The following is a 230,686-nucleotide window of genomic DNA, read 5'->3' as shown; positions in this document are numbered from 1 at the left end:
CAAGCGCTACAGCAGAATTTTCATGCTTATTAGCGGTGGCTATGTAGCTCATTTCTTGCGTCTTTAAATCAAAAACACTGGCATCTAGATCATGCAGATCGGTACTTATTAACAGCGACTCTTTGTTGAGTGGGTAAGCGTAGTTAGCGTCTTTAACGGGGGCTTTAATAGCGTGGGCTCGGGTCATTGAGTCGAACGAAAATGATTCAATAGTCGAATTGGCACGGTTATACCAAATGAGCGAATTACTGGGTTCATCATACGTGGCAGCCCATGATCTATAGTTATTTGTCGTGAGCAGCTTCATGGAGCTACCGTCTAGGTTTGCCATATAAATTTCTGCTTGGCCAGTGTTGTGGCGTTCAAAAATAATCCGTTCAGGATTTGATAATGTCGTTAATAAATAATCACCTGTGCCAGTAATATTGGGTGATGTAATGCGGATTTCTTCTGCTGTTTTTTTATCATAAGCGTAAAGCGCAAATAATTGGCTTAAGCCACGATAATGATTACGTCGAAAAATAGCGGTATCCCCGACTTCTGTGTATTGCGTTAACTTATCACCTGAAGAATAAGGATACGACAGGGGGGATTTTTTGATTGTTTCAGAAAAAAAGTCACTGGCCTGCCATTGTTGGCACTGACTATAGTCACCGGGTTTACATTTGACATAAAATAAGCGCAGACCATCATCAGACCAGCCCTGAATATAAGCGTCACCTGAGTCAACTAAAAACTCTTTTTTGGTTTTTAGGTCCATTACATAGATATTCATTATGTCATTTTGCTTGAGAGGTGTGAGCAAATAAGCAAGCTTACTTTTATCGGGGGGCAGTAGTAAGTGAGAGTAACTGCCTTTATGCCAAGAAATAGTGTCAGCATCTAATGCTAGAAAAGGCATGGTTTGTCTGGTTTCACTACTTGCCGCAGGTTTATCTGAAAAAAACCAGAAAAAACAAATTAGCGTTGCTATTAATATGGCGGGAATTGACCACGACCAATTTACATTTCTTTTGGGATGACTGTGTGAAGATGATTCAGCGGCAGCGACTTCACTCGAAGATTCGTGTTGATTTTGCTGTTCTGTAGTGACTGTCTCGGTTTTATTTGAGCTGACAGGAATAAATAAACTATACCCTTTACGGTAATGTGTTTTGATACTTTGGCCAGGCTGCTTTTCTGATTTGAGTGCTTTTCTTAGCTCCGATATCGCTCGATTGATGGCATTATCATCAACGTAGCTTTGCTGCCAAATGTTGTCCGCCAGCTCTTGGCGAGAAATAATACGTTCATTATGTTCAATAAAATAGCACAGTAACTTAAATAACAGCGGTTCTAGTTCGCGAGCATGCACGCCGTCATTAATTGCTTGCAATGATATGTTTAGCTGCCATTCGCCAACATAAATAATATTATCGCGTAAGGGTGAAATTACCGACCCCATGTGTAGTCCTTTAGCTAATAATTAAGTACTGAGCATTAATGAGGTGATGATACCAGAAGTTGTTTTTGAATTGGTTTTTTTGTTTTATATTTGTAAATTAAAGGCCATTTTTTGCAACATATAACCAAGCAGAGGTATTACATTGGAATTTTTCTGCAATGCGTTGATAGTCATCTACCTCATAGTCATCGGCTTGGGCCAACTCTTGTTCGGTGATTAAATAAATTGTGCCATTCACAATGTCGCAGTCTTCACCTGTTTTAATTAACGCAGGATGAAAACGCTGGCCACTGCTTTTTAACACCGCAGGATCAGTAATTTCAATTTCACCGACAATGTACCCTGTTAAAGTCGCAGGCTGACCTTCGAGCAAACGCCCGAAGGTATCGAGTTGCACCTGTTTATATTGCAAAGTGCCGTATGAGAAAAGTTTTTCCATATTAATCAAGCAATGGAAAGTCATTCGCGATAGCTGAATCTGTGCTTTTAGCCACCCAGCCTTCGGTATTATTAAATAAGCGAATAGCAGTAAATTCAGGGTTGCTGCCCATGTCAAACCAATGAGGGGTTAATTCTGGCACCGAAATTAAGTCACCTTGCTGGCACAGCACTTGGTATACTTTATTATCGACATGCAGACAAAAAAGCCCTTGGCCTTTTACAAAAAAGCGTACTTCATCTTCGCTATGGGTATGTTCAAATAAAAACTTACCACGTAACTCAGCGGCATTCGGGTTGCCTTTTGCGAGTGAGATAACATCAACAGTTTGATAACCTCTTTCACGCTTTAAGCGCTCAATGTCGTGAGCGTACGCACTTAAAATAGCATCATGGCTGGTTGTTTCATCAATATGTGCATTCGCCTGCCACTGTTCAAAGCGTACACCCACTGCATTTAGTTTCGTTGCTATGGCGTTTGAGTCGTCGCTGTGAAAAATGATGTCATCGGCATTGTTATCATTAAAAACTGTTAACTGGCTCATGCTAAATACTCCGCACTAAATTCACTAAAATCATTAATATAAGGATGCTCGCTGGTACTTTCTTGGCCATCGCGAATAAGGTGCAAAGTGCGTAAACCTGCCGCTTTAGCTGCCTCTAATTCAGCAGCAACGTCGCTTAAAAATAGCACCTCAGAGGCGTCAAATGGCAGTACAGCGATAATTGTGTTGTAAGCGCTTTGCTCTTGTTTTGCGCCCACTTTGGTATCGAAGTAATCACTAAAAAGAGGTCTCACATCACCATAGTCAGAATATTGAAAAATAAGGTGCTGTGCTTTTACTGAGCCTGATGAGTAAACATACAGGCTTCTTCCTGCTTGTTTTTGCGCGTTTAAAAAAGCGTACGCATCAGGATAAAGGTGACCGGTAAAATCACCATTTTCATAACCTGTTTGCCAAATTAAACCTTGTAACTGTTTTAATGGTGTTACTTTTTGATCCGTTTCAATCCAATGAAGTAAAGTACTAATCACCGTTTCTAGGTCAGCTTCTGGCTGTTCAATGTGTGCTTTTACACTCGCAATATGTTCCGCGACATCGTGATCGTCTTGGTGTGCTTTAATAAACGCAGGAAGCTTTTCAGCGGCATAAGGGAATAGCACATCTTTTACAAATGAAATGCGTGTGATAGTGCCTTCAATGTCAGTTAAAATGGCTTTGATCATGCGTGGATACCTTCCAGTTTTAGACGCTCAAGCTCGCAACTAAATAAAAACTCCAGCCCTTCTAAATGGCGCAATACTTCTTTGATGTCTCTGCCGACAACATAGAGACCGTGGCCGCGAATAAGCACCGCGTGCTCTATTGGCGTATGCAGGTGATGATCGCTTACTAATAGACTTAGGCGATCAATGTCTTGATCGTTGTCGAATATAGGAATGCTTAGCGTATCTAAATGTGAGGTAACACCACTGAGTGACTTTTGCATCTCGTAGCCATGTAAATTAATGGCATGTCCTTTTATGACGCGAGATAAAACGGTGGCAGCAACCGAGTGGGTATGTAAAACAAATTTTGCAGAAGGGATCAGCTTATACATGTTCAAGTGTAGTTCTGTTTCTGCCGAGGGTTTTCCCGACCCTTTAGTGCGGTTGCCTGCGTGGTCCAACTCAATAAATGCATGTGTACCGAGCTGGCCTTTATCGAAACCACTGGCGGTGACGACATAACCCGTTTCTGTGCGGGCTGAAAAATTACCACCGGTTGCTGGGACCCAACCTCGTTGGCTTACCCATTTACCTGCTTCTATTAGTTCTGAAATAGCGGTATTGTTATGCATACATTCCTCGACTTTCTAAAAGTTATTTAGACGGCTATACATCTGTTTTAAGCAATGATAGCATCGCTTCGAGCGCAAAACCATCTTTAAGGAACCTCTGTGTTTGAAAGTAAATTGCCGAATTTAGGCACCAGTATTTTTAGTCAAATGACTGCTTTAGCGAATCAGCATCAAGCACTTAATTTATCTCAGGGCTTTCCTGAATTTGACGCCCCTGATTTACTAAAAAAACAGTTAAATCATTATGTACTTGAAGGGGTTAATCAATATGCTCCGTCAAGTGGTATTGTGCGTTTACAGCAGCAAATAGCAGCACTGATTGCGAGAAAATACCATAACAATATAGATTATGAGCAGCAAGTCACGGTGACATCGGGTGCAACCGAAGCATTATTTGTGGCAATTCAAGCGCTGGTAAGAGACGGTGATGAAGTGGTGGTGTTCGACCCTGCCTATGATTCGTACCAGCCCGCGATTGAATTAGCAGGGGGACGCAGTGTACATGTTGCCTTACATGCGCCTGATTATCGGATTGATTGGCACGCGGTTGCAGAGGTCATGAGCGAAAAAACGCGCGCTATTATTATCAATACACCACACAACCCGAGTGGCAAAATACTTAAAGCTGACGACATTGCAGCACTGAAGGCCTTAGTTAAAGCACACAACTTATACGTGATAAGCGATGAAGTGTATGAACACATCACCTTTGATGGTGCTGCACATGTTAGTGCGCTCACGGATACAGAATTATTTGAACGCAGCTTTGTTATTTCAAGCTTTGGGAAAACATTCCACAGCACAGGCTGGAAAATGGGCTACTGTGTTGCCCCCGCTGAGCTGATGATTGAGTTTCGTAAGATTCATCAATACGTGACATTTTCAAGTTTTACCCCAGCACAACATGCTTTAGCAGATATGTTAGAACTGGAGCCTGAACATGTTGATGGGCTAGCGGATTTTTATCAACATAAGCGTGATTTGCTCAGTAACGCGTTACAAGATAGCCGTTTTACCCTTTTGCCCAGTGAAGGCACATATTTTTTATTGCTTGATTACAGTGATGTGTCAGACCTAAATGATGTGGAGTTTTGTCATTGGTTGGTAGAGCAAGCAGGCGTTGCAGCAGTACCGCTTAGTGTATTTTACAACAGCCCAAGTAATGATAAGGTCATACGAGTATGTTTTGCAAAAAATGATGACACGCTGTTGCGTGCCGCGGAGATTTTATGTCAGCTTTAACGCTTGCCCTTGTACAATCCTCACTTTATTGGCTAGATAAACAGGCAAATCTTGCGCATTTTTCTGAGCTGCTTGACGATTTAACTGAGCCGGCTGATTTAATCGTGTTACCCGAAACATTTGCGACAGGGTTTGCCATCAATCTTGACTGTAGTGAGCCTGAGCAAGGTGACGTTGTTAACTGGTTACAAGCCACTGCAAAACAAAAAAATGCAGTCATCGCTGGGTCGGTATTAGTGTCTCACGGTGATAAGAAAGCAAATCGTTTCTACTGGGTGTGGCCAAATGGTGAGGTAAAGTTTTACGACAAGCGTCACTTATTTTGTTTAGGGAACGAAGGCCGCTATGTTGAGGCGGGTAAGCAGCGTGAAATTTTCAATATCAAAGGCTTTCGCATTTTACCGCAGGTGTGTTACGACCTACGCTTCCCTGTTTTTCAACGTAACTGCAATGACTATGACCTCATGGTGAATGTTGCAAACTGGCCTGCGGCACGTCGCCATGTTTGGGATACCTTATTAAAAGCGCGCGCAATGGAAAATGTCTGTTATGTGGTCGGTGTCAACCGTATTGGGCCAGATGGCAATGAGGTTGATCATAATGGCGGCACTGCAGTATACGATTTTAAAGGGGATACATTAGCAGCGCTCGATGATAACCAATCGGGTATCATAATTCAGCGCCTTGATATATCCGCATTAGAGGATTTTCGGCGTGCTTTTCCTGCGCATTTAGACGCGGATCAATTTCAGTTGATCTAAGCCGCATCGCTAAAAATTTGTTAAACTCATGGTTGGTTTATTAACTACAAGCAATCATGAGTCGCAAAATTACCCCTGTTATTCTTGCTGGTGGCATAGGTTCACGCCTATGGCCGTTATCACGCAAGGCCATGCCTAAGCAATTTTTACCTTTGCTAAGTGATGAATCGCTACTGCAAAGCACCTTAAAGCGGGTAACTGGTTCGCAATTTAATGCACCGATATTAGTGTGTAATGAAGCGCATCGATTTATTGCCAAATCACAGGCATTAGACGTATCTAAAAATGTGACTCTTTTACTTGAACCTGAGGGCAAAAATACCGCGCCAGCTATTGCGTTAGCGGCTGAATATGCGCAGAAAAATGGTTTACTAGGCCCGTTATTGGTAATGCCTGCAGATCATTATATCTGTGACTTTGAAAAGCTACTTGCGCGATTAGATGATGCCGTAGCCTTGGCAGAGGCTCAGCAACTCGTTACGTTTGCAATTACCCCAACGGAGCCGCATACAGGGTATGGTTATATTCGCCAAGGCCCACCACTGCACCGTGATGGCTGTTACAAAGTCGCTGAATTTAAGGAAAAGCCAGTGCTTAAACTTGCTGAGCAATACATTGCCAGTGGTGAGTTTAGCTGGAATAGCGGTATGTTTTTATTTTTCGCTGATGTGTACTTATCTGAGTTAAAACGGTTTGCGCCAAAAATAGCCAGTAGTATCGCACAAGCAGCCTATTTTACTGAAGATCTCGGTTTTTTGAGACCCAACGCAGACATACTGAAAACATGCCCAAGTGACTCAATTGATTACGCTATTCTTGAGCGAAGTGAAAATGTCGCTATGCTTCCGGTTGATTTAACGTGGAGTGATGTGGGCAGCTTCTCAGCCCTTTCAAAAATTGCTAACAAAGATCAATTTGGTAATTATTTGGGCTCGCAGGGAGTGAGTATTGATAGTGAAAATAATTTGCTGATTAGTGAAGCTGATCACACGATTGCAGCTTTGGGAATTCGCAATAAGGCGATTATACATACCCACGATGCCACCCTCGTCGCAGATAAAAAAGCCCTTGATAAGTTGCCTGAATTACTTAAACAACTCGCGCAACGAGACAACGATAAATTGACGCACCATCAAGCCGTATTCAGACCTTGGGGCAATTACCGCACTTTGGTTGAGAGTGTTGGGTTTAAGGTTAAGAAAATTATCGTTAATTGTGGTGCGAAACTCTCAACTCAGCGTCATCATCACCGTGCCGAGCATTGGGTTGTGGTTTCGGGCATTGCCAGTGTACATGTGGGAGATGATAAGTTTGAACTCGGTGCCGATCAGTCTTGTTATATTGCCGCCCAGCAAATTCATAGCCTTGCCAATTGTCATGATGAGCCCCTCATTGTCATTGAAGTACAAACTGGGGCGATACTTGATGAAAGTGATATCGAACGGTTTGAAGATGAATATGGGAGGGAGTAATTGTTAAGCCTCAGAGGTCAGTCGTTAGTCGAATGAGCGGATGATTTAATTCTCGGCGTAATGAAACAAAAAGAGTATTACCATCCGTAAGGGCAGATTTACTTTGTTAATCTAAACTCACTAACCTAGCTCACTTCTCACATGGTTTAAGTACGCTTGTAGGCTGTCTTGCCAAAGTACTAGGGCATCGGTGAGTGATTCTTTTAAGGGCTTATTATCGAGTAACTTACGCTCGATCTTTTTCAGCTCTAAGCCGTAACGATTGAAGCCGAGCTGTAAGGCGGTACTTGCTTGGCGATGCAGTAGTTTAATACATTGATCTTTATCATCTTCAACAAGTTGTTGGCTTCGTATCAGTTTATTCCGCGCCGAGAGAACAAACTCATTATAAATAGAAGACACTTCATCTTCATTAAATGAGCTAATGAGTGCAGCTGCTGCTGTTTCGTCATATAAGGTGTCACGCAGCTCGACGGCAATGCTGGCAGCTTGATTTGTTTGCGAGTCGCTCAATGCTTGGCGCAGCTTTTGTTGTTTAATTGGCTTACCGACAATATCTTTAATCCCCAACGCTAAGTATTCTTTTATTTCATCGGGGCTCAGACTCGCAGTGAAAGCGAGGACTGGCGTGCGTTGATTTAAATGGTCGATATTTTTTAGTTTTTTTAATACTTCTTGACCTGTCAGGTCGGGCAAATTCATATCCAGTAGTACCACATCAAAATGATGTTTTTGCATCAGCTCAATTGCGCTGTTACCGTCTTTTGCGAGTTTTATTTTATGCTCGTCATCGGCCATAAATTCAATGGCAATTTTTTGATTTAAGTCGAGATCTTCCACTAACAAAACATCTAAACCGGTCACATAATCTTTCGATTGATGACGTTGCTCAACAAGACTAAGTTCACCAATTGTGAGTGTGATATCAAAACTAAAAACACTGCCTTTGTTAAGCTCACTACTTATGTTGAGCTTACTACCGAGCTTTTCGAGAAGGCGACTTGTAATAGCAAGGCCAAGGCCTGTGCCACCTTTTTCTTTTCCTGCACTGCTTTGAACATAAGGTTCGGTTAGGTAGATGATTTCTTCATCTTCGATACCAGGGCCTGAATCAATCACACTGATCCGAACGACATGGTCTAGCTGCCCTTCATTGAGCAGTTTGACGTGGATTTTTACAGAGCCTTTATCAGTGAATTTAATTGCATTGCCAACAAGGTTAATAATTACTTGTCTAAGCTTTTGCTGGTCACAATAGTAACAAGCCTGTTCGGGTAAATCGTAAATCAGCTCAAATTTCAGGTGCTTTTGTTCTGCAAGCGGACTGAGTAATAAGCATAAGTTGTTTAACCATGTTTTAAATTCGACATCTTCTTCGTAGAGGGCTTCATCGCGCTGATCTAAGCTTGCATAGTCGAGCACTTTGTCGACCAGTAAGTTCAGTGACTCTGCTGAATTAATAATGGCTTCACAGTATGGTTTATCTCGCGGGTCGCTCGACTGATTCATGATCAGTTGAGCGCTTCCCAGTATGCCATTGAGGGGAGTGCGAATTTCATGACTAATGGTTGATAAGAATAAGCCGCGAATTTCAAGATCTTTATGTGCTTTTTCAGTAAGCTGGTTAAGGTGTTGCTCGCGGCGTTCATTACACAAAATTGCCATGCCTGTGGCATAAAACATCGGTGCAATCACCCCATTAATGAATAGGGTGATACTAAACCAATTTTCGGAAAGTAAATTAGCGGTGCTGACATCGCCCATCATCAGTGTTCTGCCTGTAAATATGGCAAGAATAATCGTTAATATTAAGATATAAACAATGCTGCCATTCGGATAACTTTTGCGGCCATTGCGAATGAATAAGGCAAGTAGAAATAAGGCCTCAATAATGTGTTGTAAATCAGATACTAAAATCCGGTTTCTAAGCTCAGCATTGTCTGTCGCTAAATAGATCATGCTCAGTGCTAATACCCCGGTTATCCCTATAAATGCTCTAAACCCTATACACTTGGCATTTAAGAACTGACAAATAGCGAGTACATGAATAATAGAAGCACTGAATAATAAGGCGTTTGCAATGGTGATACTTGCAATATCATTGATATGACCGAGAAGTGCAAAACTCAGCACCGAAGTGAACATCACTAAAGGATAGAAAATATAGAGCAAGGTGCCCGGAATGCTTTTATTTGCTCGCCATGTCAAATAGTTAAGGAGTGTCATTACCGCCATCATGGCTGCACTTGTGTAGTATAAGGTGACTGAATCGAGCATGGCTTTTCCGAGGATTACGAACATCTTCGAGCATAAAGTCTATTTGGGTGTTTAGCAACTAGAAACAAAAACAGACGCATTGTGCGTCTGTTTTTTTAAAGAAGAGAGTTTAGCGTATTTCGTCTGGGATATTTTGTTGTGCCCACGATAAAAGCTCGATGCGATTTCGGCATTTCGTTTTTCTGAATGCACTATAAAGGTGCGTTTTAACAGTGTGTGGGCTGATACTTAAATCTTCAGCAATCTCTTTATTTTTCGAACCTTTGCTCATCAATGAGATGATGGCTTTTTCGCGTTTAGTTAGCTTAACAGGCTCGATATTACCGTCAGTTAGTTTGTGCAGGGCATCTTTATTAAATTGCAGCATGCGGTTTAAAGCATTGCACATTATTTCGCGGCGGTACCACAATTGATCTTCAAGCAATAAACGAATGCCTTTCATCAATACATCAGCGTTATCAGTCGTGTAAAAAACACCACGAATACCACTTAATAGTGCACGGTTAGCAATCTCTGGGTTTTCGTCAAGATTGAATAGTACAATATCGCACTTAATGCGTAGGTTAACTAGTTGTTCTTTTAATTTACCCCAGGCATCTGTGCTCGATGTTTCGATGAATAATAAGCGTGTACCTTCTGGCACTTCAGATATATCAGTCCCAGATGTAACAGTTAGACCTTGTGTTTTTAACAACGGCTCCAATACGTTAACACCAATCGTGTTAATTGGTTCTGGATCTAATAATAAAAAAGCTGAACTACTCATATTTATACACTCTTGAATAAAGTTGACTGATTCATCCTACCATGCAATCCACCCCTTTCGTATTAGAAATTTCTGAGTCTTATGCAGGAAAAGTACAGTTTGTGTCTATTTTGTTTCAAAAAATACAGTTAGTTAACGTAACTAAATATGTTAACTAACTGATATATATTCATAATAATCAATAATAGTATATTAGTTCGACTTTTTACAATTTTTTACATAGCAAAGTGCTAGATATTTTGTTTTTTCTTGTCCTGATAAGGAGGCCAACCCATTTCTTTACCAGCTAACATATGTAGATGTATATGGTACACGGTTTGACCGCCATGATCATTACAGTTCATAACCACACGAAAGCCGTCGTCACTAAAACCAAACTGCTTTGCAAGTTTTGCGGCTACGACATAAAGATGACCTACCAAAGGAGCATGTTCTTCACTGATATCATTTATGGTCGCAATGGGTGTTTTAGGAATGATCAAAACATGAAAGGGGGCTTGTGGGTTAATGTCTTTAAAGGCAAGTGACTGCTCATCTTCATAGATGATATCCGCAGGGATCTCACGATTAATAATTTTTGTAAAAATAGTCTCTTGGCTCATATTTACCTCTTTTAAAATTGGCTTAATTACCCGCTCACTAATGACAAACTTTATTTGCAGTGTCAAACTGAAACTGTCGCAAATGAACAACCAAGGAGTGATCATGCGTAAGTTAGTATTACTAAGCAGTGCGTTAATGCTATTCAATAGTATCAGTAGTTTAGCTGAGACAATCCACTTTCCTGAGGAATTTGTCCCTTTGCAAGTAGGTGACCGTCTTATTGAACAATCATTTTTTAGTCGTGTTGACGATGTTGAGCTTGCTCCTGGAACATATCAGTTAAAACTGAAGTACACAGATCTTTACGAACAAGGCTACGATGATCATCAAGTCGTTGAATCCGAACCATTTTGGGTTGAAGTGACGGTTGAACAAGGCAAAAACTATGATTTAGTGTTTAATCGTGCGAGTAATGCCGTTGCTGCTGAAGTGTTTGCTGAGTCACCGCAAGTGAGCCTAAAAGCCAAAGGCAGTGAACTGGCTATGCCTTTATCAATTGTGAATTACCGAGCGGTTTCGGCTCCTGTGCAGGCGGTTGCGACGGCTCCCGTTGTTGCTGCAAAGAACAAACCGGCGACCGCGGCACCAGTCACCCTGCCTGCAAACGTGTCTGGTGGTCAGGCTGGATTGAAAAAAATGCCAAATGCAGCTGCCATGTTGGAATTTTGGTGGCAACAAGCTAGCCCAGAAGAGCGTCGAGCGTTTTTACAAAAAGTAAGTCAATAGTATTGAGAATTAAAAAAGGCGCTGATATTCAGCGCCTTTTTACATTTAGAAGCGTCTTATTTTGAAAATAAGTCGTCAACGGTACCTTGTGCTAGCGGGTGATAACCCGGACGTGCTTTTAAGTACACATCGTGCGCCCAGTCTTTTTTGCCGTTTTTAATCAGTGCTTTATAAAGTGGCACTATTAATTTACGGCGGCCAATACCAGACAAGTGCTTGTCCAAAGCAGGGTAAATAGGCTGATAGCCATTGCCTACAGCCAGCATAAACCATGCAAATGCACGCTCAGCATTGGTTGATTGAGTTAAGTTGAATTGTTTATCAAGCTCAGCCATTTTCTCAATGCTTAAATCGCGAGGGAGGTTATTGAGGAAATGTAACCACTCATGCACTGTCCATTCAGCAGTCGGCAATTCTGCCGCATCGATCTCATTGTTTAACCATGTTTTTGTCACTGTATCGACTTTATCAAATGCATCAGATGTTGGGTTAGGAGCATCAGTTGGTAACCCTGGCTCAAAAATCCACTCGTTTACTTTATCCATGCTCACTACGCCTGGATACTTGTCGATAAGGTTTGCTTTTATGTAAGTAACAAATTGGGCTGTCGTGAGTGACTTAAATGCAAACTCGTCGAAATAACCTTTTACAAATGGGTCAAATTTATCGCGACCAAATTTATTCTCTAGGTAAATAAGAAACAGCTGCCCTTTAGTATAAGGCACTGAGCTGAATGCATCGTCAGGATCACGACCATTAAGCTTTAAGTTTAGGCGCGTGTCTGGAGCAGGAAGTGTTTTAAGTAAAGCACGCAGACCTGCTGCATCTAAAGCTTGCTCCATGATTGCACGGTCACGACCAAAAACTTCTTCCATGATGCGGTTTTCAACATAAGAGGTAAAGCCTTCGTTTAACCATAAATCTTCCCATGTTGCGTTCGTCACTAAGTTACCCGACCATGAGTGTGCGAGTTCGTGAGCGATTAGGTTAACTAAGCTCTTATCGCCTGCAACAACGGTGGGGGTGATAAACGATAAACGTGGGTTCTCCATACCGCCAAATGGGAAGCTAGGTGGAAGCATTAATAAGTCATAACGCCCCCAAGCATATTCACCGTACATGGCGTTAGTTTTGTCGATCATTGCTTGTGTGTCGTTGAACTCAGCAACCGACGCATCTAAAATTGTTGGCTCAGCAAAAATACCTGTCTGCTTAGACATGGCTTTAAATTCTAAGTTACCAGCCCCTATCGCGATTAAGTATGGCGAAATAGGTTGTGGCATATCGAATAAGTAATCACCATCTTTGTACAACGCATCTTTATTGTCTGCACTCATGACTGCGCGAATATCTTTAGGTGTATGAATACGCGCAGAATACGTAACACGCATTGCTGGTGTGTCTTGCACAGGTATCCAACTACGCGCATGAATAGCTTGTGATTGGCTGTACATGAATGGGTGTGATTTACTGGCTGTTTGCTCAGGCGTTAACCATTGTAATCCTGAGGCTTCTGGGCGGCTATTGTAGTAAATACGAGCTTTAACCGCTTGGCTTTTAAATTTAATTGTTAATTTTGAGCCCTTTACGTCATCGCGTGCCGCAAGAGTGAAGTCGGCTTTGTGCCAGCCGCCTTTTTTATCTTGATACATAACTTTGTCGATATCTAAATCGCGAGTATCAAGTACCAGAGTTTTGCTGCTAGCATTGTGCCAATCTAGCGTATGCTCAACAAACCCTTCTAGTTGCTTGTCATCAAAATCAACATCTAAATCTAGTAATAGGTGAGTGGTTGTTACGTCATCTAAGTTTGCATAGGTGTGCTGGCTAATTGCGTCAGCAGTTGCTTGAGAGCATGCGCCTGCCATAGCAAGACTTAAAAATAATGGTTTAAACTTCATAATAACCTTGGAACACAAATGAAAAAAGAACCCGTTTTATAACATGATTAATACAGTGGGTTGAGTGATTTTTACAATCTGATGCGTATTTTGCGATGATAGGTTACACTAATGCGATTAGTTACCGGTAACCTTTGAGGCGTTTTGTGGCTCAGTCCCTGCAACCTTTTCATACCTTTTCATTGCCAAGCCATTGTCAGCATTTCCATCAAATAGATGACGTAGAGCAGCTCGTTAATACCGATTTCTCTGCACCGTTTTGTATTTTAGGCGAGGGTAGTAATACGGTATTTTTAACCGACTACCAAGGGACGGTAATCTATATGGCCACTAAAGGGATTGAAATTGAAGAGCTAAACGATCATTTCCTTTTACATGTTGCTGCAGGTGAAAATTGGCATCAATTAGTGAGCATGACGATTGCCAACGATATGCCTGGGCTTGAAAACTTAGCGCTGATCCCCGGTACGGTAGGTGCAGCCCCGGTGCAAAATATTGGTGCTTATGGTGTCGAGCTTGAAAAGTTTATTAGCTATGTAGAGTACTTCGATATTGCATCTGCGAGTATTAACCGTTTAAGCAAAGAACAGTGCCTGTTTGGCTACCGTGATTCGATATTCAAACATGCACTTAAAAATAAAGCAGTGATCACGAAAGTCGGGCTAACCTTACCCAAACAATGGCAGCCAATATTACATTATGGGCCACTGCAACAGCTACATAACCCGACTGCGCAACAGGTGTTTGAGCAGATTATTGCGACTCGAAATAGTAAGTTACCTAACCCAAGTGAACTTGCTAATGCAGGTAGCTTTTTTAAAAACCCTGTGATTAGCAATGAGCAACTCGCTGACTTATTAAAAAAATACCCAGATATGCCCCATTATTTTGTCGACGCACAACACCACAAAGTAGCTGCAGGTTGGTTAATTGAACAGGCTGGCTTAAAAGGTCACCGTATTGCGGGCGTTGAAGTACATCAGCAGCAAGCTTTGGTGTTAGTTAATCATGGCAACAGCACCGGCGATGACCTGATTGCCATGGTGAATTATGTGCAACAACACGTGTGGCAAAAATACCACATTGCTTTGCAACATGAAGTGCGCTTAATGAATGCCGATCACGAATGTCATATTCACTTGGAGTCACAAATATGAAGGCGCCAGATGGAAATAAACTCGCAATTTTAAATGCGCTCAATTCAGGTGGTTTTATTTCGGGTCAGCAATTAGGTGAGCAGCTAGGAATTAGCAGGGCCGCAGTTGGAAAACATATTCACTCGTTACAAGAAATGGGATTGGATATTTTTAAAGTGACAGGGAAAGGCTACCGCCTGAATAATAGCGCGGGGCTTTTGCATAGAAGTAAAATTAATGACTATTATGCTGAGCTTGGTGGAAATACCGCATGCGTTGAAGTGCAGTCAATTATTGATTCGACCAATAGCGAGTTAATGCGCCGTATTCAGAGTGACACCCCATTAGACTCTGGCACTGTACTCGTTGCAGAAATGCAGCAAGCAGGACGAGGCAGACGAGGTCGGGTTTGGCAATCGCCATTTGGTGCAAACTTATATTTTAGCTACTTTTGGCGTCTAGACGATGGCTTACAAGCTGCAATGGGTGTGTCGATTGCTGTTGGACTTGCGGTATACGATACCTTAAAGGCACTTTATCAACTGGATGTGGAGTTAAAGTGGCCAAACGACATTTATTTAGACGGAAAAAAACTAGCGGGTGTGTTGGTTGAGCTTGATGGTCAACCTCAAGGACCATGTCAGTTGGTTATCGGCATAGGTATAAACGTGCATATGCCAGACAGTGTCAGCCAGCATATTGATCAAGCATGGACAGACTTGAGCCAACATGTAAAAGGCCTTGAGAAAAATAAACTCGTGGCGTATCTGTGCTTTTACCTTGAGCAACGTTTGGCGCAATACCGTCAAACAGGTTTAAATGACATGTATAAACAATGGAATCAGTTAAACGCATTTGCAGGTCAATGTGTGGAGCTCAATACAGGCCATCGAAGTTGGCGCGGTATATGTGAGGGGATTGATCACCAAGGCGGCGTTCGCATTCGCCAAGATGGTGAGGTTAAAAGTTATTACGGTGGTGAAATATCACTGCGTAAGGCTGAACTATGAGATTATTGGTCGATGTGGGTAATACGGCAATTAAGGCCGTACTTTTTGATAATGAGCGTTATCAAGCATGTGAGCTCAATGCCATTCCATGGTCGCATGTTACAGACATGGTTTATGCGTGTGTGGGGAGCACAGAGCGACTTATGCCACTATTTGCGCAGGCACAACAACATGCAATTCCTTATTTCGAAGCTAAAGTAACCGCTGAGCTTGCAACATTAACCTGTGCTTATAAGCAGTATCAAAATTTGGGGATCGATCGCTGGCTTACTGTCATCGCTGCATACACTGAATACCCAGAGAAAGATTGTGTTATTGTTGATGCGGGGACAGCGACCACAATTGATGTATTGAATAAAGAGGGTCAGCACTTAGGTGGTTGGATTGTGCCTGGGCTCGATTTAATGACCCGCTCATTAACGCAAAATACTCAGCGCGTTTTTGACGATGAGCACACCCCTTTTGCCACCGATTTAGGGTGTAATACACCTAATGGTTTAAAAAATGGCGCGCTCGTTGCGACAATGGGGGCAATTGAGCAAGCTGTTCAGCATGTTGATCAGCAAAATTGTTGTTTATTATTTGCCGGTGGCTATGGAAAATTACTTGCTGATCTATTTTCTGGCAGTCAATTTGATAGTGTTTTGGTTTTTAAAGGACTGAATTATTGGCGTGAATTAACAATAAAACAGTAAAAAACCGTGGATTTGCCTGAATTGTGAGCGTTTAACACATAAATTCACACTTTTTTTAATTTTATTGTTGCATCCCAATAAACCTTACCTTAGAATCTCGCCCCGTACTAAAGCAGTGCCGACTTAGCTCAGTTGGTAGAGCAACTGACTTGTAATCAGTAGGTCATCCGTTCAACTCGGATAGTCGGCACCACTTTCCTTTTACCGGAAGTGACTTAGTAAAGAATTTTCGTGGAGGGGTTCCCGAGCGGCCAAAGGGATCAGACTGTAAATCTGACGGCTCAGCCTTCGCTGGTTCGAATCCAGCTCCCTCCACCACTTTATTCTTGACGGTTAGAGGTAGTTTAAGAACAGTTTCCTATGCGGGCATCGTATAATGGCTATTACCTCAGCCTTCCAAGCTGATGATGCGGGTTCGATTCCCGCTGCCCGCTCCAGACTCTGGTGTTGCTGATATAGCTCAGTTGGTAGAGCGCACCCTTGGTAAGGGTGAGGTCGGCAGTTCAAATCTGCCTATCAGCACCAGTATCGAGAACTTATCTTATTATCTCCCTTTATCTGTCAGAAAAAACTATTTGAAATTTGAAAAAATTAAATTAATCTACCCTCGGTGGATTATTTTCATATGTAATCTAGATACACAAAACTGATAGGTTCCGTCATGGCAAAAGAAAAGTTTGAACGCGTAAAACCGCACGTAAACGTTGGTACAATCGGCCACGTTGACCACGGTAAAACTACCCTAACTGCAGCAATCACTAACGTACTTGCAAAAGTATACGGTGGTACAGCTAAAGACTTCGCATCAATCGATAACGCTCCAGAAGAGCGTGAGCGTGGTATCACAATCTCAACTTCACACGTTGAGTACGATACACCAACTCGTCACTACGCACACGTAGACTGTCCAGGACACGCCGATTATGTTAAAAACATGATCACTGGTGCTGCTCAAATGGACGGCGCAATCCTAGTAGTTGCTGCAACTGACGGTCCTATGCCACAAACACGTGAGCACATCCTACTTTCTCGTCAGGTTGGCGTACCTTACATCATCGTATTCATGAACAAATGTGACATGGTTGATGACGAAGAGCTACTTGAGCTAGTAGAGATGGAAGTTCGTGAACTTCTTTCTGAGTACGATTTCCCAGGTGACGACTTACCTCTAATCCAAGGTTCAGCACTTAAAGCCCTAGAAGGCGAAGAGCAATGGGAAGCGAAAATCATTGAACTAGCTGAAGCGCTAGATTCATACATCCCAGAGCCAGAGCGTGACATCGATAAGCCATTCATCATGCCTATCGAAGACGTATTCTCAATCCAAGGTCGTGGTACAGTTGTAACTGGCCGTGTTGAAGCTGGTATCATCAACGTGAATGACGAAGTTGAAATCGTAGGTATCAAAGAAACTACGAAGACAACATGTACAGGTGTTGAGATGTTCCGTAAGCTTCTAGACGAAGGTCGTGCGGGTGAGAACATCGGTGCACTTCTACGTGGTACTAAGCGTGAAGACGTTGAGCGTGGTCAAGTACTTTGTAAGCCTGGTTCAATCAAGCCACACACTAAATTCACTTCAGAAGTATACGTACTTTCTAAAGATGAAGGTGGCCGTCATACTCCATTCTTCAAAGGTTACCGTCCACAGTTCTACTTCCGTACAACTGACGTAACAGGTGACGTACAGTTACCAGACGGCGTTGAAATGGTAATGCCTGGTGATAACATCAAGATGACTGTAGAGCTAATCGCTCCAATCGCGATGGACGAAGGTTTACGCTTCGCTATCCGTGAAGGTGGCCGTACAGTTGGTGCTGGTGTTGTTGCAACTATCGTTGAGTAATCAACTATAGTGATGCATTAAGCATTCAAGAAAAACCCGAGCTTAGTCTCGGGTTTTTTTATGGATGAGAAAATAGATATTAGAAGTTAGATATTAGAAGGTAGATATTAGAAGGTAGATATTAGAAGGTAGATATTAGAAGTCAGTTACCGAGCGGGGGTTACTTACTGGTGTGATTAAACATCAAAAAGTTTGCTTGAGGTTAACGTGGCTTTATTTTGTTCTCGCTTCTCGCTTCTCGCTTCTCGCTTCTCGCTTCTCGCTACTAACCACTATTTCCAAGTACTTTGTTTAATTCTTCTCTTAGTCGTGGGTGTTTTAGGCTGTCGGTCATAATATCAGCTACTTTACTATCGCCACTTGATTCTAAGCTTTGAATACGCTGTGCAAGCTCAAGAGCAAACTCTTTTTTATCGAGTTGATTAGCACGATAAAATTGGCTCACAAGGGCACTGGCTGACACGCTACGAACATAGTCGTTATCGTCGCTTTGCAAGAGCTTTTGAAAGTAGTCGGCTAGTTTTGGTGAAACAGAATCGAGTCGCGATAGATTCTCTATGGCATGAATTCGTGTGGTTGGTTCACTTGTATACTCACTGATATTGAGCATCGCGTCGACAACGGCTGTGTGTTGATTTTCATCTAGATCACGTCTGAGCATGCCTAACGTCATTTTAAGTTGCCCATAGGCTGCCAAACGGTCGTCATCGCTATTATTGATATTTAGTAGTGCAGAAAATGCGTCGTTAATTGATTTGTTTGCATAGTGTTGATCGGCCTTAATGCGCTGACGATAATCATCAGGCAAGTTTCTAAACCAATTAACCGATGGATTTCTTTTGGTTGCTTCTGCAATACGTTCTTTTTCGCGTTGTTCGATGACTTTATCGATTTGTTCTGCAATTAAAGTTGGCTCAATTTTAGGGCTACTTTGTTCTAGTGCGTTAATTCGAGTTTCAAGGTCTAGAATATAGCCATGCAATGCGACGAGGTTTTCCCTGTCTTCAAGGGGAACGCTACCACTTACAGATGAAAAATCGTACTTTGCGGGTTGCGGTTTGTTGAGTGGCTTAGATGCCCCAAACTGGTTGTATAACGTTATGCCTAATGCAGCGGTTGCAAATACAAGCGCAACATTTCCTTGCCATGAAGCCATGTCACATCATCCTAATTACTTCTGTGTAATCATCAGATTAAATCATGCTATTTTTTTAATCAATAAACGATGTTGCAATCAATAAAAAAGCGCATTAACTGCGCTTTTAAGATGGTGATAATGAGGTTAGTTTAATGCGCTTTTGCGTACTCTTCAGCTTGTTGCCAAACTCGAAGCATGTTGCCACTTAAGATCTTTTTAATATCTTTATCGCTATAGCCTCGATTTATAAGGCCTTGTACAAGATTAGGGTAGCTAGACACGTCCTTTAAGCCTACAGGCAGTGAGTCACCAACACCATCGTAGTCAGAGCCAATACCGACGTAATCAATGCCTATTAGCGCGACTACGTGGTCGATATGGTCAAGTACTTGCTCAAGGCTTGCAAACGGGAATGGGTTCTTAGCACGATAAGCTGCGTCAAAATCTTTGCTGAGCTTCGTGCCTTCCTTCTTCTTGTCTGCTTTTGCTGTTTTTAGCTGATCATACCAAGAACCAGCTTGAGCGGTTACGAAGCTTGAACCAAAGTTGATTTGAATAACACCGCCATTCTTTTTGAGTGCTAATAACATATCGTCATTCATATTACGCTCAAAGCCTGGCGTATATTTACGCAGCGATGAGTGAGAGGCAATCACTGGTACTTTCGAAATTTCCATGACTTGGTAAAACGCATCATCTGAAATATGCGATACGTCTACAAGCATACCGATGTTGTTCATCTCTTTGACCAGCTCTTTACCAAATGGGCTTAAGCCTTTCCACTTACGGCGAATATCGTAAGAAGAGTCTGAAATGTGATTGCTTTGCGAGTGAGCAAGGGTGATGTAGCGCACACCACGGTCATAAAAATGCTTCAGGTTTTTCATGTCACCTTCAATCGGTGAACCATTTTCCATCCCCATTGCCAACGACATTTTACCTTGTTTAAAGTGTGCTTTGATATCTGCTGTTGAATCAGCCATTGCAAATTTATCTGGGGCACGCTGTACAATGGCTTCCATGCTATCGATTAACTGATTAGCAAGTTGGTAGCTTTTACCTTTGCCTTCAAACTCGAGGTTAGCTGGAATGTAAATTGACATAAAAGGGGCGTTTAGGCCGCCTTGCACTGCACGCGGATAGTCAAAATCGCCGTCATCAGTCGCTTTAGTTACATCGGCCCATTTATCGTGAATACGGTAAGGCACATCAATGTGTGTATCAATTAAAATCGTGTCTTTTGCTAGTTTGATGGCTTTATCTGATGCCGTCGTCTCACTTGCATGAGCTTGGCTGATTAAGGCCAACGAAACAGCGGCAACCAATGAGCTTAGTTTTTTCATTCTTAATGGCTCTTTAAAGTTAAAAAGCCATTGTGAAGGGTTGTAGAAAAAGTTACAAGTTTAGTCGTTAAACGACGCTTGATACTCTGGGTCGGCTTGTAATGCGATAAACTCGGCTTTTGAAATAATGGTGACAGATTCATGTAGTTCAGAAAAGAACACCATTGCGTCACCTTTTTTTAGTTGCTGAGTAACCTGCGCCACCTTACTTTCAATACTTACCTCTTGCTCGCCATAGTCAGTGCCTTCACGTAATACATAGCTTTCAATTAAATTGTAAAGTGTCTCTTTATCAAGTTTTTCGTGTGGAATGATCATCACTGCTCTTTTTAACTAACTGTTGAAAATACTCAGGCACTATACGCTCAAGCCAGTACTCGGGTTTAAACGGATTATTACCGCTAATAAAACCAACATGGCCGCCTTTTTCGGAGATACGCAGAGTAACATGTTCACTGACATCTGTGCTATCGGGCACGGCTTTAATTGATAGCATCGGGTCATCTTTTGCGTGCACAATAAGTGTCGGTGTTGCGATCGTTTTTAAAAACGGTTTGGCGCTTGCTTGTTGATAGTAATCTTCAGCGCCAGCAAAACCATGCAAGGGAGCCGTTAGTAAGTTATCGAACTGCCATAAGTCATCAATAGCCATTAACTTTTCTGGGGTAAGACTAATTTGCTGTTCTATTTGTGGCAGCTTTCTTTGCATTGATTTTTTCATGCGATCAAGCAAATACTTTTGATAAATTTTACCTAAACTTTTACGTATTACTTCGCATGATGCCGATAAATCAAAAGGAGCCGATACCACGGCTGCACCATGTAAGTTCGATTGGCTACCTTGCTCACCTAAATATTTAGCAAGCACATTACCGCCTAGCGAAAAGCCAACAGCGAAAAGAGGACGTGAGGGAAATGTGTTTTTTAGGTGGTTGATAAAAAAGCGTAAATCTTCGGTCTCGCCACTATGATAAGCACGCGCAAGGCGATTAACTTCGCGTGAGCAATTACGAAAGTGCATGAGCACTACCGCAAAGCCTTGCTGCTTGAGCTTTTTCATCATGCCTTTGGCATAAAAGCTATTAATGTTGCCCTCTAGGCCGTGTAACACAATGGCTAATGGAGCATGTTCATTGTGTGGCTGTGCCCAAGCAAGTTCTAAAAAGTCACCATCTGGGGTGTCGATTGTTGATAAGTCGTAGCGTGTATTATGAAAAGGACGAAAGAAGCGCGGCATTATGGTTTGCAAATGGCGATTGCGCATCCACCACGCAGGCTTAAACTCAGGTAACATAGTTGACACTTTCAAGACAAAACAAGCGCCCATTGTAGCAAGTTTTTGCTTTTTTAGAACAGGTGGCAATTTTGTGTTGTTGCAAATAAAAAGCCCCTAAACAATAAAATTGGATGGGGGCTTTGTGCGTCGTGCTTAATTCTTACTTAGGAACTTCTGCGTCGTGAACTTTCTTGATGAAATATCCGACGTAAAAAAGGCATAAAACGATAACAACTGCCAAAATGCCAAATGACATAAATAAGACGGGGTCGCTAAAAAAATCTCTAAAGAATACGTTCATGGTTGTGCCTCCTAATGTCTATGGGTTAATCATAGGCTGGCTTTGGGGTGGGTGATATGATCCAGATCAAGCTATTTTCCTGAAGCTACACAAGGCGATTTAGAAGTTGATTTGGATCAAAAAATTAAAAGGAGTTAGTGAGGACCAAGCTAGTAATGGCAAGTTGGTTTATATTTAATTTCTTGTGAAAAAGAGTATTACTATTGTATATCTTCAATTAACTTACGCTAAAATGCGCCCTGTTTTTGGGAGTTCAATTTTATTAAAATAGAGATAATAAAGTGAAAAAAATTATTTTGTTGGGAGTTTTAGTCTTATTACCTACCTATACTCAGGCTACTGTAGTTTCTGAAATATTAATTGGCAAAGCTAAAAATAAAATTCATACATATCAAGATCATGATTTAGGTGATAGCTACTCTTCTACATTAAATTCAGATTCTTTTGGCTTTCGATTAGGTTATGAATTCAATGAATATCTTGCGTTTGAAATTGCAAAGCATAGGCATGGCGAATCAGTAAATGAGTATACGATATCAATACCGGCTCATTTCCCCAGTGATTATAAACAATCTATGCAAGTAAGAGTACCTTTAGAAGTAGAATCAATTCGTTTTGGAATTAAAGGAAAGTCAGAAATATTTAAAGACTTTTCTATCAATGCGAGGTTTGGTGTAGCTCATTGGGAATATAAAGATGCTAATCCTACCAAACTAGTGCCGACTGACAATATCCAGTATCAAGAAAGTGGCAATGATTTATACGCAGCAATTGGCTTAGAATATTTATTTACAGAGCACTTTTACTTGGGTGTAGAATATTCGTTGCTAGGTATCAAAGAGTCTAAAGAATACGACTATAGCGGAACAATTAAATATCAGCATGATATACAAGATTTTTCAGTTGTGCTTGGCTGGAGGTTTTAAATTTAACTTTATGAATTCTGTTGGGTAGAGTGAAATCCAATGAAGCTCACTGATGGAATGGCTTAAGGTTTGAGTCTGTAAGTCGTCGCTTATGGTGACAATGACTACTCTATTGAGATTAACGCGCTAAAGCACGACCTACAGAAGCGCTGTATAGCTTTTACTTACTACCCCCTAAAGCGTAGCGCCTCTAACCTCATAGTGAATAAATTACTTTAAAATTTTACAAAGAAAAGACGGTGAGACAGATAAAGATATATTCGCAGTTAAAGCTGGCTCCTACAGGTATGAATCCCCGTGGGCAATGGTTTTAGTCATGATTGACCTAACTACACCCTAAACACAAGCTTGCCCCAAATTACTTACAATTTACAGTTCAAGTAAATACAACCTAATATTATTCGGCTCCGGATACGTAACTAATCTAAATTTATTTACCGCATCTATCAACATTCCTTGTTGCTGCTTTTCGAGTTTTAACTCGGCGTTGAGTAGGTCTATACGAATCGTGGCGTAATCAGCAATTTCGGTTTGATTGGCTTTTAGGTAGGCGCGAGTCTTACGTAGAGGCTTTAATACCTGCTCGTCAAATTCAATAATGCATAATTCAAGCTGATTAAGTTGAGTGTTGTTTAAAGCAAGCTCAAGAGAATCTAAATAATACAATAGCAGACACAGGTTAACGTTTTTACCTTGCTGGTTTTGGTAATCTAACAGGCGTGCTTGCATGTCATCTTTACTATAAAGCTGACATGCAAATTGCCAAAAATCGTCACTGTTAAGCAAGTTCATCGGCAAACGCTTGTTCTTTTTCTTCCATTTCTTCAAGGGCCATCAGTAGCTCCTCTTCGATGTCATTTACTTTTGGCGTTAATGTCGCTTGTTTTGCGAGTAACTCTTTGAGTTTTGCTTTGTTGTCATCGTTATAAAGCGCGTTATCGCCAAGTGCCTCTTCGATTTCAGCTAATTCCGCTGAGTGTTTATCGAGCTGCTTTTCGAGCTTTTCAATTTGCTTTTTAAGTGGTTGCACTGATTTTCTAAACTCGGCTTCTAAGCGCTTTTGTTCTTTACGATTGATGCTTGAATGCGCTTTCGGTGCGCTGTCTTCAGTTGTTTTTGCAGCTTCTTTGTTCGCATTGAGTAACCATTGGTAGTACGCGTCAAGATCATAGCCAAACTGGGTTACTTCTCCGTTATCAACAAGGTAATATTCATCGGCTGTGTTTTTCAACATGTGGCGATCGTGCGATACGGTGACCATTGCCCCTTCAAAACCTTGTAGAGCCATTACAAGAGCATGTCGCATTTCTAAATCAAGGTGGTTGGTGGGCTCATCGAGTAACAGTAAGTTGGGCTTTTGATACACCAACATAGCCAGTACTAAACGTGCTTTTTCGCCACCCGAAAATGGAGCAACTGGCTCAAGTGCTTTATCGCCAAAAAATGCAAAGCCCCCTAAAAAGTCGCGCAGTGATTGCTCTGTTGCCTGCGGATTTAAACGTTGTAAATGCGTAACGGCACTGGCTCTTAAATCCAGCGATTCGAGTTGGTGCTGCGCAAAGTAGCCAATATTTAATCCTTGATGCTGAAACACTTCGCCCGCTTGCGGTTTGAGATCTCCAGCTAATAATTTTATTAGCGTTGATTTACCCGCGCCATTTCGCCCAAGCAAGGCAATACGGCTGCCCGGTACGAGGTTAAGCTTAATGCTGTGTAAAATGGTGGTATCGCCATAGCCCGCTTTGGCTTGGTCAAGTGTCATGAGCGGGTTCGGTAGTGCGGTTGGTTCAGCGAATTCAAAATCGAAGGGTGAATCAGCATGTGCTGGCGCCAGCTTTTCCATACGCTCCAGTGCTTTTACCCGACTTTGTGCTTGTTTCGCTTTACTTGCTTTGGCTTTAAAGCGAGTAATAAACTGTTCAAGATGCGCAATTTGTTCTTGTTGCTTTTCGAACATGGCCTGTTGCTGTAACAAGCGCTCTGCTTTTTGGCGTTCAAATTGCGAGTAATTGCCTTTATAAATATTAATTTTTTGCTGGTCGATATGCCAAATTTGATCAACCACCGCATCGAGAAACTCACGGTCGTGTGAGATAAGCACAAGTGTGCCAGTATAGGCGCGTAAAAAGCGCTCTAACCAGTAAACAGCATCAAGGTCTAAGTGGTTGGTTGGCTCATCTAAAAGCAATAAATCGGCATCGCGAATAAGGGCTTGTGCCAAGTTTAAGCGCATACGCCACCCCCCCGAAAAGGCACTCACAGGGTTGTCAATTTGCTCATTGGAGAAACCTAAACCATGTAGCAGTTCACCGGCTTTTGCTTCAATGCTGTAACCTTGGATATTTTCAAGACCAATATGTGCCTTTGCTTGTGCCGCGCCATCATTATTTTGCTCGGCTTCGCGTAGTGCGATTCTGAGTGTGTAATAGTCAGGATGGCCTTGGAGTACGTAATCAAGCGCACTAATATCGAGAGCCGGTGTTTCTTGCTTTACAGAAGAAATGGACCAGTCTTTAGGAATGCTGCATTCACCAGCATCGAGTTGTAATTCAGACTTTAATAGCGCGAACAATGTGGATTTACCACAGCCATTAGCCCCGACTAGGCCTACTTTATGCTCAGGGAATAAGGTTGCAGAGGCACCTTTTAATAAGGCATTACCACCACGAAGAAGCTCGATGTCTGAAATTTGGATCATGAAAGTTTACTTGCACACCACAGTTTTAATTGCGCATATCATAACACGGATCGTATTAGGCTTCGCAATCGTATCAAACACAGAATTATTAGGCTAAAATAGCCGCCTAAATGGCACCGGAGATCATGTATGAGACAAAAAAAACGCTTTATCGCAGGGGCATCATGCCCAGAGTGTAATGCGATGGATACGATGATGCTTTATAAAGAGCATGATGTTGAGAAAGTAGAATGTGTGCAGTGTGGCCATAAAATGACTCAGCCAGAAAAAGCAGTACAAGCCTCAACACGCCAGTTTGAACAAGTGATTGGGGTGTTTAAGCCGGGCGATTAACCCGGCTAAATTTTTCAATATTAATAATGTGGCGGAGGCGGCTCATGCATCTGCGACATTAAAGAAGGTTGTTGTGCTTCTTTAATTTTTTCTGCAAGCAATTCAGTCTGGCGCTTCATTTTTGCAAGCTGTTGCTGATGCGCTTTAAGCTCATCATTTAATATTTCAATTGTTTCATCTTGAAAAGCGACTTTTGCTTCAAGTTCCATTAGACGATGTTCAATTGTGTTCATTTGATTCTCTTACATTAAAACTTTCAGCGAATCCGCTGGAGCTTTCGGTTAATAACGCTTGGTTGTTATCAGTAAACGCAACATCTAACACCACGGCCGATTTCGGGCGACTTCCTTCACGAGGAACCACTTGCCACGTTTGCAATTTTTTACCTGAGTCTAGCTGCCATAATTCAACAAGTCGATTGGGTGACCCGGTTGCGATTAAGGTGCCTTCATCGTTAAAACGCACTGCGGTAAAAATTTTCTGACGCGCAATATACGCCAGTTTGCTAACAAGATCACCTGTAGTCAGTTGCCATACATTTGCTTGCTTCATACTGTCAGCTGTAAATGCATAGCGGCCTTGTGGATCGAGGGCGACTTGAGTAACGCGAGTCGGGTGGTTAAAGCGATGTATAACTTGCCCTGTACGGGTATCCCAAAAGTAGGCAACATAGTCATTAGAACCACTGATTGCGTAATGACCATTCGGTGAAAGGTCAACAACATTCACTTTTTCTTGGTGGCCAAGGAACTCTATGCGTCTTCCGGTCTCTAAGTCGAGGTAAACGACTACACCGTCGGCGCGGCCATATAACACGCTGCGTCCTTGGTTGCTAATCGCGATATCTCTAATTGTTGAGGCGTGTATTTTATAGTAGCCCGTGTTTTTACCTGAGTTAATGTCCCACACAGCAAATGTGGACTTTTCTGCGGTGACAGCATGGCTATTGTCGTAAGAGATTGCCACAGTGTGAACGAGGCTATCTTGAGCTTGTTGTTGAAACCATTGGTATTTTAATACCTGCTGTTGATTATCCCACAGCGCGACCCCATGGTGTATAGATGAGATCACGCTGTATTTGCCATCATGCGAAATAGCAGATGCAAACGCACCTTTAGCCGCATGTTCATAACGTGCAGTGGATTGCTCATGTTGCTCAGAGCAGGCAACAACTAAGCTTAGGCTTAGCAGATACAAAAAAGTACGAAATATCGACATATTACGGGTATTTCCCCTTAACTCTTCGTGATTGAGAGGTTAGACTAGGGCTCATTAAAGGCCTAGGTTGTTATTCTAATCACTGATCATGCGTTTGCATGAAGTTTAGTTATTAGACAAGCAGCCTACCATGTAGGTCGTTAATCTTTAACTAGTAATAATACAATAATTGACAACTGCAAAGTGTGTCGGAGATATAAAATGAGAAAGACGATTAAATTGTCATTGATTGCAGCGTCAGTTTTAGCGCTTACAGCTTGTAATCAAGAAGCAAAAAAAGAACAGCAAGTTGAAGTTAAACTAGAGACTGAAGCACAACAACAAGCATACGGTATCGGTGCCTCTGTTGGTAATTTCTTGAATCAAGACTTAGCTGACAAAAAAGAGTTAGGTGTTGAATTAGATGAAGCGCTATTAAAGCGTGGTTTTGAAGACGCACTTGCAGGTAACGCAAAATTAGACGACGAAAAAATTCGTGAAGTGTTAACAGCGCTTGATCAAAGCATTCGTACTAAGCAACAAGAAAAAGCAAAAGTAGAAGCTGAACAGAGCAAAGCTGAAGGCGAAAAATACCTAGCAGAAAACGCGAAGAAAGAAGGCGTGACAGTAACTGAGTCTGGTTTACAGTACGAAGTGATTTCACAAGGTGATGGCGAAAAGCCAGTCGCTACTGACGTGGTAAAAGTACACTACAAAGGTACTTTACTAGATGGAACTGAGTTCGATAGCTCTTATTCACGTAATGAGCCAACGACTTTCCCACTTAACCGTGTGATCCCAGGTTGGACTGAAGGTTTACAGTTAATGCCTGTTGGCTCTAAATACAAGTTCACTATTCCAGCTGATCTTGCTTACGGTGAGCGCGACCTAGGTAAGATCCCTGCTAACTCAACGCTTGTGTTTGAAGTAGAACTACTTGAAATTCAAAGCGAAGAAAAAGCAGCTGCTGCAGAGTAATTTTTTACTCAATGAGAAAAGGGCCTAAAGTAGGCCCTTTTTTTAGCTGCTAAATGCTGTTTCTTTCATTTGCAGCGTGCCTTTATCGGCATCAAGTGCCACCACCGTACCGACCGGTAAAATAAACTGGCGTTTAATATGACCAATCATTGCACCGCGATAAGCCGGAATGCCTAATGGCTTAATATAATCAGCAAAGATATCATCTAAGGTTAATGAGCCATAGCCTCGACCAGGCTTACAGTCATTACAATCACCAAATACAAACCCCGCTATTTTATCTAGTGCGCCCATAAGTTTAAGGGTGCTCATCATACGGTCAATACGATAAGGGGCTTCATCAATATCTTCTAAAAATAAAATAGCCCCATTAAAGTCAGGTAAGTAGTCAGAGCCTGCGAGTGCTGTGAGTACAGTGAGATTCCCCCCGATTAAACGGCCACTGACCTGACCCGCATTGATGGTTTGGGTTAAGTATTGGCTGTTGACTAGTTCATCGTCTGCTTTGGGTAAATTTTGGTAGCGCATTAACTGACGTTGTTCAAACATGTTTTTAAATTGCGCAACATGAAATGGATTCCAATCGCTGGTGGCATTAGGGCCATGAAAACTAATAAGCCCGGCTTTAGCGAGTAATGCATTATGTAATGCCGTGATATCAGAATAGCCCATAAGAGGTTTCGGATTATTGCGAATTGTTGCATAGTCTAAAAGTGGCAGGATACGAGCCGCACCCGACCCACCCCGTAAGCACACAATCGCATCGACATGTGGGTCGGCAAATAAGCTGTTTAAGTCACTCGCTCTTTGTGCATCTGTGCCAGCTAAATGACCGCGTCGGGCTAAAATATTAGGGGCAAGCTTTGCTTTATAGCCGAGTGCTTCTATTACACCTTTTGCGAGTATGATGTCAGCGTGCTCAGCGGTTGCCGCTGATGGGCTGCACAGACCAATGGTTCCCCCTTTTTTTAATGGCTTTGGTTTTACTAAAGTGGGAGTTGCAGTGTGTGATGCGCCAATCAGTGGTTGGCTGGTTGCTAAACTTGCACCTGCTGCAAGAACAGAAAGAGATTTTAAGAAAGTACGTTTGTTCATCGTGCGCCTCATTTTTTTACTATGAGTAACGCATTAAAATAATTATTTCAAATTTTTGTTATGAAATGGAATATAACATTCTATTAAGGTAGGCAGATAACAAGACTTTCCAGCAGAGAAAGTGTTCTCTGCTGCCGTCTTACTGTGTTAGCTGGTGTGGTTTGAATAGAGATTATCGATTAGTTCATCTTCTAATTCAAAGCGCAGCTCAAGTGCTTCACCTAGCACTGATAAATCTTTATCAAATTCGTCGAGCAAGTCATCTGAGTCAACTTCAGCGTATTTGTCGTTAAAGTCTAATGCAACATCGGTAGTTTCAGAAATTCGTGGGTAGAGCGCATTGGCTAGCTTTTGGCTTTCTGGGCCTTTTTCTTCACAGGCCTTGGCAATGTCGTCATACACTTCGAAATGTCCCGCTGACAGGTAATCCATCAGTATTTGACAAAAGTTTTGGATTTGCAGTTGATCAGGTAGGGCGTGATCTTTCTTTTCATACGGTGAAAATCCCGCAATACGGCAAAACAACACAAGTAGCTTTTGACGTTCTGTAAGCCATTTATCGATGACAGAATGGCTACCTCCCCACTTTTGTTGAGCTTTTTCCAAACGCGTCAGCATATTTCATCTCCTCGCTGAGTTGGTTTTCCTTCCCTATATAAGAAGGAAATATGACACAAAGATCAACTAAATTCTTAGTGCCTAATTGCAACAGATTGTTAAAAGCCAACTTAGAGGCGCATATTTAAGCAGCGTTTTTCTGCTTCTTTACGCTGTTGTCTAAGGCTGGACTTTTATGCTCTAACAGCAGTGTATGGGAAATAATTAAAAACTACTAGTGTTTATTTTGGATTATCAATCTAATGAGGTAGAGGGGGTATCTTGTTGATTAAGAAAAGAAAAAACCACCAAAATTGGTGGTTTAATTCTTTTTCCGAACTTGTTAAAACAAGCTTTCTTATAGTTATGGGAAGATTTTTGTTCTTATTGTTATACAATTTTTATTATTGTTTTTGTTAACGCGGGATAAGTTATACCAAGCTTTTTTCGATGTTGCAAATTTATTAATAAAAAGTTTTAAAATTATTTTAATTTCGTTCAATAATTGTGCGGTTTTATGTGGCGTAGCTAAAAACTATGATCTATGTCTAGGGTCGGTTATCTATCCATAGTGAGCGGCGCAATATGGTGATACAATCAGCGCAATTTCATTCAGTTCTAGGATCTAAAACGCATGAGCGAATTAAAAAACGACCGTTATTTACGTGCACTACAAAAGCAACCTGTCGATGTTACACCGGTATGGATGATGCGCCAAGCAGGCCGTTATTTACCTGAATACCGTGCTTCACGTGCTCAAGCAGGCGACTTTATGAGCTTATGTAAAAACGCCGAACTTGCTTGTGAAGTGACTTTACAGCCATTACGTCGTTACCCGCTTGATGCTGCGATTCTATTCAGCGATATTTTAACTATCCCAGATGCGATGGGATTAGGCCTTTATTTCGAAACCGGCGAAGGTCCTAAGTTCGAGCGCCCAATTTCATCATTAGCGGATGTTAAAAAGATTCCTAATATCGATCCAACTGATGAATTAGGCTATGTGATGAATGCGGTAAGCACCATTCGTCGTGAACTCAAAGGTGAAGTGCCACTGATTGGCTTCTCAGGTTCACCTTGGACACTTGCCACATACATGGTTGAAGGTGGAAGCAGCAAAACATTCGGGAAAATCAAAAAAATGGCGTTTGCAGAACCGCAAACACTACACCTATTACTCGATAAATTAGCTGATTCAGTGATTGATTACCTCAACGCACAAGTGAAAGCAGGTGCGCAATCATTGATGGTTTTTGATTCATGGGGGGGAGTGTTAAGCCCGCGTGATTACAATGAATTCTCACTACAGTATATGCATAAAATCGTTGATGGCTTAATTCGCGAGTACGACGGTCGTAAAGTGCCGGTAACACTATTTACTAAAAATGGTGGTCAGTGGATTGAAGCAATTGCAGCAACAGGCTGTGATGCAGTAGGCCTTGATTGGACAATCAATATTGGTGATGCAAAGCGTCGTGTTGGTGATAAAGTGGCACTACAAGGTAATATGGACCCATCAATGCTGCACGGTACGCCAGAGCGTATTCGTCAAGAAGTCGCCACAATTTTAGAAGACTTTGGTACAGGTTCTGGTCATGTATTTAATTTAGGGCATGGTATTACCCCAGATGTTGACCCTGAACATGCCGGTATATTTATTAACTCAGTGCATGAGTTAAGTGCTAAATATCACAAGTAAGTCGCTCTAGTTATAAAAAAGCCCGCAATATGCGGGCTTTTCTATATACGTTCAATCGCTTATTTAAATAAGCGATTTAAACCATTTAACGCAGCAACTCGGTAGGCCTCAGCCATGGTTGGGTAGTTAAAGGTTGTATTTACGAAGTAATCGATGGTGTTACCACCGTTCTTTTGTTCCATAATTGCTTGCCCGATATGGACAATTTCAGACGCACGTTCACCAAAGCAATGCACACCAAGCACTTCTTTAGTATCAACATGGAATAAAATCTTTAAGCTACCTACCTCAGTCCCGGCAATTTGTGCGCGTGCCAAATGCTTAAACTGTGCACGGCCAACTTCGTATGGAATTTTAGCTGCGGTAAGCTCTTGTTCGGTTTTACCCACTGAGCTCATTTCAGGAATCGTATAAATACCGGCAGGAATATCAATAATCAATTTTTCTTCGCAGTTACCACATGCAATGGCATCAGCAGCAATACGCCCTTGGTCAAAGGCAGCACTCGCAAGGCTTGGGTAACCAATAACATCACCTACAGCATAAATGTTATCAACCTCTGTTTGGTATGTTTCATTTACTTTAAGCTGGCCACGGCTATCGGCTTTTAAGCCCACAGCATCGAGGTTTAGAGTGTCGGTATTACCTGTACGTCCGTTAGCAAACAAAATACAGTCTGCTTTGACACGTTTGCCCGACTTCAAATGCATCACGACACAGTCATCACGGGTTTCGATGCGATCAAACTCTTCGTTATGGCGAATAACAATGCCGCTATTCCAAAAGTGGTAACTCAGTGCATCTGAAATCTCAGCATCCATAAAGGCTAGTAAGCGATCACGGGTGTTAACTAAGTCAACTTTCGCGCCTAAGCCTTTAAAAATAGAGGCGTATTCACAGCCAATCACACCTGCACCATAAATAAGCACGCGATGAGGGTCGTGTTCAAGGCCTAAAATGGTATCGCTGTCGTAAATTCGTGGATGCGAAAAATCAACGCCTGGTGGCCTGTAAGGGCGAGAACCCGTTGCGATAACAATGGTTTGTGCAGTTAACGTTTCAAATGAACCGTCGATGTGAGTAATTTTCACTGTGTGTTTATCAATAAACTCAGCATCGCCTTGGTACATATGAATACGATTACGGTCGTAAAAGCTACTGCGTAGGTTAGATTGTTTCGAAATGACATTACTAGCATGGCGAAGAATATCAGGGAAAGTGAGGCGGTTAGGGCGCTCGCTGATATTAAAAAGTGGGTTCGCTTTGTATTCAATGTAACGACTAACAGAGTGGCGTAAGGCTTTTGAAGGAATAGTGCCCCAATGGACGCAACCGCCACCTACTGATTCTTGGCGCTCAATAACAGCTACTTTTTTGTTACTTTTAGACAGGTTCATGGCGGTGCCTTCACCGCCAGGACCTGTGCCTATGATAATCGCGTCGTACTGATACGAAGGCGTATCTTTTTGCTTTACGTTTTGTTTGGCCACAGCCGCTCCTATGTTAACTAAAAGAGGCTTTTAATAACCTCGCATTTAGTGCAAGCCAAGCCTGCTTTTGGTTTTCCCAAGCGGCTTCAAGCTCATGATATTGTGTCATTACTGCTGATTTTTCGCATTGTTTTATCATTTTATTTTTTTTGATTTCTAACACGCGTTTTTGCAGGGCACAAAAGTGTTGCAGCTTTTTCAGCAATAATTCGTACTCAGATTGTAATAATGTAAGCTTATCTTGGGCTAAAGGCAATTTTGCGAGCTTATCTTGGGTCTTATTCATCAAGGTTTCTGCTTTCGCTTTTTCAATACGTTCAACAGGCGTACGTTTGAGCTTTGAGGCTAAACCCATCGCGGCCAATGAGCGGATCATCCACTTAGTGGGATCATAGTGATACCATTTTATGCCGTTACGATAGTCGCTGGCAAAAATATGGTGGAAGTTATGATAACCTTCGCCATAAGTGAATAACGCTAAAAAACCGTTATCACGTGCAGTATTTTTTTCTGTGTATGGACGAGAGCCCCAAATGTGCGCCACTGAATTTATAAAAAAGGTAAAGTGTTGGCTTAATACCAAACGTAGCAGACCCGCAAGTAATAGCATGCCCCACACATCACCCAGCATTAAACCCAGCGCAAATGGAATACCAATATTAGTGGCTAATACTAACTTCATGTAATGGCGGTGTTGCCACATTACCACTTTATTTTTCTGTAAATCTCGGCAGTTGTTGTAGTTGCCATACTCATCACCTTGATAGTCACGTAGCATCCAGCCTATATGGCTATACCAAAAGCCGTTGGTAGCTGCGTAAGGGTCTTTGACAGGGTCGTCGACTTGACCATGGTGAATACGGTGATCACTACTCCAATGCAGTGCGCTGTTTTGCAGTGCAAATGCACCACCAAGGGCAAAAAAGGCTTCAATCACTGGATGAGTATCGTAAGTCTTGTGTGCCCACAGGCGATGATACCCCGCGGTAATCGACATACCCGCATAAAACATACACGCAACGAATGCAATCCAATGTGCGCTGGTAAATCCATAGGTAATTCCATACCATGGCACTAAAGTAACGGCAGCCAAAAAAGTAAGGCTAAAGAATAGGACGTTGGTCCAAATAATAGGTGGTTTTTTCATCTTTCAAAATCTGAGCGTACACTTGTACGCTAAAATAGTGTTTCAAACTCTCCGCGTCAAGTATTAGACTGTCTCATTAACCGAAAAATCATTAAAAATTCACGCTGGGAGTTTCCATGTCGGGTGTTAGAGCGCAACAGAAACAAAAAACACGACAAGCACTAATCGAAGCAGCATTTAATCAATTGAGTGCGGATCATAGTTTTTCTAATTTAAGCTTGCGTGAAGTTGCCCGTGAGGCTGGTATTGCGCCTACCTCGTTTTACCGTCACTTTAAAGACATGAACGAACTTGGCTTAACCATGGTAGATGAAGCGGGTTTAACGCTGCGTCAATTAATGCGTCAAGCACGTAGGCGAATAGCCAGTGGTGGCAGTGTCATTACGACATCTATTGTGACTTTTATGGAGTTTATCGATAACTCAAGTAACCAGTTTAGGTTGCTGCTGCGTGAACGTTCTGGCACTTCTAAGGCATTTCGTGCTGCTGTCGCGCGTGAAATTAAACACTTTATCTTAGAACTTGCTCACTACCTTGAAAGCGAAACCCCATGCGATGCCACCCATGCGTATATTCAAGCGGAGGCCATGGTGACTTTAGTATTTAACGCCGGTGCTGAGGCACTTGATATTGAAGGACAGCAGCGAGAAGAGTTAGTAGAGCGTCTAATTTGGCAACTACGTTATATTGCTCGCGGCGCCACAATGTATGTGCGAGACAACAATCATTCTTAAAAGTTAATCTAAACACGGGAGTCGGCTGTAAACGATAAATTAAACGCTGCCGACTTGGGTTTTGGATTGATTATTCAAAATGTACTGTTTAATGGATTTTAAATTTCTATTATTATCGCTTTTCAATCTACTTTTTAGAAAAATTATGCTTGCAAGCCTGTTTGTTGAATGTTAAAAATACAGCTCACTGAACACACATTTAGTAAATAAAGATGCAAATGACACGTTTAATTACATTAAAACTAAACCTCTTACTGCTTAAGCGAGTAGGCGGGGCTTAGTGTATTTGCATTTGTAAAACATTATAAAACCCCGCAAGCGCGGGGTTTTTTTTATCTCGCTAATGGGTCATTGGGAACGAGGACAGTTTATGAAAGATAAGGTTTGGATTTTTGACACAACGTTACGTGATGGTGAGCAAGCGCTTAAAGCGAGCCTAACAGAAGACGATAAAATTCAACTTGCGCATACCATTAGCCGCTTAAACGTGGATGTAATGGAAGTGGGTTTTCCGGTATCAAGCCCGGCAGATTTTCGCTCAGTACAGCGTATTGCGACCGAAGTAAAAGGACCAATTATTTGTGGTTTAGCGCGTGCGGTTGCAAAAGACATTGAGGCCTGTGGTGAAGCGCTACGCCCAGCAGAGCAAGGGCGTATTCATACCTTTATTGCAACCAGTCCATTACACCTTGAACATAAACTACGAATGAGCTTAGACGATGCCACCGCCATGGCTGTAAAGTCGATTAAGCTTGCTCGTCACTATACTGATGACGTGGAATTTTCGTGTGAAGATGCTGGCCGTACACCACATTGGGATTTATGCCGTATCGTTGAAAAGGCCATTGATGCAGGTGCATCGACCATCAACTTACCTGATACCGTGGGCTATGTAACGCCAGACGAGTATGCGGCGATGATCCATCACTTAATGAATAATGTGCCCAACATCGATAAGGCGCGCTTAAGTGTGCATTGTCATAACGATTTAGGTTTAGCAGTGGCGAATTCAATTGCCGCAGTGCACGCGGGCGCTCGCCAAATTGAGTGTACGATTAACGGCATAGGTGAGCGTGCAGGTAACTGCTCGCTTGAAGAAGTGGCGATGATCATGAAAATGCGTGAAGACCACTTAAAAGTGCATACCGATATTCACAGTGAAGAAATTTACCGCGCTTCTCGTCAAGTGGCGAAGATATGTAATATGCCGGTCCAGCCAAACAAAGCCATTGTTGGTGAGAATGCGTTTGCGCACAGCTCGGGTATTCACCAAGACGGCGTTTTAAAAGCGCAGAATACTTACGAGATCATGTCGCCAGAAAGTGTGGGTGTGCCCAGTAATCAATTAAACATGACATCGCGTTCAGGGCGTCATGTTATTGAGCACCGTTTAGAAGAGTTAGGTTATCAAAAGTCTGACTACGACATGGATAGCTTATACGAGAGCTTTTTAGCATTAGCAGACCAAAAAGGCACTGTGTATGACTATGACTTAGAAGCGATGATTTACTTCAATCAAATCAGAGATAAAGACGAGAAGTATCAACTTGAGTTTGTTAACTCAACGTCTAATTCGCAATCGGTTGCCAGTTCTACGATTGGCATGACCATTGACGGTGTATCTAAGCAAGAAGCTGCAACGGGCAATGGCCCGGTAGAAGCCTCGTTTTTGGCAATTGAGCGTTTAACGGGTATGTCGGTTGAGATGATTGAATACAACCTTGAAGCCACAGGGCAAGGCGCAAGTTCATTAGGCCAAGTAAATATTATTGCTAAATACGATGGTCGCCCTTATCACGGTGCGGGCATTGCGGCAGATGTCGTTGAAGCTTCAGTGCGTGCCATGATCCGTGTGTATAACTTAATTTATCGTGCACAAAAAGTGTCTGATTTAAAACAACAAAGGAAAGCAGGATGAGTCAATCTAATTACAGCATCGCCGTATTAGCAGGCGATGGCATTGGTCCAGAAGTAATGGCTGCAGCAGAAACCGTATTGGATGCTGTAAGTGAAAAGTTTGGTTTTACATTGACTCGTCATCACCATGCGATAGGTGGCGCTGCGATTGATGAATTTGGTCAAGCATTGCCGCAAAGTACACTTACTGCGTGTGAAAATGCTGATGCTATTTTATTTGGCTCTGTAGGCGGCCCAAAATGGGAGAACTTACCACCGAATGAGCAACCTGAGCGTGCTTCGTTGTTGCCACTGCGTAAGCATTTTGGTTTGTTTTGTAATTTACGCCCCGCACAGTTGCTACCAGCCTTAAGTGCAGCTTCACCACTTCGTGCAGATATTAGCGCACAAGGCTTTGATATTTTATGTGTACGTGAGTTAACGGGCGGTATTTATTTTGGTGAAAAAGGGCGCAGCGGTGAAGGCGAACAAGAGACCGCATTCGACACGCAAACCTATTCGCGTAAAGAAATTGAACGCATTGCTCGCTTTGCGTTTGAAGCGGCAAAACTACGTAGTAACCATGTTACATCGGTTGATAAAGCCAACGTGTTAGCGTCAAGTGTATTGTGGCGAGAAGTGGTCACCGAAGTCAGTAAAGACTACCCAGAAGTAAGCCTCGATTACATTTATGTTGATAATGCGGCGATGCAATTAGTGAAGCAACCAAGCCAATTTGATGTACTACTTTGCGATAACCTATTTGGCGATATTTTGTCGGATGAATGCGCGATGATCACAGGCTCTATGGGCTTATTACCATCGGCGAGTTTGAACCAGTCTGGCTTTGGTTTGTATGAACCTGCGGGTGGCTCTGCCCCCGATATTGCAGGAAAAGGGGTGGCAAACCCGATTGCGCAAATTTTAAGTGCTGCACTTATGTTGCGTTACTCGCTTGGACAAGATGAAGCGGCACGGACTATCGAAAAAGCGGTGGCAGAGGCGGTTGAAGCCGGTGTGGGTACGCCTGATATCTATCCAAATGCAGGGTATACCACCAGTGATGTTGCTGCAGCAATTGTTGCACGTATTTAATTAAAATTGATTGCGCTGAACTCGTCATTCAGTGCAGCTAAAACGAGGGAATAGCAAGTGGCCCAAACCTTATATGATAAAATTTGGCAAGCCCATGTGGTCGCCAGTATTAATGATCAAACCGATTTACTGTATATCGACCGTCATTTAGTTCACGAAGTAACATCACCACAAGCGTTTGCAGGTCTGCGTGAGAAAAACCGCAAAGTGCGTTGCCCAGAAAAAACCTTTGCAACCATGGATCATAACGTTTCAACAAAAAGCCGTTCGTTAGATGCTGCAAGCGAAGTGTCTAAAAACCAGTTAATGGCACTGGATGCAAACTGTAAAGAGTTTGGTATTCAACTTTATGATTTAAATTCGATTAATCAAGGTATTGTGCATGTAATGGGGCCTGAGCAGGGCATTACCTTACCGGGTACGACCATTGTTTGTGGTGACAGTCATACTTCAACCCATGGTGCGTTTGGTGCACTTGCGCACGGTATTGGTACCTCAGAGGTCGAGCACGTATTAGCAACCCAAACCTTACAGCAGAAAAAAGCCAAGTCGTTAAAAATTCAAATTAATGGTCGTTTACGCCCAACAGTCACAGCGAAAGACCTAATTATGGCGGTCATTGGTAAGCTAGGGACCGCGGGTGGCACTGGGTATGTAGCTGAATTTTGTGGTGAAGGCATTGAAGCACTGTCAATGGAAGCACGCATGACGCTGTGTAACATGAGCATTGAAATGGGCGCAAAAGCCGGTTTAATTGCACCTGATCAAACTACCTATGATTACTTAAAAGGTCGCCCATTTGCACCAAAAGGCGATGACTTTGACGCAGCAGTTGCCTATTGGCAAACACTAAAAACGGACGAAGGCGCGCAGTTTGACCATGTTGTTGAATTACAAGCAGCCGACATTCAACCGCAAATTACTTGGGGCACCAGCCCTGAACAAGTTATTGGCGTAGATGAGTGTATTCCAGACCCAGAACAAGAGCCTGATTTAATTAAAGCCGATGCGATTCGCAGTGCGCTGAAATACATGGGCTTAAAGGCGGGTGACAAGCTTTCTTCAGCAACGGTTGATACGGTATTTATTGGTTCATGTACAAATAGTCGTATTGAAGACTTACGTGCCGCTGCACAGATTGTTGAAGGTAAGCAAGTTGCAGCCGGTGTAGAGGCATTGATTGTTCCAGGCTCTGGCCTTGTTAAAAAGCAAGCAGAAGACGAAGGACTTGCTGATATCTTTAAGGCAGCAGGGTTTGAATGGCGTGAGCCGGGGTGTTCAATGTGCTTAGCCATGAATGATGACCGATTAGAAGCAGGTAAACGCTGTGCATCGACCTCAAATCGTAACTTTGAAGGACGCCAAGGTCGCGGTGGGCGCACTCACTTAGTTAGCCCAGCAATGGCTGCGGCAGCTGCAATTCATGGTCGTTTTGTTGATATCAGAGGAGAAGCCTAATGAGCGTATTTTTTAGTGGCTTAATGGCCCCGTTAGATAAAAACAATGTAGATACTGACCAAATTATTCCAAAGCAGTTTTTAACTTCGACAAGTCGTGATGGCTTTGATGCGGCGCTTTTTTATGATTGGCGTTACTTAGATAATGGCGAGCCAAACCCTGAGTTTATTTTGAATCGCCCTTGTTACCAAGGTGCGCAAATTCTTTTAACTCGCGATAATTTTGGTTGTGGTTCATCGCGTGAGCATGCGCCATGGGCATTAAAGCAATATGGTTTTGAAGTCATTTTAGCGGAAAGCTTTGCAGATATTTTCTTTAATAACTGCGGCAATAACCAAATGCTTGCTATCGCATTACCGGCAGAAACACTTGAGCAATTATTTGTACTGAGTGAACAGTATGATGATATTCATATTGAGGTAGATTTAGAAAATCAGCAACTTCGTAGCGATAAATTTGAGACCATTCATTTTGATATTCGTCATGACATTAAAGAACGTTTATTAAGTGGCCTAGATTTTATCGGAGTAACCGAGACGCTTAACGGCCAAATAGATGCTTTTGAAAAGCAACTTGCAGCCACGAGACCTTGGCAATAAACGTGTATTACATGTGGAACCTAAACGCGGCGTAAGCCGCGTTTTTATTTATTACTTATCGTGATTGCTTTCTTTGTCATGTATAAATCGCTAATCTAAAACACGTATTTTTTATTTAAGGAACACACCATGAAATATTTAGTGGCTTCAATGCTAGTGACAGCATCATCAGTGGCAATTGCACGCCCAGCGCCGTTAGTGTCAATACCGAGCCATGATGGCTTTTTTAATAATATTGCAGCGCATTGTGGCAAAGCGTATGAGGGAAAAGTTACGGTTGATAATGCCACTGGGCCAAGCTCGTTTGCAGGTAAAAAGCTTATTATGCATGTGCGCCACTGTAACGAGCGTGAGTTGCAAGTACCATTTCATGTTGGAGATGATGCGTCGCGTACATGGATCATAACTAAAACAGGCAGTGGTTTGAGTTTAAAGCACGACCATCGCCATAAAGATGGCAGCGATGATGCGTCTACAATGTATGGCGGTCATACTGTTGATGCTGGCTTTGTGAATGCTCAGTCATTTCCTGCAGATCAATATTCAAAAGAGTTGTTTGCAAGCCAAGGTATTCCGCAGTCGATGGGGAATACGTGGCAAATGTATATTTACCCAAAACAATTCACCTACCGTTTAGTGCGTGAGGGTCGTGAGTTTCGTGTTGACTTTGACTTAACAAAACCGATTACACCTCCAAACGCTCCGTGGGGCTACACTGATTAACTAGCTTCAAGTAAACTCAAGAAGTTGGCGTTAATAGTAGCCGCTGGATACCGATTTATTATCCAGCCTTTTGGTTAATTAGCGTCGTCTTCACATTGCAATACTACGGTTAAAGGTGGCTGGTAGGCACGTGGTTTCGTAGGAAAGCGCTCGTACTCTTGTACGCCATCAGTCACTCTTAACATAAAAGGTTTGTCCTTACATAACCGGCTAGCATGACGCAGTAAAAAGACGCTTTGATTTTTGAAATGTGGGTAATCATCAGATTGAATTTCAAGATGATAACGACCATCTGCCAATTTGGTTTGATAGTAATGGACTTTCTCATCAAAGTCGTAGAGTTTCTCGGTTTCGCCTTTTGCGGCCTGGGCAGCACTGCACCCCGCAATCAATATCATCGCGCTGAACAGTAGTGCTTGTGTACTTCTAACTCCACTCATAAACACTTAACTCCATGTGATTAATGCGTTAATTCATCGCATCGTTGAACCATGAATTAGCATCCATAGTCAAACTAAGGTAACGTTACATCTATACGTAGTTTAACACCCAAAAGGGACAATGTGATGCTCAGTAAAATAAAACAGCTCTTTTCAGTAATGGACAACAGCCAATCTAACATTAGCGAACATGACCTCAAAACGGCTGTTGCTGCACTATTAATTGAGGTGATGCGCGCTGACAATGAGTTACAAGATGATGAGCAACAGGCACTGAACAACACCTTAAAGAAATACTTTTCTTTATCAGACGAAGAAGTGCTGGAGCTTGTAGAAGGTGCGTCGAAAAACTTAGATGAAGCGATTGATTACTTCCAATTTTCCAAGCAAATTAACGCTCAGTGCAGTGCCGAGCAGCGCATCGATATCATCGAGCTGTTATGGCGTTTAGCGTACGCTGATGGCGAACTTGATAAACATGAAGAATTAGTTATTCGCCGTGTCGCGAGTCTTCTGTATGTGACTCATGAAGACTTCATCGCTGCAAAATTAGCAGCGACAAAGTTGAGCTAAACGCTTACTTATTTAATTTACTGGCGACACTGACAAGTTGCTGTGCAAGGCTGGCAACTTGTTCGGCAGTATCGGCATCGTTAATGCGGCCGTGTTCATCTAATTTCGTGTGGATAGCGGGCACTGCAAGTTGGTCAGCTAATACTAGGCTACCGATGCCGGATAAAATATCGCGTACATGATTTAAACCACGTAGGCCGCCTAAACCACCAGGTGATGACGCAAAAAGTGCCGTTACTTTGTTACGAAATGCAGGCACTGCACCTTGCTCAGTTCGCGAAGCCCAGTCGATGGCATTCTTTAAAGGTGCTGTAATAGAGCCATTATATTCTGGGCTTGCTAATAAAATACCGTCGGCAGCACGTAGTTTATCTTTTAAACGTTGTGCACCTGCAGGTGTACCCTGTGCTTCTAGATCTTCATCGAATAGTGGTAAGTCTAAATCGCTTAGTTTAAGCACTTCTACTTCAGCACCGCTTTCAAGGGCGAAGCGTGCTGCTTCATTAATTAGTTTTTGATTAAAGCTGTCTTTACGTAAGCTGCCTGCGAGGGCAATGATTTTTGGTGCTGTCATGATGGCTTCCTTTTAAGCTTCACGGTTGATACCTTAACTTTAGCAAAAAACCGCTTGCAGAAAAGCCAAATAAACGCAAAACTTATGTGCATATACGCACATAAGAGGGCGCTATGGCAATTCAATTTGATGATTGGCAAGATGTAAAAGTTGCTTATGAAGTCGCACGACTAGGCACATTAACTGCCGCGGCAGAATCTTTGGGTGTTCATCACAGCACGGTACTCAGAAGGGTTAATAACTTAGAAGAGAATCTTGATGCACGCTTATTTCATCGCCATGCGCGTGGTTACACCGTGACAGAAATAGGTGCAAAGCTCTTTGCGACAGCGAAAGCGATTAATGCAGAGCTCGAAAAGCTACACAACGATATTATTGCTGCCGACAGTCAACTGCGTGGCAGTTTATTACTGACAACGGTCAGTGGTTTCATTGATGTATTAAGTGAAGTATGCGAACAGTTTCAGAGCCTACACCCGCAAGTACGGCTTGAAGTGATCCTTGACCAAAACCGATTACGTCTTGACCATGGTCAAGCTCATATTGCTGTACGTGCAGGCCCTCGCCCTGATGAAGGAGATTATATTGCTCAGCATTTGGCTGAGTTATCGTCCGGGTTTTATGCTTCAAAAAGCTACATTGAAAAATATGGTTTGCCGAAAACCTTACAGCAGTTAGAGCAGCATAGTTTTGTGTCGGGTGTAGCTGGTTACAACGCTAAAGTGCCTTATTTTGCTTGGGTTGATGAGCACATAGCACCCGCACAAATCAAGCTTAGAGTATCAGAAACATCAGAAGCAACGCGTGCTATTGTTAGGGGGCTGGGCATTGGTGGTTTACAGCATGAGGTCGCAGATCAATACCCAGATTTAGTGCCTGTGCTTGCAAAAGAACTCGTTTGGCCGACCGACCTCTGGTTGGTAACACATCACTTGGTGCACCGCACCGCGAAAGTACAGGCATTTAGCCAGCTACTAAAAGCCTATTTTAAAAAATTAAAAAACTAGAGCGACTTTTTTACGTTAATACCCAAGCGTTTGGCCAGCCTCACAAGGTTGGCCCTGTCGACTTTAAGCGTGCGGGCAGTGGCTGCCCAGTTTAAGTTGTGCTGTTCTAGTTGCTGCATAATCATCTGATAACTAAACGCATCGGTAGCTTCTTTTAATGACAGCGAGGATGTATTGGTATTGATAAGCTGAGTCGTTGTGTGCGTGTTTGTAGCACGTTTTTCTATATCACAGTGCTGTGGTTCAATGGTGATGATTTTCTGTTGCCATTGTTGTTGTTTGGCTTTCAAAGCAGCTCTACTTATCACGTGTTCAAGCTCTCTCACATTACCAGGCCAATCATATTGGCGTAGCAATATTTGCGTGTCGATACCCAGTTTTAGCTGTTTTATAGCAAGTTTGCGCGCAGTTTGCTCAACAAAAAAGCCAGCCAAAAGAATCACATCATTTTCGCGCTCTTTTAGTGCGGGTACGTTAAGTGGGTAAACGCGCAGCCTATGATAAAGATCTGCGCGAAAACGTCCTTCAGCAACTTCTTGTTTTAAATCGCGATTTGTTGCTGCAATAACGCGTACATCAACGTAACGACTTTGATCTTCACCCACGGTTTGCACTTCGCCACTTTGCAGTACGCGCAACAACTTACTTTGCATTGCTAAGGGTAATTCACCAATTTCATCAAGAAAAAGTGTTCCGCCATCAGCGAGTTGAAATTTACCTTGGCGAGTTGAATGGGCGCCAGTAAATGCGCCTTTGCTGTGCCCAAAAAATTCACTTTCTGCCAGATTCTCAGGTAACGAAGCACAATTAAGGTGGATTAAGGGTTGTTCTCGTCGCTTCGAATTGAGATGAATATTACGTGCAACAAGCTCTTTCCCGACTCCAGTATCGCCTTGTATCAGTACGCTAAACTCCGATGCAGCCACTAATTGAATATCATTTTTTAGTATTTGCATACAGTGGCTATTACCAATTATTTCAACACCTTCTCGGGTTAAAGCCTCAAGATTAAGTTGCTGAGCTAGTTGGTGATTGTGCTGTGCATGTTGCTGGTAATGTTGCACTGTAAGGAGGGTTTCAACATGTGCTGCGACTAATTGCATAAGCTGTGTGAGCTGAGTCTGGGGGACATCATCAAAAGCATATTCGTTGAGGCTATCAAAGGTTAAAACAGCCAGTAATTGTGAATCTTGCTGTTGACTGTAAAGGGGCAGCCCCATGCATGCATGTACAGGAAAATCCCCCTCACGACTTTGTAATAAACCATCATAAGGGTCAGGAAGCTCACACTCTTTAGCAAACTTGAGCGGTTGGGTGCTTCTGCAAATTTCAAATAAACGAGGGTGCTCGTTTATCTCAAAGCGTCTGCCAAGAGTGTCTTGAGACAAGCCGCGCTGGGCGACGGGTTTTAACGTTTCGCCCTGCTTAATAAGTAGGGCAACGGCATCACAGTGTATCCATTCACTTATACAGCTTAGTAGATCGCTGAAGTCGTTTTTGTTTGGATTTACGTGGGCAAGTGCCAATGCAATATCGAGGATGCTTTTTTGGCTTGTCATGTCAAATTGACCTAAATGTGTTTTTTTGTCTTTTATAATGGTGAGTCATTATGACACATAAGGCAATGATTTGTTTTTAATTGATTGAAAATAAATGGTTTTTATTTTTGGCGTGAACTGTGCAATAGGCTGACTAATTCGGGCAAATAAGGGTTGCAATGAAAGTCATTAATTTAACAGAGCCAATGCAAAAAAAAATCCATGTTTATCAGCTAAGTAAATGGCCAGTATGGGGATTAGCATTTAGACCTTTCTTTTTAGGGGCTGGTATTTTGGCTGTTTTATCTATGAGCTACTGGCTGCTAATTCTGAGTGGCTATGCAAGTTGGCAGTTAACAATGCCTGCTACGCTGTGGCATGCCCATGAAATGCTATTTGGGTTTGCAGGGGTCGTTGCTATGGGATTCTTACTGACCGCAGCGCAAACGTGGACAGGTGTGCCAAGTGTTAGCGGTATTAAATTGTGTTTACTTAGTGTGACTTGGGTTATCGCACGCGGCAGTTTCTTTGTTGACGTAAATGGTATTAGTCAACTTAACCTTTACTTGGTAGGGGGATTTCAGCTTGTGTGGTGGTTGGCTGGTATTGCTATTTTGACTGATATGCTCTTACAGGCTAAAAGCCGTCATAATTATTTGTTCATTTTTATTACCGCCATGCTATGCGCGTGCAATATGATTTTCCTCAGTTTGGTCGTTTTGCAAAAGTTTTCCTTTGCGCTAAGTATTGTTGATACCGCCGTTTTACTCATGGTGTTATTGGTGGGGGTTGTTGCGGGGCGTGTTGTGCCTTTTTTTACCGCACGCGGTCTTAATATTACTGAACAAGTGCGCAGCCCTAAGCTTGATAAGCTACTGCTATTCAGTTCGTTATTTGCCATTGCTTGGTATTTCTTAAGCCAGTTATTTTTTAACACATTGAGTGTTGGCTGGGTATTCGCATGGCTAGCTACCTTGCATTTTTATCGCAGTATTTTGTGGTGGCATGCAGGTGTATTAAAAGTGCCTTTATTGTGGTCTCTGCATTTTGCTTATTGGGCACTGGCAATAGGTTTAGCGTTAATCGCTGTTAGCTTTTACAGCCCACTCATACTCTTTAAAGATGCGTTGCATCTTGTCACTGTTGGCACGATTGGCTTAATGATTCTTGCCATGATGGTGCGTGTATCGCATGGCCATACAAGTCGTCCTTTACAGGTGCCTGTACTCGTGAATGTCGCCTTTATGCTTATTGCAGGAGCTGCCATTGTCCGTGCTCTGCTCCCCGCTATTTTAAACCATCACCTTGCGTGGCAATTAAGTGCATTGCTATGGGTGCTGGGTTTTATTTTATTTTTATTTCATTGTGCGCCCATTTTACTTAAACGTCGTGTTGATGGCCGTCCAGGTTAACTACTCTTGAATAGGAAAAAATATGTTATCTGAAAAAACGATCCAGGTTGTAAAAAGTACACTGCCTTTGCTTGCAGAAGCAGGTCCGCAAGTTACTGAGTACTTTTATGATCGTATGTTTAGTTATAATCCTGAGCTAAAAAATATTTTTAATATGACCCATCAAAAATCAGGGCATCAGCAATTTGCATTATTCAATGCGTTAGCTGCTTATGCTGCAAATATTGATAATCTTGAGGTCTTAAAAAGTGCGTTAGCGCGTATTAACCATAAACACACGAGTTACCATATTTTGCCAGAACACTACTCGATTGTTGGTGGGCATTTAATTGCGACCTTAAAAGAGTTATTGCCAGAGCAATTTACCCCTGAGGTTGAATATGCGTGGCGTGAAGCATATGCATTGCTTGCCGATGTATGCATTACAGAAGAAATGGCGCTATATCAAAAAACTAAACAAGCTAAAGGGGGCTGGTTTGGTACTCGTTTGTTTACGATCACTAAAAAACACGTTGAGTCAGATTCTATTACCAGCTTTACCCTCACTCCTTGTGATGGAAAGCCCGTTGTGTCGCACTTACCTGGTCAATACTTAGGTATAAAAGTCCACTCTAAAAAGACTGAGAATACTCAAATTCGCCAGTACTCTATCTCACAAAAAAGTAACGGTGAAAACTATCGGATCAGTGTGAAGCGAGAAGGACTGGTTTCTAATTATTTACATAGTTTAGATGAGGGCGAGCACATAGAGGTCTACCCACCCGCGGGTGATTTTGTTTTACGTGAAAGTAACAGCCCTGTGGTATTCATTTCTGCAGGGGTTGGTCAAACACCCTTGTTGGCCATGCTGCAAAGCTTACTTGACAAGCAACCTAGTCAGCCTATCCATTATTTACATGCCTGTGATAACGCTGCGCAATATGCATTTAAAGATTATTTGCTGTCAGAAGTTAATACACACCAAGGGCTGAGTTGTTTTACATGGTTTAAAGAAGGAGCCGGAGCCGATTTTACTGGTTTGATGGATGTTGCTTTACTGGCTGAAAAGTTACCGCTTAGCGATGGCGCGTTTTATATCTGTGGACCCATTGCTTTTATGGCTTTGATTAAACAGCAACTTGTTAATTTAGGTGTGGCAGCCGAGCGTATTCATTACGAAGTGTTTGGTCCTCATCAAAGCCTATAATAGCGATATCTGACAAGGGTTAATTATTGACAATTGCATGGATAGCAACGCTATTCATCAGAAGCACTAGAAAATGAAAGGCGCAGTAACATACTGCGCCTTTTTTGCTATTTGACTTCGCATTCCACATTGGGCAGTGGAATACGCAACTCTTTTTTAGGGTAGTAAAGTACGCATTGATCAGCGGCTTTTTGCAATATGAACTTTTCAGATGGAATGCTATGTGCCCCCATAATTGGCATACCATCTGGACCTTTACTGGTGCCGTGATCAATCAATAGTTCTGCGCTTTTTGTAAACACATCATCAGCGAGCGTTACTAAGCTCCCACCTTTGGCTGACTGAATCGCTTGTTGCAACTGAGTGATGACACCTGGGTTGACTCGCGTTAGTGTGGCATTTTGTGGTTGTTCGGCTTGGGTACTTTTACACGCCACTAAGCTTGTTAACATAGCGACAGCCAGCACATGTTTTTTACTCATTGCTCTTTCCTTTCGCTGAAACTGGACGAGTTAAATCCATGTTTTCTCTGTAAATAGGACGATTTGGTGAAAGCGATAACCCAGTCTCTTGTTCTGCTTGTGATGCAAAGTTTAGCTGTTTAGTTGCTGATGCTTGCGCCACAACAGGACAGCTATCATTTTCAATATGATAAAGAGCGGCCGCGAGGAGTCCTTCTTGTTGGTCGCCTAAAGAGTGATCAAAGTCATCAGCAACGACACATCCTTTCACATCAGCTGCAAATTGTGGTGTTGGTGTTGGGTTTAAGCCATCGGCGTATTCACCAAAACCTTTAAAGTTGGCACCGGTAAACTGAATGGTGTAATACGTCGTGGCGCAGTTATGCGTTGGGGTAAAGCCATAGGGTTTACCACAGGTTTTACCACCAATTAAAATAACTTCAGCATCAATGCCTTTTAAGCCATTTATAAAAGCTTCTGAGGCAGAACAAGTACTTTCAGTGCTCAGTACATAGACTTTTGCTAAGTTAAGATCTGGCAGGGTATTATTAGTTACCTCAAAAGTTGAGTAGTCCACTTCAATATCAACGAACGGAAATGGGTTTTCAACAGGTTGTTTGTCGTTTTTAATGGTTTGATAGTAATAGTAACCTTGAGTATTAGCAGGGCCTGCGACCATATAAGCAAGCTGCGATGACAGCGCTAACAAGCCGCCACGGTTATATCTAAAGTCGATTACGAGTTCATCAATATTGTCGGCTTTAAACTGATTGACCGCATCAATAAGTCCTTGCTGAGCAATACTAATATGGCTATTAAATTGCATGTAGCCAACTTTGAAACCGTTTTCGGTAGTGATGGTGCCAACGTTTTGCACCGGCGTTTGGGTGATATTTCCGGCGACGATATTAATCGACTTTTCAGTGCCATCATTGCTGCGCAACTTAAAGTTGTGAGATTCGCCAGCTGTTGGACTAAAAAGTACTTCGTTTAATGTATCGACGCCTGCTGCGGTATTGCTATCAATGCTTACATTGTCAACCGATAGAATAGTATCGCCGCGCTGTAAACCTGCTTTAGCGGCTGGCGAATCATCTTCTAGATAAGCAACGCGCAACTCACGCGGAGGAGTACTCTTAATAAATGCCCAGTTAATTCCGTAGCCAGATACGACACCTGATTGCGCTTCTTTAAAGTAATCTTCGGTCGGTTCGCTAAAGTGGAAGTTATCTTTGTTAGCACCTGAGTCTGTTTTTTGGAACGTTTTTAACTGTGCAAAATAAGCGGCCACTGAATTAAAGTTATCTGGGTTATTATCTTCAATTTCATCGTACCAAAGGTAAGTTTCATTGCTCCAAGAGCGTAACCACATTTTCTCTGTAAATTCAGAGCCTGCTTTATCTGGGTATGGTTGGTTATTGTTGTAAGGATCAGTGCCCGTGCGTGGTATTGCACATTGGTCTTTAAATTCACTCGATGAGGCAAAAGTACCCGCAGTCCATGTTGGTCCAGAATTTGTTGGGGGTGGTGTAGGCGTGCTTGTATCTGGGTTGGTTGGCGTTGATGAACCTCCGCCACCACAGCCAGATAAAGAGAGGCCTGACACTGCAAAAAAGATTGCTACTGCGAGTTTGTTATTTTTAAACATTTGTCTACTTTCCTGTAAATAATTGTTTAAAAAGTATCAACAAGAAAGAGGCAAGGCAATAGAGTAAGGTTGTAGTTTTGTAAACAGGTGTACAAATTTTACAGTGCTTTTCTATTGCTTATTTCGGCTATCTCGAGTTTTTGCCATGACTCAAACAAGGTGCGTTGCTTATCTGATATTTTTAAGTCATAGGTTTTTTGCATATAAAAATAGGTGTCTGCTATACGTTTTCTTGCATAAAGTGGAGGTTCGAATACGCGCTGTTTAAAATCTATTTTCACAGGGCATGCGCCGTAGTTGGCGCTACTCGTTGCAACCATTCCATAGCGAAAATTTGAGCGGTCGGCATTTATTTCACCAATTGCAGGGGCTAGATTATGGATGTCAGCCTCCATTTTACGAAACTTTTCACTGACTTTTCGGCAGTTTTTACGCCCGCCATTTTGCCAACATTGTAATTGGTGCCCAAACTCCCACGCAGGGACTATATGTTCCCATTCAATTCGTTTCGCGCGTGCATTTTCTTTACCAGAGCGAGTGATTTCGTTACGTGGTATGTACCCGCAGACGCTCGGGTCGGGCACCAGTTTTTTTCCTTGGCGTTTAATATCACACCCGCAATATAAGCTTTTAGCGTTTTCGGGTAAGGTTTTAATAAGGTATTTTTTGGCGCTAGAAAAGTTTGAAAACTGTTCCGCAGACGCCGTAAAGCATAACAACAGGCATAAAGTTGCTGATAAAAGTAAACGCATATCCATCACATAAGTGAACTACTGGAAACACTATTGTAAAACGCAGAGCTGAAAAGAAAAAGAGCACGCGCCAAAAGTAAACTATAGTCATTAATAAATACAGTCTATGGGAGTTGAACAATGCGGTTAGGTGCGTTTTCTGTGAGTTTAAATGTACAAGATATCCATGCTTCAAAGCTATTTTACGAGAAGTTGGGGTTTACTCAGTTTGCGGGTGAGATAGAGCATAATTGGTTGATTATGAAAAACGGTGAACATTTAATAGGTTTGTTTCAGGGGATGTTTGATAAAACCATGCTGACTTTTAACCCTGGCTGGGACCAAAGTGCGAGACCTTTAAGTGAGTTTAGTGCTTATGATGAACTAGAGGCGCACTTTAAACAACAGGGGCTGGCGGTACAAAAGGTCGGTGATGCCAGTTTTATTGTCACCGACCCTGATGGTAACCCTATTTTGATTGATCAGCACGTGTAATCGGTTTACGGCGTCTGATACGGACATTTTGTAGTAATAAAATAATGCCCGTAATACAAAATAATACGCTACTTGCGGCAAAGCTAATTAGTAATGGGTTGTTGAAATTTTCTCGTTCATCATAATCCATGATATGCAGCATCCAGAAAAAGTCAAAAATGCGCCACAAGGTGCTACGAACAGTAATGACTTTACCGGAGTCGCCTTCTAAATAAACGGTTGTATTTAACCAATCGTTATAGCTCACTTGCCACACATTGGAGCGGTGACCGACTTCTCTCGCTCCTTTTTCTAGTAACTGCGCACCCGCGACATCCGCCTTGATGAGTAAGTGTGCATTGGCATTGGCAATAATTTCAGTTTTAGTTGGTGTGCTCATAGCACGACCTGATTGACCGTCAAAGTTAAACACGCCTTTATTAGTCGTCACTTCGATGATGGGAGTGGTTAAAAAATGACGGTATTGAATGCTATCAATTTGCTGAAATTGTTTGGTTATTTGGTCAAGAGAAGCGGGGTAATCATGCAAGGTAAATGGATTATCTAAGCTACGGTTGGCTAAATGTTTACCATGTACTTTTTGAAGGGGGATGGAGCTCATTACTAAGCCCCCTAATAACCAAAAAAAGAGTTGTATGGCGAGTAAGTAACCCAGCCACTTATGCCCTTTACGGGCATATTTAAATACGCGCTTATTCATTGATTACCTCTTATTATTTTTTTATTGGGCAGCGGTATAGACAGAGCGACTCAACGCTCTTGCAGCATTTACTGTATTCTAAATTTGGTTTATGTACAAAACTGAGTTAAAGTTTCAGAGATATCAATAGAGGGTAAAAACGAGAGTATGTCGGAAATTCAATTTTTAAATGTAGATCTGGAACTTGAATCAAAACACGATATGAGTGCGCTGGTAGCTGATTTAAAGAAAAACGCCATGGTTTTACATTACGACCAAGATGAATACCGTCAATTAGCACGTATTGAAGCCGCGGCTGATATCAGCACACCAGATAAAGCTATCAACCAATTATGTGAACTTATAGAGTCGTGCTCACGCAATGCATTAAAGCAATGGTTGTCTTGCTCAAAGCGTACTTTCGATATTGGGTTTGAGTCGGGTGACTCACCTAAATGTTTTAATCAAGCCCTGCACGCAGACACCTTATTACGTATTTCAGCGATTGGCGCAGGGCTCGAAATTACTATTTATCCTGTTGAGCGTTAATCACTAACGCTTGACTACCGCTGCGGTCATTCGTGATACGCAGCATAGTTCACCTGCCGCATTCGTTATTTTAATTTCCCATACAGATGTTCGCTTACCTAAGTGCAGTGGCTTTGCCGTGGCTGTTAAGAGGCCTTTTCGAGAGGCTTTAATGTGATTGGCATTTATTTCTTGGCCAACAGCATAATATGCGGTGAAGTCGACCACAAAATTGGCTGCATAACTTGCTACAGTCTCTGCTAAAACAACATTAGCACCACCATGGACCATCCCCATAGGGTTATGATGCTCTGGAATAGCGGGCATAGTGGCCACTAAATAATCGTCGCCGATTTCGGTTATTTCAATGCCCATTGTTTTCATTAATGTGCCTTGCCCAGTAATACCCTGTTCGAGTTCTTTACATAATTCGAGGGTGAATGGTTGATACCAAATGCTCATTGTGTTTCCTTTGCAAACTAACTTCTTAAGTGAAATATCGGTATACAATATGGTATCTATCCCCACCGTTCAATGCTTGTTTTTTATCATGAGAGGAAGGGGAATTTAAATTTGCGATTTTCAGATAACTGTATATACTCACAGTTAAATGTACTGTATGGAAAACCAGTTGTATGCGCCCATTAACAAAACGCCAATCGCAAATTTTAGAACTTATTAAAGTATTTATTAAAGACACTGGTATGCCACCTACGCGTGCTGAAATAGCGCAAACATTGGGATTTAAAAGTGCCAATGCCGCTGAAGAGCATCTAAAAGCACTGGCAAAAAAAGGCATGATTAAAATGAAGCCTGGAGCAAGCCGAGGCATTCAATTAGTCGAAGAAGACGAGCCAGAACAGCTTGGCTTACCACTGATTGGGCGTGTTGCCGCGGGTGAACCTATTTTGGCGCAAGAGCATGTAGAAAGCCATTGTCAGGTTGACCCTGCATTGTTTAAACCCGCTGCAGACTTCTTATTGCGAGTTAACGGCATGAGTATGAAAGACATTGGCATCATGGATGGTGACTTACTGGCAGTACACAAAACGCAAGTTGCAGAAAATGGCCAAGTTGTTGTGGCACGTGTCGATGACGATGTGACTGTAAAGCGCTTAGAAAAAGCAGGACGTAAAGTATTTTTGCATGCTGAAAATGAAGAATTTGCCCCGATTGAAGTGGACTTAGAGCATGAGTCATTTAATATTGAAGGCTTAGCGGTTGGGGTTATTCGCAACGCTGATTGGATGTAGCTTTTTATATTACGCGTTAATCGTTACAAGCAGAGTAATTACTTTATCTGCTTTGCTAAACTTTTTTGAAACAACGCACCAAATTGATTCAATTTGGTGCGTTGTTTGTTTTTGACCGTTTACCTAAGATTTGTTAACCCTTACTTTCTACATAAAGCCTTATACGGCGCAGTTTTCCTTTCTTTTTAAGTTTTTATACTTGCCTTAAGTATTAATTAACGCGCTGATTATAGTTGTTATTTTTGCACCAAAATAAACATTTATTACCACAAAAACTTGCTTATTGCTCATTTTTTAACTAATTGGTTAAGTACATTGTATTAACACCTATTTACGAAAAAGACACACAACAAATGTGTAAGGGGGTTAAACAATGAGTGTGTCGTTCACTGCGTCGTGATGATACACAGACCCAAGCTGTTTGTAGATGACACATCAACCATCGATTGGTTTGGGTATTTAAACAATAAAAAAAACGAATGGGCACCAGCTGTAACGCCTTTTCGCTTTGCGTCTTGCAATAGCATTAAAAGGAGCTGTCACATGGGTAAACTGCGTTACACCTTGTGGCTTATATTGGTAGCACTTCCGCAACTTGCTTTGGCAAATAGCCAATTCAATATGCGTAAAGGTGTCACTGATATAAGTAATAATGTTTATGAATTACATATGACGATATTTATTATCTGTTGTGTGATTGGCATCATCGTATTTGCGGTGATGTTTTGGGCTTTGATACATCATCGTAAGTCTAAAGGGGCAAAGCCTGCCCAATTCCATGAAAGCACGAAGGTCGAGATACTTTGGACTGCTATTCCATTTGTGATCTTAATCGCTATGGCAATCCCTGCCACCAAAACGCTTATTGCCATGGAAGATGCTTCAAAAGCAGATATTACAATCAAAGTAACAGGGTCGCAGTGGAAGTGGCACTATGAATACATGGGAGAAGATATTGCTTTCTATTCGATTTTAGCGACACCGAAAGATCAAATAGATAATCAAGCCGAAAAAACAGAGCACTACCTACTCGAAGTCGACAAACCTCTGGTGTTACCAATCAACAAAAAAGTACGTTTTTTAATGACCTCTGATGATGTAATACATTCTTGGTGGGTTCCTGATTTTGCCGTGAAAAAAGATGCCAATCCCGGCTTTATTAATGAAGCATGGACACGCATTAACGAGCCCGGTATGTACCGTGGTCAATGCGCAGAGTTATGTGGTAAAGACCATGGTTTTATGCCGGTGGTTGTTGAGGCATTGCCAGAAGATGAGTTTGCGACTTGGCTTGCAGACGCAAAACAAGCGAAAGAACAAGCCGCTGCTGCAGATGCCGCATTACTTGATCAAACTCTTTCGAAAGATGAATTAGTTGTTTTAGGCGAACAAGTCTATATGGCCAGCTGCGCAGCCTGCCATCAGCCCACTGGCATGGGATTGCCGGGTGTATTTCCAGCCTTAAAAGGCAGCCCAATCGTGTTGGGCGATGTGAACGATCATATTGATATTGTTTTACATGGTAAGCCAGGTACAGCGATGCAAGCGTTTGATAAACAGCTTTCAATAAAACAACTTGCAGCAGTCATCACTTATAAACGCAATGCGTGGGGTAACAATACCGGTGATGTCATTCAACCGAGTCAGATTCAAGCAGCAATTGATGCAGCAGCGGAGGCGAACTAATGAGTAACGTTATTAATGAGCAAGCCACTGAGCATGCGCATCACGACCACCATCATCCAGCGAAAGGTTTCAAGCGTTGGTTATATACAACCAACCATAAAGACATAGGTAGTTTGTACCTGATCTTCTCGTTGACGATGTTTTTAATTGGCGGCGCCATGGCTATGGTGATCCGTGCTGAATTATTCCAACCTGGTTTACAATTGGTTGATCCTCACTTTTTTAACCAAATGACCACAGTACATGGGTTGATCATGGTATTTGGGGCTGTGATGCCCGCCTTTACAGGGCTTGCAAACTGGATGGTACCTATGATGATAGGTGCGCCAGATATGGCCTTACCACGAATGAACAACTGGAGCTTTTGGATTTTACCTTTTGCCTTCCTTATTTTATTGGCATCGCTGCTTATGCCCGGTGGTGGTCCCGCTTTTGGTTGGACGTTCTATGCACCGCTTTCAACGACTTACAGTAACGATAATACCGCGCTGTTTGTGTTTGCAGTGCATATTATGGGTATTAGCTCAATTATGGGCGCTATCAATGTCATTGTGACAATTGTAAACCTTAGAGCGCCGGGTATGACATGGATGAAACTGCCTCTATTTGTATGGACGTGGCTGATCACGGCTTTCTTACTGATTGCTGTTATGCCCGTGCTGGCAGGTGCCGTGACAATGGTATTGACCGATAAGTACTTTGCGACCAGCTTTTTTGATGCTGCTGGTGGCGGAGATCCGGTGATGTTCCAGCATATTTTCTGGTTCTTTGGTCACCCTGAAGTCTACATTATGATCTTACCGGCGTTCGGTATTATCTCAACGATTGTGCCGACCTTTTCGCGCAAAAAATTATTCGGCTATGCGTCCATGGTGTATGCAACCTCATCAATAGCACTCTTAAGCTTTATTGTTTGGGCACACCACATGTTTACGACAGGTATGCCGGTTGCTGGCGAATTGTTCTTTATGTACGCGACGATGCTGATTTCGGTGCCAACTGGGGTAAAAGTGTTTAACTGGGTGGCAACAATGTGGCGAGGCTCTATTAGCTTTGAAATACCCATGATGTTTGCAATCGCCTTTATTGTGTTATTTACGTTAGGTGGTTTTTCGGGGCTTATGCTTGCTATTACACCGGCCGATTTTCAGTATCATGACACCTACTTTGTGGTTGCCCACTTCCATTATGTATTAGTTACAGGTGCTGTGTTCTCCATTATGGCTGGGGCCTATTATTGGCTGCCGAAGTGGACGGGCAATATGTATAACGAGACCTTGGCTAAATGGCACTTTTGGTTATCGCTTGTTAGCGTTAACGTGCTGTTTTTCCCAATGCACTTTGTGGGGCTTGCAGGTATGCCCCGCCGTATTCCAGATTACGCACTTCAATTTGCTGATTTCAATGCCATCATCAGTATCGGTGGGTTTGCGTTTGGTTTATCGCAACTGCTGTTTGTTTTAGTGGTCTTTAAGTGTGCCAGAGGCGGCGAAAAAGCCCCCGCTAAAGTATGGGATGGCGCTGAAGGATTAGAGTGGGAAGTTGACTCACCAGCACCGTATCACACCTTTGAGACGCCACCGGAGATTAAGTAATGAATCACGCACCTTTGCTTAAAAAGCTGTTGTTAGCATGTTTAGCTATGTTTGCATTTGCCTTCGCATTGGTGCCGCTTTATGACGTGTTTTGTGATGTTACGGGCCTCAATGGTAAACCCTCACTTGAACAAGCCAAAGTCAGTGAGCATGTAAATACTGAACGTCAGGTTGATGTGAGTTTTACAACTCATGCGCAAAGTGGCGCCCCATTCAAAGTGGAGTCTGAGCAGTACAGCGTCGCTGTGCAGCCAGGCGCCATGCGAGAAGTTAAGTTTAGTGCTAAAAATACCAGTAATACTGACAAGGTAATGCAAGCTATCCCAAGTGTTTCACCCGGTAAAGCAGCAAAGTATCTACATAAAATTGCTTGTTTTTGTTTTGATCAACAGCCGTTAAAAGCAGGAGAAGAAGTGGAATTCACTTTACTGTTTTATGTTGATACTGAACTACCCTATGACGTGGAAGAGCTAACATTGTCGTACACCGTGTTTGATATTAGCGGGCAAGTTGTGGCCAAGAACGATTAAGCCGCCAAGCTAATTGCTAATTAGGAGCAAACAAAATGAATCAAAATTACGAAAAATATTATGTGCCAGCCGAGAGTCCTTGGCCAATTGTTGGGGCTGTCGCAATGTTTTTAATTGCAGTAGGCGCAGGCCTCACTGTAATGCAAGTAAACGGCGAAGGAAACAGTGGTCAGTTCGTCTTATATCTTGGTATTGCGATCCTCATATATATGGTTTTTAGTTGGTTTAAAAACGTGATTGAAGAGTCGCACAAAGGGTTATATTCAGCACAAATGGATCGCTCATTCAGACAAGGTATGAGTTGGTTTATTTTTTCTGAAGTGATGTTTTTTATGGCGTTCTTTGGGGCATTATTTTACGCCCGCATGATCTCGGTACCTTGGTTAGGTGGTGCGGGGAATAATGCCATGACCAACGAGGTACTTTGGCCTTCATTTGAGGCCGTATGGCCATTGTTGACAACCCCTGCGGGAGAGACAACACAAGCAATGGGTTGGCAAGGCTTACCGCTGATTAATACCCTTATTCTATTAACTTCATCGGTCACTATCCACTTTGCGCATGTTGCCATAGAAAACAATAAGCGGGGGGCACTCAAAACGTTCTTATCACTCACTGTGTTGCTTGGTGTGGTGTTTTTGGCTCTGCAAGTTTATGAGTATATGCATGCATACCAAGACTTGGGTCTAACCCTTGATGCGGGAGTGTATGGCAATACCTTCTTTTTGCTGACCGGCTTTCACGGCATGCATGTGACCTTAGGGACGATTATTTTATTTGTGGTACTGCTGCGAATTTTTAAAGGTCACTTTACCAGTGAAAAGCATTTTGCCTTTCAAGCTGCGGCTTGGTACTGGCACTTTGTTGATGTGGTGTGGTTGTGTTTATTTGTATTTGTGTACGTGCTGTAGCGTTATGAATTGGCGATGGGTTAGTGTGAATAAAGCCCAGTTTTAATGCCGCAATAATGATGATCAGTACCATGGCAGAGAAAAACACTCGTCGACCTAAATAGTGAGACATAGGTCGCGAGTGTTGCTTAGTAGACATCATCACAAATAGCGCCCGAAACAGATTAAACACTATATATAACAATAACAGTGTAATGATGATTTTTATCATTTTAGGTTTCCTAGATGCAGTTGATTTTAAGGCGTAAACAAAAGCTTAGCTCAATTATTGCAATTTGCGTTGTGTCACTTGCGGTGCTGGTGTGTTTACGGCTGAGTGTGTGGCAGTATCAACGTGGTGAGCAAAAACAACAGCAATTAAGCCAGCTTGAGCAGTCAGAACAGCAAGGTGTAATGGACTGGCAGGCATTTCAATTATTACCTAATCAGGTTGATAAAACAGGTTTAAAGCTGACTTTGAATGGGCTCATCAATACGCAGCGTTATTGGCTGTTAGATAATCAGATTTACCAAGGACAAGTAGGATACGACCTACTTGCTGCTGTAAAAATTAATGATGATATAGCGCCTGTCATTGTTAATTTCGGCTGGTTGAAGGCACCGGTTGATCGTAGTCAACTCCCCACCGTAAATTGGCCTCAACCTTCACACATATCTACCACAGTGCAACTCAAACAAGGTCAGCTGCAAGGCTTTACGCTAGCAGATGAAATTGGCGCTGAAGCTGGCTGGCCTAAGCGTATTCAAGCAATTGATTTAGACATTTTTAGTCGTCAACTAGCGCAACCTCTGCAACCGTTTTTAGCCTACCGCCTTGCAGCTGATGACATAGCGACTCCTCATTACGAAAGTGTGGTGATGGGGCCAGACAAGCATTATGCCTACGCTGTGCAGTGGCTGCTCATTGGTGCGGCCTGTGTTGTTATAGCTTATTTTGCGATGAGAAGGAGACGTAATGAAAGTTAATCCACTTAGTTTATTTGCTCTATGTTGCTTTGTGCCACTGGCGTTAGCGTATACAGCATTGAAACTTGATTGGCTGCCCAGCGGTTCAAGTAATTACGGGGAGCTGTTAGAAACAGAAGTAAAGCTTGCAAATTGGCAGCAGGGCGATCCGAAACCATGGACGATTGCGCTTAACTACCCAAAAAGCTGTTACTCGGTTTGTGAAGCCCAGTTAGCTAGCTTAGACAACCTTCATATTGCCTTGGGTAAGAATCAGCAAAAGGTTGATGTTGCCGTTCTTACAAATCAGCAAGATATAGCCACTAGTTGGCGACAATTAGATGAAAACTCAGCGCTTAAAGCGGGAGATTTATATTTGGTCGATCATATGGGCTTGGTGGTACTGCACTATCCTTACACTGATGAGCCAGAACAAAACAGATTAATTCAAAAAGGGTTACTGAAAGATCTAAAAAAACTACTTAATTATGCGCGTTCAAGTTAAAGCTCAGTAAGGATGCAAAAGATGTATAAAAATTATAAATATTTAGTCTTAATTACGTGTTTTATGTCGGTGTTAGTCGTTGGACTGGGGGCTTATACACGGCTCAGTGATGCAGGTTTAGGCTGCCCGGACTGGCCCGGTTGCTATGGGTTTTTAACGGTGCCAAAGCACGAAACAGCATTACTACATGTTGAACAAAACTACCCAGATATGATGTTTGAAGCGGCAAAAGCGTGGAAAGAAATGATCCATCGTTATTTTGCCGGTGCGCTTGGGTTATTTATTTTGGCTTTGTTTGCTTTGGCTTGGTTAAAACGCCAATACCCAACTACCCCAGTTAAGTTAACGTTACTGCTCCTTTTATTAGTGGTATTTCAAGCCGCGCTAGGTATGTGGACCGTTACCATGAACTTACAACCTTTAGTGGTGATGGGGCATTTGCTTGGGGGGTTCAGTATTTTGTCTTTAGTGTTCTTGTTGTACTTGAGGCTAACCACAAAACCCATTGTGGGTGGGGATGCGGGAGCTCGGCCATATTACCGATTAGCCTTGATTGGCTTAGTCGTTTTGATACTTCAGATTGCCTTAGGAGGGTGGCTTGCGGCTAATTATGCGGCACCGCACTGCAATGGGTTGCCATTGTGCAGTTATGCTCAACCTTTCTCGTTAAAGAGCGTTTTTCAACTGCCACTTGAACACAGTACTTATGAGTATGGTGTTTTATCGCAGCAGGCACGTATGTCTATTCACTTATTACACCGTATTTGGGCCCTTGTTACCTGTGTTGTATTGGCACTCATTATGTGGCGTATCTATTCGCACTCTTATTCTCGAAAAATAAAGCATTGCACGGTCACCGTGTTAATAGCCTTACTGTGTCAAATCTGTTTAGGCCTTGCGGTTGTTCATTGGCATTTCCCTTTAAGCGTAGCGCTTGCTCATAACTTAATGGCAGCCATGTTGTTATTAACAATGGTTAGACTATGTTTCCACTTAAAAGCAAGAACTTAGGAGGCGATAATGGCCTTAACATTACGTACTGAAAAATCAATATTTTCTCATGGTCATGCGTTGTTAAAAGACTATCTTGCGATTAGCAAATTTAAAGTCGTTGCGATGCTTGTTCTCACCGCATGGGTCGGTTTAGCACTTGCTCCTGATATGGGGCGAGGTCTTTTTGTTCAATTGGCAAGCTTGTTGGGTATAGGTTTACTTTCAGCCGCTGCTGCGGTGATTAATCATGTTGTTGATAGTGAAATTGATAGCAAGATGGCGCGCACTCGCCACCGTCCTGTCGCTAAGGGGCGTTTGAGCAAGCAACATGCTTTAAGTTTTGCAGCTGCTATTGGTACTGCAGGCTTTATGATGTTGATCATTTGGGCAAACACCTTAACGGCGATACTGACACTTTTTGCGTTAGTGGGTTATGCATTTATTTACACTTCTTTTTTAAAGCGTGCCACACCCCAAAATATTGTTATAGGGGGGCTGGCCGGTGCTATGCCACCCTTATTAGGGTGGGTGTCTGAAACGGGTCATATGGCGGCAGCGCCTTGGCTACTTGTTATGATTATTTTTACCTGGACTCCGCCTCACTTCTGGGCGTTAGCGATTGCGCGTAAAAGTGACTATGAGCGCGCAAAAATTCCGATGTTACCCGTTACTCATGGTATCGAATTTTGCAAAACATGTGTGGTCGCTTACTCTGTTTTACTGGCATTGGTGTGTGTATTACCTTATTTAATTGGTATGTCAGGGGGCATATACTTAATGGCGGCAAGTGCGTTAAATGCCATTTTCGTTTATAAAGCATTAAAACTAAAACTGGGTGGGAAAGATGATACCGCGATGGACTTATTTCGTTTTTCAATTGTGCATTTAATGCTACTCTTTATCGCCTTATTTATTGATAAATGGTTGCTTTTATGACGCGTTTTTTAGTGGCACTTTGTTTGGGAGTGGTGTTTTTTTTAACGGGCTGTAGCCCCGAAAAATCACCTCCCGATGTGGATGCGCTGGTGTATCAGCAAGCCAAGCCTGTTAAGTCATTTACATTGATTGATCAGCATGGCGACACCGCCGATAATAGTCGCTTCAAAGGTCATTGGAATTTAGTCTTTTTAGGTTACACAAGTTGCCCTGATATTTGCCCAATGACGTTGGCTAAATTGACCAGTGTGCAACAGCAGCTGAGCCAAGATTACACGGTACAAGTGTGGTTTGTAGCGGTTGATCCAAAACGAGATACCACCGCAAAACGCAAAGCCTATATTGATTATTTTAACCCTGATTTTTTAGCCGTATCAGGCCCTCATAAACAGCTCTTTCCCTTTGTTAGAGATTTAGGGCTCATTTACGCGATTAATGACAGTGATGAGCAAGAATATGCTGTTGATCACAGTGCGTCAGTCGTGATGGTTGACCCCGATGGCGCGGTACGCGCAATTTTCAAGCCCGAGTTTAAACAGGGCAATGTTCCGCTTATTAACGCCAGTACGTTAACAGAAGAGTTTAAAAAAATTGCAGATTATTATCACTAAGTATCTGTATAGACAAGTGTGATTATTTTCGAGGGAGCGATTGCTCCCTTTTTTGATTTCAACATGTAAGCTACTAAAAAATTTTACAATTTTTTAATTCAATTAATGGCAATTTTAATAACTCGGTCTAAGCTTTTGTTATGAATTGTTTTAAGCAGGGAAAGTGCCAGTAATGTTGAAGCTTCCTACTGAATTAGCCATCACTCAAGTCGAATCACTACATCAAGATTTGTTGCAAGAGTTGTCAGCAAACGATGATATTTGCCTTGATATTAGTGAGGTGACTCGTGCCGATACGGCCTCAATTCAGCTGTTATGTTCATTACAAAAGCATTTGCTTTCAGTCCAACACAAAATTATTTGGGTAGGCGAAAGCAAGCCGTTGCAAGAGGCAATAAATAGTTTGGGCTTAAGTCATTATCTTGTACTTGAGAATACCAATTAAGAGGTTTTTATGAAAAGAATTTTAGCTGTTGATGACTCTGCATCTATGCGACAAATGGTAGGTTTTACGCTAAAAAAAGCAGGCTTTGAAGTCACGGAGGCAAAAGATGGCAGTGAGGCGTTGAACATAGCTAAACAGCAAGGTTTCGATGCCGTTATATCCGATGTGAATATGCCAGTGATGGATGGTATTACGCTCATACGTGAATTACGTAGTTTACCAAACTATAAATTTACCCCTTTATTGATGCTAACGACCGAGTCTGGCCTTGATAAAAAATCCGAAGGAAAAGCAGCGGGGGCAACGGGATGGATTGTTAAACCATTTAATCCTGAGCAATTGTTAGCGGTTTTAAAAAAAGTGATTCGCTAACAATAGGAGCGGGGCATGAGTATAGATCTAAGCCAATTTTATGAAGTGTTTTTCGAAGAAAGCTTTGAAGGACTGGATGCTATGGAGGCTGAGTTATTAAACTTAGTTCCGGGCGAAGAAGACTCAGAAACAATCAACACTATTTTTCGCGCCGCGCATTCTATTAAAGGGGGCAGTGGTACATTTGGCTTTAATTCTGTTGCTGATTTTACCCATGTTTTAGAAACGCTGTTAGACCAAATTCGGGAAGGTTCACGAGATTTAACGGCCGAACATGTAAACTTATTACTAAAATCAGTGGATTGTTTACGAGCTTTACTTAGAGCATTGCAAGCAGAGCAGCAACCCGACTTAACCGAAGCGGATGAACTGCGAATCAAATTCGAAGAAATACTCGGTATGCGTGCGGCAAGTAAAGTGGCAGAGCCTGTGCAGGAGCCACTAAGCGAAAACAGTATTAATACTTTCCAAATCGATTTTAAACCACATCATCACTTATTTAAAACCGGCAATGAACCGCTGTACATGATCAGTGAATTAGCTGAGTTAGGTGACTTAGAAACTCAAGCGTTTCAAGATGCTGTTCCTGATATTACCGATCTCGCCCCCGAAGATTGCTTTTTGTCGTGGCGTTTTTTCTTAACCACAGAAAAAGACCAGAGTTGTATCGAAGAAATTTTCGAATGGGTTGAGGATGATGCCGATATTACGATTACCTTATGCGGCGGTTTATTTGGTGATGAAGTCGCTGTGAACGCGGCGCCATCAACGCAGGTCGAGACTGACAACAAAAATGAAAAAGCAGCCACCAAGCCCGATGCCGAAGTAAAGAAAGTCTCTGCTGTAAAATCAACAACAACCAACACCGAATCCACCTCAATCCGTGTTGGAATTGATAAAGTTGACTCCTTAATCAACATGGTTGGTGAGTTAGTCATCACACAAGCTATGCTGACTCAATTAGGTGAGCAAGAAATTACTGAAGCCACGATTGCATCGTTGCAAGAGGGGCTGGCTCAACTGGCACATAACACCCGCGATTTACAAGAAAGTGTTATGCGAATCAGAATGTTGCCTATTAGTTTTGTGTTCAGTCGCTTTCCTCGTTTAGTCCGTGATATTTCGCAAAAACTAGACAAACAAGTCGAACTGAAACTACTTGGTGAGCAAACTGAGTTAGATAAAACGGTGATGGAGAAGATTTCTGACCCGATGGTGCATTTGGTTAGAAACTCGCTTGATCATGGCCTTGAAACGGTCGATAAACGTGTTGCTGCCGGTAAAAATCCGGTTGGTACCGTGACGCTTAATGCCTTTCATCAAGGTGGTAATATTGTCATTGAAATTATGGATGACGGACAAGGCCTCAATACCACCAAAATACGCGAAAAAGCCATTAAAAATGGCTTGATATCAGAAGCAGACGATCTATCTGATAATGAAGTTAACGAACTAATTTTCTTACCCGGCTTTTCAACGGCTGACCAAGTGAGCGACTTGTCGGGTCGCGGTGTTGGTATGGATGTGGTTAGACGAAATATTGAAGCCTTGAGTGGTTCCGTTGAAGTGTCGTCTGCCCCAGGTGTTGGTTCAACGTTCACCATTCGCTTACCACTCACGCTGGCTATATTAGATGGTCAACTTGTTCGTGTGGCTGAGCATACCTACATTATTCCACTTATTTCGATTATTGAATCGTTGCAAATCGATATCACGAAGGTCAGTCGAGTTGGAAAAGATTTGGATGTGTTGCGGCTACGCGATGAATACATCCCGATTTTACGTCTATACAGTATTTTTAATCATCAAGGTGCGATTGAAACACTGGATAAAACCTTACTGGTGGTGGTGGAAAGTGATAACCAAAAAATTGGTTTATTGGTTGATGACTTATTATCCCAGCAACAGGTTGTTATTAAGAGCTTAGAGGCGAATTATCAAAAGGTCGATGGCGTCTCAGGGGCAACAATCTTAGGGGATGGCCGCGTTTCACTCATTGTTGATATTAGTGGCTTAATTAAGTTATCAGGGCTTAGAAAGCCCGGCAGTCAAGAGCTAATAATAGAGTCAAAAGCTAACTTGGAGGCGTCATGATTGCAGCACACGATGACCTACATAATAAGCTGAATATTGAGCAAGACCAAGATGTTAAACAGTTTCTAACCTTCTTTATGGCTGAAGAAGAGTACGGTGTAGATATTTTAACTGTGCAAGAAATACGCAGTTGGGAAGAAATAACGGTTATTCCAAACTCACCCGATTTCGTCAAGGGGGTGATCAACTTACGTGGCACGATAGTGCCTATTGTTGATTTGCGGTTGCGATTTGGTATTCCGGCTATTGAGTATGGGCCACTCACCGTGGTGATTGTACTGAAAGTAGAGTTAGAGAATGCAAGTAAAATTATGGGCATCGTTGTTGATGCTGTTTCGGATGTCTATAGCATTGCTGAGCATGAGGCAAAAGCAGTGCCACATCTATCTGACTCAGATAACGCACAGTACGTTGCGGGGTTAGTAAATGTGGGTGAAAAAATGGTCGCGTTACTCGACCTACAAAAAACAATGGACATTTAATTGGGTAGATTAACAAGAAGGTGAAGGGTATGGGATGGTTTAGCAGTCCTAAAAATGTTGAGTCAAATAATGATTTGGTTGTTGCAGCATTAAATAAATCGCTTGCAGTGATTGAGTTTCAACCGTCTGGGTCGATCATTACTGCCAATGCAAATTTTTTAAATGCCATGGGCTATCGGCTAGAAGAAGTTCAGGGTCAACATCATTCAATGTTTATTGCAGAAGAAGATGCACAAAGTCCCGAATACCAACAGTTTTGGCAGCGCTTGCGCAGCGGTGAATTTATTTCGGATGAATTTAAACGGTTCGGTAAAAACGGCAAAGAAATTTGGATCCAAGCAACCTATAACCCAATTATTGATAGCAATGGTAGCGTAGTCAAAGTGATTAAATTCGCCAGCGATATCACTGCACAGAAGGAGCTTGAAAAACAATCTAAACGTGATGCTGACCTGTCAAATGCACTGCGTGTATGCCAAGCAAATGTGATGATGGCTAACAATGATTTAGAAATAGTGTTTGTAAATGAGCAAGTGAAGCAAATGCTCAAAGCACGTGAAGCCGCATTGAAAACAGTGCTGCCTAGCTTTTCTGTTGAAAATTTAATTGGCACCTGTGTTGATGATTTTCATAAGCATCCTTCACATCAACGTGAATTACTAAAGAATTTATCTGAACCCTATAAAACGACACTGCGCTTAGCGGGTCTTATTTTTAGCTTGATTGCAACCCCTTGGGTTAATTCGTCGGGTAAGCGTTTAGGGACAATTGTTGAATGGCAAGATATCACTGACAGTGTCAATAAAGCAGAAGCCGAAAAGCGTGAAGCTGAAGAGAATCTACGGGTACGTCGCGCGCTTGACCGCGTAGGCACTAACACCATGATTGCCGATGCGAATAACGACATCATCTATATGAACGAAGCGGTGCTCAATATGATGAAAGTGGCAGAGAGCGATCTTCGAAAAGACCTGCCTAACTTTAACAGCAGTAATTTACTCGGTCAGAATATTGATGTGTTCCATAAAAACCCTGCACATCAACGTAATTTATTATCAAAACTGAGTGATACCTACAGCACTGAGATTCAAGTAGGTGGACGTACTTTTGGTTTGGTAGCTAACCCTATTTTTACCCCTGAAAACGAACGAATTGGAACGGTTGTTGAGTGGGAAGATAGAACCGCAGAAGTTGCTATCGAGAAAGAAATCGCTGGTCTGGTAACCGCTGCAGGTAAAGGTGATTTAGAGGCACGAGTTGAAATTGCGGGTAAAACAGGCTTCTTCTTACGTTTAGCACAGGGCCTAAATAGCTTAGTGGGTATTGTAGATGATGCCGTAAAAGACACTGCTAATATGCTTGATGCTATGGCTAATGGTGATTTATCTAAGCGTATTGAACAAGAGTACCAAGGTTCATTTGATAAATTAAAACGCGATGCGAATGCCACGGCTGATAAGTTAACGGAGGTTATTAACCGCATAAATACATCAGCGACATTGGTGGCCAGTGGTGCAGAAGAAATCTCGCAAGGCAATGCAGACTTAAGTCAACGTACTGAAGAGCAGGCATCTTCGCTTGAAGAAACAGCATCAAGTATGGAAGAGATGACCAGTACAGTTCGTCAAAATGCCGATAATGCAAAAGAGGTTAACGAGCTTGCCGAAGAGACTCGTAGCAAGGCACAAAAAGGAGGCGAGGTTGTCAACCGTGCCGTAACGAGTATGTCGGCTATTAATGAATCGAGTAAGAAGATAGCAGATATCATCAGTGTAATTGATGAAATTGCCTTCCAAACTAATCTACTTGCATTAAATGCCGCGGTAGAGGCTGCACGTGCTGGTGAACAAGGGCGTGGCTTTGCGGTTGTTGCGGGTGAAGTGCGTAATCTTGCACAGCGCTCAGCTGCTGCGGCAAAAGAAATTAAAGAGCTTATTCGCGACAGTGTCGGCAAAGTTGAAGATGGCACATTATTGGTGAATGAATCAGGTTCAACGTTACAAGAAATTGTCACAGCGGTACAACGCGTAACGGCCATGATTTCGGATATTGCGCAGGCATCGGAAGAGCAAAGCTCAGGTATTGAGCAAGTAAATAAAGCCATTGCACAAATGGATGAAATGACACAGCAAAATGCGGCGCTTGTTGAGCAGGCATCTGCAGCAGGTGAATCAATGGCAGAACAAGCCAATGATATGCGCCGCTTGCTTAACTTCTTCTCGCTATCGAATCAAGAGGAAACAGACATCACAAGCAGAGTGACAGCGTCACCGATTAAACAATCGAGCCCGTCTGGGCGCTCAGCTCCCAAAGGAAATAACTTTGTTGACCCAGGCGATGAGTGGGAAGAGTTTTAATACGCTTGCCGTTTCACCATAGTGAATGTCAATGGTGTGAACTAACAAAGCTTATTGAGCAAAAAGACACGGCAAGGTGACCAAAGTAAGGGGATCATGAGTAACCGCTTACCTGCAGTGGGTTACCTTACGTATCGGTGCAATCATGCTTAACACGCTTATGATCGTCTCGCTGTTTTTACCCGCGGGACTGATTAACCACTTAAGTTAATGGTTTGACTATAATGCGCGCACTCTTTGAGGCTAGTGGGTCCAGACATGAAAGAGTTTTTACTGACAGACAGTGATTTCAAAAACATTTCGTCACAGGTATATGATGCTTGCGGTATTGTGCTTGCTGAACATAAACGAGAAATGGTGTATTCACGCCTAGCAAGGCGTATACGGCTTCATAAGCTTAAAAGCTTTAAAGAGTACTTAGATTACTTAGAAGAGCATAAAGAGCATGAGTTTAGCGAGTTTATAAATGCAATTACCACCAACTTAACCTCTTTCTTTCGTGAGCCTCATCACTTTAGTTACCTAAAAAATACCATTGTACCTAAGCTGCTCGTTTCTAATGCGAAGAGCAAGCGAGTACGTGTTTGGTCGGCTGGGTGCTCTACAGGTGAAGAGCCTTACACAATTGCAATGACCCTAAGTGATTTATTTCCAAAAGATTGGGATGTGAAAATACTGGCCACCGATCTTGACTCTAATGTGCTTGCGAAAGCACAAGCAGGCACTTACACGGCTGCGAATGTAAATGGCTTAGAAGACAGTCAGCTTAAACGTTGGTTTCTAAAAAGCCACGATGGACAGCTTTATAAAGTGAAACCAGCGCTACAAAAAAACATTTTTTTTAAACGCTTAAACTTACTGCAAAGTTGGCCAATGAAAGGTCCTTTTGATGTGATTTTTTGTCGCAATGTGGTGATTTACTTTGATAAGTCGACCAAAGATACACTCTTTCGACGCTATTATGAGTTACTTAGTAACTCAGGCCATTTATTTTTGGGGCACTCAGAGACACTCGGTAAAGATCACAGAGAATTTAAGAATTTAGGCCAAACGATCTACCAAAAGGTGGTCTATGAACACTCATTATAAAGCAGTTTTACCAGGGTTTGAGCATGTAAAACGCTTTTGGGATAACCGCAGGCAAAAGGTGATAGCGAAAGTATTGCCGGGTGAATTCTATGTTTCAAAATCGGATGAACTCATCACCACGGTGTTAGGGTCTTGTATTGCAGCGTGTATCTACGATGATGGGTTAGGCATTGGTGGCATGAATCACTTTATGTTACCGATTGAAAAAGGCGTTGATCCCGCCAATGCGCATAGCCTTAATTGCCGTTATGGCAACTGGGCTATGGAGTACTTGATCAATGAAATTCTGAAAAATGGAGCCTCAAAACGAAACTTAAAAGTAAAGTTATTCGGCGGGGGTAAAATTATTCGCTCAATGACAGATATCGGGGTGGGTAATATTCGTTTTGCAAATGCTTATGTACTTGAAGAGGGTTTAGATTTAGTATCTCACGATGTAGGTGGACCTTGGCCTCGTAAGATCATCTTTGATCCGCAAACGGGAAAAGCACAGGTGAAAAAGCTACGTGAACTACATACAGATAAACTTGAAGAACGTGAAGTTAAATACTTACACGAAATTGAGCAACAAGATGCAAAAACGGATATTGAGCTATTTTAGGAGAGCATATGATCAAAGTCCTTATTGTTGATGATTCTCCTTTGATACGCGGATTGCTTAAAGAGATTCTTGAGCAAGCAGATGATATTCACGTTGTGGGGTCTGCAGAAGACCCCTACGAAGCGAGAGAACAAATAAAACGCCTCAACCCTGACGTGTTAACGCTTGATATTGAAATGCCCAAAATGGATGGTTTAAGTTTTCTTAAAAACTTAATGCGTCTACGGCCTATGCCGGTGGTAATGATATCAACATTAACACAAAAGGGATCGCCCATTACCCTCGAAGCGCTTGAAACGGGAGCGGTTGATTTTATAGCAAAACCGACCGCTAACGTGTCTCAAAGTTTGCAACGGTATGCGCATTTATTACATCAAAAAATACGTACAGCGGCTGGTGCTCGGGTTCGCACATTCAAGGAGCAGAGCCTAGAAGCCGATAGCGCCTTATCAACCTTACAATTTAAAGCAAATAGTGTGCTGGCGATTGGTGCTTCGACAGGTGGCACCGAGGCAATTAAAGAGGTTTTGGTGCGTATGCCTGAGCAATGTCCACCTATTGTCATTACGCAGCACATTCCGCCAGTATTTAGCACTTCGTTTGCTATGCGTATGGATCGTACCTGTAAAATTAATGTCAAAGAGGCAGAGCACGGTGATAAATTACGCCCCGGTTGGGCTTACATTGCACCGGGCGATCAACATTTAAGTATTGTAAAACAAGGTTCTGCTTTGTATTGCCAACTCGATACATCTGAATTAGTTAATCGCCATCGACCTGCAGTGGATGTATTGTTTAATTCGTTATTGGTTGCGTGTCCAAAAGCCACGATTGCTGCGTTACTCACAGGCATGGGGAGTGATGGCGCGAAAGGGTTACTGGCATTAAAACAAGCGGGGGCTTATACAATTGCACAAGACGAGTTATCGTCAGTGGTGTGGGGCATGCCAAAAGCCGCTATCGAACTGGATGCGGCTCATGAAATTGTGCGTCTTGATAAAATTACCGCGCAAATGCTTAAGCAGGCCGTTAAGGTGTGATCACCCAAGGTTGTGAAAACCAATAATAGCTGCCTTTTTTCTCAATCGAAGGGGCCGTACAATTAAAACGTGAACGGCCACTTTTCAATTTAGCTGGCGAGATAATTTGCACCGTGTCTTTGCTTGTCCAATTTAAGTCTGCTTGACCAATCCCCGAGACATAGCACGCAAATTGGCTTTTATGAAAGTCTTGCATATCAAATTGAATGCTTAAGCTAGGTGGATTCTCGTTAGTAACACTGTCTGAGTAATTTAACGCTTTGATAGTGAAAGCCTGTGACGCTAATTTTGTCGATAATGTATCAAGTTTGGAGTAAAAGCCTGATGCAGGGAAGCGTGGTAAACGGGTAAAGTCAGAATGAATACCCACCGCACCTGAGTGTTGACCAATACCAACAAAGCCAATTGACTTAACCAGTGCTTGAAGTGAATTATTAAATTCGCCATAGGGATAGGCTACGTATTTATAGTCATGACCAATCTCTTCTTTGATACGCTTTTGTGCTGCGAGAATGTCGTTTTTAGTCCGTGCTTGCCATTGTGCGTCAGTTTCACCCTGTTGCTTTAAATGCATGTAATTATGCGCTTGGGTGTGATTACTAATAAGTGCCCCTTTTTTAGAAAGCGCTTTTAATTGCTGCCATGTCATGACATAGCTTTTACCTTCATCAATCAGTTTTGGATTAACAAAAATAGTGTAGGGGTAGCCGAACTTCTCAAGAATTGGCGCGGCTTGTTCATAATTGTTTTTATAACCATCGTCAAAGGTAATTGCGACGGTTTTATCGGTTAATTCTTTGCCAGATTGCAGTGAACTAATTAGCTCATTTAATGGCACTACAGTAAAGTGATGATCTTTTAAATACTGCATGTGTTTTATAAATGTTTCACTGCTGACACTGGTGACCGCAGGAAGGGTTTCACTCACATGATGATACTGTAAAATAACGGCGCCGTGGGCACGCATTGATAAACCTAACAGGACTGCAAAAATTACATGAAACATTTTCTTAAACGTCATAAGGCACACCATAAAAGTTTGCTGTTATTAGCCGGTCCAATGATCTTATCAAATATTACTGTCCCACTGTTAGGATTAGTTGATACTGCCGTGATTGGTCACTTAGGAAGTGCTCACTACTTGGCGGGGATAGCGTTAGGCTCTACGGTTATTTCGTTACTATTTTGGCTGGCAGGCTTTTTAAGAATGAGTACGACGGGGCTGGTGGCACAAGCTTACGGTAAAAATGACCTTACTTTGCTAGGTGAACTGTTAAAGCGTAGTTTGTTGCTTGCAACTGGGGTTGCGTTGTTATTAATCGCGCTCAGCACACCAATTCAATCCTTAATGGCTTACTTGTCAAATGCCAATCAAGCTGTTTTAGAACAGGCGTATAGCTATTTTTCTGTTCGTATTTTTAGTGCGCCAGCGGCCCTTTGTAATTTGGTGCTATTAGGGTGGATGCTCGGTGTACATTATGGACGAGGTCCATTTTATTTATTATTAATTACCAATATCACAAATATTGTGCTCGATATTTACTTTGTGGTTTTTCTTAATTGGGGAGTGGCGGGCGCGGCTTGGGCCTCGCTTATTGCCGATTATATCGCATTCGGTTTTGCTGTTTTTCTGGTGTTACAACTTGCTAAAAAGCAAGGTATTAATTTGGCCGTTAAAGCATGGTTAAGCGTAGCTAAAATAGGCGAGCTGCTTAATTTAAACCGCGATATTTTCATTCGTTCACTGGCACTGCAATTGTGCTTTAGCTTTATGACTTTTTATGGCGCTAGAATCGGTGAAACAACATTAGCAGCTAATGCCGTATTGCTGAACTTTCTGATGTTGGTGAGTTTTGCTTTAGATGGTATTGCTTATGCGAGCGAAGCAAAAGTAGGCAAAGCCAAAGGGGAGCAGAGTGTTGAACAGATCAAACTTTGGGTGAATTTAAGCTTGTTCTGGGGAGGACTCTTTGCGCTCTTTTATAGCCTGATTTTTTTAGTGTTTGGTGGCGCTATTATTCGCCTTTTAACCGATGTGCCTGAGGTTGTCAGTCTGGCTACACACTACTTACCTTGGGTCATTATATTGCCCATTGCGGCCATGGGGTGCTTTTTATTCGATGGTGTATTTGTTGGTTTAACACGCGCAAAAGACATGCGAAATACCATGCTAATAAGCGCGACATTTGGTTTCTTTGGGTTATTTTGGTTGGTAAGCGACTGGCAAAATCATGGATTATGGTTCGCTATGACAAGCTTTATGTTATTGCGTGGCGTTACGTTATGGCTACGTTATCGCGCAATGGTTAAGCAACAACAGTTGTTAATTTGAGTGGTTATTTCCACAGGTCAAGATCATCATCTTTAGGGGATGTACGCTTAAGCACTTGTGCGAAACGGTTCGCAAAAATACCTAAGTAGCCCCAAAATGCAAAAAACAATGCAACAGCTAAAATGACAAGCCCCACAAGCTGGAAAATTGCGGGTCCATAATAGCCGATAGCAATGAATATCACGGCTAGCACAAACAGTGCTAAGCCGCGAAGAAAGCGTTTTAGGCTTAATTTGGGGTCGCTACCTAAGCGAAAAACCCACTGCTTAAGCATCTTAAGCGCTAATTAGTAGTATGAGTGCTCACCCGGGTTGTGATCAGTAATATCTCTCACCCCTGTGATCTCATCAAATTTAGCGATCATTTCTTTTTCGATGCCTTCTTTTAACGTCACATCGATCATTGAACAACCATTACAGCCACCACCAAATTGCAGTACTGCAATACCATCGGCTGTAATTTCCACAAGGCTTACTTGGCCACCGTGGTTAGCAAGTTGCGGGTTAACTTCGGTTTCAAGCATATGTTGAACACGTTCTTGAAGCGTCGCATCGTCGGTCAGCTTACGTGCTTTTGCATTCGGTGCTTTAAGCGTTAGCTGAGTACCCATTTTGTCAGTCACAAAATCGATTTCAGCTTCTTGTAAGAAAGGAGCACTTTCTGCATCAACAATGGCATCAAAACCATTAAATGGTAAACGAATGTCGCTTGCTTCAACTGCGTCTTCAGGGCAGTAAGAAACACCACACTCAGCTTGCGAAGTACCTGGGTTTACAACAAACACACGAATGTTAGTTTGTTCAGCTTGGTCTGCTAAAAGTTTAGCAAAATGAGATTGTGCAGATTCAGAAATAGAAATCATAAAACGAACTATACTTGACTAAATTACTCGGATACTGCCTATCATACTCCGCTCATCGTGTTGTCGCCAGTGTTGAGCGTAAAAAGTTGCATCTATTTTATCGAATGGTAGCGTGAAAACATCAAACAATAACAGGTGCTATCTATGCGTTTAATAATAACAATATTAACCATGCTAGTGAGTTTTTCAGCATTAGCAAAACCACTTTCCTATTATTTTGAAGAAGATGTGAAATTTGATCCGCTTATTCCAACCCCGCAAGAGGTTTTAGGCTACGAAGTGGGCGAGTGGCATGTACGCCATGATCAACTTGTTCAGTATATGCAAATATTGGCAGACAAAAGTGAGCGTATTAACATTGAAGTAATTGGCCGGACGCACGAGCAGCGACCCTTGGTCATGTTAACGATTACTGCGCCAGATAAATTAGGCCAAGTAGAGCAAATTCGTAAAGCACATTTAGCTCGCTTAAGCGGTGGAAATACTGACTCAAGCAAGCAACCTGCGGTTGTGTGGATGGGTTACAGTGTGCATGGCAATGAGTCTTCAGGTAGCAACGCATCGCTATTAGTTGCTTATTATCTTGCTGCGGCACAAGGGCCTGAAATTGACACCTTATTAAACAACACCGTTATTTTATTAGACCCCTCTTTGAATCCTGATGGCTTAGCGCGTTTTGCGAATTGGGCAAATAGCAATCGAGGCATGAACTTATCATCGGACCCTGAAACACGTGAGCACCGTGAAAGCTGGCCGAGCAGTCGTACTAACCATTATCTTTTTGATTTAAATCGTGACTGGTTGTTACTACAACACCCTGAGTCACGTGCGCGTATTGCCCAGTTCCATCACTGGAAGCCTAATATTTTAACTGACTTTCATGAAATGGGCCCAAATAGCACATTCTTCTTTCAACCGGGAATACCAACGCGTAAACACCCAATTACACCAGAAGAAAATGTGACATTAACGAAAGCAATTGCAAATTATCATGCAAAGACGCTTGATGAGCATAATGCGCTGTATTTTACTGAAGAAAGCTTTGACGATTTTTACTATGGCAAGGGGTCAACCTACCCAGATGTAAATGGTGGCGTGGGTATTTTATTTGAACAAGCCAGTTCTCGTGGGCACTTACAAGAAACAATTAACGGCCCGTTGAGTTTTCCATTTACTATTAAAAATCAACTGTTAACGAGCTTATCTACATTCCAAGCAGCGATTGATAATCGCCAAGACTTACTAGACTATCAAGCTGAGTTTTACACTAAAGCTACGGATCTTGCTGGCGATGAAGATTTTAAAGGCTATGTGGTAAAAGGCGGCGCTGATAATAGCCGTATGGCGTATTTTTTAGACGTGTTAAAGCAACACCAAATCAATGCGTATTTGCTTGAAGAGCCCTTAAAAGTGAATGGTCAGAGCTTTTCTGAAAAAAGCTACTACGTGCCATTAGCACAGCCACAATTTCGTTTAGTAAAAGCGATTTTTAGCGAGCAACAACGCTTTGTTGACAATACTTTTTATGATGTTTCGGGCTGGACATTGGCCCATGCATTTAATTTAGAGTTTGCCAAAGTGAGCAGCAATTGGGGCTTAAACATTGCAAAAATGCCGTGGCAGAAAACGGTTAAATCAAGCTTCGCTGCGTTACCACAAAGCTATGCTTATGCATTTAAGTGGGATGACTACCTTGCTCCTAAAATGTTAAATAACTTACTTAAGCAAGGTGTTCAAGCGCGTGTTGCGCTTAGTTCACTTACAGCAAAAACACCCGCAGGTGAGGTTGCTTTTGAGCCAGGCAGTATTTTATTACCAGCCGGTATTCAAACAGACCCTAATTGGGTGCGTTATTTAAACCAAGCACAAACAGATTTCGGTATTGAAATTGTTCCCATCAGCTCTGGTTTAACAGTGAAAGGGGCTGATTTAGGGTCTCGTTCTATGGCTGTTGTTAAAGCACCTAAGGTACTGCTTATTGGTGGCGAAGGAACCAGCCAGTATGAGTTAGGCGAAGTGTGGTATTACCTTGATCGCTTTGTTGATATTGCCCCGAGTATTATTGAAATGGAGCGTTTAGATAATATTAACCTCGATAAGTACAGCCATATTGTGCTTGCGCATGGTAATTATAATCGCCTTGATGATGCGACTAAAATTGCAATAAAAGCGTGGGTTCGTAAAGGCGGGGTAATCTGGGGCCATAAAGGCGGTGCAAAATTCTTAGCGGATCAGCAACTATTAAAAGCGAATTATTTGTCACGCCGTGATGTTGCAAGTGCATTTGATACAAAAGGCCTTACTTATGCCGATAAAGATGACTTAGCAGGGCGCCAACGCATTGCTGGTGCCATCTTTAATACTCACGTTGACTTATCGCATCCACTGACTTTCTCGCTTGAGCGCAATACCTTACCTGTATTTAAAAATAGCACTTGGTTACTTGAAAAATCGGAGGCACCATTTGTTAATGTACTTACTTATACAGACACGCCATTACTTGCAGGCTTTACCGATGATGTCAATGTGGAGCAGGTAGCCGGTGCTGCAGGTTTAATTGCGCACTCTTACGGAAAAGGCAGTGTGATTGGTATGACTGATAATCCCGTTTTTCGTGGTTACTGGTATGGAACAAGCCGATTACTAAGTAATGCATTGTTCTTTGGTCATGCATTTAGTGCATCGGGTGACTAATTAAGGGGAGTCAAACATGTAAGGATTGCCCATACTTGTTTGGCCCCTGCCTGTTTTAATGCCTCTGTTGCTGCGTTTAATGTAGCACCAGAGGTCATCACATCATCAACAATAGCCACCGATTTCCCTGTCAGATCTTGCTGACATACAAACGCATTTTTTACATTCTTTACCCGTTTTGTTTTACTTAGTTTTGATTGTGGCTGGGTGGCTTTTTGTTTATGAAGAGGCGTAATAACGTCTTGCTGTAAGCCCTCTAGAACCGGTAACCACGTTTGGCTTACTTGGTTATAGCCACGCGATAAAAAACGCCTTTTATGTAACGGCATTATGATAAATACATCAGGCCAGTGTGTGTTTGCTGCAAGGGCATGTTGCAGCTGTTTGGTTATGATTTGCTGTAAAGCCACTTTATAATGCTGTTGATTGTTAAATTTTAACTGTATGAGCCATTGTTTATAGGGTGCTTGATACCACGCACAGGCAATGAGATGATCAAAATGACAGTCAGGAAAAGCGTCACAAATATCGGGGCGATGTAAAAGGTTTGGATGACGTGCTAAGTCAAAAAGTGCAAGGTCATCCATACAGTGTGGGCAGAGTGACTGATTACTTTCAATGTGGCCCCTGCAACCCAAACAAAAATTTGGGAACAGCGCATCTAAAGCGACTTTAAACGCCTGAATTAAGCCCGCCATTGCATTCATTCCTTTAAACGCTATTATGAGCGCTAAGTGTGGTTGAGAGTTTATAAATATGCAAAATGAAATGGTGTTGTTACATGGCTGGGGAATGAATCAAGGTGTGTGGCAAGTCATTATGCCTGAACTTACGTTTTTTCATGATGGCGCAGTTCGCTGCTTAGATTTACCTGGGTTTGGTAACGCACAGTCAATACCAACACCTTACACTTTGCATGCTGCGGCAGAGCAGCTCAGTAGCGAATTAAATGAAGGATCAATACTTGTCGGCTGGTCACTGGGAGGGCTGTTTGCTTTGTATATTGCTGCGCACTGGCCTGACAAAGTGGCCAAAGTTGTGCTGGTAGCATCAACCCCATTTTTTGCCCAGCACGATGATTGGCCGGGTATTAAGCCGGACGTCCTGAATGCGTTTAAAGATCAGTTAGTGAGCCATAGAGAAAAAACCATAGAACGCTTTCTCGCTATTCAAGCTATGGGCAGTGAGTCTGCTCGTGATGATATAAAGCAGCTAAAATTATTATTGAATCAATACCCCGCTCCCAAAGAGCAGGCGCTAAGTGCAGGACTCGATATACTACAGCACGATGATTTACGCGCTATGTTTGCACAGTTAACGGTGCCTATAGTCGGCATTTTTGGTCGCTTAGATGCGTTAGTGCCTTATTGTGCTCTTAAGAAAATGCAGGCGCTGCAGCCTAATTTTGACTACGAGGTAATTGATAAAGCATCCCATGCCCCGTTTATTTCTCACAAAGAGGCATTTATAACAGCTCTTAAATCAGTGTGTTAAACAAAACCTAGCTTGAGGCCATAAAAATAGCGGGATTATACTTTATTTTGTTCGTTTTGTGAGCGATAATTACGGTTAGATCTCACTGTTGGAGACCATCATGGCAATCGGTTCTGTTTTTAATAATGCGGTAGAAGGTTATAACCGTGCTAGCCAAGGTATTGAAAAGGCAAGCGCTGAGATTAGCCGTGCCTCAATAGATCAACAAGATGATGCTCAGCTTGCGCAGCAGCGCCAATTACAAGCCGCTCGCCCCGATGAAGCAGTCACGCCTCCTGTATCACAACCCGCGCGTATTGATGAGTCGCTGGTCAACTTAAAAGTAGAAGAGTTTAATGCCAAGGCGAATATCAATAGCATTCAAACCGCGGATGAGGTACTGGGCACTTTAATCGATATTAAAGTATAAATATCATGAACATCGTTACTCCTTATCCGGCCATTAACTTAAACACTGCGAATGTGCATACAGAAAGTGCGCGCCGTGATAACCAGTTGCGCGAGGTAATCCCCGCACCTACGGCAACCAAACCCAGTAACGCTGAAAATAAAACTTTAAACGATGGCGAAAAAGCCAGACAACCAGGCACTGACGCTGGCACCTATGATGCGAAAGGCCGTCTTGATGACAACACCGTAGTTCAAGAACGCCAACAAGGCGATTCTGAGCAATCGGAACAAGAGCAACAAGAAACAAAGCAAGAACAAAAAAAAGAGCAACAAGTTGCTGAACAAGAGCAGCAAGATGCGGAACAAATAAAGGAATTAAAAGCCCGTGATACTGAAGTGCGCATTCACGAGCAAGCACATGCATCTGTCGGTGGGCAATATGCGGGTGCGCCAAGTTATGAGTATCAGCGCGGTCCCGATGGTACTAATTACGCTGTTGGTGGAGAGGTTCAAATCGATGTTGCACAAATCGAGGGGGATCCAAAAGCCACCATTGAAAAAATGCAAACTGTACGAGCAGCAGCGCTTGCTCCACAAGAACCCTCAGGTGCTGACCGTGCTATAGCGGCAGATGCAACGCAAAAACTTGCGGCGGCTCAAGCTGAGTTAGCGACTCAGTCTGATGACGATAAGCAGCAAAATGGGCAAGCGTCATTTAAAATTAACCGTGAATTTGCCAATGAAGATAGCCCGCAAGTGAGTGCATCGGAGACTAAAACAGCAAAGCGTGACGTGGAAGTAGATCAACGCGCTCAACGAATTGCTAATTTCTATCAAGCGGCAACCTCTGCTGCGGCTCAAAACCAATTTTCTGCGGTTATTTAACCTCATATTTTCTTACACATTACTTACTATAAATAGGGTTGTTCCTATTGTGGTAAAAAATTAGCTCTGTTAGATTGTCCACGATTTTAAATAAGGATGATTTAACATGAAATATGCTGTACTTATCGGTGCACTTTCACTTGTATCAACAGCTGTTATGGCACAAAACACCACACCTCTTAGCTATGATTATGTTGATGCTGGCTATCAGAAAATGAAAATTGATGATGCTGATGATCTTTCTCTCACGGGCTATGGTATCAACGTCAGTAAACAATTTGCACAAAACTGGTATGTGCAAGGCCACTACTCAAAAGTATCTGATGACTTTACAGAGTTAGATATCTACGACAATGTGACTGTTTATGATATGAACAACAACCCAGTCGGTACGGGGCAGACTGAATATCTTTATCGTACAGAGTTAGATATCACGCGTTATGAGTTAGCTTTAGGCTATATTTACTCTCTGTCTGATGTGACTAAAATTGATTATTCAGCGAAGCTGGGCCAGCTAAAATTTGAAGGTGACGTACTGTACAAGCAAGATATCACTTATCAAGAACAAGTACTCGATACCAACTCTGAGAGATATTCTGATTCAGATACAGCTGATATTTTATCTGTAAATGCACAAATTAGGCACTTATTAACCGATTCAATAGAGCTAAATGCGGGTATCGGTTACGAGCGTCTGCATGATGAAGAAAGCGAAAATAATACCGTGCTTCATGTCGGTGCAAATTATGCGATTACAGCTGATTGGTTAGTGACCGCAGCGTATCGAGATGTAAACGACTATTCAGATCTTACCTTCTCAATTCGTTATAATTTTTAGTTAATTAGCAAGCTAGCGAACCTTTCGCTAGCTTCTTTTTATATATTATTTCTGTTCCTGCAATAGTGTTTTCTACAAAAAGCTACATTTTGTATAAATAATCCGCAACGCTTTATATATCACCACTTCAATGTTTACATGGTGTTAATTTTGTGTCTGAAATGTATACCTCACAGTTTGACCCTTCATAACGCCGCCTGTATATGTCTGTCTGCTAATAGAATTTAGTGTCTCAGCTTTTGCGTAAGCAAAGCTGTTTTAAATTAAATCAGTGGGAATCATATGCAACCTAGCAATAATAAAATAGCACACTTGAAAAAGAGCTCAGTTGCAGTACTTACAGCATTGTATGTAGGTACTTCAGGTTATGCTGCGGCAGAGCCGGGCTTTAATAAAGTGTCAGACAAAGGCTTTTATCAGCCAACATTTACAGCTGAAGATATCGCAAAGTATCAAGAACAAAAACAAATTGCTGATCATCCAAGCTTATTAAAGGGCAGTGTTGAGCGTTTAAATCAACATTATCAAAATCAACAACCAGAACATGTGTTCCAGCCTCAAGAGGGTGTGACAGGTGTTCAAACTTATATCGTTCAAATGACTGAAGAGCCAGTCGCGAGTTACCAAGGTGACATTCAGGGCTTTACTGCAACAGCGGTTACTGAATCTCGTTCGTTAATGGTTAATGAGCGCTTGGATACATCGGCACATAAGGTGCGTGCTTATCAGGGTTTCTTGAAGCAGCGCCAAACATCTGTATTAAGCAAAGCACGTGCCGTGGGTGCTAGCATTGATGTTAAAAAGCAATTTACGTTAGCAAACAATGCCGTTGTTGTCGAAATGACGCAGGCGGATGCTGAGCTACTGGCTAAGCAATCGGGTGTGAAACGCATCACACCAAACCGTATTTTCGAACTACGTACAGACCGTGGCCCAGAGTTTATTGGCGCAGATCAATTATGGCAAGGCGCTACACCTGCATCATCAGTGGGTGTTAAAGGCGAAGGCATGGTTGTAGGTATTATTGATACAGGTATCAATACTGACCACCCTGCGTTTGCAAGCGATGAAGAGTACAGCAAATCAAATCCATTTGGTGCAGGTAACTTCGTTGGTGATTGTGAAGCTGATCCTACGTTATGTAATGACAAGTTAATTGGTGTTCGCTCTTACCCTGAAATTACGGCTGCGAATTCAGACTATCGATTTGCACGTGCTGATCGTCGTCCAGAGAATGGTGAAGACTACAACGGTCATGGTTCACATACTGCAAGCACAACCGCGGGTAACTACATAGAGAATACGCCACTTCAAGCAGCCACAGGTGAGAAAGTGAGTGATGGTGAAAACTTGCCATTTACCTTTGATCACACCAGTGGTGTTGCACCGCGCGCGCACATTATTTCATACCAAGTATGTCACGCGGGCAACTCGGGCGACTTATACGCTGATTGTCCTGAGTCGGCGATTTTATCTGCTTTTGAAGATGCAATTGAAGATGGCGTTGATGCGATTAACTTCTCAATCGGTGGCGGTGAAAGCTTCCCGTGGGAAGACCCAATGGAAATGGCATTTTTAAGCGCACGTGAGGCCGGTATTTCTGTTGCCGCTGCTGCGGGTAACTCAGGTCCGTACTATATGTCTGCGGATCATACATCACCTTGGGTGACGACAGTGGGGGCATCAACGCATGATCGCGTGATGGAATTAGGTGTTAAAACCATTAACAACTTCCAAGGTACACGTGCACCTTCTGTTGGTGAGTATGCAGGTAAGAGTTTCGCTGGTGGAATTACTGGTGAGGTTGTTTTAGCTGAGAATTACGACGACCCTAATGCTGACGATGGCTATGATGCAGCTAGCTGTAATGCCCCATTCCCTGCGGGTACTTTCACCGCAGACCAAATAGTGGTGTGTTTACGGGGTGATATTGCGCGTGTTGATAAAGCGAAAAACGTAGCTGCGGGTGGCGCAGGTGGTTTTATCCTGCAAAATATTGCTTTTGGTGAGAACGTTGTTGCAGATAACTATGTGATCCCAGGTATTCACTTATCTTCAAGTGCGCGTTTTGCTATTCGCAACTGGGTGAATGCTAACCCTGATGGCGCTGCAATTGCGACTATTGGTGAGCCGCAAAATAACTATTCGTTTGACGAAGAAGCTGGCAACCAGCTCGCTATTTTTAGCTCTATGGGCCCAAGTTATTATATTAACAACCTTGTTCCTGATTTGACGGCACCAGGTGTTGATATTTATGCTGCGAATGCTGATGACCAACCATTCACCGCCAATCCTAGAGCATCAGACTGGACATTCATGAGTGGTACGTCAATGGCTACTCCGCATGTAACCGGCGCCATGACTTTATTGATGCAAATGCACCCAGATTGGACGCCTGCTGAAGTACAATCGGCTCTGATGATGACGGCGAATAAAGTGCGCATTTCTAACGGTGTTACGTTAGTTGACCCTTACTACAACTTCATGACGGGAAGTGGCTCAATTGATGTTGCGCAAGCGGCAAATGCAGGTCTTATCATGGATGAGACAATCGAAAACTATCACAATGCTAACCCGCGTAATGGCGGTTTAGTGGAGTGGTTAAACCTGCCGACATTAGTAAACCAAGACTGTGAACTGACCTGTTCTTGGATGCGCACAGTGAAAGCGACTAAAGATGGTTCGTGGGATGCAACAGCCTATGGTTGGGGTATTGAAGGCGAGCAAGAAAGTGCGGGTGTCGAAGTGAGTGTTACACCAAGTAACTTCACACTTAAAGCGGGTGAAACACAAGACGTGATGGTAACGATGAAGTTACCGAATATCATTCAGTCTAAACTAGACCCAGCAGAACCCGGCGCACCATGGGACAGCATTATAAACAAAAATGCGTGGTTTAACGGTAAAGTACTTTTTAAAAATACCGATGGTAATTCACCTGATGCTCACTTCACATTAGCGGCTAAAAATGTCATTGATGAGCTTCCAGCCATGGTTGATATCGATATGGCTCGTGCCAATGCATCAGAGTCAATCGTTGTGAATACTGACAGCTACAGTGAGTTTACACCAACTTATTATGGCCTTGTAAAACCGACTGAAGTAACAGCCAATATCTTAGGTGTATCACCTTATGTAACGAAAGACCGTGTAGAAAAAGCATGGGATATTCAGGCAATTGAGGTACCTGAAGGTACAAAACGCCTGATGATTAAAGTGGCATCAACAGAGCAAACGACTGATTTATCAGATATCGTTGAACCGCGTTGGCAAATTAAAAAAGCACACTTAGTGGTGGGTTATGATGCGAATGGTAGTGGCTCGTTCATGGTGTCGGATGAAGACATTGCTGAAGATCCAAATGCATTAATTAAAGCACTGAACGAAGAGATGATTTGTTATTCTTCAAGCAGTGTTGAGGATAACTACTGTAATATTATCGATCCTAAGCCTGGTAAATACTGGTTCGCTACCGCAGCGTTAGCTGGTTTACGCGATGTGGGTTATCAAACAGTGACTCACTATGCATTTGTGAAAGAGCAAAATACGGGTGAGTTCAGTGTGTCGGCTCCACAACAACATTCAGGTAATGGCAACTATGAAATTGCGATTAATTGGAATCTACCAGAAGCGCAGCTAAACGATGTGTATTACGGTGGTTTTGAACTGGGTGATTCAGAAGGTGCTGAAGGGACTTTAGGGTTTACATCAGTTAACTTTAAACGTGACGCTGAAGCGTTAACCCTTAATATTGATCAAGACTCAGCACGCGCTATGGATCTTGTAAATGTTAACGTGAAACTCAAAGCTAACTATGAATCTGACGCGCGCGATTACACTTTAGCGTTAACCATTCCTGAGGGCATGGAAGTTTGGCCTGACACATTGACTTCTAACAACGAGTCAGTTGCTGCTTCATTGGAAGTAGAGGGCAACACTTTAACAATTAAAGGGACTCAAGAGGCTACTCGCAATGTGAAGCGTGATTATGTTGTCACGAATAACATCACTAATGAAATGTGTAAAACGCCAATGATCGATGAGTACTCAACAGGTGGCTACATCGATTTATGGGGTGACTTCCGCATTCAACCTGATGCTTCTTGGTATGAAGGTGGCTCAAATGTTTACTTTGATGTACCAATTGATTGGTTATTCTACAAACAAGGCGCTAAGTTTGAAGTTTATAATCAAGCAAACAACAACGAAGTACGTTTACACCCAACAGGTGCTATGCAATTTACACCAATTTGGTGGATGATGAGTGCGCACCGTGGTCCAGGTTTCTTAGTTGAAGCATTAGCCCCGTTCTGGCGTGGTTCATTTGAAATCACTAATCTACGTGATCCAAGCGATCCAACAGGGTTAACAATTGCAAGTCAATATGCAGAAGAACGTCCTGATCTTGGTGACCTTCTGTTCATGGAATTTGATAATGTTACCGACAAGAATACGGGTGATACTTATGATTATGAAGTGATCTTACGCAGTGGTATTGATGACCATGAAGGTAAGTTTGAAGCGATTTTTGCATACGACAATCTAGGTGCTGATATTGATACAGGCACTATCTTTATTGAAGGTGGTGACAGTGTTTATGCTACAACCGCGGGCTACAAAGACGGTGCTCTAAGCAATGTAATCGGTTTCGATGACCTTGGTAAAATCTTACAAGATGACTTAGTCATTTGTTTTGATTACGTGGGCCCTGAGCAAAGTGAAGTTGAATTTAACTTTACAGCGACAATAAAGCCAGAAGCGAAAGGCACCATGCAAGACATCGCGCTTGATTATCTATTAGGTAGCCAAGAGTCAGGTACATTAATGCACTCGATTGGTGTACAAAGCAATCTTAAAATGGCAGATATTGCTGATATGACGGTTGCTGAAAATGGTCGTATTGATGGCATTGAAGTGATGGTTATTGATGCTGATCAATCGCCAAATGAGCTAGTAATCACGGGTGAACATGTGTCAGCTGAGGTGAACGGTATGTCGTTTAATCTGATCCCTGAACCTTATTTCTTCGGTGAAACTTTTGTAACTGTTACAGTGCAAGACAAAGCAAACCCAACAGATAAAGTAAGCAAAGAGTTTTTACTGACTGTTGAGTCTGATGGTGAAGAAGCCCCCGTGATGGTTAACGACATTGCAGATATGACTGTGATGCAAGGCGATATGTTAGAAAGTATTGCTGTTTCTTTATCACGTGAAACAGAAGAAGCGTTCACTCTTACTGTAGACGCTGATAATGCGACATCAATGGTTGATGGCATGACATTTAGCCTTAAACCTGACGCTGACTTCTACGGTGAGATCCCTGTAACAGTGACATTAACGGGCACAGATACCACTATCTCAACTGACTTTATGGTTACAGTAACCGCCGTTGATCTTGCGATTGTTGCGCTAGAAGATATGTCGGTGATGGAAAACGAGTCAGTTGACAATATTATGGTTAGTTTAACGCGTGAGACAGCTGAAGAGTTCACACTGTCTGTTGATGCTGACAATGCGACGACATCAGTCGATGGCATGTCATTCAGCGTAACGCCTGATGCTAACTACTATGGTACAACGACAGTTAAAGTCACTTTAACCAGTGGTGAAAAATCATTGATGGAAGAATTTGCACTTACAGTTGTTTCAGACGGTATTGAATTAGGTTGTACAGATACCGCTGCAACAAACTACGATGCGAATGCTAATACTGATGATGGTAGCTGTGTATACCCAGAAGTAGAAGAAGATGATGACAGTGGTTCATTCGGCCACTTCATCCTGTTACTCCTTCCATTACTTGCACTACGTCGTCGTAAGTAATCGCTTTAAAGGCTCATTTTAGTGAGCCTTTAAAAACAAAAAAACCGCGTAAGCTTAACTTACGCGGTTTTTTATTAGCCTAATATAATGGCTACTTTTTAACTTTAGCGTTGGCAAAGGCATCGGCAAAGGCATTGCCCATGGCTGCATTACCAAAGTCGCGTTTTGGTTTAGAGGTGTTTTTTACCTTTTGAGCCGCGGCAGGTTTGCTTGTAGTTGCCGCTTTATTGCTGGTATCAACATCATCGTCTAAGCGCATGGTAAAGCTAATACGTTTACGAGCAGCATCCACTTCAAGCACTTTTACTTTTACGATGTCACCCGCTTTGACTACTTCACGCGGATCTGAGATAAACTTATTCGTAATAGCAGAAATATGCACCAAACCGTCTTGGTGAACACCTACATCAACGAAGGCACCAAAGTTTGCTACGTTTGACACCACACCTTCTAGAATCATGCCCGGTTTTAAATCGTTAATGGTTTCAACACCGGCTTTAAACTCGGCCGTTTTAAATTCAGGGCGCGGGTCGCGGCCTGGCTTATCAAGTTCTTTAATGATGTCTGTGACGGTTGGTAAACCAAATTTGTCGTCAATATAGTCGTTCGCAACAAGCTTGTTTAGTATATCTGAGTTACCAATTAAGCTATTGACATCCAGGTTGTTCTTTTCGCAAATACGCTTAACAATCGGGTAGGCTTCAGGGTGAACTGATGACTTATCAAGAGGGTCTGTACCATTAGTGATACGTAAGAAGCCCGCGGCTTGTTCAAATGCTTTTGGCCCTAAACGCTCTACTTTTTTAAGCTCAGAACGCTTGCTGAATGAGCCATTCGCATCACGGTAGTTAACAATGTTCTGTGCCAGAGTTTTGTTTAAACCCGATACACGAGTAAGTAACGGCACTGAAGCCATATTTAAATCAACACCGACAGAGTTTACACAGTCTTCAACCACCGAAGTCAAAGTTTGCCCTAACTGACTTTGTGACACATCGTGTTGGTATTGGCCCACACCAATTGACTTAGGTTCAATTTTAACAAGCTCTGCAAGGGGGTCTTGTAAACGACGCGCAATTGAAACAGCACCACGTAACGATACATCGAGATTAGGAAATTCATTCGCAGCAAACTCAGAGGCAGAGTAAACAGATGCTCCAGCTTCACTGACCATAATTTTGTTAAGGTTAAGCTCGCTGTTTGCTTTTATAAGCTCTGCGACGAGTTTGTCTGATTCACGTGATGCGGTGCCATTACCAATGGCGATTAACTCAACTTTATGCTGGCGACATAATTGTTCAAGCGTGCGCAGTGATTTTTCCCAATGATTTTGAGGGGCATGTGGAAAAATAGTTTGTGTCGTTAATAGTTTACCAGTGCTGTCTACAACAGCTATTTTACAGCCTGTGCGTAAACCTGGATCTAGGCCCAATGTTGTACGAGGACCAGCCGGAGCTGCCATTAATAAGTCTTTTAAGTTCTTTGCAAATACGTCAATGGCACCGGTTTCGGCTTTTTCGCGCATCGCCCCTAAAAACTCATTTTCAAGATGTAAGCTTAATTTAATTTTCCACGCCCACTGCACTACGCTCATTAACCATGCACTCGCTGCTGAGTTGCTAACATCTAAGCGATAATGATCGGCAATCATTTGTGCGCAGATTTGTGCAGGATTTTCAGCACTGGGTTCAGGGTTAATATTGAGCTGCAATACGCCTTCATTTCGTGCTCTTAACATGGCTAAAGCACGGTGAGAAGGCACTTTTTTTAGTGGCTCTTGGTGTTCAAAGTAATCACGGTATTTTGCGCCATCATTTTCTTGGCCAGCAATAACGCGGCTCTCAATTTGACCATGTTGACTTATATGACTGCGGAATTTTGCAAGCAACTTAGCATCTTCAGCAAAGCGCTCCATTAAAATGAACTTAGCCCCATCGAGTACGGTTTTCGTATCAGCAAAACCAGCATCGGCATTGATGTAGTCAGTGGCGTGTTGTTCAGGGTCTAAGTTTGGATCATTAAACAGGGCATCAGCAAGTGGTTCAATACCTGCTTCAATTGCAATTTGCCCTTTGGTACGGCGCTTAGGTTTGAAAGGCAGATATAAATCTTCAAGCTCCGTTTTACTGTCCGCGTTATTAATATCCGCACTGAGCTCGGTTGTTAGTTTTCCTTGCTCTTTAATCGTGGCAAGTATAAAGCTACGGCGCTCTTCTAGTTCACGTAAATACGATAGGCGTTGCTCAAGTAAACGCAGTTGCGTGTCGTCTAAGCCACCCGTTACTTCTTTACGATAACGCGCGATAAAAGGTACTGTGGCACCTTCATCAAGTAATTTGATTGCAGCAACAACTTGTGGTTGCTGGGCATTTAGCTCAGTCGCTAAGCGTGCAGAGATATTGCTCATGCATAAACCTTTTTAAAAAATAGAAAATCAGTAAAACTGAAGATTAATTGCCTGAATAATATCACAATAAGAAGGCCTTAAAAGCACTGCTTTTAAGGCCCGCTGAAATAGTTCTTCACAACGCAAATTTTAATACTTAGTGAGGGTGATCGATGTGTTGCATCACTTCACTGAAGCTATTAGCAATGGGGTTGATATTAACAGGAATATGTAACTTTTTAGCAATTTGACGCGCAGAAATTAGCCCACAAATTTCATGCTCTTTACTGGTGACTAGCAAGAACATCATACCTTGATGCTCCATTGTTTGTAGTACATCGCCAATGCATGCGTAACTAATGCTTTGTAAGCTTGCACCCGCTAAATTACTAAGCGGTGTCATTACATCGTGTAATGTAATCTCGTCACGGTGCAGGTTTAAGCGCTGTGCAAGCATCATAATCTTAGAGCTTTGCAGGTCAGCACTTGATGTAATACCCAGTAACTTATCTTCACTATCAATTACTAAGATAAAGTCAGAACAGTGATTGCTAGTTTGTTTCAGCGCATTAACAATCGTTGTGTCGTAATGAGCGCGTAACGGGTCTTTACTGGTGAAGCTATTTAATACTTTAAGCGCCGGAGAGGTTAGGTCTAGGGTTGGCTCAACTTCATTTACAGCATTAGATAATGCGCCATTTGAAATGTCTTGTAGACGTAATTCTTTGAAATTATTCATTTTGATCACCATACATTTTAATAAAACTTTAATTGAAACAATTTTGAGTTAATTAAAAAGCAGGGGGACCTCGCTGATGCGCGCTGAACACAGAAATAACAGAACAAGGATTAACATACACCGCAACACGGCCATCTGGCAGTGGTTGATCTGCACTGGCAATCAGCGAAGGGGTATGTTTGTCAAAGTCAGTATCTGTATTGGCTGGGTCTGTACTGTCGCACGCAATGAAATGTGCGGTTGGCGTAACACTGTCTGAGTGACTTTCAATGTCATTGGCGTAAGATATCAAACTCGCACTCATTAAAAGTGCGAATACAATGGCATTACTCATGATGCGATGTATTAGGTTTGACATACTTACTACCTTCTAAAACCTCAAGCACTAAATGCGTCTTGAGTCTCTTTAGTTATAGAACACATTTTTAGAGTAGACAATCACTAATTAATGTTTTCTGAATATTTGTACCATTCCGCAAAAATACTTAATCATTTTGAGTGATTAAACCAGTCGCTACCTGCGTTAAAAATTTCTGATTTACGACTGCATGGATGCAGGAGGTAGAGCAATGCAGGAGCAATTGCCGAGAACAACTAAATAACTAAATTTTTGCCTTGTTATCAACGCGGTTTTATTGCCTCAAAATAGACCACTTAATTAAGCGTTAATGGTATTAAAGATAAATTAGGGTGCGTTAGGGTAAGTTATTTCATTGACGAACCATTCTTTTGTGCCTTCGGGTGTGATGACCGAAAATTCGTCATCCACTTCTTTACCCAATAGCGCACGCGCCATAGGTGCGTCGATAGAAATATAATCTTTACGCTCATAAATTTCGTCTGGGCCCACAATACGAAATCGTTTGATGTCGCCTTGTTCATTTTCAATTTCGACCCAAGCGCCAAAAAATACTTTGCCTGCTTGTTGCGGATTGTAGTCAACAATTTTTAGATCTGGCATACGTTTTCTTAGGTAACGTACGCGGCGATCTATTTGTCGTAAAACACGTTTATTGAATTGATAATCGGCGTTTTCAGAACGGTCACCTAAGCTTGCTGCCCACGTGACAATTTTGGTAATTTCAGGACGCTTCTCATGCCACAAATAGTCATGTTCTTGTTGTAATTGTTGATAACCTTCACGCGTAATTAAATTTGTTTTTGCCATTTTACTTAGCCTCACAAGAAAACCTGCCGCACGGTATAAAAGTCTTTTGTCTTTGTCGAGTAGGATTTTGAAATGTTCCGTAACAATCTAAGCGTGCAATTCGATTTTTATTCTTAAGTTTTTCATTTATATTAACAAGTAACACATTACAACAAGAATGAAAGTTATGGGACACGAAACGACAAAAGTATTGGTTGTTGATGACGATATGCGTTTACGCAGTTTGCTTGAACGTTATTTGGTAGAGCAAGGGTTTATTGTTCGTACAGCAGCGAATTCAGAGCAGATGGATCGCTTACTCGAGCGTGAAAATTTCCACTTAATCGTACTCGATTTAATGTTACCCGGCGAAGACGGTTTATCCATTTGTCGCCGTTTACGTCAAAAAGAAAACGATATACCCATTGTGATGTTAACAGCTAAAGGTGACGAAGTAGACCGTATAATAGGTCTTGAGCTCGGTGCTGATGACTATATTCCTAAACCGTTTAACCCACGCGAACTATTGGCACGCATTAAAGCGATTTTACGTCGTCGCGCTAAAGAAGTACCAGGCGCGCCTGCTGCAGAGGAAAACGAAATTAGTTTTGGTGAATTCACACTAAATTTAGCCACGCGTGAGATGACGCAAGGTGATAACACCATGTCATTAACCAGTGGTGAGTTTGCGGTATTAAAAGCGCTTGTCACACACCCGCGTGAACCGTTAAGTCGTGATAAGCTAATGAACCTTGCGCGAGGCCGAGACTACAGTGCACTTGAGCGTAGTATCGACGTACAGGTTTCGCGTTTGCGTCGCATGATTGAGGTTGACGCTGCTAATCCTCGTTATATTCAAACAGTATGGGGCTTAGGCTACGTATTTGTACCAGACGGTGAAAAGTAGCAATAATGGGCATGTTTCCGCGAAGCGCATTTGGACAAACCGTATTTTTAGTCGCAGCGTTGCTTTTAATCAACCAGATCGTGTCATATATCACGGTCAGCTTTTATGTTGTAAAGCCAACCATAGAGCAAGTAAATCTGATCCTCGCTAAGCAAATTAAAACAGTGTTTATCGAGTGGGAAGAAGGCGTTGAAGTGAGCAAAGAAGCCTCTGAAAAGTTCTTTGAAATAACAGGGATAGAAGTCATGACCCAGCGCCAGGCAATGCGCGAAGGGCTGGCTGAAACACGTGAATATTCAATGCTTTCGCGCAGCATGTCTAAAGAGTTGAATGGTTCAGCACGTGTGCGCATTAGCCAAACGGATCCGCTTGTATATTGGGTTGAAGCACCGCAAGCCCCTGGTTATTGGGTACGCGTACCCTTAACGGGTTTGCAAGAAAACAACCTGAAATTTTTAACTTTTTACTTGTCCAGTATTGGTTTTTTAAGTGTGCTAGGTGGCTGGTTGTTTGCGCGTCACTTGAACCGTCCTTTAAAAGCACTGCAACAAGCTGCTGTAAAAGTGGGGGTGGGCGACTTCTCCACCAAACTCGAAGAGCAGGGCTCAACCGAAGTCATTGAAGTAACGCGTGCTTTTAATCAGATGTCTCGGGGTATTGCGGCATTAGAAAACGACCGTCGTTTACTAATGGCGGGGGTATCTCATGACCTTAGAACGCCGCTTACGCGCATTCGTTTAGCCACAGAAATGATGTCAGATGATGAAGACTACCTTCGCGAAGGGATAATCCATGATATCGAAGATATGAATGCGATTATTGACCAATTTATAGAGTACTTGCGTCATCACAAGCGCGAAGAGCTTGCGCTTGAAGATTTAAATGCGCTTGTTGCAGAAGTCGTCGAAGCAGAGCAAAAGCATCATCGCAGCATCACCTTTAAAGAAAACCCCAGTATTCATGATGTACCAGTGAGCATGGTGGCAATAAAACGTGTTGTCACTAATATGATTGAAAACGCGATACGTTATTCACAGGGTGATATTGAGGTTGAAACTCGCCTGAGTAGCAATAAAAAATTCGCGATGGTGGTTGTAAATGATCAAGGCCCAGGTATTCCTGAGAGTGAACTTGAAACCGTGTTTGAACCGTTTAAACAAGGCGATGCGGCGCGTGGTAGTGAAGGTAGCGGTTTAGGGCTGGCAATAATCAAACGTATTGTTGATATGCATGGCGGAAAAGTGCAGTTGCTTAATCGCCCCGAAGGTGGCTTAAGTGCACAAATCTATTTACCGTTGTAGATGAAATAACGTGACAGATTAAGACAGATTGCTTAAAAAGTGCGACAGGGGTGTCGCACTTATCTTATTGAACGTTATGACTGTGGTTGGCCGTAAATTTGCTCGGCACGATTAAACAATATCCACGAGGTCAAAATATACTTATCGTTTGAGATAGGCTTATTGCCACGGTGAGTATGGGTAAAGTAGCCAGGAGCCACCACCATGGTTCCTTTCTTGGGCGATATTTTACGTTGTTGATAGTAAAATTCGGTTTCACCACCTTCCTCTACATCGTTTAAGTAAAACATAAACAACAATACGCGATGAAGCGCTTCGTTATGACCTACTTGCGGGTATACCTCACTGTGCCAGTATGGATAGCCCCCTTTATTGATGTCGTATTTTTGCGCCTGAATGTTACCCATTCTAAAAATTTGCTGGACTAGTAAAGGCAGTTGCGGCTTGCCGACTTCTTCAAAGTTGTCTTGGTTTAAGTCAACGGGTTGACCGGTTTTTGGGTGATAGACTTTTAATCCAAACGCGCCAATCATCATAAAAATATGCTCTTCGAGATACTTAAAGATGTACCCTGCGGTGGTTTGTTGAATATGTTTTAATTGTTCGGCGTATTCTGGGTGATTATTTAGGTATAAATCGCGGCTGTCTTTTTTAGATAAATCAACGCCACCAGAGGTAATGCCTTGTTTTAAATGCGGGCTTTGTTCAAATACCGTGATAAAATTATCGCAAAATTCTTTGCTAAGGGCGTTTTCGTATACGCGAATAAAGTCCGTCATGAGCTACCTTTAGTTTATATTTTTTATAGGGTTACTATGTTTATTGAATCAATCACGCCCCGATTTAGCGAAACGGATGTCTTAGGGCATATCAACAATACCGTACTCCCCGTGTGGTTTGAAGCCGCCCGTGCGCCTATTTTTAGATTTTTTACACCGGATTTAAATCCGCATCAGTGGAAATTGATTATAGCCAAGGTTGAAGTAAGCTTTGTCGGAGAGTTGTTTTATGGCCACGATGTTGAGATAAAAACAAGTGTTGAGCATATTGGTTCAAGCTCCTTTGTATTACGTCAAGAAGCGTGGCAGCAAGGCACATGTTGTGCGGTGGGTAAAACGGTCTTGGTACGGTATGATTTTGCTAATAAATGTTCGCAAAAGTTAGATGAGCAAGAAAAAGCAGCACTTTCTGCACACTTATTCGTTTCTGAGTAGCCGTTTTTTGCCGACATTTCTGGGCGCTTGGGGTAAAATGTCGCTTCATTATTTTGACTGAGTAATTTTGGGTTACACGCAATGCTGTTAATGATCGACAACTATGATTCGTTTACCTACAACCTAGTGCAATACTTTCAGCGCTTGGATCAAGAGGTATTGGTTAAACGAAACGATGAGATAAGTGTTGCCGACATCAAGCAATTAAAGCCCGAACATATTGTCATCTCTCCTGGGCCTTGCTCACCAAATGAAGCCGGTATTTCGCTGCAAGTGGTTGAAGAGTTTAAAGGGCAGCTGCCTATTTTAGGTATCTGCTTGGGACATCAAACAATTGCGCAAGCATTGGGAGGTGAGGTCGTACGAGCACGACAGGTTATGCACGGTAAAACCTCCTTAGTGCACCATACAAACCAAGGTGTTTTTAAAGGCTTAGCCAACCCATTGACGGTATGTCGTTACCATTCGCTGGTGGTTGATAAACAGAGTCTTCCCAGTGAGCTCAGTATTACAGCGTGGACCGAACACAATACGCATTTTGATGAAATAATGGGAATAATGCACAAGGATCTCGCACTTGAAGGTGTGCAATTCCATCCTGAAGCAATTTTGACGCAACAAGGGCTTGAATTACTTGCCAACTTTTTAACTCGCTTCTAATCTTAAGCTAATTATTTACAAATATGAACGACAATACTGCTGTGCAAATGACCGATGAAATCCGACAACAAAGGACTGCGATGGTGCTTAATGAGCGTGCGCATGATCTTTTGCTTGGCCACAGTTTTGCACAGCGTCAGATTGGCTATATTCATACTTTAGAAATTGATTATGGCGAGCAAATGGAGCAGCGAACTTTATTAGAAGTTGAAGTTGCAGCGCAAAAGAAACGCCAAAAAAGCAGTACAGCGCACCATAAGTATCGTGCTCAAGCGAGTCAGCAATTACATCAAGTGATTGAAAATGCGATGAACAAGCAGCTGGAAGATATTGATTCAGTGGTACATGAAACCATTGGCATTCAAGACAGTGTGCCCGCTATTTTAGATATTCTTGCGACACGTTCAGCATCGGTAGGTCGCTTAGAGCCGTTAATTAAAGATTTAACCTGGCTTGGGCGTGAGCTCGTCGCGTTTGTTAATTTGCCATACTATCGCCAGCAACGCAGTAAACACACTTCCGTTAAAGTTGATAACCCGTTACTCGCATTGCGTTATATTGGTCTTGATAACCTGAAATTTGTGGTCCCGACATTCGCAGTACGTCACTGGATGCCTCACAGCACAGAACCCTTTCCTTTATTAAAGCGCCGCTTACGAGATAATTCAATGGCATGCGCTATTGCAGCACAAGAAATAGCAAAGCTAAACGGCGTTAATGAAGAACACGCGTTTACTTTAGGCATGTTATTGGATGTAGGGAAAATTGCCTTAGTAAGGCTCTATTTGCGCACTTTTGAGCGAGTGTGGCAACGCAAGGTGGCAATGGCGCGCGAAGAACAAAAGAAAGATTTGCATACTGCATTATTAGAGTTAAAACCCGATCCTTTATTTTTAAGTTCGTTATTAAGCAAATTGTCACTTAAAGTGACAGCCACCGTGATTGAGCAAATGGCATTTCGATATTTACCGTTTAACGCCGTTTTGCAGCAATTAACGACACCCCTTGCTAAAAATGATGAATACCTTCCTCTGACCCAAGTGATTTTAAAAGCACGGTGCTATGCGCAGTTTTTAAGCTTGAACGAACATCAGTTAGTTGAGAAAGATGAAGTTCAACGCTGGTTTACGCATTATGGTTTTACACAAAATGAGCTTGATGAACTGGCAAAATGCAACTTTGAGAACTTCCATATCCAAATTAATTAAAATAATTGTTAATTTTTTTGCGACTATTCATTCATTGTAAATGCTGAGCGATAGCAATATTTAGATAACGTGCCCATGCGTGGTTTGCTAGCAGCGCGCCTTTTAAGTGTATTTTGTATAAAAAATACCCCTCAAATAGTTATTCACTATCCATGAAAAAATATCTCAAACCCTTTATTTTCAAGGGCTGCATGAAAGTTTTCTAAGAGACAGATGGATTTTTTTCTGAAATAATGGATGAATGAAAATTGAACCAAAGAGTAATTAAGGTGATTTTACTCTAAGCTCAATTAGCTTAGTAAAATAGCTTAGTTTAGCTTTATAGCGCCGCTTAAGATGGCGTGTGCTTACGATAAAGAGGATATAAAATGACAGTCAATCGCGAATTATTTGATCACGTAATGGTTCCTAACTATGCACCATCAAGTGTTATTCCTGTGCGAGGCGAAGGCTCTCGAGTTTGGGACCAAGAAGGTCGTGAATTTATCGATTTTGCAGGTGGTATTGCTGTTAACTGCCTTGGCCACTGTCACCCGGCCTTAGTAAGTGCATTAAAAGAGCAGGGCGAGAAAATCTGGCATCTATCAAATGTGATGACCAATGAGCCAGCACTGCGTTTAGCTAAAAAGTTAACCGATGCAACGTTCGCAGAAAAAGTTTATTTTGCTAACTCTGGTGCAGAAGCAAACGAAGCCGCATTAAAACTTGCGCGTCGTTTTGCACTTGATAACTTTGGTGAGCAAAAATCACAAATTATCTCATTCAATAAAGGTTTCCACGGTCGTACATTCTTTACTGTAACAGTAGGTGGTCAGGCTGCCTATTCAGACGGCTTCGGTCCTAAGCCGGGCGATATCGTACATTGTGATTACAATGATTTAGCGGCTTTCGAAGCACTGATCAGTGACAATACATGTGCAGTCATGATGGAACCTCTACAAGGTGAAGGCGGGATCATTTCACCAACAAAAGAGTTTGTAAAAGGTGTACGTGAGCTGTGTACTAAGCACAATGCGCTGTTAATTTTTGATGAAGTACAAACAGGTGTCGGCCGTACTGGTGAGCTTTATGCGTATCAAGGTTTAAATGTCACGCCTGATATCTTAACCACAGCTAAAGCGTTAGGTGGCGGTTTTCCTATTGGTGCAATGATCACCACAACTGATATTGCTCAGCACTTAAAAGTAGGAACACACGGTTCTACTTATGGTGGTAACCCACTTGCGTGTGCTGTTGCAGAAGCTGCATTTGATACGGTGAATACACCAGAGGTATTAAGTGGCGTTAAAGAAAAATCGGCTTTATTCCGCGAACTATTAACTGCAATCAACGACAAGTACAATGTATTTAGTGAAATTCGTGGCGAAGGTCTACTACTGGGTGCAGTGGTTACTGAGCAATTCAAAGGCCGTGCAAAAGAGTTTTTAGTGGCAGGGACCGAAGAAGGCGTCATGTCATTAGTAGCGGGTGCAGATGTTGTTCGCTTTACTCCTTCACTTGTTATTCCTGACGCTGATATCCGCGAAGGTATGGCTCGTTTCGAAAAAGCAGTTGCTAAAGTCGTTAACGGCTAATCATTCAACTGACATATCAGGGCAAGCACTGCTTGCCCGCGTTCATAATTTACCGTTATTTATAAGGGAGCAAGCGGACTCATGATGATCCTTCGCCCAATCCAGCAAAGTGATTACCCAGCATTACTTAAAATTGCCCATGAATCAGGGCATGGTTTTACATCTTTGCCTAATAATGAAGAGTTGTTACAAAAGAAAATCGATCATTCACTGAGCTCATTTGCAAAAGTAGCCCAGCAGCCTGGTGATGAAGGTTACCTGTTTGTTCTTGAAGATAGCGAAACAGGCGAAGTAGTGGGTACTTCAGCCATCGAAGCCGCCGTGGGTTTAGATGACGCGTTTTATCATTATCATTTAAGTAAAGCGATTCATTCATCGCGTACACTTAACGTTTATAAAGCCGTTGATATCTTAACGCTATGTAATGATTACACCGGTGCAACAGAGCTATGTACATTGTTTTTGAGAGATGGTTACCGCAAAAATAACAATGGTAAATTACTATCAAAAGCACGTTTTATGTTTATTAATCAACATAAAGAACGTTTTGCTGAAACAGTTATTGCAGAAATGCGTGGTGTGTCAAACGAGAATGGCGAAAGCCCATTTTGGCAATGGCTTGAAGAGCACTTTTTCTCAATGGATTTTCCAACAGCCGATTACCTGACGGGAATAGGTCAAAAAGTATTTATTGCCGAGTTAATGCCTAAATACCCAATTTACGTGAATCTATTAAGCAAAGATGCGCAAGCTGTTATTGGTCATGTGCATGATAATACTCGCCCAGCTATTGAGCTGTTGAAGAGTGAAGGTTTCACTTTTAACGGCTACGTTGACATTTTCGATGCGGGTCCTACGGTTGAAGCTAAAGTGGATAATATCGCTACGATTCGTAATTCAAGAAAGGTGCAGGTCGAAATAGGTCAAAGCCAAGGCGACACCACCGTGATGCTCGCTAATGATAAACTGACTGACTTTAGAGCCACAGTGACACAAATTAATCTACCGTGTGATGTCGATACAATTACCCTTTCAAGTGAGCTTGCAAAAGCCCTTCACTTAGAAGCTGGCGACACCGTATCAGTTGCAAAACTATAGAATTTAGGAGACACAGTAATGACGCATGCAGCGCAATTTATTAATGGTCAATGGCAAGCAGGCCTTGGTCATGCATTCAACTCTGTAAACCCTGCAAATAATGATGTTATTTGGCAAGCAAATACAGCCACGGCTGAGCAAGTCGACAGTGCTGTAAATGCCGCGCGCCAAGCTTTTTATAGTTGGGCGGATAAATCATTTGCAGAACGTTTAGCTATTGTTAAAACGTTCGCTGAAACGCTTAAAGAGCATAGTGAAGAGTTAGCGCTGATCATTGCGCAAGAAACAGGTAAACCGTTGTGGGAAACTCGCACTGAAGCAGGCGCCATGGTGGGTAAAATTGCGATCTCTGAAAAAGCGTTTTTAGAGCGTACCGGCGACGTTGAAAACCCCATGCCACAAGGCCGTGCGATGATCCGTCATAAACCACATGGTGTTGTTGCCGTTTTTGGTCCGTATAACTTCCCGGGTCATTTACCAAATGGGCATATTGTTCCAGCATTACTAGCGGGTAACACGGTTGTATTTAAACCTTCTGAGCTCACTCCCGCTGTTGCAGAGCTGACTTTAAAACTGTGGCAAAAAGCAGGTTTACCTGATGGGGTTATTAACCTTGTTCAAGGTGAAGTTGACACAGGCAAGGCGCTTGCGGCGCATAAAGGCATTGACGGCTTATTCTTTACGGGGTCATCGCGTACAGGTCATATCCTACATGAACAATTTGCAGGTCAACCGGGTAAAATCCTTGCTTTAGAAATGGGGGGGAATAACCCGCTTATCGTGACTGACGTTGCGGATACTAAAGCTGCTATTCACGATATAATTCAATCTGCGTTTATTTCTTCAGGCCAACGTTGTACCTGTGCGCGTAAGTTATTCTTACCTGTGGGCGAGCAAGGTGACGCCATCTTAGCGGGTCTAATAAAAGCAACCAAAGCGATTAAAGTAGGTGAATATGATGCTGATGACCAGCCGTTCATGGGCTCTATGATTTCGGCTGCGGCTGCCGCGGGTATGGCTGCAGCACAACAGCAATTAGTAGAACTAGGTGCTGACGTATTAGTTGAGTTAACGCATACAGAAAATACCGGCTTTGTAACGCCAGGCATTTTAGAGTGTACAAACGTGACTAATTTCCCTGATGAAGAGCACTTTGGTCCACTTCTTAAAGTTTTCCGCTTTACTGATTTTGATGCTGCCATTGATAAAGCAAATGACACAAGCTTTGGTTTATCAGCGGGTCTATTAAGTGACAATGCAGCTGATTACGACCACTTCTTACGTCGTATTCGTGCTGGTATTGTTAACTGGAACCGCCCAATTACGGGTGCATCGAGTGCGGCTCCGTTTGGTGGCATTGGTGCGTCTGGTAACCACAGAGCAAGTGCATATTATGCAGCAGACTACTGTGCATACCCTGTTGCGTCAGTTGAGCTTGAAAAAGTGGCTATGCCAGCCACATTAAGCCCTGGCTTAAAAATAGACTAAATCAGTATTAATGATTATAAAAAGCAGCTTCGGCTGCTTTTTTTGTATTGGCTTTATAGCAAAGGTAGCAATTAAAAGCGCTTTCTGCTTAAATCTATAGAGTTAGTCATTTTATTAGGTGTGCAGTCGTATGGTTTTAGATAGGCAAGGGTACGATGATCTTGTCATGTATCTCACTCAAAATTTAGCGCTATTTGAGAAGCCAGGTCAAATAAAGCCAGGAGCTCCAACGGTGCTAGAGCTAATTGAAGACGTGATTGCCGAGAATGTCATGCTGCTTTGCGAACAGCATACAGAATTGAACACCGAACAACGCAGCCAAATCGTTCGCGAAGTCGATGGCATCGTTTATGACTTACAAGAAGTACTAAGCAGTGTCACAAATCAACCTGTTACTGTTGAGCAACACGCCTTTATTGATGAGTTTGCTGGACTTGTAAAAAACTTATTCGATACAGCCGTTGCTGAAAGTGCGTAATCTCCTTTAACACCTAATATCGTTTTTCGATTGCATCTGAGTGTGACTTGCTTACAATCAAGCAAAATAACTTTTAGAGATAAAATAAATGCAAGCGAATGTAAAATGGGTAGAAGGTGATACCTTTATTGGCCTTTCAAATTCAGGTCACAATGTCGTTTTTGATGCGGGTAGTGACAGTGCTGCACCAAGTCCAATGGAAATGGTATTAATGTCGGCAGGGTGTTGTTCATCTGTTGATGTTGTCAGTATTCTTAAAAAAGCGAAGCAATCATTTTCTGACGTGCAAGTAAAGCTCAGTGCTGAGCGTGCTGAATCTGCTCCTCGTGTGTTTACCAAGATTCATCTACATTTTGTGGTTACTGGCGATAACGTGTCTGAAAAACACCTTGCGCGTGCTGTTCAATTGTCTGCAGAAAAGTATTGTTCTGTAGCCTTAATGCTTGATAAAACAGTAGAAATTACACATAGCCATGAAGTTGTGGAAGAACAAGTAAAATAACGCTTTTTCCAAACGCAAAATTCGTATAAAATCCGCGAACTTTTATTTCTGCTGGTGCAGGTTTCACTCGTTTAAAGGTTGGTTTAGCATGAATAAACCCTTCGATAAAATTAAGCTTCATGGCTTTAATAATTTAACTAAGAGCTTAAGCTTCAGTATTTACGATATTTGCTACGCGAAGACTGAACAACAGCGTAAAGAATATATTGAATATATCGACGAACAGTACAGTGCTGATCGCCTTACCGATATTTTAGGTGAAGTAGTGGACATTATTGGTGCAAACATTTTGAATGTTTCTCGCCAAGATTATGATCCGCAAGGTGCCAGTGTAACAATTCTGATCTCAGAAGAGCCAATTGAGCAGCAAACAACGTACGACGTTGATGAAGCGCCGGGTCCACTTCCTGAAACTGTGGTAGCACACTTAGATAAAAGTCATATCTGTGTTCACACTTACCCAGAAGCGCACCCTGATGATGGTATTTGTACTTTCCGTGCTGATATCGAAGTATCAACGTGTGGCATTATTTCGCCACTGAAAGCGTTGAACTTCTTAATTCACAGCCTTGAGTCAGATGTAGTAACAATTGACTACCGTGTTCGTGGTTTCACGCGTGATGTTGATGGTGTGAAACACTATATCGACCATGCGATCAATTCTATTCAGAATTACATGACTGAAGATACAAAAGAAGCGTACCAAATGATGGACGTAAACGTGTATCAAGAAAACTTGTTCCACACTAAAATGATGTTAAAAGAAACCGACTTAAATACCTATTTATTCGGTGTATCTACATCTGATTTGTCAGAAGACGAAGAAGAAGAGATCCGCTCTAAGCTAACACGCGAGATGCAAGAAATCTTCTACGGTCGTAACTTACCTGACACTGAGTAGTCACTGGTAACGTATTAAAAAAACGGCGCATAAAATTATTATGCGCCGTTTTTTATTTTATAAGCAGTAACTCAGTTTGTCTGCCATTTAGATACCACACCCCTGATTTATCGAAAAACGCATCTTCTTCGAGCATAATTCGAATTTCTTTATTCCATTGTTTTATAAAAACGGCGTTGTTTAATTCAATCGAATACGCGGTATTTAAGTGCAGTGGATAGTCGCCATCGCCAGCAACCCCTTGTTGTGAATCCCACATGCCCAGCGTTGTTCCCGCAGCATGGCCATGGTAACCAATAGGGTGGGTGTATATTGTGGGCTTTAACCCTTGAGCAATCGCCTCTGCACGAGACTCTTTTAGTACTTCATTACCCGTTTTACCGGCTGCAAAGTGTGAGGTGAAAATATCTTGTAATTGATTGCCACTTTTTAAGGCATTCACTAAATAGTCTGGTGCCTGCGTTTCGTTTTCTTTTAACACGTAAGCATGTTGTTGAGTGTCAGTGTTCAAGCGCAAATAGGTAATGCCAAAATCAACATGCAGTAGATCACCCGCTTGAATAATGTGCTCATTATCTTTGCTAAAGCTTGTTTCATGATCAAACGTTTTTTTATCGGCACGCTGTATACTGACACTGGGGTGAAACCATGTTTGCAGTTTTAATTCTCTTACCCGCTCTCTAAACCACCAGGCTAAATCGTTTGTGGTTGTTTCACCTACCTTTATCACTTTGCTTGAGAAGCCCTCAGCAATAATTTGATGCGCAATAGCCACTGCCTTTTTATACATGTCTACTTCTTCAGGTAAACGTTGCTCGAGCCACTCAATAGCGAGAGGTTCAGCAGAAATGAGCTTATCAAGGTATTTTTTAGGGAGTGCGCTTTTAAGATTATTAAAATCACCGACGACAAGACCATCGGCATGTGCCCAGTTTTGAGAGGTGTTTAGGGCAATATTTTTAGGTTGGTATGTTTCAATTATGTCATTTAGAGCAAGCCATTGATCAGGTTGCTTTTGTTTATCCCATGACTTTTTGAATACCTTGCCTATTTTATATGGCGCGATAGCGTGCGCATCAACCCCACCTTGTTGGTTTCGAGCAAACACCAAAATGGTGGTGCGTCTGGCTGATAACCAAGTCGCAGGCAGCATTGTTTTTAAAATAGGATCTTCGTTATATTCTCTACTGATTAGCAGCCACATATCAATATTATGCTGCTTCATTAATGGGGGCAGTAACGTTTTTACTCGTAATTCAGTCATTTTATCAATAAATTCAGCGCGCGCTTTCATTGGTAAAATATCGACCGTATTTGCGCTTAATGGCAGGGCTAATAAGGCACAAAATAATGAAATAACCGTTTTTTTGTTATTAGTCATGGGTTAACTCTTTTTATTGTCAGTGTCTTTAGAACATAGCAATAATAAATAGACAAGACGATAAGATTAAGATGAATAACAGGTTTATATCTACGGGGTTGCTTGCTACAGTAAATTGATAGATTGCTCAAGAATGACTAAACCAATGATTGAACATCAGTTATTTAAAGCCGAACAAATAAGAACGAATGAAGCCATTGCGGCTAAACGTTGTGGTGTTGCGATGTACACGCTTATGGAACGTGCTGGTCAGGCTGTGTTTATGCATAGCGTGAACTACTTTGCGGACGCGTTGCATTACGTGGTGTTGGTCGGCGTTGGAAACAATGCTGGTGATGGCTACATCGTTGCAAATTTGGCTAAAAAAGCAGGAAAAAACGTGACAGTGATAGCCGCTGTACCTGACAAACCCTTGTCAGGAGATGCACTCACCGCACAACAAGCTTGGTTAGATGCCACAGGCGAAATCGTGACAGACTTTGCTGTGCTTGAACAGGCTGATGTTATCGTTGATGGTTTGCTTGGTACGGGTATTCAAAGTGACGTTCGCTCGCCATTTAGTGAGCTGATAAACGCGGCGAATAATAGCCGAGCGCCCATTATAGCTATCGATCTACCCTCTGGTATTCATGCCGATACTGGCGCCGTTCAAGGTATTGCAATTAAAGCGACTGTTACTGTGACCTTTGTGGGTATTAAACAAGGTTTGGTAACGGGACAAGGGCGCGCGCATGCAGGTCAATGTGAGTTTGCAGATTTAGGCATTGCTGATGCATTTGCGTTGCTGTGCCCACCCTGTGCTTTACTTATTAATCAGCAAACAATCAACTCACTACCAGCGCGTGATAACAATAGCCACAAAACCAGCCATGGTAAGTTATTGTGCATTGGGGGTAATGCAGGTACAGCAGGTGCTATTCGCTTAACGGCAGAAGCGGCACTGAGAACAGGTGCGGGTATGGTTAAGGTGTATACGCATACCAGCTCAATTCTCAGTGTAAGTATGGGAAGGCCAGAGTTAATGGTCACAGACGCTAATCTAATTGCTTCTCTTGAATGGGCAAGCTGTATTGCCATAGGTCCCGGTTTGGGGCTTGATAGTTGGTCTGAGGCTACCTTTGAAACAGTCATGCAGTACTGTTTCACCAATAATAAACCCTTAGTTATTGACGCCGATGCACTTAATTTAATTGCCCAACATGCGTCGTCATTTCCACTGACAAACACGGTTATCACTCCTCACCCCGGTGAAGCCGCACGGCTGCTTAATTGCAGCACCTCAGACATAGAAACTGACCGTTTTGCAGCGGTCAAACGTTTAGCGCACAGCTATACCACAACCTGCGTACTAAAAGGGGCTGGCACATTAATTAGCAATAACAATAAAACCTGGGTCTGCACAGATGGTAATCCAGCCCTTGCTGTTGGGGGGAGTGGAGATGTACTCACTGGCGTTATTGCAGCCCTAATTGCACAAGGGCTAGATACTCTGCAAGCAGCCAGCTTAGGGGTCTGCTTACATGCAAAAGCGGGTGATATCGCCGCTGAGCGCGATGGTGAGCGTGGTATGTTGCCAAGTGATTTGTTTATGATAGTCAGAGAGTTAGTTAATTCACCTTAACAAGCCATAAATCAAAGGGCCAATTTCATTTATGCCCATTCGCCTCATAAACAGCTCACAATCATTAAGTATTATTGCGGGTTGTATCAGAGTGTTTCAAAATGATGGGCTCCTGTGTCGACAGTGTGGGTTTTATTTTTTAGTCATTAGTTATAAATTAAACAATAAGTAGCACGATTAAAAGTCGCGTTGCTATTACATGTATACCCACTGTTTGGATTAAAATAATTAAAAGGATTTATATGAATAAAGCGGTTAATTTATACTTGCCTCTACTCGTGAGTGGCATAGCCTTAGTCACTGCAAGTGTGAGTGTGCAAGCTGACAGCTCTCACCCCGTAAAACACTTTCCAAAAACAGCAACCCAGTGGAAAGCCACTACACAAAAAGATATTGAAGCTGCTTATCAGCAATCAGTCGATAATCACCCCGGCATGTTTGATAGCGATAACCCAGGGTTTCCACAATTACTGTTTAATGCCAAGCAACACGCTTTAATGCTTGCCGACCAAGTAGAAAATGCACAAGGTTACGCAGCCGCAATTGCACGTTTTAATTCGGTTTTGCAAGATGGTCACGCTGGGGCAGTTGCACTGTTACCTGACGACGTTAAGTTGCCACGACGCTGGCCCGGGTTTTCTGCAGTATGGCGTGGTGATGGCTTAAAAGTGTATTACAGCGAGCATGATAAAGTAACGAAAGGGGATAAAATAGTGCGCTGTAATAACACGCCTATTGAACCCTTAATGCGCGATACCCTGTTTAAATTTTATGGTGAAGTTGATCAACCCGGTCATTGGTGGAACCAAGGATGGCGATTATTAGTGGATGATGGAAACCCATTTCTAACCCCCTTTAAAAGTTGTGATTTTGTGAAAGTCAGTGGCGCGACGTATAGCGTTAGACTTGAATGGTTTGAGCGCCCAAAAAATGTTCGCCAGCACTTAGTAAATGCTTACAATGGTGATGAGCTCGAGGTAGGCCTGCACTGGGCAACTCAAGAGATTGCTTGGATAGCAATGCCTTCATTTTCACCAAATGAAGAACAAAAAGCACGTTACCGACAACTCTTCACTGATTTAGCCGAGCAGCGTGAACAGTTGCTAACGTCTAAAGCGGTGATATTAGATCTTCGCCATAATCAAGGCGGCTCAACATATTGGAGTATGAAAATTGCTGAGCAACTTTGGGGGCCGCAGCATGTGACATCGCGAAGAGAGCAGTTAGCTAAAAATACACGCGTTTGGTGGCGAGCATCCAAAGATAATACGCAATACCTTGAGTCATTAAAAACAAAAGTGCAAGACCAGCCCGAGGTCTTCGCTATAGTAAAACAAGTCTCAGCAGGTATGCAGACGGCGTTAGATATGGGTGAACCTTTTTATATTGAGAAGAAGCCAGCAACGACACCGGTCTTAGATGAAGTATCTGAAAGCGATTTTAACACTAAAGCCATCGTTATAGTGCCCGGACAATGTGCCAGTGCGTGTCTGGATGCAATCGATACTTTTAAGTTATTTTCAAATACAGTGTTATTTGGTGCGCCGAGCAGTGCTGATTCAACCTATATGGATGTTCGATTTGTTGATACTCCCTCAGGATTAAGCAAAGTGATAATCCCTAACAAAGTTTATGTAAACAGAGCGCGCGGTAAGGGGGATTTTTACTGGCCTGATATTCCATACCATGGCGTTGACTGGACAACAGAGGTTTTATTAGAACACATTGAGCGTGTTATAAAGTAAAGTGATCTGTAGAGATAAAAAACCCAGCCGAAGCTGGGTTTTTTAAGCGAAGTGCTTGGAGTGGACTACATCATGCCGCCCATTCCACCCATGCCGCCCATGCCACCCATATCAGGGGCACCAGCGTCATCCTTTGGGATTTCAGCAACCATTGCTTCAGTTGTGATCATCAGACCCGCGATTGAAGCAGCGTACTGTAGTGCAGAACGCGTTACTTTAGTTGGGTCTAGGATACCCATTTCGATCATGTCGTTGTATTCGCCAGACGCTGCGTTATAACCGTAGTTACCTTCACCGCCTTTCACATTGTTAACAACAACAGATGCTTCGTCGCCTGCGTTTGTAACGATTTGACGCAGTGGTGCTTCCATCGCACGAAGTGCAACTTTAATACCGTGACTTTGGTCTTCATTGTCACCAATTAAGTCTACCAGCTTGTTTGCAGCGCGCACTAATGCAACACCACCACCCGGTACAACACCTTCTTCAACCGCTGCGCGAGTTGCGTGTAATGCATCTTCTACGCGGTCTTTCTTCTCTTTCATTTCGATTTCAGTTGCTGCGCCAACTTTGATTACTGCAACACCGCCAGCTAGTTTAGCCATACGCTCTTGTAGTTTTTCTTTATCGTAGTCAGACGTTGCTTCTTCGATTTGTGCTTTGATTTGTGCAACACGGCCATTGATACCGTCTTCTTCACCTGCGCCATCGATGATTGTTGTGTCATCTTTAGTGATCACAACGCGCTTCGCTGTACCGAGGTCTTCAACTGTTGCTTTTTCAAGTTCTAAACCGATTTCTTCAGAAATTACAGTACCACCCGTTAAGACTGCGATGTCTTGTAGCATTGCTTTACGACGGTCGCCAAAACCAGGTGCTTTAACCGCAGATACTTTAACGATACCGCGCATGTTGTTCACAACAAGCGTTGCAAGTGCTTCACCTTCAAGGTCTTCAGCAATAATTAATAAAGGCTTGCTTGCTTTAGCAACCGCTTCTAATGTAGGTAGTAACTCACGGATGTTAGATACTTTTTTATCTACAAGTAGAATGAATGGGTTATCAAGCTCTACAGCGCCTTTTTCTGCGTTGTTGATGAAGTAAGGAGACAGGTAACCGCGGTCAAACTGCATACCTTCAACAACGTCTAATTCGTTTTCTAGTGACTGACCTTCTTCAACAGTGATAACACCTGAATCACGACCCACTTTTTCCATTGCTTCAGCAATAATGTTACCAATTTCGCTATCAGAGTTAGCAGAAATAGTACCTACTTGGGCAATCGCTTTTGTGTCAGCACAAGGAACAGACAATGCTTTAAGCTCTTCAACAGCTGCTGTAACCGCTTTGTCGATACCGCGCTTAAGATCCATTGGGTTCATGCCTGCGGCAACTGCTTTTAAGCCTTCGTTTACGATAGCTTGCGCTAATACGGTTGCAGTTGTTGTACCGTCACCTGCAGCGTCATTCGCTTTTGACGCTACTTCTTTAACCATTTGTGCGCCCATGTTCTCGAACTTGTCTTCAAGCTCGATTTCTTTTGCAACAGACACACCATCTTTAGTGATGACTGGCGCACCGAATGATTTGTCTAAAACAACATTACGGCCTTTAGGGCCTAAAGTTACTCTTACTGCGTTTGCTAAAATATTTACGCCTGTTAGCATTTTGCCACGTGCGTCACTTGCAAAAAGTACTTCTTTTGCTGCCATGATTTAATTCCTCTTAAATTCTGTAAACGGGTTGCTAAACGAAAAGTAGGATTAACCTACAATGCCTAGAATGTTATCTTCACGCATGATCAGGTACTCTTGACCTTCGATCTTTTCAGCTTTTTCAACATAAGAGCCAAACAGCACAGTGTCACCGGCTTTTACTTCTAATGCTCTTACCTCACCGTTGTCTAATACACGGCCATTACCAACAGCGATAACTTCTCCGCGCGTTGATTTTTCAGCTGCAGAGCCAGTTAAAACAATACCGCCAGCAGACTTAGTTTCTTCTTCTAGACGCTTAACGATGACGCGATCATGTAAAGGACGAATGTTCATTTATTTAGTTCTCCTAACAGTTTCTGAACAGTACAGAAAAAATCTTGTGTTATGCAGGGGAGTGCTAAAGCCACCCGTTGCGTTTCATTGCCTTCAATAATGGGGGTGGCTTAAAAAAATCCAAGTATAAAAATTAAAAATTTTTAATCTTTTCGCTCAAATTCGCCATCAATGGTTGTTGGCTGGTGAGTTGGCTCTTCATGTTGGCTGGTTTTACTATGATATTGAAAGTGTGCAGCGCCTTGATTCATTTGTGAGCTCATACGTACAGTCGCTTGACTGGCAAGGCCTGCCGCCAATTTATTGCGCACTACTGGCGTCAATAATAAAAAGCCAAACACGTCGGTCATAATACCAGGGGTCATCAATAAGACACCGGCGATAATCACACACAGACCGGTAAATAACTCTTTTGCAGGCATTTGCCCTTGCGCCATTTGCAGTTGTACGTTTTGAATAGCACCGATACCTTGCTGCTTTACAAGTTTTGCACCGACAATCGCGGTGACAATGACAAGCGCTATGGTTGCAAAGCCGCCAATGACTTCACTCACTTGAATGAGCAGTGCAATCTCAACAATCGGCACTAAAATAAATAATAAAAACAAAAATCTAAACATAACGCTCTCTAAAAATGTCGCTCTTTTTTGAGTCAGTGAAATATAAATATGGGTGATCAGGTCTTTTTTCAAGGTAGAACCAAGGATCATTGAGGCCGCTACACATTGTAGTGACTATCGGCTACTATGGTGCGACTCATGTAATCAAATAAAGGTTCCTTATGACTACGCATTTTCGACTAATTTTTACTACCTGTGCAAATGAGAATGAAGCGCGTCTGCTGGCTCAGCACCTAGTTAAAGAAAAGCTAGCGGCCTGTGTGAACATTTTGCCGACCATTGAATCTATTTACATGTGGGAAGGTGAAGTGACTCAAGCCAAAGAGAGTAAGTTACTGATCAAAACAAAATCAGAAAAAATGAATGAGGTGATCCAAACTATCAAGAAGTTGCATAGTTATGAGGTGCCAGAAATTCAGGTCGTTGATGTCGCAACAGGCAATTTAGCCTATTTTAATTGGATGGATGAGGTACTTAATTAATGCGATCGTTCTTTTTATTACTCTGCGCACTGTGGTTATTGCCAGCCAGTGCAAGTAATAGCAATTTACTCGGAAATTTACTGCAACAACCAGCAGAACAAACTTTTCTTCCTGTGGATCAGGCCTTTGTTTTTGATTTTGATCAGCAAGGTAACACCCTCTTCATTGGCTGGGACATAGCGCCAGACTATTACTTATATAAAAAGAAAGTCGAAATAATTGCCAAAGGAGCTGATATTGAAATTCCAGACCTTGGCAAAGGTGAAATAATCGAAGATGAGTTTTTTGGCAGAACCGAGGTTTTTTTTGATTCCTTAAGTATCATCTCCAAATTAAGCAACGTGACAGAAGATGCCGTTGTAAAAGTGCGATTTCAGGGCTGTGCAGAGGCTGGCTTATGTTATCCGCCAGAAGTTAGAACCATCCCTCTTTCACTCATCGCCGGTGAGCAGGTTACCGACAGTGCATCTGCGGGTAATGCATTAGCGGCATTAACAGCCAATGCTGAGTCTTTAGAAAATGCAGAGCCTTCAAAAACAGAACAAAAAAATACATCTGCAGCTCCCAAGGGGGAGCAGTCTTATACAGATAAATTAGCCTCACAGGGATTACTGACTAATTTAGTGATTTTCTTCTTGGTGGGTGTGGGTCTGGCCTTTACGCCGTGTGTTTTTCCGATGTTTCCAATTTTATCGAGCTTAATAGCAGGCCAGCAAAACCTTTCAACGAAAAAAGCATTTTCATTATCTTTTGTCTATGTACAAGGTATGGCGGTGACATATGCTGCGTTAGGTTTGGTGGTTGCTTCACTGGGTGGACAAGTTCAAGGGTATTTACAGCACCCAACCGTACTGATTAGCTTTAGTATTTTGTTTGTATTGCTGGCCATGTCGATGTTTGGTTGGTACGAAATTAAATTGCCAAGCGGCATGATGAATAAGCTCACTCAGGTGAGTAACCAGCAAAAAGGCGGCAACTATGTTGGCGTGTTTATGATGGGGGTGTTGTCGGGTTTAATCGCGTCACCTTGTACCACGGCACCGTTATCAGCAGCCCTGCTTTATGTTGCACAAAGTGGCGACTACTTGGTAGGCGGCTTGACGCTTTATGTACTCAGCTTAGGTATGGGCTTACCGTTATTATTACTTGGCACGTCAGGTGGTAAATTACTTCCTAAAGCTGGCGGTTGGATGGAACAGGTTAAAATCTTGTTCGGCTTTATTATGTTGGTTGTGCCACTCATTTTATTAGAGCGAATTGTTGATATTGAAATCATTTGGTTGATGGCCGGTTTACTTGCACTTGCAACCGCGTTGTATTTACACCATTGGCAAAGTGGTCAGTCGCAAAGTAAGCTAAAAACGGTTTTATGGTTTGCGGCAACGTTATTAGTCATTACAGGGGCTTCGTTAACGAAAAACTACTTTTGGCCGACTAAAGCAGTGGTTACTAATGTGGCAGAGCAAAACCACGGCTTTACACAAGTGGCGAACCTAGCAGAGCTTAAAGATAAAATTAGTGATGCAAACAGCCAAGGCCGTTTAGTGATGGTGGACCTGTATGCCGATTGGTGTGTTGCGTGTAAAGAATTTGAGCATTACACCTTTCCAGATGCCAATGTGCAAAGTGAGTTTGCTCATTTTGAGTTAATTCAAATTGATTTAACCGAAAGTGATGCAAAAACCATTGAGTTAATGGAAGAGTACACGGTGTTTGGTTTACCAAGTATTTTGTTTTTTGATACCCAAGGTAACGAGTTAGCCGAGCAACGAGTCACGGGCTTTTTAAATGCGAAAGACTTTGCCGAACATTTAGCAAAAGTACGAAATAACGCAAAATAAACGGTTAATTGCATCGAACAAGCTGAACGCCACTCAATTGAGTGGCGTTTTTATTTTTAAAAGAGCACTTCATGTAAAATCTAATACATTAGGTTTAATTTTAAACGGTTTGAATAATTAATCACCCTAATAAAACAACAAGGATAACTTGTCGCAGCTCCTTGTCACACGTACGATGCGCCTTGCTTAAGAGTGATTAGACCAGTATTTTGCTGCTATTTACGTCGAAATATCTATAATAGGTGGTTAACGTGAGAAATAGTTGCTATTTTACATTTACCCTCTTAAGTTAAGCAGGGGTTTATGTTGAATATGTTTAAACTAGTTACTTAAAGGATATATCGCGTATTATGGCTGCAAAATTCAGACTTTTAGTTATAAATGGGCCAAATTTAAACATGCTTGGCAAGCGTGAACCTGAAAAGTATGGCACACAATCTCTTGACGAGATTATGGCTGAACTAAGCACGGTCGCGACGCGTTACCATGTTGATTTAACGCATTTTCAAAGTAACAGTGAAGCGGCGCTTATTGAGCGAATTCATGCAGCGTGGCAAGCGGTTGATTGTATTATTATCAACCCTGCAGCATTTACACATACAAGCGTTGCCTTACGAGATGCATTACTCAGTGTAAACATTCCCTTTTACGAGGTGCATTTAAGTAATGTACATGCACGTGAAGCATTTCGTCATCATTCGTATTTTTCGGATGTGGCACAAGGCGTTATCGTTGGATTAGGAGCAATGGGTTATAAAGTAGCACTTGAAGCTGCGGTTAATCGGTTGCAAAACACACATTAATTTTAAATAAACTAACAGGCGGGTCGTTTAATGGATATTCGCAAGATCAAAAAACTTATCGAACTAGTAGAAGAATCTGGTATTGCTGAATTAGAAATCACTGAAGGTGAAGAATCAGTACGCATTAACCGTAATAATATGAGTGCAGGTCCTGCAATGCATTATGCACCTCAACATTTTGCGGCACCAGCGCCGGCAGCAGCACCTGCTCCAGTGGCTGAAGCACCAGCGGCAGAAGCAGCACCAGCAGCACCAACCGGTCATCAAGTTAAATCACCAATGGTAGGTTCTTTCTACTCAGCAGCATCACCAGAAGCAGCGCCGTACGTAGAAGTAGGTTCAAAAGTAAATGTTGGCGATACACTGTGTATCGTTGAAGCAATGAAAATGATGAACCAAATCGAATCAGACAAAGCGGGCACAGTAAAAGCTATCTTAGTTGAAAACGGCGAGCCAGTAGAATTCGATCAACCTTTATTCATCATTGAATAATAGCGCAACAAAAGGCCAACTCTATGTTAGATAAAGTAGTCATTGCAAACCGAGGTGAAATTGCACTTCGTGTATTGCGCGCCTGCAAAGAGCTTGGGATCAAAACTGTTGCTGTGCACTCAACGGCAGACCGTGATCTTAAGCACGTGTTACTGGCAGACGAAACAATTTGTATTGGTAAACCTGCTGCGTCTGAAAGTTACTTAGATATTCCGCGCATTATTGCGGCGGCAGAAGTAACGGATGCGGTGGCGATTCACCCAGGTTATGGTTTTCTTTCTGAGAATGCAGACTTTGCTGATCAAGTAGAGCAAAGCGGCTTTGTATTTATCGGTCCAAGAGGCGACACAATTCGTCTAATGGGCGACAAAGTATCTGCAATTGAAGCAATGCGTAAAGCTGGCGTACCATGTGTACCAGGTTCTGATGGTCCATTAACGGCTGATAATGAACGCAATATTCAAATCGCTAAGCGCATTGGTTACCCTGTAATCATTAAAGCAGCAGGCGGCGGCGGTGGTCGTGGTATGCGTGTTGTGCGTAGCGAAAAAGAATTAGTAGATTCAATCGCATTAACACAACAAGAAGCGAAGCAGTTCTTCGGTAATGGCATGGTTTACATGGAAAAATTCCTAGAAAACCCACGTCATATCGAAGTACAAGTATTAGCTGACGGCCAAGGTAACGCTGTTCACCTTGGTGAGCGTGACTGTTCAATGCAACGTCGTCACCAAAAAGTGGTTGAAGAAGCACCCGCACCGGGCATTACAGCTGAAATGCGTAAGTTCATCGGTGATCGTTGTACTCGTGCATGTATCGAAATCGGTTATCGCGGTGCAGGTACTTTTGAGTTCTTATACGAAAACGGTGAGTTCTACTTCATTGAAATGAACACCCGTATTCAAGTTGAGCACCCTGTAACAGAGATGGTAACAGGTGTTGACTTAATTAAAGAACAGCTAAAAATTGCTGCGGGTCAACCATTATCATTCACTCAAGAAGATGTGGTTATTCGTGGTCACGCCATTGAGTGTCGTATTAACGCAGAAGACCCTGAAACCTTCATTCCTTCACCGGGTAAAATCACACGATTCCACCCAGCTGGCGGTTTAGGTATTCGTTGGGACAGCCACATTTATGCTGATTACACTGTACCACCTCATTACGATTCAATGATTGGTAAGTTGATCTGTTACGGTGAAAACCGTGATGTAGCGATTGCGCGTTCACGTAATGCGTTAAACGAATTAGTTATCGACGGCATTAAGACCAACACCCCACTGCACAAGAAAATCTTGGCAGATGAAAACTTCCAAAACGGTGGTACTAATATCCACTACCTTGAGAAGAAACTCGGTCTTTAAACATAATAATGTTTACCTAAAACAAACCGGCAACTTTGCCGGTTTTTTTGTGTCAAATTCAAGGCATGGCTGATTCTCGCCTTACATAAATAATCTGGTATGATTAACAAAGTAGTGTGTTTTTAGTTTTTCATGAGGTAATAATGACCGACAGTGTTGGTTTTCCACTGGCTGATGAAGCTGCAACGGTAAACATGGGTAAGCAACTTGCGGCGTTAATGGAGCAAGGCGCGGTAATTTATTTGCACGGCGACTTAGGAGCCGGCAAAACGACTTTAACGCGTGGTATTGTTCAAGGTTTTGGTCATCAAGGTAAGGTTAAGAGTCCGACGTATACATTAGTAGAGCCTTATCAATTAACGAAAGCAGATGTCTATCACTTTGATTTATATCGTTTAGGTGACCCTGAAGAACTTGAGTATATGGGAATTCGTGACTATTTTTCACCACAGGCAATTTGTGTGGTTGAATGGCCCGAGAAAGGGGGCGAGTTTATCCCTACGCCCGATTTAGATGTCACGTTACGCTATGAAGGTGAGGCACGTGCTATTGAAATAAAGAGTTTAACTGAGCGTGGTCAGTCTATAGTTAGACAATTAAAGAGCGCGCAATAATAAAATAAATAACAATAAAAGGTGTGTTATCAAAAATGGGTCGTTGTACATTTAAACTATTAATTTTTTGGATGCTTTTGATTGTTAGTGACGTTGCGCTGGCACAAAATTCCATTAATAGCGTGCGTGTGTGGCCCTCTCCAGACAGTACTCGGGTTGTGTTTGATTTAAACGACAAACCCGATTACAGCTACTTCATGCTGAAAAATCCATCGCGTTTAGTGATTGATCTCAAAGACACCGATAAGTTAGATACACTGCCAAGTATTCCAAACAAACACCAAATAGTTTCTAAGCTGCGTTATTCGAAACCAAAAGACAGCAAAAGTGTGCGCTTTGTCTTTGAATTAACCCGAGCGACGAAGCCCGTGGTATTTGCATTATTACCTACCGACCCTTATAAGCATCGTTTAGTTGTTGACCTTGTAGATAAAACACCAAAAGCGGAGCCGATAGCGAGTACGAATAGCAGTGTCAAAAAGCGCGAGCTTAATCAAGAACGTGATATTGTGATTGCGATTGATGCAGGGCACGGTGGTGAAGACCCCGGTTCAATAGGGCCATCAGGCACCTATGAAAAAGACATCACGTTGCAAATTGCTAAACGCTTGGAGCGAATGATTGATGCTGAGCGCGGGATGATTTCACGTATGATCCGCCGCAGTGATTATTTTGTAAACTTGAATACGCGTACCAATATTGCGCGCGAGAAAAAAGCAGACTTTTTTGTGTCTATTCATGCTGACGCCTTCACCAGTCCGCAACCTAATGGAGCCTCTGTATGGGTGTTGTCGCTGCGCCGTGCAAACTCAGAAATTGGTAAATGGATTGAGGATAAAGAAAAGCATTCGGAGCTTTTAGGCGGTGCTGCTGGGGTGTTAAAAGACACCGCTAGTGAAAAGTATTTAGCGCAAGCATTGCTTGATATGTCGATGGACCACTCAATGAAAACGGGTTTTAACGTCGCTGAAGAGGTGGTGAGAGAGCTGAAAAAAGTGGCTAAATTACATAAAAAAGAACCACAAGCAGCAAGCCTTGCAGTGCTTAAATCGCCAGATATTCCCTCTATTTTGGTCGAAACAGGGTTTATCTCGAATCCGCGTGAAGAACGTTTACTAAAAACAGCCAATCACCAAGAGCGATTAGCTAAAGCAATCTTTAAATCAATTAAAAGCTATTATTTACAAAATCCACCTGATGACTCTTTATTTGCTAAATTAAAAGCGCAATACCCAACCAAGCATAAGGTACGCCCGGGTGAATCGCTAAGCATGTTGGCGAGTCGTTATGGCACATCTGTGAGCAAGCTTAAAACGGTAAATAACCTAAAATCGAACACTTTGTTTATCGGGCAAGAGCTTGATATTCCCCAAAGCTAGTCAATTAGCGTGTTAGGAACACTATGAGTATAGAAATATTACCCGCGCGACTGGCTAACCAAATTGCAGCGGGTGAAGTGGTTGAGCGTCCCGCGTCAGTCGTTAAAGAGCTGGTTGAAAATAGTTTGGATGCCGGTGCGACGCGAATCCAAATAGATATTGAACGTGGTGGTCATAAGCTTATTCGGATTCGAGATAATGGCTCGGGTATTAATAAAGATGAGCTCACATTGGCACTATCTCGCCACGCAACCAGTAAGTTAAAGTCACTCGATGATCTGGAGAATATTTGTTCGCTGGGTTTTCGTGGTGAAGCGCTGGCCTCGATCAGCTCAGTATCACGTTTGACATTGAGCTCGAAGCCAAAAGAGCAAGAGGCTGCATGGCAAGCGTTTGCTGAAGGCCGTGATATGGCGGTGCAAGTCAAGCCAACAGCCCACCCCGATGGCACTACCATTGAGGTGAAAGACTTATTTTTTAACACCCCAGCACGACGTAAATTTTTACGCACCGAAAAAACCGAGTTTTCGCATATTGATGAGCTCATTAAGCGAATCGCTTTAAGCCGCTTCGATGTGTCGATTACGTTAACGCATAATGCCAAGGTCGTGCGTCAGTACCGTGCTAAACCAAACCCTGAGGATGCGATTACCCGTGTTGCGCAAGTCGCTGGTAAAGCATTTAGCGAGCACGCTTTACATATTCAATCTGGTGAAGCGGGGCTGATGCTGCGAGGTTGGGTTTTACCTGTAGGGTCAAGCAACAGTACGCAGTACACCTATGTAAATAATCGCATGATGCGCGATAAGTTGATTCTGCATGCAATTCGTCAGGCCTTTGAAGAGGTCGCAGGGTCTGAGGAGCTACCAGGCTTCGTTATTTATATTGATATTGACCCGCGCCAAGTTGACGTTAACGTGCACCCGGCCAAACACGAAGTGCGTTTTCACCAAGGGCGCTTGGTTCATGATTTTATTCTACAAGCGATTAAACAAGTGGTCGTGCCGCTTCAGCATGACGTCGATTTTGAGTCAGGTGTTAATAACACGCACTCTGTTGCAGACACGCCACTTAATTTCACTCAATCAAGTACGTTGCCAGTGAGTCGCCCTGCTACAAGCTATTCTGAGCAGTATGATTACCCTAAGTCGGCATTACAGCCAACGCGTCACCCTTCGTATTCATCGTCGGGTGGGGCATCGCGTGCAGGGGGCAGTGCGCCAAGTGAGCCCCGAACTAAAACGACTCATCACGATGTTAATGCGTTTTATCAAGGAATTAGCGAGCAACACGCGGCACATTTTGACCGTGTTAGCCCTGAGCCCAGTGTTGCAGCGGTAACCGATACACAACCCGCATTGACCCAGCTTATCCATGTGCAAGAGGGGCAGTGTGTATTTTGTGAAGATAACCAGTTATTTGCAGCTCACTTTAAGCATGCACTGAGCCTCGACTGGCACACTCAGGTTGAACAAGCAGGAAACCTTGAAGGCAAAGCATTGCTGTTGCCTGTGCGTGTTAATGTGAGTGATGATGACGTCAATGCGCTTAATGCGCAGCAATCTTGGTTTACGTTATTAGGGTTTGACCTCGTTATTGAAAAACATTTTGTGATGGTGAAAAAACTGCCGCCCTGTTTGTATTTATTAGATGTGAGTGATGCAATAGCACGACTTATTAGTGCCTGTCAGAGTGTTGATAGCACATTAGACGGTTGGCTTATTTGGCTTGATAGCCAAATACCGACCCGGTATTTTGCAAGCCAAGTCTTTTTGGAACAAATATCGCGACTAGAAAATAATCCACAAACAATGCAACGTTTGCGTGAAAAAGCAGTTAAAATAGAACTATCTCAGTTTTTAAACGAAGCAAGGTAATCAGGCTTGAATAACTTACCCGTCATTTTTTTAATGGGACCAACAGCTGCAGGGAAAACCGAACTGGCAATTGCATTGTGCGAGCACCTTAACACTGAAATTATCAGTGTTGACTCCGCACTTGTATATAAAGATATGAATATTGGCACGGCTAAGCCCGATGCTGATGAATTAGCGCGAGCGCCACATCATTTGATTGATATTATTGATCCAGCAGAGAGTTATTCAGTCGCAGATTTTCGTCGCGATGCAATTGAAAAGATTGATCTATTTCATCAGCAAGGTAAAGTACCTGTACTGGTTGGCGGTACAATGATGTATTTTAAATCATTACTTGATGGCTTATCACCGCTACCAGAGGCATCACCCGAAGTACGTGCTGAGCTTGAAAAAGAAGCAAAGCAGTTTGGTTGGCCGCATTTGCACAAAGAGCTTATTAAAATTGATCCTGATGCTGCGAGCAAAATGAGTGAAAATGATTCACAACGCATTAATCGTGCGCTCGAAGTGTATCGTATAACAGGTAAAACAATGACAGAGCTGCAAAAACAAAAGCAGCCTGAGTTACCTTATACTTTCCATCAATTTGCGATTGCACCTGATGATCGCAGTGAATTGCATCAGCGAATTGAGAAAAGGTTTAAAATAATGCTCGACCAGGGGTTTGAAAATGAAGTTTCATCCCTATATAAACGTAAGGATTTACACCCCGATCTGCCATCAATTCGTTGCGTAGGTTATAGACAAATGTGGGATTACATTGCAGGCGAAACTGACTATGATGAAATGGTCTTTCGTGGTATTGCAGCCACACGGCAGTTAGCCAAGCGACAGCTAACTTGGTTAAGAGGTTGGCCAAATGTTACTTGGTTAACCACGGGTGATGAAGAAAACTTGCAACGTGTAGTAAGTTCGCTAAGCTAGTAGTAGTTGAAAAAAATTTAGCTTTGTTAAATGAGTTCAGCTACTTAATTATAATAACACCTAGAACGAAGGAAAATAACATGGCAAAAGGCCAGTCGTTACAAGACCCATTTTTGAATGCGTTACGTCGTGAGCGCATTCCAGTATCAATCTTTTTGGTTAATGGCATTAAACTTCAGGGTAAAATCCAGTCATTTGACCAATTTGTTATTTTACTAGAAAACACCGTAAATCAAATGGTGTATAAACACGCTATTTCTACCGTTGTTCCAGCGCGATCTGTTAACTTCCAAGGTGTACAAGGAAGTGATGATGCAGAAGAGCAAGAAGCTGGAAACTTTTAAATTTAGGAGCGTAATGCTTGTTTGACCGTTATGAAGCCGGCGAACAGGCAGTTTTAGTTCATATCGACTTACCTAAAGAGGGGGATCGCGAAGATCTTCACGAATTAGAGTTGTTGGTATCTTCTGCTGGTGTTAGTAGTTTGGCGATTGTGCAAGGCAGTCGTCAAGCACCACATCCGAAACTATTCGTCGGGACCGGAAAAGCAGAAGAAATCGCTGAAACTGTCAAAATCCACAATGCAGATGTCATCATTTTCAATCATCAACTTAGCCCGTCACAGGAGCGCAATTTAGAGCGCGTTTGCCAGTGCCGTGTACTTGATCGTACGAGTTTGATCTTGGATATTTTTGCGCAGCGAGCGCGTACCCACGAAGGTAAACTTCAAGTGGAGTTGGCTCAGCTTCGCCATATCTCTACTCGCTTGATCCGTGGTTGGACCCACCTTGAAAGACAAAAAGGCGGGATTGGTTTACGAGGACCGGGTGAAACTCAACTCGAGACAGATAGACGCTTACTGCGTGCAAGAATTAAGAATATTCGTGCCCGTTTAGATAAAGTCGCTGTTCAGCGTGAGCAGGGGCGACGTGCGCGTACTCGAAATGAAATCCCCACGGTGTCATTAGTTGGGTATACCAATGCGGGTAAGTCGACACTCTTTAACCGTATAACAAATTCTGATGTGTATGCAGCGGATCAGCTGTTTGCAACACTTGATCCAACGTTACGTAAGTTGGACATTGGAGACATTGGCCCCGTTATTTTGGCCGATACGGTGGGCTTTATTCGCCACTTACCACATGATTTAGTGGCTGCCTTTAAAGCAACATTAACAGAAACGCGTGAAGCCGATTTACAGCTTCATGTGATTGATGTGGCAGACCCCCGCCGTAAAGAAAATATTGAGCAGGTGCAATCGGTACTCAAAGAAATTGAGGCAGACGATGTGCCACAATTATTGGTTTATAACAAAATTGATGCGCTAGATGACGTTGCGCCACGTATAGATAGAAACGACGAAGGGCAACCTATTCGCGTTTGGCTTTCGGCACGTACGGGGGTCGGTTGTGAGTTGTTGTCTGAGGCAATTAATGAGTTACTTGCCAAAAAAATGTTTGCCGATGAGCTTAAATTACCGCCACAACACGGGCGTATTCGTGCCGCATTATTTAATTTAAATGCTGTGCATGAAGAGCAATTTGATGAGCAAGGCAATTGGCTTTTGTCAGTACGTTTGCCTATGGCGGAATGGAATCGTTTGAAAAAAGAAATGGGGCATGACCTCGATTCTTTTGTAGCGGCGAACTAAAAATCAGCAGCATTTGTCATTTTTAGTATGAGAAATGCTGTATATTTGATAGATTTAACCTAATTCATTTAGATAACAATGGAGTATAGCTATGGCCTGGAATGAACCGGGTAATAATGGCAATGATAAAGATCCGTGGAATAATAAAGGCGGTAAAGATCAAGGCCCACCTGATTTAGACGAGGTACTGCGTAAGTTCTCCGGCAAGTTTGGCGGTTTATTTGGTGGTAACAAACCAGGTAACAACGGCGGCGGACTTGGTGGCGCAGGCATTTCTTTCATTTTAATCATTGCCGTCATCGTATGGGCATTGAGTGGTATTTACACCGTAAAAGAAGCCGAGCGTGGTGTGGTTCTACAGTTTGGTCAATTTGACCGTATTGCTGAACCTGGCTTACGTTGGAAGATGACGTTCATCGAACGTGTTATTCCTGTTGATATTGAAGCCGTTCGTTCATTATCAGCAAAAGGGTTTATGCTCACCGAAGATGAAAACGTAGTTAATGTTGAGTTTGAAGTTCAGTACCGTGTAATTGACCCACATCTTTACAAGTTTAGTGTAACGGATGCTGATCACAGCTTACAACAGGCACTTGATAGTGCACTGCGTTATGTCATTGGTCATGTGAAAATGGACCAAGTACTCACAACAGGTCGTGAGGTAGTTCGTCAACAAACATGGGATGAACTAAACAAAATTATCGAGCCTTATAACCTCGGTATTATTGTCAGCGATGTGAACTTTAAAGACTCTCGTCCGCCGGGCGAAGTGAAAGATGCCTTTGATGATGCGATTGCAGCGCAAGAAGATGAAGAACGTTTTATTCGTGAAGCCGAAGCATATGCCCGTGAAATTGAACCGCGTGCACGTGGTCAAGTCACACGTATGACACAAGAAGCAGAAGCGTATCGCGAACGTATTACCCTTGAAGCTCAGGGTGAAGTGGCACGTTTTGAAAAGTTATTACCTGAGTACCAAGCAGCAAAAGAAGTCACGCGTCAGCGTTTATATATTGATGCAATGGAACAAGTGTTAGGTAACAGCTCTAAAGTGTTAGTCGATGTGAAAGGTGGCAATAACATGCTGTATTTACCACTTGATAAAATCATGGAAAAGCAAGGCACAGCAACGCGAGTTGCACTTCCAAGCTCAAGTGATATCAAGGACCTTCGCAATAAGATAAACACATCACGAAACAGCACTGTTAATCCAAGCGGTGATCGTTTCGCTACTGACCGTTTTAATGAGGGGAGATAAACAAGATGAAAAACTTTAGTTTAGTCATACTCGCCCTTGCTCTTGTATTGTCGTTCTCAGCCGTATTTGTTGTGCAAGAAGGCGAAAAGGCAATTGTGCTGTTATTCAGCAAAGTACAAAAAGACGACAGTGATAACGCGGTGGTGTATGGGCCTGGTTTACATCTTAAAGTCCCATTTTTTAGCCAAGTACGTCGCTTAGACGCACGTATTCAAACGCTAGATGGTGCACCAGACCGCTTTGTAACCAGCGAGAAGAAAGACTTAATTGTTGATTCGTACGTAAAATGGCGTATTAACGACTTTAGCGCTTTCTACTTGCGTGCTCGTGGTGATAAGCAATACGCTGAAACACTCCTAAAGCAAAAAGTTAATAACGGACTGCGTACTAACTTCGGTTCGCGCACTATCAGAGAAATTGTCTCTGGTGAGCGAAGTGAGCTGATGGAAGAAGCATTAGTACAAGCATCAGAAAGTGCGCAAGAGTTAGGTATCGAAGTACTTGATGTGCGTGTTAAGCAAATTAACTTACCACAAGAAGTGAGTAGCTCTATTTTCCAACGTATGCGTGCTGAACGTACTGCAGTGGCAAAAGAGCACCGTTCTGAAGGTCAGGAAAAAGCGGAAACAATTCGTGCAGAAGTCGATCGCCGAGTCACCGTTATGCTTGCTGATGCAGAGCGAAATGCACGTACTGTGCGCGGTGAAGGTGATGCGAATGCCGCAGCTATCTACGCGAACGCATACAGTAAAGATGCTGAATTCTTTAGCTTTGTTCGTAGCTTAGAAGCATACAAAAATACCTTTAAAGATAAGCAAGACGTGATGGTTCTATCACCGGATAGCGATTTCTTTAATTACATGAAAGGTTCTAAAGCACAGTAATTTACTGTCGCTGCTAAAAGCCCCGCCTATTTTGCGGGGCTTTTTTGTTTCTGAGATTGCTTAAAACATAGACTGTCTGTTTTTATAAACCTCTGTTCTGCCTGTAATTGTGCTATTAAATAAGATGATAAAAGTTCAGCCGCAGAAAAAATAAGCTAAACGGGGTGATCTTTCACCTCGTTTTCTGGTAAAATCTCGTCCTAATTTTTTCTAAGTGAATTTGCAATGGGTAAAAACGTTGTTGTACTAGGCACCCAATGGGGTGACGAAGGTAAGGGTAAGGTAGTTGACCTCCTTACAGACAAAGCATCTTTAGTAGTTCGTTATCAAGGTGGTCATAACGCAGGCCATACTTTGGTGATCAACGGTGAAAAGACGGTTTTACACCTTATTCCATCGGGTGTATTACGTGACAATGTTAAGTGTGTGATCGGTAATGGTGTTGTTTTATCACCAGAAGCATTAATGAAAGAAATCGGCATGCTAGAAGAGCGTGGCGTACCAGTACGTGAACGCTTATTAATCAGCGAAGCATGTCCGCTAATTTTACCTTTCCACATTGCATTAGATTTAGCCCGTGAAAAAGCACGTGGCGATAAGCCAATCGGTACGACAGGTCGTGGTATCGGTCCAGCTTATGAAGACAAAGTAGCACGTCGTGGTATACGTGTTGGTGACTTATTCAACCCTGAACAGTTTGCTAGTAAGCTTAAAGAGGTATTGGAATACCATAACTTCACGTTAGAGCATTACTACAAAGTAGAGCCAGTGGACTTCCAAAAGACATTTGACGATGCAATGGCAATCGCTGATATCTTAAAAGCAATGGTTGTTGATGTTACTGAGCTTCTTGATCAAACACGTTTAGCGGGCGACAACATCTTATTTGAAGGTGCGCAAGGTACGTTACTTGATATCGACCACGGTACATACCCATACGTAACATCGTCTAACACCACTGCAGGTGGTGTAGCTACCGGTGCGGGCTTTGGTCCATTACACCTTGATTACGTATTAGGTATCATCAAAGCTTACACAACACGTGTAGGTTCAGGTCCATTCCCTACCGAGCTTTACGACGGTCTAGATAAACAAGACCCAGTAGGTAAGCACTTAGGTGAGAAAGGCCATGAGTTTGGTGCAACAACGGGTCGTTTACGTCGTACAGGTTGGTTAGATGCAGTGGCTATGCGCCGTGCAGTACAAATCAACAGCATCTCAGGTTTCTGTTTAACTAAACTAGACGTACTAGACGGTTTAGAAACACTGAAAATCTGTACTGGTTACCAGTTAGAAGATGGCACAGTAACGAACGTTACACCATTAGCTGCTGAAGGTTACGAGAAAGTAACACCAGTATACGAAGAGATGCCTGGTTGGTCTGAAAACACAGTTGGTGTTACTTCAGTTGAAGAGCTGCCAAAAGCAGCGATTGACTACATCAAACGTATCGAAGAAATCACTGGCGTGCCAGTTGATATCATCTCAACAGGTCCAGACCGTGTTGAAACAATGGTATTACGCAACCCGTTTGCATAATCACTATATGTTTAAAAAAAGCTGCTTCGGCAGCTTTTTTTGTGCCTAAAATTTATTCTGGAATGAAAATTGTATATTATTTACTAAGACTGATTTTCATTAAGTGATTTTGATGCGTGTTTTATTGCCTTTAACATTCCTCTTTTCAAGCCTAGCCATGGCTGAAGAGCCTATTACAGCAGTCCCTTTGTATACTGAGAGCGAGTTAATTGGCTTAATTAATAAAAATGCACATTTGGCGCGGGTAAAGGCTGATGATTGCCAGCTAGTACAAGATATTGAAGCGCGAGCCAATAAAATGGCGTTGCCATCGTATCAATTCCTGTATGGTGATATGTTAGCGTATGCGGTGTGTGTAGACCGCAATGTTGAGCTGGGTGTTTATTACATGCGCCAAGCCGCACAGCAAGGTTTTGCAGCGGCACTCGAGCAGCTTGGCCGTTACTATGATGTCGGCCAGTTAGTGCAGAAAGATAAAGCCATGGCGGTCACCTACCTCAGAGAAGCGTCGGCACAGGGAAACCTTAAAGCACAAATTCGCTTGGTTAACCTATTCAATCAAGGCTATGGCAGCCCTCGTGACTATGAAGACGCCTACCGTTGGTTATTTCACTCAATGGTGGCTGACAAAGCACAGCATAAAAAAGTAGAACAGTTACTGGCTAAATTGGCAGAAAAAATGCCCGACAGCGTTGTCGCCCGCGCCCGTCTACCTGAATAAACAAAGGCCAGCAAATGCTGGCCTTATCGTTATTATTAGTCTTCTTTTTTCTCTTTATTTTTACCGTTATTCGGATCTTTTAAAACAGAAAGTTTAGGAGGCTGTAGTGCCACGACTCGTTCACCAACTTGAGGTGTTTTTTCCATGTGGGTGGTGAAAGGGCGAAGACGTATAGGTGAATCATCGTCATCATCTTTTTCACCATTTAGAATAAACAATGGAATTGCTTCACTGTTGACTTCTTGGTACTGCTCCCAGCTAAACTCGTCAGAAATACGCGTTGCACTCACTTTACCCCCTTTCGCGATTAAGCTACTTAAACGAGCATAGGCCCCGTTATCACCAAATAAAATTTGTCGTGATAAGAACGTCGCACTGTCTTTATTCGCTTTAGCGTGGTTGGTTGATGAGCGCAGTGAAAATACATTTTTTTCATCCAATAGGTGAGAAAAATACTGTACGCCCAAGGCATTATGATGACGGTTTGGCGACAGTGCCAACACGTTTCTAATTGTGGTTAGGGGTAAGTAACGCTCAGCATGTTCTGATTGCGGGTTACCGTAATAACAGGGTAAACCATCCATGCGCGCCATGCGACAGTTTTCCCACGCGGGGTCAGATAAATGAACAGGAATGTTTTGTTCTTTTAAACCACAGGCGATAGCACGTGCAACATGGTTTGCACCTATGATAAGAATCGTATTAGGTGACGGCTGACGTACTTTTAATAATTTAGCTAAAGGCGTTGCCGTTAAACTCTGTAAAACCACTGTGACGATAATGACTGTGAAGATAAGTGGCACTATTTTTTCTGCATCCGCGATACCGGCTTCGACCATGCTTAGGGCAAACACAGAGCCTACTGCTGCCGCGACAATACCGCGTGGGGCTATCCACGATAAGACGAGACGAGATTTTAAGGGTAAATCACTTTTAAACGTCGAAATTGCGATACACGCAGGACGCGCCACAAATAAAACAATGGCTAAAAAGATAAACACGTCGCTGTGCAGCATCATTAAGTCGGATAGCTGCAAACGTGCAGCCAGTAAGATGAACAGGGATGAAATGAGAATCATCGACAGGTCTTCTTTAAATTCAAGCACAGAGTCTATTTCTAAGTCGTCCTGATTAGCAAGCCATATACCAAAGACGGTAACAGCAAGTAGTCCTGATTCATGGCTTAAGTGGTTAGAAACCGTGAAACTAATGAGCACTAAGGCTAGTATGCCAAACTTATGTAGTTCGAACGGTAACCACTCTCGGCGAATAAGTAGGGTTGTTAACCAGCCAGCGACGACACCGATTGTTAAACCAACGCCTAAGGTCTTGAATAAAGCAATGATCGTGTGGCTGAGTACTTCGCCCTGACCAACAAGCATGACGGCTTCAAATACAAGCACTGCAAACAAGGCACCAATGGGGTCAATAACAATACCTTCCCAGCGTAATATACGGTCGATATCTTGCGTAGGCCGCATTGAGTTTAATAAAGGGGCAATAACCGTAGGGCCGGTAACCACTAATACTGCCCCCAGAACTGCTGCAACACGCCAGTTTAGTTCTAAAATCCAATAGGCACTGAGGCTTATAATTAAACAGGTGGTGATCATACCGATGGAGCATAGGTTTCGAACAACTTTGCCTATGCCTTTTAACTCTCGAAAATGAAGCGTTAAGGAGCCTTCAAAAAGGATCACTGCAACACTCAATGACACGACAGGGAAAAGCAAGTCGCCGAGTAAGGCATCGGGGTTTAAAATGCCGCTAAATGGGCCAAGTAATAAACCCGTTAGTAGTAAAAATAAAATAGCGGGTACACGAAACGCCCAGGCTATCCACTGTGCTAACACAGAGCACAAGGCGATCCCTGCTATATAAATTGCTGACATAGAATAAAGTATCCTTTAGTTACTACTATTTAAAAACACCAACGAGATAGGTAATCGCGTTTGAAAACGATAAACAGTCGTTAACTTTTAAATAAAATTGCTTACCTATTAAAGCCTACTCACCGTCATAGACACAAGCAAACTTGTTGCTTCACATACGATTTTAGTCGTTATTACTACTTTTTGGGCTGCTTTCGACAACAAAATCTTTAAAAGTTGATAAAAAATCATTAAGTGATAAATGCTAGGTCTTAACTGTTTGTTATTTGAGCTCTATTTTTCAAGGTTATGGTAAGTATAAAAGGTATGATTGCTTTTCAGACTTGATCTTACCCCTATGTTTACCGTATTATATTTCGTGTTCAAACAATTTGATATCTAAATGATTGGTAACGAAAACCCTTTCTACTTAGAGCTCAAGCTCTATTTAATCAATTGTTTGGCGAGCTAAGTGTGTATTTTACACTTTGTTTTCTAATTAAATAGAAATGAGCTTGGTCCTATTCAGTGTGTATTTATTACGTGTTGAATAGAATATAAGTTCATTGTCTGGTCAATGTTTAGTTCCCATCGTGGCAGCTAAATCTCGGTCATACAGTCTACACCCTATCTGTTGGTGTACCAGACTGTATAGGCTCTATGTATGTTGTTATTAATAAAAGCCGCACACAGCTTTTTACAGCGATACATAAACAACACTTATCTTTTTATAACAACTTATGGTTTATAACCGTTTGGTCTACTGACTGAATAAAAGTTGTGCTATATCTAATCGCATTACTTGCGTGGCTTAGCTGTGTGCTCAGATAAGTGGTTTGACAGATTAATTATGATCAGTGCGTTTAGCTCGGCTAAACGTGAGTCTTTTAATCAGTGGCATTTTGACACTGAACAGATAGTAAAATGGAAAGTTGAACAGTTATGCAAAAGTTTAAATGGCAACGTATAGTACTAAAAGTTGGTAGCGCCTTAATCGCACCTGATCAAGATGGGTGTCGTTCTCGTTATTTACTGACCATTGCACAGTTCATCGTTCGTTGTCGAGCGCAAGGTATCGAAGTTATTTTAGTATCGTCAGGTTCGGTGGCTGCTGGTTCGCATTTATTCCCAGAGCAAGAGCAACGCTCTGTGACGATGAAAAAGGCAATGGCAGCGGCTGGCCAAACAGAAATGATGGCCATGTGGGATCGCTTTTTTGATTTCCCATCGGCGCAAATTTTATTAACGCATGGTGATTTGCGAGACCGTGAACGCTATACAAGTATTAGAGAAACAGTATTTACTTTACTTGAGCACGGTGTATTGCCCATCATTAATGAAAATGACACGGTAACAACCGACGATTTAAAAGTAGGTGATAACGATAACTTATCAGCCATGGTTGCGGCTGCGGCAGATGCGGATGCCTTGATGATTTTCTCAGATGTCGATGGTTTATATGACAAGAACCCTAATTTACATGAGGACGCTGTCTTATTACCTGAAATCGAAAGCATTGATGAATCAATTTATGCTATGGCTGGGTGTGCAACCAGTGCTGTAGGTACTGGCGGTATGAAAACGAAAATAGAAGCAGCAGAAAAAGCGACTTCACATGGTATCACCACCTATATTTTAAACGGGTTTAAAGAAGAAACATTTAACCGTTTATTAGCAGGTGATAATCCAGGCACTATTTTCACCCCATACGAAAAACCAATGCAAGAAGCGGTGCATTGGATGACTCACACTGCCAATGAGCAAGGTGAAGTTGTGGTTGAAGGTTCAATTAATGAATCATCAAACCGAGAAAATGGGTGTATTCGCAGTGATGAAATTCTTGCGGTACACGGAGAATTTGGCGTAGGCGATACTATTTTAGTACGCAGTGACGATGGTACGCGCCTAGCAAAAGCAACAGCGAATTACAGTAGCTGTTTATTAAGTTTTATAGCTGACAACGAGCAAAGTGAATTTAGCGAGAAAATGCAGGATTCAATTGGCCCCGTTGTTTCAGAGAAAGATATCGCATTATTGGAGAAGTCATGAGTTTAATTACGGATATTTCGAGCCAAGCAGCACACGCTGCTACCCAGCTAGCCTTACTGGATACAGCCACTAAAAATCAGGTTTTAACTGAGATGGCACAGGCACTTCGTGAAAGTAAAGCGTTCATTATCAAAGAAAATGAAAGCGATTTAGCTGCGGCGCGTGATAATAATCTCCCTGGGTCAATGATTGATCGCTTAACGTTAAATGATGAGCGTATCGAAGCCATGGCTGAAGGGATTGAGGTAATTGTTAGCCTTGACGATCCTGTGGGTCAACTACGTGAAATTACTGAGCGCCCGAATGGCATTAAGATCAGTAAAATGCGTGTGCCTTTAGGTGTGGTGTGTATGATTTACGAAGCGCGTCCTAATGTAACAGCGGATGCGGGTGCATTGTGTTTCAAATCAGGTAACGGTGTCATATTACGCGGTGGTAAAGAAGCGCTTAAAAGCTCGCAAGCGATTGCCAGTGTGATGCACAAAGTATTAGAAAAGCATGGCCTGCCAACAGCGTTAATTTCGGTGATTCCAGACCCAGACCGCGGTTTACTCATGGAGCTGATGCAGCAACGTGACACCATTGACTTAATCATTCCACGTGGTGGTGAAGGCCTAATTAACTTTGTAACAGAAAACAGTACGATTCCTGTTATTCAGCATTTTAAAGGCGTATGTCATCTTTATGTAGATAAAGACGCCGACTTAAATGTGGCTATTAATCTATTACTTAACGGTAAAACGCAGCGTACAGGCGTGTGTAATGCACTTGAAGGTTTAGTTGTTCACCAAGATATCGCTGATGAGTTTTTAAACTTATGTGCAGTGGTACTGCGTCAAGAAGGCGTAAAAGTGAATGCAGACGCAATAGCCGCAGCGTATTTTGACAACGCGACTGTACTGGGCGACGATGAGTTTGGTGAAGAGTACCTCGATTTAGAAATCGCGATTAAAGTTGTTCCTGATTTCGCGGGTGCGATTGACCACATTGCTAAATTCGGTTCTAACCACACAGAAGTGATCTGTACAAAAGACCAAGCTGCTGCGCAGTTATTCCAACGTAGTGTAGATGCTTCAGTGGTTATGGTTAATGCATCGTCTCGTTTTTCTGACGGCTCGCAATTAGGTTTAGGTGCAGAGATTGGTATTGCAACAACCAAGCTGCATGCTTATGGCCCAATGGGCTTAGAGTCACTCACGACAGAAAAATACCTAGTGAACGGCGAAGGTCAAATTCGCGAGTAATTATTTACACAAAATAAAACATGAAAATGCCGGGCTCTGCTCGGCTTTTTTTTATGTGAATAAAATTAAGACGGCAAAAAATAACGGATAAACTAGATAATTTTTTTAGATAAGTTTGATATTAAATTTGATATTAAATTTGGCAGAGTGCCTAAGAAAAGTAGGAAGGTGGTGGAGCTAAGCAGGATCGAACTGCTGACCTCCTGCGTGCAAGGCAGGCGCTCTCCCAGCTGAGCTATAGCCCCACATTCCTAAATACAGGATGCTTAAGTCTTACGTCCTAAGCGGGGTGAACTTTAATTATTTTTACATTCGCGGTCAAGTGTTTTTTAAAAAATGATCGAATTTTTACCCTCCGCTTTTATTTTTGATAGACTAGGTCGCATCTACTGTTCAAGGCTTATCCAATAATGAAAAAAATAGCATCGCTTTTGGTTGTTTTATTAGCTGGTTGCGCAAGCCAAGGGGACGCCCCTCCTTTTGAAATTAATAACAAACAGTTTTATGGAAAAAATGATGAGCAGGGAAATAAAATTTTTGCTTATGTTGTGTCAGTAAAAGCGCAAGGCCGAAAGCCTATTAATTTAGATAAGCCGATGACGCGTCGACAATTTAAAGACTTTGCCGAGCAAGAGTACTTTGAAGAGTCGAGCAACTTAAAATTACTGTTAGAAGATCAAGCTGTTGAATTATTAAATGAAGAACTCAAAGAGCGTTCGTATTGCGACGACAAACATGTAATTGACGAAGTATTATGGCGTGATTTGAGTGTGCAATTACGAGGACGTTGTTTGTAAATGTATGCCGATAAAACCAAGCTGGCAGCGGCACTTGCTCAGCTCGCTATTGAATACGAAGAAATAGAACACCCACCATTACATGGCAGCCTCGATGCTGATACGTTTATGGTTGATAGGCCTGGTACGCGACTGAAAAACTTATTTCTGCGTGATAACGAAGGTAAACGTCATTTTTTGGTGATAACAGCCCACGACAAACAGCTTGATTTAAAAGCGATTGCAAAGCAGCAAGGACTTTCGCGGATAGGTTTTGCCTCAGATGAGCGGCTTGCACGTTATTTAAAAGTGCCGCCTGGCTGTGTATCTATGCTGGCACTTTTAAACGACAAACAAAATAATGTCACGTTGTGGCTTGATCAAGAAATCTGGTTTAATGCGCTTTTTCATTGCCATCCGTTTGAGAACACCGCGACTTGGTTAATGAAAAAAGACGACTTAGAACGCTTCTTTGCCAGTACAGGGCATCAGCCTCGAGTCGTATTCCTTCCTGCTAAATAAACCAACGCGAGCCCTATTAAACATACCAGCAGCAGTACTGCCATAAAGGCAACTTGACCATGTTGCTGGTATATCAGCCCCGGTAACAGTGAACCAAGTGCACCACCACTGTAATAAAACGATACATAGCCCCCATTCGTCACACTGGCAGGGGCGGTGCTAATTTTATTAACCAATGGTGCAGCACTTGAATGAATCACAAACATAGCGCCACAAAAACCTGTAAATGCGATGACAAATAACAGCAGCTGTTGACTCATCAACAGCAACATTGTGAGGCTATAAAATAAATATACCCCAGTGAGCAAGCGCCAAGGAGATGAAGACTTTCTCAGTAGCCAAGGGGTGGCTATTGACGCAAGCGCACCGACTAAGTAGCCAGTATAAACAAGTCCGATTTCGCGCGTGTTAGTAATGGCAAAGCTATCTTGCAGAATAAAGGGCAAATAATTTAACAGCGCTGCAAAGCAAAAGAACATACAAAAAACCGCCCCATAGAGCTTCAAAACTAATGGGCTTTTTAATTGCTTTAAATATAAAAGGGGCGATTGCGGGGTATGAATTGCGGTTGTCTTTTGGGGTTTAGGGATAGCGAAGGCAAGACAGACTAAGCCAATCGCTATCACATAGTAAAAGCTTTGCCAGCTTAAAAAATCAGTAAATAAGGCCGCTAACATACGACCAAAATAACCACCAACAATCGTACTACCAATATACAAGGTCATATTACGCTGTAGTAGGTCGGCTTGGTAAGTGACACCAATATAACTGGTCATCGCGGTGAGTGCGGCTGGCAGCGTAATACCTTGAATAAAACGTATCAAAAGTAACACGTTAAAGCTCGGCGCAAAGGTAAAAATAACGCAGCTAATAGCCAGTATAACCATAGCGATTTTTAAAATAACCAGCGGGTTACGCTTTGCTAAAAATAACCCATACACTAATGGAGCGATTGCTAGCGGGAGCATTGTGGCTGTCATTAAACTGCCGGCGGCGGCTGGCGACACAGAAAAATGGCGAGCAAATAATCCAAGTAAGGGCTGGGGTGCGTATAAAACAAAGAAAATAAATACAGAGCAAAGTAACAAATGTCGCAGCTGCATTTTTAGCTCCGTGAAGAAAAAGTATTAGCTTATAGAGTGCGAGTAATTTTACAAGTATCATAATGATTAAAGTAAGAAATATTGCGTTAAATCAAAGTGTCATGATTTCATCGCGTGTTAATCTGCGTGTAATAATATAAATAGCAAAGATTCAAATGGGTTCAGTACTGTTATTTGTTTGCATAGCTGATTAAAATAGCCCTTATACGCATTTTAATTATTGGAATTTAGTGATGGGTTCATTACAAGATCAGCTACTTAAAGCTGGGCTCACTACCTCGCACCAAGCGAAAGTAGCTAAAACTGAAAAACGTAAGCAGCAAAAGAAAAAAAAGAAAGGGGCTACCAGTAACCCAAGTGATTTGCAAAAGCACATTGAGCAAACCAAGCTCGAGCAGCAGAAAAAAGCAGATGAACTAAATAAAGCGCGTTTGGAAGAGCAAAAACAACGTGAGCAAGTTGCTCGCGTTAAACAAATTTTAGAGCATAATAATCAGGATGAGATCCGTGGCGATCGCACCTTTAATTTCACTTATGAAAATAAAGTGAAAGAGCTCGACGTAAATGAAAAAACACAAAAAGCGTTAGCGGGTGGTCGCTTAGCAATTTGTGTTTTAGAAGGCCAATTTTTTGTTCTGGAAGATGAACCAGCTCGAAAAGTCGCTGAAGTTAGCGAAGAATATATAGTGTTCCATGTCGAACCTGAAGATAAGCAAAAGGATGAAGATGATCCCTATGCTGATTTTGAAGTGCCTGATGATTTAATATGGTAACCCGCATAACTGCATAGCATTTAGGTTGCTGTAACAATTTTTCGGGGGCAATTTGGGTGCAATATTGTTAAATCATGGTCTACACTAAAGAAAATGTTTTCTAACCCGTTAAAAAGAGAAGATACAAATGAGCAAGATAACTAAAATTCTATGTGGGGCTGGCCTTGCAATGGCTGCAAGCCTATCTTTCAATACAATGGCTGCTGATGGCGCGACGCTATACACAGCAAAACTTTGCCAAACATGCCACGGTGCAGAAGGTAAAGCACCCATTATGCCGCTATACCCTAAGCTAAATGGCCAAAATAAAGAATACTTACTTGCACAAATGAAAGACATTAAGTCTGGTGCACGTAATAACGGTATGGCTTCTGCGATGAAAGCAATGGTTGCGAACGTATCTGAAGAAGAAATGGCAGCAATTGCAGATTATTTATCACAAGTTAAATAATCCGCTACATTTAATAAAAAAGGCCACATCAATTGATGTGGCCTTTTTGTATCAGCTATTGATCATCGGTTAATAGTAATTTAGACTTCTATACATCTATTTATGCTTGTCGCATATACAAGGTTTTCCATGTTTGACTTACCAAAACTCGACTTAAAAAATAAAGTATCTGAACAAGAATGGCAGCTTCGCGTAGATTTGGCTGCATGCTATCGTTTGGTCGAGCATTTTCGTTGGGGTGATTTAATTTATACCCATTTATCTGCACGCTTACCGGGCACAAATCAGTATTTGGTCAATGCATTTGGTTTAAGCTTTGATGAAGTAACCGCGTCAAACTTAGTGAAGGTTGATTTAGAAGGGAATATTCTCGACGATACACCGTTTAAAATTAACCCTGCAGGTTTCACTATTCACAGTGCTATTCACGAAGTGCGCGATGATGCGCATTGTGTTATCCACCTTCATACCAAAGAGACTATTGCGGTAGCAACGCAAGAAAAAGGTTTACAACCGTTAAGCCAATACTCGATGTTTTCATTGCCGTCACTGTCATACCATGGCTATGAAGGCTTAGCCGTGAACAAGGATGAAAAAAAACGCTTACAAGATGATTTAGGCACTACAAATCATATGCTTTTAGTAAATCATGGCGGTTTAACGGTGGGCCCAACGGTGGGGGATGCATTTATGCGCTTCTATGATTTACAGCGCGCCTGTGAAATTCAATTGGCGATTCAAGCCAGTGGTCAAACAGCTATTCCGGTGCCTCAACCTATTATCGATAATATTTATAATCAAGCGAATGTCGTGCATAGCGGCAGTACTGGAGGCCAATTAGCGTGGCCTGCGATGCTGCGTAAGGCTTATCGCCTTGATCCTAGTTTTGCTCAGTAAGGAGTAACCATGAAAGTTAATCGCGTCGAAGTGTTCGATATTCATTGTCCAGACAGACCTGCTTGGACACCTGTGTTTGTGCGTATTCATACAGATGAAGGTATTAGTGGCGTTGGTGAAGCCGGGCTTGCTTATGACTTAGGTCACAGTGCAGCCGCTGCGATGATCAAAGAAATGGCTGACGCTTTTTTAATAGGCCATGACCCGTTTCAAACTGAAAAGCTATGGTCACGAATGCTACGCGAGAGCTTTTGGGGATTAGGCGGAGGGCCTGTTGTCTACGCTGCGATGAGTGCGATTGATACTGCACTGTGGGACATCAAAGGGAAAGCATTATGTTTACCTGTTTATCAATTGCTAGGGGGTAAAGTTAACGACAAACTTCGTACTTACGCATCGCAATTACAGTTTGACTGGGACAGCGAGTTTAAAGCACTTATTCATCCAGAAGAATATGCAGAAGCGGCATTAAAAGCGATTGCTGAAGGCTACGATGCAGTGAAAGTTGACCCTATCCAATACGATAAGCACGGCAATACTTATTATGACCGCACTAATATTATTTCTCGTGGTGAAATGAAGTTATACCGCGCGCGTATGCAGGCTATTCGTGAAGCGGTGGGTGATGAAGTTGATATTATTTTTGAATGTCATAGTTTGCCAGGGGCAACATCTGCAATTCAAATTGGTGAAATCGCCGAAGAATTCGATTGCATGTATTATGAAGAGCCAGTGAACTACCTAAACCATTCATTGCATGCCAAAGTCGCTGATAAAGTTGCAGTGCCCATAGCCGGTGGCGAGCGCTTGTATAATCGTTGGGGTGTACGTCCTTATCTTGAAGATCAAAGCATTGATGTGCTTCAGCCAGATCTTGGTTTATGTGGTGGTTTCACCGAGACGAAAAAGGTCTGTGATTACGCTGATATTTTTGATGTGCGTATTCAAGCGCATGTATGTGGCGGTCCAGTTGCAACAGCGGCATCGTTGCATTTAGAAACAGCTATTCCTAACTTCTTAATTCATGAACATCACACTTACGCGATTAAAAAGTGGAATCGTGAGTTATGTATTCAAGACCCACAACCTAAAAATGGCTTTTTCCAAGTATCCGAAGAACCCGGCATTGGTATTGAGTTAAACGATGATGTTGTGATGCGTTCGCAACGTGTCGAAATAAAATAAATAGATTCAGCAATAAAAAAGCCCGTAAGGGCTTTTTTTATAGGTGTTTAGGTATATGTGAGGCTTAGTTAACCGCTTTACACTTTACCAGCGGCAGTGGCTCTGTTGCTTTGCTGTCTAAATGACGAACAAAGCACATTTTATCTTTAATGAGTAATTCAAAGCGATCGGGCATAGAAAGCTGCTTTCCCATGATTGGATTGCCTTGCGCATCTGTGATGCCCATGCTGTCAGTAACGAGGATACTGCTATTGATAAAGGCATCATCGGCGACTGCAATAGGCTGACTGTGCATTAATCTGGCAATACCTTGTGCAATCAAGGTGCTTTGCGGTGTTGTTAACACCGCATGTTGTAGCTTAGGAGTCGGCTCTTGGCTTTGTGCACTACACCCAAGCAAAGTCACAAAGTATATTGCTGTGGCTACTTTAAAGTTCATACACGCCTCTAATACTCAAGTATTTTGTTTTGCTCAATAAGCGTTGTTGCTCGGTTGTCCTGTACTTTTGGTGTATCAGTGAACAGCGCTGGTGCAAAACCCTGTTTGCTGGTCATTGAGCTTGCTACAGGGCATGTTCCAGTCGCTCTGTATGCCAGTGCAGTACTAAGTAATGCTTCATTTTCGTCGCCAAGCTGATGGCTAAAATCATCGGCGACTGCACAACCTGGGACTCGCACGGGTTGAAACTCACTGCCAGTGCTGTTTTGGGGGGCAAAGCCATCGGCATATTCACCAAAGCCTTTATTGTTAACTCCTGTAAATTGAATGCTGAAGTAGGTCGTATCACAGTTATCGGTTGGGTAAAAACCATAGGGTTTACCACAGGTATTTTCCCCTATTTGAATGACCTCAATATTGGCCCCTCTTAAGCCATTAATTACGGCTTCACTGGCTGAACATGTACTGCCTGTTGTTAACACAAAAACACGTTTTAGGTCTAAACTAGGCAATGGTGTGCCAGGGTTGATTGCTGGGTTTTCTGCAAATCCGACAAATTCATCGGTAAACGGCACGGGCTCCAAACGCTCCCCAGTGATTGGGTTAAAGGTTGGGTGTTGATCGTTAAAGATAGTCTTTTCGAAAATTTTGCCGTCAGTATTTTCGGCACCTGCAATCATATAAGCAACTTGACTTGCCATCTGTAGGAAACCGCCGGGGTTGTATCGCATGTCGATAATCAGGTCTTTCACATTACGTGCTGCTAATGTATTAAAAGCATCAAATAAGGGCTTTTCTGCAATCGCATTGTGGCGATTAAATTGGAAGTAACCGACTTCTCCATTTGCGAATGTTTTAATATTGCCTACAGCTTGTCCCGTAATAGTTTGGGCTGTCATGGTGACTTCGCGGGTTTCACTGGTGTTGATATCTTTAAACACAAAGGTCGTTACTTTCCCGGATTCAGACGGAAAAAGACCCGCATTGAGTACGTCGACTTCAGCTTGGGTGCTGGCATTTACAAAGTCTACACCATCCACTTCTAACACTTCAAAACCACGCGCTAGGTTTTGTGTTGCCGCGGGTGAGTTGGGTTCGGTATAAGTTATAATGGCTTGACGTGGGGCGCTGGCACTTATTAAACGTATTTTAAAGCCATAGCCAAAGGTTTGTCCCGACTGGCTTTGTGCTCGCCATTCATCGGTGGGTAAACTGGAATGAAAGTTGTCTTTTTTAGCCCCTGAATCCGTGGTGTTTTCGGTTTTTAGTAACGCAAAATAATTGAGAACCCCATCAGTGAGAGCTGGATCACGGTCTATTATTTCATCGTACCAAAGGTATGTTTCATGGCTCCATGAACGCAGCCAGTGCTTTTCATTGAGTGCCTGACATTGTTGATCAAACTTACTCGATGGCTCAAACACACCTTGTGTCCACGTAATGGTGGCTGGGTCTAGATTGCCTGAATCGGAGTTGTCACTCCCACTGCCGCCACACCCAACAAGACTAAATACGCACGCACCTAAAATGGCCGCTTCTTTTGAAAAAATAAACATAACCACTAACCTAAACCGCTTTTATTTAACTAAATATAGCTAGTTTTTAATCAATTTGATAGATTTCGTGGGCGTTTTTGTAGCTTAGACGATGCCATACGCTGTGCTGGTTACACAATGAAAAGTAATGCTGCCAGCATGTCTCGTAGTGTGTCTTTATTTGGCAAACAGGAAAATTACTGGCAAACATAATACGCTGCTCGCCAAAGTATTGCAGCAGTGTATCAAGCAGCCATTGGTGCTTACTTGCAGCCAGTTTGCTGAACTCTAAGCCTGAGAACTTAATCGCAATATTATCACAGCGGCTTAATTTAATAACCGCGTTTAGCCATTGTTGTTCATCGCATATAAAGCCTAAATGGTTAATTACGACTCGTAATGAGGGAAGGGCATGGCAGTATTTTATGAGCTGCTCGGTAATGTGTAGGTTTTCAATTTCAAACTGTGCTTCAAATCGCAAGTTTTGCGCAGCAAGATAGGCTAAGTTTTCAAGGCAATTAGGTGCGAGTAAACGAGTCGCATCTTTACCTTCAGTAATATCGCGAATACCCACAAGGTGTGAATGTGTTAATGCCGAAAGCGCCAGACTAAATTCGCTCAAGGTAGCGTCTATTCGACTATAACTAATGGCTTTGTATTTGTAGCCGTTTAAATGCTGTGCTAGCCAGTTGAGCTCTTTAATAGGGTCATTATTATCGTACCCTGCTTCAATATGAACAAGTGCTTCTAATTGAAATGGGCATGCTGATTTTAGTTGCGCCATGCTAATAGGAGCTTTGATCTTATCGAGGTGAGGCCACGCAGGTGGTTTCTCACCTTGCAACCAAGTGTATTGACCCTCAGTGAGGTTAAAAAAATGCACATGGGGGTCAATAATCTTGTCGCTCATTGCGTGGTATACCCACCATCAATGCTGTGTAGGCTACCAGTGATAAAGCTTGCCTCAGGGCTAACTAAAAAATTAACCAATGCAGCCACTTCCTCTGGTTGACCTAAGCGCCCTAATGGCTGTAATGCTGCTTCTTCTGCGACGACGGCGGTTTTATCGGCACCGCTTCGCTTGCAGTAAGCGTCAATTGCATTATGAAATAAAGGTGTTTCAATGGTGCCTGGGCAAATAGCGTTAGCGCGAATGTTAAATGCGGCATAATCCAGAGCGGTTGTTTTTGCCATTGAAGCAAGTGCATGCTTTGTTAAGTTGTAAGCAAAAGAATTGGGCTTACCAATAAGCGCTTGATCAGACGCAATTAAAACAATACTACCTTGCCGTTTTGCTTTCATGCTGGGTAAAACTGCTTGAATTGCCGCATACGCGCCTTTTACGTTGAGCGCAAAAAGAGCATCAAACGTTGCCTCGTCAGTATCTTCAATGGTGGCACTTAAATGACGACCAGCATTAGAAATAAGCGCATCGATACGGCCTGTTTCTTGTGCTATATCAGCAATAACCGCTTTTACCTGCTCAACATTACTGACATCACAGTAGCGGTAGTGACCTTCTGATGGTGTAATATCAAGGTTATACACGATGTATGCTTCGCGCGCTAAGCGCTCAACAATAGCCTTACCAATCCCTTTACTGCCACCTGTGACAATAGCAACGTTTGTCATTATTTACCCTTAGTGGCTATGACCACAACCGCCTTCACCATGTACGTGACCGTGCGCTAATTCTTCACGTGTCGCTTCACGGACGTTGAGTACTTCAACGTCAAAAGTCAGTGTTTTACCTGCAAATGGGTGGTTTAAGTCACAATCTGCATTGAAACGACCTACTTTTACAATCGTCACTTGATGACGGCCTTGGTTTGAGTGAACAATCGCAGTCATACCCGGTTTCCACACTTTAGTGTTACCTTGTAAGTGCTTAAGTGGAATACGCTGAATAAGGTCATCAACACGCTCACCATAAGACTCGCTTGGCTCAAGTGTTACACTAAAGCTATCGCCAGCGCTTTTACCTTCAAGGGCTTTTTCAAGACCTGGTAGCATGCCTTCTGTACCATGGATATATGAAAGTGGCTCGCCATCTTTGCTTGATTCAATTTGCTCGCCTGCTTCACTTAATGTGTAGTGGAACTCAACGGCAGTGTCTTTGCTGATTTGCATGTTTTTTCTCTTGTAAACTTAGAATATAAACACTGATTTTACGCTAACCACAATGACACAGCAATCAAGGCTTTTTCAAAGAGCTTTCAATACCCGACAGCATAGCCTCGCTGGCGGATGTTTGAGGGGCTGGTGGCTTTGCTTGAGGAATATGCAAAGTTAGTATGGTGCCTGGTTTTAGTAGGCTAGACGCGCTGAGTTTATTCCAAATAGCCACGTCTTTATGAGGGACATCAAAAAGCTGACTAATGCTCCAAATAGAATCCCCCGGCTTTACTTGATAATCGACAGCAACAGTTGAAACAACGTCTTCTTGTTGCTCTAAATACGGACTGATATTGTAATCAACTATTAACGATCCAGGCATCGTTTGAGGTTTACTTAGGCGCAATTGTTCACCCACTTTAATGAGATTCGAGGTTTTATTATTGAGCATTTTTAATTGGCTTATAGGCATATTAAAACGTCTTGCGATGCGATAAAGCGTATCGTCCTTTTGAACGGTGTACTCGCCAATAAAGTTGTTACGAAATAGTTTACTCTGTAATAAAGTACGCTGCTCTATTGGTAATATCAGCGTGTGGGGGCCATTAGGAGAGCTTTGATTCTTTAAATAGCCAGGGTTTAGTTTATGTAATTGGCTACGCCCAATCCCAGATAAACTCGCAATTACCGAAAAATCAAATTGCTGGCCGACATTAAACTCCGTTGTGAGCGGTTTATTAGCGAGTTTTGGGCGTTTTAGGCCTTTTTCAGGGTGTCTGATTAAGTGGCTGAGTGCTAATAATTTAGGGATATACTCAGCGGTTTCTTTTGGTAATGACAGCGACCAGTAATCGGTTTTCTTACCGAGTTTTTTATTCTTCTCGATGGCTTTCTTAACACGCCCTTCACCACTGTTATAGGCCGCGATTGCGTGTAACCAATCGCCATCAAAGCGTTTGTGCAAATAACTGAGGTACCCTAAGGCAGCATCGGTTGAGGCGAGAATATCTTGGCGGCCGTCATACCATTGGTCGCTCTGCACGCCAAAGTGATAGGCAGTTGCCCCAACTAACTGCCATATCCCCACAGCTTGCTCTGATGATTGAATAGTGGGTCTAAAGTCACTCTCTACGAAGGGGAGTAATGCAAGCTCCATCGGTAAATTCTGTTTTTCGACGCGTTTGACGATATGGTAAAGATACGGTGCAGCGCGTCGGTTCACTTTTTCAAGGTAGGCTGGTTGCTTTAAGTACCACTTTATCCGAGCTGTCGTATGCTTATTGGTTTGAAATACCAACGATAGATTATTTGCAATGTGTTGCCACAAATCAGCCGCTCGCGGTTTAGCGAGTGGCGTATCTTTATAAGGTTGAAGTTTTACAGGTTCAGCAGTCTTATCGGCTGTAGCAACAGGTTGCTCAGTCGGCTGTGTTTGTAAGCTTAAATCAGGCTTGAAATGGCTAAAAATCTCTGGCCGAGCCTGTTGCTCTTGTTGTGTATCTTGCTGAGTTGTTTGGCATCCTTGTAGGCCAATAAAAAAACTCAGCAATAGTAAATATTTCAAACGCATTAAAGCCATGTAATAAAATCCCTTTACTATTTTAGCGCTATTTTGACGATTTGGCCTGCTTAAGTCCAGCTTCTAGAAACATGACGAAAGCGCGTTGACCGACTTCATCAAGTTGATAGTCTTGTTTTATTTGCTCAGGAAACAGGGGAATTAACTCACCAATAGGCTTTTCGGGCTGTGCATTTGCAAGTGTCAAAATAGCAGATAAAAATGTTTTCGGCTGATTAAGTTCTGCAGGAGTTAGTTGTGCACCATGACCCGGTAAAATTGTTGTGATAGCACTATTTTGTTGAATCTCAGTTAACGCTGCGAGCCAATTATCTATTTGCCCATGCCCTGGGTAAGGTAACCAATCGGTTATATCTCCACCAAGTAATACCCGGCCATGATCGGCTGTTAATACTAAGTCGCCATGCGTGTGTGCTTGATACGGCATAACAGTAATCGGATAATCACCAAGGTCGAGATGCGTTTCTTTAGCAATACGGATTGCGGGGGGATTGAGTGTTAATTCGCGCCAACGAAACAGGCGTTTTTTAGCAAGTGATAGTTTTTCTCGCCAAACGGCTTGTTGTTCTTGTGGTTGGCTTGCTAAACGTTGATAACTTAGTTCTATGCTTTTTTCATAGCCATCAAGTTTATCGTTTAAGGCTTTTTGATAGTGGGTGAATTCATTCGCTAGTTGCTGATGAACAATCAATTTTGCATCAGGGAACGTGGCTTGTAACACTGCAAGACCCAGCAAGTGGTCATCATGATAATGACTCGCAACCAAGTAGCATAAAGGTGTTTTTAAGCGCTTTTTCAAACGCTGTGCGAGTTGCTCAACCGCGGCAAAATCACCGCTGGCATCAAACATAAGTGCACACGTTTTACCTTCAATAAGGATCTGATTTGAATCGTAAAAGCGCAGCGATGCCTGTTGTTGTAAAAATTGAATCTCAGGGCTGATAGTCTGCCATGTAACCTTGGCTTTAGATGAGAAACTTGCTGTTAGTAGCGCTAAAAAAGCCCACATTGATAAAGCATATATGCGCATTCTAATTTGCTCGGTTATTATTCAGGTTGAGCATTGTAAACAAAAAAAGCGCAAGATGCGCTTTTTATATAACCAATACCACTCACGGCGTATTAAGTCGAGTGAGTTTGGTCTAAGTACTGGCTAAGTTTATCGATTAAAGAGTCATGCTGTTGCTCTTGTTTTGCTTGTTGCGATTGTGCTTCGAGCAATTCATGGCTTAAGTGCAGCGCAGCCATTAATAACGCTTTTTGTTCATTACGAACAGAAGAGCGTTGTTTCATTTGGTCCACTAAGTCATTCAAATGTTGTGCAGCAGCAACTAGGGCGTTCTCTTGACCCGGTGGGCAAGAGAACTCATGTTCTTTACCTAGTAGCTCTACGGTGACCCGCTGACTTTGTGGGCTGCTCATTAGCTAGCCTGATGTACGCTTTGTAATTTCTCAAGCAGGCCAGTTAATGTGCTGCTTGCTTCTTTTTGTTTTTCTTCGCTATCGAGTACTTCAAGTTGAAGCGTTTCGTTCTCGTCTATTAATTTTGCAGTTTGATCTTTTAAGCTTTTCACTTCGCTTTCAAGTTCGCTGTTTCGGTGGATTAATTTGTCGATCAGTTGTTCGAGTTGGGAAAGGGTTTCGTTATTCATAAATGCGCTCATAAAACTGTGATTATTGTCATGCAAATGTAAAGGAAAGTGTGTTGATATGCCAGCATTTACGCCTGTTTTAGCGTATTTTTATTTAAAATTAAGGTGTAATTCAGCGTAGCTGCATTTTTATTCATTTATGGTTCACTCTGCGCTTAGATTTTAGGATTATTCACTATTTATCATGTACAATATCTTCATCTATTTTTCATGCAGCACTGCATTTAGCGATTTATAAATATGCTTAGTTACCGACACTCTTTTCATGCAGGCAATCCTGCTGATGTGCTTAAACATCTGGTTTTAGCTGAAGTTCTAAAATACCAAACAATTAAAGATAAGCCACTCGATTATATTGATACCCATTCGGGGGCGGGCTTTTTTGAACTAGCGGGCAGTGATGCACAAAAAACACAAGAGTATTTAGATGGCATAGCAAAGCTTTGGCAGCACCAGAGTGAGCATGCACCGTTAACTGAGTATATAGAGCTGATTAAATCGTTTAACCAGAATGGCGAATTAGATTTCTATCCTGGCTCGCCAAAAATTGCTGAACACTTTTTGCGTCGCCAAGATAATGGCTGGTTTTTTGAGTTACATCCTCGCGACTTAGCATTACTTAAGCAGAATATGATAGGTAAACGCTCTATCCGTGTGCGTGGCGAAAATGGTTTTCAAGGGTTAGTTGGTCTGCTGCCACCGCCATCGCGTCGTGCATGTGTGCTGATTGACCCTCCATACGAAATTAAAGATGACTATGACACGGTGGTAAAAACCCTCGTTAAAGCGCACAAACGCTTTGCAACGGGTACGTACATGATTTGGTATCCGGTCGTTGATCGTGAGCGCATAGATAAAATGGAAGCAGGTTTAATCGCATCTGGCATGCGTAATATTCAATTATTTGAATTAGCCACCGAAGCAGATACTGAGGTACATGGTATGACGGCCTCAGGCATGATAGTGATCAACCCACCATGGAAACTAAAACAGACGATGGACGCGGTTTTACCTGAGCTTGTTTCTGTATTAAGTGACAGTAGTGGCTTTTATCGCAGTGAGCAATTAGTTGAAGAGTAATGCTGCAACAATGTGCCTATTTAATAAAGGGTATAAATAAAAAACGCCCCGCAATTGCGGGGCGTTTTCGTGTTAACTGTCATTAATTCATATAGGTTGCTGCAAATGTAGCAAGGGGTTCGCTGCTGCCATCTAATAGCGTAAGCTGCTCACCATTAATTGAAAATTGCGCTGTCGCAGTGAGTAGAGCTGACATTGCAGCTTCAATATCCATTTGCTCGATACACATTTTCTTAGTGCTGGCTAACGGGTTGAAGGTGAGTGATTGATTATTCACGTCATAGCTGCCTGAAAAGCTATTACAGCCAAGGAAACCATGCGTTGAGCCATCTTCTTTAAATTGAATGAAAGGCTCTTTTGTTTCTACTTTAACGGGTTCACCGTTAATCGTGACTGCTTTCCAATATGTATTAGTTAACGTTACATCGGGCTTTTTCGCCGACACTTTAGATACCGTCACTTTATACACATCATTCTGAGCACCTTCAGCAAACGGGTTGTTGTGAGTGGTGCTAATGTATAGCGGCTTGCCTTGGTTTTCGATTCGAGCGCCGACGCTATAACGATGGCGATCAGCAATTTTACTTTCATCATACTCAAGTGCGACGTTATAAGGAGGCGCCCCTTTTAACGCAACTTCTTGTTCGCTGATCACGTCTGCTTTTGCATCCATTTTTGATACATCGGCTAACTGCACTTTTAATACAGAGCCTGGTGGCAGCATGCTACGGTCTAAATAAGTAATTTGCGTATTGAGCGTTTTCATTGTTGATTGCTCTGCTTGAGGCGCGGCAGAGTCTTCGCCACAACCGGTAAGAACTAAGCTGCTTCCTAAGATCATTACGCTGCAAAGTGAAGCACGTTTTAAAGATGAAAAGGTATCCGAAGCCATGATATTTTCCTTGCGGTTTTAGTGTTATACACTGAGATTATTGTATTAGCATAAAGTTCGCTGACTTAATCATAGCTTAATTGAGTCAAAGTGGGCGCAAGGCCCATTTTTAATAAGAAATTATTTTTTCACGTATTTTGTTAGAATAACGATACGTTGCCCATCGACACGTCCTTCAATGTGTTCAGGGTTACTGGTTAAACCAATATTTCTTACGGCGGTGCCGCGCTTAGCAACGAGGCTGCTCCCTTTTACATCGAGATCTTTGATTAGCGTTACTGTATCGCCGGCTTGCAGCACAACGCCATTACTGTCGATATGTTTAATGTCATCATCTTCAGCAAGGGCTGTTTGCGCCCACTTTAGCGTGTCTTCTTCAAGGTAAATCATGTCTAGAGCATCTTGTGCCCAGCCATTATCTGCCGCTAAACGTTTTAACATACGATACGCCACCACTTGAACGGCAGGCGTTTGACTCCACATGCTGTCATTTAGGCAATGCCAGTGAGTTGCAGTTAATTCTGCGTTATTTTCGATTTGGTCTTTGCAAGTCTGACAGACATAGATACATTTATCAGAGTGAGCTTCCGTGACAGGAGGGACTTCGTATACAGATAAATTCTCTGTTGCGGCGCACAGTTCACATTGGTTATTACTGCGTTCGATAAGGGCTTGTTCAATGCTCATAGGAGGCTCTTTTTAGTTAACAAGAAAAACAGCGCGCAGTATAGCAAATGTAGCCCCAAAGCGGAATATCCCTAATTATTGTGGGGGTATGTTTTTTGTGTATTTATTGATGATGGTATCAATCGTGCCATTATTTTTAAGTTGCTCAATAGCTGCATTTATATTCTTGAGGAGCGACTGATGTTCTGCTCGGATACGAATTTTCAAATTACCTTGTGAATGAAGGGCGCCAAGCTGCGTATTGATATTGAACCAGTTTGACCAGTATATCGCAGAGAGCTTATCAATAATTGCCACCTCTATTCTGTTGAGTTGTAATGCTTTAACCAGCTCTTTTTCGGAGTGAAAATCAACGCGCGTGAAGCGCTCATCATCATAATAGTAATAGCCAAGTACCGTGCCGACAGGGTGCTTTTTTATTGCCTCTAAATCTTGCCATTTGTTGATATTTTTACTCAAGCTAACAAGGTATTCTTCGACGGTAAATAAATTATCTGAATAGCGGAACATGTCATTTTCTCGCTCTTTCTCACTGAGCCATTCAGGACTGATAACATCAAAATCGATGTGGCCTAAATGAAGATACTTAACCGTGCGTTTGGCTGGCAATTCAATGTGTTGTGCATCAATGTTGGACAGACTTAGCACATGTTGGATGATTTCTGGCAGGATACCGGGCGAGTTTTCGTCATCAATATAGTATGGGTAATAGCTTCCTGAGGCCGTAATATTATACTTTAACGCAGGGGGCGATGCCGCATACGCAGAGCTAAAAATAGCACCGTATAAAATTATGAAAAATAACGAAAAAATTAAGTGCAATGGACTATGTTTAAAGTTATTCATAAATTTAGTTTGGTCGGGTTTTTCTTTTTTAGCAAGGAAAACATCTTTCACTATACTTATAACAATTGTAATGTGGCTTTAGTTACATTTAGTGAGAAGTAATATGTCAGAGTTAAATATGGAAGGTAAAAAAAGTCAAAACGTGACTCAGTATATAGCCAGGCAGCCAATATTTAATGCTGATAGAAGTGTGTATGCGTATGAATTGTTATACAGAGAATCGAGCGATAATGTTTTTCCGATAGGAACCAGTGATGGCCAAGCCACCGGACGACTCTTTTTTAATGCATTGATGTTAATGGGACTTGAAAAGCTTACAGGGTTTCAACCTGCGTTTATTAATTTATCGACCGATGCCATTCTTGATGATTTTCCGCGACTGCTCCAACCAAGCAGTGCAGTACTCGAAATAGTTGAGCGAACGACAAGTATCCCAAAAGTTGTAACACGTGTTAAACAGCTCAAAAAAGAGGGCTATTTTTTTGCCCTTGATGATTATGATGGCACTGAAAAATGGCAAGACATACTTCCTTTGATGGACTTCATCAAGTTAGAGGTTGAGCATCCTATTATTAAAACCAATATGATGATCAAAAAGCTAAAACGCAGTTACCCAGATGCAATCATAATTGTTGAACGCATCGAAAATTATGATGACTTTAAACAGTTAAAAGACGCGGGTTGTGATTTATTTCAAGGCTTCTTTTTTGCAAAGCCAGAAGTGCTTAGCTTTGGTAATGTTGAACCGTCGAAAATGGCAGTACTTGATTTACTAAGCTGTACAGCAAGGCCCGATATTGACTTTGATGCGGTGCAGCAACGCGTTGGTCGAGACCTTGGTTTAACAGCGCGTATTTTAAGATTGGTAAATGCACGCTCACCTAATTCACAACAAACGATAAAATCAATCTCACAAGCGGTTATTTATTTAGGTGAAGATGCGATTCGTCAGTTTGTCCGTGTTTTAGCATTAAGTGAATTGGGGAATGATAAACCACAAGAATTAACCAAGCTTGCGCTTACACGTGCAAAGTTTATTGCGCTGATGCTTGAACCCGGTGGTAAAGAGCTATCAGAGCAAGGTTATTTAGTCGGATTGCTGTCTGTGCTTGATGCCATTCTCGATATGGAATTAGATAGAGTTACAAAAGAGTTTTCACTCGGCGCAGAACTTTCCAGTGCATTGTTAAGCTTTAATGGTATGCAAGGTATTAGCCTGCGACTTGTAAAAGCAATCGAAGAAGAACAATGGCAAGACGTGCGGTCATTTTTAACCATGATTCGGCCAGCTTCACACATGGACGTTGTATTTAAAGCAATGTACAGCGCACGTGCTTACGCAGATGAAGTATTGACGACCTTGTCATCAATTGCAGACTAATGATATTGAGTTGGTTATTATGTTCGCACTGTTAGTGGATAAGGTTTTTATACCATGCGTTCAATATTTCCAATTGTGACGATTATTTTTGCCCTCGCTTTACTTGTCCCAGGGGTTACTCAGCCCGTTCTCACGTTAGAAGGTAAAATAGATAAATCTAAGTTAGCTAAAACAGGCATTGAAATGTTAGCAGATGAAGGTGATAGAAATACGCGCAGCGTATTGATGATGGCCTCCAGTATGTTAGGTCTTGATAAGCTTGAAGGCGAAATAGACGCGTACAAAAAAACGCGCAGTATTTGGGGCACTGTGAACGAGCTTGCTAACAATAAAAACTACTTAGTAGCGGTACTCGTTGCGGTGTTTTCGATTGTTATCCCGACAATAAAATTATTGATGCAGTTACTGTATTGTTTTCTTCCCGTGAATAAATTTAAGCAGTTACTCGGTCAACTTATTCAGCAACTCAGCAAATGGAGTATGGTTGATGTGTTTGTCATTGCATTAATCGTTGCTTATTTAGCAGGCAATGCCGATGGTCAAATGGGTGAGTTGATAAAAATGCACGCAGAGCTGGGGGTGGGTTTTTGGTATTTTACTGGCTACTGTTTATTTGCAATAGCCGCTAGTAGCAGTATAAAAATAGAGAAACCCTTGTAGTTGGCGTAATTTTCAGGCTACAATTTACACGATTAATATTTAAGGTATGTTGATGACGCGACTTTCAAGCTATATGTTAATAGCCATGATGCTGCTCACATTTGTGAGTCAGTCAGTTGCGTCTGTGTCAATGGTCTGCGACATGCCGCATGCTTCAATGGCTATGAATCATCATGCCGATATGGACAATGATAACGACATGTCTGAGATGGACTGTTGTCATGAAGATACCATGGACAGTGCAGACTGTGCGTGTCCATTTAATGCGTGTACTGCGCATTCACTCCTTCCTCTTAATAGCACAGTGATGAATGCTAACAAACAATCTGAAAAAGTACGTTTGTTTAATGTTAGCCAACGCAGCTATCCTATAAGTTCTTTATATCGCCCACCTATTACTGCTTAAGCAGGATAGGTCTGTCAAAAATTCAGCTAAGCGCTGCTTTACAACCCATTCTGCCCCTAACTCTATTGTTTTTTAACTTTCTAGAATTTTAGTGGAGCATGTGATGACTCACAGCAAATTTTTAAAGGCATTTTGCCTTGGTGTATTAGTAACGACTTCCAGTATGGTTCAGTCTAATCCATTGACACTGAATGGCGTGGTTGAATACGCACTGACGCATGAGCCTTGGCTACAAGCAAACAAATATCAGCAAGAGGCAATTGAAGCGCAAAGTATTGCCGCAGGCACCTTGCCAGACCCTGTTCTGACGGTAGGGCTGATGAATTTACCGACGGATGGTTTTGCCTTTGATCAAGAAGGCATGACGCAATTTAAGGTCGGTTTATCACAACAGTTTAGCCGCGGTGATAGCTTGGCATTACAGCAACAAGCGTTAAGGCAATCGGCCGAGCAATACCCATGGCAACGTGCTGACCGACAAGCGCAAGTAAAGGCTATTGTTACTGAAGCATGGTTAAATGCCTACCGAGCTCAGCAAAGTATCCAATTAATTAACCAAGATAAAGCCTTATTCAACCAATTGATTGATATCACAGAAGCAAGCTATGCAAATTCTTTAGGGACTACGCGCCAGCAAGATATCATTCGTGCTCAGTTAGAGCTTACACGCTTAGAAGATAAATTGGTGATGCTTGAGCAGCAATTCGATAGTGCGAAAAAGCGCTTAGCACAGTGGTTGCCAATTGACATGCTAAGTGGTCCTGTCAGCAGTGATAATGGTGATGTGGCGGCTTTAATGCCATACCAAAATATGCAACCAACAGGCGTGACCGAAGTGCTTATGGGGCATCCTGCTGTTGTGGCTATTGAGTATGCCTTACGTGCAAAAAGCACACAAATCGAAGTGGCAAAAGAAGCCTATAAGCCACAGTTTGGTATGAATGTTGGCTATGGTTATCGTGATGATACGCCGATGGGAAGTTCGCGCGCCGATTTATTCTCGATAGGGGTCAGTGTTGATTTACCATTATTTACAGATAACCGCCAAGATCAGCAAGTTAATGCGGCTATTGCAAGTGCTGAAGCAGTTAAAACCACAAAGCTGATCACGTTACAAAAACTGAAAGGTCAATACTTTAAAGAGCTTAGCCAGTTAAGTCGCCTAGCCCAACGTCGAGCGCTTTATGTCGAGCAGCTTTTACCACAAATGGCAGAGCAAGCCGAAGCCACATTAAATGCATATACCAATGATGATGGGGACTTTTCAGAAGTCATGCGTGCTCGTATCAGTGAGTTAAATGCAAAAATAGATGCCCTAAATATCGATATCGACACACAAATTACGCTGGCACGTTTAAATTATTACGCAGCAGCAAAAGACAGCCAAATTAATGCAGCACACAGCCAAGGAGCACATCATGAATAATACCGTTAAATTAGGAGTGGCTTTGGCAGTGGGTGCCGCTTTGGCAACCGTAGTAAATCAGCTTTCTACTGCTGATCATTCCGCTATGCCAAGTGCAGAAAAGAAACCTCTGTATTGGGTTGCTCCCATGGATAGCAACTACCGACGTGATGAGCCAGGATTGTCGCCAATGGGCATGGAGTTAGTCCCTGTATATGAAGAAAACAGCGCCGAAGACAGCCCCGGAACAGTTAGAATATCACCTGCCGTTGTCAACAATTTAGGTGTTAGAACCGCACCGGTACGTTTTAAGTCACTGCAAACTACCGTTGATACTGTGGGCTACGTGCAATACGACCAAGATCAATTAGTGCATATTCATCCACGTGTTGAAGGCTGGATTGAAACGCTGTTCGTGAAAGCTGCGGGTGATCAAGTAAAGCAAGGTGAACCACTCTATACCTTGTATTCTCCACAGTTGGTGAATGCGCAAGAAGAGTTACTACTTGCCCTAAAGCGCAATAATAGTGTGCTTATTCGTGCTGCCAAAGCGCGTTTGGCCTCATTAAATGTATCGAGTGATTTTATTGAGCGCTTAGAGCAAAGTCAGAAGGTCAGACAAAACATCACCTTTTATGCCAAGCAAAGTGGTGTACTGGATGAGCTAAACATTCGAGAAGGCTTTTATGTGAAGCCCGGCACAACCATGATGAGTATTGCTCACCTTGAAGAAGTATGGGTTGAAGCTGAAGTGTTCGAGCGCCAAGCAGGGCTTATCAGTAAAGGTTTGCCTGTAACAATGACCTTAGATTATTTACCGGGCCGTCAATGGCACGGCAAGGTTGATTATATTTATCCTACCCTCGATGAGAAAAACCGTACATTACGTGTGCGCCTCAGGTTTGTGAATGATGAGGGCTTATTAAAACCGAATATGTTTGCTGAGGTCAGTATTACGGCTAAGCCAACAGAGCCACAGATAGTGATAGCGAAAGAGGCGGTGATCCGCACAGGTAGCCAAGACCGAGTGGTGGTTGATTTAGGTGAAGGGCGCTTTAAGTCAGTCGCTGTGACCATTGGGCGCAGTGATAATCACGACATTGAAATTTTATCAGGCTTACTAAAAGACGATAACGTGGTGACATCAGCGCAATTCTTGATTGACTCAGAATCAAGCAAAAGCTCTGACTTTATGCGTATGCAAGAGCCTGATAGCGAGAGTGCCATGGTCAATGGGGTGATCAACAGTATTGATCGCAAAGCCAGAACCGCGGTGATCAGCCGTGAAGCAATTCCAAAATGGGGCCGTGAGGCGGCAACCGTGGAGTTTCATTTTTCGCCGCGTATCGATTTATCACACCTACAGCCTAATGACGAAGTACATTTCACGTTTAAGCTGGTAGAGGGTGAATTTATGATTTTTGACATCATGACCTTAAGCCATCCAATGCAAGGAGAGATGAAATGATTGCAGCAGTCATTCGCTGGTCAGTCGGTAATCGTTTCTTTGTATTACTGCTGTCCGTCATGCTGGCAGGCTTTGGTATTTTTTCTTTGAAGAATACGCCAGTTGATGCGCTACCTGATTTATCTGACATACAGGTCATCGTTAAAACATCCTACCCGGGGCAAGCACCACAAGTCGTGCAAGACCAAGTAACGTTTCCAATTACCACCGCTATGCTCTCGGTACCAGGGGCACAAACGGTCAGGGGCTTTTCATTTTTTGGCGATTCGTATGTTTACGTCATATTTAATGAAGACACCGATTTGTACTGGGCACGCAGTCGGGTGCAAGAGTACTTAAGTCAAGTGAGTGCTCGCTTACCTGAGTCGGCTAGACCAGAGCTTGGTCCCGATGCAACAGGGGTCGGTTGGATTTACCTTTATGCATTAGTTGATAAAACAGGAAAGCACGATATTAGTCAGCTACGTAGCTTACAAGATTGGTTTTTAAAGTTTGAATTGCAAACTGTACCAGGGGTGTCAGAAGTTGCATCGGTCGGTGGCATGGTTAAGCAATACCAAGTCAATGTAGACCCCGATAAACTGCGTGCTTATGGCATTCCCCTGAGCCTGATTCAAACAGCAATTAAGCAAGGTAACCAAGAGCGAGGTGCCTCTGTTGTTGAAATGGCCGAAGCGGAATACATGGTATCAAGCACCGGTTATATTAAAAGTGTGGCCGACTTAGAGGCTATCCCGTTGGGGACTAATGCCAACGGCACACCGCTGCAGCTTCGCGATGTTGCCGATATAAAATTAGGGCCGCAAATGCGCCGCGGTATTGCTGAGCTTAATGGTGAAGGCGAAGTGGCTGGGGGCGTTGTTGTGATGCGCTTTGGTGAAAATGCACAAGCCACAATTAAACAGGTTAAAGAAAAGCTAGACTCTTTGAAAAAAGGCTTACCCGAGGGCGTTGAAATTGTGCCTGTCTATGACCGCTCTAACTTAATCACCAAAGCGCTGGATAATTTGACCTCAAAACTGATTGAAGAATTGATCGTTGTAGCCTTGGTGTGTGTGGTGTTCTTGTTTCACATTCGGTCATCAATTGTGGCAATTATTACTTTACCAATGGGCATATTAACCGCATTTGTGGTTATGTATTGGCAAGGTATTAATGCCAATATCATGTCACTTGGGGGAATTGCGATTGCGATTGGCGCGATGACGGATGGCGCGATTGTTATGATCGAAAACATGCACAAGCACATGGAAAAAACCCCACTTACTGACGAAAACCGTTGGCAAGTGGTGATGGACTCGGCTTCAGAAGTGGGCCCTGCATTATTCTTTAGTTTATTAATTATTACTGTCAGCTTTATGCCGGTGTTTATTCTTGAAGCACAAGAAGGGCGTATGTTCTCTCCGCTTGCTTACACCAAGACCTATGCCATGGCAGCCTCCGCTGGCTTAGCAATAACCTTAGTGCCGGTGTTAATGGGTTACTTTATTCGCGGAAAAGTTATTTCTGAGCAAAAGAACCCAGTCAACCGTTTACTTGTGGCAAGTTATAAGCCGTTATTAAATGCGGTTCTTAAAGCCCCAAAAACCACGCTAGTGATGGCTATCATTTTGGCTGTAGTCGGTTTTTATCCGGTTAATAAGATTGGCAGTGAGTTTATCCCTCCGCTTGATGAGGGGGATTTAATGTATATGCCCACAACCTATCCGGGTATTTCAATCGGTAAGGCCCGAGAACTCTTACAGCAGACCGATAAACTTATAGCCAGTGTGCCAGAAGTCGAGAGTGTCTTTGGTAAAGTAGGGCGGGCTGAAACAGCCACTGATCCTGCGCCACTCACCATGATTGAAACCTTTATTCAGCTTAAGCCTAAATCACAATGGCGTGAGGGAATGACAACCGAAAAGCTTAAAAAAGAGCTTGATAGCTTAGTGAAGTTCCCCGGCTTAACGAATGCGTGGGTTATGCCGATTAAAACGCGTATCGATATGCTTGCCACCGGTATTAAAACGCCAGTGGGTATTAAAGTAGCGGGCCCTAAGCTGAGTGAAATACAGAAAATTGGTGAGCAAATTGAAGTGATATTAAAAGACTTACCGGGTACTGCGTCTGTGTATTCAGAGCGAGTAGCGGGTGGGCGCTATATTAAAGTGGATATCAATCGCGACAAGGCTGCGCGTTATGGTCTTAACATTGCTGATGTACAACAGGTTGTGGCGACTGCAATTGGTGGTATGAATGTAACCGAAACGGTTGAAGGACAAGAGCGATACCCGGTTAATTTACGTTATCCACAAGATTACCGTGATTCGCCAGAAGAGCTCAAGCTGCTGCCTATTGTCACTGCAAGTGGGCAGCGAATTGCACTGGCTGATGTGGCTGATGTCTTTATCGAAGACGGTCCTCCGGGGATAAAGAGCGAAAATGCGCGAATCAATGGCTGGAGTTTAATTGATATTGAAGGCAGTGATATCGGCAGCTATGTTGAGCGTGCCCAAAAGGCACTGCATGAGCAGCTAGAGTTGCCTGCTGGCTACTCAATTACGTGGGCAGGTCAATACGAGTACATGGAGCGCGCTAAAGCTAAATTGAGTTATGTGCTACCGCTAACGCTCGCTATCATTGTGGTGCTGTTATACCTTAACTTTAGAAGCTTTATTGAAGTGGCGATGATCATGCTAACACTTCCTCTGGCGATGATTGGTGGTATTTGGCTGATGTATATCGAAGGTTTCAACTTCTCTGTTGCTGTCGGGGTTGGTTTTATTGCGCTTGCAGGGGTTGCCGTAGAAATAGGGGTGATCATGCTGGTGTATCTTAACCAAGCTTATCTCGAGGCTAAACAGCAAGCAGAGCACTTTGGTGTCGTTGAACTTCGCCAAGCAATCATCAATGGTGCAGGATTAAGGGTTAGACCTGTGATGATGACCGTAGCCACTATTATAATTGGTTTGTTACCGGTGCTTTACGGTACTGGCACCGGCAGTGAGGTAATGAGCCGAATTGCTGCGCCTATGGTCGGTGGGATGTTCAGTGCCGTGGTACTGACCTTACTGGTGCTACCTGCTTTGTATTTTATCTGGCGTAAACGAGACCTATAAATTTTACAGCCAGTGTGTAACTTGTACGCTTTTTTTGCGTACAGGTTACACATAACACAGTTTATTTATTGATTTAAAAGAGTTTTTAATCTGGATTGATTTATGCATTTATTTATTAAATTGACTTTAATAAGGAATGCACATGCAAGTTAAAACAATACAACAGGTTTATGATTGGACCGTTTTATTTCACACCCAAATGGCGGCCAACTTCCATAGTGTAAAAGACTTATTGGATGAACATAATCAAATGCTGGTGGAGTATTATCTCAACTATGAGAAAAAGCTCGCCGAAGATTTGGTTGGCTTTAAAGCCATTACCGAAATAAACACCCTTGATACTTACTGCTATGAATATTTTGCAGACAACCCTGAACTGATCACATTCAGTGACATCAGCACTGATCAGCAAATAGACGAAACAGCCATTCAAGTTTACCTATCAACTCAACATAAAAAGGTGATCGATTTATACGAGTACCTTGTTTCGCGAGCAGAAATCCAAGACACGATTGAAAAGCTTGAGCGCTTACTCGAACTTGAGCATCAAGGCTTAAAGCAAATGATGCAAAGTGCTAATCGTCATAGGGATATGTAATACCATTAATCCGCAATAATACTTAATCATTTAGGGTGATTAAACCAGTTGCTACCTGCGTTAAAAATGTCTGATTTACGACTGCATGGATGCAGAGCAATGCAATGCAAGAGCAATGGCCGAGAACAACTAAATAACGACATTTTAGCCTTGTTATCAACGCGGTTTTATTGCCTCAAAATAGACCACTAATTAAGCAGAGCGGTATCATTAATGAAAATCGAGCAAAAAGCCGACTTTTTTAAGGTATTTTTGTTCTTGCTGTAAATCGGCCAAAAGCAAAGTATGTTCCTTCAGCCACGTGTCGTTGAATTTTAAGAACATGCTATTTTGCTTGGCCGTTACCGTTAACGACACGCCTTGATCTGGTGTGCGTTTTTGATTTAAAAGCACGGCAAGACGCAAAATCACGATCAGCTGTAAAATTTGATGGTGTTGCACTGTGTGTAAAGTGGGAAATTGGTCTAAACGAATCTTTTTACGGTAAAAGCGGATCATACAGCTGAGTAGCGTTTGCTGTTGCTGTGTAAAGCCCGGAAGCTGACTATTTGCCACAATATAAGCACTGTGTTTATGTAAACCAGATGAGTTTATGCCCAGCCCTATTTCATGTAACTGTGCCGCCCAATTAAGTAAATTTAAAAAATCGGGATGGCTGAGCTGCCAAGGTGTTTTAACGTGTTCAAATAACCATTCAGCGGTGCTAGATACGCGGTTTGCGTGTTCTTTGTCGATGGTATTGCGATCGCTTAAATTATGAATGGTATTGGTGCGAATATCTTTGTGTGCGAGTTTTTGCTGCATTTCATGCAAGAGCCCTTCACGCAGTGAAAAGTCACTGTATTGCATCGCATCGATGTCGAAAAGCGTAAAGAGTGCAATTAAAATCGCGAGCCCACCACAAATACTCTCTTGTCGCTCAGGTGTTAAACCTTCAATGTGTAAATTTTGAATCTGTTTAGCGGCAATAAATTGCGTTTTAAGCTCATGCAGTCTTTCAATAGTAATCAGCTCTTGCTCTGCGTCATTTGCATTAATCATTGCCAAAATTGATTTTATTGTACCCGATGTCCCCACGACAGACTGCCAACCTGTGTTGATGTAGTTCGCAAAGATAACTTCAAGCTCTTGCTCTGCGCGTATTTGTGCTTTCGCGAAGCGTTTGGCATTAATTTGTCCATCAGCAAAAAACTGCTTTGTATAGCTGACACACCCCATGTTTCGGCTTGAAAGTAAGCGATGCTTAAAGTGTTTACCGATAATTAATTCGGTGCTTCCACCGCCGATATCAATGACTAAGCGATTATTATCATGATGAATGTAATGTGCGACGCCTTGGTATATCAAGCGCGCTTCTTCTTGTCCTGAAATGACCTCAATCGGGTATGGAAAAACGTCACTGGCTTGGGTTAAAAACGAGTGAATGTTTTTGGCACGTCTTAGTGTATACGTGGCGGCAACTTTAACGTTCTCAAGTGGAAAGTCCTGTAATGTGGCTGCAAACTGCTTAAGAATAGCTAAAGCGCGTTCGATTGCCGCTTGGCTCAAATGATTTTTATCATCTAAGCCATCTGCTAAATAAACCCGCTGCTTTTCTTTATGGAGTATTTGCAAAGAGCCATCGACTTCTCTTGCGACCACTAAATGAAAACTGTTTGAGCCTAAATCTACTGCAGCAATTGAAGGATAATCATTCATTATTATAGTTACTTTCCCATTTCTTTAAGTGATCGTAGATGGCAATTTGCGAGCGAATTTTCTTGCGATTACCTCGGCGAACATAGTGATTTTTCTGCTCACTGTCGATCAAACGTGCTTTAGTTCGGTCTTTAAACTGTAGCTCAAGAATATCAATAATGAGTTGCTTAAGTTTTGAATCAAAAATAGGAACGGCCACTTCGACACGATGGTCTAAATTTCGGGTCATCCAATCGGCAGAGGAAATATAGACTTTTTCATCACCATTGTTATGGAATACCATCACTCTGGGATGTTCTAAAAATCGGTCAACAATGCTTATGATACGAATATTGTCATGTGCACTGGTGGTTGTAGGGACTAATGAGCACATACCGCGAACGATAATACGTATTTTAACACCGCGTCTTGCAGCAAAATAAAGGTGATCGACAAGCTGCTTATCAACTAAATTATTCACTTTTAAGGTAATACGCCCCTGTTTTCCATGCTCTACGAGGGCGATTTCATCATCAATGAGCGCCATAATCGTTTCGCGCGCATTGACAGGCGAAATCATTAAATGTTCAAAATGAAAAGGTCGGTAGCTACTTTCAATAAATTTGAACACGCTGTCACATTCTTCTGTGATCCCCTCGTGTTTGGTGAATAAGCTAAAGTCGGTATAAATTTTTGCGGTTTTTTCATGGAAATTACCCGTCCCAATGTGAGCATACTTCACGACGGTGTTTTTTTCTTTACGGTGAATAACGCACAATTTACTGTGCACTTTTAATGCGGGAATACCAAAAATAACTTTAACCCCAGCATTACTCAGCGTTTTCGCCCACTCAATATTATTTTGCTCGTCAAAGCGCGCCTTTAACTCAACCATAACTGTGACATGCTTGCCATTTTTTGCAGCATTAATTAGCGTTGACACTAAGCGCGATTGGCTCGCAACGCGATATATATTTACTTTAATTTGCGTAACATCAGGGTCAAACGCAGCTTGGCGAACAAACTCTAATAAATGATTAAAGGTGTGATAGGGGTAGTAGAGTAAAATATCGTGTGCTGAAATCGCGTCAAACACACTTGAAAACTGATTAAATGCAGCACTTTTTAACGCCGCCAATGGTTTATTTTCTAAGTATTGGCGACCCACATTCGGAAAGGCGATAAAGTCTCTAAAATTGCGATAGCGTCCTGCAGGAATAAGCGCATCATGCTGGCTTATATTGAGGCGTTTTTTCATGACACTGAGCATGTCATCGGGCATGCTTTCATCATAAACAAGGCGTACAGGCTCGGCATAAATCCGCTGTTTTAGCCCCTTCGACATTTTATCGAGCAACCCTTCTTCAAGTTCATCATCTAGATTGTACTCAGCATCACGGGTTAATTTAATTGCATAGCACTGAATATCATCAAAGCTAAAAAAGCTGCTAAACACATCGCGAATAAAATAAGCGATGATGTCATCCAGCATCACAATGGTTTTATGGCGACGAGTTTTCTCTGGCGGCAAAATAATAAAACGCGGCACTCGGTCGGTAGGGACTTCAAGCATTGCGTAATGGCTTTTTTGCGTACTCATTTCGACAAAAAAGTAGGTCATTGTGTCGTTAATTTGATCGGAGTAGTCTTTTTTCTCAGTGATCAAAATAGGTAAAATATGTTGCAATACACTGTCGTGAAAGAATTTTTCTAGCCAGTTTAAATGAAATTCGCTTAACTTTTCGGGTAATTCAACATGAATATTGTGCTCATTTAAGTCGGCTAAAATATCCTTATGAATTTGATTAAATTTCTTACCCAGTTGCAGTACTTTTTTTTGTATTTGCTGTAACAGTATTTCGTCTTCTTCAAAATTCGCGTCAGGCAGTTTGTTAAGTAGAATACGACGCTTAACATCGGCGACACGCACACGGAAAAATTCGTCCATGTTGTTTGAATAAATCCCTAAAAAGCGCATTCGTTCGATGATTGGGTTCGACTTGTCTTTTGCTTCTTGCAGTACGCGCTCATTAAAAGACAGCCAACTAAGCTCTTTGGCAAAGTAAGTGACGGCGTGTGAAGAGGAGTGACTTGCGTTCATCTGTTTTTCCAACGTTTCTGGCTAGTTAGAATATAGAGGATGCAGATGACGGTTATGTGACATACGTGTCACTAATGTGACACGTCGTTAGGTATCAAGGGTTATTTGTGCCCTTATAGTCGTTGATTAAGCATCTTCTATATCAACAATAAGATCGGTGGTAATCGATTCAAGCGCACTGATGACTTCGTCTTTGTTCATCCCCACTGGTAGCGCAACGGTGGCCACCGCGCTAAAAATAGGCACTCCCCAATTTGGCGCACTCTGTTGTTTTGAATTGAGATGCGTAATGTTAGCGCCTTTGTGGCGAATGACACTGGCAAGCTCTTGCACGATGCCTGGTCTATCGTTACCGGTGATCAGAAAATTAATTTCTTCAGAAGGCACGTCAGGTAAGGTATCAGTGCCGCGCTCAATCCTTACCTCTAAATGCGGTAAGCTGTGCAGCGCATCTTGCAATTCTTGCAAGTGTTCTTCAGGAACTGCGGCTTCAATAATGCCCGCAAAATGGCCCGCTAAATGACTTAAGTTACTGGTTAACCAATTGCCATGATGGCTTAAAATCGTGGCTGAAATGTCTTCGACGAGGCCCGGTTTATCGGGACCTAAAATAGTAATTACTAACTGCTTCATATTTAATTCTCTATAAAAAGCCTCTGAAAAATGCAAAAAAGGAAGGAGGCGTTGGGTTAAGATGATTCTTATTATTGAAAAAAATAAGTCACATTGAGTATTAATGCTGATTTAACGTTTGTCCAATTTTTTCCATAGAGTAATAAAAAATTAGCGATAACAAATTGTTAGCTTAATTCCTTTGGCATTCTTAGAGTATTGTTTTTGGTAGTATTTTGGTCATGTTTTAGGGATAAACCCCGTATCTAAAATACCTGTTTTATTACACTGAAATATGACGTTTGTAACAATACTGTCATCTTGGTGAAATATAATGCGCCCAACGTTAAGATTTAAGGGTGTTTTGATGACTTCCAATCCGAATAAACCGACCTTTCATACGGATAGAAGCCGTCTATTTAAAGATCGGTTTGCCAAGTGGGGTATTTCCGCAGGTGGTGTAATGGTGCTTGTCGCGCTGTTACTAATTTTCTTTTACCTTCTTTATGTTGTTCAACCTATTTTTGAATCAGCAAAAGTAGAGACACGTAACAGTGTCAAACTACAAAATGCGTCAGAAATTGTTGGGCTCGGTATTGAAGAACAAACCGAAGTTGCCTTTTTACTAGGCGAAAAAGGCACGGTTGATTTTTACAATGTTGAAAAACAACACTTCGGTAAAAAAATCACCACTCTTAACACTGAACTCCCCAGTGATGTAAGCAGTTTTGCAAGCTCTGCTCCTTTTCAAGGGCAATACGCTTATGGCCTTGAAAACGGGTCTGTTATGGTTGTGGTGCCGAAGTTTTTGGTCACATTCCCTAACAATGAGCGTCAATTAACGCCTCGTTTAGATTACCCTCTGGGTAAAGTGGCATTAGAAGTTGATGAGCAAGGCGCTGCCATTAAGAAGTTTGCATTTAGCCATTACGAAGATAAAACCGCGGTGGTTGCGTTAACTGCGGATAAACGTGTTTTATTCAGCAGCTTTTTAGCTGAAGAGAACATGTTCACTGGCGAAGTTGAATGGAGCGTTGAGCGCACAGAGCTTGATATTGATGGCCGTGTTGATGAGTTATTAATGTCGCCAGATACGACGCGCACCTTTATTCGCTCAGCTAACCAAATTTATGTTTACGATACGCGCTATCCGTCTGAGGTAGAGCTTATTCAAGTACTTGCTGCAAACGAAGAAAACGCAAACCTTGTTTCTACGCAATTACTTGCTGGTGCAAACTCATTGATGCTTGCCAATGATAATGGCGAAGTTTCGCAGTGGTTTGAGGTGAATACCGACGAAGGCCGTGAGTTTCAAAAAATTCGCGCGTTTGAAACCAGCAAACAATCAAAGTTAAGTATTTTCACTGAATTCTATCGCCGCACTTTCTTTACTGCGGGTGCCAATGGCGAACTAGGCATTTACTACACCACCAGTGAAGCAAAGCTGTGGCAAGGTAAAGTCAGTGACGGCCCAATTGATAATTTCGCAATTGCGCCGCGTTCAAATGCTGCACTTATTCTTGCTGATGATGCATTGAAAGTGATTGAAATCCATAATGAGCACCCAGAAGTAACGTGGTCTGCATTATGGCAAGAGGTTTGGTACGAAGGTTACCCTGAACCTGCATACATTTGGCAGTCAACTTCAGCGAGTGATGATTTTGAGTCTAAATTTTCGTTAGTGCCAATTTCATTCGGTACCATTAAAGCCGCACTATACGCGATGTTATTTGCGGTACCAATTGCCTTATCTGCGGCTATCTACACCGCATACTTCATGTCGAGTGAGCTGCGTAAAGTCGTAAAGCCAACCGTTGAAATCATGGAAGCGTTACCGACCGTTATTTTGGGTTTCTTAGCCGGTCTTTGGTTAGCGCCGTTAATTGAAGAGCATTTACCAGCGATTGTGGGCTTACTGCTGTTACTACCGATTGGTATCTTACTGACTGCATTTGGTTGGAATAAGCTGCCAGCTTCTATTCGTCACCGTGTGCCTGAAGGTTCGCACTCAATCTTATTGATTCCGGTTGTGCTGTTTATTGGTTGGTTGTCATTTGCGATGAGTGGCACAATTGAATCATGGGTATTCGATGGTAATGTTCGTCAGTACCTCACCAATGAATTAGGCATGACATTCGACCAACGTAACTCGCTCGTTGTCGGTATTGCGATGGGCTTTGCGGTTATCCCCACTATTTTCTCGATTGCAGAAGATGCGGTGTTCAGTGTTCCTAAACATTTATCGAATGGTTCACTGGCACTCGGTGCAACACAATGGCAAACACTGGTACGTGTGGTTCTTCTTACTGCAAGCCCAGGTATTTTCTCAGCAGTGATGATGGGTCTTGGCCGTGCAGTGGGTGAAACAATGATTGTACTTATGGCAACAGGTAACACGCCTATTATGGACTGGAGTATTTTCCAAGGTATGCGAACACTTGCAGCGAATATCGCGGTTGAAATGCCAGAGTCAGAAGTAGGGAGCTCGCATTATCGCATTCTATTCTTAGCAGCGTTTGTACTATTCATATTCACATTTATTTTCAACACAGTGGCTGAGTTTGTTCGTCAGCAACTGCGTGATAAATACAGTTCAATGTAGGTGGAGAGACACGACATGGTAAAGCAGTGGTTTAAGTCTGGTTCTCCTTGGATTTGGATGACCGGTGGTGCGGTGAGCATCAGTTTAATCTCAGTTCTTGGTTTGTTAGCCATGATTGCTTGGAAAGGTTTAAGCTTTTTCTGGCCATCAGAAGTTATTCAACTTGAGTTACAAGGCTCAGTTGCAAAACAAACTGTGATTGGTGAAGTTTATGATCGTGAGCTCGTTGCAAAGTCACGTATTGAGGCAACAGGCGTTGATTTATCTCATTACGACAAAGAGCAGTTAGAACGTTTATTAATTAAAACCGGTAACCGTGAATACGTTGATTTAGATTTCCGTTGGGTATTAGAAACCGATATCAAATCACGCACAGCGCCGGCTGAACTTGCCGTATTTGAGCGCAGTAAAAATGGTAATTTTTACGGCTATGTTGACCAAGTTATTAAAGACGGCGAAGTTATCACAGAGAACAAAATAGACGTACTCTATGATCTTGTTGAGCGTGCTGTTGAGTTAAATGACCAAGCACTTGATTTGCAAAATGGTGACATTGGTCACATTAACTATGAACTTGAGCGCTTACGTTTAAAAGAAAAAGCGTATCAGCTTGATAATGAACTTACCGATGAACGTGTTGCAGAGCTGGCAGCTGCCCGTGCTGAGCTACGTGAAGAATACTCGGTACTTGAAAAACAACTTTTTGCGCTACGCAAAGAAGCAAAGCGTGACCAAGTAACCGTAAAAGATATGCGCGGTGAGGTTGTTACATTACCACTTTATCAAGTGCTTGATGTGTGGTTCCCAAATGACATGGGGTTCTTTGCTAAGTTAGGTCATTACTTTGTACAGCTAGGTAAGTTTGTGTCAGACGATCCGCGCGAAGCAAACACCGAAGGGGGTGTATTCCCTGCGATTTTCGGTACCGTGTTCATGGTATTACTGATGGCCGTTATTGTGACGCCATTTGGTGTGGTTGCGGCAATTTACTTGCACGAATATGCAGCCAAAAATGCTGTCACGAAGATGATTCGCATCGCCGTTATCAACCTTGCGGGTGTACCGTCTATTGTTTACGGTGTATTTGGTCTGGGTTTCTTCGTTTACATGTTGGGTGGCAGTATTGACCAATTATTTTACCCTGAATCATCGCCAAGCCCCGTTTTTGGTACGCCAGGTGTGATATGGTCGGCATTGACCCTTGCGATTTTAACCTTACCTGTGGTTATCGTTTCAACAGAAGAAGGTTTATCACGTATTCCAAGTACTGTTCGCCACGGTTCATTAGCACTGGGTGCGACAAAAGCTGAAACCTTATGGCGTATTATTATTCCAATGGCCAGCCCAGCGATTATGACTGGATTAATTTTAGCGGTTGCACGTGCCGCGGGCGAGGTTGCGCCACTTATGTTAGTGGGTGTGGTTAAAATGGCGCCTACATTGCCACTAGACGGCAACTTCCCATACGTACATTTAGATAGAAAATTTATGCACTTAGGTTTCCACATTTATGATGTTGGTTTCCAAAGCCCGAACGTAGAAGCGGCGCGTCCGCTGGTATATGCCACGGCATTCTTACTGGTTTCAGTAATTATCGCCCTGAATATCACCGCGATTGGTATTCGTAACCATTTACGCGAAAAGTTTAGAGCTCTAGAGCATTAATACAGAATTTTTATAGGTAGACAGAGATGATTACAGTTGCACCACACGTAAACCAAGCGAAAAGCGCGGCAAAACTAGACTTAGAGAATCTAACCGCAGAGCAAACTGCGTTAGAGATTAAAGATTTAGATCTATACTACGGTGATAAACAAGCGCTTAGCGGCGTGAATATGAAGATTCCCAAAGGTCAGGTAACAGCGTTTATCGGCCCATCGGGGTGTGGTAAATCGACGCTGCTTCGTTGTATTAACCGTATGAATGATTTAGTTGATAGCTGTCGTATCACCGGTGAAATTTTACTACATGGTCATAACATCTACGATAAAAGTGTCGATGTTGCCGCACTGCGTCGTAATGTTGGTATGGTATTCCAACGTCCGAATCCATTTCCAAAATCAATCTACGAAAATGTTGTTTATGGCCTACGCTTACAAGGAATTAAAGAAAAGCGTAAATTAGACGAAGTCGTTGAGCAATCTTTACGTGGTGCTGCATTGTGGGATGAAGTAAAAGATCGTCTTCACGATAGTGCATTTGGCCTATCAGGTGGTCAGCAGCAACGTCTTGTGATTGCGCGATCAATTGCGATTGAGCCAGAAGTGCTCTTGTTAGATGAGCCAACATCGGCACTCGATCCAATTTCTACATTAGTTATTGAAGAGCTCATTAACGACTTAAAGAATAAGTTTACCGTGGTTATTGTTACTCATAACATGCAACAAGCCGCGCGTGTATCAGACCAAACAGCGTTTATGTACATGGGCGAATTGATAGAGTATTCAGATACCAACACCTTATTTACGACACCAAGTAAAAAGAAAACAGAAGATTACATCACTGGCCGCTACGGCTAGTCGAATAAAACACTTGGTAACGTAAACGAATTTTATAGAGGTAGACAATGGAACATAATATTAATAAGCATATTTCAGGTCGCTTTAATGAAGAGCTTGAAAATGTTCGTAACCATGTACTTAGCATGGGTGGCTTAGTTGAGCAGCAGTTAAATAGTGCGCTTGATGCGGTTAGTAAAGGTGATGCAGAATTGGCGCAAAAAGTCCGTGAAAACGACTACAAAGTAAACGCCATGGAAGTCAATATTGACGAAGAATGCACACGCATTATTGCACGTCGTCAGCCTGCTGCTAGTGATTTACGTTTAGTTATTGCGATTGCGAAAACAATCGCCGACTTAGAGCGCATTGGTGACGAAGCAGAGCGTATTGCAAAAGTGGCGCTTGATTCATTTACCAAAGATCAACAAGATCTTCTTGTTAATATTGAAAATATGGGTCGCCAAGTGTCGAAGATGCTTCATGATGTACTTGATGCATTTGCCCGTATGGATGTGCAATGTGCCTTCGAAGTTCACAAAGAAGATGCAAAAGTTGACCGTGAATATGAAGCAATTACGCGTCAAATTATGACATATATGATGGAAGATCCACGCTCAATCCCTAAAATTATGGATTTAGTGTGGTCAGTTCGTTCACTTGAGCGTATTGGCGACCGTTGTCAGAATATCGCAGAATACATTATCTATTTTGTGAACGGTAAAGATATTCGTCATACATCTCAAGCAGATATCGAAAAGTCGCTGTAAATTTTTAAGCACTTTTCATTTTTAAACCGAGCGGCTTTAGGCCGCTTTGTCTATTATTGGTGATGTCAGGCAGAAAAAGCGTTCAAAATCGTACACAATGCTGTAAAATTCGAACCTGCCAAAGCATACTAATTTATAAAGGGTCAGTTATGCCTACAAATGCATTTTTAGGGGTTTTTGCTAAATCTCCTATTAAGCCTATGGAAGATCACATTAAGAAAGTACATCAAGCAAGCAAAGCCTTGATCCCTTTCTTTAATCACGTTTTTAAAGAAGAATGGAAAGAAGCGGAGGAAATCCGTCTAAACATTCGTAATTTAGAACGTGAAGCGGATGACATGAAACGTAACATTCGCCTTCAACTACCGCGCGGCTTATTTATGCCAGTTGAGCGTACCGATTTGTTAGAGCTTGTTACCCAACAAGACAAAATTGCGAATAAAGCAAAAGACATTGCAGGTCGTGTAATTGGTCGAGAAATGACGATTCCGGTAGAAATTCAAGAAGATTTTCTTGCTTATGTAACACGTTGTGTTGATGCGACAAAACAAGCATCAAAAGCAATTAACGAGTTAGATGAGCTACTTGAAACGGGCTTCAAAGGTCGCGAAGTGACTTTAGTAGAAAAAATGCTCGTTGAATTGGATGCAATCGAACAAGACACGGATGACATGCAAATCAAAATACGCCGTCAATTGCGCGCCGTTGAAAATGAACTAAACCCAATTGATGTGATGTTCTTGTACAAGATCATTGAGTGGGTCGGCGATCTAGCTGATATTGCAGAGCGCGTAGGTTCTCGTCTTGAGCTGATGTTAGCTCGTTAATTTAAAATCAGTTCAAATACGAAAAATTAAAGGTTTCACACAATGGATATCATTGCAAATTACGGCACTTTTTTAGTTTTAATTGCCGCAGCAGTCGGTTTCTTCATGGCTTATGGTATTGGTGCAAATGACGTTGCCAATGCGATGGGTACATCAGTAGGTTCAAAAGCACTTACTATCAAACAAGCAATTATTATTGCGATGGTGTTTGAATTCGCAGGTGCTTACCTTGCCGGTGGTGAGGTTACATCAACTATTCGTAAAGGAATTATCGACGCCACGCCATTTATTGATATACCTGAGCTTATGATCTTAGGTATGATTGCCGCGTTATTTGCTGCAGGTAGCTGGCTATTAATCGCCTCTTTCCTTGGCTGGCCTGTATCGACTACTCACTCAATTATCGGTGCGATTATTGGTTTTGCTTTAGTGGCTGTTGGCAGCGAAGCAATCCAATGGAATAAAGTACTGGGCATTGTGGGGAGTTGGATTGTAACACCTGCAATTTCGGGCTTTATTGCTTACCTTATCTTTATGAGTGCGCAAAAGCTTATTTTTGATACCGATGCTCCACTTAAAAACGCTAAGCGCTTTGTCCCTGTGTATATGGGTCTAGCGGGCTTCATTATGTCTTTAGTTACGATTAAGAAAGGCTTGAAGCACATTGGTATTAACCTAGGCGCTGTTGAGGGTTACGCACTTTCTATCGCGATCGCTGTCGTGGTTGGTATTATTGGTAAGTTTGCTATTTCACGCTTAAAAATTGATCCTAAAGCTGACAAGAAAATGCAATTTAATAACGTTGAAAAAGTGTTCGCGGTATTAATGGTATTAACAGCTTGTTGTATGGCATTCGCCCATGGTTCGAACGATGTTGCAAACGCGATTGGTCCACTAGCTGCTGTTGTAAACATTGTTGAGCACAACGGTGAAATTGCTAAGAAAGCCGCTATCGCATGGTGGATTCTACCACTGGGTGGTTTGGGTATTGTTGCTGGCCTTGCTATTTTAGGTAAGAAAGTAATCAAAACAATCGGTGAAGGTATTACTCACTTAACACCTAGCCGTGGTTTCGCTGCTGAGCTAGCTGCTGCATCAACGGTTGTTATTGCATCAGGCACGGGTTTACCAATCTCTACAACACAAACGCTTGTAGGTGCTGTATTAGGTGTTGGTATGGCGCGTGGTATCGCAGCGCTTAACATGGGTGTTGTAAGAAACATTGTAGTTTCTTGGGTAATTACATTGCCAGTTGGCGCAGCCCTTGCTATTGTTATTTTCTACGTACTGAGAACAGCCTTCGGCGTTTAAAAAGTACTAACAGACTTTTAGCTTGAAAAGATCTCAATGCCCTAGGTATTGGGGTCTTTTTATTTGCAGGTAGTAAAAAAGAGTATGAATAACTTACCCAGTATTAAACAACTACAATATTTACTCGCCGTTCATCAGCACCAACACTTTGGTCGTGCCGCAAGTGCCTGCTTTATTGGTCAGTCCACGTTAAGCAGTGCGATTCAAAACTTAGAAGAAACCTTAGGTTGTCAGCTTATCGAGCGTGAAAATCGCAGCTTAATGTTTACTGCCATTGGGGAAGAGGTCGTAGAGAAAGCACGTAAAATCATTGACGATACGCTAAGTTTGAAAGAACTCACCAAAAGCTTTTTAACCCCGTTAAGTGGTAAGTTAACCTTAGGCGTGATCCCTACCATCGCCAGCTTTATCGCGGCGCCGTTGTATCACTTTTGCAAGCAAACATTTACCGAGCTTGAGTTAGTACTTGTTGAAGATACCAGTGAAAAGTTACTGGATAAGCTTGAACACGGGCAAATTGATATCGCGTTGCTTGCGTTGCCGTTCGATACCGAAAAGTTTCACACCCAAGTGCTCGCTAAAGACCACTTTAGCTTAGTTCACCATAAAGATTATATGCCAGCGAAAGGTGTCGAAGACTTTAACTTGTTGCCCGATGCCAGTGTGTTTTTGCTAGAGCGAGAGCACTGTATGACAGGCCATGCCTTAAGTGCTTGTCATTTAAATCGCTCAAGTTGCATTAACCCGTTTGAAGCGGCCAGCTTACATACGTTACTGAGCATGGTTGAGCATCAACTGGGCGTTACTTTTTTACCGCAAATGGCGATTAACGCGGGCATTCTAGAGAAAAAAGACATGGTGGCAACGCCATCACAAAGCGACGCATACCGAGATATTGGTATTGTGTGGCGTAAAACCACCGGGCGAATCCGCGATTTTAGGCTGTTTAGTCAACAGTTAGAGCTGTTTCTTGCCAAGCAATGCAGCTTACATACCCAATCAGCAGAATAAATTGCAGCCCCAAATAAAAATTTGGGGTTTTTTATTATTAAAGCAAACTATTTTTTTCCTTCCCTCGACTAACTTTATACATTACCCCTTTTTACGATAGATAAATAACATGACGAGGCTACCGTGTTTTTTCAATCACTCGACACATTAATTGCCAAGGCGCAACAAGGCAATAAACGGGCATGGTTGAAATTAGTGAAGCAACATGAAACGCAGGTCTATAACTATTGTTTGCGAATGTTGAGTCACCCTGATGATGCAATGGACTTAATGCAAGAAGTGTTTATTTCTGTGTATAAGAGTTTGCCTAGCTTTCGGGGAGATTGCAGCTTTAATACTTGGCTTTACCAAATCGTGCATAGACGAAGTGTTGAGTATTATCGTCGCCGTAAGCACCACCAAAGCCTAGACGGTTTACCCGAAGAAGCCTGTGAGCGTAGTGAAATAGAAGCGAATCAACAGCAATCTCAACAGCATAATGAGCTTAAAAGTATGATGAACAATTTGCCGTGGGAGCAGCGTTTGGTTGTAGAGTTAAAGTTTTTTCAGCATTGCACATTTGAGGAAATTGCTGAGCAGTTAGGTATTTCAACTAATACTGCTAAATCAAGATTATACAGTGCGTTAGGTAAGTTAAAAGTGCATTTGGAGGCAGTAGATGGCTAATTTAGAGTCGTTATTTACAGCATGGCTAGAAGGTGAAAGCTTAACGGAAGAGCAAATTAGGTTGCTCGAAAGTAATCCTGACTATGCCTTGATGATGGAAAATGCGACAAAGTGGCAGCAGCATAGTCTTAACTATCAACCGTTACCAGTACCTGACTGGGATCGTGGTTCTTGTATGCCACAAGCGCAAAAGCAGGCTGTGTATTTTGGTTCTGGTTTATGGGCGATGGCTGCGTCTATCGCATTGTGTGCCTGGCTATTAATAACCAGCCCAGAACAAACAGATTCACAGTTGCTTGAGCAAGTGGCTAAGCAAACTCGTTTATTAGAGTCACAACAAAAACAAATAGATCAATTGCAAAACATGCTAACAGCACAAAATGACATACAGCAACAGCATATGTATCAGCTAGCGAAAGAAGCGATTAAAACGGGTCGTGTAGAGCGACAAGAAGATATTGCCAGTGTGCTTGCTTATATCAAAACGCAGCGCGCCCAAGACCAAGCATACTTGCGTATGCAATTAAATGATTTAGCAGAGCAAGTGGATGGCCGACCTATGCCAACCGTTGCCAACAACGTGGAGTATTAAAATGCCAAAGAACATGATAGCCAGTGCGGTGTTATTGCTATGTGGTGTAGCAACAGTGAACCCTGTGTTTGCACAAAGTAGTGATGAGTTAGATAAAATTCAGCGTGAAGTGGGAATTATGGAAAAAATTCTTACGGCTGCTTTAAAGCAAGATACGGATAACAAAGTGAGCAACGTGTCAGCAAGTTATTTACAGCACCAAGGTGTGGTGTTTAGTTTTGACGTGCGGGGGTCGCGATGGTCAACTATTTTTGCATCGGTACCTGATGCTCCTTTGCCACCTATGCCAGATATTAATTTTGATGAAATAAGCGACATTGAGATTCTTGGTGACCATGTGCAGGTGATAAGCGACGCTGTGGTCGTTAAAACGCAAGAAGCGTATCAGCACGCGATGGAAATGATGCGTGAAAGTGCAGAGCAAGTCCGTGAAGTGGCTGAGCAAGAGCGTGATATTAGCCGTGAAATTCGTGATCTTGAACGCGAAAAACGTGATATTGAATTTGAGCGTCGTCATGATAAGGAAGCTGAAAATCAAGCACTTGAGCAACGTAAAAAAGAGTTACAAGCCTCTATTAAAGAGCTTGAAAAAGAGCAACAAACGCTGTCATTGAAGCAGCAAAGGTTACGCAAACAACTTGCAGAGAAAAAGCAAGCGCGCGCAAAAGAGCAGCAGCAGCAAATGATGGCTCTAACAAACAGTGTAAATAACAGTATTGCATTATCGTTGTGTGATTATGGCAGTGGTTTACGAAGCTTACCCGATAATGAGCACGTCAGTGTTGTTATTCGCGGACTCGATCAGAGTAAAATGGATCACATTAAAGTGTTTAAAAAAGCAGATATTAAACAGTGTGTAGTGGGGAATATTAAATCGTCGCAACTACTCGAACGTGCATCAAGCTATGTGTTTTAAATAATTGATTTCCCAACCAAAAAAGCAGCCTATAAGGGCTGCTTTTCATCCATTGAAAAAGGCTTTAAGCTGGGTAAAAACAATAAGTAAACCCAAACAACCAGATTAAAATAAGGCACTAAGCCCAACCCTGTAAATACTTTTACCGGGTACCCTTTGTAGGTCGCATTACGGTAACATTGATATGCTATCCCTAGATTAACGATCAGTAACAATACGATTAGTTGTGTCATCACTTTTCTCCTAAATACCGCTAATACAAAAACGTATAGATGTTAAGTCATTTTCAGTATGTATAATGTAAAAGGTAATGTCATGTTTTTTTTAGATTATCACTATAAATGCGCGACATTATCTCTTGGCGTGAATTAATTATAGATGAGTATTCTCAGGATGGTAGATAAAAAGTTAATAAAATTGTTTAAAAATGTATCAATATTCGGGGCGGGTTAGCTAGTCAGTTGTTAGCTAAAAAGTTTATTGTTAGAGATTCTTTCAAGCTCACTGCTAATTTTTTCAACGGGCATGGGGCGTGCAATAAAGTAACCTTGCCCGTAATCGACGCCTATCTCTTTTAGTGCTAAAAATATTTCTTTATTTTCAACGTATTCAGCAACAGAACGCTTATCTAAAGAGCGGCTAATATCGTTTATCGCCTTCACGAGCGCAAGGTCGATAGGGTCGTTCAACATATCGCGAACAAACGAGCCATCAATTTTTACATGTTGTGCTGGCAGCTGTTTAAGGTAGTTAAATGTACTAAAGCCAGTGCCAAAGTCGTCAATCGAGAAATGGCAGCCTAAGCCATTGAGGCGCTCTATCATTGCGCGGGTGGCCACTAAATTATTGATACTGGCTGACTCGGTTATTTCAAAAATAATACGCGTGGGTTCAACGTTATACTCTTGTAGGCTCGATTCTATATGCGGTAATAATCGTTCATCTAAAAATGACTGTGCCGATAAATTAATAGCCACTTGGTTGAGCTCAGGAAAATCAGCAACACTTTTAATCGCATTACGAATAACACATTGGTCCATCAGGTATGTGTCGTTTAGTAATTCTAATGCGGGAATAAATTGATTCGGGTAAATGAGCTCATTATCAAGCTTTAAACGCAGTAAGGTTTCAAAGTAAGCCACATGGCCACGTTTAAAGTCCCAAATTGGTTGGTAATGTAATTCAATTGCATCGTGTTGCAGTGCTTGGCGAATGCTGTGGCCCCATTCTAACCCTGCTTGTAGGCTATTGTGGTGAGTGTCTTCTTTTGAATAACAATGAACCAGATTACGGCCTAAGCTTTTTGCAACATACAGCGCAATATCAGCTTGCTTAAGGCATTCGTTGGGATCATTATTTTGTGCGGTAATTTGTGTTAGGCCAATTGAGCAGCTAATTGAATATTCTTGGCCTTCTGAATGAAATTGGTGTTTTTCAATGGCCATACAAATACTTTCTGCGACTAAATGGGCATCAAGCAAATTGGTGTTTTTCAGAATAACCGCAAATTCATCACCGCCAATACGGCAAATTAAGTGCTCGTCGCTAATATTGGCAGTAAAGAGTTGAGCGACTTCTTTAAGCACAATATCACCTTGTTGATGACCTTTACTGTCATTGATGATTTTAAAATGATCTAAATCGATATAAATAAGCGCATGTTCTATATCGCCATTGGTGTATTTGGCTTGGCAAATACGTTGCAATTGCTGATCAAAATAATAGCGGTTATGTAATTCAGTTAGCGTGTCATGCAATGCTAAATGACGAAGCTGTAACTCAGCTTGCTTACGTTCATGAATGTTATCGATAGTGGCTGTAATCGTTGCAGAGTTACGGCTGTTTTTTATTAACTGCATTCGGCATTCAACCCAAATGGCATTGCCGTTTTTATGACTCAGTTGTATCTCAACTTGCTGTTGTAGCTCCCCCCCGTGCAAAATACTTTGAATCGTATCTTGTAACTTGGGCTGACACTCAGGCAAACAAAAATCAGTTAACGACTTAGATAAACTTGATTTAATGCCGTATCCCGTGAGGTTTTCCCATGCAGGGTTAATAAAGCGAATATTTCCTTGCTGATCAAACTCCAATACCACGGTGTTTAAATGCAATAAAATACGTTGGTGAGCCGAAAACAGTTCTTTATAGCGGCTTTGGCTTTGGCTTAGTTGCTCAACTTTTTGTGCAAACTCTGCATAACTCACCATAAAATCTTCACGGCGTGCGGCATGGTCACATACTTTGCTCAGTAAAGACTGATCATAAGGGGCGCGTATAAAATCGGTAACACCAGAGAGCAGCAGTTGCTCGGCATAATCGGCATCGTTGTTATCAATGATGGTAACAATGGCTTGTTTAGGATTATGCTGCAATATTTCGCTAATCAGCGCGCCTGCGGGATCTGATTGCGATTGAGTTGCATCAATCAATACAATTGCAAACTTTTGTTGTAGGTACGTCGCCAGTGCTGCTTTTGTCGATGTCGTGTGTGTAACAGCAAAACTGAGTTTGAGTTGTTCGTTGATGTTATTTGCTTTGCTGTTATTCGTTTCAAGTAGGAGTAAATTAAGGCGGCTGCTTTTTTCTAGGTGTGTCGACAGGACATTAGCAAGGACTTGCGGCAGCATATCTTGGCGTTCAAAAGGCAATACAGCATCAATACCATAACTGCGGGCTGTTGTTTCAGCGATACGCTCACAATAAATAGGGGGAGTTAGCAGTATAGGTGTATTTTTTGGGGTTTTTAATAACCCCGAGCGAATCATGCGCGAGAAGCGCCAGCCGTCAATTTTGCCGACTTCAAGGCCCGTAATAATAATATCCACCGGCTGGCTTTTAAGTATTTTTAACGCCTCTTGCGAGTCGTTGGCTTCAATAAACGTAAAAACATTAAGTTTGTTGAGTGTTAACTTAATTGTTTCACGCTCAGCAACGCTAGCGTTTAAAATTAGCAGTTGCAACTGCTTTGCCATGGCGCTACTACCTCTTAACTGAACCCATGCTTAGTGAATGGGTTAGAATAATGACATTTCTATTATTCTACAAGCAAACTTTACCTAAAAACGGTTATTAGCCTGTACCAGCTTACACGGTTAGGTTGTTTGTTCTTGAACCGAGGTGCTTTGCTTGAGGTGGCAAGCGTATCAGAGTAAACTTGGCGCGTTTTTATTAATGAGAGATATGCTCTATGCGCGTGGCTGATTTTAGCTTTGACCTTCCTGATGAATTAATTGCTCGTTTTCCAAAAGCAGATCGAACAAGCAGTCGTTTATTAACGCTCGACGGCCCAACAGGGCAGGTTGAACACAAAGTGTTTAGTGATATTTTATCTCTGGTAAATGAAAATGACTTATTAGTGTTTAACAACACGAAAGTGATACCAGCACGCATGTTTGGCCAAAAAGAGTCTGGTGGTAAGCTTGAAGTACTCGTTGAGCGCGTATTGGACGAGCACCGTGTACTGGCTCACGTACGTGCGAGTAAATCACCAAAACCGGGCTCTAAAATTATCCTTGAAGGCAAAGCCGAAGCAACCATGGTAGCGCGTCACGGTGAGCTATTTGAACTTGAGTTTGCTAAAGACGAAAATGTATTAGATATCTTAAACGATATTGGCCACATGCCATTACCGCCATACATAGACCGCCCAGATAATGAGGCTGATCGTGAGCGTTATCAAACGGTGTATGGTGAGAAACCCGGTGCTGTTGCAGCGCCAACAGCAGGGCTTCACTTTGACGATAAATTAATGGCGGCTTTAAAAGACAAAGGCATTAACATGGCGTTTGTTACTTTGCACGTGGGTGCGGGTACATTCCAACCTGTGCGTGTTGATTCAGTTGATGAACATGTTATGCACTCAGAATATATCGAAGTTCCCGATGAGGTTGTAAAAGCCGTAGCCGAAACCAAAGCAAAAGGCGGGCGTGTTGTTGCGGTGGGCACCACTTCAGTACGTTCTTTAGAGTCGGCTGCAAAAGTACATGGTGGCAAGCTTGATACTTACTTTGGTGATACTGACATCTTTATTTACCCGGGTTATCAGTTCAATGTGGTGGATGCTATGGTCACTAACTTCCACTTACCTGAATCAACGTTGATTATGTTGGTGAGCGCGTTCGCAGGCCAAGAAAACATTATGGGTGCTTATCACACAGCGATTGAGCAACAGTATCGCTTTTTCAGTTATGGTGATGCCATGTTCTTAACGCGTAAATAAGCGTTAGTCATCTTTTATATTACCCCGTAAAAAGCCCAGCATTTCACTGGGTTTTTTATTTTCAGCCATTATTACTAAGCTATGCGTTGATATGAAGCCTCTGTGCAACACTGAATTCTGCATCGTGGGGAGAGTTTAGCTAGCGGGCTTTTTATTTTTGAATTTAGCCCAATTAATAGTAATAAATGCGCAAACAGGTTAGAATCGAGCGGTTAAATTATAGCTTGTTGGACTGTTTTTCCGACACTAGAGGATAATATGAAATTTGAATTAGACCGCACTGACGGTAAAGCGCGCCGCGGCCGCTTGATTTTTGAGCGTGGTGTTGTAGAAACGCCTGCATTTATGCCAGTAGGTACTTACGGCACGGTAAAAGGGATGACTCCCGATGAAGTAAAAGATACGGGGGCACAAATCTGCCTTGGTAATACTTTTCACCTTATGCTGCGTCCTGGCACAGAAATCATTAAGCAACACGGTGATTTACACGACTTCATGAATTGGGATCGTCCTATCTTAACTGATTCAGGCGGTTTCCAAGTATTCAGCTTAGGTGCGATGCGTAAAATCACCGAAGAGGGCGTCATGTTTAGCTCGCCTGTGAATGGTGAAAAAATCATGCTTTCACCAGAAAAAGCCATGCAAGTTCAGCGCGACTTAGGCTCTGATATTGTGATGATTTTCGACGAATGTACGCCATATCCTGCCACTGAAAAAGAAGCCAAAGACTCAATGGAGCTCTCGCTGCGTTGGGCTAAACGTTCAAAAGAAGGCCATGGTGATAATCCAGCAGCACTGTTTGGTATTATCCAAGGGGGTATGTACCCTGAGCTTCGTGCACAATCGCAAAAAGGCCTAGAAGACATTGGTTTTGATGGTTATGCACTGGGCGGTTTATCAGTGGGTGAACCTAAAAACGAAATGATCAATATTCTTGATCATTGTGCGTATAAAATGCCAGCCGACAAACCACGTTACTTAATGGGCGTTGGTAAACCAGAAGACTTGGTTGAAGCGGTGCGTCGTGGTATCGATATGTTCGACTGTGTAATGCCAACCCGTAATGCACGTAATGGTCACTTATTCGTGACAGGTGGCATTGTTAAAATCCGTAACGCAGTACATAAAACAGACACCGGTCCACTTGATCCAGAGTGTGATTGCCATACATGTAAAAACTATTCACGTGCGTACTTGCATCATCTTGATAAATGTAATGAAATCTTAGGCGCACGTCTAAACACGATTCATAACTTACGTTATTATCAACGTGTAATGGAAGGCTTACGTAATGCCATTAGTCATGGCAAACTAGACGAATTTGTTGCAGATTTTTATGCACGCCGCGGCCAAGAAGTGCCAGAGCTTGCAGATACATCAGATTAAATTTTTAGAAAAATTAAAGAGGAAGTGTAATGAGTTTATTCATCTCAAACGCGCACGCAAGTGCGGCAGGTGCAGCACCAGCAGGTGGTGGCATGGAAATGCTAATCATGTTGGGTATTTTTGGTCTGGTATTTTATTTCTTAATTTACCGTCCGCAAGCTAAGCGTGTAAAAGAGCATAAAGCCCTTATGAGCGCGATGGCAAAAGGTGACGAAGTGCTTACGCAAGGTGGTTTAGTTGGTAAAATTGCTAAAATCGCTGATGACAAAGACTTCATCGTTATCTCATTAAACGACCAAGCAGAAGTAACAGTACAAAAATCAGCTGTTTCTGCAGTATTGCCAAAAGGCACTATGAAGTCGCTATAACAATAAAAATAAGGACTCACACGTGTTAAACAAGTTTCCATTATGGAAGTATTTACTTGTTCTTGTTGTGTTAGTCGTTGGTATTTTATATGCCTCTCCTAACTTGTATGGTCGTGACCCGGCCATACAAGTATCGGGCACTAAAGGTACTGATGCTGACCTAAGCGTACTCGATAAAGTAAATGCGACCCTCAAAGAACATAACGTTACTGTTAAATCAAGCAAACTTGAAGACGGACAAATCCTTGTACGTTTTAAGAATGTTGAAGATCAACTTAAAGCGCAAGACCTACTGCGTGATTCCCTTAGTGAAGATTACATCTCTGCCATCAACATGGCTCCAGCACAACCAGAGTGGTTAAAAGCATTGGGTGGTAACCCGATGAAGCTGGGTCTGGATTTAAGTGGTGGTGTTCACTTTACTATGGAAATCGACATGGCGACGGCGGTTGATACACAGCTTGAGCAAATGGAACAAGATTTTAAAAGTGATTTACGTGAAGAAAAGCTGCGTTACCGCACGATTCGTCGTGTAGCTGGCAGCGAGCGTTTACGTGTTGAAATGCGTAACGAAGAAGATAAAGACGCAGCAGAGCGCTTTTTATCAACCCGTTACCCGCTCAATGTGTACATTGATGATAGCAGCAGTGATAACGCTTTTTACGCCAGTATGAGCGAACAAAAGCTTAAAGAAATTCGTGATTACGCTATCAAGCAAAACGAAACGATTATCCGTAACCGTATCAACCAAATCGGTGTTGCTGAGCCAAACGTTCAGCGTCAAGGTGCTGAGCGTATTATCGTACAGCTTCCTGGTGTACAAGACACAGCCCGTGCCAAAGAAATTTTAGGGGCTACGGCAACGCTTGAGTTCCGTGAAGTAGACGAAGATGCTGACCCAAGTGCAGCCTTACAAGGGCGTGTACCACCAGGCACCGAAGTGATCATGGCACGTGACGGTTACCCTGTGGTACTAAAAAAACGCATTATTCTTGAAGGTAGCCACATTACTGGTGCGCAATCAGGAATGGATGAGTATCAACGTCCGCAAGTAAGCATTAGCCTTGATAGCAAAGGTGGCGCAAAAATGAATGCGTTCACCAAGCGCGCGATTGGTAAGCGCATGGCAACCGTATTCATTGAGTACAAGCCATCGGGTAAAACAGATGAAAACGGTAAAGCACTTCCTCCAATTAAGGTAGAAGAAGTGATTAACGTGGCGACAATTCAAGCACGTCTTGACCGTTCGTTCCGAATCACGGGTATTGATAACCCTGCTGAAGCCCATAATCTGAGCTTATTACTACGTGCAGGTGCACTTGTTGCTCCTATTCAAATTGTAGAAGAGCGCACGGTAGGCCCAAGCCTAGGTCAAGAAAACATCGAAGCAGGTATGACGGCAGTGGTACTAGGCTTTGCATTTGTGCTTGTATTTATGCTGGTTTATTACAAAGGGTTTGGCATGGTGGCAAATATTGCCCTTGGTGCGAACTTAGTATTAATCGTGGGTGTTATGTCATTAATTCCAGGTGCGGCATTAACCTTACCGGGTATTGCAGGTATCGTACTGACCGTGGGTATGGCCGTTGATGCAAACGTGCTTATATTTGAGCGTATCCGCGAAGAGCTTGCCGACGGCCGTAGTCCGCAACAAGCCGTTCATTTCGGTTACGACAGCGCATTTAGCACAATTTTCGATGCAAATATCACCACGTTAATCGCAGCAGTGATTCTGTTTGCAGTGGGCACGGGTCCAATTGCTGGTTTCGCCGTGACACTTGCGATTGGTATTATCACCTCTATGTTTACAGCCATTGTTGGTACCCGTGCGGTAATCAACTTGTTTATTGGCGGTAAGCGTATTGATAAGTTGTCGATTTAGGAGTCAGCATGCAAATCTTAAAACTCGGTGGTAAAACACTCCCGTTTATGAAGTTCCGCAAGTTTGCCATGACATTATCAACGTTGTTGATTTTGGCTTCTTTCGTATCGTTTTTTACAAAAGGCTTAAACTTCGGTTTAGACTTTACCGGTGGTACAGCGGTTGAAGTTGGCTTTGCACAACCTGCAGATCTGAAAAAAGTACGTGAAGCAATTACGGCAAGTGGCTTTGAAGATTTCTCTGTTCAGCTATTTGGCTCAAGTAAAGAAATTCTTGTGCGCCTTGCACCGCAAGGTGATGGCGTGAAAGCAGAAGTCATTGGTAACCAAATCATTGATGCCTTAAAACAAACTGATTCAAGTGTTGAAATGCGCCGTATTGAGTTTGTGGGCCCAAGTGTAGGTGAAGATTTAAAAGAGCAGGGTGGCTTGGCCATGTTAACTGCACTTATTTGTATCTTGATCTACGTGGCATTTCGCTTTGAATGGCGTTTTGCGGTTGGCGCGGTATCAGCACTATTACACGATGTTATTATCACATTAGGTTTATTCTCAATACTGGATCTTGAGTTTGACTTAACGATTTTAGCAGCGATTTTGGCGGTGATAGGTTACTCACTCAACGATACCATCGTTGTATCTGACCGTATTCGTGAAAACTTCCGTAAAGTGCGTATCGATGACACCATAGAAATCATTGATATTTCACTTACGCAAACATTGAATCGTACCCTTGTAACATCAATCACCACAATTTTAGTATTGATTGCATTGTTTGTATGGGGTGGTCAAACTATTCACGGCTTTGCGACAGCATTACTATTTGGTGTGTTTATCGGTACTTACTCATCTGTGTATGTTGCATCAGCAGTGGCGATTGCAATGGGTGTAAGTAAAGAAGACTTAATTCCAGAAGTAATCGAAAAAGAAGGTGCGGATCTCGATCCTATGCCTTAATAAGCCATGCTTAAAAAAGAACCGCCCTGTTTGGGCGGTTTTTTTATGGAAGAAATTATGAAGTATCTAATAAGTAATGTATTTATTATTTTTTTACTGCTCGGTTGCAAAGAGCAACAGGTTGCCAAGCAAGCTGAGTCAGCACCAAAGCCACCCACAATAACGCCAGAACAACAATTAGGTGAGTACCAAAGTTTGGCGTGGCAGGTTGTGACAGCACTGCAAGGGCAGTCAGATACGCAGCAAGTTAAATCCATGCTGTTGTCGTTGGTTCATTCATCACAGGGATTATTTTTAGCGTTTAATCAGGTGTTTCCAGAGTGTAAGCAGACATTAGACGCTATTACTAAATATGTTGAAAGCACACCGCTTACGGCAATCTCTAGTGACAATGAGCCCCTTAATTTACAACCTGAGTTACCCGATTTTACAGGGCCTAACTGTTATCACATACAACAGCTGTTACTTAATCCGTTAGCCGTTTTGGCGATGACGACACAACAACAAATGAATCATGTTGATATTGAACAGGCTGAACTAAAAATGATCGATAGCTTAGCGCGCATTAAGCAATTGGAATTAGTGGGAATAAATGAACAAGAGGTGAATGAAGCGCAGCGCTTGCCATAAAATTGTCATACTAGATTGCTAATTTAGTCATCTATTTGTATGACAGAAACTAGGTGAAAGGTGAGTGCACAACTACAGCGAATATTAGAAAACAGTGACATTAAAACGCTGTTTCAGCCCATCTTTGATGTTTCTAATCAACATATTTTGGGTTACGAGGCTTTAAGTCGGGGGCCAAAAAGCTCTGAACTTGAGATGCCCAGCGCTTTATTTTCTGCTGCAATTGCCTGCAATAAAATTTCAGAACTTGAGCTTTTGTGTCGCAGTAAAGCCATTGAAAACTTTGTTAAGCTCAACCTGCAAGGTAAGTTGTTCTTAAATGTCAGCCCTAAAACACTGCTCGACCCATGTCATCCTAAAGGCGAAACATTACACCTAGTTGAACATTTTGGGCTGGCGGCTAATCGCGTTGTCATTGAAGTAACTGAACAAGAAAAAGTAGACGACGGATGTTTACTGTTAAAGACCATCGCGCATTATCGTCAATTAGGCTTTTCAATTGCCATTGATGATTTAGGGGCAGGTTATTCGGGGTTAAAGCAGTGGTCTGAGTTATGCCCTGAGTTTGTAAAGATTGACCGCTACTTTATTGATCACTGTGACCAAAGTGTGGTGAAAAAAGAGTTTCTAAAATCAATCATTGTATTGGCTAAAGCCACGAATACCCAAGTGATTGCCGAAGGTATCGAGCGCGTAGAAGAGTTACGTTTACTCGAAAGTTTAGGAGTGCAGCATGCACAGGGCTTTTTATTAGAAAGACCGAGTTTACAGCCCAGTTACCAAATTAATCTGCATTGCTTAAAACACCTTGAATCATCAGACAACAGCAGCAGCTTTGAACAATCAATGGCTATCGGTTGGCTTGCTGTTGAGCATGCCAGTATTGAGGCGAATACCCGTTGTAAAGATGCGCACAGTATTTTTGAGCAAGATAAAACACTCACCAGTCTTGCTGTCCTTGAGCAAAATAGTCCCGTAGGCTTATTACACAGAGATCAACTTACCGAGGTGTTTGCAGCTCCTTATGGTCACGCGCTTTATGATAAGCAGCCTGTTACCACACTAATGGATAAGCAACCGCTAGTGGTTGATGAAAACGAATTGCTTGATACGGTTAGTCAACAAATCACCGAATTTGAATTCGATATTCGCCGCCATATCGTCATAACACGCAACGGCGACTACTTAGGATTGGCACCTTTGCGTAATATTCTCAAACACATCACCGAAGAAAAAATACGCCACGCTCAACACGCAAATCCATTGACCATGCTACCCGGTAATGTGGCAATAAATGAAGCTATCGAATTAAGGCTGCGCAATAGTTATGCGTTTTCGTTAGCGTATGTCGATTTAAATCACTTTAAGCAATTTAATGATTTGTATGGATACGCCAGTGGCGACAGTGTGATCAAATTATTAGCCGAAGTGATCGTTGATGTTTGTAGCAAAAGCAAAGGCTTTGTTGGTCACATTGGTGGCGATGATTTTATGGTGGTATTCGATAAAGACGATGCAGAGCATAGGTGCCATGCGATCATTTCAGAATTTGAAGAGAAATCACGCGCCTTTTTTACCCCTGAACACATCTCGCAAGGTGGGTATTGGGCGAGTAACCGCGAAGGTAAAAAACAGTTTGTACCTTTGCTAACGCTGTCGATTGGTCTCGTTAAACCTGACCTTGAGCAATGCATTAATAGCCACCAAGTTGCAGCACTCGCAACCGATGCGAAAAAAGAGGCCAAACGCTTTAAAACGAGTCACTTATTTGTTTGTAAGCGTCGTTGTCCGGCCCCGGCAGTGGTGAGGCTAAGTGTCGCGAGCGATGACACCCTGCAAATAGGGTTATGAAGAAAATTTGAGTTCGGCCAATTTCACTTGTGTCTCACTCTAAGCCAGTGTAGGTTAAAAAAAACACGTTAAGAATAATAATAATGAAGCGACTATGTAGTGCAATCCTTGTTGTGCTAAGCCTAGGATGCAGCCTGCCTATTGATGCCAAAAATGTGGTGAACTTAGCCATAGAGCAACGTCCCTTGTATCAGCGCGATCATTATTTACACGCGCTGTTAGGTGCATCGTTTCGTGCCGCAAAGTATCCCACCGTTATAAACGAAGTACTGGTGCACCCTCATCAACAGCGCACATTACTCATGCTCGACGAAAACCAAGCCGATGTCTACTGGAGTATGACCAGCCCAGAGCGAGAGCATCTAGCGATTGCTGTTCCAGTCCCTTTATTTAAAGGGTTTATCGGTAAACGCGCACTGCTTACAAAACGTGAATTTTTACCGCGGTTTAAAGAGGTAAAAACTAAACAAGACTTAATGGCGTTTACCGCTATACAAGGTCATGACTGGCCTGATACAAAAATATTGGCGCAAAATGGCTTAGCGGTTCGGCCACTGGCGAATTATCAAGCAATGTTTAACTTAGTTATAAGTGGCCGGGTTGATTACTTCCCGCGTTCATTTATCGAGGTGACTTCAGAGCTTAAGCAAATAAATAGTGAGCAACTGGCGATTGTGCCCAATGTCTATATTAGCTACCCGAGCGCTTTTTATTTTTTTGTTAGCAATAACAAGCCAGAGCTAGCCGAGGTATTATTAACAGGCTTAAACGCGATGAAAAGCTCAGGTGAGTTTGATCAGCTGTTCAACAGTTACTTTGCTGAAGACTTAGCCGGTCTGCCGTTTACAGAAAAGAGTGCCATAGAAATAAAGTTGGAGAATGACTATTTTCAGCCACAAAAAAAGGAGCCGTAGCTCCTTTTTGTCATGCTAATCACGCGTTAGAACTAATGGGTCATTAGCGAAGTAGTGACTCAGTTAATACTGGACGAATTTCACGAATGATTGCTTGTGTTAATTTAGGCGCGCCACAGATAATGTTGCCGCTTTGGTTGTAGTTAATACCGCCTGCGAAATCAACAACCATACCGCCCGCTTCTTTAACTAAAAGCTCACCAGCGGCTGTATCCCAAGGCTTAAGGCCAATTTCGAAAAAGCCATCAACACGGCCAGCTGCAACATACGCCATATCAAGAGCAGCAGAACCTGCACGACGAATATCAGCCGTGTGAATAAATAAAGCTTTGAATGCCTCAGAGTATGCGTCTAAGTGATGCTTTTGTTTAAACGGGAAACCTGTAGCAAGAATAGAACCTGCTAACTCGTTAGTTTTTGATACACGTAAACGCTTGCTGTTAAGCTGTGCGCCTTGACCGCGAGACGCTGTGAATAATTCACCACGAATTGGATCATAGATAACAGCTTGGTCTAAACGACCTTTTACTTTAAGTGCAATTGATACTGCGTAATGAGGGATACCCTTGATGAAGTTTGTTGTGCCATCAAGTGGGTCAACAATCCATTGGTAATCTGCATCTTTGCCTTTGTGCTCACCTAGTTCTTCACCAACGATACAGTGATCAGGGTAAGATCTTAAAATAGTGTCACGGATTGCGGCTTCAGCTTCTTTATCGATGTTAGTCACTAAATCGTTAGTGCCTTTTTGTTGTACATCAACTTTTGATAAGTCTTCACTTGCGCGAAGTAAAATTTTGCCTGCGTTACGCGCAGCGCGAACCGCAATGTTTAACATTGGATGCATAGCATTACCTTTGGGTTGTAAAAGAACGAATATATTTAAGCCGGCGTATTCTAGCGGTTTTTACTGCAAAGTAAACAACAAAGCGGAAATACTTTTGGTTGTTTTTTGTACTGAACTGATTTTAAATTAAATTTCTATCTGACTATTTTTAAAAGCTAAAAATTATACGGGGCGTTTCATACATAAATCTGATACTAAAAATAAGGATGTACTAGTAAAAGAAAAACCCCTAGCACCGCCCATGATCTGTGATCAATACTGATTGATCGCGTGATCTGTATAGCCTCCAGAATAGCTTTCATGGTAGAATTCGCGCAATTTTTGACATTCAGTAAGTAACAACGCAATGACACTTGATGATATTCGTATCGTATTAGTTAACACATCTCATTCTGGTAATATTGGCTCAGCAGCACGTGCTATGAAAACGATGGGCTTATCAAACCTTTATCTTGTTGACCCTGCATGTGAAATTGATAGTCATGCCAGTGCGCTTGCTGCAGGTGCAACCGATGTTTTAGGCAAAGCCGTGGTTGTTGATACCCTTGCTGATGCGATTGCTGATTGTAGTTTAACGATTGGCACCAGTGCTCGTTCGCGCACCTTGTCTTGGCCGATGGTTGAGCCACGTGAATGTGGTGAAAAATTAGTGGCAGAAGCGGCGAGTGGCCCGGTTGCACTCGTGTTTGGTCGTGAAAATAGCGGTTTAACCAATGAAGAGTTACAACAGTGTAACTATCATGTGTGCATTCCTGCGAACCCAGAATACAGCTCATTAAACCTTGCTATGGCAGTACAAACTCTGTGCTATGAAACACGTATGGCGTATTTAAACACCCAGCCAAAACAGCAAGAACAAGACGACGTTACTTACCCTAACGCAAAACAAACTGAGTTGTTCTATGAGCATTTAGAGCAAACATTAAACGACACCGGGTTTATCATCAAACAGCACCCAGGTATGGTGATGACTAAATTACGTCGTTTGTTTAATCGTGCGCGCCCAGAAGAAGCCGAAATGAATATCTTACGCGGCATTCTGACTTCAATTAATAAGTCTATAAAATAATCACAGGTTATAAGCATAATACTTGACTAAATTACTCAGGTAATTACAATAGACATAGTACTTGACCAATTTAGTCGGGTATTCGGTTTTATCAATGGCAAGTATCAATTTTTATCACGTGATAATACTTGACTATTTTGGTCTGGTAATTAAAATTTGCACACCTTAGCGTGCAGTAACATCGGGGGCTCCATGAAGTTAACATCAAAAGGCAGATACGCAGTAACCGCCATGTTGGATGTTGCACTCCATACAAATGTGGGTGCAGTGCCCCTTGCCGATATTTCTGAGCGACAAGAAATTTCGTTGTCTTACCTCGAACAATTATTCGCCCGTTTACGTAAAAATGGCCTTGTGACTTCTGTGCGTGGCCCAGGTGGTGGATATTTATTAGGACGTGGCGCGAATGAGATTTCTGTTGGCGATGTTATCAATGCCGTTGATGAGTCTGTTGATGCAACTCGCTGCCATGGTGCAACGGGTGGCTGCCAAAGTGGCATGCGCTGTTTGACTCATACATTGTGGTCAGATTTAAGCGCGCGTATCGAAGATTTTTTAAATAGTATTACCCTTGCTGAATTGGTAGAAAAATCAGATGTGAAAGAAGTCGCATCGCGCCAAGATAACAGCATCAACACTGCAATTAAGCAACTGGAAAACATTCAAGTAAGCTGTCAACTGTAGCTTGACGAAAGCGGAGAGAGAAATGAAGTTACCGATTTATTTAGATTACGCAGCAACCACGCCTGTTGATGAACGTGTGGCAAAAGAAATGATGCAATGCCTGACTATGGACGGTAATTTTGGTAATCCTGCATCACGCTCACACCGTTTTGGTTGGCAAGCAGAAGAAGCGGTTGATCAAGCGCGTACAGACATTGCTGATCTGATTAACGCTGATCCACGTGAAATTGTTTTCACTTCAGGTGCTACAGAATCAAATAACCTCGCCATTAAAGGTGCTGCACAGTTCTATAAAAAGAAAGGCAAGCATGTAATCACGGTTAAAACAGAGCACAAAGCAGTGCTTGATACATGTCGTGAATTAGAGCGTCAAGGTTTCGAAGTAACCTATATGGACGTTGAAGAAAACGGTTTACTTGACCTTAAAAAGCTTGAAGCCGCTATGCGTGATGACACGGTACTTGTTAGTGTCATGCACGTTAACAACGAGCTAGGTGTTATCCAAGATATCGCGACAATCGGCGAAATGTGCCGTGAGCGCAAAATTATGTTCCACGTTGATGCGGCACAAAGTGCAGGTAAAGTACTTATCGACGTGCAACAGTTAAAAGTTGATTTTATGTCGTTCTCTGGCCACAAAGTATATGGCCCGAAAGGTGTTGGCGCATTGTATGTTCGTCGTAAGCCACGTGCTCGTTTAGAAGCACAAATGCACGGTGGTGGTCATGAGCGTGGTATGCGTTCAGGCACACTGGCTACTCACCAATTAGTGGGTATGGGTGCGGCATTTAGAATCGCAAAAGAAGATTTCGAAAAAGACCATGCACATATCAGCGCACTTCGTAAGCGTTTGGTTGATGGCATTATGGCTGATATGGACGAAGTTTACTTTAATGGTGAACCAAGTCAGTCAGTTCCGGGTATTGTAAACATCAGCTTCAACTTTGTTGAAGGTGAGTCGTTATTAATGGCTGTTAAAGACATTGCTGTTTCATCAGGTTCAGCCTGTACCTCAGCAAGCTTAGAGCCTTCTTATGTACTACGTGCGTTAGGCCGTAACGACGAATTAGCACACAGCTCAATTCGTTTCAGCATTGGCCGCTTTACGACTGAAGAAGAGATTGATTATACCGTCGAACTAATCAAAAACTCGATTGGCCGTTTACGTGAGATGTCTCCTTTATGGGAAATGCATCAAGAAGGTATTGATTTAGATTCAGTTGAGTGGGCGCATCACTAATCAGTGATCGCCGCCGCTAGCAGGTAGTGAGGATAGTATTATGGCTTATAGTGATAAAGTAATCGATCATGTTGAAAATCCACGTAACGTGGGTTCTTTAGACAAAAATGATCCATCTGTTGCAACAGGTATGGTGGGTGCACCTGCGTGTGGTGACGTAATGAAATTGCAAATTAAAGTATCACCAGAAGGTGTTATTGAAGATGCAAAATTTAAAACATATGGTTGTGGTAGCGCAATCGCCTCTTCTTCACTTGTAACAGAGTGGGTGAAAGGTAAAACATTAGACGAAGCTTCAACAATCAAAAACACTGATATCAGTGCAGAGCTTGAATTACCACCAGTGAAAATTCACTGTTCAATTTTAGCAGAAGACGCGATTCAAGCAGCGATTGCTGATTACAAAAGCAAACAAGCGAAGTAAGAGATAAATTCATGGCAGTGACATTGACAGATGCGGCAGCAAACCGCGTAGAATCATTTTTAGCAAATCGCGGTAAAGGCATTGGCCTTCGCGTAGGCATTAAAACGACGGGCTGTTCAGGTCTTGCTTATGTTCTTGAATTTGTTGATGAGTTAGCAGATGGCGACGAGGTTTTTGAATGTCGCGGTGTGAAAGTAATCGTTGATGCTAAAAGCTTAGTGTACATAGACGGCACTGAACTTGATTACACTAAAGAAGGTTTGAACGAAGGGTTTAAGTTTAATAACCCGAATCAGGCCGATGAGTGTGGTTGCGGCGAAAGCTTTACCGTTTAAGCTAGCACGTTTTCCTTGCTTGAAGCCCTACCTGTGTAGGGCTTTGTTCTTTTTCTGTTTACCGAGTTGGATTATGTAATGCGTTACTTTGAGTTATTTGCGATTCCAGTAGACTATAACATTGATTTAGCGACTATTAATAAACACTACCTCGAGCTGCAACGTGCAGTTCATCCAGATCGTCATGCCAGTGCTAGTAGCCGCGATAAACTACTTGCTGTGCAAAACGCGGCTGAAATCAATGACGCATTACAAACATTAAAACACCCGGTAAAGCGTGCTGAATACATGCTTAGTGAGTTGGGCGTTGATATTCGTGCTGAACAACAAACATTACAAGATCCGCTATTCTTAATGCAGCAAATGGAGCTTCGAGAAGAGCTCGAAGAGCTTGAAAATGCCGCAGATCCTGATGCAGCAATTGCCCAGTTTGAAACGCAAATTAAACAGTTAGACACGCAATACAGCAGCGAACTGGCTGATCAGCTAGCAAGCAATGATGAACAGCAATGGCAGGCAGCGGCAGATAATATTCGTAAGTTAAAGTTTGTTTATAAGCTACGCGAAGAACTTGAGCGAATTGAAGACAGTTTATTTGATGATTAATCGTTAGTTGTAACTTAACAGCTATTTAAGAGTTTAAAAGAGCATTATGGCATTATTGCAAATTGCTGAGCCGGGGCAAAGCGCGGCACCACATGAGCACAAATTGGCAGTGGGTATTGACCTAGGTACAACAAATTCACTTGTTGCGACTGTCCAAAGTGGCGAAGCTCGCACACTAACAGACCTTGCAGGTAATGCAATGCTGCCGTCGGTTGTTCAGTACCAAGCAGACAGCATATTAGTGGGTGAACAAGCGGCTGCAGCGGCTACACAAGATCCAGCAAATACACTCATTTCAGTGAAGCGCTTCTTAGGCAAAACACAAACCGAAATTGAGCAAAGTTACGGTCAATTACCGTATCAGTTTTGTGAACATAATGGCTCACTTGCCATTAGCACTGTTGCTGGCGCAATCAGCCCGGTGTCTGCTTCAAGTGAAATATTAAAAACCTTAAAACAACGTGCTGAAGAAAGCTTTGCCGGCCAAGATATTATGGGCGCCGTGATCACTGTGCCAGCGTACTTTGATGATGCACAGCGTCAAAGCACTAAAGACGCGGCTGAACTTGCGGGTATTAATGTTTTACGCTTACTCAACGAGCCAACAGCGGCGGCAGTTGCCTACGGCCTAGACTCAGGTCAAGAAGGCATTATTGCCGTTTATGACTTGGGTGGCGGTACTTTCGATATCTCTATTTTACGCCTGCATCAAGGGGTATTCGAAGTCATGGCGACAGGCGGTGATTCGAGCCTAGGTGGTGATGATTTCGACTCATTACTGGTTGACTACTTTAAGCAGCAAACGGGTGTTAACGAGTTATCGGCATCGGTTTTACGTTTATTCATCAATAAAGCAAAAGCCTGTAAAGAAGCATTAAGCCAATACCAAACAGTGAACGTTGGCTTAGAGTTTGATGGCCAAAGCTACACAGTTGAAGTAACGCGCGAAACCTTTGATGAATTGGCGCTAGGACTTGTAAAGAAAACGCTTCGCTCGTGCCGACGTGCGGTAAAAGATGCCGGTATCGAAAACCAAGAAGTACTGCAAGTTGTTATGGTGGGTGGGTCTACCCGCATGCCGATTGTACGCTCTCAAGTTGCGGCATTTTTTGATAAAGAACCACTGACCTCAATTGACCCCGATCGTGTTGTGGCCCTTGGTGCTGCTTTGCAAGCAGATGTGTTAGCGGGTAATAAGCCTGATTCAGACATGTTATTGCTCGATGTATTACCACTTTCGCTTGGTCTTGAAACCATGGGCGGTTTGGTTGAGAAAATCATTCCACGTAACACCACAATCCCGGTGGCACGTGCACAAGAGTTCACCACCTTTAAAGATGGTCAAACGGCGATGTCATTACACGTTCTGCAAGGCGAGCGTGAATTAGTAGATGATTGTCGATCGCTGGCTAAATTTAGCTTAAAGGGCATTCCGGCTATGGCGGCAGGTGCAGCGCATATTCGTGTTACTTTTAAAGTTGATGCCGATGGTCTATTGAGCGTATCAGCAATGGAAAAATCAACTGGTGTGCAAGCTGAAATACAGGTAAAACCTTCATTTGGCTTATCGGATGACCAAGTTGCTAATATGCTGAAAGAGTCGATGACAAATGCCAAAGACGACATGGAAGCGCGAATGCTCAAAGAGCAGCAAGTTGAAGCATTACGTGTTGTTGAAGCACTTGAAGCTTCACTCGCAACCGATAGCCAATTGCTTGATGAACAAGAATTAAGTGTGTTAAAAGCAGAAATTGCTAAACTTATTGCGGTACGCGAAAGTGCCACAACACCGGCAGAAATTAAAGCAGCGATTGAAGCTGTAGATAATGCAAGTAGCGAGTTTGCTGCGCGTAGAATGGACGCATCAATTAAAAAAGCGCTGCAAGGGCAGTCAGTAGACGAAGTTTAACGAGGTAAGGTATGCCACAAATTATTTTTCTTCCACACGAAGAGTTATGCCCAGAAGGCGCAGCAATTGAAGCACCTGCAGGCGAAACTGTATTAGATGTTGCGCTTAAAAATGGCATTAGCATCCCACATGCCTGTGAAAAATCATGCGCGTGTACGACATGTCATTTAATTATTCGTGAAGGGTTTGACTCTCTAGACGAAAGTGATGAGCTAGAAGACGACATGTTAGATAAAGCATGGGGACTTGAACCAGAGTCACGTCTTGGTTGCCAAGCAATCATTAAAGATGAAGATCTTGTGGTTGAAATTCCAAAGTATAATCTCAATATCGTTAATGAAGAGCATTAATTCTTAACGGCTTTGAATACCTAAAAACCGCTGTAGTTGCTTGGTCTCTACAGCGGTTTTTTGTTTTTTAGCTGTCAGATAGTAGATTTCAGATGATAGTCGTCAGATTTCTGATTTCTAGTGTCTTTAACTTGGAGGTTCTATGTCTGATTTGGTTTTTTCTGATTCATTTATCGACGGTGACTTTTATTCTACAAGCCAGCGTTTTAGTGTCGATAACCCCGCAACCGCAGAGGCGATTACCCATGTCTCTAATATTGATAAAGCCGGGGTTGAACTGGCTATAAAAAGTGCCGACGAAGCCTTTAGCAAACTAAAGCAAACAACGGCGACTGAGCGCAGTGAAACGTTGCGACGTTGGTACGACTTAGTCATTGAGCATAAACAACAACTTGCTGAGTTAATGACCAAAGAGCAAGGTAAACCTTTAAAAGAAGCATTGGGTGAAGTGGAGTACGGTGCCGGGTTTATTAAATGGTTTAGCGAAGAAGCCAAACGCAGTTACGGCGATAGTATTCCTGCGACGGATAGTCAGCATCGTTTATCAACAATAAAGCAGCCCGTGGGTGTGGTAGCAGGTATTACACCGTGGAATTTCCCGATTGCCATGATCACGCGTAAAGTTGCCCCCGCATATGCGGCAGGCTGTAGCTTTGTTATTAAACCTTCTGAGCATACGCCGTTGTGTGCAATTGCACTTGCATATCTCGCTGATAAAGCCGGTTTCGTGAAAGGTGCCTTAAATGTGGTGGTCTCTGAAAACGCAAAAATGGTCGGCGAAATCATGACAGAGTCTGAGCGCGTACGTAAATTTACTTTCACAGGTTCAACTGGTGTCGGTAAGCAATTACTCGCTCAGTGTGCTTCTACAATTAAGAACACATCGATGGAGCTCGGTGGTAATGCTCCCTTTATTATTTTTGAAAATGCCAATTTAGATGACGCCGTTACAGGGCTCATGGGCGCGAAGTTTAGAAACGCAGGGCAAACCTGTGTCGCCGCAAACCGTATTTTTGTAGAGCGCTCAGTGCTTGAAACCGTGCTTGAAAAACTCACTGACAAAGTAGCAGAGTTAAAAGTAGGCAATGGCCTTGATGAAGGGGTGGATATTGGCCCATTAATTTACCCAAAAGCAAAAGAGAAGGTACAAAGCTTAGTCGAAGATGCGGTGAACAAAGGGGCTTCTTTAATTGGCGATAATAAGGAGCTTGAGGGCAGTTTTCAAGCGCCACTCATTTTGACTGATGTCACCCCAGAGATGGATATTTACCATGATGAAGTGTTTGGTCCTGTAATCAGCATTATTGCCTTTGATAACGAGCAAGAAGTACTGAAACTTGCCAATGATGTGCCTTATGGCTTAGCTGCTTATTTTTACAGTGACAACATCAAGCAAATTTATCGCGTAAGTGAAGCACTTGAATACGGCATGATAGGCATTAACGAAGGGCTTATCTCAAACCCAGTTGCCCCATTTGGTGGTGTGAAACAGTCGGGCCTGGGTCGTGAAGGTGGTCATCAAGGCTTAGATGAGTATCTAGAAGAGAAGTATCTTTGTATGAAGATTTAAAAGCCGCTTTAACCTCTTCGCGCGAAATAAATTTAACGCCTACAACAAACCGTAGGCGTTATGCTTGCATGGCGCATTTAGGCAGCAACATCTCTTTTATAACATTCACGGCTAAAGCCACTCCTACAAAAAGCCACTCATACAAAAGATGCACACGATACACGTAGGAGGCGTTTTAACGCCGAAAAGCAAACCTATTCAGCGGTATTAAACAGCCTTCTCAGTATAACTGTATTAGCTCGTATCTCGTTTTTCGTCACTCGTTGCTTACAACCTCTTCGCGCGAAATAAATTTCACGCCTACATTAAACCGTAGGCGTTATGCTTGCATGGCGCGTTTGCGCAGCAACACCTTTATAAGATTCACGGCTAAAGCCACTCCTACAAGTGACATACATCACACACGTAGGAGGCGTTTTAACGCCGAAAAAGCAAACCTGTTCAGTGGTATTAAACAACCTTCTCGATTTAGCTGTATTAGCTCGCACCTCGCTTCTCGAAGCTTATAACCCTTTCACGGCTAAAGCCCCTCTTACAAAAGATGCACACGATACACGTAGGAGGCGTTTTAACGCCGAAAAGCAAACCTTTTCAGCGGCATTAAACAACCATCTCGATTTAGCTGTATTAGCTCGTATCTCGCTTTTCGATGCTCGTTGCTTATAACCCTTTCACGGCTAAAGCCACTCCTACAAGTGACATACATCACACACGTAGGAGGCGTTTTAACGCCGAAAAGCAAACCTATTAACTGGCATTAAACAGCCATCTCGATTTAGCTCGCACCTCGCACCTCGTAACTTACAACCTCTTCGCGCGAAATAAATTTCACGCCTACATTAAACCGTAGGCGTTATGCTTGCATGGCGCGTTTGCGCAGCATCACCTCTTTTAAAATTCGCGGCTAAAGCCCCTCCTACAAAAAATGCACACGACACAAGTAGGAGGCGTTTTAACGCCGAAAAGCAAACCTATTAACTGGCATTAAACAACCTTCTCAGTATAACTGTATTAGCTCGTATCTCGCTTTTCGATGCTCGTTGCTTATAACCCTTTCACGGCTAAAGCCACTCCTACAAAAGATACACACGACACACGTAGGAGGCGTTTTAACGGCGAAAAGCAAACCTATTAACTGGCATTAAACAACCTTCTCAGTATAACTGTATTAGCTCGCACCTCGTATCTCGAAGCTTATTTATCTCGCATCTCGTCGCTTATAACCCCTTCGCGCGAAATAAATTTCACGCCTACATTAAACCGTAGGCGTTATGCTTGCATGGTGCGTTTGCGCAGCAACATCTATTTAATAAAATTAGCGTTAAAACGCCTCCTACGATGAAGCTACCCGCTTATTTTTAATAAAATGATAGCGCTGTCATTTTAGTTTTTATATGATAGGTATGAATAATAAACAAAAATGACAAATATTACGGAATAAATACCGTAAACTCAGGGCTTAAACGAGGAGAAAGTAATGGATTTTAAGAGGTCAATACTCGCCGCGATACTGGTAGCATCACCTGTAGTCGCACATGCGACACTGACGCAATCACAGGTTAATCACTTTGCTAAAGACACTGAATTACTATTTTCGGTAGAAGATAATTTCCGTAATAAAGACGCGGGGTTCTTAGGTCAAATTACGCTTAATAATCGCTCTGACGTGGCTTTGCCTGCGGGTGAAAGTGATTGGCAGCTTTATATTCACTCTGTTCGTAAAATTTCGACCGAACATGTCGCAGGCTTAAATATTGAACATGTTAATGGTGACTTACACCGTATAGTGCCAACGAGCAGCTTTAAAGGGTTAGCAGCGGGTGAAAGCCTAGAACTGCCTTTTGATGCACAAGTATGGGTTGTTGCTTACAGCGATTTTATGCCGCGTGCATTTTTTGTTTCAGGAAAAAATAAGCCAGCGGTATTTGCAAACACAGATACCGAAGACTTTAAACAATTTGTAATGCCGTTTACGCGCGATAACCAATTATACCGCTATAACGAGCCGAAAGATTTATCTGTGCTTGCAACGCCTAAAGTACGCTTTGAAAGAAACAATGCCGATAACGTTGCTGTAAGTAAAGAAGATGCACTAAAACGCATTATTCCAAAACCACGCAAAGTTGACTTTAACCGGGGTACAACAACCATCAATAATGATTGGCAAATTAGTTATCAAGGTCAGCTCAAGCACGAAGTAATGGTGTTTATGCAAGACTTACAAGATGACTATGGTATTAGCCTTAAAGCGCAGCCTGACCATATTAACCTTGGTAAAGAGAAACTTATTCGTCTTAAAGTCGACCCTGCACTGAATGCCGGTAAAGCTGAAAGCTACACCCTCGAAATTGATGATGAAGTCATTAACATCGTCGGCAGTGATAATGCTGGTGTGTTTTATGCGATGCAAAGTGTGCTTAATTTGATGCCAGCAGCAACCCAAGGCTCAGCAAGCTTACCTCAGCTTGAATTAGAAGACTCACCTCGCTATGGCTGGCGTGGTATGCATTACGATAATGGCCGTAACTTTCACGGTAAAGAAGCCATGTTTAAGCTCGTTGAGCAAATGGCGCGCTATAAAATGAATAAGCTACATTGGCATTTTTCTGAAGATGAAGGTTGGCGACTCGAAATACCTGGCCTACCCGAGCTTACCGAGGTAGGTGGATACCGTTGTTTTGATTTAGAAGAGCGCACCTGTTTATTAACGCAGCTAGGTACGGGACCATTTAAAACAGGTTCGGGTAATGGTTACTTAAAACGCGAAGAATTTGTTGAACTGTTAAAATACGCAAAAGATCGCCATATTCAGATCATCCCTGAAGTAGAGGGACCCGGGCATGCGCGTGCTTCAATAAAAGCGATGGAGGCACGTTATCATAATATGCTCGAACAAGCCGAAAAAGCAGCTAAAAACAATATAAAAACTGGCTCGGCCAAGCAAGAAATACAACAAGTGGATATGGGTCCTGCAACACAGTATCTACTGACCGATCCGAAAGATACCTCAGTGTATATGACGGTACAAAATTACAAAGATAATTCGATGAATGTCTGTATGGATTCAACCTATGCATTTTTAGATAAAGTAACGTATGAATTACAACAAATGTACCGCGAAGCGGGCGTACAGCTGAAAAACCTACACATTGGTGGTGATGAAGTGGGGGCTGGTTCATGGATTGGCTCACCTGTTTGTCAGGCGTTATTTGCCGAGCCGAGTAATGGCGTGTCGGGCCCCGCTGATCTTAAACCATACTTCACGCAACGCGTCGCGACACTATTAGAAAAGCGCGGTATTTCCCCAGGAATTTGGGAAGACGGCATTATGTATGACCGTGAGAATTCATTTAAACGTGATGAATTCCCAAATAAAACCTTTACGGTTAATACATGGGATAATATTTGGGAGTGGGGCGTTGCAGACAGAGCATATCGGTTAGCAAATGCGGGCTACCAAGTGGTGTTATCACATGGCACGCACTTATATTTCGATCATCCCTATGAAGCCAGCCCAGAAGAGCGTGGTTATTATTGGGCAACCCGTTACACCGATACTAAAAAAACCTTTAACTACATGCCAGACGATGTATACGCGAACGCAGACTATACCCGTACTCGCGAGCCAATTGTTAATTTAGAAGCCTTGGTTGGTCGCCCGTTACCTAAGCTTGAGAAACCTGAAAATATTCTGGGTATGCAAGGTCAGGTGTGGTCTGAAACTATCCGCACAGAAGATCAGGTGTTAGCGATGATTTTTCCGCGTATTTTGTCAGTTGCAGAACGTGCGTGGCACAAAGCAGAGTGGGAAGGCGAAAATGTCGATACCAAAAAGCAAGCGAAAGACTGGGCTGAATTCTCAAGCGCTGTGGGTTTAAAAGAGCTCGAAAAGCTGGCGCAAGATGGTATCAATTTGCATTTACCTGTGCCCGGAGCTGTTATTGAAAATGGGACGTTAAAAGCCAACACAGCGTTTAACTATTTAAGCATTGAATACAGTCTAGATAATGGAAAAAATTGGCAGCTTTATGCTGATCCGATCAGTGTTGAAAATGATGCAAATGTAGCCTTGCGTAGCCGTTTAAATTCGCAGCAAACAAGCCGAATAACCTATGTAAATTAATAGATTACAAGCAAACTAAAAGGGCCTTTGGCCCTTTTTTATTATCTTGCTTTTAACTAAAGGCATCGTATTATGACTACAATTTGATGTCAGTTTAATGGCAGCGCTGTCATTTTTGTTGCGTTAGTGTTATAAATATTTCATCAAACGTATTTATAATCATCTTGAACAAATAGCGTTGATAAATTGAGTCAATGCTATGAATGGGAATTACCATGTCAGAAACGAATAAACAAAGCAGCCTAATACCTATGGCTATCGTTGCCACGCTGTTTTTTATCTTAGGCTTTGCTACTTGGTTAAATGGCTCTTTAATGCCTTTTCTGCAGCAAGTTTTGCAGCTTTCGCCGTTTCAGGCGTCGTTGATTATTTTCTCGTTTTATATCGCGGTAACATTCACTGCGATTCCATCAGCGATGATTATTCGTAAGGTGGGTTACAAAAATGGTATGGCCCTTGGCATGGCAACCATGATGGTTGCAGGGTTGTTATTTATTCCTGCTGCAAAAACACAAGTGTTTGCACTGTTTTTATTTGCGCAACTCGTTATGGGCGCGGGTCAAACATTACTACAAACAGCGGTGAACCCGTATGTGGTAAGAATTGGTCCCGAGGAATCAGCCGCAGCCCGCGTAAGTGTTATGGGTATTTTAAATAAAGGTGCAGGGGTTGTAGCCCCGATTGTGTTTACCGCACTCATATTGAGTGATTTTAAAGGGTTTGTTGGTAAAGAGCTCAGCCAAGCTGACATCGATGCCATGGCCAATGGCTTAATATTACCGTATTTAGGGATGGCACTTTTTATTGGTATACTTGGCTTCGCAGTGACCAAAATGCCGTTACCTGAACTAATTGATGATGCTGATGAACAGCAGCCTGGGCAAGTTAAAAAAGCATTGGCGCATCCGAGCCTTGCGTTAGGGATTGTAGCGTTGTTTGTGTATGTGGCTGTCGAGGTAATTGCTGGTGACACCATTGGTAGCTTTGCTCTGTCATTGGGTGTCGAGCAATACAGTGTGATGACATCGTACACCATGGGTTGTATGGTACTTGGTTACTTTTTAGGTATATTATTGATTCCACGAGTGTTGTCTCAGCAGGCAGCACTGACTATTTCAGCGCTGTTAGGCTGTGTGTTAACGCTTGCGATAGTAACTGGCAGTAATGAGTCGGTTGTTATTTCTACATTGCTTGGCCTAAAATCGGTACTTCCTGATACCTTATTGCTGATTGCTGTGCTAGGCTTTGCCAATGCAATTGTTTGGCCAGCAGTTTGGCCGCTAGCGCTTTCGGGCTTAGGTAAGCTTACCAGTGTGGGGTCGGGCTTGCTTGTTATGGGTATTGCCGGCGGTGCATTTGGTCCGTTATTTTGGGGCTTGGCAAGTGGCGGCGTTAAAAGTGCCGAGGCGCAACAAATGGCTTATATTGTGATGTTGCCTTGTTATTTATTCATACTTTTCTATGCTGTGAAAGGGCATAAAATGAAAAGTTGGAAGTAATTAAAAAGCGTGAGGTAAAGACGAGTAAATCGTCGGCCTTGCACTTGATGTAAAGCATTTCTAGTAAATAGAAATAATCCCGTGTGTAATGCCACCGAAAGGTGGCATTTTTTTGTCTTATTTAAACCGTTGGCGTTATGCTTGCATCGCGCGTTTGCGCAGCAACTTACCTTTAAAAATTCACGGCTAAAGCCCTTCCTACAAAAGATGCACACGACACACGTAGGAGGCGTTTTAACGCCGAAAAGCAAACCTATTCAGCGACATTAAACACCCACCTCGATTTAGTTCGCACCCCGCATCTCGTACCTCGTAGCTTATAACCCTTTCGCGGCTAAAGCCCCTCCTACAAAAGATACATACGACACTCGTGGGGGGCTTTTTAACGCCGAAAAAGCAAACCTGTTCAGCAACATTAAACACCCACCTCGATTTAGCTCGCATCTCGCTTCTCGTACTTCGTAGCTTAAAACCCTTTCACGGCTAAAGCCCTTCCTACAAAAAATGCACACGACACACGTAGGAGGCTTTTTAACGCTGAAAAGCAAACCTGTTCAGCAACATTAAACAACCATCTCGGTTTAGCTGTGCTAGCTCGTATCTCGCTTTTCGATGCTCGTTACTTATAACCCTTTCGCGGCTAAAGCCCCTCCTACAAAATATGCACACGACACACGTGGGAGGCGTTTTAACGCCGAAAAAGCAAACCTGTACAGCAACATTAAACAACTATCTCGATTTAGCTCGCACCTCGCTTCGCGTACCTCGTTGCTTAAAACCCTTTCGCGGCTATAGCCCTTCCTACAAAAGATGCACACGACACACGTAGGAGGCGTTTTAACGCCGAAAAAGCACACCTGTTCAGCAACATTAAACAACCATCTCGGTTTAGCTGTACTAGCTCGCACCTCGCTGCTCGTAACTCGCAATTCGCATCTCGTACCTCGTTGCTTATAACCTCTTCGCGCGAAATAAATTTCACGCCTACATTAAACCGTATGCGTTATGCTTGCATGGCGCGTTTGCGCAGCAACTTTTTAAATAGCTTTGAGGTTAAAAAATAAGCAAGGTGAAATGTATAAGATGCGCTGAATAAAAACAGAGAGTTAAAAACAAATGCTAAAAATTGAAATAAAATAATGCTAGGGTAACTAGGCTAAGAATAAATCTATAAAGGAACAACAAAAGAAATACAAAAGGGGGGGAGTGGGGCGACTGATGGGGCTTGAACCCACGACAACCGGAATCACAATCCGGGGCTCTACCAACTGAGCTACAGCCGCCACTGAGATACACCATGTTTGGTGTGGCGCGCATATTACATAATTAACGTGGGCTTGTGAACCCCTAAATATAAAAAAAGATAAAAAAGTTGAAAGAGTAAGAAATTTCAGAAACTTAATACTGGTCAGCTGGCGTTCAGTTTCGGGGGCTAGACTCTCTCTTTTGCAATTAAGCAATCACTCATTGATTAATCTGCATGTTATTTAATGATTTTTTAACCAAAGATCATATATAATTTCAACAGCGTTACGCTAAAAATGAACTTCAGGAGAGAACATGGATACAATAATGAACTGGATCAATGAGAATTCAGATTTAATAATACATTACGCCGTTCAGGCTGTTCTGGCGCTAATTATCTTCTTTATTGGTAGCCGCATCGCTAAATTCTGCGAAGGGTTAACTGAAAAAGCATTTGATAAGAAAAAAGTAGATAAAGCGGTAGGTTCATTTGTAGCGAGCATTGTTTATGCAATCGTTTTTGCTGCAACAATCTTAATGGCTCTATCTCAACTAGGTATCGAGACAACATCATTCATTGCTATCTTAGGTGCTGCGGGCTTAGCTGTTGGTTTAGCACTTCAGGGTTCATTATCTAACTTTGCTTCTGGCGTATTAATTATTTTACTTCGTCCGTTCAAATCAGGTGACTATGTTGAAGCTGGCGGTAAAGCGGGTACGGTTAAGAAAATTGAAATTTTCTCTACAGAAATGCGCACACCAGACAATAAAGTAATTGTAATGCCTAACTCAAAAATCATGGGCGATGCAATTGTTAACTATTCACGTGAGTCTACACGTCGTATCGACTTAGTAATTGGTGTTGGTTACGACGCTGATCTTAAAGAAGCAAAAGCAGTGCTTAAGTCAGTACTAGACAAAGAAACGCGTTTATTAAAAGATCCTGCATACACAGTAGCTGTATCTGAACTTGCCGATTCAAGCGTAAACTTTGTGGTTCGTCCATGGGTTAACTCTGCTGACTACTGGCCAACATATTTCGACTTAATGGAAAACATTAAGATTGCACTTGATGATGCAAACATCACAATTCCATTCCCGCAAATGGACGTTCATTTGCACAAAGAAGACTAAATTGTCTAATTAAAAGTAGTAAAGGTTATTTTTTAATGAAATTAAAAGCTTTATCAATTCTAGTTGCAGCATCTGCTGCAACTAGCGCATTCGCAGCCGATGAAACGAAAACGTGGGACGTTACGAGTGAGTTAGGTGCCATCATAACCAGCGGTAATACAGAAACAACCACTCTAAAAGGTGGCATAAAGGTATTACATAACCTTGAGAGCTGGAATAACGAATATAAGCTTGATGGTCTTTATAAAGAAGACGAGATCGAAAATGATGCCGGTGTTAAAGAAACACAGCGTACTAACGAAAAGTACTCTTTTTCTGCACAGGGTAACTACAAGCTAAACGAAAAGCACTCACACTTATTCATTTACGGTTCGCACGTATCTGATTACTTTGGTGCTTACCGTAATGAGACTGTAGTTTCAGCGGGTTATGGTTTACGATTAATCGACCGTTCTGATATGTGGTTAAATGCAGAAGTGGGTCCAGGTTATAAATACTTCCAATACCCAGACACAAGCACAGAAGTTGACGAAAACGGTAACTCACTTGCGGGTGAACGCGAAGGTGAAGTAATTGCGTTAGGTAAACTTGACTACAATTGGCAAATTTCAGACAGTGCGCGTTTCACTCAGCTCGTTTCTGTGGAATACGGTGATACCAACACCAAAACACGTTCTGAATCAGCCATTCTTGCCAAAATTAATGGTTCACTGCAAATGAAAGTGGCGTACAACATTACTCACAACTCTGATGTCGCTGACGACAAAGAAAATACAGATACTGAAACGTCATTAACGTTGGTTTACAGTTTTTAACTAAATAAACCGGAATATTGATGTTTTTATGACAGAAAGGGACGAAAGTCCCTTTTTTATTTTTTGTCATTTCAGGTAGAATAGACAATCTTTTTGACTGTAGAACTATGGAAATCCCTACTTGTGATGTTATTTAAAAGACTCTTTATTACTTTTTTGCTATTAACTTCTGCATCAGTATTGGCATTTACCCCTACAGCAGCTCAAATTGAGCAATTTAAAAAGCTTCCTAAAGCTCAGCAAGAAGCGCTTGCTAAACAATATGGTGTCGATTTATCCACCATAACAGGCAAAACCTCTAATAAAGAATCTGTTGAACAAGAGTCAACAATTCAACCTCGCTTTGAAAAAGAACAAGAAGAACTTACAGACGATGAACGTTTTGCGCCGAAAGTCGATGAAGTAAAACCTTTTGGTTATGACCTATTTGCTGGTGAGCCAACCACATTTATGCCCAGCGAAAATGCCGCAGTCCCAGATACTTATCTAATTGGCCGTGGTGATGAGCTTACTATTAACTTTTATGGTAAAGAAAGTGAAAGCTACGATGTGATGGTTGATCGTGAAGGCCGTATAAGTATCCCAAATCTTAGCCCAGTCCAAGTTGCAGGGCTTACATTTGCAGAAGTAAAAGAGCTCATTAAAGCCAAAGTTGAACAGGAAGTTATTGGCATTAAAGCGTTTGTATCGGTCGGTAAACTACGTAGTATTCGTATTTTAGTGTTAGGTGAAGCTTATAAACCGGGTAGTTACAGTGTGTCATCACTGACTACAGTATCGCATGCTTTGTTTGTGAGCGGCGGGGTGTCAGAAATAGCCTCATTACGAAACATACAAGTTAAACGTGCCGGTAAAGTTGTTGCAAATTTTGACTTGTACGATCTGCTTATTAAGGGTGATAGCAGTAACGATATTATATTAAAGCCAGGTGATGTTGTTTTTATCCCGCCTGTTGGTTCGCAAGTTGCTGTTGAGGGACTTGTAAAACGCCCAGCAATTTTTGAGTTAAAAAAAGGCGAAACGGCAGAGCAGCTTTTAAAAATGGCTGGCGGTTTAAAGCCACAAGCATATGCTAAAAAAGCGTTGGTTGAGCGCTTTAACAATCACAACATGAAAGAAGTATTATCTGTTGACTTCAGCACAGATCAAATTAGCTATATTCCGCGTGATGGCGACCGTATTCGGTTTAATCCTATCAGTTTACAGTACCAGAATAGTGTTAGCTTAATTGGTGCTGTTGCGCGTCCTGGTCATTACCAATGGCATCAAGGTAAACGCATTTCAGATATTTTCACTTCAGTGCGTGGCGACTTACTGCCACAGGCCGATCTTGGTTATGGCTTACTGGTACGTGAAATAAACGTTGCCGGTGATATTGAGGTTTTCCAATTTGATATTGCCCAAGCTATCGTGAAAGCTCAAGGTCATGATTTAGAGTTAAAAGCAAACGATAAACTGTTTGTTTTTAGCCGTTATCAAGAAAGAGAAGCTGAAGAAATTGCACTTGCAAATATGGCGTTAAGCGAAGAGCAACAGCAACAGCAATTTAAAGTGAAGCAATGGCACGAATATCAAAATAAAGAGTTTGAACGCTATATTGGTGTTTTAAAAGAAGAAGACCCTTTCAAGCTTGAGGAAGAAAAAGTACTCACCATCGCAGAAATATCGAAGCGTAAAGCAAAAGAAGAAGAGCAGGAGTTAGAACCTGAAGATTACGCAGTCTTTAGTCGCTATAACTTATTAAAACCAATTATAGCAAAGCTTAAACAGCAAGCCTCTGTTACAACAGCAATGCAACTTGTTGAAATTAATGGTCATGTTACGTACCCAGGCGTTTACCCGTTAACGGTTGGCAGCGAAGTAAATGAACTTATTGCAGCAGCCGGTGGCTTACTTGAGTCAGCTTATACAGAACAAGCTGAAATCACTCGGATTGTTGCGGGTGATGCGTCAAAAGTTGAACACATCAAGTTTGACCTACATGCAGCTATGCTAGGTGAAAAAGCTGAAAATAAAATATTGCGTAGTAAAGATAGTATTAATATTTTCTCTATTCCTAATTGGCAAGAAAACGTAAAAGTTGAGCTAAAAGGTGAAGTGAAGTTTCCTGGTGTATACACCATTCGACGTGGAGAAACCCTTACTAACCTGCTTGAAAGAGCTGGGGGGTTTTCTGACTTTGCAGAACCCGATGCTGCTATCTTTACTCGTGAGTCAATCCGAAAACAAGAACAACAACAGTTAGCAAAACTATCAGAAGACTTACGTCGAGACATTGCCACAAAAAGCTTTGAAAAATCCGTAAGTAGTAACACCCTTTCTTATGAAGAAATGAACAAGTTACTTATTGATTTGGCAAATGTTGAAGCTGTAGGACGTTTAGTTATTGACCTTCCCCTGATTGCTGATAACAAACAAAAACTTGTTTTACAAAATGGCGATACGCTTTATGTCCCAAGCAAACGTGACTCAATAAGCGTTATTGGAGAAGTAAACTACGCGACTTCTCACTTGTTTAAACCCGGTATTGACGTTGAAGATTACATCAGCCTCAGTGGTGGTTTAAAAGAGCGTGCCGCTGATGATCGAATCTATATCATTAAAGCAAATGGTTCAGTAAAAATTCCAAATAGCGGCAGCTGGTTTGCAGTTAATGATTCACAGCTCTTAGAAGCGGGCGACACTATCGTTGTACCAATGAATGCTGATTACATGGACAACTTAACCTTGTGGAGCACCGCAACGCAGATTGTTTATCAGCTTGGTGTAGCCGTAGCAGCGATTAGTAGTATTTAAAGGTTTAAGATGAATAATCAAGAAGGTATTCAAATAGATTTTAGAACGTTAGTAGCTATTTTATGGCGAGCAAAAATTTTTATTATTAGCATCACCATTTTGTTTTCTATAGGGACTGTTTTATTCTCTTTGTCATTACCAAATATATATAGATCGGAAGCTTTAGTAAGTATCGTCGAGAATGAAGATTCATCTCTAAGTGGTTTATCTTCAAAGTTTGGGGGGTTAGCGTCTATTGCTGGCATTAATTTACAGAGTCAAAGCGGAAGTAAACGTGAAGTTGCATTAGAAACATTAAAAAGTAGATCTTTTATTAAAAGGTTTATTAATGATAATAAACTGAAACCGATCATTTTGGCTGCCAAGGACTGGGAACCTAAAAATAATGAATTGGTTTATGACCCTGAAATTTATGAAGTAAAAAGTCAAAAGTGGGTACGCGAAGTTTCTTTCCCTAAAACACAAGTTCCCAGTGATATAGAGGCTTATAGATTCTTTATGAAGGAAAACCTGAATATTTCTGAAGATAAAGACACTAGTTTTGTCTATATTTCAGTAAATCATTTTTCTCCATATATAGCTAAAGAAATTTTAGATAAGATAATTATATCTATAAATGATGAATTACGTAAAGTAGACATCGAAGAGGCAAATAAAAGTGTCGCTTTTTTACAACAGAAGATAGAAGAAACTAAAAATGTAGATATGCGAAAGATCATGTTTGATATGATCGAAACCCAAGTACAGAATCAAATGCTTGCAGAGGTTCGGGATGAATATATATTTAAAACGATAGATCCCGCTATAGCAGATGAAATTAAATTTTCACCCAAAAGAGCTGTTTTATGTATTATGGGGTTTATAATAGGCTTCTTTTTTTCTGTTCTCTGTGTATTAGTATCCTACATATATAAAGAACAAAAAGTAGAATAAACTTTATATTTTACTGAGAAAAAAATTGTCAAAAATAATTTTAAAAGAATCCTACTTATACATAATAGGAGAAATAATAAGTAAAGGCATCCCTGTTTTATTATTGCCATATATGGCAAAAAAAATGGGTGTTAATGAATTAGCTGAATATTCTATTTATCAGTCTATTATTGCATTTTCATCAATATGTCTCTTGTTATCAATGGATGGTGCTATAGCTCGCTATTATCACCGCTATGGTTTTAGGGCTATTGAGAGACTTAAGAACGTAGCTTCTTTCATTAGTGCGGTATTGTGTTTAATATTCATTTTAATATCATACCTTTTTTCCTACTATTATATGGCCATGGCTTGCTTAGTCTCATTCTGTTATGTGATTTATATGCTTAACTTATCTGTAGCTCAGGCTTCTAGACAAGTGGATAAGTATTTGGCGGCTCAACTAATCAGTGGCTTTGTTCTTCTTATTAGTATTATTTTATTTTTTGAATTTTCGGAAGCGACATCAGAGACACGAATTTATGCGAGTGCTTTATCTTGGTTTTTACCATCATTTTGGCTTGTTTTTAATCTAAAAACCTATAAGCATAAAATAAGAAAGAAAATAAATATGAAACATGCATTATATTTATTTTCTTTTGGCCTTCCGCTTTTGTTACATTCTTTTTCTGGGATGTTAAAGGGGCATGTTGAGAGATTTTTTATTAATGAGAGCTTCTCTAAAACAGCATTAGCAGAATATTTTCTAGCCATGCAAATAGCAAGTATATTCTATCTTTTATTACTGGCTTTAAATCGAGCTATTGTCCCACATTTTTACTCAGAAATGAAAAGCTCTTCTTTAAATATCAAAGTGATAGAAAAACTAGTTCTAAAATCTTTTTTAATTATACCTATTTTTCCTTTTTTGGTTTATTTGATCCCTGATCAAATCTTCTATTTTTTCTTTGGTAACGAATATATGAATCTAAATAAGTGGACTAGTATATTGGTGTTAGGCTATGCCCTAATGATACCTTACTTTATTATGGTTAATGTCTTGTTCTATAAAGCCAAAAATAAATTAATCTCAACAATAAGTGTGATCGCAGCAGGTGTGCATGTAATTATTTCTTACTTGTTTTCTAAAATATCGATGGATTTATTGGTTTATACATTATTCATATCGTCACTTCTTCAATTAATTGTTATGTATTTTTATACATTTAATTCTAAAGTTAAGGTAATAAAATAGATGGAACTTTATATCGCATCTAAACCTCTACAAATAAATGTAGCAAGTATTATTGCTGATACGCGAATGAATGAAAGTTGCTTGATTATTATTGATATGTTTCATGATGCTGAAAATGTATTCAATAAAATTAAATCGAAAGGTTGTTGGGGGAAAGTCCTATTTGTAAAAAATAGATTTATGTCTTTCTATAAAGGTGCACAATTACAGCCCAGTAAGACTTATATCGATGGAGATATAGGCACAAGACTCGCTATTTACCTTACCTACTTTAAGCTATTTTCTAGAACTAGGAAATTATATGTTTATGAAGAAGGAATTGGAACATATAGAAACGATATCTATAAATCTAGTATTAAAACTAAGCTTTTTGACATTTTAGGTATCAGTACTGTTTTCGGTGGAAGTTGGTTTTGCGATGGTGTTTATGTTTTTGAACCTCTGGTTTATGAAAAAAATATAAAAATAAAAAAAGAAAATTTTAAAATATTAAAACTAGAAAAGAGTATTAAAAGCTACTGTCAGGATAATATTTTTTATTTAAATGATGTTTATGGATTTAACCCTGACGCATTAGGTAGCGGGAATTCATCTTTTGTTTATATTAGTGATTGGCATTTCGATAGTTGTTTCTTAAAATCTGCAGGTGAAAAAAAATTCGATAAGAAAATAATTAAATTGCATCCTAATATAAAAGAAGGTATTAAACTTGATCTTGAGGGGTTTGATATTTTAGATAACAAAGTTCCTGCTGAGATATTGATTCATTCCCTTTCTGAAAACTATAAAACCGTAACTGTCTTACATCATGGATCTAGTGTAGAGCATTATATGAAATATGATAATGTGAATTATGTGAAAGTCTCAAAATGAACTTTAACTTAACCTGTTTTTTTTGTGTATAACTATGGAATAAAGAGTTACTTAAATGCTTGATTCTTTCTCATATTACTAGCGGACTTGCGATGGATTATTTTTCACTGTCTAATTATGTGCTGCTATTAATTGCAAGCATTACAATAATATTGATAGCCTATTCAGACTTGTTTGGTAAAGTTAGCTTCAAAAGTTCAGGTTCTTTATTAGCTATCTTATTACTATTAATACTACTTATTGCTCGTGATAAAGGCTGGGATCTAGAGTTATATGAGAATATTTTTAACAATGTAAATGAAGTTGGAATTGGTGGTTGGATAGAACCTGGATTTCAGTTGCTCATTATCGCAGTGAAATCTATTGGGGGTAACTTTCTACTCTTTAATATTATTTACTCGCTAATTTTATGTTGTCTACTTTATTCTATTATTAAGAAAGATATCCGTTATGCTTCAGTAGCTGTTTTAATGTTCTTCTTGCTTTATTACTTTAGAGGTCCATATGGTCAAATAAGGCAAGCATTAGCAATGTTGATCTTTATATATTCTTTACGTTATATCTTTGACAGAAAGAACTTATATATTTCTTTAAATCTAATTGCATTGATGTTTCACAGTGTAGCAATATTTGGTTTATTCTTTATTTTTCTTGCTACAAAATTTAAAGTTACAAAGAAAAATTATGTAGTAGTAATTTCTATTTTTGTTGCTTTGTACTTTTCAGGTGTGTTCAGTAATCTTCTTGTTTATTTAATTGGTCTCGATTCAAACCCTATCTTGATGAAAGTTCAGTTCTACCTTGAGAATGCAAATGTTAAAGGTGGTTGGCTAACTCCTGACTTTTTCAAAATATGCGTTATTTCATTTTTAATTTTGTTGATTGCCCCTGAATTTGATAAAATATCACCTTATAAGAGAGTTCTTATACTGAGCTTTCTAACTGGTTCATGCTTATATATGCTTCTTAGCTTTGATTTGAGATTGGCATCACGCTCTAGTCGACTTTTCTTAATATCAGAGTTTTTGATAATTGCAATGTTATTCGAGTATGCAAAAAGTAAAGGCAAGTTATTTTTGTTTATGCTTTTTTATGGTTCTATCTATTTGCTTTGGGAGTTTTATATAATGTCGAAAGCAGAAGTTATTTACTCTTGGAGTTGAAATGAATATTGAGATTTTAATGGCGACAATGGCTAAAGCTAAGATCAGTGATATTGACTGGCAAGCTAAGAATATTATTTCGCCATTATTATTAATTAACCAATCAGATTTTAATGGTAAAGAAGTCTCTGATGATATCACTATGATATCTAATACTGAGAGAGGGTCATCTAAGAGTAGAAATCTAGCAATTGAAAATGCAACAGGCGATATCTGTATTATTGCTGACGACGATGTAAGTTACTTGGAAGGTTATGAAAATATAGTTAAGGATGCTTATTCTAAATATCCTGATGCCGATATAATAACTTTTCAAATACAAACGACTGAAGGTAAACCATTCAAGCCAAATTATCCGGTTGAAGAGGGATATCATTCAAAAATGAGTATTTTAAAATGTGCTTCAATAGAGATTACTTTTAAAAGACAATCAATCATCGATAAGGGTTTGAAGCTTGATCTAGAGTTTGGTCTAGGCAGTAAATATCGAGTTCATGATGAGATTATTTTTCTAAAGGATGCTTTAAGTCAAGGTTTGAAGTGCGTTTATGTACCAATTCCTATTGTTGTGCATCCCCCAGAAAGTTCAGGTACAGATTATAATGAAGCCTTATTATTTTCTAAGGGCGCTGCCTTTTATCGCTTGTTTGGAATCTCTGCTATTGCTTATGATTTAGCTTTTTCACTCAAAAAGTATTCAGAGTATAAAAATGTCTTTAGCTTCTTTGATTGTTTAAAGTTGATGATAAAAGGCACTTTGAGTTATAGGAAGGAACACTGATGGTTACAGAAGTAAAATATTTAGTTTTAGGTGGCGGTGTATCTGGTTTAGCATTTGCCAACTTTGTTAACTCTGATGATTACTTAATTTTGGAGAAAGAATCAGAGCTTGGTGGTTACTGTCGTACTATAAATCAAGATGGGTTTATTTGGGATTACGCGGGTCACTTTTTTCATTTCGCGACAGAAAAGCTTAAAAACTTTTTTAAAGAGAAAATTGACGATCAAAAACTTGTTGAAAGGACTAAAGTAACGAAGATCTTTTTTGATAATGACTTAATTGATTTCCCTTTCCAGTCAAATATTCATCAGCTAAAAAAAGACAAGTTCCAAGAGTGTTTGTACGATCTATACTTTCGCAATGATAAAGAAGCATACGAATCATTTCTTGATATGCTGTATGCTAAGTTTGGAAAAGCAATAACTGATTATTTTTTAAAACCCTATAACGAAAAATTGTATGCATGCGATTTAAACACTCTTGACGTGAATGCAATGGGTCGCTTTTTTCCTTACGCCAATCTAGATCAGGTTATTAAATCATTCAAAAAGCAGTCTGTTGAGAGCTATAATTCAACTTTTTTGTATCCTAAAGAGGGTGCTAAAATTTTTGTTGATGCATTGGCAGAGTCAATACCAGATTCGAAAATATCCTTAAATGAGATAGTGTTAGAAATAAACTACGATGAAAAGGTTGCTATTACAAATAAGCGGCAGATTACTTTTGATTACTTAGTGAATAGCTCTCCACTTAAAAGCTTTTCTGAAAAAATTAACATTGAAAAAGTAAATCGTTTAGCTGATGACTTTAGTTATAACAAAGTGTTGGTATTTAATTTAGGTTTTGATAAAAAGTCACCAAATGAAGATACTCATTGGCTTTACTTTCCAGATAAAGATATCAATTTTTATCGAGTTGGTTTTTACGATAACATCCTCGGTAGCTCAAGGTTGAGTATGTATGTTGAAATTGGTTATTCACCAGAGGACCCTGTCGATATTGATGAGCAGTTAAAGCTAACATTAGAAAACCTTAAAACAGTAGGTATAATTAATGATCATAAGCTCGTTTCATATTGTTCTATTATCATGGATCCTGCATATGTACATGTAAGTGATAAATCCAATTTATCAAAGAAAGAAATATTAGCTATCCTATCTGAAAAGAACATATATTCTATCGGACGATATGGAGACTGGAAATATTGCTCTATAGAAGATTCTATGCTCGATGCGATTAACTTAGCTAATGAGATAAGTTAATTCTATAAAGTTTTAACTACATTAGAAGGTTTGAGACTTCTTTAAAGTATCGACATTCTTCGCAATGTAAATGTGGGTTTAAAACGTTTGAGTGAGTGTAAGTTTACTTAATGTTTACAAGTATAAACCATAAAATGAGTATATTGTTACTATTATAATGAGACTGAAAAAGAGTCTTTTGTTGGAAAAGTTATGTTAAACAATAAAACAGTATTAATCACGGGTGGCACGGGTTCATTCGGTAAGAAATTTATAGAGACAATTTTAGCGCGTTACCCTGACGTGAAAAAGATTATTGTTTTTTCTCGTGACGAATTGAAGCAATCAGAGCTTCGTATGAGCTACCCGCCACAACAGTTTCCCCAGTTACGCTTTTTTATTGGTGATGTACGTGATAAAGAGCGTGTAAAGCAAGCGTGTGAAGGTGTTGACGTGATTATTCATGCTGCTGCAATTAAGCAAGTAGATACAGCAGAATATAACCCAACAGAATGTATTCGTACTAATGTAGATGGCGCAGAGAATGTGATTCATGCGGCACTAGAATGCGGCGTTAAAGACGTTGTTGCATTGTCAACAGACAAAGCATGTGCCCCAATTAACTTATACGGAGCAACAAAACTTGCATCAGATAAGTTATTTGCAGCGGCGAACAATATTAAAGGCTCAAAAGACATTAAATTTAGCGTTGTTCGTTATGGTAATGTTATGGGTTCACGTGGCTCGGTTATTCCATTTTTCTTGAATAAGCGTCAAGACGGTATTCTACCTATTACGCACGAAGAAATGACACGTTTTAATATTTCCCTTCAAGATGGCGTAGATTTGGTTATGTTTGCGATTGGCCATCATTTAGGTGGTGAAATCTTTATTCCTAAAATTCCTTCATACAAAATTTTAGATGTTGCTACAGCCGTGGCTCCAGAGTGTAAGACTGAAGTTGTTGGTATTCGCCCTGGTGAAAAGTTACATGAAGAAATGCTCACTGAAACCGACTCAATTAATACCATTGATTTAGGTGACAAGTACGCGATTCTACCGTCAGTTTCTTACATGTACACTGAAGCGCAATTTCTTGAGCACCATAAAGCGAAGAAAGTTCCTTTTGGTTTCAAATACAACTCAGGTACAAACACCGAGTGGGAAACCGTTGAAAGTTTACGCCACTTAGTCAAAGAGCACGTTGATCCTACGTTTGAAGTATAAGAGAACGCATAAATGATACCGTACGGAAAGCAATCTATCACAGCAGAAGATATCAACGCTGTTGTTGAGGTATTGAAGTCAGACTTTTTAACTCAAGGGCCACAAGTGCCTGCATTTGAAAAGTCGTTAATGGATGCCACTGGTGCACATTACGCATTAGCAGTTAATAGTGCCACCTCAGCATTGCATATTGCCTGTTTAGCCTTGGAGCTAGGGCAGGGTGATGTTCTTTGGACAACACCCGTCACATTTGTTGCATCAGCTAATTGTGGCCTTTATTGTGGTGCGACGGTTGATTTTGTCGATATTGATCCACAAACGTACAACCTATGTCCTACTGCATTAGAGGCGAAGTTACAACGCGCTAAAGTTTCGGGAACGTTACCAAAGGTGTTAGTGGCTGTTCACCTGTGCGGTCAACCTTGTGATATGAAAGCTATCCATGCGCTATCACGCGAGTATGGTTTTAAAGTAATAGAAGATGCGTCGCATGCGATTGGTGGTCGTTACAAGTCACAACCGATTGGTGCGTGTGAATACAGTGATATAACCGTCTTTAGTTTTCACCCTGTTAAAATTGTCACGACGGCAGAAGGGGGCGCAGCACTCACAAATGATAAAGCGCTGGCCGATAAAATGGCACTGTATAGAAGTCATGGTATCACTCGAGATGAAGCCTTGATGGAAAATCCATCACACGGTGGCTGGTACTATGAGCAAGTTGACCTAGGTTTTAACTACCGTATGACAGAGTTACAGGCGGCACTAGGAGTGTCGCAAATGTCACGCTTAGAGTCGTTTGTCGCTGCTCGCCATCAGTTAGCTAATCGTTACAATGAAAAGCTTGCACATTTACCGATTACTTTGCCGTATCAGTTGCCAGAGACGTATTCTGGCTTGCATTTATATGTAATCCGTTTGAATTTAAGCGCCATCACCAAATCACACAAGCAGGTATTTGATGAGCTAAGAGCAGCGGGTATCGGAGTCAATTTGCACTATATTCCGGTGCACTTGCAGCCGTATTATCAGCGAATGGGTTTTAACGTAGGTGACTACCCAGAAGCTGAGCGTTATTACGCAGAAGCGATTTCTATCCCTATGTTTCACGGGATGACCCATGAACAGCAAGATGACGTTGTGAAGCAATTAACAGCTGTTTTGAGTGAATAGTCGTGAATATAGCAATCATTCCAGCTAGGGGTGGCAGTAAACGCATTCCGCGAAAAAACATCAAACTGTTTCATGGTAAGCCAATGATAGCCTATTCGATAGAAGCGGCTATCAAAAGCGGGTGTTTTGACAAGGTGATAGTGTCAACAGATGATGCTGAAATTGCCGATGTTGCACAGCAGTTTGGCGCACAGGTGCCGTTTATGCGACCAGCAGATATTGCGGATGATTACGCAACGACTCTGGATGTTATGAAACATGCGCTTGAATGGCTTGAGGCACAGGGTGATGCTATTGATAATGTCTGTTGTCTTTATGCAACTGCGCCGTTTGTTTTGCCAAGTAACCTAAAACAAGGGTATGAAGCATTGCAATCGGGTGAGTTGGATTATGCATTTAGTGCAACGAGTTATGCATTTCCTATTCAGCGAGCGCTAAAACTGAATGCCGAAGGCACGGTTGAAATGTTTCAACCGGAGCACTTTAATACCCGTTCGCAAGATTTAATTGAAGCATACCATGATGCGGGCCAATTTTATTGGGGCACAGCGGACGCATTTAAAGCTAAACGGCCTATATTTGGGGTTAAGTCAAAAGCTGTACTTTTGCCACGAAAGCAAGTGCAAGATATTGATACGCCAGAGGATTGGGATTTAGCTGAAGCGTTATTTCAGGTTATCAAATGCTAAAAATTGCTTTTCGGGTTGACGCATCCATTCACATTGGTAGTGGTCATGTTATGCGCTGTTTGGTTTTGGCGGATGCGCTGTCAATCAATGGCCACCAAGTTGTTTTTTTGACTCGTCCACAAGCCGGTGACTTAATATCATTTATTAAGCAGCGCGGTCACAATGTTTGCCCACTTTCAGCGCTAGCGTGCCCAGTTGAACCTGTTAGTACAGATGACTATCAAGGCTGGCTTCAAGTCCCAGAGCTTGATGATGCAGCAGAGTGTGCTGATTTAATTAAATCGACAGACTTAGTCATTGTTGACCATTATGGTATTGGTGCTTTATGGCACAAGCGAGTAAAAGAAACGCATGATTGTAAAGTGGTTGTAATTGATGACTTAGTGAGAGCGCATGACGCTGAATTAATTATCGATCAAACATTACAACGACACGCAGCGGAGTATAACCGAAAAAATGCCAATGCATTGGTACTTGCAGGAACGCAATACGCACTAATTGCGCCTGTTTTTGCGACATATCACCAACAGTGCCAAGTAGAAAAAAAGTCGCTTTTGCGACAGCCGCCTCGCATCCTTCTTTCGATGGGAGGCATTGATGCACCAAACGCGACACTTCGAGCTCTGCAGGCTTTACAGCAGCTTGACACAAAGCCACTTGTCACCGTTTTATTAAGCCCCCGCGCGCCAAATTATGAAAGTGTAAAGGCATTTTCGTTACAACATCCACATTGGGTAACGCATATTGACTTTGTAAGTGATATGGCAGCATTAATGGCCGAGCATTCACTTGCAATAGGCGCACCGGGAAGTACCTCGTGGGAGCGAGCATGTGTTGGGCTACCAAGCATTATTATTGCCCTGGCTGAAAATCAGCAAACAATTAGCCGTAATTTGGCATTGATAGGTGCTGCAAAACAAGTAGACCTATCTCGAATACAGACAGATTTAGTGCCGACGTATCATGAATTACTCAGTCAGTATGAAGAGATACGGAGAATTAATTTACAGCTATGTGATGGGCAGGGAGTACAGCGAGTGGTGAAAGCCATTAACCGACTGAGTGAGTTTAGGTTAAAGTTACGGCCCGCTATCACCTCAGATATTGAACAAGTTTACGAGTGGCAGTGTAAGCCAGAAACACGAAAATATGCATTAAATAAAGCGGTGCCGAGTTTTTCAGAGCATCAAGCATGGATGACAAAGAAGCTCGCAGCAAACAACGACTATTTTTATATTATTGAACTTGTTTACGAAAATAACAAAGAAACGGCACCTGTGGGTGTAGTTCGCCTTGATAATAGCGCGCAAGGTCAATACACGATTTCAATTTTTATTGACGCTGATTATTTTGGCAAGGGCATAGGAAAATATGCCTTACAGCAAATAGATAACTTACACCCTGATGTGATAATAAATGCCACGGTATTAAAAGAAAACGCGGCATCACAAGCGCTTTTTAGTAGCGCAGGGTATCAGAGAGTCAATTCAGAGCAATTTACTCGACCAGTTGTGGAGTGAGGAATAATGACAAAATTTATTACGATAGATAACAGAAAGATAGGCCCAGATTACGCACCGTATATTATTGCGGAAATGTCAGCAAACCATAATGGCAACATAGAAAACGCTTATAAAATAATGGAAATGGCAAAAGAATGTGGCGCAGATGCAATTAAGCTGCAAACTTACCGTCCCGATACAATCACGATGAAAAGTGATAACCCTGAGTTTTTAATTAAAGGCGGGTTATGGGATGGCAAAATGCTTTATGACCTATATGAAGAGGCGCACATGCCATGGGAGTGGCATAAACCTTTATTTGAGAAAGCGAAAGAGCTTGGCATTACAATTTTTAGTTCGCCATTTGATTTTACGGCAGTGGATATGTTGGAAGAGCTTGGTGCGCCAGCTTATAAGATAGCTTCGTTCGAGGCCATTGATTTACCCTTAATTGAGTATGTAGCGAAAACGGGTAAGCCGATGATAATTTCGACGGGTATGGCAAACGAAGAAGAAATACGCGAAGCAGTCGAAACAGCGAGAAACGCAGGGTGTAAAGAATTGGTTGTTTTACACTGTGTGAGCGGTTACCCAGCGCCAGCAGAAGACTACAATTTAGCAACGGTTGCAGATATGGCAACGCGTTTTGATGTGCTAACGGGGCTATCTGACCACACAATAGATAATACAACAGCTATTACGTCGGTCGCGTTGGGGGCATGTTTAATCGAAAAGCACGTTACGCTAGACAGAAATGGTGGCGGACCGGATGATAGTTTTTCGTTAGAGAAGCCAGAGTTAGAGCAGTTATGCAGAGATAGTAAAATAGCATGGCAGGCGCTAGGAAAAGTAAATTATGAGCGAAAAGAGAGCGAGAAAGGGAATGCAATCTTTAGGCGTTCATTGTATGTAGTAAAGGATGTTGCAGAGGGTGACGTGTTTACACATGAGAATGTAAAGAGTATTAGACCAGGATATGGCTTAGCACCAAAGTATTTAAATGATGTAATAGGTAAAGTCGCTGCTAAAAGTATTAAAGCAGGTGTCCCTATGGAGCTGACATACTTGAAAGGTTAGATTTTAATCAGTCACTTCACTTATATGGCAGCTTTGCTAGATTATATAAAGTATAGATGAATCTATCTGTTTTAAGTTTTTGTTATCTTAAAAATAAATCCCAAATGATACATATATGTGTTTTATGTATCATTTACTGTATTTTCAGTTAAAAGTAATTACAAATTATTTAAGGGCTTCGTTGTTCATTAGCTTTTGTTTCTTGTATAATTCTCGGTTGTTGTTTGTCAATACTGTGTAAAATACTTCTCTTTGTATTTTATTTTTCTCAACTAAAAGATTGTAACGTGTATAAACTATTATCAAATTCATTTGTATGTCACACACTGGGATTGTTGTTTACGGCATGCTTGGTGTTAGCTTTTTCTGCATTCCCTTACTCTACGGAATCTGTAAAAAACTCTTTAATGCTTGTTGAGGGAAGTTACCTAGCGACAGCCTTCACTTTGCCTTTAGTGGCGAAGTATCTTTTAGTTGATCGAAAATACTACATAATCCCGTTAATTTTTTCAGTGTTTAGCATAGCACTTTCGTTAGTATTGATTTTGCGTTTTGATTACTCTTTATTTCTAATTTTTGTCGGTGCTGCATCAAGCTTTGTTTGGTTATTTACAACAACGATTTTAAGAACAAATCATAAAAAGTTAATGTTGCATGTGATTGATAATTTTGATTATTCTGACTTGGAATCTCATAGTAACATTGAAACGATCTTATTATCTGAGCCTTATGATCAAACTGCGATTAAGCACGGTTTAGTTGTTGATCTACACCAGAACTTAACGCCTTATCAAGAAAAGTTTATTGCAGATTGTAGCTTGAACGAAATCTCAGTTTTTCATGCCGAAAGTATAAAAGAAATGATCAAGGGTAAAGTACAAGTTCATCATCTTTCTGAAAACTCAATAGGAACTCTGCAACCAAACCCTATTTATCAGCTTTTTAAGCGTGTATGGGAATCAGCTATTATTATTCTAACGTTGCCTTTTTCACTTTTTGTAATGATAGTAACAGCGATATTGATCAGGTTAGAAAGTCCCGGCCCAATTATATTTACGCAAGAGCGAGTTGGCCAAGCTGGTCGAGTTTTTAAAATTTATAAGTTCCGAAGCATGACCGTTGAAAAGTTGTGTGATAAAGATAAGTTTGCAACGGATGAACAAGCTCGAATTACTAAAGTTGGAAAATTTATTCGAAAAGTTCGAATTGACGAGTTACCTCAGTTTTTTAATGTACTAAAGGGAGATATGGCGCTTATTGGTCCAAGACCCGAGCAAGAGTCTTTCGTGAGGTTATTTGAGCAAGATATTCCATTTTATGGTTATCGTCATATGGTTAAACCAGGTATTACTGGGTGGGCACAAACAGTCCATGGCTATGCAGATGATACTGACTCTACAAAAGAAAAACTTGCTTACGATCTTTATTATATTAAACATTTGTCTTTTTGGCTTGACGTAAATATTGTGTTCAAGACTTTAAAAACTATGCTGACAGGCTTCGGGGCAAAATAATAATGTCGTTGGTTTCCATTATTATGCCTGCGTTTAATGCTGAAAAAACGATAGAAAACAGCATTCGCTCAATCCAAAACCAATCCTATACAAATTGGGAGTTGCTTGTTACAGATGATAGCTCAACAGACTCAACTGCTAAAATTGTACAAGAGCTTGCCTCTAATGATAAACGTATAAAGTATACCTTGAATAAGGGAGCATCAGGGGCTTGGTCAGCTAGAAATAACAGTATAAAAGTGGCTCAAGGTGAATACATTGCTTTTTTAGATAGTGATGACACATGGTTACCTAATAAGTTAAAAGCTCAAATTGAAGCGATGAACATACATAATGTAAACGCTTCACACTGTGCATACTATCGCGTAAACGAGTCTGGCGATGTTCTTAATATAAAAAAAATTAAGTCACGTGTAACTCTTAAGGATATGCTAAAACAAAACTGTATAGGTAACTTAACAGGCATATACAACGCTAAATTGCTTGGTAAATTTTACCAACAGCACATAGGGCATGAAGACTATGCTATGTGGTTAAATATAATAGAAAAAACAGACTCTATAGGTATTGAGGAGCCCGTTGCGAATTACTTAGTTGCTACGAATAGCTTATCAAGTAACAAGTTTAAGGCCGCAATGTGGCACTTTAAGATACTTAAGAGTAGTAATAAGGTTGGCCCTTTGAGTGTTTGGTATTATTTCCTATGTTATGTTGTGAACGCAGTTAAGTCTCGCGTGTAAAATACATTCTTCTTAATCCGCAATGTTTAATCTACCTTCTTTCTTTTTACCTTTTCTAAACTGGTTTCAATCAGCAATTTCAAGATCATAGACTTACCGATTAAAATTAATAACGTTTACTGGTTGTTTTAAAAAAGTAGCTTGATAATTAAATCGTCACAAAAATAAATTAGCGTAGTAAGTAAATACAGCAGCGCGTTGTTTTTACTTACGAGCAATTATGAACATAACAATTGTAGGTACGGGTTACGTTGGTTTGTCTAATGCTATGTTGTTGGCTCAGCACAATAATGTAGTGGCTTTGGATATTGTTGAAGAAAAAGTGGCATTACTGAATGCGAGTAAATCACCCATATCAGACACCGAAATTGAAAATTTCCTTGCGAATAAAAAATTAAACTTTACGGCAACAACAGATAAGTTTTTGGCTTACGAAGCAGCTGATTTTGTAGTGATAGCAACACCGACAGATTACGACCCTGAAACTAATTATTTTAATACCCAGTCAGTTGAAGCAGTTATAGCAGATGTACAAGCTATAAAACCACATGCTGTTATCGTGATAAAGTCGACAGTACCAGTTGGCTATACCGAAAATATAAAGCATAAGTTTAAAACAGATAACATTATTTTTTCGCCAGAGTTTTTACGTGAAGGCAAAGCCCTTTACGATAACTTGCACCCATCGCGTATTATTGTTGGTGGGCACTCAGAGCGTGCCGAGGTATTTGCCAACTTGTTAGCTCAAGGGGCCATAAAAGAAAATATTGATATTTTGTTTACTGACTCAACCGAAGCCGAAGCGATTAAGTTATTTTCGAACACCTACCTTGCTATGCGCATAGCATACTTTAATGAACTTGATAGTTATGCTGAAAGTCATGGATTAAATTCCAAACAAATAATTGAAGGCGTGTGTTTAGATTCACGCATTGGTAGTCATTATAACAACCCCTCTTTTGGCTATGGTGGCTATTGTTTACCTAAAGACACCAAACAATTATTAGCTAATTACCAAAACGTACCTAATAACATGATTCGTGCGATTGTTGATGCAAACTCAACACGTAAAGACTTCATAGCAGAGTCAATTCTTGCTAAAAACCCTAAAGTTGTGGGTATTTATCGTCTTATTATGAAAACCGGTTCAGACAACTTCAGGGCATCTGCTATCCAGGGAGTAATGAAGCGTATTAAGGCTAAAGGGATTCAAGTCATTGTATTTGAGCCTGAGCTACAAGAAAGTACTTTTTTTAACTCTAAAGTGACACAAGATCTCAATGAACTAAAAATAAGTGCAGATGTAATTATTGCAAATCGTATGGTTAAAGAGTTGCAAGATGTTGCAGAAAAAATATATACACGAGATCTGTTCGGAAACGATTAGATTAATGACAGAAAAAGCATGAAATTTTATAATAGACATGCCATAACTCTATGCGTATAATCGCCGACTCATAAAAAGCAATCCTTTAGGATTGGATTTAAGGAAGATGAGCATTCTGGGTGTGACTATGGAAAGTTGGTACTTACTTTTTTGCAAAGCAAAACAAGAGCTAAGAGCTCAAACAAACCTACAAAACCAAGGTTTTGAGGTATTCTTTCCCGAACATAAAATAGAGCGAATTATAAAGGGACGCCGTTCTATTAAAACATCTCCTCTTTTTCCGAACTATTTATTTATTAAGTTAAACACACAAAATTGTAATTTTTCTGCGGTAAAAAATACGCGGGGCGTAAGCGGTTTTGTAGCTTATGGCAGCAAGTTTCAAATTGTTCCTGAACAGCTAATTTTTCAACTCCGTTCTTTTGAAACAGCGTGCGAAGTAAAATCAGACTTACCTAAAACGGGTGATGTGGTTTATTTAAATACCGAGTCGTTTAAAAATGTTAAAGCCATATACCAAGAACCCGATGGCGACATGCGCAGTATTTTGTTAGTTAATTTATTGAACAAACAAGTCACAGTAAGTGTAGATAACAAAGAGATTAGTTTATAAGTTCTACGAGTAATCTTGTAGGAACGGCCGCAGGTATGATGCTTGCGTGGCGTGGAAAAATTTATAAGTCGTGATTCAACACGACATTAACGTAGGAACGGCTTTTGCCGTGAATAAGGTAAAAATGTTCGGCGTTAAAACGCCTCCTACGGTGTAGGCATTATGCTACAACGCGTAAAAACAAAAACTAGCAATAAAATCAGTACGTAGGAACTGCAACCTAGGGGCGGAAGCGTGTCCGAAGGACTAGACAAGCAAAAAGTTTTGCTTTCAAGCGTGAGCGAGAGGAGCTCTGCGACGAACTGGAACGGAAGCGTGTCCGAAGAACTTATAGAGCTCCGAGCCGCGAGTACGATGTGCGAGCTTGTTTATGTAGGCGTGAAATTTATTTCGCGCGAAAACGCCAAATTTGGTTCGGCGTTAAAACGCCCCTACGGTATTTGAATATCGCGTGTAGGAACTGCTTTAGCTGTGAGCAAAGCATAAGCCACGATGTACAAGATGCGAGCTTATTTATGTAGGCGTGAAATTTATTTCGCGCGAAAGTATCAAATGTGGTTCGGCGTTAATCCCCCCCCTACGGTGTATGAATATCGCGTGTAGGAACTGCTTTAGCTGTGAAGGGATTATAAGTAACGAGTTACGAGAAGCGAGATACGAGCTAAATTGAGCTGGTTGTTTAATGTCGCTGAAAAGGTTCGCTCTTTCGGTGTTAAAACACCTCCCACGTGTGTGAATTGTGTCACTTGTAGGAACTGCTTTAGCTGTGAAGGGATTATAAGTAACGAGTTACAAGAAGCGAGATACGAGCTAAATTGAGCAGGTTGTTTAATGTCGCTGAAAAGGTTTGCTCTTTCGGGGTTAAAACACCTCCCACGTGTGTAGTGCGTGTCTTTGTAGGCATAAAATTTATTTCGCGCGAGAACACCAAACATAAAGAAAAAGCAATCGGTACTAAAGAACCTCGATGCATTCATTAACTATTTTGCAAAAAACTGTCACAAGTGAGCGTTTACTAAACACTCAGTCTTGCGAACCAATGGTTGCCATGCTTTAATTAGGCAGCAAAAAAATAAACAGTTGTGGGTTTATTTAAACTGGACGTTTTAAAAAAATTATTTGGGAAATAACAATGGCGCTTAGCTGTAAAACAATTGTGACGTCATTTGCGTTACTAGCAATGACTGGCTGTACAATCATCCCCGGTAGCCATTTTGAAGGAATCGAATCGGGTGAAAAAGTAGATAACCTTGAGAAGGAGCTCGATAAAGTCAATATTCAAATCATCGACTCTTCTTTAATTAATCAGCAAAAACAATCTCAAGTTACACATACTAAACCAACAAGCTTAGACGGTGTTGATACCTCTGACTACCAATACCGATTAGGCGTTGGTGATGTACTAACGATAGGTGTATGGGATCACCCTGAGCTTACAATACCAGCGGCTGTTCAGCGTACTGCCGAATTTGATGGCTTTCGTGTTCAAGCCGATGGCACAATTACGTATGCATATGCACCAAATATTCAAGCGGCTGGCAGAACAGTACAAGAAGTACACGCAGAACTTGTTAAGCGCTTAAGCCGCGTTATCGAAGACCCACAGGTCGATATTAAGATAGTTGGTTTTAGAAGCCAAAAAGCCTATGTCACGGGTGAAGTAAATAAACCAGGCGTACTACCAGTAACCGAAATTCCACTTACATTAATTGATGCATTAAACCAAGCCGGTGGTTTAACGGAATCTGCCGATTGGCGAACAGTGACATTTACACGCGGTGATAAAACCGAAGTTATTAAATTAGATGACTTTTACGCTAAAGGTGATATTTCACAAAATCGTTTGTTAAAACATGGCGATATTGTCCACGTAAACCGTAACGATATGCAAAAAGTGTTTGTATTAGGCGATGTTAAGCGCGCTGGTACAGTGGGTGTTAATCGCTATGGTTTAAATTTAGCGCAGGCATTAAGTGATGCGGGTGGTTTAAACGAAAACACGGCAGATGCTAACGGTGTGTTTGTACTACGTAAACGCAATTTAGAAACCGACGGTGTAATTGCCGATGTATATCAACTGCATGCTAAAAATGTGGCAGCTTTAGTATTGGCCGAGCAGTTTAAGTTACAACCTCACGACATTGTGTATGTAACAAGTGCACCGCTTGCCCGTTGGAACCGTGTAATAAGCTTACTACTGCCTTCTGTTAGTACTGTAGATGCAGTAAACGACGTAGCAAACACAAACTAAGGGTTAAATAGTATGTTTGATTCTGTATTAGTTGTGTGTGCCGGCAATATATGCCGCAGCCCAACCGCCGAATATGTATTAAAAAGCAAACTGCAAGGCAAAAATGTAACTGTATCGTCGGCGGGGTTAACAGCCCTTGAAGGAAAACCAGCCGATGCCCAAGCTCAGTTAATTGCAAACGAACATAATATTGATATGAGCGCGCATCAAGGTAGGCAAATTACCTCGAACCTTGTTGCAAATAATAGCGTAATACTCGTGATGGAGCAGCGCCACATAAATGATTTGTGCGCGCGCTATCCACAGGCACGCGGTAAAACATTTTTGCTTGGTAAGTGGGTAGGCGATAAAGAAATACCCGATCCTTACCGTCAAAGCCAAGAGGCTTTTAAGCATGTTTACGAATTAATCGATAGCGCGTGTAGCGCTTGGCAAAAGTATTTATAAGGAAAGGCTAGTACATGAATGCTCAGCCCACTGCATTAGCAGCAAATAAACAAAATAGAACCCAACAAGAACAAGCAAGCCAAGAAATCGATTTAATGGCGTTATTAGGTGCATTAATTGACCGCAAATACTTTATAGCGGCAATTACGGCAGCCTTTATGGCTGTAGGTGTGTTTTACGCGGTTTTTTCTACTCCGGTTTACCAAGCAACGGCCATGATACAAGTTGAAGATGGTGGCGCATCGGTACCAGGCTTTGATGACATGGCCGGCATGTTCGAAAGTACCTCGGCTGCAGTAACCGAAATAGAGTTACTAAAATCGCGCTCTGTTATTGGCGAGGCCGTCGACACATTAAAGCTCGATATTATTGCCGAACCAAAGCTCTTTCCTGTAATTGGTAACAGAGCGTTTCGTAAGTTTACTCCAGTAGAAAATGGTGACCTAGCGGAGCCTAGTTTTGGGGCAAGCAGCTATGCCTGGGGTGGCGAGAGCATAAACGTATTTAGGTTTGACGTACCGCGTTCAGCAATCGGTACAGGTTTTACCTTAGTTGCTGGTGAAGGCACTGGCAATAATAAACAATTTACACTTTTAAATGGTGACGGCGACGTTATTTTAAAAGGTAAAGTGGGCGAAGAGCTAACAAATGGTAAATTTAACGTAACAATTCGCAGTTTAATCGCCCGCCCTGGCACCGAGTTTACGCTTTTACGTCAAGATCGTTTAAATACTATTTTAGATTTACAAGCAGCAATTGGTGCAAGCGAAAAAGGTAAAGACTCAGGCATTATTAATTTAAGCTTACAAAGCGAAAACGCGGGCTACGCCGAAAAAGTGCTCGATAAAGTGGCCGCTATTTATGTACGCCGCAATGTAGAGCGCAATAGCGCCGAGGCACAAAAATCACTCGAGTTTTTAGAAGTACAGTTGCCTGAGGTTAAAAAGCAGCTTGAATACGCCGAGCAGCGTTTTAACGACTACCAAATTCAGCGTCAATCAATCAACATTACTTTAGAGACGCAAGGCGTACTAGAGCAAGTGGTAGAGCTTGAAACTAAATTACAAGAGCTTGAGCTAAAGCGCCTAGAGCTAAGCCGTAAATTTAAAGACAGCCACCCAACGTACCAAGGTGTACTTGAACAAATAGAAGCAGTTGAAAAACAAAAGCAAAACCTTGTGGGCGAGGTAGGCAACTTACCCGAAACTCAGCAAGAGCTATTGCGTTTAAAACGCGATGTTGAGGTAAGCAACCAAATTTACACACTACTGTTAAGTAAAACGCAAGAGCTCGATATTGTGCGTGCAGGCACCGTAGGTAATGTACGTATAATTGACCATGCCGAGGTTAATACCTCAAAACCAGTTAAACCTAAAAAGGCATTGATTGTTGTTATGGCAACCATGCTGGGCGGCATGCTAGCTGTAGCTATCGTATTAATACAAAAAGCGATACATAAAGGGGTCGAAGACCCTAACGAAATTGAGGCGCTAGGCCTGCCTGTATACGCAAGCGTACCGTATTCAGACTACCAAGATAAACTTACCGGTTTTAGCAAAGCTAAAAAAGGCCGTAACAAGCCTAAAACCATACTGGCGGTTGATAACCCTGCTGACTTATCAATAGAGGCGTTGCGTAGCCTTCGTACCAGCTTGCACTTTGCGATGATGGAGTCTAAAAATAACCTGATTGCTATTTCGGGCCCAAGTCCAGGTGTAGGTAAGTCGTTTATATCGGTTAACCTTGCAACGGTGCTAGCACAAAGTGGTAAAAAGGTACTTATTATCGATGCCGATATGCGAAAAGGTTATTTGCAAACCCAGTTTGGTATGCAATGGGACGATGGCTTAAGTGATTACCTATCGGGCCGTTTAAACCTAGAGCAAGTAACAAAGCACTCGCAAGTGCAAGACCTCGACGTAATTACACGTGGCCAAATACCACCAAACCCATCTGAGTTACTAATGCACAGTAACTTTAGTAAGCTAGTCGAAGAAATAAAAAGCAAATACGACATTGTAATAATTGATACCCCTCCAATTTTAGCGGTAACAGACCCCGCGATAGTCAGTGCCCACACAGGTACAACATTACTCGTAACGCGTTTTGGCCAAAACCATGCGCGCGAAATAGAACTTACCCGTAACCGGTTTGAACAAAATGGCATTGATGTAAAAGGCGTTGTGTTTAACGGTGTATTACGTAAAGCAAGCAATGCATATGGTTACTATGGTTATTACAATTACGAATATAAATCGGGTGGTAATTAAGCAGTTAAATTGTTTTATTTGGAGTAAAGCTGCTCTGCTTTTGAGTTGTGATAATGAATTATCTGTTCATGTTTAGTGAAAGGTGGTTTTGTGTTTTGGCAGTATAAGTATTTTTTAAATTTAAGAGAGTATTAAAATGCGCGATTCATTAACGGATCTAAAGATTGGCATAATAGGCTTGGGTTACGTAGGTCTCCCATTAGCAGTCGAGTTTGGTAAAAAGTACCCTGTACTGGGTTTTGATATTAACCAAAAACGAGTCGATGAGCTAGAAAAAGGGCATGACTCAACGCTTGAAGTTAGTGATACAGAGCTTGCAGATGTTAAGCATTTAACGTTTTCGTGTAATAAGCAAAATTTAGCTGAATGCAACGTTTATATTGTAACAGTGCCAACGCCTATCGATGAAAGCAATGCGCCTGACTTAACACCACTTCGTAAAGCATCTGAATTACTGGGGGAGTTTGTTAAAAAGGGTGATGTCGTTATATACGAATCAACCGTTTATCCTGGTGCAACAGAGGAAGTGTGTTTACCAATCATCGAAAAAGTATCAGGCTTAAAATTTAATGAAGACTTTTTTGCAGGTTACTCACCTGAACGAATTAATCCTGGTGATAAAGTAAACACGCTAACTAAAATAATGAAAATTACGTCTGGCTCAAACCCAGAAGTTGGTGAGTTTGTAAATAAACTATATGGCTCTATCATTACTGCTGGTACTCACTTAGCGAGCTCACTCAAGGTCGCAGAAGCAGCTAAGGTCATTGAGAACACGCAGCGTGATTTAAATATTGCAATTATTAATGAATTTGCAAAAATCTTTAATCGCTTAGGTATTGATACAGAAGAAGTGTTAAATGCGGCGGGAACTAAATGGAACTTTCTAAAATTTAAACCTGGGCTTGTTGGTGGGCATTGCATTAGTGTTGACCCTTATTATCTTACTCATAAAGCACAAGAAGTGGGTTATCGCCCCGAGGTTATTTTAGCGGGCCGTCGTATTAACGATGGTATGGGGGAGTATGTTGCCACCCAATTAGTTAAAAAGTTAGCGAGCAAAAAAATTCATATCGATGAAGCAAAAGTGCTTATTTTAGGCTTTACCTTTAAAGGTGATTGCCCAGATGTACGTAATACAAAAATTATTGATATTGTTAAAGAGCTTCAAGATTTTAATATGTCGGTAGATGTATATGATGGTTGGGCAAACCCAGCTGAAGTGAAGCATGAGTATGGTGTGGAGTTAATTTCCACGCTAGAGAAAGGCAAATATGATGGTGTTGTATTAGCTGTTGACCACTCAGAGTTAAAAGAAATGGGTGAAGCAAACTTACGTGCATTAGGTAAAGAGAACCACGTTTTATATGATGTAAAGCACGTTCTAAAACCACATGAAGCCGATATCAGACTATAAAGGAATTAAAATAATATGAAAAACTTTGCTCTTATTGGTGCCTCAGGTTATATCGCACCCCGTCATTTAAAAGCAATTAAAGAAACTGGTCATAACTTATTGGTTGCAATGGATATCAACGATTCTGTGGGTATTATGGATAGCCACTTTCCTGAAGCGGAGTTTTTTACAGAGTTTGAAGACTTTACCGCATACGTTGAAGACCAAGCAATGCAAGGAAATAAGATTGACTACATTTCTATTTGTAGCCCTAATTACTTGCACGCGCCTCATATGAAGTACGCATTAAAAAATGGTATTGATGTCATATGCGAAAAACCATTGGTTCTGCATTCTGAAGATATGGATATTTTAAAAGAATACGAACAAAAATATGGTGCTAAAGTGAATTCAATTTTGCAATTGCGCTTGCACCCATCAATTATCGCCTTAAAAGAAAAGGTTGCTGCTGCGCCTGCAGGCACTGTTTTTGATGTCGATCTAACGTATATGACTTCACGTGGTAAATGGTATATGAAATCTTGGAAAGGATTTGACCATAAATCGGGTGGTGTAGCGACCAATATTGGTGTTCACTTTTATGACATGCTGCATTTTATTTTTGGTGAGTTAAAGCATAACGAAGTTCATTTTAGAGACGAAAAAACTTCAAGTGGTTACCTTGAATATGAACGTGCTCGCGTAAAATGGTTCTTGTCAATTGACGCAAATAACTTACCTGAAAACGCTGTAAAGGGTGAAAAACTAACTTACCGTAGTATTACGATAAATGACGGCACTAACACAGAAGAGCTTGAGTTTTCGGGTGGTTTCACTGATCTGCATACACAAAGTTACCAAAATATTTTGGCAGGTAACGGCTTTGGTGTTGATGAGAATCGTGTGGCAATTGAAACAGTCGAAAAAATCCGTGAAATGCCAATTGCAGTTGCGAGTGATAAAGCGCACCCCTTACTTTCAAAGGTACTTTAGCCATGAATTATCATGTACACGATAGTGCCATTGTAGATGATGGCGCAAAAATTGGTGAAAACACACGTGTTTGGCACTTTGTTCACGTATGTGGTGGTGCTGAAATTGGTGAGGGCTGCTCGCTAGGTCAAAATGTGTTTATCGGTAATAAAGTAACCATTGGCCATAACGTAAAAATACAAAACAACGTGTCGGTTTACGATAATGTTCACCTAGAAGATGATGTGTTTTGCGGCCCTAGTATGGTGTTTACTAATGTGTATAACCCGCGCTCATTTATAGAGCGTAAAACAGAATATCGCGATACGCTTGTTAAGCAAGGTGCAACACTTGGCGCTAATTGCACAATAGTATGCGGTGTGACAATAGGTGAATACTCTCTCGTTGGTGCTGGCGCTGTTATTAATAAAGATGTAAAGCCTTTCGCGTTAATGGTAGGTGTACCTGCTAAACAAATAGGCTGGATAAGCAAGTATGGTGAGCAGTTAGACTTGCCGCTCGAAGGAAATGCTATTGCTACATGTGAGCACACAGGTGAGCAATACAAATTAGAAAACGGCTTTGTTTCGATTCAATAATTTTTAGAAGTACTCATAAATGCAATTCATAGATTTAGCTGCGCAATACCAGCACTTAAAAACTAAAATAGATAAGCGTATACAAACAGTGTTAGACCATGGCCATTATATAATGGGGCCAGAAGTACACGAGCTTGAGGACCAGCTTGCAAGCTATGTGGGTGTTAAGCATGCCATTACCTGTGCAAACGGTACAGATGCTTTAACGCTCGCTATGATGGTGTTAGGTATCAAAGAAGGGGATGCCGTTTTTTGCCCAACCTTTACCTTTTTTGCAACGGCAGAAGTAATTGCTTACGAAGGGGCAACACCTGTATTTGTTGATTCTGACAAAGCAACATTCAATATTTGCCCTGTCGATTTAGAGAAGCGTATCCAAGCGACGATTGCTGAGGGTAAATTAACGCCAAAAGCGATTATTGCGGTTGATTTATTTGGCTTACCAGCAAATTACCCCGAGATTCAAAAAATAGCTGATAAGTACAATTTAAAGCTAGTTGAAGACGCGGCGCAAGGGTTTGGTGGTGAAATTGATGGCAAACGAGCTGGTAGCTTTGGCGATATAGCCACTACGAGTTTCTTCCCAGCTAAGCCTTTGGGTTGTTATGGCGATGGTGGTGCTGTTTTTACTAATAATGATGAGTATGCAGAGTTACTAAAATCGTACCGCGTACATGGAAAAGGCAAAGACAAGTACGATAATGTACGCATTGGTATGAACTCTCGCCTTGATACGATTCAAGCGGCAATTTTACTGGAGAAGCTAGCAGAGTTCCCAACCGAGCTTGTTAACCGCAACAAAGCAGCTGCAAATTACGAGACTCAATTAGCGTCAAAATATAAAACACCACAAGTTCCTGCTGGATATGTTAGTTCATGGGCACAGTATACGTTGGTGTCAGATAATCGTGATGCTGATATGAAAGCTTATAAAGACCAAGGCGTACCGACGATGGTTTACTATGGTACATGCATGCATGAACAAACCGCTTTTAGCGAACTGGGTTATCAAGCAGGTGACTTTCCGAACGCAGAGGAGCTTGCTAAATCCGTATTTAGTTTACCTATGCATGGTTATATAATTTACCCTAAGTCAGTTTAATTTATGCATCTCAAGAATGTTTTTGTGCTTGCTGGCGGTACAGCTAGCGCACAATTAATTTTATTTCTTGCTTCACCAATATTAACAAGAATATATTCACCGAATGAATTTGGTTTATTTGCGGTTTTTTGGTCGATTGTCAGTGTGTTAACTGTCATATCAAGTTTGAAGTATGAGCTGGCAATCCCTTTGGCAACAGAGAGGGAAAGAAATGATATTGGAGTAGCTAGCATATTAGTTCTCACGATGTTTTCTTTTACTCTCTTGATTGTTATTACAGCTTTGCCCTCATCGATAAGCAATTACCTCAATTTATCTAATGATTCGGAGATATTGTTTCTAATTCCATTGTGTGTTTTAGCTTGCGGACTTTATCAGATAACTACAGTCTATTCTGCTACATTTAAATTATTTTCCCAGGTATCAATATCCAAACTGATACAATCAATAGTTCTTATTGCGTTACAGGTTCTTCTATTTAAGTTGAGCACATTGGCGTTAATAATCGGGCAATTGGTAGCAGCTTTAACTGCTGCTATTTACTTAAATAGCTATATACCTGTTGTATTCAGTAAGAAATCACTAAGTAAAATGTGTTTTTTAATCACTAAATATAAAAAGTTCGCTATATTTTCTACCTGGTCGGGATTGTTTAATGCACTAGGAATGCATATGCCAGCCTTGCTGTTTGGCTGGTTATTTGGGGCAGTATATGCAGGTTTGTATTCACTAGCCGTAAGAATGCTGTTAACTCCGGTAGGTTTAATTTCTACATCAGTGACTAAAGTTCTCATGTCTGATGCTAAGGGAGATTTAGCTTCAGGTGTGTTGCCTCGCAAAATCCTATCCATAATTGTATTTTTGAGTTATGGAATCGGTTTAACTATGTTGCTAGTAAGCTATTTTGGCAGTGATATATTTGAGTTTGTGTTTGGTGAAGAATGGAAAGATGCTGGCAAGTTCGCAAGATGGTTGACCCCTTGGATTGTTATGGTTTTTGCGGTATCACCACTTGGAATATTACTTGAGCTATTTGATAAGCAAAAAGACTTTTTATTTTTTCAAATCTCTATGTTCTTTTTAAGGGCTATTGCAATTTTTATTGGTTATTATATGAATAGCGTTGAGGTGGCCTTGATTGTATTTTCTATTACGAGCTTTATTTGCTGGTCTTTTTTATTGTATTATCTAGTTAAAATATTTTATATTCCGAATGGATTTATGCAATATATGCCAATATATTTTTCACTATTTTGCACGTTATTGTCATTTTCTCCACCTTTGCCAGAAGAAATTAAGTTTCAAGTGATGCTTATTTTTATATTTCTCATTGTTGGAGGTTATGGGGTATTATTTAAAAAATTTAGGAGTTTAGGATGGTCTTTAGGAAATTAATTTTCGTACTAGGGCATTTGATATTTAAACCCAAAGTATTACCCTATTATTTTATTTTTAAAAAAAATGAAAATAAAAGCCTTAATCAGATAAACGCCATTAAAAAAAGAAAAATTGATGATTACATTTTGAAAATGCAATCTAGAGTTAGTTTTTTTAAAGGCAAACAAATTAATTATGAAAACGC

Annotated in this window: 213 protein-coding genes and 6 tRNA genes (2 of these 219 running past the window's edge); 153 read left to right on the top strand and 66 right to left on the bottom strand. The window is 41.8% G+C overall.

The annotated features are described in order from the left end of the window. The 5 genes from H3302_RS15395 to H3302_RS15375 all read right to left on the bottom strand — a co-directional run. Window positions 1-1,444: the 5' portion of a winged helix-turn-helix domain-containing protein gene (locus H3302_RS15395; protein WP_182395800.1), read on the bottom strand. It extends 722 nt beyond the left edge of the window; the window shows 1,444 of its 2,166 coding nt (coding positions 1-1,444); its start codon is at window positions 1,442-1,444; its stop codon lies off the left edge, out of view. A 97-nt stretch (window positions 1,445-1,541) separates the two neighbouring features. Then, complete coding sequence (locus tag H3302_RS15390; RefSeq protein WP_036973510.1) at window positions 1,542-1,883, bottom strand: gamma-glutamylcyclotransferase family protein; 342 nt, start codon at window positions 1,881-1,883, stop codon at window positions 1,542-1,544. A gap of 1 nt (window position 1,884) precedes the next feature. Then, window positions 1,885-2,427 carry an acireductone dioxygenase gene (locus H3302_RS15385; protein WP_182395798.1) on the bottom strand — a complete coding sequence of 181 codons (543 nt, stop codon included), beginning with the start codon at window positions 2,425-2,427 and terminating at the stop codon, window positions 1,885-1,887. Beyond that, complete coding sequence (mtnC, locus tag H3302_RS15380) at window positions 2,424-3,110, bottom strand: acireductone synthase (protein ID WP_182395796.1); 687 nt, start codon at window positions 3,108-3,110, stop codon at window positions 2,424-2,426. Before mtnC ends, H3302_RS15385 begins: the two co-directional genes overlap by 4 nt. Next, window positions 3,107-3,724, bottom strand: a complete 618-nt coding sequence (locus tag H3302_RS15375) for a methylthioribulose 1-phosphate dehydratase (RefSeq protein WP_036973502.1) — start codon at window positions 3,722-3,724, stop codon at window positions 3,107-3,109. The genes mtnC and H3302_RS15375 overlap by 4 nt, the downstream gene beginning before the upstream one ends. A 99-nt stretch (window positions 3,725-3,823) precedes the next feature. Between H3302_RS15375 and H3302_RS15370 the strand changes: the two genes are divergently transcribed. From H3302_RS15370 to H3302_RS15360, 3 genes are read left to right on the top strand one after another with little or no spacing between them, the layout of a single operon-like run. Continuing rightward, complete coding sequence (locus H3302_RS15370) at window positions 3,824-4,966, top strand: methionine aminotransferase (RefSeq protein WP_182395794.1); 1,143 nt, start codon at window positions 3,824-3,826, stop codon at window positions 4,964-4,966. Further along, complete coding sequence (locus H3302_RS15365) at window positions 4,954-5,727, top strand: amidohydrolase (protein WP_182395792.1); 774 nt, start codon at window positions 4,954-4,956, stop codon at window positions 5,725-5,727. The genes H3302_RS15370 and H3302_RS15365 overlap by 13 nt, the downstream gene beginning before the upstream one ends. A gap of 56 nt (window positions 5,728-5,783) precedes the next feature. Then, entirely contained in the window at window positions 5,784-7,199 is a 1,416-nt protein-coding gene (locus H3302_RS15360; protein WP_178387092.1) for a mannose-1-phosphate guanylyltransferase/mannose-6-phosphate isomerase, read from the top strand. 120 nt (window positions 7,200-7,319) lie between these two features. Here the strand turns inward: H3302_RS15360 and H3302_RS15355 are convergent, their stop codons facing one another. From H3302_RS15355 to H3302_RS15345, 3 genes are all read right to left on the bottom strand, one after another. Further along, window positions 7,320-9,476 carry an ATP-binding protein gene (locus tag H3302_RS15355; RefSeq protein WP_118844736.1) on the bottom strand — a complete coding sequence of 719 codons (2,157 nt, stop codon included), beginning with the start codon at window positions 9,474-9,476 and terminating at the stop codon, window positions 7,320-7,322. Window positions 9,477-9,585: 109 nt separating this feature from the next. Beyond that, window positions 9,586-10,242: a response regulator transcription factor gene (locus H3302_RS15350; protein WP_036973496.1), complete on the bottom strand. Its 657-nt coding sequence runs from the start codon at window positions 10,240-10,242 to the stop codon at window positions 9,586-9,588. Window positions 10,243-10,472: 230 nt separating this feature from the next. Next, window positions 10,473-10,844, bottom strand: a complete 372-nt coding sequence (locus H3302_RS15345; protein WP_065979446.1) for a histidine triad nucleotide-binding protein — start codon at window positions 10,842-10,844, stop codon at window positions 10,473-10,475. Between the two features lie 103 nt (window positions 10,845-10,947). Here H3302_RS15345 and H3302_RS15340 point away from each other — a divergent pair, with 103 nt between their 5' ends. Beyond that, on the top strand, window positions 10,948-11,571 hold the full coding sequence (locus H3302_RS15340; RefSeq protein WP_065979445.1) for a DUF2057 domain-containing protein: 624 nt from the start codon (window positions 10,948-10,950) through the stop codon (window positions 11,569-11,571). Between the two features lie 56 nt (window positions 11,572-11,627). On the opposite strand, the gene H3302_RS15335 is transcribed toward H3302_RS15340, so the two are convergent. Further along, the gene (locus tag H3302_RS15335) at window positions 11,628-13,472 is read right to left on the bottom strand and encodes a M1 family metallopeptidase (RefSeq protein WP_182395790.1); all 1,845 of its coding nucleotides are present in this window, start codon (window positions 13,470-13,472) and stop codon (window positions 11,628-11,630) included. Between the two features lie 146 nt (window positions 13,473-13,618). Between H3302_RS15335 and murB the strand changes: the two genes are divergently transcribed. From murB to tuf, 8 genes are all read left to right on the top strand, one after another. Then, window positions 13,619-14,629: a UDP-N-acetylmuramate dehydrogenase gene (gene murB / locus H3302_RS15330; RefSeq protein ID WP_118844735.1), complete on the top strand. Its 1,011-nt coding sequence runs from the start codon at window positions 13,619-13,621 to the stop codon at window positions 14,627-14,629. Beyond that, entirely contained in the window at window positions 14,626-15,618 is a 993-nt protein-coding gene (gene birA / locus H3302_RS15325; protein WP_074989485.1) for a bifunctional biotin--[acetyl-CoA-carboxylase] ligase/biotin operon repressor BirA, read from the top strand. Before murB ends, birA begins: the two co-directional genes overlap by 4 nt. Then, window positions 15,615-16,313 (top strand): type III pantothenate kinase, encoded by a 699-nt coding sequence (locus H3302_RS15320; RefSeq protein ID WP_074989484.1) that lies wholly within the window; start codon window positions 15,615-15,617, stop codon window positions 16,311-16,313. Before birA ends, H3302_RS15320 begins: the two co-directional genes overlap by 4 nt. Before the next feature lie 117 nt (window positions 16,314-16,430). Continuing rightward, a tRNA-Thr gene (locus tag H3302_RS15315) sits at window positions 16,431-16,506 on the top strand. Between the two features lie 40 nt (window positions 16,507-16,546). Continuing rightward, window positions 16,547-16,631 (top strand) — tRNA-Tyr (locus H3302_RS15310). A 44-nt stretch (window positions 16,632-16,675) separates the two neighbouring features. Further along, a tRNA-Gly gene (locus H3302_RS15305) sits at window positions 16,676-16,750 on the top strand. Between the two features lie 12 nt (window positions 16,751-16,762). Then, window positions 16,763-16,838: transfer RNA gene (locus H3302_RS15300), tRNA-Thr, on the top strand. 136 nt (window positions 16,839-16,974) lie between these two features. Beyond that, entirely contained in the window at window positions 16,975-18,159 is a 1,185-nt protein-coding gene (gene tuf / locus H3302_RS15295; protein ID WP_036971551.1) for an elongation factor Tu, read from the top strand. A gap of 265 nt (window positions 18,160-18,424) precedes the next feature. On the opposite strand, the gene H3302_RS15290 is transcribed toward tuf, so the two are convergent. From H3302_RS15290 to H3302_RS15270, 5 genes are all read right to left on the bottom strand, one after another. Further along, complete coding sequence (locus tag H3302_RS15290) at window positions 18,425-19,315, bottom strand: HEAT repeat domain-containing protein (protein WP_036973483.1); 891 nt, start codon at window positions 19,313-19,315, stop codon at window positions 18,425-18,427. 131 nt (window positions 19,316-19,446) lie between these two features. Then, entirely contained in the window at window positions 19,447-20,640 is a 1,194-nt protein-coding gene (locus tag H3302_RS15285; protein ID WP_075594311.1) for a dipeptidase, read from the bottom strand. 60 nt (window positions 20,641-20,700) lie between these two features. Then, window positions 20,701-20,958, bottom strand: a complete 258-nt coding sequence (locus H3302_RS15280; protein WP_036973480.1) for a YheU family protein — start codon at window positions 20,956-20,958, stop codon at window positions 20,701-20,703. Then, the gene (locus tag H3302_RS15275) at window positions 20,933-21,934 is read right to left on the bottom strand and encodes a hydrolase (RefSeq protein WP_036973479.1); all 1,002 of its coding nucleotides are present in this window, start codon (window positions 21,932-21,934) and stop codon (window positions 20,933-20,935) included. The genes H3302_RS15280 and H3302_RS15275 overlap by 26 nt, the downstream gene beginning before the upstream one ends. Before the next feature lie 142 nt (window positions 21,935-22,076). Then, window positions 22,077-22,217 carry a DUF3149 domain-containing protein gene (locus tag H3302_RS15270; RefSeq protein ID WP_074989877.1) on the bottom strand — a complete coding sequence of 47 codons (141 nt, stop codon included), beginning with the start codon at window positions 22,215-22,217 and terminating at the stop codon, window positions 22,077-22,079. A gap of 281 nt (window positions 22,218-22,498) precedes the next feature. Between H3302_RS15270 and H3302_RS15265 the strand changes: the two genes are divergently transcribed. Continuing rightward, the gene (locus H3302_RS15265; protein WP_051501944.1) at window positions 22,499-23,143 is read left to right on the top strand and encodes an outer membrane beta-barrel protein; all 645 of its coding nucleotides are present in this window, start codon (window positions 22,499-22,501) and stop codon (window positions 23,141-23,143) included. 369 nt (window positions 23,144-23,512) lie between these two features. On the opposite strand, the gene H3302_RS15260 is transcribed toward H3302_RS15265, so the two are convergent. Both H3302_RS15260 and H3302_RS15255 read right to left on the bottom strand, forming a co-directional pair. After that, complete coding sequence (locus tag H3302_RS15260) at window positions 23,513-23,935, bottom strand: TIGR02444 family protein (protein WP_182395787.1); 423 nt, start codon at window positions 23,933-23,935, stop codon at window positions 23,513-23,515. After that, the gene (locus tag H3302_RS15255) at window positions 23,922-25,841 is read right to left on the bottom strand and encodes an ATP-binding cassette domain-containing protein (protein ID WP_036973477.1); all 1,920 of its coding nucleotides are present in this window, start codon (window positions 25,839-25,841) and stop codon (window positions 23,922-23,924) included. The genes H3302_RS15260 and H3302_RS15255 overlap by 14 nt, the downstream gene beginning before the upstream one ends. Before the next feature lie 129 nt (window positions 25,842-25,970). Here H3302_RS15255 and H3302_RS15250 point away from each other — a divergent pair, with 129 nt between their 5' ends. After that, window positions 25,971-26,174: a YheV family putative zinc ribbon protein gene (locus tag H3302_RS15250; protein ID WP_036973475.1), complete on the top strand. Its 204-nt coding sequence runs from the start codon at window positions 25,971-25,973 to the stop codon at window positions 26,172-26,174. A gap of 20 nt (window positions 26,175-26,194) precedes the next feature. On the opposite strand, the gene H3302_RS15245 is transcribed toward H3302_RS15250, so the two are convergent. Together H3302_RS15245 and H3302_RS15240 are read right to left on the bottom strand one after the other, a co-directional pair. Next, entirely contained in the window at window positions 26,195-26,407 is a 213-nt protein-coding gene (locus tag H3302_RS15245; protein ID WP_036973473.1) for a SlyX family protein, read from the bottom strand. Next, window positions 26,394-27,392, bottom strand: a complete 999-nt coding sequence (locus tag H3302_RS15240; protein WP_036973471.1) for a WD40 repeat domain-containing protein — start codon at window positions 27,390-27,392, stop codon at window positions 26,394-26,396. The genes H3302_RS15245 and H3302_RS15240 overlap by 14 nt, the downstream gene beginning before the upstream one ends. 201 nt (window positions 27,393-27,593) lie before the next feature. Here H3302_RS15240 and fkpA point away from each other — a divergent pair, with 201 nt between their 5' ends. Next, the gene (gene fkpA / locus H3302_RS15235) at window positions 27,594-28,349 is read left to right on the top strand and encodes an FKBP-type peptidyl-prolyl cis-trans isomerase (RefSeq protein ID WP_065979435.1); all 756 of its coding nucleotides are present in this window, start codon (window positions 27,594-27,596) and stop codon (window positions 28,347-28,349) included. A gap of 42 nt (window positions 28,350-28,391) precedes the next feature. Here fkpA and H3302_RS15230 read toward each other — a convergent pair whose 3' ends face one another. Next, window positions 28,392-29,444, bottom strand: a complete 1,053-nt coding sequence (locus tag H3302_RS15230) for an LD-carboxypeptidase (RefSeq protein WP_174403897.1) — start codon at window positions 29,442-29,444, stop codon at window positions 28,392-28,394. A gap of 147 nt (window positions 29,445-29,591) precedes the next feature. After that, a complete protein-coding gene (gene rsd, locus H3302_RS15225) occupies window positions 29,592-30,062 on the bottom strand; it encodes a sigma D regulator (protein WP_182395785.1) in 471 nt (156 codons plus the stop codon). A gap of 613 nt (window positions 30,063-30,675) precedes the next feature. Here rsd and hemE point away from each other — a divergent pair. Then, window positions 30,676-31,740 carry a uroporphyrinogen decarboxylase gene (hemE, locus tag H3302_RS15220; RefSeq protein WP_182395783.1) on the top strand — a complete coding sequence of 355 codons (1,065 nt, stop codon included), beginning with the start codon at window positions 30,676-30,678 and terminating at the stop codon, window positions 31,738-31,740. A gap of 59 nt (window positions 31,741-31,799) precedes the next feature. Here hemE and sthA read toward each other — a convergent pair whose 3' ends face one another. Then, window positions 31,800-33,230, bottom strand: coding sequence for a Si-specific NAD(P)(+) transhydrogenase (sthA, locus tag H3302_RS15215; protein WP_036973466.1), 1,431 nt, complete (start codon window positions 33,228-33,230; stop codon window positions 31,800-31,802). Between the two features lie 13 nt (window positions 33,231-33,243). Continuing rightward, complete coding sequence (locus H3302_RS15210) at window positions 33,244-34,377, bottom strand: fatty acid desaturase (protein ID WP_180311219.1); 1,134 nt, start codon at window positions 34,375-34,377, stop codon at window positions 33,244-33,246. Between the two features lie 116 nt (window positions 34,378-34,493). Here H3302_RS15210 and fabR point away from each other — a divergent pair, with 116 nt between their 5' ends. From fabR to H3302_RS15180, 6 genes are all read left to right on the top strand, one after another. Next, window positions 34,494-35,111, top strand: coding sequence for an HTH-type transcriptional repressor FabR (fabR, locus tag H3302_RS15205; RefSeq protein ID WP_036973464.1), 618 nt, complete (start codon window positions 34,494-34,496; stop codon window positions 35,109-35,111). 370 nt (window positions 35,112-35,481) lie between these two features. Beyond that, entirely contained in the window at window positions 35,482-37,029 is a 1,548-nt protein-coding gene (gene leuA / locus H3302_RS15200) for a 2-isopropylmalate synthase (protein WP_182395780.1), read from the top strand. After that, entirely contained in the window at window positions 37,026-38,102 is a 1,077-nt protein-coding gene (gene leuB / locus H3302_RS15195; RefSeq protein WP_036973461.1) for a 3-isopropylmalate dehydrogenase, read from the top strand. The genes leuA and leuB overlap by 4 nt, the downstream gene beginning before the upstream one ends. Window positions 38,103-38,159: 57 nt before the next feature. Beyond that, entirely contained in the window at window positions 38,160-39,560 is a 1,401-nt protein-coding gene (gene leuC / locus H3302_RS15190) for a 3-isopropylmalate dehydratase large subunit (RefSeq protein WP_182395778.1), read from the top strand. Further along, window positions 39,560-40,159, top strand: a complete 600-nt coding sequence (leuD, locus tag H3302_RS15185) for a 3-isopropylmalate dehydratase small subunit (protein ID WP_036973455.1) — start codon at window positions 39,560-39,562, stop codon at window positions 40,157-40,159. Before leuC ends, leuD begins: the two co-directional genes overlap by 1 nt. Window positions 40,160-40,288: 129 nt before the next feature. Further along, window positions 40,289-40,882: a hypothetical protein gene (locus tag H3302_RS15180; protein WP_036973454.1), complete on the top strand. Its 594-nt coding sequence runs from the start codon at window positions 40,289-40,291 to the stop codon at window positions 40,880-40,882. 74 nt (window positions 40,883-40,956) lie between these two features. Here H3302_RS15180 and H3302_RS15175 read toward each other — a convergent pair whose 3' ends face one another. Beyond that, window positions 40,957-41,280 carry a hypothetical protein gene (locus tag H3302_RS15175; protein ID WP_371915646.1) on the bottom strand — a complete coding sequence of 108 codons (324 nt, stop codon included), beginning with the start codon at window positions 41,278-41,280 and terminating at the stop codon, window positions 40,957-40,959. Window positions 41,281-41,448: 168 nt separating this feature from the next. Here H3302_RS15175 and H3302_RS15170 point away from each other — a divergent pair, with 168 nt between their 5' ends. Beyond that, on the top strand, window positions 41,449-41,895 hold the full coding sequence (locus H3302_RS15170) for a TerB family tellurite resistance protein (protein WP_065979427.1): 447 nt from the start codon (window positions 41,449-41,451) through the stop codon (window positions 41,893-41,895). A 4-nt stretch (window positions 41,896-41,899) separates the two neighbouring features. Here H3302_RS15170 and H3302_RS15165 read toward each other — a convergent pair whose 3' ends face one another. Further along, complete coding sequence (locus H3302_RS15165; protein ID WP_182395776.1) at window positions 41,900-42,469, bottom strand: NADPH-dependent FMN reductase; 570 nt, start codon at window positions 42,467-42,469, stop codon at window positions 41,900-41,902. Between the two features lie 113 nt (window positions 42,470-42,582). Here H3302_RS15165 and H3302_RS15160 point away from each other — a divergent pair, with 113 nt between their 5' ends. Continuing rightward, the gene (locus H3302_RS15160) at window positions 42,583-43,476 is read left to right on the top strand and encodes a LysR family transcriptional regulator (RefSeq protein WP_036973449.1); all 894 of its coding nucleotides are present in this window, start codon (window positions 42,583-42,585) and stop codon (window positions 43,474-43,476) included. Here the strand turns inward: H3302_RS15160 and norR are convergent. Then, a complete protein-coding gene (gene norR, locus H3302_RS15155; RefSeq protein WP_182395773.1) occupies window positions 43,473-45,035 on the bottom strand; it encodes a nitric oxide reductase transcriptional regulator NorR in 1,563 nt (520 codons plus the stop codon). The two genes, H3302_RS15160 and norR, sit on opposite strands and share 4 nt — an antisense overlap. Before the next feature lie 158 nt (window positions 45,036-45,193). Here norR and H3302_RS15150 point away from each other — a divergent pair, with 158 nt between their 5' ends. Together H3302_RS15150 and hmpA are read left to right on the top strand one after the other, a co-directional pair. Further along, a complete protein-coding gene (locus H3302_RS15150; protein ID WP_182395771.1) occupies window positions 45,194-46,426 on the top strand; it encodes an NnrS family protein in 1,233 nt (410 codons plus the stop codon). Window positions 46,427-46,448: 22 nt separating this feature from the next. Then, window positions 46,449-47,612 carry an NO-inducible flavohemoprotein gene (gene hmpA, locus H3302_RS15145; protein ID WP_036973442.1) on the top strand — a complete coding sequence of 388 codons (1,164 nt, stop codon included), beginning with the start codon at window positions 46,449-46,451 and terminating at the stop codon, window positions 47,610-47,612. Window positions 47,613-47,719: 107 nt separating this feature from the next. Here hmpA and H3302_RS15140 read toward each other — a convergent pair whose 3' ends face one another. The 3 genes from H3302_RS15140 to H3302_RS15130 form a co-directional block, all read right to left on the bottom strand. Next, a complete protein-coding gene (locus H3302_RS15140; RefSeq protein WP_036973440.1) occupies window positions 47,720-48,094 on the bottom strand; it encodes a hypothetical protein in 375 nt (124 codons plus the stop codon). Then, window positions 48,087-49,721, bottom strand: coding sequence for a S41 family peptidase (locus H3302_RS15135; protein ID WP_182395769.1), 1,635 nt, complete (start codon window positions 49,719-49,721; stop codon window positions 48,087-48,089). The genes H3302_RS15140 and H3302_RS15135 overlap by 8 nt, the downstream gene beginning before the upstream one ends. A 98-nt stretch (window positions 49,722-49,819) precedes the next feature. Next, complete coding sequence (locus H3302_RS15130) at window positions 49,820-50,479, bottom strand: endonuclease (RefSeq protein ID WP_065979422.1); 660 nt, start codon at window positions 50,477-50,479, stop codon at window positions 49,820-49,822. Between the two features lie 114 nt (window positions 50,480-50,593). On the opposite strand from H3302_RS15130, the gene H3302_RS15125 reads away from it, so the two are divergent. Next, window positions 50,594-50,947 (top strand): VOC family protein, encoded by a 354-nt coding sequence (locus H3302_RS15125; RefSeq protein WP_036973434.1) that lies wholly within the window; start codon window positions 50,594-50,596, stop codon window positions 50,945-50,947. Here the strand turns inward: H3302_RS15125 and H3302_RS15120 are convergent. Then, complete coding sequence (locus H3302_RS15120; RefSeq protein WP_065979421.1) at window positions 50,922-51,647, bottom strand: hypothetical protein; 726 nt, start codon at window positions 51,645-51,647, stop codon at window positions 50,922-50,924. The two genes, H3302_RS15125 and H3302_RS15120, sit on opposite strands and share 26 nt — an antisense overlap. 147 nt (window positions 51,648-51,794) lie before the next feature. Here H3302_RS15120 and H3302_RS15115 point away from each other — a divergent pair, with 147 nt between their 5' ends. After that, a complete protein-coding gene (locus tag H3302_RS15115) occupies window positions 51,795-52,175 on the top strand; it encodes a hypothetical protein (RefSeq protein ID WP_036973432.1) in 381 nt (126 codons plus the stop codon). Window positions 52,176-52,178: 3 nt separating this feature from the next. Here H3302_RS15115 and H3302_RS15110 read toward each other — a convergent pair whose 3' ends face one another. Continuing rightward, entirely contained in the window at window positions 52,179-52,616 is a 438-nt protein-coding gene (locus H3302_RS15110) for a PaaI family thioesterase (RefSeq protein ID WP_036973431.1), read from the bottom strand. 173 nt (window positions 52,617-52,789) lie between these two features. On the opposite strand from H3302_RS15110, the gene lexA reads away from it, so the two are divergent. The 5 genes from lexA (at window position 52,790) to H3302_RS15085 (ending at window position 58,129) form a co-directional block, all read left to right on the top strand. Then, entirely contained in the window at window positions 52,790-53,407 is a 618-nt protein-coding gene (gene lexA, locus H3302_RS15105) for a transcriptional repressor LexA (protein ID WP_036973430.1), read from the top strand. Window positions 53,408-53,950: 543 nt separating this feature from the next. Next, window positions 53,951-55,093: a cytochrome c oxidase subunit II gene (gene coxB / locus H3302_RS15100; RefSeq protein ID WP_036973429.1), complete on the top strand. Its 1,143-nt coding sequence runs from the start codon at window positions 53,951-53,953 to the stop codon at window positions 55,091-55,093. Next, window positions 55,093-56,688 (top strand): cytochrome c oxidase subunit I, encoded by a 1,596-nt coding sequence (gene ctaD, locus H3302_RS15095; RefSeq protein ID WP_036973428.1) that lies wholly within the window; start codon window positions 55,093-55,095, stop codon window positions 56,686-56,688. Before coxB ends, ctaD begins: the two co-directional genes overlap by 1 nt. After that, complete coding sequence (locus tag H3302_RS15090; RefSeq protein ID WP_182395767.1) at window positions 56,688-57,218, top strand: cytochrome c oxidase assembly protein; 531 nt, start codon at window positions 56,688-56,690, stop codon at window positions 57,216-57,218. The genes ctaD and H3302_RS15090 overlap by 1 nt, the downstream gene beginning before the upstream one ends. Window positions 57,219-57,253: 35 nt before the next feature. Then, complete coding sequence (locus H3302_RS15085) at window positions 57,254-58,129, top strand: cytochrome c oxidase subunit 3 (protein ID WP_036973425.1); 876 nt, start codon at window positions 57,254-57,256, stop codon at window positions 58,127-58,129. On the opposite strand, the gene H3302_RS15080 is transcribed toward H3302_RS15085, so the two are convergent. Further along, window positions 58,029-58,340: a DUF2909 domain-containing protein gene (locus tag H3302_RS15080; protein WP_074989191.1), complete on the bottom strand. Its 312-nt coding sequence runs from the start codon at window positions 58,338-58,340 to the stop codon at window positions 58,029-58,031. The genes H3302_RS15085 and H3302_RS15080 overlap by 101 nt on opposite strands. Window positions 58,341-58,354: 14 nt before the next feature. Between H3302_RS15080 and H3302_RS15075 the strand changes: the two genes are divergently transcribed. The 13 genes from H3302_RS15075 to H3302_RS15015 all read left to right on the top strand — a co-directional run bounded on the left by H3302_RS15075 (window position 58,355) and on the right by H3302_RS15015 (window position 70,599). Next, a complete protein-coding gene (locus H3302_RS15075; RefSeq protein WP_036973424.1) occupies window positions 58,355-59,095 on the top strand; it encodes an SURF1 family protein in 741 nt (246 codons plus the stop codon). Continuing rightward, a complete protein-coding gene (locus tag H3302_RS15070; protein ID WP_118844729.1) occupies window positions 59,085-59,579 on the top strand; it encodes a transmembrane cytochrome oxidase associated protein in 495 nt (164 codons plus the stop codon). The genes H3302_RS15075 and H3302_RS15070 overlap by 11 nt, the downstream gene beginning before the upstream one ends. 21 nt (window positions 59,580-59,600) lie before the next feature. Further along, entirely contained in the window at window positions 59,601-60,590 is a 990-nt protein-coding gene (locus H3302_RS15065; RefSeq protein ID WP_118844728.1) for a heme A synthase, read from the top strand. Between the two features lie 9 nt (window positions 60,591-60,599). Next, a complete protein-coding gene (gene cyoE / locus H3302_RS15060; RefSeq protein WP_036973419.1) occupies window positions 60,600-61,508 on the top strand; it encodes a heme o synthase in 909 nt (302 codons plus the stop codon). Next, a complete protein-coding gene (locus tag H3302_RS15055; protein ID WP_182395765.1) occupies window positions 61,505-62,119 on the top strand; it encodes an SCO family protein in 615 nt (204 codons plus the stop codon). The genes cyoE and H3302_RS15055 overlap by 4 nt, the downstream gene beginning before the upstream one ends. A 172-nt stretch (window positions 62,120-62,291) precedes the next feature. Further along, entirely contained in the window at window positions 62,292-62,564 is a 273-nt protein-coding gene (locus tag H3302_RS15050) for a lipid asymmetry maintenance protein MlaB (RefSeq protein WP_036973417.1), read from the top strand. A gap of 9 nt (window positions 62,565-62,573) precedes the next feature. After that, entirely contained in the window at window positions 62,574-62,936 is a 363-nt protein-coding gene (locus H3302_RS15045) for a response regulator (protein ID WP_036973415.1), read from the top strand. Window positions 62,937-62,951: 15 nt separating this feature from the next. Further along, entirely contained in the window at window positions 62,952-65,030 is a 2,079-nt protein-coding gene (locus H3302_RS15040) for a chemotaxis protein CheA (protein WP_182395763.1), read from the top strand. Continuing rightward, on the top strand, window positions 65,027-65,512 hold the full coding sequence (locus tag H3302_RS15035; protein WP_065979415.1) for a chemotaxis protein CheW: 486 nt from the start codon (window positions 65,027-65,029) through the stop codon (window positions 65,510-65,512). Before H3302_RS15040 ends, H3302_RS15035 begins: the two co-directional genes overlap by 4 nt. A 29-nt stretch (window positions 65,513-65,541) precedes the next feature. Continuing rightward, window positions 65,542-67,869, top strand: coding sequence for a methyl-accepting chemotaxis protein (locus tag H3302_RS15030; protein WP_065979414.1), 2,328 nt, complete (start codon window positions 65,542-65,544; stop codon window positions 67,867-67,869). A gap of 258 nt (window positions 67,870-68,127) precedes the next feature. Next, window positions 68,128-68,958: a protein-glutamate O-methyltransferase CheR gene (locus tag H3302_RS15025; protein WP_036973409.1), complete on the top strand. Its 831-nt coding sequence runs from the start codon at window positions 68,128-68,130 to the stop codon at window positions 68,956-68,958. Beyond that, complete coding sequence (gene cheD, locus H3302_RS15020) at window positions 68,942-69,559, top strand: chemoreceptor glutamine deamidase CheD (protein WP_036973407.1); 618 nt, start codon at window positions 68,942-68,944, stop codon at window positions 69,557-69,559. Before H3302_RS15025 ends, cheD begins: the two co-directional genes overlap by 17 nt. Window positions 69,560-69,567: 8 nt before the next feature. Continuing rightward, window positions 69,568-70,599: a chemotaxis response regulator protein-glutamate methylesterase gene (locus tag H3302_RS15015; RefSeq protein WP_118844725.1), complete on the top strand. Its 1,032-nt coding sequence runs from the start codon at window positions 69,568-69,570 to the stop codon at window positions 70,597-70,599. On the opposite strand, the gene H3302_RS15010 is transcribed toward H3302_RS15015, so the two are convergent. Next, complete coding sequence (locus H3302_RS15010) at window positions 70,589-71,620, bottom strand: polysaccharide deacetylase family protein (RefSeq protein ID WP_036973405.1); 1,032 nt, start codon at window positions 71,618-71,620, stop codon at window positions 70,589-70,591. The genes H3302_RS15015 and H3302_RS15010 overlap by 11 nt on opposite strands. Before the next feature lie 39 nt (window positions 71,621-71,659). On the opposite strand from H3302_RS15010, the gene dinF reads away from it, so the two are divergent. Next, the gene (gene dinF, locus H3302_RS15005; RefSeq protein WP_231387291.1) at window positions 71,660-72,931 is read left to right on the top strand and encodes an MATE family efflux transporter DinF; all 1,272 of its coding nucleotides are present in this window, start codon (window positions 71,660-71,662) and stop codon (window positions 72,929-72,931) included. A 4-nt stretch (window positions 72,932-72,935) separates the two neighbouring features. On the opposite strand, the gene H3302_RS15000 is transcribed toward dinF, so the two are convergent. Together H3302_RS15000 and nfuA are read right to left on the bottom strand one after the other, a co-directional pair. Further along, the gene (locus tag H3302_RS15000; protein WP_118844723.1) at window positions 72,936-73,205 is read right to left on the bottom strand and encodes a hypothetical protein; all 270 of its coding nucleotides are present in this window, start codon (window positions 73,203-73,205) and stop codon (window positions 72,936-72,938) included. A gap of 12 nt (window positions 73,206-73,217) precedes the next feature. Next, window positions 73,218-73,793: a Fe-S biogenesis protein NfuA gene (gene nfuA, locus H3302_RS14995; RefSeq protein WP_036973401.1), complete on the bottom strand. Its 576-nt coding sequence runs from the start codon at window positions 73,791-73,793 to the stop codon at window positions 73,218-73,220. A gap of 144 nt (window positions 73,794-73,937) precedes the next feature. Between nfuA and H3302_RS14990 the strand changes: the two genes are divergently transcribed. Continuing rightward, window positions 73,938-76,487 (top strand): M14 metallopeptidase family protein, encoded by a 2,550-nt coding sequence (locus H3302_RS14990; RefSeq protein ID WP_065979410.1) that lies wholly within the window; start codon window positions 73,938-73,940, stop codon window positions 76,485-76,487. On the opposite strand, the gene H3302_RS14985 is transcribed toward H3302_RS14990, so the two are convergent. Further along, window positions 76,484-77,185: a ComF family protein gene (locus H3302_RS14985; RefSeq protein WP_074989201.1), complete on the bottom strand. Its 702-nt coding sequence runs from the start codon at window positions 77,183-77,185 to the stop codon at window positions 76,484-76,486. The two genes, H3302_RS14990 and H3302_RS14985, sit on opposite strands and share 4 nt — an antisense overlap. Window positions 77,186-77,243: 58 nt before the next feature. Here H3302_RS14985 and bioH point away from each other — a divergent pair, with 58 nt between their 5' ends. The 5 genes from bioH to H3302_RS14960 all read left to right on the top strand — a co-directional run bounded on the left by bioH (window position 77,244) and on the right by H3302_RS14960 (window position 85,917). Further along, the gene (gene bioH, locus H3302_RS14980) at window positions 77,244-77,981 is read left to right on the top strand and encodes a pimeloyl-ACP methyl ester esterase BioH (RefSeq protein ID WP_182395760.1); all 738 of its coding nucleotides are present in this window, start codon (window positions 77,244-77,246) and stop codon (window positions 77,979-77,981) included. 100 nt (window positions 77,982-78,081) lie between these two features. Then, window positions 78,082-78,390, top strand: coding sequence for a hypothetical protein (locus H3302_RS14975; RefSeq protein WP_036973397.1), 309 nt, complete (start codon window positions 78,082-78,084; stop codon window positions 78,388-78,390). Window positions 78,391-78,395: 5 nt separating this feature from the next. Continuing rightward, complete coding sequence (locus H3302_RS14970; protein WP_074989202.1) at window positions 78,396-79,256, top strand: putative metalloprotease CJM1_0395 family protein; 861 nt, start codon at window positions 78,396-78,398, stop codon at window positions 79,254-79,256. Window positions 79,257-79,362: 106 nt separating this feature from the next. Next, on the top strand, window positions 79,363-80,094 hold the full coding sequence (locus H3302_RS14965; protein ID WP_065979407.1) for an outer membrane beta-barrel protein: 732 nt from the start codon (window positions 79,363-79,365) through the stop codon (window positions 80,092-80,094). Between the two features lie 282 nt (window positions 80,095-80,376). Then, the gene (locus tag H3302_RS14960) at window positions 80,377-85,917 is read left to right on the top strand and encodes a S8 family serine peptidase (RefSeq protein ID WP_182395758.1); all 5,541 of its coding nucleotides are present in this window, start codon (window positions 80,377-80,379) and stop codon (window positions 85,915-85,917) included. Between the two features lie 91 nt (window positions 85,918-86,008). On the opposite strand, the gene H3302_RS14955 is transcribed toward H3302_RS14960, so the two are convergent. From H3302_RS14955 to greB, 4 genes are all read right to left on the bottom strand, one after another. Beyond that, window positions 86,009-88,324 carry a Tex family protein gene (locus H3302_RS14955; RefSeq protein WP_065979405.1) on the bottom strand — a complete coding sequence of 772 codons (2,316 nt, stop codon included), beginning with the start codon at window positions 88,322-88,324 and terminating at the stop codon, window positions 86,009-86,011. A 136-nt stretch (window positions 88,325-88,460) separates the two neighbouring features. Further along, on the bottom strand, window positions 88,461-89,042 hold the full coding sequence (locus tag H3302_RS14950; RefSeq protein ID WP_065979404.1) for a CBS domain-containing protein: 582 nt from the start codon (window positions 89,040-89,042) through the stop codon (window positions 88,461-88,463). 52 nt (window positions 89,043-89,094) lie between these two features. Continuing rightward, the gene (locus H3302_RS14945) at window positions 89,095-89,400 is read right to left on the bottom strand and encodes a hypothetical protein (protein ID WP_065979403.1); all 306 of its coding nucleotides are present in this window, start codon (window positions 89,398-89,400) and stop codon (window positions 89,095-89,097) included. Window positions 89,401-89,727: 327 nt separating this feature from the next. After that, complete coding sequence (greB, locus tag H3302_RS14940; RefSeq protein WP_036973385.1) at window positions 89,728-90,210, bottom strand: transcription elongation factor GreB; 483 nt, start codon at window positions 90,208-90,210, stop codon at window positions 89,728-89,730. A 157-nt stretch (window positions 90,211-90,367) separates the two neighbouring features. Between greB and ompR the strand changes: the two genes are divergently transcribed. Further along, window positions 90,368-91,096, top strand: coding sequence for a two-component system response regulator OmpR (gene ompR, locus H3302_RS14935; protein WP_193329316.1), 729 nt, complete (start codon window positions 90,368-90,370; stop codon window positions 91,094-91,096). Between the two features lie 5 nt (window positions 91,097-91,101). Beyond that, window positions 91,102-92,397, top strand: a complete 1,296-nt coding sequence (gene envZ / locus H3302_RS14930) for a two-component system sensor histidine kinase EnvZ (RefSeq protein ID WP_036973383.1) — start codon at window positions 91,102-91,104, stop codon at window positions 92,395-92,397. A gap of 74 nt (window positions 92,398-92,471) precedes the next feature. Here envZ and H3302_RS14925 read toward each other — a convergent pair whose 3' ends face one another. After that, the gene (locus H3302_RS14925; RefSeq protein ID WP_065979402.1) at window positions 92,472-93,176 is read right to left on the bottom strand and encodes a 2OG-Fe(II) oxygenase; all 705 of its coding nucleotides are present in this window, start codon (window positions 93,174-93,176) and stop codon (window positions 92,472-92,474) included. A 36-nt stretch (window positions 93,177-93,212) separates the two neighbouring features. Between H3302_RS14925 and H3302_RS14920 the strand changes: the two genes are divergently transcribed. The 9 genes from H3302_RS14920 to speD all read left to right on the top strand — a co-directional run bounded on the left by H3302_RS14920 (window position 93,213) and on the right by speD (window position 101,520). Then, window positions 93,213-93,611, top strand: coding sequence for a thioesterase family protein (locus tag H3302_RS14920; RefSeq protein WP_036973381.1), 399 nt, complete (start codon window positions 93,213-93,215; stop codon window positions 93,609-93,611). Window positions 93,612-93,692: 81 nt separating this feature from the next. Beyond that, on the top strand, window positions 93,693-94,271 hold the full coding sequence (locus tag H3302_RS14915; protein WP_036973380.1) for an aminodeoxychorismate/anthranilate synthase component II: 579 nt from the start codon (window positions 93,693-93,695) through the stop codon (window positions 94,269-94,271). 47 nt (window positions 94,272-94,318) lie between these two features. Beyond that, window positions 94,319-95,479: an HDOD domain-containing protein gene (locus tag H3302_RS14910; RefSeq protein WP_036973752.1), complete on the top strand. Its 1,161-nt coding sequence runs from the start codon at window positions 94,319-94,321 to the stop codon at window positions 95,477-95,479. Window positions 95,480-95,847: 368 nt separating this feature from the next. Further along, the gene (locus H3302_RS14905) at window positions 95,848-97,053 is read left to right on the top strand and encodes an aspartate aminotransferase family protein (RefSeq protein WP_036973379.1); all 1,206 of its coding nucleotides are present in this window, start codon (window positions 95,848-95,850) and stop codon (window positions 97,051-97,053) included. Window positions 97,054-97,134: 81 nt separating this feature from the next. Beyond that, window positions 97,135-98,151, top strand: coding sequence for an arginine N-succinyltransferase (gene astA, locus H3302_RS14900; RefSeq protein ID WP_036973377.1), 1,017 nt, complete (start codon window positions 97,135-97,137; stop codon window positions 98,149-98,151). Window positions 98,152-98,169: 18 nt separating this feature from the next. Then, a complete protein-coding gene (gene astD / locus H3302_RS14895; RefSeq protein WP_065979401.1) occupies window positions 98,170-99,639 on the top strand; it encodes a succinylglutamate-semialdehyde dehydrogenase in 1,470 nt (489 codons plus the stop codon). Window positions 99,640-99,769: 130 nt separating this feature from the next. Beyond that, entirely contained in the window at window positions 99,770-100,117 is a 348-nt protein-coding gene (locus tag H3302_RS14890) for a DUF3802 family protein (protein WP_065979400.1), read from the top strand. A gap of 88 nt (window positions 100,118-100,205) precedes the next feature. Beyond that, complete coding sequence (locus H3302_RS14885; protein ID WP_036973371.1) at window positions 100,206-100,619, top strand: OsmC family protein; 414 nt, start codon at window positions 100,206-100,208, stop codon at window positions 100,617-100,619. An 88-nt stretch (window positions 100,620-100,707) separates the two neighbouring features. After that, window positions 100,708-101,520 (top strand): adenosylmethionine decarboxylase, encoded by an 813-nt coding sequence (gene speD / locus H3302_RS14880; RefSeq protein ID WP_036973370.1) that lies wholly within the window; start codon window positions 100,708-100,710, stop codon window positions 101,518-101,520. Window positions 101,521-101,572: 52 nt separating this feature from the next. Here the strand turns inward: speD and H3302_RS14875 are convergent, their stop codons facing one another. Continuing rightward, window positions 101,573-102,901, bottom strand: coding sequence for a M24 family metallopeptidase (locus H3302_RS14875; protein WP_065979398.1), 1,329 nt, complete (start codon window positions 102,899-102,901; stop codon window positions 101,573-101,575). Between the two features lie 145 nt (window positions 102,902-103,046). Here H3302_RS14875 and H3302_RS14870 point away from each other — a divergent pair, with 145 nt between their 5' ends. Then, window positions 103,047-104,522 carry a bifunctional ADP-dependent NAD(P)H-hydrate dehydratase/NAD(P)H-hydrate epimerase gene (locus H3302_RS14870; protein WP_074989260.1) on the top strand — a complete coding sequence of 492 codons (1,476 nt, stop codon included), beginning with the start codon at window positions 103,047-103,049 and terminating at the stop codon, window positions 104,520-104,522. 242 nt (window positions 104,523-104,764) lie between these two features. Continuing rightward, complete coding sequence (locus H3302_RS14865; protein ID WP_182395756.1) at window positions 104,765-106,267, top strand: S41 family peptidase; 1,503 nt, start codon at window positions 104,765-104,767, stop codon at window positions 106,265-106,267. Window positions 106,268-106,332: 65 nt separating this feature from the next. Here H3302_RS14865 and groL read toward each other — a convergent pair whose 3' ends face one another. The 3 genes from groL to H3302_RS14850 all read right to left on the bottom strand — a co-directional run bounded on the left by groL (window position 106,333) and on the right by H3302_RS14850 (window position 108,938). Then, complete coding sequence (gene groL / locus H3302_RS14860; protein ID WP_075594292.1) at window positions 106,333-107,979, bottom strand: chaperonin GroEL; 1,647 nt, start codon at window positions 107,977-107,979, stop codon at window positions 106,333-106,335. Window positions 107,980-108,030: 51 nt separating this feature from the next. Then, the gene (locus H3302_RS14855; RefSeq protein ID WP_036973362.1) at window positions 108,031-108,318 is read right to left on the bottom strand and encodes a co-chaperone GroES; all 288 of its coding nucleotides are present in this window, start codon (window positions 108,316-108,318) and stop codon (window positions 108,031-108,033) included. A gap of 143 nt (window positions 108,319-108,461) precedes the next feature. Continuing rightward, window positions 108,462-108,938: an FxsA family protein gene (locus H3302_RS14850; RefSeq protein WP_036973751.1), complete on the bottom strand. Its 477-nt coding sequence runs from the start codon at window positions 108,936-108,938 to the stop codon at window positions 108,462-108,464. Window positions 108,939-109,099: 161 nt separating this feature from the next. Here H3302_RS14850 and cutA point away from each other — a divergent pair, with 161 nt between their 5' ends. The 15 genes from cutA to H3302_RS14775 all read left to right on the top strand — a co-directional run bounded on the left by cutA (window position 109,100) and on the right by H3302_RS14775 (window position 124,767). After that, on the top strand, window positions 109,100-109,420 hold the full coding sequence (gene cutA, locus H3302_RS14845) for a divalent-cation tolerance protein CutA (protein WP_036973361.1): 321 nt from the start codon (window positions 109,100-109,102) through the stop codon (window positions 109,418-109,420). Then, window positions 109,420-111,261: a protein-disulfide reductase DsbD gene (locus H3302_RS14840; RefSeq protein ID WP_182395753.1), complete on the top strand. Its 1,842-nt coding sequence runs from the start codon at window positions 109,420-109,422 to the stop codon at window positions 111,259-111,261. The genes cutA and H3302_RS14840 overlap by 1 nt, the downstream gene beginning before the upstream one ends. Before the next feature lie 350 nt (window positions 111,262-111,611). Beyond that, window positions 111,612-112,064, top strand: a complete 453-nt coding sequence (gene aroQ, locus H3302_RS14835) for a type II 3-dehydroquinate dehydratase (protein WP_036973359.1) — start codon at window positions 111,612-111,614, stop codon at window positions 112,062-112,064. A 30-nt stretch (window positions 112,065-112,094) separates the two neighbouring features. Beyond that, complete coding sequence (gene accB / locus H3302_RS14830) at window positions 112,095-112,556, top strand: acetyl-CoA carboxylase biotin carboxyl carrier protein (protein WP_036973358.1); 462 nt, start codon at window positions 112,095-112,097, stop codon at window positions 112,554-112,556. A 23-nt stretch (window positions 112,557-112,579) separates the two neighbouring features. Continuing rightward, window positions 112,580-113,920 carry an acetyl-CoA carboxylase biotin carboxylase subunit gene (gene accC, locus H3302_RS14825; RefSeq protein WP_036973357.1) on the top strand — a complete coding sequence of 447 codons (1,341 nt, stop codon included), beginning with the start codon at window positions 112,580-112,582 and terminating at the stop codon, window positions 113,918-113,920. A gap of 143 nt (window positions 113,921-114,063) precedes the next feature. Then, window positions 114,064-114,534 (top strand): tRNA (adenosine(37)-N6)-threonylcarbamoyltransferase complex ATPase subunit type 1 TsaE, encoded by a 471-nt coding sequence (gene tsaE, locus H3302_RS14820; RefSeq protein ID WP_036973356.1) that lies wholly within the window; start codon window positions 114,064-114,066, stop codon window positions 114,532-114,534. Window positions 114,535-114,569: 35 nt separating this feature from the next. Beyond that, window positions 114,570-115,913 (top strand): N-acetylmuramoyl-L-alanine amidase, encoded by a 1,344-nt coding sequence (locus H3302_RS14815; RefSeq protein WP_065979395.1) that lies wholly within the window; start codon window positions 114,570-114,572, stop codon window positions 115,911-115,913. 23 nt (window positions 115,914-115,936) lie between these two features. Further along, on the top strand, window positions 115,937-117,790 hold the full coding sequence (gene mutL, locus H3302_RS14810) for a DNA mismatch repair endonuclease MutL (protein ID WP_182395750.1): 1,854 nt from the start codon (window positions 115,937-115,939) through the stop codon (window positions 117,788-117,790). 6 nt (window positions 117,791-117,796) lie between these two features. After that, complete coding sequence (gene miaA, locus H3302_RS14805; protein ID WP_036973353.1) at window positions 117,797-118,714, top strand: tRNA (adenosine(37)-N6)-dimethylallyltransferase MiaA; 918 nt, start codon at window positions 117,797-117,799, stop codon at window positions 118,712-118,714. An 80-nt stretch (window positions 118,715-118,794) separates the two neighbouring features. Beyond that, entirely contained in the window at window positions 118,795-119,058 is a 264-nt protein-coding gene (gene hfq / locus H3302_RS14800; protein WP_036973352.1) for an RNA chaperone Hfq, read from the top strand. Window positions 119,059-119,075: 17 nt separating this feature from the next. After that, entirely contained in the window at window positions 119,076-120,365 is a 1,290-nt protein-coding gene (gene hflX, locus H3302_RS14795; protein WP_036973351.1) for a ribosome rescue GTPase HflX, read from the top strand. A 91-nt stretch (window positions 120,366-120,456) separates the two neighbouring features. Continuing rightward, the gene (hflK, locus tag H3302_RS14790) at window positions 120,457-121,623 is read left to right on the top strand and encodes an FtsH protease activity modulator HflK (RefSeq protein WP_036973350.1); all 1,167 of its coding nucleotides are present in this window, start codon (window positions 120,457-120,459) and stop codon (window positions 121,621-121,623) included. Window positions 121,624-121,628: 5 nt separating this feature from the next. Next, window positions 121,629-122,507 (top strand): protease modulator HflC, encoded by an 879-nt coding sequence (gene hflC, locus H3302_RS14785; protein WP_036973349.1) that lies wholly within the window; start codon window positions 121,629-121,631, stop codon window positions 122,505-122,507. Window positions 122,508-122,732: 225 nt separating this feature from the next. Further along, complete coding sequence (locus H3302_RS14780; RefSeq protein ID WP_036973348.1) at window positions 122,733-124,046, top strand: adenylosuccinate synthase; 1,314 nt, start codon at window positions 122,733-122,735, stop codon at window positions 124,044-124,046. Between the two features lie 112 nt (window positions 124,047-124,158). After that, window positions 124,159-124,767 (top strand): tetratricopeptide repeat protein, encoded by a 609-nt coding sequence (locus H3302_RS14775; protein WP_036973347.1) that lies wholly within the window; start codon window positions 124,159-124,161, stop codon window positions 124,765-124,767. Window positions 124,768-124,802: 35 nt separating this feature from the next. Here H3302_RS14775 and H3302_RS14770 read toward each other — a convergent pair whose 3' ends face one another. Then, window positions 124,803-126,659, bottom strand: a complete 1,857-nt coding sequence (locus tag H3302_RS14770) for a sodium:proton antiporter (protein WP_036973346.1) — start codon at window positions 126,657-126,659, stop codon at window positions 124,803-124,805. A 921-nt stretch (window positions 126,660-127,580) separates the two neighbouring features. Between H3302_RS14770 and proB the strand changes: the two genes are divergently transcribed. Together proB and H3302_RS14760 are read left to right on the top strand one after the other, a co-directional pair. After that, window positions 127,581-128,687: a glutamate 5-kinase gene (gene proB, locus H3302_RS14765; protein WP_036973345.1), complete on the top strand. Its 1,107-nt coding sequence runs from the start codon at window positions 127,581-127,583 to the stop codon at window positions 128,685-128,687. Continuing rightward, a complete protein-coding gene (locus tag H3302_RS14760; RefSeq protein WP_036973344.1) occupies window positions 128,684-129,931 on the top strand; it encodes a glutamate-5-semialdehyde dehydrogenase in 1,248 nt (415 codons plus the stop codon). Before proB ends, H3302_RS14760 begins: the two co-directional genes overlap by 4 nt. Before the next feature lie 169 nt (window positions 129,932-130,100). On the opposite strand, the gene H3302_RS14755 is transcribed toward H3302_RS14760, so the two are convergent. After that, window positions 130,101-130,176, bottom strand: a tRNA-Ala gene (locus H3302_RS14755). A 165-nt stretch (window positions 130,177-130,341) separates the two neighbouring features. Between H3302_RS14755 and H3302_RS14750 the strand changes: the two genes are divergently transcribed. After that, complete coding sequence (locus H3302_RS14750; RefSeq protein WP_036973343.1) at window positions 130,342-130,728, top strand: hypothetical protein; 387 nt, start codon at window positions 130,342-130,344, stop codon at window positions 130,726-130,728. Next, window positions 130,729-131,229: a prolyl-tRNA synthetase associated domain-containing protein gene (locus H3302_RS14745; RefSeq protein WP_036973342.1), complete on the top strand. Its 501-nt coding sequence runs from the start codon at window positions 130,729-130,731 to the stop codon at window positions 131,227-131,229. Here the strand turns inward: H3302_RS14745 and H3302_RS14740 are convergent. Further along, entirely contained in the window at window positions 131,196-132,332 is a 1,137-nt protein-coding gene (locus tag H3302_RS14740) for an MFS transporter (RefSeq protein ID WP_182395748.1), read from the bottom strand. The genes H3302_RS14745 and H3302_RS14740 overlap by 34 nt on opposite strands. Before the next feature lie 233 nt (window positions 132,333-132,565). Between H3302_RS14740 and H3302_RS14735 the strand changes: the two genes are divergently transcribed. The 4 genes from H3302_RS14735 to H3302_RS14720 all read left to right on the top strand — a co-directional run bounded on the left by H3302_RS14735 (window position 132,566) and on the right by H3302_RS14720 (window position 135,638). Then, window positions 132,566-133,105: a DUF2058 domain-containing protein gene (locus H3302_RS14735; RefSeq protein ID WP_036973340.1), complete on the top strand. Its 540-nt coding sequence runs from the start codon at window positions 132,566-132,568 to the stop codon at window positions 133,103-133,105. Between the two features lie 127 nt (window positions 133,106-133,232). Next, window positions 133,233-133,556: a c-type cytochrome gene (locus H3302_RS14730; protein WP_036973339.1), complete on the top strand. Its 324-nt coding sequence runs from the start codon at window positions 133,233-133,235 to the stop codon at window positions 133,554-133,556. A 129-nt stretch (window positions 133,557-133,685) separates the two neighbouring features. Then, entirely contained in the window at window positions 133,686-134,453 is a 768-nt protein-coding gene (locus H3302_RS14725; protein WP_036973338.1) for a class II aldolase/adducin family protein, read from the top strand. A 9-nt stretch (window positions 134,454-134,462) separates the two neighbouring features. Next, on the top strand, window positions 134,463-135,638 hold the full coding sequence (locus H3302_RS14720; protein WP_182395746.1) for a mandelate racemase/muconate lactonizing enzyme family protein: 1,176 nt from the start codon (window positions 134,463-134,465) through the stop codon (window positions 135,636-135,638). A gap of 64 nt (window positions 135,639-135,702) precedes the next feature. Here the strand turns inward: H3302_RS14720 and H3302_RS14715 are convergent, their stop codons facing one another. From H3302_RS14715 to zapB, 9 genes are all read right to left on the bottom strand, one after another. Further along, window positions 135,703-136,077, bottom strand: coding sequence for a hypothetical protein (locus H3302_RS14715; protein ID WP_036973335.1), 375 nt, complete (start codon window positions 136,075-136,077; stop codon window positions 135,703-135,705). 8 nt (window positions 136,078-136,085) lie between these two features. Beyond that, window positions 136,086-137,633, bottom strand: a complete 1,548-nt coding sequence (locus tag H3302_RS14710; protein WP_065979388.1) for a S41 family peptidase — start codon at window positions 137,631-137,633, stop codon at window positions 136,086-136,088. Window positions 137,634-137,679: 46 nt separating this feature from the next. Further along, window positions 137,680-138,522, bottom strand: coding sequence for an amidohydrolase (locus H3302_RS14705; RefSeq protein WP_118844712.1), 843 nt, complete (start codon window positions 138,520-138,522; stop codon window positions 137,680-137,682). Further along, window positions 138,519-139,244, bottom strand: a complete 726-nt coding sequence (locus tag H3302_RS14700; protein ID WP_182395744.1) for an SDR family NAD(P)-dependent oxidoreductase — start codon at window positions 139,242-139,244, stop codon at window positions 138,519-138,521. Before H3302_RS14700 ends, H3302_RS14705 begins: the two co-directional genes overlap by 4 nt. 9 nt (window positions 139,245-139,253) lie before the next feature. Continuing rightward, window positions 139,254-139,742: a peptidylprolyl isomerase gene (locus tag H3302_RS14695; RefSeq protein ID WP_036973331.1), complete on the bottom strand. Its 489-nt coding sequence runs from the start codon at window positions 139,740-139,742 to the stop codon at window positions 139,254-139,256. Between the two features lie 64 nt (window positions 139,743-139,806). Next, window positions 139,807-141,306 (bottom strand): transglycosylase SLT domain-containing protein, encoded by a 1,500-nt coding sequence (locus tag H3302_RS14690; protein WP_182395742.1) that lies wholly within the window; start codon window positions 141,304-141,306, stop codon window positions 139,807-139,809. Between the two features lie 28 nt (window positions 141,307-141,334). Next, on the bottom strand, window positions 141,335-142,336 hold the full coding sequence (locus H3302_RS14685) for an MBL fold metallo-hydrolase (protein ID WP_182395739.1): 1,002 nt from the start codon (window positions 142,334-142,336) through the stop codon (window positions 141,335-141,337). Between the two features lie 92 nt (window positions 142,337-142,428). Beyond that, window positions 142,429-142,728 carry a cell division protein ZapA gene (locus tag H3302_RS14680; RefSeq protein WP_065979385.1) on the bottom strand — a complete coding sequence of 100 codons (300 nt, stop codon included), beginning with the start codon at window positions 142,726-142,728 and terminating at the stop codon, window positions 142,429-142,431. Then, the gene (gene zapB, locus H3302_RS14675; protein ID WP_036973328.1) at window positions 142,728-142,958 is read right to left on the bottom strand and encodes a cell division protein ZapB; all 231 of its coding nucleotides are present in this window, start codon (window positions 142,956-142,958) and stop codon (window positions 142,728-142,730) included. Before zapB ends, H3302_RS14680 begins: the two co-directional genes overlap by 1 nt. 240 nt (window positions 142,959-143,198) lie before the next feature. Here zapB and H3302_RS14670 point away from each other — a divergent pair, with 240 nt between their 5' ends. Continuing rightward, window positions 143,199-144,038, top strand: coding sequence for a 23S rRNA (adenine(2030)-N(6))-methyltransferase RlmJ (locus H3302_RS14670; protein WP_074989215.1), 840 nt, complete (start codon window positions 143,199-143,201; stop codon window positions 144,036-144,038). Window positions 144,039-144,120: 82 nt separating this feature from the next. On the opposite strand, the gene H3302_RS14665 is transcribed toward H3302_RS14670, so the two are convergent. The 3 genes from H3302_RS14665 to H3302_RS14655 form a co-directional block, all read right to left on the bottom strand. Further along, the gene (locus H3302_RS14665; RefSeq protein WP_182395737.1) at window positions 144,121-144,930 is read right to left on the bottom strand and encodes an META domain-containing protein; all 810 of its coding nucleotides are present in this window, start codon (window positions 144,928-144,930) and stop codon (window positions 144,121-144,123) included. Window positions 144,931-145,050: 120 nt separating this feature from the next. Next, complete coding sequence (locus tag H3302_RS14660) at window positions 145,051-145,617, bottom strand: alkylphosphonate utilization protein (RefSeq protein ID WP_036973325.1); 567 nt, start codon at window positions 145,615-145,617, stop codon at window positions 145,051-145,053. 75 nt (window positions 145,618-145,692) lie between these two features. After that, window positions 145,693-146,463 (bottom strand): ABC transporter substrate-binding protein, encoded by a 771-nt coding sequence (locus H3302_RS14655; RefSeq protein ID WP_182395735.1) that lies wholly within the window; start codon window positions 146,461-146,463, stop codon window positions 145,693-145,695. 103 nt (window positions 146,464-146,566) lie between these two features. Here H3302_RS14655 and H3302_RS14650 point away from each other — a divergent pair, with 103 nt between their 5' ends. From H3302_RS14650 to H3302_RS14620, 7 genes are all read left to right on the top strand, one after another. Then, a complete protein-coding gene (locus H3302_RS14650; protein WP_065979574.1) occupies window positions 146,567-147,844 on the top strand; it encodes an EAL and HDOD domain-containing protein in 1,278 nt (425 codons plus the stop codon). Window positions 147,845-147,898: 54 nt separating this feature from the next. Then, window positions 147,899-148,504, top strand: coding sequence for a paraquat-inducible protein A (locus H3302_RS14645; protein ID WP_074989218.1), 606 nt, complete (start codon window positions 147,899-147,901; stop codon window positions 148,502-148,504). Window positions 148,505-148,556: 52 nt separating this feature from the next. Further along, a complete protein-coding gene (locus H3302_RS14640; protein ID WP_182395733.1) occupies window positions 148,557-148,910 on the top strand; it encodes a hypothetical protein in 354 nt (117 codons plus the stop codon). Window positions 148,911-149,073: 163 nt separating this feature from the next. Next, window positions 149,074-150,336 carry a TolC family protein gene (locus H3302_RS14635; protein WP_409076804.1) on the top strand — a complete coding sequence of 421 codons (1,263 nt, stop codon included), beginning with the start codon at window positions 149,074-149,076 and terminating at the stop codon, window positions 150,334-150,336. Beyond that, the gene (locus H3302_RS14630) at window positions 150,329-151,783 is read left to right on the top strand and encodes an efflux RND transporter periplasmic adaptor subunit (RefSeq protein WP_036973321.1); all 1,455 of its coding nucleotides are present in this window, start codon (window positions 150,329-150,331) and stop codon (window positions 151,781-151,783) included. The genes H3302_RS14635 and H3302_RS14630 overlap by 8 nt, the downstream gene beginning before the upstream one ends. Continuing rightward, window positions 151,780-154,884, top strand: a complete 3,105-nt coding sequence (locus H3302_RS14625; RefSeq protein WP_075594513.1) for an efflux RND transporter permease subunit — start codon at window positions 151,780-151,782, stop codon at window positions 154,882-154,884. The genes H3302_RS14630 and H3302_RS14625 overlap by 4 nt, the downstream gene beginning before the upstream one ends. Window positions 154,885-155,026: 142 nt before the next feature. Next, window positions 155,027-155,482 carry a hypothetical protein gene (locus tag H3302_RS14620; RefSeq protein WP_182395728.1) on the top strand — a complete coding sequence of 152 codons (456 nt, stop codon included), beginning with the start codon at window positions 155,027-155,029 and terminating at the stop codon, window positions 155,480-155,482. A 210-nt stretch (window positions 155,483-155,692) separates the two neighbouring features. Here the strand turns inward: H3302_RS14620 and ppx are convergent, their stop codons facing one another. The 3 genes from ppx to H3302_RS14605 form a co-directional block, all read right to left on the bottom strand. After that, entirely contained in the window at window positions 155,693-157,180 is a 1,488-nt protein-coding gene (gene ppx, locus H3302_RS14615; protein WP_182395725.1) for an exopolyphosphatase, read from the bottom strand. Beyond that, entirely contained in the window at window positions 157,173-159,260 is a 2,088-nt protein-coding gene (ppk1, locus tag H3302_RS14610; protein WP_182395723.1) for a polyphosphate kinase 1, read from the bottom strand. The genes ppx and ppk1 overlap by 8 nt, the downstream gene beginning before the upstream one ends. Window positions 159,261-159,386: 126 nt before the next feature. Further along, window positions 159,387-159,893 (bottom strand): glycine cleavage system protein R, encoded by a 507-nt coding sequence (locus H3302_RS14605; protein ID WP_182395721.1) that lies wholly within the window; start codon window positions 159,891-159,893, stop codon window positions 159,387-159,389. A gap of 346 nt (window positions 159,894-160,239) precedes the next feature. On the opposite strand from H3302_RS14605, the gene H3302_RS14600 reads away from it, so the two are divergent. The 10 genes from H3302_RS14600 (at window position 160,240) to H3302_RS14555 (ending at window position 171,065) form a co-directional block, all read left to right on the top strand. Then, the gene (locus H3302_RS14600) at window positions 160,240-162,474 is read left to right on the top strand and encodes an ABC transporter permease subunit (RefSeq protein WP_065979566.1); all 2,235 of its coding nucleotides are present in this window, start codon (window positions 160,240-160,242) and stop codon (window positions 162,472-162,474) included. Window positions 162,475-162,489: 15 nt separating this feature from the next. After that, the gene (gene pstA, locus H3302_RS14595; protein WP_036973315.1) at window positions 162,490-164,139 is read left to right on the top strand and encodes a phosphate ABC transporter permease PstA; all 1,650 of its coding nucleotides are present in this window, start codon (window positions 162,490-162,492) and stop codon (window positions 164,137-164,139) included. Between the two features lie 26 nt (window positions 164,140-164,165). Further along, window positions 164,166-164,993 (top strand): phosphate ABC transporter ATP-binding protein PstB, encoded by an 828-nt coding sequence (pstB, locus tag H3302_RS14590; RefSeq protein WP_036973314.1) that lies wholly within the window; start codon window positions 164,166-164,168, stop codon window positions 164,991-164,993. A 47-nt stretch (window positions 164,994-165,040) separates the two neighbouring features. Next, window positions 165,041-165,742 (top strand): phosphate signaling complex protein PhoU, encoded by a 702-nt coding sequence (gene phoU / locus H3302_RS14585; protein ID WP_036973313.1) that lies wholly within the window; start codon window positions 165,041-165,043, stop codon window positions 165,740-165,742. Between the two features lie 149 nt (window positions 165,743-165,891). After that, entirely contained in the window at window positions 165,892-166,569 is a 678-nt protein-coding gene (locus H3302_RS14580; protein ID WP_036973312.1) for a TIGR00153 family protein, read from the top strand. A 42-nt stretch (window positions 166,570-166,611) separates the two neighbouring features. Next, on the top strand, window positions 166,612-167,880 hold the full coding sequence (locus H3302_RS14575; protein ID WP_036973311.1) for an inorganic phosphate transporter: 1,269 nt from the start codon (window positions 166,612-166,614) through the stop codon (window positions 167,878-167,880). Window positions 167,881-167,964: 84 nt separating this feature from the next. Next, a complete protein-coding gene (locus H3302_RS14570; RefSeq protein ID WP_036973310.1) occupies window positions 167,965-168,891 on the top strand; it encodes a hydrogen peroxide-inducible genes activator in 927 nt (308 codons plus the stop codon). 123 nt (window positions 168,892-169,014) lie between these two features. Then, complete coding sequence (locus H3302_RS14565) at window positions 169,015-169,557, top strand: RNA polymerase sigma factor (RefSeq protein WP_036973309.1); 543 nt, start codon at window positions 169,015-169,017, stop codon at window positions 169,555-169,557. Further along, window positions 169,550-170,149 (top strand): hypothetical protein, encoded by a 600-nt coding sequence (locus H3302_RS14560; protein ID WP_182395719.1) that lies wholly within the window; start codon window positions 169,550-169,552, stop codon window positions 170,147-170,149. Before H3302_RS14565 ends, H3302_RS14560 begins: the two co-directional genes overlap by 8 nt. A 1-nt stretch (window position 170,150) precedes the next feature. After that, window positions 170,151-171,065 (top strand): hypothetical protein, encoded by a 915-nt coding sequence (locus H3302_RS14555; protein WP_182395717.1) that lies wholly within the window; start codon window positions 170,151-170,153, stop codon window positions 171,063-171,065. A gap of 29 nt (window positions 171,066-171,094) precedes the next feature. Here H3302_RS14555 and H3302_RS14550 read toward each other — a convergent pair whose 3' ends face one another. Then, window positions 171,095-171,298 (bottom strand): hypothetical protein, encoded by a 204-nt coding sequence (locus H3302_RS14550; RefSeq protein ID WP_036973306.1) that lies wholly within the window; start codon window positions 171,296-171,298, stop codon window positions 171,095-171,097. A 231-nt stretch (window positions 171,299-171,529) separates the two neighbouring features. Further along, window positions 171,530-174,040 (bottom strand): EAL domain-containing protein, encoded by a 2,511-nt coding sequence (locus H3302_RS14545; RefSeq protein WP_036973305.1) that lies wholly within the window; start codon window positions 174,038-174,040, stop codon window positions 171,530-171,532. A gap of 215 nt (window positions 174,041-174,255) precedes the next feature. On the opposite strand from H3302_RS14545, the gene queA reads away from it, so the two are divergent. From queA to H3302_RS14505, 8 genes are all read left to right on the top strand, one after another. Continuing rightward, window positions 174,256-175,287 carry a tRNA preQ1(34) S-adenosylmethionine ribosyltransferase-isomerase QueA gene (gene queA, locus H3302_RS14540; RefSeq protein WP_036973304.1) on the top strand — a complete coding sequence of 344 codons (1,032 nt, stop codon included), beginning with the start codon at window positions 174,256-174,258 and terminating at the stop codon, window positions 175,285-175,287. Between the two features lie 258 nt (window positions 175,288-175,545). After that, on the top strand, window positions 175,546-176,673 hold the full coding sequence (gene tgt, locus H3302_RS14535) for a tRNA guanosine(34) transglycosylase Tgt (RefSeq protein ID WP_036973303.1): 1,128 nt from the start codon (window positions 175,546-175,548) through the stop codon (window positions 176,671-176,673). A gap of 29 nt (window positions 176,674-176,702) precedes the next feature. Further along, window positions 176,703-177,041: a preprotein translocase subunit YajC gene (gene yajC, locus H3302_RS14530; protein WP_036973302.1), complete on the top strand. Its 339-nt coding sequence runs from the start codon at window positions 176,703-176,705 to the stop codon at window positions 177,039-177,041. Window positions 177,042-177,063: 22 nt separating this feature from the next. Beyond that, entirely contained in the window at window positions 177,064-178,923 is a 1,860-nt protein-coding gene (gene secD / locus H3302_RS14525) for a protein translocase subunit SecD (RefSeq protein ID WP_036973301.1), read from the top strand. 8 nt (window positions 178,924-178,931) lie between these two features. Continuing rightward, window positions 178,932-179,879, top strand: a complete 948-nt coding sequence (secF, locus tag H3302_RS14520; RefSeq protein ID WP_036973300.1) for a protein translocase subunit SecF — start codon at window positions 178,932-178,934, stop codon at window positions 179,877-179,879. Between the two features lie 57 nt (window positions 179,880-179,936). Further along, entirely contained in the window at window positions 179,937-180,509 is a 573-nt protein-coding gene (locus tag H3302_RS14515) for a hypothetical protein (RefSeq protein WP_182395715.1), read from the top strand. A 60-nt stretch (window positions 180,510-180,569) separates the two neighbouring features. Then, the gene (locus tag H3302_RS14510) at window positions 180,570-182,360 is read left to right on the top strand and encodes a bifunctional diguanylate cyclase/phosphodiesterase (protein ID WP_182395712.1); all 1,791 of its coding nucleotides are present in this window, start codon (window positions 180,570-180,572) and stop codon (window positions 182,358-182,360) included. Window positions 182,361-182,443: 83 nt separating this feature from the next. Next, on the top strand, window positions 182,444-183,274 hold the full coding sequence (locus tag H3302_RS14505; protein ID WP_065979561.1) for an ABC transporter substrate-binding protein: 831 nt from the start codon (window positions 182,444-182,446) through the stop codon (window positions 183,272-183,274). Window positions 183,275-183,317: 43 nt separating this feature from the next. On the opposite strand, the gene suhB is transcribed toward H3302_RS14505, so the two are convergent. Beyond that, complete coding sequence (gene suhB / locus H3302_RS14500; RefSeq protein WP_036973296.1) at window positions 183,318-184,121, bottom strand: inositol-1-monophosphatase; 804 nt, start codon at window positions 184,119-184,121, stop codon at window positions 183,318-183,320. Between the two features lie 346 nt (window positions 184,122-184,467). Between suhB and trmJ the strand changes: the two genes are divergently transcribed. The 11 genes from trmJ to nagP all read left to right on the top strand — a co-directional run bounded on the left by trmJ (window position 184,468) and on the right by nagP (window position 197,930). After that, window positions 184,468-185,190 (top strand): tRNA (cytosine(32)/uridine(32)-2'-O)-methyltransferase TrmJ, encoded by a 723-nt coding sequence (trmJ, locus tag H3302_RS14495; protein WP_182395710.1) that lies wholly within the window; start codon window positions 184,468-184,470, stop codon window positions 185,188-185,190. A 192-nt stretch (window positions 185,191-185,382) separates the two neighbouring features. Beyond that, window positions 185,383-185,874: a Fe-S cluster assembly transcriptional regulator IscR gene (gene iscR, locus H3302_RS14490; protein WP_036973294.1), complete on the top strand. Its 492-nt coding sequence runs from the start codon at window positions 185,383-185,385 to the stop codon at window positions 185,872-185,874. Window positions 185,875-185,896: 22 nt separating this feature from the next. Then, the gene (locus H3302_RS14485) at window positions 185,897-187,114 is read left to right on the top strand and encodes an IscS subfamily cysteine desulfurase (RefSeq protein ID WP_036973293.1); all 1,218 of its coding nucleotides are present in this window, start codon (window positions 185,897-185,899) and stop codon (window positions 187,112-187,114) included. A gap of 40 nt (window positions 187,115-187,154) precedes the next feature. Then, window positions 187,155-187,538 (top strand): Fe-S cluster assembly scaffold IscU, encoded by a 384-nt coding sequence (gene iscU / locus H3302_RS14480; RefSeq protein WP_036973292.1) that lies wholly within the window; start codon window positions 187,155-187,157, stop codon window positions 187,536-187,538. Between the two features lie 11 nt (window positions 187,539-187,549). Next, a complete protein-coding gene (gene iscA, locus H3302_RS14475) occupies window positions 187,550-187,873 on the top strand; it encodes an iron-sulfur cluster assembly protein IscA (RefSeq protein WP_036973291.1) in 324 nt (107 codons plus the stop codon). 78 nt (window positions 187,874-187,951) lie between these two features. Then, window positions 187,952-188,479 carry a co-chaperone HscB gene (gene hscB / locus H3302_RS14470; RefSeq protein ID WP_182395708.1) on the top strand — a complete coding sequence of 176 codons (528 nt, stop codon included), beginning with the start codon at window positions 187,952-187,954 and terminating at the stop codon, window positions 188,477-188,479. Window positions 188,480-188,525: 46 nt separating this feature from the next. After that, a complete protein-coding gene (hscA, locus tag H3302_RS14465) occupies window positions 188,526-190,388 on the top strand; it encodes a Fe-S protein assembly chaperone HscA (RefSeq protein WP_182395706.1) in 1,863 nt (620 codons plus the stop codon). 11 nt (window positions 190,389-190,399) lie between these two features. Further along, the gene (gene fdx / locus H3302_RS14460) at window positions 190,400-190,738 is read left to right on the top strand and encodes an ISC system 2Fe-2S type ferredoxin (protein ID WP_036973288.1); all 339 of its coding nucleotides are present in this window, start codon (window positions 190,400-190,402) and stop codon (window positions 190,736-190,738) included. A 142-nt stretch (window positions 190,739-190,880) separates the two neighbouring features. Beyond that, window positions 190,881-192,308 (top strand): NAD-dependent succinate-semialdehyde dehydrogenase, encoded by a 1,428-nt coding sequence (locus H3302_RS14455; protein WP_036973287.1) that lies wholly within the window; start codon window positions 190,881-190,883, stop codon window positions 192,306-192,308. Window positions 192,309-193,785: 1,477 nt separating this feature from the next. Beyond that, entirely contained in the window at window positions 193,786-196,431 is a 2,646-nt protein-coding gene (locus H3302_RS14450) for a family 20 glycosylhydrolase (RefSeq protein WP_182395704.1), read from the top strand. 215 nt (window positions 196,432-196,646) lie between these two features. Beyond that, window positions 196,647-197,930, top strand: a complete 1,284-nt coding sequence (nagP, locus tag H3302_RS14445) for an N-acetylglucosamine MFS transporter NagP (protein ID WP_409076797.1) — start codon at window positions 196,647-196,649, stop codon at window positions 197,928-197,930. A 1,207-nt stretch (window positions 197,931-199,137) separates the two neighbouring features. On the opposite strand, the gene H3302_RS14440 is transcribed toward nagP, so the two are convergent. Further along, window positions 199,138-199,213 (bottom strand) — tRNA-His (locus tag H3302_RS14440). 277 nt (window positions 199,214-199,490) lie between these two features. Between H3302_RS14440 and H3302_RS14435 the strand changes: the two genes are divergently transcribed. The 27 genes from H3302_RS14435 to H3302_RS14305 form a co-directional block, all read left to right on the top strand. Then, window positions 199,491-200,309, top strand: a complete 819-nt coding sequence (locus H3302_RS14435) for a mechanosensitive ion channel family protein (protein WP_036973285.1) — start codon at window positions 199,491-199,493, stop codon at window positions 200,307-200,309. Window positions 200,310-200,344: 35 nt separating this feature from the next. Then, window positions 200,345-201,124, top strand: a complete 780-nt coding sequence (locus H3302_RS14430) for a YdiY family protein (protein ID WP_036973284.1) — start codon at window positions 200,345-200,347, stop codon at window positions 201,122-201,124. Between the two features lie 126 nt (window positions 201,125-201,250). Next, window positions 201,251-203,920, top strand: coding sequence for an SLBB domain-containing protein (locus tag H3302_RS14425; protein ID WP_182396422.1), 2,670 nt, complete (start codon window positions 201,251-201,253; stop codon window positions 203,918-203,920). 9 nt (window positions 203,921-203,929) lie between these two features. After that, window positions 203,930-204,853, top strand: a complete 924-nt coding sequence (locus H3302_RS14420) for a Wzz/FepE/Etk N-terminal domain-containing protein (protein WP_182395701.1) — start codon at window positions 203,930-203,932, stop codon at window positions 204,851-204,853. Window positions 204,854-204,878: 25 nt separating this feature from the next. Continuing rightward, entirely contained in the window at window positions 204,879-206,087 is a 1,209-nt protein-coding gene (locus H3302_RS14415) for an oligosaccharide flippase family protein (RefSeq protein WP_182395698.1), read from the top strand. Beyond that, window positions 206,088-206,960: a hypothetical protein gene (locus H3302_RS14410; protein WP_182395696.1), complete on the top strand. Its 873-nt coding sequence runs from the start codon at window positions 206,088-206,090 to the stop codon at window positions 206,958-206,960. 92 nt (window positions 206,961-207,052) lie between these two features. Next, window positions 207,053-208,123 (top strand): EpsG family protein, encoded by a 1,071-nt coding sequence (locus H3302_RS14405; protein ID WP_180311185.1) that lies wholly within the window; start codon window positions 207,053-207,055, stop codon window positions 208,121-208,123. Between the two features lies 1 nt (window position 208,124). Continuing rightward, window positions 208,125-208,904 (top strand): glycosyltransferase family A protein, encoded by a 780-nt coding sequence (locus H3302_RS14400; protein ID WP_180311184.1) that lies wholly within the window; start codon window positions 208,125-208,127, stop codon window positions 208,902-208,904. Then, window positions 208,904-210,166 (top strand): NAD(P)/FAD-dependent oxidoreductase, encoded by a 1,263-nt coding sequence (locus H3302_RS14395; protein ID WP_180311183.1) that lies wholly within the window; start codon window positions 208,904-208,906, stop codon window positions 210,164-210,166. The genes H3302_RS14400 and H3302_RS14395 overlap by 1 nt, the downstream gene beginning before the upstream one ends. 192 nt (window positions 210,167-210,358) lie before the next feature. Further along, window positions 210,359-211,372 (top strand): UDP-N-acetylglucosamine 4,6-dehydratase (inverting), encoded by a 1,014-nt coding sequence (pseB, locus tag H3302_RS14390; protein ID WP_075593907.1) that lies wholly within the window; start codon window positions 210,359-210,361, stop codon window positions 211,370-211,372. 12 nt (window positions 211,373-211,384) lie between these two features. Further along, complete coding sequence (gene pseC / locus H3302_RS14385; RefSeq protein WP_182395694.1) at window positions 211,385-212,545, top strand: UDP-4-amino-4,6-dideoxy-N-acetyl-beta-L-altrosamine transaminase; 1,161 nt, start codon at window positions 211,385-211,387, stop codon at window positions 212,543-212,545. A gap of 2 nt (window positions 212,546-212,547) precedes the next feature. Next, a complete protein-coding gene (gene pseF, locus H3302_RS14380; RefSeq protein ID WP_182395683.1) occupies window positions 212,548-213,234 on the top strand; it encodes a pseudaminic acid cytidylyltransferase in 687 nt (228 codons plus the stop codon). After that, window positions 213,228-214,754, top strand: coding sequence for a UDP-2,4-diacetamido-2,4,6-trideoxy-beta-L-altropyranose hydrolase (gene pseG / locus H3302_RS14375; protein ID WP_182395681.1), 1,527 nt, complete (start codon window positions 213,228-213,230; stop codon window positions 214,752-214,754). Before pseF ends, pseG begins: the two co-directional genes overlap by 7 nt. A 6-nt stretch (window positions 214,755-214,760) precedes the next feature. After that, window positions 214,761-215,813, top strand: coding sequence for a pseudaminic acid synthase (gene pseI / locus H3302_RS14370; RefSeq protein WP_182395679.1), 1,053 nt, complete (start codon window positions 214,761-214,763; stop codon window positions 215,811-215,813). A gap of 287 nt (window positions 215,814-216,100) precedes the next feature. After that, window positions 216,101-217,327 carry an exopolysaccharide biosynthesis polyprenyl glycosylphosphotransferase gene (locus H3302_RS14365; RefSeq protein WP_182395677.1) on the top strand — a complete coding sequence of 409 codons (1,227 nt, stop codon included), beginning with the start codon at window positions 216,101-216,103 and terminating at the stop codon, window positions 217,325-217,327. Window positions 217,328-217,350: 23 nt separating this feature from the next. Beyond that, window positions 217,351-218,067, top strand: a complete 717-nt coding sequence (locus H3302_RS14360) for a glycosyltransferase family 2 protein (RefSeq protein ID WP_182395666.1) — start codon at window positions 217,351-217,353, stop codon at window positions 218,065-218,067. Between the two features lie 220 nt (window positions 218,068-218,287). Continuing rightward, complete coding sequence (locus H3302_RS14355) at window positions 218,288-219,454, top strand: nucleotide sugar dehydrogenase (protein WP_182395664.1); 1,167 nt, start codon at window positions 218,288-218,290, stop codon at window positions 219,452-219,454. Between the two features lie 127 nt (window positions 219,455-219,581). Further along, window positions 219,582-220,067 carry a transcription/translation regulatory transformer protein RfaH gene (rfaH, locus tag H3302_RS14350; protein ID WP_182395655.1) on the top strand — a complete coding sequence of 162 codons (486 nt, stop codon included), beginning with the start codon at window positions 219,582-219,584 and terminating at the stop codon, window positions 220,065-220,067. A 1,132-nt stretch (window positions 220,068-221,199) separates the two neighbouring features. Beyond that, on the top strand, window positions 221,200-222,318 hold the full coding sequence (locus H3302_RS14345) for a polysaccharide export protein (RefSeq protein WP_075593920.1): 1,119 nt from the start codon (window positions 221,200-221,202) through the stop codon (window positions 222,316-222,318). Between the two features lie 12 nt (window positions 222,319-222,330). After that, entirely contained in the window at window positions 222,331-222,765 is a 435-nt protein-coding gene (locus H3302_RS14340) for a low molecular weight protein-tyrosine-phosphatase (protein ID WP_075593921.1), read from the top strand. A 14-nt stretch (window positions 222,766-222,779) separates the two neighbouring features. After that, complete coding sequence (locus tag H3302_RS14335) at window positions 222,780-225,035, top strand: polysaccharide biosynthesis tyrosine autokinase (RefSeq protein WP_182395653.1); 2,256 nt, start codon at window positions 222,780-222,782, stop codon at window positions 225,033-225,035. Between the two features lie 136 nt (window positions 225,036-225,171). Continuing rightward, window positions 225,172-226,452, top strand: coding sequence for a Vi polysaccharide biosynthesis UDP-N-acetylglucosamine C-6 dehydrogenase TviB (tviB, locus tag H3302_RS14330; protein WP_182395651.1), 1,281 nt, complete (start codon window positions 225,172-225,174; stop codon window positions 226,450-226,452). Window positions 226,453-226,467: 15 nt separating this feature from the next. Then, entirely contained in the window at window positions 226,468-227,424 is a 957-nt protein-coding gene (locus tag H3302_RS14325; RefSeq protein ID WP_182395649.1) for a Gfo/Idh/MocA family protein, read from the top strand. Between the two features lie 2 nt (window positions 227,425-227,426). Continuing rightward, a complete protein-coding gene (locus tag H3302_RS14320) occupies window positions 227,427-228,002 on the top strand; it encodes an acyltransferase (RefSeq protein ID WP_182395647.1) in 576 nt (191 codons plus the stop codon). 19 nt (window positions 228,003-228,021) lie between these two features. Then, window positions 228,022-229,104: a DegT/DnrJ/EryC1/StrS aminotransferase family protein gene (locus tag H3302_RS14315; protein ID WP_182395644.1), complete on the top strand. Its 1,083-nt coding sequence runs from the start codon at window positions 228,022-228,024 to the stop codon at window positions 229,102-229,104. Between the two features lie 3 nt (window positions 229,105-229,107). After that, window positions 229,108-230,499: an oligosaccharide flippase family protein gene (locus H3302_RS14310; RefSeq protein WP_182395642.1), complete on the top strand. Its 1,392-nt coding sequence runs from the start codon at window positions 229,108-229,110 to the stop codon at window positions 230,497-230,499. After that, window positions 230,481-230,686 carry the 5' portion of a hypothetical protein gene (locus H3302_RS14305; RefSeq protein ID WP_182395640.1) on the top strand. It continues 112 nt past the right edge of the window, so only the first 206 of its 318 coding nucleotides appear in the window; its start codon is at window positions 230,481-230,483; its stop codon lies beyond the right edge, outside the window. The genes H3302_RS14310 and H3302_RS14305 overlap by 19 nt, the downstream gene beginning before the upstream one ends.

The organism is Pseudoalteromonas sp. MT33b (assembly GCF_014117385.1).
GTDB classification, from domain to species: domain Bacteria; phylum Pseudomonadota; class Gammaproteobacteria; order Enterobacterales; family Alteromonadaceae; genus Pseudoalteromonas; species Pseudoalteromonas lipolytica.
Note: the sequence above shows the minus strand (reverse complement) of the source record. Positions and strands in the feature narration are given on the sequence as shown.

What these genes read in the sequence shown, in the direction of transcription:
- pseB (WP_075593907.1), top strand. Translation starts at nt 210,359, where the DNA reads ATGTTAAACAATAAAACAGTATTAATCACGGGTGGCACGGGTTCATTC.
- H3302_RS14625 (WP_075594513.1), top strand. Translation starts at nt 151,780, where the DNA reads ATGATTGCAGCAGTCATTCGCTGGTCAGTCGGTAATCGTTTCTTTGTA.
- H3302_RS14745 (WP_036973342.1), top strand. Translation starts at nt 130,729, where the DNA reads ATGTATGCCGATAAAACCAAGCTGGCAGCGGCACTTGCTCAGCTCGCT.
- H3302_RS14420 (WP_182395701.1), top strand. Translation starts at nt 203,930, where the DNA reads ATGAATAATCAAGAAGGTATTCAAATAGATTTTAGAACGTTAGTAGCT.
- H3302_RS15085 (WP_036973425.1), top strand. Translation starts at nt 57,254, where the DNA reads ATGAATCAAAATTACGAAAAATATTATGTGCCAGCCGAGAGTCCTTGG.
- H3302_RS14360 (WP_182395666.1), top strand. Translation starts at nt 217,351, where the DNA reads ATGCCTGCGTTTAATGCTGAAAAAACGATAGAAAACAGCATTCGCTCA.
- accB (WP_036973358.1), top strand. Translation starts at nt 112,095, where the DNA reads ATGGATATTCGCAAGATCAAAAAACTTATCGAACTAGTAGAAGAATCT.
- H3302_RS15080 (WP_074989191.1), bottom strand. Translation starts at nt 58,340, where the DNA reads ATGATAAAAATCATCATTACACTGTTATTGTTATATATAGTGTTTAAT.
- fkpA (WP_065979435.1), top strand. Translation starts at nt 27,594, where the DNA reads ATGAGAAAGACGATTAAATTGTCATTGATTGCAGCGTCAGTTTTAGCG.
- H3302_RS14580 (WP_036973312.1), top strand. Translation starts at nt 165,892, where the DNA reads ATGCCTACAAATGCATTTTTAGGGGTTTTTGCTAAATCTCCTATTAAG.
- H3302_RS15350 (WP_036973496.1), bottom strand. Translation starts at nt 10,242, where the DNA reads ATGAGTAGTTCAGCTTTTTTATTATTAGATCCAGAACCAATTAACACG.
- H3302_RS15160 (WP_036973449.1), top strand. Translation starts at nt 42,583, where the DNA reads ATGGCAATTCAATTTGATGATTGGCAAGATGTAAAAGTTGCTTATGAA.
- H3302_RS15055 (WP_182395765.1), top strand. Translation starts at nt 61,505, where the DNA reads ATGACGCGTTTTTTAGTGGCACTTTGTTTGGGAGTGGTGTTTTTTTTA.
- H3302_RS15065 (WP_118844728.1), top strand. Translation starts at nt 59,601, where the DNA reads ATGTATAAAAATTATAAATATTTAGTCTTAATTACGTGTTTTATGTCG.
- H3302_RS14555 (WP_182395717.1), top strand. Translation starts at nt 170,151, where the DNA reads ATGCCAAAGAACATGATAGCCAGTGCGGTGTTATTGCTATGTGGTGTA.
- H3302_RS14920 (WP_036973381.1), top strand. Translation starts at nt 93,213, where the DNA reads ATGTTTATTGAATCAATCACGCCCCGATTTAGCGAAACGGATGTCTTA.
- iscR (WP_036973294.1), top strand. Translation starts at nt 185,383, where the DNA reads ATGAAGTTAACATCAAAAGGCAGATACGCAGTAACCGCCATGTTGGAT.
- pstB (WP_036973314.1), top strand. Translation starts at nt 164,166, where the DNA reads ATGATTACAGTTGCACCACACGTAAACCAAGCGAAAAGCGCGGCAAAA.
- H3302_RS14660 (WP_036973325.1), bottom strand. Translation starts at nt 145,617, where the DNA reads ATGAGCATTGAACAAGCCCTTATCGAACGCAGTAATAACCAATGTGAA.
- H3302_RS14720 (WP_182395746.1), top strand. Translation starts at nt 134,463, where the DNA reads ATGAAAGTTAATCGCGTCGAAGTGTTCGATATTCATTGTCCAGACAGA.
- iscA (WP_036973291.1), top strand. Translation starts at nt 187,550, where the DNA reads ATGGCAGTGACATTGACAGATGCGGCAGCAAACCGCGTAGAATCATTT.
- H3302_RS14740 (WP_182395748.1), bottom strand. Translation starts at nt 132,332, where the DNA reads ATGCAGCTGCGACATTTGTTACTTTGCTCTGTATTTATTTTCTTTGTT.
- H3302_RS15365 (WP_182395792.1), top strand. Translation starts at nt 4,954, where the DNA reads ATGTCAGCTTTAACGCTTGCCCTTGTACAATCCTCACTTTATTGGCTA.
- H3302_RS15240 (WP_036973471.1), bottom strand. Translation starts at nt 27,392, where the DNA reads ATGTCGATATTTCGTACTTTTTTGTATCTGCTAAGCCTAAGCTTAGTT.
- H3302_RS14965 (WP_065979407.1), top strand. Translation starts at nt 79,363, where the DNA reads ATGAAATATGCTGTACTTATCGGTGCACTTTCACTTGTATCAACAGCT.
- H3302_RS15030 (WP_065979414.1), top strand. Translation starts at nt 65,542, where the DNA reads ATGGGATGGTTTAGCAGTCCTAAAAATGTTGAGTCAAATAATGATTTG.
- H3302_RS15125 (WP_036973434.1), top strand. Translation starts at nt 50,594, where the DNA reads ATGCGGTTAGGTGCGTTTTCTGTGAGTTTAAATGTACAAGATATCCAT.
- speD (WP_036973370.1), top strand. Translation starts at nt 100,708, where the DNA reads ATGAATAAACCCTTCGATAAAATTAAGCTTCATGGCTTTAATAATTTA.
- ompR (WP_193329316.1), top strand. Translation starts at nt 90,368, where the DNA reads ATGAAAGTTATGGGACACGAAACGACAAAAGTATTGGTTGTTGATGAC.
- H3302_RS14990 (WP_065979410.1), top strand. Translation starts at nt 73,938, where the DNA reads ATGCGTTTAATAATAACAATATTAACCATGCTAGTGAGTTTTTCAGCA.
- pstA (WP_036973315.1), top strand. Translation starts at nt 162,490, where the DNA reads ATGGTAAAGCAGTGGTTTAAGTCTGGTTCTCCTTGGATTTGGATGACC.
- H3302_RS14335 (WP_182395653.1), top strand. Translation starts at nt 222,780, where the DNA reads ATGAATGCTCAGCCCACTGCATTAGCAGCAAATAAACAAAATAGAACC.
- H3302_RS15180 (WP_036973454.1), top strand. Translation starts at nt 40,289, where the DNA reads ATGAAATATTTAGTGGCTTCAATGCTAGTGACAGCATCATCAGTGGCA.
- groL (WP_075594292.1), bottom strand. Translation starts at nt 107,979, where the DNA reads ATGGCAGCAAAAGAAGTACTTTTTGCAAGTGACGCACGTGGCAAAATG.
- tsaE (WP_036973356.1), top strand. Translation starts at nt 114,064, where the DNA reads ATGACCGACAGTGTTGGTTTTCCACTGGCTGATGAAGCTGCAACGGTA.
- H3302_RS14735 (WP_036973340.1), top strand. Translation starts at nt 132,566, where the DNA reads ATGGGTTCATTACAAGATCAGCTACTTAAAGCTGGGCTCACTACCTCG.
- H3302_RS14865 (WP_182395756.1), top strand. Translation starts at nt 104,765, where the DNA reads ATGAATAAAGCGGTTAATTTATACTTGCCTCTACTCGTGAGTGGCATA.
- hmpA (WP_036973442.1), top strand. Translation starts at nt 46,449, where the DNA reads ATGTTATCTGAAAAAACGATCCAGGTTGTAAAAAGTACACTGCCTTTG.
- H3302_RS14655 (WP_182395735.1), bottom strand. Translation starts at nt 146,463, where the DNA reads ATGAATAACTTTAAACATAGTCCATTGCACTTAATTTTTTCGTTATTT.
- H3302_RS14325 (WP_182395649.1), top strand. Translation starts at nt 226,468, where the DNA reads ATGAAAAACTTTGCTCTTATTGGTGCCTCAGGTTATATCGCACCCCGT.
- H3302_RS15335 (WP_182395790.1), bottom strand. Translation starts at nt 13,472, where the DNA reads ATGAAGTTTAAACCATTATTTTTAAGTCTTGCTATGGCAGGCGCATGC.
- hscA (WP_182395706.1), top strand. Translation starts at nt 188,526, where the DNA reads ATGGCATTATTGCAAATTGCTGAGCCGGGGCAAAGCGCGGCACCACAT.
- tuf (WP_036971551.1), top strand. Translation starts at nt 16,975, where the DNA reads ATGGCAAAAGAAAAGTTTGAACGCGTAAAACCGCACGTAAACGTTGGT.
- accC (WP_036973357.1), top strand. Translation starts at nt 112,580, where the DNA reads ATGTTAGATAAAGTAGTCATTGCAAACCGAGGTGAAATTGCACTTCGT.
- H3302_RS15340 (WP_065979445.1), top strand. Translation starts at nt 10,948, where the DNA reads ATGCGTAAGTTAGTATTACTAAGCAGTGCGTTAATGCTATTCAATAGT.
- H3302_RS14725 (WP_036973338.1), top strand. Translation starts at nt 133,686, where the DNA reads ATGTTTGACTTACCAAAACTCGACTTAAAAAATAAAGTATCTGAACAA.
- H3302_RS14885 (WP_036973371.1), top strand. Translation starts at nt 100,206, where the DNA reads ATGCAAGCGAATGTAAAATGGGTAGAAGGTGATACCTTTATTGGCCTT.
- hflK (WP_036973350.1), top strand. Translation starts at nt 120,457, where the DNA reads ATGGCCTGGAATGAACCGGGTAATAATGGCAATGATAAAGATCCGTGG.
- suhB (WP_036973296.1), bottom strand. Translation starts at nt 184,121, where the DNA reads ATGCATCCAATGTTAAACATTGCGGTTCGCGCTGCGCGTAACGCAGGC.
- dinF (WP_231387291.1), top strand. Translation starts at nt 71,660, where the DNA reads ATGATCTTATCAAATATTACTGTCCCACTGTTAGGATTAGTTGATACT.
- H3302_RS15175 (WP_371915646.1), bottom strand. Translation starts at nt 41,280, where the DNA reads ATGATATTGATTGCGGGGTGCAGTGCTGCCCAGGCCGCAAAAGGCGAA.
- leuB (WP_036973461.1), top strand. Translation starts at nt 37,026, where the DNA reads ATGAGTCAATCTAATTACAGCATCGCCGTATTAGCAGGCGATGGCATT.
- coxB (WP_036973429.1), top strand. Translation starts at nt 53,951, where the DNA reads ATGGGTAAACTGCGTTACACCTTGTGGCTTATATTGGTAGCACTTCCG.
- H3302_RS15385 (WP_182395798.1), bottom strand. Translation starts at nt 2,427, where the DNA reads ATGAGCCAGTTAACAGTTTTTAATGATAACAATGCCGATGACATCATT.
- H3302_RS14910 (WP_036973752.1), top strand. Translation starts at nt 94,319, where the DNA reads ATGACCGATGAAATCCGACAACAAAGGACTGCGATGGTGCTTAATGAG.
- H3302_RS14760 (WP_036973344.1), top strand. Translation starts at nt 128,684, where the DNA reads ATGAGTTTAATTACGGATATTTCGAGCCAAGCAGCACACGCTGCTACC.
- nfuA (WP_036973401.1), bottom strand. Translation starts at nt 73,793, where the DNA reads ATGATTTCTATTTCTGAATCTGCACAATCTCATTTTGCTAAACTTTTA.
- H3302_RS14875 (WP_065979398.1), bottom strand. Translation starts at nt 102,901, where the DNA reads ATGACTAATAACAAAAAAACGGTTATTTCATTATTTTGTGCCTTATTA.
- H3302_RS15280 (WP_036973480.1), bottom strand. Translation starts at nt 20,958, where the DNA reads ATGATCATTCCACACGAAAAACTTGATAAAGAGACACTTTACAATTTA.
- H3302_RS14545 (WP_036973305.1), bottom strand. Translation starts at nt 174,040, where the DNA reads ATGGCAAAGCAGTTGCAACTGCTAATTTTAAACGCTAGCGTTGCTGAG.
- H3302_RS14915 (WP_036973380.1), top strand. Translation starts at nt 93,693, where the DNA reads ATGCTGTTAATGATCGACAACTATGATTCGTTTACCTACAACCTAGTG.
- H3302_RS14695 (WP_036973331.1), bottom strand. Translation starts at nt 139,742, where the DNA reads ATGCAAATCAGCAAAGACACTGCCGTTGAGTTCCACTACACATTAAGT.
- H3302_RS15210 (WP_180311219.1), bottom strand. Translation starts at nt 34,377, where the DNA reads ATGAAAAAACCACCTATTATTTGGACCAACGTCCTATTCTTTAGCCTT.
- H3302_RS14840 (WP_182395753.1), top strand. Translation starts at nt 109,420, where the DNA reads ATGCGATCGTTCTTTTTATTACTCTGCGCACTGTGGTTATTGCCAGCC.
- H3302_RS14455 (WP_036973287.1), top strand. Translation starts at nt 190,881, where the DNA reads ATGTCTGATTTGGTTTTTTCTGATTCATTTATCGACGGTGACTTTTAT.
- H3302_RS14575 (WP_036973311.1), top strand. Translation starts at nt 166,612, where the DNA reads ATGGATATCATTGCAAATTACGGCACTTTTTTAGTTTTAATTGCCGCA.
- H3302_RS14970 (WP_074989202.1), top strand. Translation starts at nt 78,396, where the DNA reads ATGAACATCGTTACTCCTTATCCGGCCATTAACTTAAACACTGCGAAT.
- tviB (WP_182395651.1), top strand. Translation starts at nt 225,172, where the DNA reads ATGCGCGATTCATTAACGGATCTAAAGATTGGCATAATAGGCTTGGGT.
- H3302_RS15260 (WP_182395787.1), bottom strand. Translation starts at nt 23,935, where the DNA reads ATGAACTTGCTTAACAGTGACGATTTTTGGCAATTTGCATGTCAGCTT.
- H3302_RS14710 (WP_065979388.1), bottom strand. Translation starts at nt 137,633, where the DNA reads ATGTTTATTTTTTCAAAAGAAGCGGCCATTTTAGGTGCGTGCGTATTT.
- H3302_RS15000 (WP_118844723.1), bottom strand. Translation starts at nt 73,205, where the DNA reads ATGCTTAAGCAGTGGGTTTTTCGCTTAGGTAGCGACCCCAAATTAAGC.
- H3302_RS14310 (WP_182395642.1), top strand. Translation starts at nt 229,108, where the DNA reads ATGCATCTCAAGAATGTTTTTGTGCTTGCTGGCGGTACAGCTAGCGCA.
- H3302_RS15245 (WP_036973473.1), bottom strand. Translation starts at nt 26,407, where the DNA reads ATGAACACAATTGAACATCGTCTAATGGAACTTGAAGCAAAAGTCGCT.
- H3302_RS14955 (WP_065979405.1), bottom strand. Translation starts at nt 88,324, where the DNA reads ATGAGCAATATCTCTGCACGCTTAGCGACTGAGCTAAATGCCCAGCAA.
- H3302_RS14430 (WP_036973284.1), top strand. Translation starts at nt 200,345, where the DNA reads ATGAAATTAAAAGCTTTATCAATTCTAGTTGCAGCATCTGCTGCAACT.
- H3302_RS15345 (WP_065979446.1), bottom strand. Translation starts at nt 10,844, where the DNA reads ATGAGCCAAGAGACTATTTTTACAAAAATTATTAATCGTGAGATCCCT.
- lexA (WP_036973430.1), top strand. Translation starts at nt 52,790, where the DNA reads ATGCGCCCATTAACAAAACGCCAATCGCAAATTTTAGAACTTATTAAA.
- mtnC (WP_182395796.1), bottom strand. Translation starts at nt 3,110, where the DNA reads ATGATCAAAGCCATTTTAACTGACATTGAAGGCACTATCACACGCATT.
- H3302_RS14780 (WP_036973348.1), top strand. Translation starts at nt 122,733, where the DNA reads ATGGGTAAAAACGTTGTTGTACTAGGCACCCAATGGGGTGACGAAGGT.
- H3302_RS14730 (WP_036973339.1), top strand. Translation starts at nt 133,233, where the DNA reads ATGAGCAAGATAACTAAAATTCTATGTGGGGCTGGCCTTGCAATGGCT.
- proB (WP_036973345.1), top strand. Translation starts at nt 127,581, where the DNA reads ATGCAAAAGTTTAAATGGCAACGTATAGTACTAAAAGTTGGTAGCGCC.
- norR (WP_182395773.1), bottom strand. Translation starts at nt 45,035, where the DNA reads ATGACAAGCCAAAAAAGCATCCTCGATATTGCATTGGCACTTGCCCAC.
- H3302_RS15010 (WP_036973405.1), bottom strand. Translation starts at nt 71,620, where the DNA reads ATGACGTTTAAGAAAATGTTTCATGTAATTTTTGCAGTCCTGTTAGGT.
- H3302_RS15140 (WP_036973440.1), bottom strand. Translation starts at nt 48,094, where the DNA reads ATGAGTAAAAAACATGTGCTGGCTGTCGCTATGTTAACAAGCTTAGTG.
- H3302_RS14715 (WP_036973335.1), bottom strand. Translation starts at nt 136,077, where the DNA reads ATGAACTTTAAAGTAGCCACAGCAATATACTTTGTGACTTTGCTTGGG.
- H3302_RS14960 (WP_182395758.1), top strand. Translation starts at nt 80,377, where the DNA reads ATGCAACCTAGCAATAATAAAATAGCACACTTGAAAAAGAGCTCAGTT.
- H3302_RS14450 (WP_182395704.1), top strand. Translation starts at nt 193,786, where the DNA reads ATGGATTTTAAGAGGTCAATACTCGCCGCGATACTGGTAGCATCACCT.
- H3302_RS15035 (WP_065979415.1), top strand. Translation starts at nt 65,027, where the DNA reads ATGATTGCAGCACACGATGACCTACATAATAAGCTGAATATTGAGCAA.
- hflC (WP_036973349.1), top strand. Translation starts at nt 121,629, where the DNA reads ATGAAAAACTTTAGTTTAGTCATACTCGCCCTTGCTCTTGTATTGTCG.
- H3302_RS14950 (WP_065979404.1), bottom strand. Translation starts at nt 89,042, where the DNA reads ATGAATAATTTCAAAGAATTACGTCTACAAGACATTTCAAATGGCGCA.
- H3302_RS15120 (WP_065979421.1), bottom strand. Translation starts at nt 51,647, where the DNA reads ATGAATAAGCGCGTATTTAAATATGCCCGTAAAGGGCATAAGTGGCTG.
- H3302_RS14850 (WP_036973751.1), bottom strand. Translation starts at nt 108,938, where the DNA reads ATGTTTAGATTTTTGTTTTTATTATTTATTTTAGTGCCGATTGTTGAG.
- H3302_RS15150 (WP_182395771.1), top strand. Translation starts at nt 45,194, where the DNA reads ATGAAAGTCATTAATTTAACAGAGCCAATGCAAAAAAAAATCCATGTT.
- H3302_RS14640 (WP_182395733.1), top strand. Translation starts at nt 148,557, where the DNA reads ATGACGCGACTTTCAAGCTATATGTTAATAGCCATGATGCTGCTCACA.
- rsd (WP_182395785.1), bottom strand. Translation starts at nt 30,062, where the DNA reads ATGCTGACGCGTTTGGAAAAAGCTCAACAAAAGTGGGGAGGTAGCCAT.
- H3302_RS14750 (WP_036973343.1), top strand. Translation starts at nt 130,342, where the DNA reads ATGAAAAAAATAGCATCGCTTTTGGTTGTTTTATTAGCTGGTTGCGCA.
- H3302_RS14870 (WP_074989260.1), top strand. Translation starts at nt 103,047, where the DNA reads ATGATTGAACATCAGTTATTTAAAGCCGAACAAATAAGAACGAATGAA.
- H3302_RS14600 (WP_065979566.1), top strand. Translation starts at nt 160,240, where the DNA reads ATGACTTCCAATCCGAATAAACCGACCTTTCATACGGATAGAAGCCGT.
- H3302_RS14630 (WP_036973321.1), top strand. Translation starts at nt 150,329, where the DNA reads ATGAATAATACCGTTAAATTAGGAGTGGCTTTGGCAGTGGGTGCCGCT.
- H3302_RS15275 (WP_036973479.1), bottom strand. Translation starts at nt 21,934, where the DNA reads ATGTTACCTGAGTTTAAGCCTGCGTGGTGGATGCGCAATCGCCATTTG.
- fabR (WP_036973464.1), top strand. Translation starts at nt 34,494, where the DNA reads ATGTCGGGTGTTAGAGCGCAACAGAAACAAAAAACACGACAAGCACTA.
- H3302_RS15375 (WP_036973502.1), bottom strand. Translation starts at nt 3,724, where the DNA reads ATGCATAACAATACCGCTATTTCAGAACTAATAGAAGCAGGTAAATGG.
- H3302_RS14395 (WP_180311183.1), top strand. Translation starts at nt 208,904, where the DNA reads ATGGTTACAGAAGTAAAATATTTAGTTTTAGGTGGCGGTGTATCTGGT.
- iscU (WP_036973292.1), top strand. Translation starts at nt 187,155, where the DNA reads ATGGCTTATAGTGATAAAGTAATCGATCATGTTGAAAATCCACGTAAC.
- H3302_RS14855 (WP_036973362.1), bottom strand. Translation starts at nt 108,318, where the DNA reads ATGAACATTCGTCCTTTACATGATCGCGTCATCGTTAAGCGTCTAGAA.
- rfaH (WP_182395655.1), top strand. Translation starts at nt 219,582, where the DNA reads ATGGAAAGTTGGTACTTACTTTTTTGCAAAGCAAAACAAGAGCTAAGA.
- H3302_RS14985 (WP_074989201.1), bottom strand. Translation starts at nt 77,185, where the DNA reads ATGGCGGGCTTAATTCAGGCGTTTAAAGTCGCTTTAGATGCGCTGTTC.
- H3302_RS14635 (WP_409076804.1), top strand. Translation starts at nt 149,074, where the DNA reads ATGGTTCAGTCTAATCCATTGACACTGAATGGCGTGGTTGAATACGCA.
- H3302_RS14435 (WP_036973285.1), top strand. Translation starts at nt 199,491, where the DNA reads ATGGATACAATAATGAACTGGATCAATGAGAATTCAGATTTAATAATA.
- H3302_RS14815 (WP_065979395.1), top strand. Translation starts at nt 114,570, where the DNA reads ATGGGTCGTTGTACATTTAAACTATTAATTTTTTGGATGCTTTTGATT.
- H3302_RS15045 (WP_036973415.1), top strand. Translation starts at nt 62,574, where the DNA reads ATGAAAAGAATTTTAGCTGTTGATGACTCTGCATCTATGCGACAAATG.
- H3302_RS14700 (WP_182395744.1), bottom strand. Translation starts at nt 139,244, where the DNA reads ATGACAAACGTTGCTATTGTCACAGGTGGCAGTAAAGGGATTGGTAAG.
- H3302_RS14505 (WP_065979561.1), top strand. Translation starts at nt 182,444, where the DNA reads ATGAAGCGACTATGTAGTGCAATCCTTGTTGTGCTAAGCCTAGGATGC.
- H3302_RS15165 (WP_182395776.1), bottom strand. Translation starts at nt 42,469, where the DNA reads ATGACAGCACCAAAAATCATTGCCCTCGCAGGCAGCTTACGTAAAGAC.
- H3302_RS14340 (WP_075593921.1), top strand. Translation starts at nt 222,331, where the DNA reads ATGTTTGATTCTGTATTAGTTGTGTGTGCCGGCAATATATGCCGCAGC.
- H3302_RS15070 (WP_118844729.1), top strand. Translation starts at nt 59,085, where the DNA reads ATGAAAGTTAATCCACTTAGTTTATTTGCTCTATGTTGCTTTGTGCCA.
- H3302_RS15355 (WP_118844736.1), bottom strand. Translation starts at nt 9,476, where the DNA reads ATGCTCGATTCAGTCACCTTATACTACACAAGTGCAGCCATGATGGCG.
- cyoE (WP_036973419.1), top strand. Translation starts at nt 60,600, where the DNA reads ATGGCCTTAACATTACGTACTGAAAAATCAATATTTTCTCATGGTCAT.
- H3302_RS14400 (WP_180311184.1), top strand. Translation starts at nt 208,125, where the DNA reads ATGAATATTGAGATTTTAATGGCGACAATGGCTAAAGCTAAGATCAGT.
- H3302_RS15040 (WP_182395763.1), top strand. Translation starts at nt 62,952, where the DNA reads ATGAGTATAGATCTAAGCCAATTTTATGAAGTGTTTTTCGAAGAAAGC.
- H3302_RS15075 (WP_036973424.1), top strand. Translation starts at nt 58,355, where the DNA reads ATGCAGTTGATTTTAAGGCGTAAACAAAAGCTTAGCTCAATTATTGCA.
- hscB (WP_182395708.1), top strand. Translation starts at nt 187,952, where the DNA reads ATGCGTTACTTTGAGTTATTTGCGATTCCAGTAGACTATAACATTGAT.
- bioH (WP_182395760.1), top strand. Translation starts at nt 77,244, where the DNA reads ATGCAAAATGAAATGGTGTTGTTACATGGCTGGGGAATGAATCAAGGT.
- fdx (WP_036973288.1), top strand. Translation starts at nt 190,400, where the DNA reads ATGCCACAAATTATTTTTCTTCCACACGAAGAGTTATGCCCAGAAGGC.
- yajC (WP_036973302.1), top strand. Translation starts at nt 176,703, where the DNA reads ATGAGTTTATTCATCTCAAACGCGCACGCAAGTGCGGCAGGTGCAGCA.
- H3302_RS15290 (WP_036973483.1), bottom strand. Translation starts at nt 19,315, where the DNA reads ATGGCTTCATGGCAAGGAAATGTTGCGCTTGTATTTGCAACCGCTGCA.
- H3302_RS15250 (WP_036973475.1), top strand. Translation starts at nt 25,971, where the DNA reads ATGAGACAAAAAAAACGCTTTATCGCAGGGGCATCATGCCCAGAGTGT.
- H3302_RS14355 (WP_182395664.1), top strand. Translation starts at nt 218,288, where the DNA reads ATGAACATAACAATTGTAGGTACGGGTTACGTTGGTTTGTCTAATGCT.
- greB (WP_036973385.1), bottom strand. Translation starts at nt 90,210, where the DNA reads ATGGCAAAAACAAATTTAATTACGCGTGAAGGTTATCAACAATTACAA.
- leuD (WP_036973455.1), top strand. Translation starts at nt 39,560, where the DNA reads ATGAGCGTATTTTTTAGTGGCTTAATGGCCCCGTTAGATAAAAACAAT.
- H3302_RS14320 (WP_182395647.1), top strand. Translation starts at nt 227,427, where the DNA reads ATGAATTATCATGTACACGATAGTGCCATTGTAGATGATGGCGCAAAA.
- H3302_RS14570 (WP_036973310.1), top strand. Translation starts at nt 167,965, where the DNA reads ATGAATAACTTACCCAGTATTAAACAACTACAATATTTACTCGCCGTT.
- H3302_RS15285 (WP_075594311.1), bottom strand. Translation starts at nt 20,640, where the DNA reads ATGAAAAAACTAAGCTCATTGGTTGCCGCTGTTTCGTTGGCCTTAATC.
- H3302_RS15115 (WP_036973432.1), top strand. Translation starts at nt 51,795, where the DNA reads ATGTCGGAAATTCAATTTTTAAATGTAGATCTGGAACTTGAATCAAAA.
- queA (WP_036973304.1), top strand. Translation starts at nt 174,256, where the DNA reads ATGCGCGTGGCTGATTTTAGCTTTGACCTTCCTGATGAATTAATTGCT.
- birA (WP_074989485.1), top strand. Translation starts at nt 14,626, where the DNA reads ATGAAGGCGCCAGATGGAAATAAACTCGCAATTTTAAATGCGCTCAAT.
- pseG (WP_182395681.1), top strand. Translation starts at nt 213,228, where the DNA reads ATGCTAAAAATTGCTTTTCGGGTTGACGCATCCATTCACATTGGTAGT.
- astD (WP_065979401.1), top strand. Translation starts at nt 98,170, where the DNA reads ATGACGCATGCAGCGCAATTTATTAATGGTCAATGGCAAGCAGGCCTT.
- H3302_RS14485 (WP_036973293.1), top strand. Translation starts at nt 185,897, where the DNA reads ATGAAGTTACCGATTTATTTAGATTACGCAGCAACCACGCCTGTTGAT.
- nagP (WP_409076797.1), top strand. Translation starts at nt 196,647, where the DNA reads ATGTCAGAAACGAATAAACAAAGCAGCCTAATACCTATGGCTATCGTT.
- H3302_RS15170 (WP_065979427.1), top strand. Translation starts at nt 41,449, where the DNA reads ATGCTCAGTAAAATAAAACAGCTCTTTTCAGTAATGGACAACAGCCAA.
- H3302_RS14650 (WP_065979574.1), top strand. Translation starts at nt 146,567, where the DNA reads ATGTCAGAGTTAAATATGGAAGGTAAAAAAAGTCAAAACGTGACTCAG.
- H3302_RS15050 (WP_036973417.1), top strand. Translation starts at nt 62,292, where the DNA reads ATGTTGAAGCTTCCTACTGAATTAGCCATCACTCAAGTCGAATCACTA.
- H3302_RS15110 (WP_036973431.1), bottom strand. Translation starts at nt 52,616, where the DNA reads ATGAGCATTTGGTATCAACCATTCACCCTCGAATTATGTAAAGAACTC.
- aroQ (WP_036973359.1), top strand. Translation starts at nt 111,612, where the DNA reads ATGGCTGCAAAATTCAGACTTTTAGTTATAAATGGGCCAAATTTAAAC.
- H3302_RS15025 (WP_036973409.1), top strand. Translation starts at nt 68,128, where the DNA reads ATGAAAGAGTTTTTACTGACAGACAGTGATTTCAAAAACATTTCGTCA.
- H3302_RS14410 (WP_182395696.1), top strand. Translation starts at nt 206,088, where the DNA reads ATGGAACTTTATATCGCATCTAAACCTCTACAAATAAATGTAGCAAGT.
- H3302_RS14685 (WP_182395739.1), bottom strand. Translation starts at nt 142,336, where the DNA reads ATGCGCATATATGCTTTATCAATGTGGGCTTTTTTAGCGCTACTAACA.
- cutA (WP_036973361.1), top strand. Translation starts at nt 109,100, where the DNA reads ATGACTACGCATTTTCGACTAATTTTTACTACCTGTGCAAATGAGAAT.
- H3302_RS15130 (WP_065979422.1), bottom strand. Translation starts at nt 50,479, where the DNA reads ATGGATATGCGTTTACTTTTATCAGCAACTTTATGCCTGTTGTTATGC.
- hfq (WP_036973352.1), top strand. Translation starts at nt 118,795, where the DNA reads ATGGCAAAAGGCCAGTCGTTACAAGACCCATTTTTGAATGCGTTACGT.
- H3302_RS15230 (WP_174403897.1), bottom strand. Translation starts at nt 29,444, where the DNA reads ATGAACAAACGTACTTTCTTAAAATCTCTTTCTGTTCTTGCAGCAGGT.
- H3302_RS14680 (WP_065979385.1), bottom strand. Translation starts at nt 142,728, where the DNA reads ATGAGCAGCCCACAAAGTCAGCGGGTCACCGTAGAGCTACTAGGTAAA.
- H3302_RS15360 (WP_178387092.1), top strand. Translation starts at nt 5,784, where the DNA reads ATGAGTCGCAAAATTACCCCTGTTATTCTTGCTGGTGGCATAGGTTCA.
- tgt (WP_036973303.1), top strand. Translation starts at nt 175,546, where the DNA reads ATGAAATTTGAATTAGACCGCACTGACGGTAAAGCGCGCCGCGGCCGC.
- H3302_RS14315 (WP_182395644.1), top strand. Translation starts at nt 228,022, where the DNA reads ATGCAATTCATAGATTTAGCTGCGCAATACCAGCACTTAAAAACTAAA.
- cheD (WP_036973407.1), top strand. Translation starts at nt 68,942, where the DNA reads ATGAACACTCATTATAAAGCAGTTTTACCAGGGTTTGAGCATGTAAAA.
- H3302_RS15320 (WP_074989484.1), top strand. Translation starts at nt 15,615, where the DNA reads ATGAGATTATTGGTCGATGTGGGTAATACGGCAATTAAGGCCGTACTT.
- mutL (WP_182395750.1), top strand. Translation starts at nt 115,937, where the DNA reads ATGAGTATAGAAATATTACCCGCGCGACTGGCTAACCAAATTGCAGCG.
- H3302_RS14670 (WP_074989215.1), top strand. Translation starts at nt 143,199, where the DNA reads ATGCTTAGTTACCGACACTCTTTTCATGCAGGCAATCCTGCTGATGTG.
- H3302_RS14975 (WP_036973397.1), top strand. Translation starts at nt 78,082, where the DNA reads ATGGCAATCGGTTCTGTTTTTAATAATGCGGTAGAAGGTTATAACCGT.
- ppx (WP_182395725.1), bottom strand. Translation starts at nt 157,180, where the DNA reads ATGAATGATTATCCTTCAATTGCTGCAGTAGATTTAGGCTCAAACAGT.
- zapB (WP_036973328.1), bottom strand. Translation starts at nt 142,958, where the DNA reads ATGAATAACGAAACCCTTTCCCAACTCGAACAACTGATCGACAAATTA.
- phoU (WP_036973313.1), top strand. Translation starts at nt 165,041, where the DNA reads ATGGAACATAATATTAATAAGCATATTTCAGGTCGCTTTAATGAAGAG.
- H3302_RS14345 (WP_075593920.1), top strand. Translation starts at nt 221,200, where the DNA reads ATGGCGCTTAGCTGTAAAACAATTGTGACGTCATTTGCGTTACTAGCA.
- H3302_RS14620 (WP_182395728.1), top strand. Translation starts at nt 155,027, where the DNA reads ATGCAAGTTAAAACAATACAACAGGTTTATGATTGGACCGTTTTATTT.
- H3302_RS14770 (WP_036973346.1), bottom strand. Translation starts at nt 126,659, where the DNA reads ATGTCAGCAATTTATATAGCAGGGATCGCCTTGTGCTCTGTGTTAGCA.
- H3302_RS15270 (WP_074989877.1), bottom strand. Translation starts at nt 22,217, where the DNA reads ATGAACGTATTCTTTAGAGATTTTTTTAGCGACCCCGTCTTATTTATG.
- envZ (WP_036973383.1), top strand. Translation starts at nt 91,102, where the DNA reads ATGGGCATGTTTCCGCGAAGCGCATTTGGACAAACCGTATTTTTAGTC.
- trmJ (WP_182395710.1), top strand. Translation starts at nt 184,468, where the DNA reads ATGACACTTGATGATATTCGTATCGTATTAGTTAACACATCTCATTCT.
- H3302_RS14560 (WP_182395719.1), top strand. Translation starts at nt 169,550, where the DNA reads ATGGCTAATTTAGAGTCGTTATTTACAGCATGGCTAGAAGGTGAAAGC.
- H3302_RS14550 (WP_036973306.1), bottom strand. Translation starts at nt 171,298, where the DNA reads ATGACACAACTAATCGTATTGTTACTGATCGTTAATCTAGGGATAGCA.
- astA (WP_036973377.1), top strand. Translation starts at nt 97,135, where the DNA reads ATGATGATCCTTCGCCCAATCCAGCAAAGTGATTACCCAGCATTACTT.
- H3302_RS14690 (WP_182395742.1), bottom strand. Translation starts at nt 141,306, where the DNA reads ATGGCTTTAATGCGTTTGAAATATTTACTATTGCTGAGTTTTTTTATT.
- secF (WP_036973300.1), top strand. Translation starts at nt 178,932, where the DNA reads ATGCAAATCTTAAAACTCGGTGGTAAAACACTCCCGTTTATGAAGTTC.
- pseI (WP_182395679.1), top strand. Translation starts at nt 214,761, where the DNA reads ATGACAAAATTTATTACGATAGATAACAGAAAGATAGGCCCAGATTAC.
- H3302_RS14945 (WP_065979403.1), bottom strand. Translation starts at nt 89,400, where the DNA reads ATGTCAAACCTAATACATCGCATCATGAGTAATGCCATTGTATTCGCA.
- H3302_RS14775 (WP_036973347.1), top strand. Translation starts at nt 124,159, where the DNA reads ATGCGTGTTTTATTGCCTTTAACATTCCTCTTTTCAAGCCTAGCCATG.
- H3302_RS14925 (WP_065979402.1), bottom strand. Translation starts at nt 93,176, where the DNA reads ATGACGGACTTTATTCGCGTATACGAAAACGCCCTTAGCAAAGAATTT.
- H3302_RS14425 (WP_182396422.1), top strand. Translation starts at nt 201,251, where the DNA reads ATGTTATTTAAAAGACTCTTTATTACTTTTTTGCTATTAACTTCTGCA.
- hemE (WP_182395783.1), top strand. Translation starts at nt 30,676, where the DNA reads ATGAGCGAATTAAAAAACGACCGTTATTTACGTGCACTACAAAAGCAA.
- pseC (WP_182395694.1), top strand. Translation starts at nt 211,385, where the DNA reads ATGATACCGTACGGAAAGCAATCTATCACAGCAGAAGATATCAACGCT.
- H3302_RS14665 (WP_182395737.1), bottom strand. Translation starts at nt 144,930, where the DNA reads ATGGCTTCGGATACCTTTTCATCTTTAAAACGTGCTTCACTTTGCAGC.
- H3302_RS15255 (WP_036973477.1), bottom strand. Translation starts at nt 25,841, where the DNA reads ATGATCCAAATTTCAGACATCGAGCTTCTTCGTGGTGGTAATGCCTTA.
- H3302_RS15015 (WP_118844725.1), top strand. Translation starts at nt 69,568, where the DNA reads ATGATCAAAGTCCTTATTGTTGATGATTCTCCTTTGATACGCGGATTG.
- H3302_RS14890 (WP_065979400.1), top strand. Translation starts at nt 99,770, where the DNA reads ATGGTTTTAGATAGGCAAGGGTACGATGATCTTGTCATGTATCTCACT.
- leuA (WP_182395780.1), top strand. Translation starts at nt 35,482, where the DNA reads ATGAAAGATAAGGTTTGGATTTTTGACACAACGTTACGTGATGGTGAG.
- H3302_RS15135 (WP_182395769.1), bottom strand. Translation starts at nt 49,721, where the DNA reads ATGTTTAAAAATAACAAACTCGCAGTAGCAATCTTTTTTGCAGTGTCA.
- H3302_RS15090 (WP_182395767.1), top strand. Translation starts at nt 56,688, where the DNA reads ATGAATCACGCACCTTTGCTTAAAAAGCTGTTGTTAGCATGTTTAGCT.
- H3302_RS14905 (WP_036973379.1), top strand. Translation starts at nt 95,848, where the DNA reads ATGACAGTCAATCGCGAATTATTTGATCACGTAATGGTTCCTAACTAT.
- ppk1 (WP_182395723.1), bottom strand. Translation starts at nt 159,260, where the DNA reads ATGAACGCAAGTCACTCCTCTTCACACGCCGTCACTTACTTTGCCAAA.
- H3302_RS14605 (WP_182395721.1), bottom strand. Translation starts at nt 159,893, where the DNA reads ATGAAGCAGTTAGTAATTACTATTTTAGGTCCCGATAAACCGGGCCTC.
- H3302_RS15390 (WP_036973510.1), bottom strand. Translation starts at nt 1,883, where the DNA reads ATGGAAAAACTTTTCTCATACGGCACTTTGCAATATAAACAGGTGCAA.
- H3302_RS14645 (WP_074989218.1), top strand. Translation starts at nt 147,899, where the DNA reads ATGCGTTCAATATTTCCAATTGTGACGATTATTTTTGCCCTCGCTTTA.
- H3302_RS14405 (WP_180311185.1), top strand. Translation starts at nt 207,053, where the DNA reads ATGGATTATTTTTCACTGTCTAATTATGTGCTGCTATTAATTGCAAGC.
- ctaD (WP_036973428.1), top strand. Translation starts at nt 55,093, where the DNA reads ATGAGTAACGTTATTAATGAGCAAGCCACTGAGCATGCGCATCACGAC.
- H3302_RS14515 (WP_182395715.1), top strand. Translation starts at nt 179,937, where the DNA reads ATGAAGTATCTAATAAGTAATGTATTTATTATTTTTTTACTGCTCGGT.
- H3302_RS14705 (WP_118844712.1), bottom strand. Translation starts at nt 138,522, where the DNA reads ATGAGCGACAAGATTATTGACCCCCATGTGCATTTTTTTAACCTCACT.